The 208,221-nt window shown below is 65.8% G+C and carries 177 protein-coding genes and 1 pseudogene; 76 read left to right on the top strand and 102 right to left on the bottom strand.

What is annotated here, in order from left to right; genetic code table 11:
- Positions 1–304 precede the first annotated feature (304 nt).
- Positions 305–1,522, top strand: coding sequence for a bifunctional alpha/beta hydrolase/OsmC family protein (locus tag QW868_RS20870; protein ID WP_316231372.1), 1,218 nt, complete (start codon positions 305–307; stop codon positions 1,520–1,522).
- Position 1,523: 1 nt separating this feature from the next.
- Here the strand turns inward: QW868_RS20870 and QW868_RS20865 are convergent, their stop codons facing one another.
- On the bottom strand, positions 1,524–2,570 hold the full coding sequence (locus QW868_RS20865; protein WP_316231381.1) for a YeeE/YedE family protein: 1,047 nt from the start codon (positions 2,568–2,570) through the stop codon (positions 1,524–1,526).
- 232 nt (positions 2,571–2,802) lie between these two features.
- Between QW868_RS20865 and paaI the strand changes: the two genes are divergently transcribed.
- Complete coding sequence (gene paaI / locus QW868_RS20860) at positions 2,803–3,252, top strand: hydroxyphenylacetyl-CoA thioesterase PaaI (protein ID WP_316231371.1); 450 nt, start codon at positions 2,803–2,805, stop codon at positions 3,250–3,252.
- 43 nt (positions 3,253–3,295) lie between these two features.
- Positions 3,296–4,624, top strand: a complete 1,329-nt coding sequence (gene paaK, locus QW868_RS20855; protein ID WP_315737213.1) for a phenylacetate--CoA ligase PaaK — start codon at positions 3,296–3,298, stop codon at positions 4,622–4,624.
- A 246-nt stretch (positions 4,625–4,870) separates the two neighbouring features.
- Here the strand turns inward: paaK and paaE are convergent, their stop codons facing one another.
- The 8 genes from paaE to QW868_RS20815 all read right to left on the bottom strand — a co-directional run bounded on the left by paaE (position 4,871) and on the right by QW868_RS20815 (position 11,272).
- Positions 4,871–5,950, bottom strand: coding sequence for a 1,2-phenylacetyl-CoA epoxidase subunit PaaE (gene paaE / locus QW868_RS20850; protein ID WP_315737212.1), 1,080 nt, complete (start codon positions 5,948–5,950; stop codon positions 4,871–4,873).
- Positions 5,951–6,085: 135 nt separating this feature from the next.
- Entirely contained in the window at positions 6,086–6,589 is a 504-nt protein-coding gene (gene paaD / locus QW868_RS20845; RefSeq protein ID WP_316231370.1) for a 1,2-phenylacetyl-CoA epoxidase subunit PaaD, read from the bottom strand.
- Complete coding sequence (paaC, locus tag QW868_RS20840) at positions 6,583–7,359, bottom strand: 1,2-phenylacetyl-CoA epoxidase subunit PaaC (RefSeq protein ID WP_316231369.1); 777 nt, start codon at positions 7,357–7,359, stop codon at positions 6,583–6,585. Before paaC ends, paaD begins: the two co-directional genes overlap by 7 nt.
- A 133-nt stretch (positions 7,360–7,492) precedes the next feature.
- Positions 7,493–7,780, bottom strand: coding sequence for a 1,2-phenylacetyl-CoA epoxidase subunit PaaB (gene paaB, locus QW868_RS20835; protein ID WP_315737209.1), 288 nt, complete (start codon positions 7,778–7,780; stop codon positions 7,493–7,495).
- 13 nt (positions 7,781–7,793) lie between these two features.
- Positions 7,794–8,783, bottom strand: a complete 990-nt coding sequence (gene paaA, locus QW868_RS20830; RefSeq protein ID WP_315737208.1) for a 1,2-phenylacetyl-CoA epoxidase subunit PaaA — start codon at positions 8,781–8,783, stop codon at positions 7,794–7,796.
- 78 nt (positions 8,784–8,861) lie between these two features.
- Positions 8,862–9,743 (bottom strand): phenylacetic acid degradation operon negative regulatory protein PaaX, encoded by an 882-nt coding sequence (paaX, locus tag QW868_RS20825; protein ID WP_315737207.1) that lies wholly within the window; start codon positions 9,741–9,743, stop codon positions 8,862–8,864.
- A 93-nt stretch (positions 9,744–9,836) separates the two neighbouring features.
- On the bottom strand, positions 9,837–10,313 hold the full coding sequence (locus QW868_RS20820) for a phasin (RefSeq protein WP_315715766.1): 477 nt from the start codon (positions 10,311–10,313) through the stop codon (positions 9,837–9,839).
- Between the two features lie 188 nt (positions 10,314–10,501).
- Positions 10,502–11,272 (bottom strand): hypothetical protein, encoded by a 771-nt coding sequence (locus QW868_RS20815; protein ID WP_315776427.1) that lies wholly within the window; start codon positions 11,270–11,272, stop codon positions 10,502–10,504.
- Between the two features lie 146 nt (positions 11,273–11,418).
- Here QW868_RS20815 and QW868_RS20810 point away from each other — a divergent pair, with 146 nt between their 5' ends.
- Positions 11,419–12,339, top strand: coding sequence for an alpha/beta hydrolase (locus tag QW868_RS20810; protein ID WP_316231368.1), 921 nt, complete (start codon positions 11,419–11,421; stop codon positions 12,337–12,339).
- Positions 12,340–12,441: 102 nt separating this feature from the next.
- Here the strand turns inward: QW868_RS20810 and QW868_RS20805 are convergent, their stop codons facing one another.
- The gene (locus tag QW868_RS20805; protein WP_316231367.1) at positions 12,442–13,446 is read right to left on the bottom strand and encodes an alpha/beta hydrolase; all 1,005 of its coding nucleotides are present in this window, start codon (positions 13,444–13,446) and stop codon (positions 12,442–12,444) included.
- Positions 13,447–13,585: 139 nt separating this feature from the next.
- Positions 13,586–13,846: a DUF6489 family protein gene (locus QW868_RS20800; RefSeq protein ID WP_315715763.1), complete on the bottom strand. Its 261-nt coding sequence runs from the start codon at positions 13,844–13,846 to the stop codon at positions 13,586–13,588.
- A gap of 522 nt (positions 13,847–14,368) precedes the next feature.
- Between QW868_RS20800 and QW868_RS20795 the strand changes: the two genes are divergently transcribed.
- The 11 genes from QW868_RS20795 to QW868_RS20745 all read left to right on the top strand — a co-directional run bounded on the left by QW868_RS20795 (position 14,369) and on the right by QW868_RS20745 (position 26,670).
- Entirely contained in the window at positions 14,369–15,964 is a 1,596-nt protein-coding gene (locus tag QW868_RS20795; RefSeq protein WP_315737203.1) for an ABC transporter substrate-binding protein, read from the top strand.
- Positions 15,965–16,072: 108 nt separating this feature from the next.
- Positions 16,073–17,053, top strand: a complete 981-nt coding sequence (locus QW868_RS20790) for an ABC transporter permease (protein WP_315737202.1) — start codon at positions 16,073–16,075, stop codon at positions 17,051–17,053.
- Positions 17,054–17,055: 2 nt separating this feature from the next.
- Entirely contained in the window at positions 17,056–18,021 is a 966-nt protein-coding gene (locus QW868_RS20785; RefSeq protein ID WP_315737201.1) for an ABC transporter permease, read from the top strand.
- Between the two features lie 34 nt (positions 18,022–18,055).
- Positions 18,056–19,039, top strand: coding sequence for an ABC transporter ATP-binding protein (locus QW868_RS20780; protein WP_315776424.1), 984 nt, complete (start codon positions 18,056–18,058; stop codon positions 19,037–19,039).
- Positions 19,036–20,031 carry an oligopeptide/dipeptide ABC transporter ATP-binding protein gene (locus tag QW868_RS20775; RefSeq protein ID WP_315776423.1) on the top strand — a complete coding sequence of 332 codons (996 nt, stop codon included), beginning with the start codon at positions 19,036–19,038 and terminating at the stop codon, positions 20,029–20,031. The genes QW868_RS20780 and QW868_RS20775 overlap by 4 nt, the downstream gene beginning before the upstream one ends.
- A 147-nt stretch (positions 20,032–20,178) precedes the next feature.
- Positions 20,179–21,981, top strand: a complete 1,803-nt coding sequence (locus QW868_RS20770) for a gamma-glutamyltransferase family protein (RefSeq protein WP_316231366.1) — start codon at positions 20,179–20,181, stop codon at positions 21,979–21,981.
- Between the two features lie 15 nt (positions 21,982–21,996).
- On the top strand, positions 21,997–22,707 hold the full coding sequence (locus tag QW868_RS20765; protein WP_316231365.1) for a DUF1028 domain-containing protein: 711 nt from the start codon (positions 21,997–21,999) through the stop codon (positions 22,705–22,707).
- Between the two features lie 84 nt (positions 22,708–22,791).
- Complete coding sequence (locus QW868_RS20760) at positions 22,792–24,303, top strand: ABC transporter substrate-binding protein (RefSeq protein WP_316231364.1); 1,512 nt, start codon at positions 22,792–22,794, stop codon at positions 24,301–24,303.
- Positions 24,304–24,526: 223 nt separating this feature from the next.
- Entirely contained in the window at positions 24,527–25,468 is a 942-nt protein-coding gene (locus QW868_RS20755; protein ID WP_315776419.1) for an ABC transporter permease, read from the top strand.
- A gap of 64 nt (positions 25,469–25,532) precedes the next feature.
- Positions 25,533–26,363 carry an ABC transporter permease gene (locus tag QW868_RS20750; RefSeq protein WP_316231380.1) on the top strand — a complete coding sequence of 277 codons (831 nt, stop codon included), beginning with the start codon at positions 25,533–25,535 and terminating at the stop codon, positions 26,361–26,363.
- Positions 26,364–26,388: 25 nt separating this feature from the next.
- The gene (locus QW868_RS20745) at positions 26,389–26,670 is read left to right on the top strand and encodes a hypothetical protein (protein ID WP_315776418.1); all 282 of its coding nucleotides are present in this window, start codon (positions 26,389–26,391) and stop codon (positions 26,668–26,670) included.
- 107 nt (positions 26,671–26,777) lie between these two features.
- On the opposite strand, the gene QW868_RS20740 is transcribed toward QW868_RS20745, so the two are convergent.
- From QW868_RS20740 to QW868_RS20730, 3 genes are all read right to left on the bottom strand, one after another.
- Complete coding sequence (locus tag QW868_RS20740) at positions 26,778–29,876, bottom strand: MexW/MexI family multidrug efflux RND transporter permease subunit (RefSeq protein WP_315737193.1); 3,099 nt, start codon at positions 29,874–29,876, stop codon at positions 26,778–26,780.
- Between the two features lie 84 nt (positions 29,877–29,960).
- On the bottom strand, positions 29,961–31,151 hold the full coding sequence (locus QW868_RS20735) for an efflux RND transporter periplasmic adaptor subunit (RefSeq protein ID WP_315737192.1): 1,191 nt from the start codon (positions 31,149–31,151) through the stop codon (positions 29,961–29,963).
- A 1-nt stretch (position 31,152) separates the two neighbouring features.
- Positions 31,153–31,839 carry a helix-turn-helix domain-containing protein gene (locus QW868_RS20730; RefSeq protein WP_315737712.1) on the bottom strand — a complete coding sequence of 229 codons (687 nt, stop codon included), beginning with the start codon at positions 31,837–31,839 and terminating at the stop codon, positions 31,153–31,155.
- 279 nt (positions 31,840–32,118) lie between these two features.
- On the opposite strand from QW868_RS20730, the gene QW868_RS20725 reads away from it, so the two are divergent.
- Positions 32,119–33,336 carry a cytochrome P450 gene (locus QW868_RS20725; RefSeq protein WP_316231363.1) on the top strand — a complete coding sequence of 406 codons (1,218 nt, stop codon included), beginning with the start codon at positions 32,119–32,121 and terminating at the stop codon, positions 33,334–33,336.
- A 928-nt stretch (positions 33,337–34,264) separates the two neighbouring features.
- On the opposite strand, the pseudogene QW868_RS20720 reads toward QW868_RS20725, so the two are convergent.
- The 3 genes and pseudogenes from QW868_RS20720 to QW868_RS20710 form a co-directional block, all read right to left on the bottom strand.
- Positions 34,265–34,462, bottom strand: a pseudogene (locus QW868_RS20720) (NAD(P)H-binding protein); the annotation flags it as partial.
- A gap of 13 nt (positions 34,463–34,475) precedes the next feature.
- Positions 34,476–35,324, bottom strand: a complete 849-nt coding sequence (locus QW868_RS20715) for a VOC family protein (RefSeq protein ID WP_316231362.1) — start codon at positions 35,322–35,324, stop codon at positions 34,476–34,478.
- The gene (locus QW868_RS20710; protein ID WP_315737188.1) at positions 35,321–36,580 is read right to left on the bottom strand and encodes a Glu/Leu/Phe/Val dehydrogenase; all 1,260 of its coding nucleotides are present in this window, start codon (positions 36,578–36,580) and stop codon (positions 35,321–35,323) included. The genes QW868_RS20715 and QW868_RS20710 overlap by 4 nt, the downstream gene beginning before the upstream one ends.
- A 205-nt stretch (positions 36,581–36,785) precedes the next feature.
- Here QW868_RS20710 and QW868_RS20705 point away from each other — a divergent pair, with 205 nt between their 5' ends.
- Both QW868_RS20705 and rbsK read left to right on the top strand, forming a co-directional pair.
- Positions 36,786–37,679, top strand: a complete 894-nt coding sequence (locus QW868_RS20705) for a sugar kinase (protein WP_316231379.1) — start codon at positions 36,786–36,788, stop codon at positions 37,677–37,679.
- Positions 37,680–37,699: 20 nt separating this feature from the next.
- Positions 37,700–38,608, top strand: a complete 909-nt coding sequence (rbsK, locus tag QW868_RS20700) for a ribokinase (protein ID WP_316231361.1) — start codon at positions 37,700–37,702, stop codon at positions 38,606–38,608.
- Here rbsK and QW868_RS20695 read toward each other — a convergent pair.
- Positions 38,605–39,840 (bottom strand): NAD(P)/FAD-dependent oxidoreductase, encoded by a 1,236-nt coding sequence (locus QW868_RS20695; protein ID WP_316231360.1) that lies wholly within the window; start codon positions 39,838–39,840, stop codon positions 38,605–38,607. The genes rbsK and QW868_RS20695 overlap by 4 nt on opposite strands.
- 150 nt (positions 39,841–39,990) lie before the next feature.
- Between QW868_RS20695 and QW868_RS20690 the strand changes: the two genes are divergently transcribed.
- Positions 39,991–40,776, top strand: coding sequence for an enoyl-CoA hydratase/isomerase family protein (locus tag QW868_RS20690; RefSeq protein ID WP_316231359.1), 786 nt, complete (start codon positions 39,991–39,993; stop codon positions 40,774–40,776).
- 8 nt (positions 40,777–40,784) lie between these two features.
- Here the strand turns inward: QW868_RS20690 and QW868_RS20685 are convergent, their stop codons facing one another.
- Both QW868_RS20685 and QW868_RS20680 read right to left on the bottom strand, forming a co-directional pair.
- Positions 40,785–42,491 carry an IlvD/Edd family dehydratase gene (locus QW868_RS20685; RefSeq protein WP_316231378.1) on the bottom strand — a complete coding sequence of 569 codons (1,707 nt, stop codon included), beginning with the start codon at positions 42,489–42,491 and terminating at the stop codon, positions 40,785–40,787.
- A 138-nt stretch (positions 42,492–42,629) separates the two neighbouring features.
- Positions 42,630–43,448, bottom strand: a complete 819-nt coding sequence (locus tag QW868_RS20680) for an NAD(P)-dependent oxidoreductase (protein ID WP_316231358.1) — start codon at positions 43,446–43,448, stop codon at positions 42,630–42,632.
- Positions 43,449–43,537: 89 nt separating this feature from the next.
- On the opposite strand from QW868_RS20680, the gene QW868_RS20675 reads away from it, so the two are divergent.
- The gene (locus tag QW868_RS20675; RefSeq protein ID WP_315813017.1) at positions 43,538–44,506 is read left to right on the top strand and encodes an SMP-30/gluconolactonase/LRE family protein; all 969 of its coding nucleotides are present in this window, start codon (positions 43,538–43,540) and stop codon (positions 44,504–44,506) included.
- A gap of 73 nt (positions 44,507–44,579) precedes the next feature.
- Here the strand turns inward: QW868_RS20675 and QW868_RS20670 are convergent, their stop codons facing one another.
- Positions 44,580–46,010, bottom strand: coding sequence for an aldehyde dehydrogenase family protein (locus tag QW868_RS20670; RefSeq protein ID WP_315813016.1), 1,431 nt, complete (start codon positions 46,008–46,010; stop codon positions 44,580–44,582).
- Between the two features lie 485 nt (positions 46,011–46,495).
- A complete protein-coding gene (locus QW868_RS20665) occupies positions 46,496–48,865 on the bottom strand; it encodes a transketolase (RefSeq protein WP_316231357.1) in 2,370 nt (789 codons plus the stop codon).
- 139 nt (positions 48,866–49,004) lie between these two features.
- On the opposite strand from QW868_RS20665, the gene QW868_RS20660 reads away from it, so the two are divergent.
- From QW868_RS20660 to QW868_RS20650, 3 genes are all read left to right on the top strand, one after another.
- Positions 49,005–49,466 carry an Lrp/AsnC family transcriptional regulator gene (locus QW868_RS20660; protein WP_315737180.1) on the top strand — a complete coding sequence of 154 codons (462 nt, stop codon included), beginning with the start codon at positions 49,005–49,007 and terminating at the stop codon, positions 49,464–49,466.
- 1,389 nt (positions 49,467–50,855) lie between these two features.
- The gene (locus tag QW868_RS20655; RefSeq protein ID WP_316162136.1) at positions 50,856–52,037 is read left to right on the top strand and encodes a ferredoxin; all 1,182 of its coding nucleotides are present in this window, start codon (positions 50,856–50,858) and stop codon (positions 52,035–52,037) included.
- Between the two features lie 56 nt (positions 52,038–52,093).
- A complete protein-coding gene (locus QW868_RS20650; protein ID WP_315799040.1) occupies positions 52,094–53,356 on the top strand; it encodes a 2Fe-2S iron-sulfur cluster-binding protein in 1,263 nt (420 codons plus the stop codon).
- Between the two features lie 180 nt (positions 53,357–53,536).
- Here the strand turns inward: QW868_RS20650 and QW868_RS20645 are convergent, their stop codons facing one another.
- From QW868_RS20645 to QW868_RS20600, 10 genes are all read right to left on the bottom strand, one after another.
- Positions 53,537–54,709 carry a fumarylacetoacetate hydrolase family protein gene (locus QW868_RS20645; RefSeq protein ID WP_316231356.1) on the bottom strand — a complete coding sequence of 391 codons (1,173 nt, stop codon included), beginning with the start codon at positions 54,707–54,709 and terminating at the stop codon, positions 53,537–53,539.
- Positions 54,710–54,794: 85 nt separating this feature from the next.
- Complete coding sequence (locus tag QW868_RS20640; protein ID WP_316231355.1) at positions 54,795–57,830, bottom strand: autotransporter domain-containing protein; 3,036 nt, start codon at positions 57,828–57,830, stop codon at positions 54,795–54,797.
- Positions 57,831–58,039: 209 nt separating this feature from the next.
- Positions 58,040–58,993, bottom strand: a complete 954-nt coding sequence (locus tag QW868_RS20635) for a DMT family transporter (RefSeq protein ID WP_316231377.1) — start codon at positions 58,991–58,993, stop codon at positions 58,040–58,042.
- A gap of 196 nt (positions 58,994–59,189) precedes the next feature.
- Entirely contained in the window at positions 59,190–60,029 is an 840-nt protein-coding gene (locus tag QW868_RS20630; RefSeq protein WP_316231354.1) for an aldo/keto reductase, read from the bottom strand.
- 211 nt (positions 60,030–60,240) lie between these two features.
- A complete protein-coding gene (locus QW868_RS20625) occupies positions 60,241–62,931 on the bottom strand; it encodes a molybdopterin-dependent oxidoreductase (protein WP_316231353.1) in 2,691 nt (896 codons plus the stop codon).
- A gap of 19 nt (positions 62,932–62,950) precedes the next feature.
- Complete coding sequence (locus tag QW868_RS20620; RefSeq protein WP_316231352.1) at positions 62,951–64,165, bottom strand: NAD(P)/FAD-dependent oxidoreductase; 1,215 nt, start codon at positions 64,163–64,165, stop codon at positions 62,951–62,953.
- 5 nt (positions 64,166–64,170) lie between these two features.
- Positions 64,171–64,596: a globin family protein gene (locus tag QW868_RS20615; protein ID WP_316231351.1), complete on the bottom strand. Its 426-nt coding sequence runs from the start codon at positions 64,594–64,596 to the stop codon at positions 64,171–64,173.
- A gap of 84 nt (positions 64,597–64,680) precedes the next feature.
- Positions 64,681–65,472, bottom strand: a complete 792-nt coding sequence (locus QW868_RS20610) for an ABC transporter ATP-binding protein (protein WP_315737171.1) — start codon at positions 65,470–65,472, stop codon at positions 64,681–64,683.
- Positions 65,473–65,484: 12 nt separating this feature from the next.
- Complete coding sequence (ntrB, locus tag QW868_RS20605; RefSeq protein ID WP_315737170.1) at positions 65,485–66,393, bottom strand: nitrate ABC transporter permease; 909 nt, start codon at positions 66,391–66,393, stop codon at positions 65,485–65,487.
- Between the two features lie 63 nt (positions 66,394–66,456).
- A complete protein-coding gene (locus QW868_RS20600) occupies positions 66,457–67,773 on the bottom strand; it encodes a CmpA/NrtA family ABC transporter substrate-binding protein (protein ID WP_316231350.1) in 1,317 nt (438 codons plus the stop codon).
- Between the two features lie 146 nt (positions 67,774–67,919).
- Here QW868_RS20600 and QW868_RS20595 point away from each other — a divergent pair, with 146 nt between their 5' ends.
- From QW868_RS20595 to QW868_RS20585, 3 genes are all read left to right on the top strand, one after another.
- On the top strand, positions 67,920–68,237 hold the full coding sequence (locus QW868_RS20595) for a hypothetical protein (RefSeq protein WP_316231349.1): 318 nt from the start codon (positions 67,920–67,922) through the stop codon (positions 68,235–68,237).
- A 209-nt stretch (positions 68,238–68,446) separates the two neighbouring features.
- Entirely contained in the window at positions 68,447–69,280 is an 834-nt protein-coding gene (locus tag QW868_RS20590; protein WP_316231348.1) for a formate/nitrite transporter family protein, read from the top strand.
- 67 nt (positions 69,281–69,347) lie between these two features.
- Positions 69,348–71,078, top strand: coding sequence for a bifunctional protein-serine/threonine kinase/phosphatase (locus QW868_RS20585; RefSeq protein WP_316231347.1), 1,731 nt, complete (start codon positions 69,348–69,350; stop codon positions 71,076–71,078).
- A 23-nt stretch (positions 71,079–71,101) separates the two neighbouring features.
- On the opposite strand, the gene QW868_RS20580 is transcribed toward QW868_RS20585, so the two are convergent.
- A complete protein-coding gene (locus tag QW868_RS20580) occupies positions 71,102–72,016 on the bottom strand; it encodes an intradiol ring-cleavage dioxygenase (RefSeq protein WP_315779524.1) in 915 nt (304 codons plus the stop codon).
- Between the two features lie 149 nt (positions 72,017–72,165).
- On the opposite strand from QW868_RS20580, the gene QW868_RS20575 reads away from it, so the two are divergent.
- A complete protein-coding gene (locus QW868_RS20575) occupies positions 72,166–73,440 on the top strand; it encodes a serine hydrolase domain-containing protein (RefSeq protein ID WP_316231346.1) in 1,275 nt (424 codons plus the stop codon).
- 241 nt (positions 73,441–73,681) lie between these two features.
- Entirely contained in the window at positions 73,682–75,199 is a 1,518-nt protein-coding gene (locus QW868_RS20570; RefSeq protein WP_316231345.1) for an HWE histidine kinase domain-containing protein, read from the top strand.
- Positions 75,200–75,205: 6 nt separating this feature from the next.
- On the opposite strand, the gene QW868_RS20565 is transcribed toward QW868_RS20570, so the two are convergent.
- Together QW868_RS20565 and QW868_RS20560 are read right to left on the bottom strand one after the other, a co-directional pair.
- On the bottom strand, positions 75,206–75,940 hold the full coding sequence (locus QW868_RS20565) for a cytochrome c biogenesis CcdA family protein (protein WP_315758506.1): 735 nt from the start codon (positions 75,938–75,940) through the stop codon (positions 75,206–75,208).
- Positions 75,941–76,244: 304 nt separating this feature from the next.
- The gene (locus tag QW868_RS20560; protein ID WP_315758505.1) at positions 76,245–76,556 is read right to left on the bottom strand and encodes a hypothetical protein; all 312 of its coding nucleotides are present in this window, start codon (positions 76,554–76,556) and stop codon (positions 76,245–76,247) included.
- A gap of 407 nt (positions 76,557–76,963) precedes the next feature.
- On the opposite strand from QW868_RS20560, the gene QW868_RS20555 reads away from it, so the two are divergent.
- The 3 genes from QW868_RS20555 to QW868_RS20545 all read left to right on the top strand — a co-directional run bounded on the left by QW868_RS20555 (position 76,964) and on the right by QW868_RS20545 (position 79,840).
- On the top strand, positions 76,964–78,175 hold the full coding sequence (locus tag QW868_RS20555; RefSeq protein ID WP_316231344.1) for a LysR family transcriptional regulator: 1,212 nt from the start codon (positions 76,964–76,966) through the stop codon (positions 78,173–78,175).
- A 7-nt stretch (positions 78,176–78,182) separates the two neighbouring features.
- Complete coding sequence (locus QW868_RS20550; RefSeq protein ID WP_015668220.1) at positions 78,183–78,578, top strand: helix-turn-helix domain-containing protein; 396 nt, start codon at positions 78,183–78,185, stop codon at positions 78,576–78,578.
- A 440-nt stretch (positions 78,579–79,018) separates the two neighbouring features.
- On the top strand, positions 79,019–79,840 hold the full coding sequence (locus QW868_RS20545) for an enoyl-CoA hydratase (RefSeq protein WP_315737160.1): 822 nt from the start codon (positions 79,019–79,021) through the stop codon (positions 79,838–79,840).
- 103 nt (positions 79,841–79,943) lie between these two features.
- Here QW868_RS20545 and QW868_RS20540 read toward each other — a convergent pair whose 3' ends face one another.
- From QW868_RS20540 to QW868_RS20530, 3 genes are all read right to left on the bottom strand, one after another.
- Positions 79,944–81,023: an isocitrate/isopropylmalate dehydrogenase family protein gene (locus tag QW868_RS20540; RefSeq protein WP_316231343.1), complete on the bottom strand. Its 1,080-nt coding sequence runs from the start codon at positions 81,021–81,023 to the stop codon at positions 79,944–79,946.
- A gap of 126 nt (positions 81,024–81,149) precedes the next feature.
- Positions 81,150–82,217, bottom strand: a complete 1,068-nt coding sequence (locus QW868_RS20535; RefSeq protein WP_315776388.1) for an alcohol dehydrogenase — start codon at positions 82,215–82,217, stop codon at positions 81,150–81,152.
- 229 nt (positions 82,218–82,446) lie between these two features.
- Positions 82,447–83,514: a CaiB/BaiF CoA transferase family protein gene (locus QW868_RS20530; protein ID WP_410051313.1), complete on the bottom strand. Its 1,068-nt coding sequence runs from the start codon at positions 83,512–83,514 to the stop codon at positions 82,447–82,449.
- 340 nt (positions 83,515–83,854) lie between these two features.
- Between QW868_RS20530 and glgA the strand changes: the two genes are divergently transcribed.
- Entirely contained in the window at positions 83,855–85,270 is a 1,416-nt protein-coding gene (gene glgA, locus QW868_RS20525; protein ID WP_316231341.1) for a glycogen synthase GlgA, read from the top strand.
- A gap of 156 nt (positions 85,271–85,426) precedes the next feature.
- Here glgA and QW868_RS20520 read toward each other — a convergent pair whose 3' ends face one another.
- From QW868_RS20520 to QW868_RS20465, 12 genes are all read right to left on the bottom strand, one after another.
- Positions 85,427–87,550 (bottom strand): HAMP domain-containing methyl-accepting chemotaxis protein, encoded by a 2,124-nt coding sequence (locus QW868_RS20520; RefSeq protein ID WP_316231340.1) that lies wholly within the window; start codon positions 87,548–87,550, stop codon positions 85,427–85,429.
- A 240-nt stretch (positions 87,551–87,790) separates the two neighbouring features.
- Entirely contained in the window at positions 87,791–87,919 is a 129-nt protein-coding gene (locus QW868_RS20515) for a hypothetical protein (RefSeq protein ID WP_315737155.1), read from the bottom strand.
- A gap of 220 nt (positions 87,920–88,139) precedes the next feature.
- On the bottom strand, positions 88,140–88,325 hold the full coding sequence (gene ccoS / locus QW868_RS20510; protein ID WP_315737154.1) for a cbb3-type cytochrome oxidase assembly protein CcoS: 186 nt from the start codon (positions 88,323–88,325) through the stop codon (positions 88,140–88,142).
- Positions 88,316–90,517, bottom strand: a complete 2,202-nt coding sequence (locus QW868_RS20505; protein WP_315776385.1) for a cation-translocating P-type ATPase — start codon at positions 90,515–90,517, stop codon at positions 88,316–88,318. Before QW868_RS20505 ends, ccoS begins: the two co-directional genes overlap by 10 nt.
- A gap of 13 nt (positions 90,518–90,530) precedes the next feature.
- On the bottom strand, positions 90,531–91,031 hold the full coding sequence (locus QW868_RS20500; protein ID WP_315737152.1) for a FixH family protein: 501 nt from the start codon (positions 91,029–91,031) through the stop codon (positions 90,531–90,533).
- Between the two features lie 15 nt (positions 91,032–91,046).
- Positions 91,047–92,528, bottom strand: a complete 1,482-nt coding sequence (gene ccoG / locus QW868_RS20495; RefSeq protein ID WP_316231339.1) for a cytochrome c oxidase accessory protein CcoG — start codon at positions 92,526–92,528, stop codon at positions 91,047–91,049.
- Positions 92,529–92,641: 113 nt separating this feature from the next.
- Complete coding sequence (ccoP, locus tag QW868_RS20490; protein ID WP_315737150.1) at positions 92,642–93,514, bottom strand: cytochrome-c oxidase, cbb3-type subunit III; 873 nt, start codon at positions 93,512–93,514, stop codon at positions 92,642–92,644.
- A gap of 6 nt (positions 93,515–93,520) precedes the next feature.
- Positions 93,521–93,685 (bottom strand): cbb3-type cytochrome c oxidase subunit 3, encoded by a 165-nt coding sequence (locus QW868_RS20485; protein ID WP_315715702.1) that lies wholly within the window; start codon positions 93,683–93,685, stop codon positions 93,521–93,523.
- Positions 93,686–93,702: 17 nt separating this feature from the next.
- Positions 93,703–94,437, bottom strand: coding sequence for a cytochrome-c oxidase, cbb3-type subunit II (gene ccoO / locus QW868_RS20480; RefSeq protein ID WP_315737149.1), 735 nt, complete (start codon positions 94,435–94,437; stop codon positions 93,703–93,705).
- A 10-nt stretch (positions 94,438–94,447) separates the two neighbouring features.
- Positions 94,448–96,094, bottom strand: coding sequence for a cytochrome-c oxidase, cbb3-type subunit I (gene ccoN, locus QW868_RS20475; RefSeq protein ID WP_315737148.1), 1,647 nt, complete (start codon positions 96,092–96,094; stop codon positions 94,448–94,450).
- Positions 96,095–96,309: 215 nt separating this feature from the next.
- The gene (locus tag QW868_RS20470) at positions 96,310–96,735 is read right to left on the bottom strand and encodes an HPP family protein (RefSeq protein ID WP_315737147.1); all 426 of its coding nucleotides are present in this window, start codon (positions 96,733–96,735) and stop codon (positions 96,310–96,312) included.
- A gap of 37 nt (positions 96,736–96,772) precedes the next feature.
- Positions 96,773–97,606 (bottom strand): universal stress protein, encoded by an 834-nt coding sequence (locus QW868_RS20465; protein ID WP_316231338.1) that lies wholly within the window; start codon positions 97,604–97,606, stop codon positions 96,773–96,775.
- Positions 97,607–97,877: 271 nt separating this feature from the next.
- Here QW868_RS20465 and fixL point away from each other — a divergent pair, with 271 nt between their 5' ends.
- The 4 genes from fixL to QW868_RS20445 all read left to right on the top strand — a co-directional run bounded on the left by fixL (position 97,878) and on the right by QW868_RS20445 (position 101,286).
- Entirely contained in the window at positions 97,878–99,389 is a 1,512-nt protein-coding gene (gene fixL / locus QW868_RS20460; protein ID WP_409998883.1) for a sensor protein FixL, read from the top strand.
- Positions 99,382–99,999 carry a response regulator FixJ gene (fixJ, locus tag QW868_RS20455; protein ID WP_315772439.1) on the top strand — a complete coding sequence of 206 codons (618 nt, stop codon included), beginning with the start codon at positions 99,382–99,384 and terminating at the stop codon, positions 99,997–99,999. The genes fixL and fixJ overlap by 8 nt, the downstream gene beginning before the upstream one ends.
- A gap of 77 nt (positions 100,000–100,076) precedes the next feature.
- Positions 100,077–100,481, top strand: a complete 405-nt coding sequence (locus QW868_RS20450; protein ID WP_315737144.1) for a response regulator — start codon at positions 100,077–100,079, stop codon at positions 100,479–100,481.
- 112 nt (positions 100,482–100,593) lie between these two features.
- Complete coding sequence (locus QW868_RS20445; RefSeq protein ID WP_315737706.1) at positions 100,594–101,286, top strand: helix-turn-helix domain-containing protein; 693 nt, start codon at positions 100,594–100,596, stop codon at positions 101,284–101,286.
- A 14-nt stretch (positions 101,287–101,300) separates the two neighbouring features.
- Here the strand turns inward: QW868_RS20445 and QW868_RS20440 are convergent, their stop codons facing one another.
- From QW868_RS20440 to QW868_RS20425, 4 genes are all read right to left on the bottom strand, one after another.
- On the bottom strand, positions 101,301–102,623 hold the full coding sequence (locus tag QW868_RS20440) for an MFS transporter (RefSeq protein ID WP_316231337.1): 1,323 nt from the start codon (positions 102,621–102,623) through the stop codon (positions 101,301–101,303).
- A 96-nt stretch (positions 102,624–102,719) separates the two neighbouring features.
- A complete protein-coding gene (locus QW868_RS20435) occupies positions 102,720–103,178 on the bottom strand; it encodes a PRC-barrel domain-containing protein (protein WP_315737142.1) in 459 nt (152 codons plus the stop codon).
- A gap of 47 nt (positions 103,179–103,225) precedes the next feature.
- Positions 103,226–105,427 carry an amylo-alpha-1,6-glucosidase gene (locus tag QW868_RS20430; RefSeq protein WP_315737141.1) on the bottom strand — a complete coding sequence of 734 codons (2,202 nt, stop codon included), beginning with the start codon at positions 105,425–105,427 and terminating at the stop codon, positions 103,226–103,228.
- Positions 105,428–105,499: 72 nt separating this feature from the next.
- The gene (locus QW868_RS20425; protein WP_316231336.1) at positions 105,500–107,263 is read right to left on the bottom strand and encodes an ABC transporter ATP-binding protein; all 1,764 of its coding nucleotides are present in this window, start codon (positions 107,261–107,263) and stop codon (positions 105,500–105,502) included.
- A gap of 292 nt (positions 107,264–107,555) precedes the next feature.
- Here QW868_RS20425 and QW868_RS20420 point away from each other — a divergent pair, with 292 nt between their 5' ends.
- Positions 107,556–108,626 (top strand): glycosyltransferase family 4 protein, encoded by a 1,071-nt coding sequence (locus QW868_RS20420; RefSeq protein ID WP_316231335.1) that lies wholly within the window; start codon positions 107,556–107,558, stop codon positions 108,624–108,626.
- 44 nt (positions 108,627–108,670) lie between these two features.
- Here the strand turns inward: QW868_RS20420 and QW868_RS20415 are convergent, their stop codons facing one another.
- The 5 genes from QW868_RS20415 to bioB all read right to left on the bottom strand — a co-directional run bounded on the left by QW868_RS20415 (position 108,671) and on the right by bioB (position 114,886).
- Positions 108,671–110,614 carry an alkyl/aryl-sulfatase gene (locus tag QW868_RS20415; RefSeq protein ID WP_316231334.1) on the bottom strand — a complete coding sequence of 648 codons (1,944 nt, stop codon included), beginning with the start codon at positions 110,612–110,614 and terminating at the stop codon, positions 108,671–108,673.
- Positions 110,615–110,696: 82 nt separating this feature from the next.
- Positions 110,697–111,962, bottom strand: a complete 1,266-nt coding sequence (locus tag QW868_RS20410; RefSeq protein ID WP_316231333.1) for an adenosylmethionine--8-amino-7-oxononanoate transaminase — start codon at positions 111,960–111,962, stop codon at positions 110,697–110,699.
- Positions 111,959–112,591 (bottom strand): dethiobiotin synthase, encoded by a 633-nt coding sequence (gene bioD, locus QW868_RS20405; protein ID WP_315799020.1) that lies wholly within the window; start codon positions 112,589–112,591, stop codon positions 111,959–111,961. The genes QW868_RS20410 and bioD overlap by 4 nt, the downstream gene beginning before the upstream one ends.
- On the bottom strand, positions 112,588–113,733 hold the full coding sequence (locus QW868_RS20400; RefSeq protein ID WP_316231376.1) for an 8-amino-7-oxononanoate synthase: 1,146 nt from the start codon (positions 113,731–113,733) through the stop codon (positions 112,588–112,590). Before QW868_RS20400 ends, bioD begins: the two co-directional genes overlap by 4 nt.
- 100 nt (positions 113,734–113,833) lie before the next feature.
- On the bottom strand, positions 113,834–114,886 hold the full coding sequence (gene bioB / locus QW868_RS20395) for a biotin synthase BioB (protein WP_410051312.1): 1,053 nt from the start codon (positions 114,884–114,886) through the stop codon (positions 113,834–113,836).
- Between the two features lie 120 nt (positions 114,887–115,006).
- Here bioB and QW868_RS20390 point away from each other — a divergent pair, with 120 nt between their 5' ends.
- From QW868_RS20390 to soxA, 9 genes are all read left to right on the top strand, one after another.
- Positions 115,007–115,639 (top strand): GntR family transcriptional regulator, encoded by a 633-nt coding sequence (locus tag QW868_RS20390; protein WP_315776542.1) that lies wholly within the window; start codon positions 115,007–115,009, stop codon positions 115,637–115,639.
- A gap of 130 nt (positions 115,640–115,769) precedes the next feature.
- Positions 115,770–117,170 (top strand): MFS transporter, encoded by a 1,401-nt coding sequence (locus QW868_RS20385; RefSeq protein WP_316231332.1) that lies wholly within the window; start codon positions 115,770–115,772, stop codon positions 117,168–117,170.
- 137 nt (positions 117,171–117,307) lie between these two features.
- The gene (locus tag QW868_RS20380) at positions 117,308–117,757 is read left to right on the top strand and encodes a (2Fe-2S)-binding protein (protein WP_315812745.1); all 450 of its coding nucleotides are present in this window, start codon (positions 117,308–117,310) and stop codon (positions 117,755–117,757) included.
- Between the two features lie 10 nt (positions 117,758–117,767).
- Complete coding sequence (locus QW868_RS20375) at positions 117,768–119,951, top strand: xanthine dehydrogenase family protein molybdopterin-binding subunit (protein ID WP_316231331.1); 2,184 nt, start codon at positions 117,768–117,770, stop codon at positions 119,949–119,951.
- Between the two features lie 55 nt (positions 119,952–120,006).
- A complete protein-coding gene (locus QW868_RS20370; RefSeq protein ID WP_316231374.1) occupies positions 120,007–121,284 on the top strand; it encodes an NAD(P)/FAD-dependent oxidoreductase in 1,278 nt (425 codons plus the stop codon).
- Complete coding sequence (gene soxX / locus QW868_RS20365) at positions 121,271–121,714, top strand: sulfur oxidation c-type cytochrome SoxX (protein ID WP_409998886.1); 444 nt, start codon at positions 121,271–121,273, stop codon at positions 121,712–121,714. Before QW868_RS20370 ends, soxX begins: the two co-directional genes overlap by 14 nt.
- A 15-nt stretch (positions 121,715–121,729) precedes the next feature.
- Positions 121,730–122,209 (top strand): SoxY-related AACIE arm protein, encoded by a 480-nt coding sequence (locus QW868_RS20360; RefSeq protein WP_409997772.1) that lies wholly within the window; start codon positions 121,730–121,732, stop codon positions 122,207–122,209.
- Entirely contained in the window at positions 122,209–122,529 is a 321-nt protein-coding gene (gene soxZ, locus QW868_RS20355; RefSeq protein ID WP_315779495.1) for a thiosulfate oxidation carrier complex protein SoxZ, read from the top strand. The genes QW868_RS20360 and soxZ overlap by 1 nt, the downstream gene beginning before the upstream one ends.
- The gene (soxA, locus tag QW868_RS20350) at positions 122,529–123,305 is read left to right on the top strand and encodes a sulfur oxidation c-type cytochrome SoxA (RefSeq protein WP_316163538.1); all 777 of its coding nucleotides are present in this window, start codon (positions 122,529–122,531) and stop codon (positions 123,303–123,305) included. The genes soxZ and soxA overlap by 1 nt, the downstream gene beginning before the upstream one ends.
- 318 nt (positions 123,306–123,623) lie before the next feature.
- Here the strand turns inward: soxA and QW868_RS20345 are convergent, their stop codons facing one another.
- The 3 genes from QW868_RS20345 to QW868_RS20335 form a co-directional block, all read right to left on the bottom strand.
- The gene (locus tag QW868_RS20345) at positions 123,624–125,279 is read right to left on the bottom strand and encodes a regulator (RefSeq protein WP_316231330.1); all 1,656 of its coding nucleotides are present in this window, start codon (positions 125,277–125,279) and stop codon (positions 123,624–123,626) included.
- Between the two features lie 75 nt (positions 125,280–125,354).
- Positions 125,355–126,041, bottom strand: coding sequence for an isochorismatase family cysteine hydrolase (locus QW868_RS20340; RefSeq protein WP_315772430.1), 687 nt, complete (start codon positions 126,039–126,041; stop codon positions 125,355–125,357).
- 248 nt (positions 126,042–126,289) lie between these two features.
- Positions 126,290–127,351 carry an MBL fold metallo-hydrolase gene (locus QW868_RS20335; RefSeq protein ID WP_316231329.1) on the bottom strand — a complete coding sequence of 354 codons (1,062 nt, stop codon included), beginning with the start codon at positions 127,349–127,351 and terminating at the stop codon, positions 126,290–126,292.
- Between the two features lie 460 nt (positions 127,352–127,811).
- On the opposite strand from QW868_RS20335, the gene QW868_RS20330 reads away from it, so the two are divergent.
- The 3 genes from QW868_RS20330 to QW868_RS20320 all read left to right on the top strand — a co-directional run bounded on the left by QW868_RS20330 (position 127,812) and on the right by QW868_RS20320 (position 129,772).
- A complete protein-coding gene (locus QW868_RS20330) occupies positions 127,812–127,982 on the top strand; it encodes a hypothetical protein (protein WP_315772427.1) in 171 nt (56 codons plus the stop codon).
- Positions 127,983–128,980: 998 nt separating this feature from the next.
- Entirely contained in the window at positions 128,981–129,286 is a 306-nt protein-coding gene (locus QW868_RS20325) for a hypothetical protein (RefSeq protein WP_315737125.1), read from the top strand.
- 141 nt (positions 129,287–129,427) lie between these two features.
- Complete coding sequence (locus QW868_RS20320) at positions 129,428–129,772, top strand: hypothetical protein (protein ID WP_316231328.1); 345 nt, start codon at positions 129,428–129,430, stop codon at positions 129,770–129,772.
- Positions 129,773–130,599: 827 nt separating this feature from the next.
- Here the strand turns inward: QW868_RS20320 and QW868_RS20315 are convergent.
- Positions 130,600–131,637, bottom strand: a complete 1,038-nt coding sequence (locus QW868_RS20315; protein WP_316231327.1) for a S1C family serine protease — start codon at positions 131,635–131,637, stop codon at positions 130,600–130,602.
- A 156-nt stretch (positions 131,638–131,793) separates the two neighbouring features.
- Between QW868_RS20315 and QW868_RS20310 the strand changes: the two genes are divergently transcribed.
- Positions 131,794–132,561, top strand: a complete 768-nt coding sequence (locus tag QW868_RS20310) for a thermonuclease family protein (RefSeq protein ID WP_316176724.1) — start codon at positions 131,794–131,796, stop codon at positions 132,559–132,561.
- 22 nt (positions 132,562–132,583) lie between these two features.
- Here QW868_RS20310 and QW868_RS20305 read toward each other — a convergent pair whose 3' ends face one another.
- From QW868_RS20305 to QW868_RS20295, 3 genes are all read right to left on the bottom strand, one after another.
- Positions 132,584–133,915 (bottom strand): sorbosone dehydrogenase family protein, encoded by a 1,332-nt coding sequence (locus tag QW868_RS20305; RefSeq protein ID WP_316231325.1) that lies wholly within the window; start codon positions 133,913–133,915, stop codon positions 132,584–132,586.
- Positions 133,916–133,996: 81 nt separating this feature from the next.
- On the bottom strand, positions 133,997–135,784 hold the full coding sequence (locus QW868_RS20300) for a chloride channel protein (protein ID WP_315737118.1): 1,788 nt from the start codon (positions 135,782–135,784) through the stop codon (positions 133,997–133,999).
- A 251-nt stretch (positions 135,785–136,035) separates the two neighbouring features.
- Positions 136,036–137,268, bottom strand: a complete 1,233-nt coding sequence (locus QW868_RS20295; RefSeq protein ID WP_316231324.1) for an acetyl-CoA C-acetyltransferase — start codon at positions 137,266–137,268, stop codon at positions 136,036–136,038.
- Between the two features lie 600 nt (positions 137,269–137,868).
- Between QW868_RS20295 and QW868_RS20290 the strand changes: the two genes are divergently transcribed.
- The 8 genes from QW868_RS20290 (at position 137,869) to QW868_RS20255 (ending at position 149,400) form a co-directional block, all read left to right on the top strand.
- A complete protein-coding gene (locus QW868_RS20290) occupies positions 137,869–138,840 on the top strand; it encodes an amidohydrolase family protein (RefSeq protein ID WP_316231323.1) in 972 nt (323 codons plus the stop codon).
- Between the two features lie 46 nt (positions 138,841–138,886).
- Entirely contained in the window at positions 138,887–140,206 is a 1,320-nt protein-coding gene (gene dctA, locus QW868_RS20285) for a C4-dicarboxylate transporter DctA (RefSeq protein ID WP_315799292.1), read from the top strand.
- 116 nt (positions 140,207–140,322) lie between these two features.
- Positions 140,323–141,036, top strand: a complete 714-nt coding sequence (locus tag QW868_RS20280; protein ID WP_316231322.1) for an ABC transporter substrate-binding protein — start codon at positions 140,323–140,325, stop codon at positions 141,034–141,036.
- A 477-nt stretch (positions 141,037–141,513) separates the two neighbouring features.
- Entirely contained in the window at positions 141,514–142,434 is a 921-nt protein-coding gene (locus QW868_RS20275) for a PepSY-associated TM helix domain-containing protein (RefSeq protein WP_316231321.1), read from the top strand.
- A 402-nt stretch (positions 142,435–142,836) separates the two neighbouring features.
- The gene (locus QW868_RS20270) at positions 142,837–144,357 is read left to right on the top strand and encodes an efflux transporter outer membrane subunit (protein ID WP_316231320.1); all 1,521 of its coding nucleotides are present in this window, start codon (positions 142,837–142,839) and stop codon (positions 144,355–144,357) included.
- Complete coding sequence (locus tag QW868_RS20265; RefSeq protein ID WP_316231319.1) at positions 144,357–145,472, top strand: efflux RND transporter periplasmic adaptor subunit; 1,116 nt, start codon at positions 144,357–144,359, stop codon at positions 145,470–145,472. Before QW868_RS20270 ends, QW868_RS20265 begins: the two co-directional genes overlap by 1 nt.
- 33 nt (positions 145,473–145,505) lie before the next feature.
- Positions 145,506–148,583 carry an efflux RND transporter permease subunit gene (locus QW868_RS20260; protein ID WP_316231318.1) on the top strand — a complete coding sequence of 1,026 codons (3,078 nt, stop codon included), beginning with the start codon at positions 145,506–145,508 and terminating at the stop codon, positions 148,581–148,583.
- 127 nt (positions 148,584–148,710) lie between these two features.
- Complete coding sequence (locus tag QW868_RS20255) at positions 148,711–149,400, top strand: PadR family transcriptional regulator (RefSeq protein ID WP_316231317.1); 690 nt, start codon at positions 148,711–148,713, stop codon at positions 149,398–149,400.
- A 263-nt stretch (positions 149,401–149,663) separates the two neighbouring features.
- Here the strand turns inward: QW868_RS20255 and QW868_RS20250 are convergent, their stop codons facing one another.
- Both QW868_RS20250 and QW868_RS20245 read right to left on the bottom strand, forming a co-directional pair.
- A complete protein-coding gene (locus QW868_RS20250; RefSeq protein WP_316231316.1) occupies positions 149,664–150,500 on the bottom strand; it encodes a class III extradiol dioxygenase family protein in 837 nt (278 codons plus the stop codon).
- A gap of 2 nt (positions 150,501–150,502) precedes the next feature.
- Positions 150,503–150,856 carry a protocatechuate 4,5-dioxygenase subunit alpha gene (locus tag QW868_RS20245; protein WP_315758446.1) on the bottom strand — a complete coding sequence of 118 codons (354 nt, stop codon included), beginning with the start codon at positions 150,854–150,856 and terminating at the stop codon, positions 150,503–150,505.
- 123 nt (positions 150,857–150,979) lie between these two features.
- Here QW868_RS20245 and QW868_RS20240 point away from each other — a divergent pair, with 123 nt between their 5' ends.
- Positions 150,980–151,912 (top strand): LysR family transcriptional regulator, encoded by a 933-nt coding sequence (locus QW868_RS20240; RefSeq protein ID WP_315758444.1) that lies wholly within the window; start codon positions 150,980–150,982, stop codon positions 151,910–151,912.
- A gap of 24 nt (positions 151,913–151,936) precedes the next feature.
- Here QW868_RS20240 and QW868_RS20235 read toward each other — a convergent pair whose 3' ends face one another.
- From QW868_RS20235 to QW868_RS20225, 3 genes are all read right to left on the bottom strand, one after another.
- Positions 151,937–152,323 (bottom strand): VOC family protein, encoded by a 387-nt coding sequence (locus QW868_RS20235; protein WP_315758443.1) that lies wholly within the window; start codon positions 152,321–152,323, stop codon positions 151,937–151,939.
- A gap of 77 nt (positions 152,324–152,400) precedes the next feature.
- Complete coding sequence (locus QW868_RS20230) at positions 152,401–153,678, bottom strand: NAD(P)/FAD-dependent oxidoreductase (RefSeq protein WP_316231315.1); 1,278 nt, start codon at positions 153,676–153,678, stop codon at positions 152,401–152,403.
- Positions 153,671–154,390 (bottom strand): RibD family protein, encoded by a 720-nt coding sequence (locus tag QW868_RS20225; RefSeq protein WP_316231314.1) that lies wholly within the window; start codon positions 154,388–154,390, stop codon positions 153,671–153,673. Before QW868_RS20225 ends, QW868_RS20230 begins: the two co-directional genes overlap by 8 nt.
- A gap of 374 nt (positions 154,391–154,764) precedes the next feature.
- Between QW868_RS20225 and QW868_RS20220 the strand changes: the two genes are divergently transcribed.
- Complete coding sequence (locus QW868_RS20220; RefSeq protein WP_315776350.1) at positions 154,765–154,911, top strand: hypothetical protein; 147 nt, start codon at positions 154,765–154,767, stop codon at positions 154,909–154,911.
- Positions 154,912–155,043: 132 nt separating this feature from the next.
- Positions 155,044–155,397: a DUF2200 domain-containing protein gene (locus QW868_RS20215; RefSeq protein WP_316176735.1), complete on the top strand. Its 354-nt coding sequence runs from the start codon at positions 155,044–155,046 to the stop codon at positions 155,395–155,397.
- Positions 155,398–155,421: 24 nt separating this feature from the next.
- On the opposite strand, the gene QW868_RS20210 is transcribed toward QW868_RS20215, so the two are convergent.
- Positions 155,422–156,339: a PaaI family thioesterase gene (locus QW868_RS20210; RefSeq protein WP_316231313.1), complete on the bottom strand. Its 918-nt coding sequence runs from the start codon at positions 156,337–156,339 to the stop codon at positions 155,422–155,424.
- A gap of 260 nt (positions 156,340–156,599) precedes the next feature.
- Between QW868_RS20210 and QW868_RS20205 the strand changes: the two genes are divergently transcribed.
- Complete coding sequence (locus tag QW868_RS20205) at positions 156,600–157,268, top strand: hypothetical protein (RefSeq protein WP_316231312.1); 669 nt, start codon at positions 156,600–156,602, stop codon at positions 157,266–157,268.
- Between the two features lie 55 nt (positions 157,269–157,323).
- On the opposite strand, the gene QW868_RS20200 is transcribed toward QW868_RS20205, so the two are convergent.
- The 10 genes from QW868_RS20200 to QW868_RS20155 all read right to left on the bottom strand — a co-directional run bounded on the left by QW868_RS20200 (position 157,324) and on the right by QW868_RS20155 (position 170,644).
- Positions 157,324–158,868 (bottom strand): L,D-transpeptidase, encoded by a 1,545-nt coding sequence (locus QW868_RS20200; protein WP_316231311.1) that lies wholly within the window; start codon positions 158,866–158,868, stop codon positions 157,324–157,326.
- Positions 158,869–159,224: 356 nt separating this feature from the next.
- On the bottom strand, positions 159,225–160,097 hold the full coding sequence (locus tag QW868_RS20195; protein ID WP_316231310.1) for a helix-turn-helix domain-containing GNAT family N-acetyltransferase: 873 nt from the start codon (positions 160,095–160,097) through the stop codon (positions 159,225–159,227).
- A 362-nt stretch (positions 160,098–160,459) separates the two neighbouring features.
- Complete coding sequence (locus QW868_RS20190) at positions 160,460–161,395, bottom strand: sugar-binding protein (RefSeq protein WP_315758434.1); 936 nt, start codon at positions 161,393–161,395, stop codon at positions 160,460–160,462.
- Between the two features lie 83 nt (positions 161,396–161,478).
- Positions 161,479–162,576, bottom strand: coding sequence for an ABC transporter permease (locus QW868_RS20185; protein ID WP_315773080.1), 1,098 nt, complete (start codon positions 162,574–162,576; stop codon positions 161,479–161,481).
- Complete coding sequence (locus QW868_RS20180) at positions 162,576–163,343, bottom strand: ATP-binding cassette domain-containing protein (protein ID WP_315779455.1); 768 nt, start codon at positions 163,341–163,343, stop codon at positions 162,576–162,578. The genes QW868_RS20185 and QW868_RS20180 overlap by 1 nt, the downstream gene beginning before the upstream one ends.
- A gap of 46 nt (positions 163,344–163,389) precedes the next feature.
- Positions 163,390–164,712 carry a xylose isomerase gene (xylA, locus tag QW868_RS20175; RefSeq protein ID WP_316231309.1) on the bottom strand — a complete coding sequence of 441 codons (1,323 nt, stop codon included), beginning with the start codon at positions 164,710–164,712 and terminating at the stop codon, positions 163,390–163,392.
- A 6-nt stretch (positions 164,713–164,718) separates the two neighbouring features.
- A complete protein-coding gene (gene xylB / locus QW868_RS20170) occupies positions 164,719–166,167 on the bottom strand; it encodes a xylulokinase (protein WP_316231308.1) in 1,449 nt (482 codons plus the stop codon).
- Between the two features lie 119 nt (positions 166,168–166,286).
- The gene (locus QW868_RS20165; RefSeq protein ID WP_315741203.1) at positions 166,287–167,315 is read right to left on the bottom strand and encodes a LacI family DNA-binding transcriptional regulator; all 1,029 of its coding nucleotides are present in this window, start codon (positions 167,313–167,315) and stop codon (positions 166,287–166,289) included.
- Between the two features lie 1,063 nt (positions 167,316–168,378).
- Entirely contained in the window at positions 168,379–169,551 is a 1,173-nt protein-coding gene (pobA, locus tag QW868_RS20160; protein ID WP_315741202.1) for a 4-hydroxybenzoate 3-monooxygenase, read from the bottom strand.
- Between the two features lie 178 nt (positions 169,552–169,729).
- On the bottom strand, positions 169,730–170,644 hold the full coding sequence (locus QW868_RS20155) for a helix-turn-helix domain-containing protein (RefSeq protein WP_315779450.1): 915 nt from the start codon (positions 170,642–170,644) through the stop codon (positions 169,730–169,732).
- Between the two features lie 133 nt (positions 170,645–170,777).
- Here QW868_RS20155 and QW868_RS20150 point away from each other — a divergent pair, with 133 nt between their 5' ends.
- Positions 170,778–171,941, top strand: a complete 1,164-nt coding sequence (locus QW868_RS20150) for a cytochrome P450 (protein WP_316163504.1) — start codon at positions 170,778–170,780, stop codon at positions 171,939–171,941.
- A gap of 105 nt (positions 171,942–172,046) precedes the next feature.
- Here QW868_RS20150 and QW868_RS20145 read toward each other — a convergent pair whose 3' ends face one another.
- Positions 172,047–173,165, bottom strand: coding sequence for an NADH:flavin oxidoreductase (locus QW868_RS20145; protein ID WP_316231307.1), 1,119 nt, complete (start codon positions 173,163–173,165; stop codon positions 172,047–172,049).
- A gap of 181 nt (positions 173,166–173,346) precedes the next feature.
- On the opposite strand from QW868_RS20145, the gene QW868_RS20140 reads away from it, so the two are divergent.
- Entirely contained in the window at positions 173,347–173,670 is a 324-nt protein-coding gene (locus QW868_RS20140; protein WP_315741221.1) for a helix-turn-helix domain-containing protein, read from the top strand.
- 20 nt (positions 173,671–173,690) lie between these two features.
- Here QW868_RS20140 and QW868_RS20135 read toward each other — a convergent pair whose 3' ends face one another.
- Positions 173,691–175,175, bottom strand: a complete 1,485-nt coding sequence (locus QW868_RS20135; protein WP_316231306.1) for an AMP nucleosidase — start codon at positions 175,173–175,175, stop codon at positions 173,691–173,693.
- Between the two features lie 253 nt (positions 175,176–175,428).
- Here QW868_RS20135 and QW868_RS20130 point away from each other — a divergent pair, with 253 nt between their 5' ends.
- From QW868_RS20130 to QW868_RS20120, 3 genes are read left to right on the top strand one after another with little or no spacing between them, the layout of a single operon-like run.
- Entirely contained in the window at positions 175,429–176,271 is an 843-nt protein-coding gene (locus tag QW868_RS20130) for a shikimate dehydrogenase (RefSeq protein ID WP_316231305.1), read from the top strand.
- A gap of 24 nt (positions 176,272–176,295) precedes the next feature.
- A complete protein-coding gene (locus QW868_RS20125) occupies positions 176,296–177,147 on the top strand; it encodes an amidohydrolase family protein (protein WP_316231304.1) in 852 nt (283 codons plus the stop codon).
- 24 nt (positions 177,148–177,171) lie between these two features.
- The gene (locus QW868_RS20120; protein ID WP_316231303.1) at positions 177,172–178,326 is read left to right on the top strand and encodes an ABC transporter substrate-binding protein; all 1,155 of its coding nucleotides are present in this window, start codon (positions 177,172–177,174) and stop codon (positions 178,324–178,326) included.
- A 63-nt stretch (positions 178,327–178,389) separates the two neighbouring features.
- Here QW868_RS20120 and QW868_RS20115 read toward each other — a convergent pair whose 3' ends face one another.
- The 10 genes from QW868_RS20115 to QW868_RS20070 form a co-directional block, all read right to left on the bottom strand.
- On the bottom strand, positions 178,390–179,361 hold the full coding sequence (locus QW868_RS20115; protein ID WP_316231302.1) for a Gfo/Idh/MocA family oxidoreductase: 972 nt from the start codon (positions 179,359–179,361) through the stop codon (positions 178,390–178,392).
- Between the two features lies 1 nt (position 179,362).
- A complete protein-coding gene (locus QW868_RS20110) occupies positions 179,363–180,226 on the bottom strand; it encodes a class III extradiol dioxygenase subunit beta (protein ID WP_316231301.1) in 864 nt (287 codons plus the stop codon).
- Positions 180,227–180,616 carry a protocatechuate 4,5-dioxygenase subunit alpha gene (gene ligA, locus QW868_RS20105; RefSeq protein WP_315773072.1) on the bottom strand — a complete coding sequence of 130 codons (390 nt, stop codon included), beginning with the start codon at positions 180,614–180,616 and terminating at the stop codon, positions 180,227–180,229.
- Positions 180,617–180,628: 12 nt separating this feature from the next.
- A complete protein-coding gene (locus tag QW868_RS20100) occupies positions 180,629–181,543 on the bottom strand; it encodes an amidohydrolase family protein (RefSeq protein ID WP_316231300.1) in 915 nt (304 codons plus the stop codon).
- A gap of 8 nt (positions 181,544–181,551) precedes the next feature.
- Positions 181,552–182,490 carry an NAD(P)-dependent oxidoreductase gene (locus QW868_RS20095; RefSeq protein ID WP_316231299.1) on the bottom strand — a complete coding sequence of 313 codons (939 nt, stop codon included), beginning with the start codon at positions 182,488–182,490 and terminating at the stop codon, positions 181,552–181,554.
- Between the two features lie 6 nt (positions 182,491–182,496).
- On the bottom strand, positions 182,497–183,192 hold the full coding sequence (ligK, locus tag QW868_RS20090) for a 4-carboxy-4-hydroxy-2-oxoadipate aldolase/oxaloacetate decarboxylase (RefSeq protein WP_315741189.1): 696 nt from the start codon (positions 183,190–183,192) through the stop codon (positions 182,497–182,499).
- A gap of 15 nt (positions 183,193–183,207) precedes the next feature.
- Entirely contained in the window at positions 183,208–184,233 is a 1,026-nt protein-coding gene (locus QW868_RS20085) for an amidohydrolase family protein (protein ID WP_315798912.1), read from the bottom strand.
- A 42-nt stretch (positions 184,234–184,275) separates the two neighbouring features.
- Complete coding sequence (locus tag QW868_RS20080) at positions 184,276–185,652, bottom strand: MFS transporter (protein WP_316231298.1); 1,377 nt, start codon at positions 185,650–185,652, stop codon at positions 184,276–184,278.
- 437 nt (positions 185,653–186,089) lie between these two features.
- Positions 186,090–186,989, bottom strand: a complete 900-nt coding sequence (locus QW868_RS20075) for a LysR substrate-binding domain-containing protein (RefSeq protein ID WP_316231297.1) — start codon at positions 186,987–186,989, stop codon at positions 186,090–186,092.
- A 246-nt stretch (positions 186,990–187,235) separates the two neighbouring features.
- On the bottom strand, positions 187,236–187,649 hold the full coding sequence (locus QW868_RS20070) for a TspO/MBR family protein (RefSeq protein ID WP_316231373.1): 414 nt from the start codon (positions 187,647–187,649) through the stop codon (positions 187,236–187,238).
- Between the two features lie 262 nt (positions 187,650–187,911).
- On the opposite strand from QW868_RS20070, the gene QW868_RS20065 reads away from it, so the two are divergent.
- Both QW868_RS20065 and QW868_RS20060 read left to right on the top strand, forming a co-directional pair.
- Positions 187,912–188,871, top strand: a complete 960-nt coding sequence (locus QW868_RS20065) for a MoxR family ATPase (RefSeq protein WP_315773062.1) — start codon at positions 187,912–187,914, stop codon at positions 188,869–188,871.
- 5 nt (positions 188,872–188,876) lie between these two features.
- Entirely contained in the window at positions 188,877–190,244 is a 1,368-nt protein-coding gene (locus QW868_RS20060; RefSeq protein ID WP_316231296.1) for a vWA domain-containing protein, read from the top strand.
- Positions 190,245–190,668: 424 nt separating this feature from the next.
- Here the strand turns inward: QW868_RS20060 and QW868_RS20055 are convergent, their stop codons facing one another.
- From QW868_RS20055 to QW868_RS20040, 4 genes are all read right to left on the bottom strand, one after another.
- On the bottom strand, positions 190,669–190,941 hold the full coding sequence (locus tag QW868_RS20055) for a hypothetical protein (protein WP_315812711.1): 273 nt from the start codon (positions 190,939–190,941) through the stop codon (positions 190,669–190,671).
- Between the two features lie 808 nt (positions 190,942–191,749).
- Entirely contained in the window at positions 191,750–192,196 is a 447-nt protein-coding gene (locus tag QW868_RS20050) for a RidA family protein (RefSeq protein WP_316231295.1), read from the bottom strand.
- 21 nt (positions 192,197–192,217) lie between these two features.
- Positions 192,218–193,903, bottom strand: coding sequence for a benzoate-CoA ligase family protein (locus QW868_RS20045; RefSeq protein WP_316231294.1), 1,686 nt, complete (start codon positions 193,901–193,903; stop codon positions 192,218–192,220).
- A 165-nt stretch (positions 193,904–194,068) separates the two neighbouring features.
- Positions 194,069–194,563, bottom strand: a complete 495-nt coding sequence (locus QW868_RS20040) for a MarR family transcriptional regulator (RefSeq protein ID WP_315741180.1) — start codon at positions 194,561–194,563, stop codon at positions 194,069–194,071.
- Between the two features lie 305 nt (positions 194,564–194,868).
- Here QW868_RS20040 and QW868_RS20035 point away from each other — a divergent pair, with 305 nt between their 5' ends.
- Positions 194,869–196,053 carry an ABC transporter substrate-binding protein gene (locus tag QW868_RS20035; protein ID WP_315798908.1) on the top strand — a complete coding sequence of 395 codons (1,185 nt, stop codon included), beginning with the start codon at positions 194,869–194,871 and terminating at the stop codon, positions 196,051–196,053.
- Between the two features lie 21 nt (positions 196,054–196,074).
- On the top strand, positions 196,075–196,533 hold the full coding sequence (locus tag QW868_RS20030; protein WP_315741178.1) for a cupin domain-containing protein: 459 nt from the start codon (positions 196,075–196,077) through the stop codon (positions 196,531–196,533).
- A 10-nt stretch (positions 196,534–196,543) separates the two neighbouring features.
- On the opposite strand, the gene QW868_RS20025 is transcribed toward QW868_RS20030, so the two are convergent.
- From QW868_RS20025 to QW868_RS20010, 4 genes are all read right to left on the bottom strand, one after another.
- Positions 196,544–197,791: a flavin-dependent oxidoreductase gene (locus QW868_RS20025; RefSeq protein WP_316231293.1), complete on the bottom strand. Its 1,248-nt coding sequence runs from the start codon at positions 197,789–197,791 to the stop codon at positions 196,544–196,546.
- A 54-nt stretch (positions 197,792–197,845) separates the two neighbouring features.
- Positions 197,846–200,194, bottom strand: coding sequence for a bifunctional salicylyl-CoA 5-hydroxylase/oxidoreductase (locus QW868_RS20020; RefSeq protein WP_316231292.1), 2,349 nt, complete (start codon positions 200,192–200,194; stop codon positions 197,846–197,848).
- Between the two features lie 87 nt (positions 200,195–200,281).
- Positions 200,282–201,118 carry an enoyl-CoA hydratase family protein gene (locus QW868_RS20015; protein ID WP_316231291.1) on the bottom strand — a complete coding sequence of 279 codons (837 nt, stop codon included), beginning with the start codon at positions 201,116–201,118 and terminating at the stop codon, positions 200,282–200,284.
- A gap of 42 nt (positions 201,119–201,160) precedes the next feature.
- Positions 201,161–201,922 carry an SDR family oxidoreductase gene (locus tag QW868_RS20010; RefSeq protein ID WP_316231290.1) on the bottom strand — a complete coding sequence of 254 codons (762 nt, stop codon included), beginning with the start codon at positions 201,920–201,922 and terminating at the stop codon, positions 201,161–201,163.
- 168 nt (positions 201,923–202,090) lie between these two features.
- Between QW868_RS20010 and QW868_RS20005 the strand changes: the two genes are divergently transcribed.
- Genes QW868_RS20005 through QW868_RS19985 form a run of 5 tightly spaced genes read left to right on the top strand, consistent with a single transcriptional unit; the run spans position 202,091 to position 207,818 of the window.
- Positions 202,091–202,918 (top strand): alpha/beta hydrolase, encoded by an 828-nt coding sequence (locus QW868_RS20005; protein WP_315779417.1) that lies wholly within the window; start codon positions 202,091–202,093, stop codon positions 202,916–202,918.
- Entirely contained in the window at positions 202,918–204,204 is a 1,287-nt protein-coding gene (locus tag QW868_RS20000; protein ID WP_315773055.1) for an acyl-CoA dehydrogenase family protein, read from the top strand. The genes QW868_RS20005 and QW868_RS20000 overlap by 1 nt, the downstream gene beginning before the upstream one ends.
- A gap of 2 nt (positions 204,205–204,206) precedes the next feature.
- Positions 204,207–205,721 carry a long-chain fatty acid--CoA ligase gene (locus QW868_RS19995; protein WP_316231289.1) on the top strand — a complete coding sequence of 505 codons (1,515 nt, stop codon included), beginning with the start codon at positions 204,207–204,209 and terminating at the stop codon, positions 205,719–205,721.
- Between the two features lie 19 nt (positions 205,722–205,740).
- Positions 205,741–206,835 carry an NAD/NADP octopine/nopaline dehydrogenase family protein gene (locus QW868_RS19990; protein WP_316231288.1) on the top strand — a complete coding sequence of 365 codons (1,095 nt, stop codon included), beginning with the start codon at positions 205,741–205,743 and terminating at the stop codon, positions 206,833–206,835.
- Positions 206,832–207,818, top strand: coding sequence for a 3-hydroxybutyryl-CoA dehydrogenase (locus QW868_RS19985; RefSeq protein ID WP_316231287.1), 987 nt, complete (start codon positions 206,832–206,834; stop codon positions 207,816–207,818). The genes QW868_RS19990 and QW868_RS19985 overlap by 4 nt, the downstream gene beginning before the upstream one ends.
- Positions 207,819–208,221: the final 403 nt, after the last annotated feature.

The raw sequence follows: 208,221 nt of genomic DNA, 5'->3' as shown, positions 1-208,221 counted from the left end.
CCCGCGTTGACCGTTTCTTTCGAATGCCCATCGCAACCTCCTCATCGAGTGTTGCGACGACCAATTGAATCCACCGGGATGTCCTCAGCCGTACCTGTGGTTCTGCCGCCTGCATTTTTTCCGCAGGCGGGCCATGGGGGCGGCAGGCTCCCGACCTTCCCTGCGCCCTCTCGATTGCAGAGGGGCAAAGATCCGCAAAGCTCGGGCCGTTGCAGGGCCGCGAGAATGCGCCATCATGTCTGCTGGAATGGCCTTATCTGTTGTATGACGATGTGCAGTGAAGACGCAACGAATGGGGCCCAAAATGGCGACCGAACGTTTCCAGTTTGAAGGCGCAAGCGGCGAGCAGCTTGCCGCTGCGCTCGACCTGCCCAACGGTTCGCCGCGCGCTTACGCGCTGTTCGCGCATTGCTTCTCCTGCGGCAAGGACACGCATGCGGCGCGGCGCATCGCCATGGCGCTGACGGCGCATGGCATCGCCGTGCTGCGGTTCGACTTCACCGGCCTCGGCTCCAGCGAAGGCGACTTCGCCAACACGACGTTCTCCTCCAACGTCGCCGATCTCGTCCGCGCCGCCAATCATCTGCGCGAGACCCGACAGGCGCCGGCGATCCTGATCGGCCACAGCCTCGGCGGCGCCGCCGTGCTGGCGGCCGCCGGCGCCATTCCCGATGCGAAAGCCGTCGTGACGATCGCCGCGCCTTCGGATCCGGGCCATGTCACCAACATGTTCAAGGACGGCCTCGAGGCGATCCGCCGCGACGGCTCGGCCGAGGTCTCGCTCGCGGGGCGCCCGTTCCGGATCAGCAGCTCCTTCCTCGACGACATCGCCGAGCAGCGCCTGCTCGACAAGGTCAAGCATCTGCACAAGGCACTGCTGGTGATGCACTCGCCTGTCGACGAGACCGTCGGCATCGACAACGCGACCCACATTTTCGTCGCCGCCAGGCATCCGAAGAGCTTCATCTCGCTCGATCACGCCGATCATCTCATCAGCAGCAAGCTAGATGCCGCCTATATCGCCGAGGTGATCGCGAGCTGGGCCGGCCGCTACGCCGCACCGGCGCCGGTCGAGCTTGCGGCCACCGATGGCCCGCGCGACGTCGTCGTGCGCGAGACGCGGGCGAGCAAGCTGCAGCAGAGCATCGCGCTCGGGCCCCACCATCTCACCGCAGACGAGCCGCTCTCCGTCGGCGGCCAGGACTCCGGTCCGGGCCCCTACGACCTTCTGCTCGCGGCGCTCGGCGCCTGCACCTCGATGACGATGCGGCTCTATGCCGACCGCAAATTGCTGCCGCTCGACCTGATCACCGTGACCCTGCGTCACAACAAGATCCATGCGGAGGACTGCGCGGCGTGCGAGACCAAGGTCGGGCTGATCGATCAGCTCGAGCGCGAGATCCACATGGACGGCGCGCTCGATGAGGAGCAGCGCAGGAAGCTGATGGAGATCGCCGACAAGTGCCCGGTGCACCGGACGCTGACGTCGGAGATCCGCATCGTCACGCGCGCGACGGACTGAGCTAACGCGCCGCTTCCGGCTCCATCTTCAGCGGCCGCACGCGCAAGGCGCCGCGCAGGCCTGCGGCCGTGCCGATGAAAATGCCGGTGATGGCAACGAACGATGGCAGCGCCAAAGTGGAGAGTCCCGTGAGCCCCTGCCCGACCGAGCAGCCCAGCGCCATCACGCCGCCGATGCCCATCAGCGCGGCGCCGCCAACCGAGCGCAGCATGTGATTCGGCGAGTGAAAACCTTCGAGCTTGAAGCGGCGCGTGACCAGCGCCGTCACGAGACTCCCCGCCAGCACGCCGGCGACCGTCGCGATGCCGAAGTTCACCGTCGAGCCGGTCGACAGCATCACATATTGCAGGCCGTCGGCGATCGGCGCGACGAAGGTCAGGGACGCCACCGGCACCGGGTTGAAATCATCGGCGCCGAGATAGCCGGTCGCGAACCAGCCGGCCGCGATCAGCAGGCCGACGACGAGGCCCGCGAGCATCTGCCCCGGTGCGCGCCGGAACGGCGCATGCGCGAAGGCGAACACGATCAACACGCTGCCGAGCGCGAGCGCCGGCAAGAGGCGCGCCGGCGCACCGTGCAGGCCGCCAGTCGACAGCAGCACAGGAAGCGATGCCGCCATGGCCGTGGTCTGCGAGGCCTGCATCAGCGCGATGCGCAGCGGCGCGATCAGGCCCTTCAGGGTCATCTCGGCTGCGATCGCCAGCACCGTCACCACGACGAAGGAGCGCAGATTGCCGCGGCCGAGCAGCACCAGCGCGCGCGAGCCGCAACCGTTGGCGAGCACCATGCCGTAGCCGAACAGGACACCGCCCAAGAGCATCATCGGCACCGAGAAGGTCGGCTGCAGATAGATCGATCTGCCGAGATCGACGACGGCATTGGCGGCGAGCACCTGCGTCGCGACGACCGCGACGCCCATCGCCAGCGCATAGGTCCGCACCAGACGGCCGTCGCCGTCGGCCCACCAGCCGCGCAGGCTGCTCATCATGCAGAAGCCGCTGAGCAGCCCGACCACGCCATAGATCAGGCCGACCATGAGACCGGCCAACACGGCCAGATTGGCGGCTTCGGGCACGTTCAGGAATCCTTCCGGTTGCGGACAACACGCGCGTTGCGCAGGCAGCGCTTTCGCTTGACGCGCGCAGAATATTTGCCACGATGTCGCACCTAACTAGATGAGAATGCTTGTTCCAACAAGCATCGACGGGAGAGAACGCCGTGATTTCAGAAACGCATCCTCAGGGGTGGCCGGCGCATTGCGCATGCATGGAGGCCGCACGGTGAGCGGCGTGGCGACACTTTCCCCCGACGCTCTCGCCCGCGCCTGCGCCGACGCGATGTGGCAGGATGATCGCGCCAGCCAGGGGCTCGGCATGCACATCGTCGAGATCGGCCCCGGACGCGCCACCCTGCAGATGAAAGTGCAGCCTCACATGGTCAACGGCCATGGCATCGCCCATGGCGGCTTCATCTTCACGCTGGCCGATTCCGCCTTCGCATTCGCCTGCAACTCGCGCAACGACCGCACCGTCGCCGCGCAGGGCAGCATCAGCTTCATCCGCCCCGGCAAGCTGGGCGACATCCTGGTGGCACGCGCGCACGAGGTGTCGCGCAGCGGGCGCTCCGGCATCTATGATGTCCGCGTTACGGCAGGCGACACGGTGATCGCCGAATTCCGCGGCCATTCGCGCAGCATCGGCGGCACGCTGGTCCCGGCCGCCGCGAGCTGATCCGCTTCCCTATCGCCCCGCGCCCCTGCCGGAGGACCTGACCATGACATCGACCAAGCTTCAATCGACCGGCAGCTACGTTCCCGAGATGGACGAAACCGAGCGGGCCTCGCGCGACGAGATCATGGCGCTGCAGACCCGCCGGCTCGCCTGGTCGCTCAAGCACGCCTACGACAACGTCGCCCATTACCGCCAGGCTTTCGACAAGGCCGGCGTGCATCCGTCGGATTTCCGCGAGCTTGCCGATCTGGGCAAGTTTCCGTTCACGGTGAAGACCGACCTGCGCGACAATTACCCGTTCAACATGTTCGCCGTGCCGCGCGAGCAACTGGTACGGGTGCACGCCTCCTCGGGCACGACCGGCAAGCCGATCGTGGTCGGCTATACCCGCAACGACATCGCGACCTGGTCGGCCGTGATGGCACGCTCGATCCGCGCCGCCGGCGGCCGCAGCGGCATGATCATCCACAACGCCTATGGCTACGGCCTGTTCACCGGCGGCCTCGGCGTCCACTACGGCGCCGAGCAGCTCGGCTGCACGGTGGTGCCGATCTCCGGCGGCATGACCGAGCGGCAGGTGCAGCTGATCAATGATTTCCGCCCTGACATCATCACCGTGACGCCAAGCTACATGCTGGCAATCCTCGACGAGTTCAAGCGTCAGGGCCTCGATCCGCGGCAGAGTTCGCTCAGGATCGGCATCTTCGGCGCCGAGCCATGGACCAATGCGATGCGCGCCGAGATCGAGGACGCATTTGCGATGGATGCCACCGACATCTACGGCCTGTCCGAGGTGATCGGCCCTGGCGTGGCGCAGGAATGCCTGGAAACCAAGGACGGACTGCACATCTGGGAGGATCACTTCTATCCGGAGATCGTCGATCCCGACACCGGCAAGGTGCTGCCCGACGGCGAGATGGGCGAACTGGTGTTCACCTCGTTGACCAAGGAGGCCTTCCCCGTCATCCGCTATCGCACCCGCGATCTGACCCGGCTGCTGCCGGGCACCGCGCGGCCGGGCATGCGACGGATGGAGAAGGTCACGGGCCGCTCCGATGACATGATCATCCTGCGCGGCGTCAACCTGTTCCCGTCACAGATCGAGGAGATCCTGCTGTCGACCGAATGGTGCGGCGGCCATTTCATGTTGGAGCTGACGCGCGAGGGCCGCATGGACGAGCTGACGATCTACGCGGAGTCGCGACCGGAGCATTGGGACGAGACCGGCCTCGGCGCGCACGCCGAGCGCATCTCCATCCACATCAAGAACACCATCGGCCTCACGGCAAAGGTGAAGGTCGTCCCGCCCGACACGCTGGAGCGCTCGGCCGGCAAGGCGAAAAGGATCAAGGACAAGCGGCCGGTAGGGTAGCCGTTCAGAGATGAAATCGAGATTGAGCGCCGATGACAGTGAGCTCCCTCGCCCCGCTTGCGGGGCGAGGGTTGGGGTGAGGAGGGCTCTCCACGCACCGAACTCGCGGAGAGTCCCCCTCACCCGGATTGCATCTAACGATGCAATCCGACCTCTCCCCGCAAGCGGGGCGAGATGCAGCGAGCGAGCCGAGCGAGCGTGCTCACGTCAGCCTCGATCAGCAGTCGAAATTTCGCGGCCACTACCTCACACATGATCGTAGTCCACCACCACGCGCTCCGTCACCGGCCTGGCCTGACACGTGAGCACAAAGCCAGCCTGCAGCTCCCATGGCTCCAGCGAGTAGTTCAGCTCCATCTCCGCTCTCCCCTCCACCAGCTTGGCGCGGCAGGTCGAGCACATGCCGCCCTTGCAGGCGAAGGGCAAGTCCACACCGGCGCGAAGCGCGGCGTCGAGAATGGCCTCGCCGTCGGCGACCGGGACCTCGCGGCGCTTGCCGTCGATGATCAGCGCGGCGATCGCCTTGGGGGGCGCCGTATCAGGCACGACAGCTTTCGGCCGCGGCTTGCCGCCGGCGCCCGAGACGAAGCGCTCGACATGGACGCGCTCGTCAGCGATGCCGAGCGCGCGGCAGGTGGCCGCGATGTCCTCGCTCATGCCGGTGGGGCCGCAGATGAAGACATGATCGATGCTCTCGGCCGGCACCAGCGAACGCAGCAGCACGCGCACCTTCTCGCCGTCGAGGCGGCCGTGCAGGATCGGCAGGTCCTGCTCCTCGCCGGAGATGACGTGGAACACCGAGAAGCGGTCGAGGAAGCGATCCTTCAGCTCCTCGAGCTGTTCGCGGAACAGCATGCCTGCGGTGGTGCGGTTGCCGTAGAACAGGAAGAAGCGGCTGCGCGGCTCCCGCGCCAGCACGGCTTTCACGATCGAGAGGATCGGCGTGATTCCGGAGCCGGCGGCAAGGCCGACATGAGTACGCGCGGCCTCAGGCTGCAGTGCCACGCCAAAACGGCCGGTCGGCGTCATGACGTCGATCTCGTCGCCGCGCCTCAATTCGTCGGTGACGAAGCTGGAGAATGCGCCGCCATCGACACGCTTCACGGCGATCCGGATCTCGTCGTCATCGGGACCGGAGCAGATCGAATAGGAGCGCCGGACCTCCTCGCCGCCGAGCGTGGTCTTGAGCGTGAGGTATTGCCCTGGCGCGAAGCGATAGTCATCGGCAAGCTCGTTCGGAATCGCAAAGGTCAGCGACACCGCATCGGGCGCCTCCCGGCGCAGGTCACGGACGGCGAGACGATGGAAGCGTGGCGTTGTCGACATCGAACCTATCTCCACGTCATTGCGAGCGCAGCGAAGCAATCCAGAGCTGCGCACTCGACTCTGGATTGCTTCCGCCTACGCCCTTCGAGCTTCGGCGGACAAGTCGCTGCGCTCGCAATGACGGATGTGGCAGCATCAGTGGCACTTGAAATAATCGAACGGCTCGCGGCACGATCTGCAGCGCCACAGCGCCTTGCACGAGGTCGAGCCGAACTCGGCGAGCTGCTCGGTGTTGGCGGATCCGCATTGCGGACACGCGACCTCGGCCAGGCCGAACAGCGCGCGCCGGCCGCTCGACGGCTGCGGCGGCGCGATGCCGTACTCCCGCAGCTTGCGTCGCCCCTCCTCGCTCATCCAGTCCGTGGTCCAGGCCGGCGACAGCACAGTGCGCACGCTGGCCTCGCGGAAGCCGGCGCGCTCCAGCGCCAGCTCGATCTCGAGCGCGATCATGTTCATCGCCGGGCAGCCGGAATAGGTCGGCGTGATCGCGACGTCGACCCGTTCGCCGACCACCTCGACCTCGCGCAGCACGCCGAGATCGTCGATCGTCAGCACCGGGATTTCCGGATCGGCCACCGACGCGGCCGCGTCCCAGGCGCGCTGGCGCAGCTCGGCCGGGCTGGTCTCGGCGACTACCACGACGCACCGGGGAAGCTGCGCTGCATGTATTGCAGCTCGCTCAGGAGATGACCGAGATGCTCGCTGTGACGGCCGTCGCGGCCCCCCTGCTGCATCCAGTCGTTCTCCGGCAGCACCAATGTCGCCTCGCGCGCGACATGCGAGACGATCGACAGCCATTCCGGCAGCAGCATCGTCGGATCGATCGCGATGCCGGCATCGATCAGGCCGCGCTCCGCATCGTCGACACTGAACATCTCTCCCGTATAGGCCCAGAGATCGTCGATCGCAGCCTGCCCGCGGCGGTGGCTTTCGTCGGTGCCGTCACCGAGCCGGATCACCCATTCGCTGGCATGGCGCAGATGATAGGCGCATTCCTTCTCAGACTTGGCCGCGATCGCCGCCAGGGTCGCATCGGTGGAGCCCATCATGCCCCGCCAATAGAGATCGGCGAACGCCGCGTAGAAGAGCTGGCGCACCATCGTATGCGCGAAGTCACCATTCGGGCGTTCGACCAGCAGCAGGTTACGGTACTGTCTGACGTCGCGGAGATAAGCGAGCTTGTCCTCGTCGTTGTCGCGGCCCTCGACCTTGGCGGCGTAGCCATAGAGCTCGCGCGCCTGGCCGATCAGGTCGAGCGCCATGTTGGACAGCGCCATGTCCTCTTCCAGCATCGGCGCATGGCCGCACCATTCGGAGAGGCGATGGCCGAGGATCAGCGCATCGTCGGCGCGGCGCAAGGTGTAGAGCACCAGCGGGGTCTCGGAGACGGTGATCGAGGGTGCGGTCATGGTTGTGATCCGATCAGCCCGCCACGAACTCCGTCATTGCGGACGCGGCGAAGCAATCCAGGGATTCATCCGAGCAGGCAGTCTGGATTGCTTCGCTGCGCTCGCAATGACGACGACTGAGATCCTCAGCCGATCACATATGCCCGACTTCCTCGGGCACCTCGTAGAACGTCGGGTGGCGATAGATCTTCGACTCCGCCGGCTCGAACATCATGCCCTTGTCGGCGGGATCGGACGCGGTGATCGCGCTCGACGGCACCACCCAGATCGACAGACCCTCGCCGCGGCGGGTGTAGATGTCGCGCGCGGCCTGCAGCGCCATGGTCGCATCCGGCGCATGCAGCGAGCCGCAATGCTTGTGCGCGAGCCCGTTGCGGCTGCGGATGAAGACCTCCCACAACGGCGTGTTCGGCGTCGCCATTTCGATCTCCCTGCTATTCGGCCGCTTGCGCCATCTGGCGCCGCGCGCGCTTCTCTGCATAGGCCGCGGCGGCCTCGCGCACCCAGACGCCGTCGGCATGCGCCTTGCGGCGCGCCGCCATCCGGTCGCGGTTGCACGGGCCGTTGCCGGCCAGCACCTGCTTGAACTCGTTCCAGTCGATCGGGCCGTGCCGCCAATGGCCCTGCTCGTCCTGTTTCATCTCGGGATCAGGAATCGTCAGACCGAGATACTGCGCCTGCGGCACGGTGGCATCGATGAACTTCTGGCGCAGTTCGTCATTCGAGAAGCGCTTGATCTTCCACTTCGTCGAGGTGTCGCTGTGCTGGCTGGCCTGGTCGGGCGGGCCGAACATCATCAGCACCGGCCACCACCACCTGTTCAGCGCATCCTGCGCCATCGCCTTCTGCTCGGCGGTGCCGCGGCAGAGCGTCAGCATGATCTCGTAGCCCTGCCGCTGATGGAACGATTCCTCCTTGCAGACGCGGATCATCGCGCGCGCATAGGGACCATAGGAGCAGCGGCACAACGGAATCTGGTTCATGATCGCGGCGCCGTCGACCAGCCAGCCGATCACACCGATATCCGCCCAGGTCAGGGTGGGATAGTTGAAGATCGAGGAGTACTTCGCCTTGCCGGCCAGCATCGCATCGACCAGTTCCTCGCGCGAGGCGCCGAGTGTCTCGGCGGCGGCGTAGAGATACAGCCCATGGCCGCATTCGTCCTGGACCTTGGCGAGCAACGCCGCCTTGCGGCGCAGGCTCGGCGCGCGCGTGATCCAGTTGCCCTCGGGCAGCATGCCGACGATTTCGGAATGGGCGTGTTGGGAGATCTGCCGGATCAGCGTCTTGCGATAGGCCGACGGCATCCAGTCATTGGGCTCGATGCGCTCCTCGGCATCGATGCGGGCCTGAAAGCGCGAGGCGCGTCCAGCGTCCTCGGCGAAGCTGCCCTCCTCGGGCGAATTGAGCGCCTGCGTGTACATGCGGCGGCGTCCTCCCAGGACTTGGTTGCCGCCAATATATAACGATATTTTATCCGTGCAATCGAATTCTGTAATATATCAGGGTGCCTCATGCACGTCGGCGAAACGCCGCTGCAGCGCCGCGCCGGCCTCCGGCAACGGGCCCTGATCGTTGGTCGCATGGGCGTCGAGCCAGCGCTCGGAACCCGGCAGCAGCAACCGATAGATCTCGCCACACAGCGCCCGGGCCTGCCGTCCCGGCCAATTCCCCGGCAGCAACTCAGCCGGCAGCAGCGGATCGCGCAGCACGATGCGCCGGTAGTGGTGGATCAGCAGGATCCGCGCGGTGAAGGCCTGGCCGGCGGAGAGCGCCTCGCCGCGCGCGATGCTGTCCTTGAGCGGCGCAAAGGAGGCGGTGAACTTGCGGTACGCCTCCGCCGTCCGCTCCAGCGCCCAACTCTCGGCCACCAGCCGCCGCGCCATGTCGGAGCCGGCGGAGGCCTGCAGGCGGACAGCCCCCTCCACAGCGTCAGGGACGGCGATGCTCGCGGGGGCCACGAACACGCCGGGCAGCGGGCTGCCGAAACCGGCATCGCGCAGGGCGGCGCGCGCCTGCTCGCGATCATCGGCGCTGCCGATGAGCAGCAATTCGAAGCTGCCGTTCCATTCCGCCGGCGGCGAATCGTAGATGTGGCGGGTGGCACCGGCGAAGGTCTGCTCGCCGCGCCGGGTCAGGCGATAGAAGCTGTTGCGGCCTATTCTGGTGCGCTCGAACCAGCCTTCCGCCGTCAGCCGCGACATCGCCGTGCGCACTACGCTGCCGTCGATGGCCAGCCCTTCGAAGAAGGCGAGCAAGGTGCCGAGCCAAACGCTGCCGCCCCGCGGCACGATGGCGTCGCCGAACACGGTGATGATCAGCGACCCCGTGCGCGACGGCTCGCTCTTGAGCTGATGGACGATCCGGGACAGCGGCTGCGGCATGGCGAAGGCTTTAGCCGGTTTCACCCGATCGCAAAAGAAAAGGCCCGCACGATGCGGGCCTTGCAGGTCGATCGTCTGACGCGCGAGACGCGCTCAGGCGGTCTTGTTGTAGGCCTTGGCCATGTTCTCCTGGGCGAGCTTGGCACCCTCGGTGACGAGCTTGCCGACATACTCGCTGGTCGACTTGGCTCGGGCGACGAGCGCCTCGCCACGGGCACGGGCCAGCTCACCCTGGATCTGGACGGCCTCGCTGATCGACTTGGCGGACGCCAGCCGATCGATGCCGTCGAAGAAGGCCTCGGTGTCCTGATACAGCGCCTGCTGAATGTTGCGGCTGATCTTGCCGGCCTCGGTCACGCCGTCGAACACAGCGGTCTCGATCGCCGACGTCACCTTCTCGGAGCCAGCGAGGGCCTCCGCAGCGCGCTCCTTGGCGGTCGACGCGGTCTTCTTGACGAACTCCCGCGCGGACTCCGGCACTTCCATCGTCTGCAGGTTCTTGAACGCGTCGGTCACCGGTGCAAAGGCATCCTTGACGGTGTCGAACACGGTATTGGTCTCGGTGGTCATGGCTGTCTCCATCCTCAATGGTTCTGAGCTATGGGCTCACTCCGTCCCTTATGAAACCGGAGTGGCTCAGCTATATCATTCCGAATGGTGCGTCGCAACATAAATGTTGCAATGCACCATCTTGGGATAAGAGGTAAGGACTCGCCACCTCAGAGCGCCCCGCGCAAGTCGGGGCGTTCGGGCGACCCTCAGTGCTCGGCAGGGGCGCCGCCGTGCTTCTTGTTGCGGTTCTTCCCCGACCGGGCCGGCTCGGCCGGCTTTGGAGCCGCATCATCAGCCTTGGGCGCGGCGTCGACCGGCTGCGACGGCTTCATCGTGTCGAGCATGGCCCGGATTTCGCGCAGCTCTGCCTCGATCGCGACTGTCGGTGACGGATCGGGTGCTTTGGCAGCGTTCAGCGCCTGGTCGAGCAATGCTTTGATCTCGCTCAACTGAGGCGTGACGTCGACGGCGGGTTTTGCCGCCGGTTGCGGAGCCTTGGTTGCGGCAAGAAGCTCGTTGAGCAAGTCCTTGATCCCCTTCAAGTCCGGCGTGACGTCGCGCGGCGGCGCCACGACTGGCGCGGCCGCCTTGGACGCGGAGAGAAGCGAATCCAGCATGCTCTTGATCTCGTTCAACTGCGGAGCGGGATCGGCGAGCGCCTTCGCAGGCACCTGTGTGGAAGCCAGCAGCTCCTTCAACAGCGCCCGCGTCTCCGCCAGCTCGCCCTCGATGGAGGCGAGCCGCTCATTCAAGGCGGTGAGCTGACCACGGCTCGGCACGTTCATGCCGGCGAAGTAGTTTTCCATCAGATCGACCATGGGCTTCTGTCCGTTTCCTGAACCAGTTGCGGGATCATTGGAGGATGGACGGGGCGTCACGCCCATCGGGCGCAGCCGCGTGAAGGCGCTGAAGCTCCTCTGCATCTCACCGACCATCTGCTGCCAGAATGCGATCGGGTCGCCGGATTTGTTCGCCATCGGCACGCTCCTTCAGACCAACACAAGACTCAAACACAACCTCTCATAGCACGCCTTCGTTGCGGTGCGGGAGAACTTGTAGCTTGCTTCTCTCAAGCAACAGACCCATGCCATAGAGGGTTCCAAGGCTTTGAACGAGGGATCAAGTGACTGCAACTGCTCATCAGCTGCCGCAGACTGTGCGCGCCAACGGTATCGACATCTGCTATGAGATCTTCGGCGACCCGGCTGCCCCTCCCCTCGTGTTGATCATGGGCCTCGGCGGGCAGATGATCATCTGGTATGATGAGTTCTGCGAACAGCTCGCAAGCCGCGGCTTCCGCGTGATCCGCTTCGACAACCGCGACATCGGCCAGTCGAGCAAGCTGCATGGCGGTCGCCGGTTGACGCCGTTCGAGCTGATCAAGCTGCGCTTCTTCAACATTCCCGTCTCCGCACCCTACAAGCTGCTCGACATGGCCAAGGACACGGTCGGCCTGATGGACGCGCTCGACATCAAGTCGGCGCATCTGGTCGGCGCCTCGATGGGCGGCATGATCGCGCAGGAGATCGCGATCTCCTTTCCGCATCGCGTGCGCTCGCTGACGTCGATCATGTCGACGACCGGCAATCCGCGTATCCCGCCGCCGACGCGCGAGGTCGCGATGCTGCTGATGGCGCCGCCGCCGAAGACCAAGGACGAGTACATCAAGCGCTTCCAGAAGACCTGGAAGGCGCTGCGCGTCGGCTCATTTCCCGAGGACGAGGCAAATGACGTGGCGCTCGCCGAACGCTGCTTCGCGCGCGGCATCAATCCCGCCGGCGTCGGACGTCAGTTGCGCGCGATCCTGGCCTCCGGCAGCCGCAAGCCGCGGCTGCATCTGGTGACGGCGCCGACACTCGTGATCCACGGCAAGGTCGACCCGCTGGTTCATCCCACCGCCGGCAAGGACACCGCGGAGTCGATTCCAAATGCCAAGCTCCTGATGATCGACGGCATGGGCCACGCCACTCCGCGGCCGATGTGGCCGCAGATCATCGACGCGATCGCCGAGCACGCGCACGGCGCGAATGCGCAGGCGGCTTAGGAGAGCCGACGCGCTGCGTCGGCAGGCTTGACGACACCTGTTGTTGTTGTTTGGCTCGGCCGCAGCCTCTCACTCGGACGTGCAATCTGCCTCGGCCGTTCTTCAACCGAACCGTCGCCGCCGCCATTCGATCAGCTTGGCGCTGACCTCCGCGGGCTGCTCCTGCTGCGTCCAATGGCCGCTGTCGCGGACGAGATGTTTCTCCAGGTCCGGCACCAGCTTCTCCATGCCGTCAGCGGCCGAGGGCGGCAGCACGGCGTCGTTCTCCGCCATGATCATCAGTGCCGGCACCCGCATCGTATGATCGAGCCCTTCCGAGCGCTGCCAGTTCCGCGTCATGTTGCGATACCAGTTGATGCCGCCGGTGAAGCCGGTGCGTGTGAAGGTGTCGACGAACACCTGCTTCTCCGCCTCCGACAGGATCGGCTGCCGCATGTCCTTGGCGGCGTCATAGGCCGCGATCATCTGTGGGAACGCCAGGTTGAGCGATGGCGAGGCTGCGATCCCGCCGGCCGACGGCTCCGTCGGCGGCGCATCGCTGCGCGGCAGCGGCTTGCGCATGAAGGCATCGAAGGTCTCCGCGACGCGGCTGCCGAAGATGCGATCCGGTTCGCGTGCGGGATCCTGGAACTGCACGATGTACATCATGTCGCCGAACCGCTTACGCATGATGGCAATGGGATCAGCGGGCGCGCGTGGCAGATGCGGCGTGTTGATGCCGACGACGCCGGCGACACGCTGCGGATAGCGCAGCGGCATCTGCCAGACGACGAAGCCGCCCCAGTCGTGACCGACGAAGATCGCCTTGTCGATCTTCAGGTGATCGAGCAGACCGACGAGGTCGGCGGTGAGATGCTCGAGATCATAGGCCTCGACCGGCTCCGGCCGGTCGGTCGCGCCATAGCCGCGCTGATCGGGTGCGATGACGCGGATGCCGGCCTCGGCCAGCGCCTTGATCTGATGCCGCCAGGAAAAGGCCAGTTCCGGCCAGCCGTGACAGAGGATCATCGGCGGCCGGTCGCTGACGGGGCCCGCCTCGTAATAGCCCATGCGAATGCCGTTGGTCGTCGCGAACTGCAGCGCCGGCATCCAAGACGGATCGGTCATGCATCCTCCCCTGAAGCTGTTCAGCCGGCCTTTTTCGACCGGTCTTCGGCGTCGGCGTGGAGCCTGCTCCATGCCGTGACGTCACGCCGCTTCTCTTCGGAGTTCCGCGCAAGCGAAATCCGTGCAGCCGTCGGCCGCGTCAGGCCGACTTCTTGTCGTTCGAGCGGCTGCCGCCGAGGCCCGTCATGGTCAGCATCAGGTCCTGAAACCGTTCGGCCAGGCGGGGATCGAAGGTGAACCAGCTCTGCATGATGGCTTCGGGCGTCAGCTTGTCGATGTTGCTCGTCATCTGGTTCTGCAGCCGGTCCATGACCGCGGCCTGCATCGGACCGACATCGGGAAGTCCGAAAAACTGCCGCGCTTCGAGCGGTGTGCAATCGATCTCGATATTGACTTTCATGTCCGCTCCGCTGTTCGAACCATCCCGACGCCAGCCCGGGCCGGGCTCCCTTCACCAGGAACGCCGATCCCGGACTCGCGGCAGGGGGTGTCCAGTATCACCGCGCCGCCCCCCTTCTAGCAAGCGGCGCCTTGCTGCAGGTGCGCAATTCCCGGGACATGGTCAATCCGGGAGCCTTCCGCCCATCCCGGACGCCGCCCCCCGCGTGCGCCGCACAGCGGCGGCGGGGGATAACCTTATCGTTTAGGCTTAAACAAACTGCACTTGTGTGCCGCCGCTGAACTCTGGCAACATATTCTGATCGATCTGCCGCGGGTCGTACGGCGCACCGCCAGGCCAGAGCCAACGGGATCAGTTCATTCCGGCGCGGCATCAGACTTGCAAGCATATCGCCCGGCGTCTTGTTGCTTCTTGAAGTTCGTGCAAGAGGCGCTGCAGAAATCACGAACTTCGAAGCAAGGCAGGCCGGACACAATCGCGCCTGCCGAGAAAACAAGCGTCAAACGCGGAGAATTTGAACATATGTCGGGACGCAAATCCCTGCTCATCGCGGCAGCGGTCGCATTCGGCCTCGCCGTCATGCCGGCCTCGGCCCAGACCCTGCGCTACGCCAACCAGGGCACCCTGAAGTCGCTCGATCCCTATACCTTCAAGGAATCGACCACGATTGCGCACCATGCCCACGTCTATGAGGGACTGACCGCGCGCGACAAGGACCTGAAGATCGTCCCCGCGCTGGCCGAGAGCTGGGAAACGCCCGAGCCGACCCGCTGGCGCTTCCATCTGCGCAAGGGCGTCAAGTTCCACAATGGCGAACCCTTCACCGCCGACGACGTGATCTTCTCCGCCGATCGCGTCCGCGCCACCGGCTCCAACTTCCTGTCCAACGTTCCGCCGGACGCAAAATTCATCAAGGTCGACGACTACACGGTCGACGTGAAGCTCGATGCCCCCAATCCCATCCTGATCTCGCAATGGGATACGTGGTACATCATGAGCAAGAAGTGGTGCGAGGACAACAACTCGGTCGCGCCGACCCCGGTGTCGGCAACCACGCCGAGCTACGCCGCGCTGCATGAGAACGGCACCGGCCCCTTCATCATCGAGAGCCATCAGCCCGGTGTGAAGACCGTGTTCAAGGTCAATCCGAACTGGTGGGGCAAGCCCGAGCACAATCTGAAGGAGATCGTGTTCACCACCATCGCCTCCGACGCCACGCGCGTCGCCGCGCTGCTGTCCGGCGAGGTCGACATCATCGAGCCGGTCCCGGTGCAGGATATCGGCCGCGTCGATTCCAGCCCGAACGCCCAGGTCCTGAAGGGGCCCGAGCTGCGCACGATCTTCCTTGGCATGGACGAGACCCGTGACGAGCTGCTCTACTCCAACGTCAAGGGCAAGAATCCGTTCAAGGACATTCGTGTCCGCGAAGCGTTCTACAAGGCCATCGACATCGAGCTGATCAAGACCCGCGTCATGCGCGGCCTGTCGACGCCGTCGGCGCTGATGATCGCGCCGCAGCTCTATGCGCTGTCGAAGGAGTTCACGCGGCCGAAATACGATCCCGACGCGGCCAAGAAGCTGCTGACGGAGGCCGGCTATCCCGACGGCTTCGAGGTCGGCATGGACTGCCCCAACGACCGCTACGTCAACGACGCCGCGATCTGCCAGGCCGTCGTCGGCATGCTCGCGCGCATCGGGGTCAAGGTGAACCTGAATGCGCAGCCCAAGGCGCAGTACTTCGCCAAGGTGCTGAAGCCCGGCGGCTACAACACCTCGTTCTTCCTGCTCGGCTGGACGCCGTCGTCGATGGACGCCCACAACGTGATGCACGACATCATGGGCTGCCGTGACGACGCCAAGGACGCCACCCGCGGCGAAGCCAATCTCGGCAATTACTGCAACAAGGAGTTCGACGCCCTGACCGACAAGGTCCTGGTCGAGACCGATACCGCCAAGCGCGATCAGTTGATCAAGCAGGCCTTCGAGATCGGCATCAAGGATTACGGCTACATCCCGCTGCATCAGCAGGCGGTGGCCTGGGGCGTCTCGAAGAAGGTGAAGATCCCGCTGCGCGCCGACAACGCCGTGCTGCTGTTCCTCGCCACCAAGACCGAGTAGTCCACACGCGACGACTAGTCCCGGAAAGCAGAACTGCTTTTCGGGACTTTTCATTTCCTGCGGCAAGTGCTACGCGCCGCCGCATCTCGAAGGATCTGAAAGGATCAGATGCTCGCCTTCGCGCTTCGCCGAGCAATTCAGGCCATCGGCGTCATGATCGCCGTCGGAATCATCGCGTTCGCCATGTTCCGTTTCGCCGGAGATCCGGTGAGCCAGATCGTGCCGATCGACGCGTCGGCCGCGGAACGGGCCAGCATCCGCCAGTCGCTCGGCCTCGACGATCCCTTCATCGTCCAGTTCGGCCGTTATCTGTTCGACGCGGCGCAGTTCAAGTTCGGCGTCTCCTATCAGTTCCGGCAGCCGGTTTCCGATCTGCTCAAGGAGCGCATGCCGGCGACGCTGGAGCTTGCGATCTGCGCGACGATCCTGGCGCTGTTCTTCGGCATCCTGATGGGCGTGTTCTCGGCGCTGCACCGCGACTCGCTGCTCGCCAAGCTGTTCCAGATGGTGTCGCTGATCGGCATCTCCTTGCCGACCTTCCTGATCGGCATCCTCCTGATCTATCTGTTCTCGGTCACGCTGGGCTGGCTGCCGTCGTTCGGCCGCGGCGACACCGTCAGGCTCGGCTGGTGGACATCAGGCCTGTTCACCGTCTCAGGCTGGAAGGCGCTGATCATGCCCTCGATCACGCTCGGCCTGTTCCAGATGACCTTGATCATGCGGCTGGTCCGCGCCGAGATGCTCGAGGTGCTGCGCACCGACTACATCCGCTTCGCCCGCGCCCGCGGGCTGACCACTCGCGCGATTCATTTCGGCCACGCGCTGCGCAACACGCTGGTGCCGGTGATCACCGTGGTCGGCCTGCAGTTCGGCTCGGTGATCGCGTTCTCGATCATCACCGAGCAGGTGTTCCAATGGCCGGGAATGGGCCTGTTGTTCGTGCAGGCGGTGCAGAACGTCGACATCCCGATCATGGCGGCCTACCTGATGATGGTGTCGCTGATCTTCGTCACCATCAATCTCGTGGTTGATATCCTCTACACCGTGGTCGATCCGCGCCTGCGCGCGACCATCAGCCGGCCGGCCTGATCATGAGCGACGCAGCCCTTCCTCATCCCACTCCCGTCGAGACGCCGCGCGCCACCGACGGATGGCTGAAGCGTGCGCTTGCGAGCGACCTGTTCTATTCCTTCCGCCGCTCCAAGCTGACGGTCGCCGCGGCCGTGATCACGCTGTTGTTCTTCCTGCTGGCGATCTTCGCGCCGCTGCTGTCGCCGCAGAACCCGTTCGACCCGGCCCAATTGCAGCTGTTGAACTCGCGGATTTCGCCGCTATGGACCGCCGACGGACAGAGCCCGTTTTTGCTCGGCACCGACGAGCAGGGTCGCGACGTGCTCTCGGCCATCCTCTACGGCCTGCGGATCTCGCTCCTGGTCGGCATTCTCGGCGTCGCCTTTTCCGGCGCGCTTGGCATCGGCCTCGGCCTGATCGCGGGCTATTTCGGCGGCCGGGTCGACACCGTGATCATGCGCATCGCCGACGTCCAGCTCACCTTTCCGCCGATCCTGATCGCTCTGCTGGTCAACGGCATCGCCAAGTCGGTGTCCGGCAACCGGCTGGACTGGCTCAGCATGCTGGTCGTGCTCGTGCTGGCGATCGGCCTCTCCTTCTGGGTGCAATATGCGCGCACGGTGCGGAGCTCAGTGCTGGTCGAGAAGAACAAGGACTACGTCGCCGCAGCTCAGCTGATCGGCCTGCCCGCGCCCGTCATCATGCTGCGCCACGTGCTGCCCAACACCACCGGTCCCGTGCTGGTGATCGCCACCATCAACCTGGCGCTGGCGATCATCACCGAGGCGACCTTGTCGTTCCTCGGCTCGGGCATGCCCGAAACGATGCCCTCGCTCGGGACCCTGATCCGGATCGGCAACAACTATCTGTTCGCTGGCGAATGGTGGATCGTCGCCTTCCCCGGCATCGCTTTGGCCGGACTGATCCTCGCCATCAACCTGCTCGGCGACTGGCTGCGCGACGCCCTCAACCCGAAACTGCGATGACCCGCGCGAATGCGTCCTTCCGAGGCTTGAGCTCATGACCGCCCCCGTTCTGTCCGTGCGCAACCTGCAGGTCGAGTTCGCGACCCGGCGCGGCACCCTGCGCGCGATCGACGGCGTCTCCTACGACATCGCCAAGGGCGAGGTGCTCGGCGTCGTCGGCGAATCCGGTGCCGGCAAATCCGTCACCGGCCTCGCCGTGATCGGCCTGATCGATCCTCCGGGCCGCATCTCCGGCGGCGAGATCCAGCTCTCGGGATTGCGTGTCGACAATCTGCCGCCGGAGGAGATGCGCAAGGTGCGCGGCAAGCGCATCGGCATGATCTTCCAGGATCCGCTGACCTCGCTCAATCCGCTGTATCGCGTCGGCGACCAGATCATCGAGACCATCAGGACCCACACCAACCTCACCGAGCAGCAGGCGCGCAAGCGAGCCATCGACCTGCTCGCCGAGGTCGGCATATCGGCGCCCGAGAAGCGCATCGACGGCTATCCGCACGAATTCTCCGGCGGCATGCGCCAGCGCGTCGTGATCGCGCTGGCGCTGTGCGCCGAGCCGGAGCTGATCATCGCCGACGAGCCGACCACCGCGCTCGACGTTTCCGTGCAGGCGCAGATCATCTCGCTGATCAAGCGGCTCGGCCGCGACCACGGCACCGCCGTGATGCTGGTGACCCACGACATGGGCGTGATCGCCGAGACCTGCGACCGCGTCGCGGTGATGTATGCCGGCCGCGTGGCCGAGATCGGCCCGGTGCAGGAGGTGATCAATAACCCGCTGCACCCCTACGCCAAGGGCCTGATGGGTGCGATCCCGACGCTCGCGGGCGAGGAGAAGCGGCTGGTGCAGATCCCAGGCTCGATGCCGCGGCTGTCCGCGATCCCGCCCGGCTGCTCGTTCAATCCGCGCTGCAGCTTCGCCTTCGATCGCTGCCGCGTCGATCGGCCGGAGCCGCTGCGCCAGGGCACGCAGGCGGTCGCCTGTCATCTGTACGATCGCGCCACGGAGACCGCGGCATGACCGATTTCGTCGAGGTCAAGAACCTGCGCCGGGTCTTCGATGTCTCGAAACCCTGGCTCAACCGCGTGATCGAGCGTCAGCCGCAGGAGTTCCTGAAGGCGGTCGACGGCGTCAGCTTCGGGATCAGGAAGGGCGAGACCTTCGCGCTGGTCGGCGAATCCGGCTCGGGCAAGACCACGGTCGCGCGCATGGTGGTCGGGCTGCTGCCGCCGACGTCGGGCGAGGTGATCATCGACGGCGTGTCGATGAGCGATGCGCGCCAGGCCCAGGTGCGGCGCACGCTGCGCCGCCGCATCCAGATGGTGTTCCAGGATCCTTACGCGAGCCTCAATCCGCGCTTCCGCGTCGATAGCATCATCGCCGAGCCGATCCGCGCCTTTGACATCATCGAGGGTGAGCGCCAGATCAAGGACCGCGTCGGCGAGCTGCTGACCCTGGTCGGCCTGCATCCCGACGACGGCCAGAAGTTTCCGCACGAATTCTCCGGCGGGCAGCGCCAGCGTATCGCCATCGCGCGCGCGCTCGCCTCGGAGGCCGAGTTCATCGTCTGCGACGAGCCGACCTCGGCGCTCGACGTCTCCGTACAGGCGCAGATCCTCAATCTGATGCGCGACCTGCAGGACAAGTTCGGCCTGACCTATCTGTTCATCAGCCACAATCTCGCGGTCGTGCGCCACATGGCGAGCCGCATCGGCGTGATGTATCTCGGCCGCATCGTCGAGATCGCGGACGGCCGCACGCTGTTCAGCGATCCGCGCATGCCCTACACCAAGATGCTGCTCGGCGCGGTGCCGGACCTGTCGATGTCGGGCCGCCAGCGCATTCCGGTCAAGGGCGAGATCCCGAACCCGATCAACCCTCCTCCGGGCTGCACCTTCAACCCACGCTGTCCCCTCGCGTTCGATCTGTGCCGGCAGCAGGCGCCCGAGCTGATCGGCGGCGTTGCCTGCCATGCGGTGAACCAGCCGGCCGCGGCCGCTGTGCCGGCCTGAGTTGTGATGAGCGATGAGGCGAAATTTGAATGGATCGTCATTGCGAGGAGCGAAGCGACGAAGCAATCCAGGGCGTCATCCACGGTCCTGGATTGCTTCGCTTTCGCTCGCAATGACGGCGACTCGATAGGATAGGCAAAGCCGGCCATGAGCTTCATCAACCCCGATCCCTTCACGACCCGCCCCGAGATCGACGGCACCTTCGGCGTCGTCACCTCGACGCACTGGCTGGCCACCGCCGTCGGCATGGCGATGCTGGAGCGCGGCGGCAACGCCTTCGATGCCGGCGTCGCGGCGGCCTTCACCCTGCAGGTGGTGGAGCCGCATCTGAACGGTCCCGGCGGCGACGTGCCGATCATCCTGCACGACGTCACGCGCGGACGCACCGAGGTCATCTGCGGCCAGGGCCCGGCGCCATCAGGCGCCACCATTGCGCACTACAAGCGCGAAGGCCTCGACATGGTGCCCGGCACCGGCCTGCTCGCGGCCTGCGTGCCCGGCACCTTCGAGTCCTGGATGCTGCTGCTGCGCGACTATGGCACGATGCGGCTGCGCGACGTGCTGGAGCCGGCAATTTCGTACGCGCGCGACGGCTATCCGCTGGTCGAGCGCGTCTCCGCGACGATCCAGACCGTCGAGCAACTGTTCAAGACGCATTGGCCGACCTCGGCCGCGCTCTATCTGCCCAATGGCGAGGTGCCGAGGCCGGGCACGCTGTTCACCAATCCACAGCTTGCGGAAACCTACGCGCGCATCCTGAGCGAAGGCGAAAGCGCGGGTGGTGATCGCGACGCGCAGATCGAGCGCGCGCGCAAGGCCTGGTCGCAGGGCTTCGTCGCCGAGGCGATCGACCGCTTCTGCCGGACGCAGGAGGTGATGGACGTCTCGGGTTCGCGTCACAAGGGCGTGCTGACCGCCGACGACATGGCGCGCTGGCAGCCGACCATCGAGGCGCCGCTCACCTACGAGTACGGCCGCTACACCGTGTGCAAGGCCGGCGTCTGGAGCCAGGGCCCGGTGCTGCTGCAGCAGCTCGCACTGCTCAAGGGATTTGCGCTCGACGGCCTCGATCCGACCGGACCCGACTTCATCCATTGGCAGATCGAAGCGGCGAAGCTTGCGTTCGCCGACCGCGAAGCGTTCTACGGCGATCCGAAGTTTGCCGACATCCCGATCGGCATGCTGCTGTCCGATGCCTACAACGACGAGCGGCGCAAGCTGATCACCGACAAGGCCTCGCTCGAGCTGCGTCCCGGCACGCTCGACGGCTACGGCGCCAAGGTGAAGCTGCGCGAGGCCCAAGGCCACCGCGAGGCCGTCGGCGCAATGGGCTCGGGCGAGCCGACCGTCGGCCGCTTCGGCGAGGTGCGCGGCGACACCGTGCATTTCGACATCATCGATTCCCAAGGCAACATGATCTCGGCGACGCCCTCCGGCGGCTGGCTGCAATCATCGCCGGTCATCCCCGAGCTCGGCTTCTGCCTGGGGACGCGCGCGCAGATGTTCTGGCTGGAGGAGGATCATCCGGCCGCGCTGGTGCCGGGCAAGCGTCCGCGCACCACGCTGTCGCCGACCATGGCGCTGCGCGACGGCGAACCCTACGTCGCCTGGGGCTCGCCCGGCGGCGACCAGCAGGACCAGTGGAACACGCAGTTCTTCCTGCGCCACGTCCATGCCGGCATGAACCTGCAAGAGTCGATCGACGCGCCGGCGTGGCACTCCGAGCATTTCCCGATCTCGTTCTGGCCGCGCACCGCGCGCCCCGGCGTGCTCGTGGTCGAGGGCCGCGTGCCCAAGGCGACCGTCGAGGAGCTGCGCCGCCGCGGCCATGTGGTCGAAGTCGGCCCCGACTGGTCGGAGGGCCGCCTCACCGCGGCCTCCCGCGTGGGCCGCCGCCGCCGCGCCGCGGCCAATCCGCGGGGCATGCAGGGTTACGCGGCCGGACGATAAGAGAGCGACGCGACGATGACCTGGTCGATCATTGCCAAGGACGATCTCACCGGCCAGATCGGCATCGCCGTCGCCACCCGCTTCTTCGCCGTCGGCGCGCGCGTGCCCTTCATCGTCGCCGGCCACGGCGGCATCGCCACCCAGGCGCTGGTCAATCCCTATTACGGCATCGACGGCGTCACGCTGCTGCGCGACGGCCGGCATCCGCGCGAGATCGTGCAACTGCTGACATCTGCCGATCCCGGCCGCGAGAGCCGCCAGCTCCACATCCTCGATCGCAACGGCCAGATTGCCGCCCACACCGGCCGCGACTGCATCGATTGGTGCGGCCATCTCGAAGGCCGGGGCTTTTCAATTGCCGGCAACATGCTGGCCGGCCCACAAGTGCTGAACGAGACCGCGAACGCCTTTCTCGCCAACAGCGCTCTGCCCCTCGCCCTGCGCCTGATCGCCGCCATGAAGGCCGGCGAGGCCGCCGGCGGCGACAAGCGCGGCAAACAGTCCGCTGCCCTCCTCGTCCACGGCAAGGAGGAATGGTCCGAGCTCGATCTGCGCGTCGACGATCACCCCGATCCGCTGGCAGAGCTCGAACGACTGGAGACCGTCAGCCGCAAGCATTGGGCCGTATTCCGGCAGTTCATGCCGACGCGCGACAATCCTGCAGGGATCACGGATCGCGCCACGATTGATGCCGGCATCGCCGCCGCGCTCGCGAACCAGACATGACCAAGCCGGAAGCATGGCACGTGATCGGGGTTGGTATTGATAGTGCAACAACGCAGGCTGCATTCGCGTGAGGGACATCGGATGATGAGGAACTGGTGCTTGGCCGCGGTCGCGGCCGTTGTCGTGGCCTCTTGGGGGCCGGTCGCGCAGGCGCAGACCACCTTGCGCATCGGCCTTGCCGAGGACCCCGACGTTCTCGATCCGACCATGGCCCGCACCTATGTCGGCCGCATCGTCTTCGCCGCGACCTGCGACAAGCTGTTCGACATCGACGAGAAGCTGAACATCGTGCCGCAGCTGGCGCTGTCGCAGGAGACCTCGGCCGACGGCAAGGAGGTCATCATCAAGCTGCGGCCCGGCGTGAAATTCCACGACGGCGAGCCGTTCGACGCTGAGGCCGCCAAATTCTCGCTCGACCGCCACCTCACCCTCCCCGGCTCGTTCCGCAAGCCCGAGCTGGCGTCGCTCGATCATATCGACGTCGTCGATCCCTTGACGATCAAGCTCGTCCTGAAGGCGCCATTCTCGCCGCTGATCGCCCAGCTCACCGACCGCGCCGGCATGATGGTGTCGCCGAAGGCGGCCAAGGAGGCCGGCGACAAGTTCGGCCTGCGCCCGGTCTGTGCCGGTCCCTACAAATTCGTCGAACGTGTCCAGCAGGACAAGATCGTATTCGAGAAGTTCGCCGACTACTGGAACAAGGACAACGTCTTCATCGACAGGATCGTCTACCAGCCGATCGTCGACGCCACCGTGCGGCTGGCGAACCTGAAATCCGGCGCGCTCGACCTGATCGAGCGCGTGCTCGCCACCGACATCAAGGACGTGCGCGCCGATTCCAAGCTCGCGCTCTCGACGGCGATCGAGCTCGGCTATCAAGGCATCACGCTCAACATCGGCAAGGACAAGGCCAAGGGTCCGCTCAGCCAGTCCGCCAAGGTGCGGCAGGCGCTCGACCTCGCGATCGATCGCGAGGCGCTCAACCAAGTCGTCTTCAACGGCGAGTTCATGCCGGGTAACCAGTGGGTCAATCCCTCGCATCCCTACTATCAGAAGGCCTTCCCTGTCCGTGCTCGCGATGTCGAGAAGGCAAAGGCGCTGCTGAAGGAGGCCGGCGTCACGCCGCCTGTCGCGGTCGATTTCATGGTGCCGAAGGGCGCCGAGACCGAGGCCGCCGCCCAGGTCGTGCAGTCGATGGCTGCCGAGGCCGGCTTTGACCTGAAGATCCGGGTCACCGAGTTGGCGACCTCGCTGAAGCAGGCCGAGGCCGGCGACTATCAGGCCTTCATGCTGTCATGGAGCGGCCGCATCGATCCCGACGGCAACAGCTACGTGTTCCTGCACCGCAACGCGCCGCAGAACTACAGCGTCTGGGCCAACGCCGAGGCCGACAAGGCGCTCAGCGACGCGCGGCTCGTGACCGACATGGCCCAGCGCAAGGCGCTCTACGAGAAGCTGACGAAGCTCGAGATCGAGGACGAGCCGATCCTCTACCTCTATCACCGCCGTATCCTGATCGCGCACACCAAGAAGCTCGAAGGCTACAAGCAGATGCCGGACGGCCTGGTGCGCGTGGTCGGGCTGAAGCTGAAATGAGCGGTCAGGTGGCCTCTGTTCGCCGGGACGCGCAGCCGACGCGGCGAACTCCCTCTGCTCCCTCCCCCCTTGTGGGGGAGGACTGGGGTGGGGAGTGCCACGCACTCCGATCCCGCTTGGGGCACCCCCCTCCCTGTCCCTCCCCCACAAGGGGGGAGGGAACGCAGGAGGCGCGACCTGCATCCGACGGCCGACATCTTCAGCGCCGCAGGAAGAGCTGATCATGCTGACCTTCCTCGCGCGCCGCCTCGGCCAGATCATCCCGACGCTGATCTTCGTCTCCATCCTCATCTTCTCGCTGCAGCAACTCCTGCCCGGCGATCCCGCCCTGGTGATGGCCGGCGAGGAGCGCGATCCGGCGGTGATCGAGCAGATCCGCAAGCAGTATCGCCTCGACCAGCCGCTGCCCGTTCAGTACGGCTACTGGATCAAGGGCGTGCTCTCGGGCGATTTCGGCGAGTCGCTGCGCATCAAGATGCCGGTGCGCGATCTCATCCTGCAAAAGCTGCCGGTGACCCTGCAGCTCGCGTCGATGGCGATCGTGATCGCGTTCCTGATCGGCATTCCCGCCGGCATCATTTCCGCCGTGAAGCGCGGGACGGCCTGGGACTATGCCGCAAACTTGTTTGCGCTGTGGGGCATCTCGACGCCGAACTTCTGGCTCGGCATCATGCTGATCTTCCTGTTCTCGATCCAGCTCGGCTGGCTCCCCGCCTCCGGTTACGTCTCGCCCGCCGAGGACTGGCGGGCCAGCCTCGCCGCCACCATCATGCCGGCCTTCGTGCTCGGCAATGCCATCGCCGCGATCCTGATGCGCCACACCCGCAGCGCGATGCTGCAGGTTCTGAGCAGCGACTACATCCGCACCGCCCGCGCCAAGGGCATCTCCGAACGCCAAGTCATCCTCGGCCATGCGCTGCGCAACGCCTTGACGCCGGTCATCACGCTGGGCGCGCTCGAGCTCGGCACGCTGTTGTCCGGTGCGGTGCTGACCGAGCAGATCTTCTCGATCCCCGGCTTCGGCAAGCTGATCGTCGATGCCGTGTTCAATCGCGACTACGCGGTGGTGCAGGGTGTCGTGCTGGTGACCGCCACCGTCTACATCATGCTGAACCTGATCGCCGATCTCGCCTATGTCCTCGTCAACCCGCGGCTGAGGAGCTGACATGGTCGAGACGACGCTGTCAGCTCCGCACGGAGCCCGCGCCCTCGCCCCGCTCGAACGGCCGATGCAGCGCACCCTGCGCCGCCTCGTCAAGCGCAAGGGTGCCATGGTCGGGCTCGGCCTGATCGCGGTCTTCATCCTGCTCGCCGTGCTTGCGCCGCTGGTGGCGCCCGCCGATCCCATCAAGACGAGCTGGACTCTCGTCCGCAAGGCGCCGTCGGCGGCACATTGGTTCGGCACCGACGATCTCGGCCGCGACGTGCTGGCCCGCGTCATCTACGGCGCGCGCGCCTCGCTGCTGGCAGGAGCGATCTCCGTCGCCATCGCGCTGGCGATCGGCGTCCCCATTGGCATGCTCGCAGGATACCGCGGCGGCTTCATCGATGCCCTGATCAGCCGCATCACCGACGCGATGCTGGCCTGCCCGTTCCTGATTCTGGCGATCGCGCTGGCGGCGTTCCTGGGGCCGAGCCTCGGCAATGCGATGATCGCGATCGGCGTCTCGGCAACACCGATCTTCGTCCGGCTGACCCGCGGCGAGGTGATGAGCGTCAAGGTCGAGGAATATGTCGAGGCCGCCCGCAGCGTCGGCGACACCGACCTGCAGATCGCGGTCAGGCACATCCTGCCGAACATCATGCCGGCGCTGCTGGTGCAGGCGACCTTATCGGTCGCCGCCGCCATCATCGCCGAGGCCGCGCTCTCGTTCCTGGGGTTGGGCCAGCAGCCGCCGGCGCCGTCCTGGGGCAGCATGCTCAACGCCGCCCAGCGCTTCCTCACCAACGCGCCATGGATGGCGATCTGGCCGGGGCTTGCGATCTTCCTCGTCGTGCTGTCGCTCAACCTCCTCGGCGACGGCCTGCGCGACGCGCTCGATCCGCAGCAGGAGCAGTGAGCGAGGTCTCTCCGTGCTAGCTCGAATGGCTGAGGATCTCCTGCGATTGCTGACGATCGTCGACATGGGGGCTGGCGTCGTAATCTGGGCGCTGGCGTTTCGCGAGCGGGTCTTGATGGCGAGCCATGCACCGGAATGGCGCGGCTGGTTCACGCTCCGCCGTGTGACTGCCGACGAATATTCCCGCGCCTATCGCGCGCACTTCCATCGGTCCTTGCACTACGCCTTCGCGTTTTTCATCATCATCGGCATCGCCGCTCTGCTGATCCTGCTCGACCATCTGTTCTTTAAGAGGCCGCTGTGCTGAGCGCCGCGGCGGGCGCCGCCGGCCGTGACGACAGTAAGGGGAGTAAGAGACGGCCCGACAAAAACGGCGACTGCCAGGAGCAGCCGCCGTTGATCTTCAGCAACTGCTCACGTCGCCTTCAGCGCGTGGTCGGTCTCGGCGTCGAACTGGGCGATCTGCCGCGCGCGCTGCGACTTGGCGGCGGCCTGGTGGTCGGTGGCGATGACGGTGTAGACGGCCGGCAGCACGAACAGCGTGAACAAAGTGCCGATCGACATGCCGGCGACGACGACGAGGCCGATCGAGAAGCGGCTGGCGGCGCCGGCACCGGTCGCGGTCAAGAGCGGGATCAAGCCGGTGACCATCGCCGCCGTCGTCATCAGGATCGGCCGCAAGCGGATGCGTGCGGACGTCTCGATGGCGGTGCGGCGGTCCATCCCCTCGTTGAGCTGCAGCTCGTTGGCGAACTCCACCATCAGGATGCCGTGCTTGGTGATCAGGCCGACCAGCGTCAGCAGGCCGACCTGGGTGTAGATGTTCATGGTCGCGAGGCCAAAGAACAGCGGGATCAAGGCACCGACGATCGCCATGGGCACGCTGATCATGATCACGAACGGATCGCGCAGGCTCTCGAACTGCGCCGCCAGCACCAGGAAGATGATGATCAGCGCGAAGCCGAAGGTGATGGCGAGCTGGTTGCCTTCCTGGACGTATTGACGGGCGTCGGCGAGATAATCGTGGCTGAAGCCGGACGGCAGGTTCTTGGCCTGCTTCTCCAGGAAGTCGACCGCCTGCCCGACCGTGACGCCGGGCATCGGCACGGCGGAGAAGGTCGCCGAGTTGAGCTGGTTGAAATGCGTCAGCGAGTTCGGGTCGGTCGCGGTCTCAATGTTGACCACCGTCGACAGCGGCACCTGCTGGCCGGCGGCGGTCGCGACATAGTAGCCCGACAGCGATTCCGGCGACAGCCGCTTGTCGCGCGGCACCTGCGGGATCACCTGATAGGAGCGGCCTTCGAGGTTGAAGCGGTTGATGTAGTTGCCGCCGAGCAGCACCGCGAGCGTGTTGCCGATCGACTGCATGGTGATGCCGAGATCGCTCGCCTTGCTGCGATTGATCCAGACCTTGACCACCGGCTGGTTGAACTCGAGGTCGCTGTCGGAGACGATGAACATTCCGCTCTTGCGCGCGGCGTCCTTCAGCTTGGCCATCTGCTCATAGACCGCCTGGAAGCCGCTGGTCGAGCTGATCACCATCTGCACCGGCAGACCGCCGGGGCCGCCCGGCAGCGCCGGCAGATTGAAGGCGAAGGCGTTGATGCCCTCGATCTTCGACAGCTCCGCCTGCACCAGCGGCTTCAGCTTGATCGAGGAGCGCGTGCGCTCGTCCCAGGGCTTGAGCAGCATGCCGGCAAAGCCGCCCTGCGGGCCGAGGATGCCGTTCAGAACGAAGCGAAGGTCGGTCTCGGGGAACTTCGCGAACGCCTTGTCGACCTTGTCGGTGTAGAAGTTGATGTAGTCGATGTTGGCGTATTTCGGCGCCTTGGTGATCGAGAACACGATGCCCTGATCCTCCTCCGGAGCCAGCTCCTTCGAGGTGTGCATGTAGAGGAAGCCGACCAGGCCGAGGATCGTCAGCGCGAACAGCGCGGTCACCGGCCGGTAGTCGAGCGAGCGGTCGAGCCGGCGGCCGTACCAGCGCGTCATCGCGCCGAACACCCGGTTGACGAGGCGCGCGAAGCGGCCCTCATCGGCGCTCTTCAGCAGCACCGAGCACATCATCGGCGACAGCGTCAAAGCAATGACTCCCGACACGATGACCGAGCCGGCGAGCGTGAAGGCGAACTCACGGAATAGCGAGCCGGTCAGACCGCCGAGGAAGCCGATCGGCGCATACACCGCCGCCAGCGTGATGGTCATCGAGATGACCGGACCGACGATCTCGCGCGCGCCCTGCAGGGCAGCCTGGACAGGCGCCTTGCCCTCCTCCAGATGGCGGTGGATGTTCTCCACCACGACGATGGCGTCGTCGACGACGAGGCCGATCGCCAGCACCATGGCCAGCAGCGTCAGCAGATTGATGCTGAAGCCGAACGCCAGCATCATCGTGCAGACGCCGATCAGCGACAGCGGGATCGTCACCACCGGAATGATGACCGAGCGCAGCGACGCCAGGAACAGGAAGATCACGACGATGACGATCAGCACCGCTTCGCCGAGCGTATGCTCGACCTCGTCGATCGAGGACTGGATGAATTTGGTGGAATCATAGGCCACCTTCATCTTCATCGATGGCGGCAGGTTGCGCTCGAGGTCGGGGAACAGCGCGCGCACACCCTTGACGATGTTGAGCGGGTTGCCCTGCGGCGTCGCGTCGACGCCGATGAAGATCGCGCGCTCGCCGCTGAAGGCGACGCTGGCATCGGTGCTCTGCGCCGCGAGCTCGACGGTGGCGATGTCCTCCATGCGGACGAAGCCGCCGTCCTTGGCCTTGACGATCATCCGCTTGAACTGGTTGACGTCGGTCAGGCCGGTATTCGTCGTGATGTTGGAAACGATGAAGTAGCCCTTGGCCTGGCCGGCCGCGGACTGGAAGTTGTTGGCCGCGATCGCCGCCGCGACATCCGTCGGCGACACGTTGCGGCCGGCCATCTTCTCGGGGTTCAGCCAGATCCGCATCGCGAAGGTCTGGCCGCCGAGAATGTTGGCCGCAGCGACGCCGTCGACCGTCGACAGCACCGGCTGCACCACGCGCGTCAGATAGTCCGAGATCGCCGATCCCGACAGCTCCTCGCTGGAGAAGCCGAGATACATCACCGACGTCGTCTGCCCCGTGGTCTTGGTCACGATCGGGTCGTTGGATTCCTTCGGGATGAGGTAGCGGACCGAGTTGACCTTGGCGAGCACCTCGGTGAGCGCCTGGTTCGGATCGAAGTTGAGCTTGATGAAGACCTGGATCGTGCTGGTGCCCTGCACCGAGGACGAGGTGATGTAGTCGACGCCCTCGGCGGACGCGACCGCCTGCTCCAGCGGCGTCGTGATGAAGCCCTGGATGAGGTCGGCGGAGGCGCCGGGATAGACGGTCGTGACGTTGACGACCGTGTTGGACAGCTTCGGATATTGCCGGATCGGCAGCTCGAACGCCGCGCGCAGGCCGAGCAGCAGGATGAGCAGGCTGACGACGACCGACAGCACCGGGCGCTTGATGAAGATATCGGTGAAACGCATCGCGGCAATCTCGTCAGCAGGAGGCGGGTGGGGTGCGGGCGGGCCGCCTCATGGAGGCGGCCCGGCATTGGCTCAGAGGCTCGCTCAGTAGCGCGGCGGCTTCGCCGGCACCGGCGGCGGCGGATCGGTCGAGATCGCGACGGCAGCGCCGGACTGGATCTTGAGCTGGCCGACGGCGACGACGCGATCGCCCTCCTTCAGGCCCTTCAGGATCACCGCGCGGCCATTGATGCGATCTCCGGTCTGCACATAGATCCGGTCGGCCGTCAGCGCGGTCTTGCCGTCGTCGGTCTTCTTCTCGTTGATCACGAACACCGAGTCGCCATAGAGCGTGTAGTCGACCGCGGTCTCCGGCACCGTCAGCACCGGCGGCTTCTCCGGCAGCACCACGGTGGCGGTGGCGAACATGCCCGGCTTCAGGATGCGCTCCGGATTGGCGATCGTCGCCTGCACGCGGATGTTGCGGGTGTCGGTCGCGATCTGCGGCTCGATCGTGGTGATCTTGCCTTCGAAGGTCCGGCCCGGATAGGCATCGACGCCGATGCGGACGGTCTGGCCGACCTTGAGCTGGCCGCTGTCCTTCTCCGTCACGGTGAAGTTCACCCACAGCTCCGACAGATCGGTCAGCGACACGATCTGCGTGCCGGCGCTGAGATACTGGCCGACCTCGACCTTGCGGACGCCGAGATCGCCGTCGAACGGCGCGCGCACCAGCTTCTGCGCGATCAGCGCCTCGGTCTTGGCGATGCCGGCCTGCGCCTGGTCGTAGGCGGCCTGGGCCTGGTCGACGGTCGCCTGCGGCCCGAACTGGCGCGATGCCAGCTGCTTGGCGCGATCGAGCGACAATTGCGCCACGGTCACCTGGGCCTTGTAGTTGGCGAGATCGCCCTGATCCGGCGCGTCATAGAGCTGCACCAGCGGCGCGCCCTGCTTCACCGTGGAGCCCGGGGTGAACATGATGTCGGTGATGCGGCCGCTGACGTCCGAGGTCACGTTGACCTGGTGCACGGCGGCGAGATCGCCGACGGCCGTCAGCAGGTTCGGCACGGTCTCCGGGCTCGCGGTCGCGACGGTGACGCTGATCGGCGGCGGCTTCATGTTGGCGAAGAACTGCGCGATCATCTTGTCGCGGAACATGTTGAACCACACGAGGCCGCCGACCAGCGCCGCGAGCAGGCCGCCGATCACGATGAACCACAGCACCGGGCGGGTGCGCTTGCGCGGCTTGTCGTCGACCGGCTTTCCGGAGAGCTTGGGTTCGGTCGCAATGTTCATGTCATGCACTTTCTGCCGTCGCCGGCCGGACCGGAGGTTGCGACAATTCGTGATCGAGGTAGCACGCAATGGCGGCGTCGGTCAGTCCGATGCCGCGCAGGATGAATTCGCTGAGCTGGCGCTCCAGGCTCGCCGCAGTTCCATACGGCACACATGGAACGGATGGAAGCCGCGTCAATGCCGCCATCAACACGGTGTGATGCGCGAACCAGAACAGGTCGCGGGGCGCGGCCACTAAGCGCACGGCGTCACCGGAGGCAACGGCTGTCACCAGCGAGTCAACGAACTTGGCGCCGATGAGATCATCGATCTTCGCATACAGCAGCCTTGCGAATTCGCCATCATCGAGATGGCTCGACGCCATCAGCCGCAGCCGCTGCTCTTCTTCCTCATTGGGGCCGTCGGCAATGCCGAGGAAATGCCGGACCATCCCGGCCATCAGCATGACCAGCGTCGCGGTCGAAGGTTCCTGGCTGAGCAGCACCTCGAAATCCGGGTCGGTCTCGCACTCCTCGGTGAGGATCTCCGCATACAGCGCCGCCTTGGAGGGGAAATGCTTGAACAGCAGCGCTTCCGAGATCGCCGCTGCGGCAGCCACGCTCTTGGTCGTGGTGCCGGCATAGCCATGACGCGCGAAGCAGCGCTTGGCTGCACCGAGGATCAGCTGCCTGCGGAGATCGCTTGTCATGCGCAAAGTGGACATCGGCCGTGAGTAAATACTCACTTGATCTATGTCAAGAAAGATGCCGCGGCGCAGCAGGGTTTGGCGGCCAAGTCCCTGAAATCGCTGGCGGGATTTCACCGTCACCAAAGGCAATTCTATACCTCTGAAAGCGGCGGATCTGCGGCAGGGCGGGCGGTCCGATCCTGCCCTCGGTGCCCGGCGCTGCCGGGTCGCACATTTTCTTCTGCTGCCGACCGTGCGACGGTCGCAGCAACAAACGAGACTCGGACGGGAGGACCATCGATGACCGACGACGCAGCGCTCGCCAGCCAGTTCGATCTCGAGCGCCTGACGCCTGAGTTCTACGCCGATCCCTACCCGACCTACCGCGCGCTGCGCCAGCATGCGCCGGTCAAGCGCCTCCGCAGCGGCTCCTATTTCCTCACCCGCTACGACGATCTCGTCACCGCCTACAAGGCCACGAAGACGTTCTCGTCCGACAAGAAGCGCGAGTTCGCGCCGAAATATGGCGACACGCTGCTCTACGAGCATCACACGACGAGCCTCGTGTTCAACGATCCCCCGGCGCACACGCGGGTGCGCCGCCTGATCATGGGCGCGCTGTCGCCGCGGGCGATCGCCGAGATGGAGCCCGCTCTGATTGCGCTCGTCGATGGGCTCCTGGACCGGATTGCAGCGAAGGACAGATTCGAGCTGATCGAGGATTTCGCCGCGGCGATCCCGATCGAGGTCATCGGCAACCTGCTCGGCGTGCCGCACGAGGAGCGCGGCCCCTTGCGCGACTGGTCGCTTGCCATCCTCGGCGCGCTGGAGCCGGTGCTGACGCGCGAGCAGCTTGCCCGCGGCAACCAGGCGGTCGGCGATTTCCTCGCCTATCTGGAAACGCTGGTCGCACGCCGCCGCGCGGCACCCGGCAATCCGGAGCGCGACGTGCTGACTCGCCTGATCCAGGGCGAGGCCGACGGCGAGCGTCTGAGCGAAAAGGAGCTCCTGCACAATTGCATCTTCCTGCTCAATGCCGGACACGAGACCACCACCAATTTGATCGGCAACGGCCTCGTCCTGCTGTGCCAGCATCCGGCCGAGCGCGAGAGGCTGATCGAGGCCCCCAACCTGATCCGCACCGCCGTCGAGGAGATCCTGCGCTACGAGAGCTCGAACCAGCTCGGCAACCGCATGACCACCGAGCCGGTCACGCTCGGCGACATCACGCTCGAGCCCGGCACCTCCGTTACGCTGTGCATCGGCGCTGCCAACCGCGATCCCGCCCAGTTCGACGATCCCGAACGCTTCGACATCACCCGCCTCGCCAACCGCCACCTCGCCTTCGGCACCGGCGCCCACCAATGCGCAGGGATGGCGCTGGCAAGACTGGAGGGCACGGTGGCGATCGCGCGCTTCGTGAAGAGGTTTCCGAACTACCAGCTGGACGGCGTGCCGGTGCGCGGCGGACGGGTGCGGTTTCGGGGATTCATGAACGTGCCTTGCGTGGTCGGCTGAGGCGAGGATCACGTTGTGCGGAGTGACCGGAGCACCTCAGTCTGTGATTTGTAGGGCGGATGAGCGAAGCGTAATCCGCCGCTGACACGGCCGGATGCTGTCGAAAGACCCGCATTTCATCAGCGATATCTCCTCGCCGGTCACAACCAGCGCTCAAGCGACGCGTTGTGACATGCATGTTCACTGCTGCCGGCGCGGCGGATTACGCTTCGCTCATCCGCCCTACGCGCTGCTGTCGGAAAGTCTGACCGGCTACATAAAGAAGGCGATACTCGCCCGCTCCGGCCAACACCCACTCCTCGAAAACATCTCTTTCTTTTTTTCAGAATTGATGTATACGTTCTCCCGTCCCGCCTCACAAGAGGGGCGCTTCGCGGTCGTCACGAACGTCGAGTGCGGGATGCGGTGGGCGTGTTGGTGCTGCAGCGTGGGTGATCCCTGCGCCGACGAACGGCAGCGATGCGCACGGTCAAGTCGCGTGGTCCTGATACCCCGATGCTGGTATTACGCCTGCGTTGGCGCTCACGCGTCGCGCGGGCAACGGTGGCCAGAAAGCCCGGCGCACCGGGGAGAACGCGAAGCAGCCGTCAAACCATCGCGCGGGGAATGCCGGGTGTACTCGGCTGAACCTGTGGTTCCTGCCGCCTGCATTTTTTTCGCAGGCGGGCCATGGGTGCGGCCAGCGCCCGGCATTCCCCGTGCCCTCTTCCCAAGGAGGGCAGGACGATCAGCAAAGCTCGGACGCGAAAACGCGCCGCGAGATGGGACCTTCATGTCTCACTTCCGTCAGCTTAAGTCTCACCGCCCCGACACAACTCTCACCATCGTCATTGCGAGCGAAGCGAAGCAATCCAGGGCCGCGCACGCGACTCTGGATTGCTTCGTCGCTTCGCTCCTCGCAATGACGGGGAGACAGACGGGACTCAACGGTCGGGCGGACGATCGAGTAGGTCAGCCCCTGCTCCGGCAGATGCGCTTCGAACGCCAGCTTGGCCTTCTGGAACGCCAGCAGCGGCTTCTGCACGCAGATGGCGGACAGCAGGACGAAGTGACTCACACCAGCACTCCGCGCAGCATCCAGCACGTTCACATAGGCTTGATAGTCGATCGCCTGGGCATCCGTCGGCTCGGCTTCGACCTCACTCCGCCGCGCGCGGGGTCTTCTCGAGGATCAGCGTGTGGATGCCGCAGGTGCCGCTGTAGAGGCTCATCACCCGCGTGCCCGGCTTACGGCCGGCGCGCGGCTCGGAGACCTGCAGGCCGGCGGCGAGCAGCCGCGCGCGCGTCGCCTCGATGTCGGCGACACGCCAGCTCAGGCCCCACAGCTTGTCATGGGCCTTGTCGTTGCCGGCGACCGGCCGCTTCACCACCTCGACGATCAGGTCGCCGCAGCGGAAGAACATCAACTGCCCCCATTCCTGATGGCTGCGGTCGAGCGCCATGTCGAGCCCGAGCCGCGCGCCGTAGAGCGCGGCGGCGCGTTCGGGATCCTCGGTCGAGATCACGATATGGTCGAGGCCGAGCATGGCCGTATCGGCGGTCTTGGCGGACGGCGGGCGCGGCTCGGCAAGCTCGAGGAAGAACATGCGCACGCCACGCGTGAGATCGGTCATGGCGCGGGTGCGCTTCCAATGCAGCGTCTGGCCCGAGACGCGATCGGTGTTCTCGACCTCGGTGATCGGGTCCGGCTTCAGCGCCACGCGCTCCAATCTGCGATGCATCTTGGCGATGTCGTTGGTGGCAAAGCAGATGCTGGCGAGCCCCTCGCCCCAGATCTTGATGACGTTGCGGATGCGGTCGGCCGCCACGCTCTGGCCCATCGGGGCCATCAGCTCCAGGCTCATATTGTCGAGCGTGAACAGGACGCGGTCGGCGCCCTCGCCCGAATTCTGCCAGGACGGCTTGCGCGCCAGCAGCGTCTCGAAGGCGGCGCTGCCGGCCTGGACGTCCTGCAGAAGGACGACGACGTGGTCGAGGCCGGTGATCACGGAAACAGCCCTCGCGAGTTCTTGGCGGCACGCACCTTCTCCACGCCGATCGCCATCGCCGCGGTCCGGTGGGAGATGCCGTCGGCCTTGCCGCGCGTCAGCATGCGCTCGAAGGCACGGTCGAGGATCTGGTACTCCCTGCGCATTACCTCCTCTTCCTCCCAGAACAGCTGCTGCAGATCCTGCACCCATTCGAAATAGCTGACGATGACGCCGCCGGAATTGCAGAGAATGTCGGGAATGAGGAAGATCTCGTTGCGGCGCTGGTCGAGCACCAGATCGGCATCCGGCGTGGTCGGGCCATTGGCGGCTTCCGCAATGACGCGGCATTTCAGGTTCGCCGCCACCTTGGCGTCGATCACGCGCTCGACAGCCGCCGGCACGAGGATGTCGCAGGCCAGGGTCAGGATCTCCCGCGGATCGAAGGCGAGCTCGGTGGAGAAGCCGGCAATGCTGCCGTGCCTGGCGGCGTGCGCCATCAAGGCCGGGATGTCGAGACCACGGGGATCATGGAGGGCGCCGGTGTGATCGCTGACCGCAATCACCTTCATGCCCATCTGGTGGAAGCCGAGCGCGGCATAGGAGCCGACATTGCCAAAGCCCTGCACGACCGCGGTGGACTTGGTCGGGTCGATGCCCAGCTCATCCATCACCCGCCTCGACACATGGGCGACGCCGCGGCCGGTCGCCTCGCGGCGACCCAAGGTGCCGCCGGAGAACACCGGCTTGCCGGTCACGATCTCCATCACCGTCTGCCCCTGGTACATGGAATACGTGTCCATGAACCACGCCATCACCTGCTCGTTGGTGCCCATGTCGGGCGCCATCACGTCGGTATGCGGGCCGACGAAGGGGATCATCTCCTGCATGTAGCGGCGGGACAGCGATTCGAGCTCGCGCCGGGACAGCTTGGACAGATCGACGTTGACGCCGCCCTTGGCGCCGCCATAAGGCAACCCGACGAGGGCGCACTTCCAGCTCATCCAGATCGCCAGCGCCGCCACCTCGCCGATGTCGACGGTGGGAGCAAAGCGCGTGCCGCCCTTGGTCGGTCCCATGGTCAGGAGGTGCTGGACCCGGTAGCCTTCATAGACCGCGATCGTGCCGTCATCCTTGTGGATCGGACACGAGACGGTGATCGCCCGCTTCGGCAAGAGAAGCCGGTCCCGCTCGTCGGCTGGGATGCCAAGATGGTCGGCGATCACGTTGAACTGATTGGTGGCCATCTCGAAGACCGGACCCGCATAGACAGTCATATTCCACTCCCGAATCTGCGTTTCTGCAGGCCGGCAACCATAGCGCGACCCGAGCGCCGGCGGCAGGGGGCCACCGGTAGCAGACGGCCGATCTCAACCACCATGGTGACGATTTGACGAAGAATTTCAGCGTTGATCCGCTTTGACCGCTTGCTAATCTGCGGCGCCGGGGCCGCGATCACCCCTTAGTGAGACAGAAATGGCAATGCAGGCCCTCTTCATCGGACAGACCTACATCGACGTGACGTTCATCACCGACCACATGCCGACGGGGGACGAGAAGCACGTGGCCTCCGACTATGCCGTCTCGTTCGGCGGCAATGCGGTGACTGCGGCATTTTGCTGCGCCAAGCTCGGCATCGTGCCCGACCTGATCGCCACCGTCGCGAATGACTGGCTCGGGCGGATGTTCCAGGACATGACCGCGAAATACGGCATCTCCGTCCACCCCCGGAAGGTCAATGCCTCCTCGCTGTCCTTCATCATGCCGAAGGACGGCAAGCGCGCCATCGTGCGTTGCCGCGACGATGCGCATATCCACCCGTTCCCGCTGCTCAATCTCGGCAGTTGCCGGGCGCTGCATGTCGACGGCCACCAGCCCGACGCCGCGTTGCATTATGCCAAGCTGTGCCGCGAGGCCGGCGTCCTGACCTCGCTCGACGGCGGCGGCCTGCGCACCAACACCCATGAGCTCCTGGAATATATCGACGTCGCGATCGTGGCCGAGCGGCTGTGCGAGCAGATGGATCTCACGCCGGAGAAGATGCTCGACTACCTGAAGAGCCGCGGCTGCCGCATTGGCGGCGTCACCCAGGGCGAGAAGGGCCTGCTCTGGTATGACGAGGTCGGCGCCGTGCATACGCTGCCGGCCTATCCGATCCCGCGCGAGCGCGTGATCGACACCAACGGCGCCGGCGACGTCTTCCACGGCGCCTATGTGTATTCGTACCTCGCCAATCCGGCGAAGGGCTGGAAGGAGCATTTCGAGTTCGCGCGCGCGGCCTCGACGTTCAAGATCCAGAAGCTCGGCAACGAGGCCGGCCTGCCGACCCTCGCCGACATCGAGCTGGTCAGGCAGGAATTCGAGGCGCGCGTCTAGCGGTTGTGGGGAGCAAGCGGATGGGGCGGGTCGTCGTCGCCGGCAGCATCAACATGGATGTGGTGGCGACGGCCGAGCGCCATCCGCGCATCGGCGAGACCGTCGCCGGCCGGTCGGTGATGTACTTTCCCGGCGGCAAGGGAGCGAACCAGGCGGTCGCCGCAGCCAAGCTCGGCGCGCCGACGGCGCTGATCGGCCGGCTCGGCCGCGACGCCTTCGGCGAGCAGTTGCGCGCATTTCTCACGGCTCAGGGCATCGATCTCACCGCCGTGAAGGACAGCGCGGGCGCGTCGACCGGAACGGCGATCATCACGCTCGCACAAGCCGACAACACGATCGTGGTGATATCAGGCACCAACGCCGAGGTCAGCGCCGACGATGTGGCGCAGGTGTCTCTTGGCTCGGGAGACGTGGCCGTCAGCCAGTTCGAAATTCCGCAGGCGACGATTATAGCGTTCTTCCAGCGTGCCAAAGCGGCCGGCGCCACCACGATCCTCAACCCCGCCCCGGCGAGCGCCTTCGACAGCACGCTGTTCGCGCTGGTCGATGTGCTCGTGCTGAACGAAACCGAGCTCAGTTTCCTGGCCGGGATCGAACTCGGCAACGCGCCGACGCCGCAGCAGGTGAATGAGGCGGTTCGCGCGCTCAAGCCTCGCGACGACCAGACGGTCTGCGTCACGCTCGGCGCGCGTGGCGCGGTCGCGGTTTCTGGTGCCGAGGCCCGGCTGGTCGAAGGCCGCGCGGTCAAGGCCGTCGACACCACCGGCGCCGGCGACTGCTTCGTCGGCGCGCTGGCCGCGCGGCTGTCGCAGGGCGCGGCGATCGCGGATGCGATCGGCTATGCCAACATCGCCGCATCGATCTCGGTGCAGCGGATGGGTGCCGGCCCTTCGATGCCGACCGCAGAGGAGGTGCGCGCGCTGCTCTAAGCGAGAGCGCTCTTCAGGTCGAAGCTGGGATCAGCGGCTTTGGCTGCATCCAAGGTGCCGCCCGCAGCCAGCAACTTGCGGCCGAACATATGGTCGCCGGCACGGTTGACGGACTCGATGCCGACCAGCCGGCCCTCTTTGTAACAGAATGCGGAGAATGCCTTTTGCGTGGGATCACCGCGCAGCACGACCTGGTCATAGCCGGTGGTGAGCCCCGCGATCTGGAGCTTGTCATTGCCCTGGTCGCTCCAGAACCACGGCTGTCCGTCATAGGGCTTGACGTCGCCCGTCAGCCGCGCCGCGACGCAGCGGGCGTGATCGGTGGCGTTCTGCACCGACTCCAGCCGCAGCGTCCCGCCGAAGCGCTGGCTGACGAACAGGGCGCAGTCGCCGATGGCCGAGATGTGCGGATCGCTGGTGAGCAGATATTCGTCGACGACGATGCCGGAGGCGACCTGCAATCCTGCCTCAGCGGCGAGCTCGACATTCGGCAGCACGCCGACGCCGACCACGACGAGGTCAGCGGGGATGTGCCGACCATCGCTGAGGCTGACGCCGGTGACCTTGTTGCCGTCGGCCTCGATGCTGGTGGCCTGCACGCCGAGATGGATGCGCACGCCGGCTTCCGCATGCTGCCTCTGGAAGTAGTCCGAGATCTCGGCGGTCACGGCCCGCGCCATCACCCGCGCGCCGAGCTCGAGCACGTCGACCTCGAGGCCCTTGATCCGCGCAGTCGCCGCGAATTCGAGACCGATGAAGCCGGCGCCGATCACGACGACCCGCTTGGCATCGCCCAGCAAGGTCCTGAGCGCTTCGCTGTCGTCGAGGATGCGCAAGTAACGGACCGCCGGGAGGCTGGCATTGGGAATGTCGAGCAGGCGGTTGCGCGCACCGGTCGCGAACACGAGGTGCCCGTAGTCCAGGGACTTGCCCGAGGCGAGCAGCACCTTGCGGGCTTCGCGCTGAACCGCGACCACACGGTCGTAGACGAGATCGATGGTCTGGTCGGCGTAGAATTTCTGCGGCCGGAACATCAAGGTCTCCGGGCCGCCCGTTCCCTTGAGATACGCCTTCGACAGCGGCGGGCGCTGATACGGCAGATGCGGCTCGTCGTTGATCAGGTGAATGGGATCGGCAAAGCCTGCCTGACGCAGCGAGGTCGCGAGCTGGAAACCCGCATGCCCCGCACCCACGATCACAACCGGTCCCTTCGTCACTGCGTCCTGCCCCATTCTGTCCATATCCCGTGTTTGCACGCCTTGTCTGCTGCGGGTTTACCTCCCGTCATGCCAGCCGAGCCGGGTTGTCGCAGACTTCCCCGGCATTGTCACCGGCCTGCTGTGCGCTTTAAATGCGGCAACGACCATGCAAGGGAGGATTGAATGTCGGACGCAGCCGCGGACCCCGCTCGCCTGAGCATTGACGGCCCGATCGCGACCATCACGCTGGACCGACCGGCAGCGTTCAACGCCATCAACCTCGCCATCGCGCAGCGCCTGGAACAGCTCGCGGCGCAGGTCGAGGCGGACCCGACCATCCGGGTGCTCGTCCTCAAGGGCGAAGGCCGCGCCTTCTGCGCCGGCGGCGACCTGCAGACGGTCGGCGCTGCCGCCGAGGCCGACACCATCACGCCTGTCGTGAGCGAGCTGCTGCACCACTACCACGCCTTCATCGCGAGCCTGCGGCGCATGCCCAAGATCGTGCTCGCCAGCGTGCACGGCTCCGCCGCCGGTGCAGGAATGTCGCTGGCCTTCGCGGCTGATCTCTGCATTGCGGCCGAGGATGCGCGCTTCACGCCGGCCTATGCCAAGCTCGGCGTCTCGCCCGACGGCGGCGGCACGGTCGGTGTCGTTGCGACCGTCGGTGTGCGGCGCGCGCTGCAGATATTCCTGGCCGAGGACAGCTTCACGGCGGCGCAGGCTTACGAATGGGGACTGGTCGCGAAAATCGTCCCGGCCTCCGAGCTCGTCGCAGCTACCGACGCGCTGGCTGCGCGGCTGGCGCAGAATGTGCCGGCGGGGATCGCGGCGACCAAGGCGCTGATCCACCGCGCGCCGACCAGCTCGGTCGAAGACCAGCTCGCCGCCGAGCGTGACGCAATCATCAACTGCATGCACACGGATGAATTCCGCGCCGCCGTGAAGCGGTTCACCAGCAAAGGAAAGTAGGACTGCGCTCACCCCTTCCCTTTCCGGCGCATGAAGTCGAAATCGCAGCCGTCGTCGGCCTGCAGGATCGTCTCATGAAAGAGGTGCGCATAGCCGCGCTCCGCCCATTCCGGCGTCGGGGCTTGCTTCAGTGCAGCTCGGCGCCGGTCCAGCTCGGCGTCGTCGACCAGCAGGTCAATGCTGCGCTTGGCGACGTCGAGCCGGATCATGTCGCCGGTCCGGACCAGCGCCAGCGGCCCGCCGACGGCGGACTCCGGCGTGATGTGAAGGACGATGGTGCCAAAGGCGGTGCCGCTCATGCGCGCATCGGAGATCCGCACCATGTCCTTGGTGCCGCCGCGCGCGAGCTTCTTCGGGATCGGCAGATAGCCGGCCTCGGGCATGCCCGGGGCGCCTTTGGGCCCGGCGTTGCGCAGCACCAGGACGTCGTCCGCCGAGACGTCGAGAGCGGGATCATCGACTCGCAAGGTCATATCCTCGATCGACTCGAACACGACGGCGCGCCCGGTGTGCTGCAGCAGCTTGGGGCTCGCGGCCGAATGCTTGATGACGGCTCCGCGCGGCGCCAGGTTGCCGCGCAGCACCGCGAGCCCGCCCTCCGGCTTGATCGCGTCGTCGCGCGAGCGGATCACGTCCTGCCCCGGCACGTCCTCGGCGGCAGCCACGATGTCGCGCAGCGGTTGGCCGGTGATCGAGCGGCAATCGAGATCGATGAGATCACCGAGCTGCTTCATCAGCTTCGGCACGCCGCCGGCGTGGTGGAAATGCTCCATGTAGTGATCGCCGGATGGCTTGAGATCGACCAGCACCGGCACCTCGCGGCCGATGCGGTCGAATGCATCGAGATCGATTGTGTGCGGGGTCCGGCCAGCGATCGCGGTGAGATGCACCAGGCCATTGGTCGAGCCGCCGATTGCCTGCAGCACCACCTGCGCATTCTTGAAGGCGGACGGCGTCAGCAGCTCGCTCGGTTTCGGCCCCTTGGCCTTGGCCATCTCGGCCGCGACGCGTCCGCTGGCTTCGGCCGAGCGGAAGCGCTCGGCGTGCGGCGCCGGAATCGTTGCGCTCATCGGCAGCGACAATCCGAGGGCCTCGGTGATGCAGGCCATCGTCGAGGCCGTTCCCATCACCATGCAGGTGCCGACCGAGGGCGCCAGCCGGCCGTTGACTGCCTCGATCTCGCTGTCATCCATCTCGCCGGCGCGATACTTGGCCCACAGGCGACGGCAATCGGTGCAGGCACCGAGCACCTCGCCCTTGTGATGACCGACCACCATCGGACCAACGGGGATGACCACCGTCGGCAGGTCGGCCGACACCGCCGCCATGATCTGCGCCGGCAAGGTCTTGTCGCAGCCGCCGATGACGACAACCGCATCCATCGGCTGGGCACGGATCATCTCCTCGGTTTCCATCGCCATCAGGTTGCGCAGATACATCGAGGTCGGATGCGCGAAGCTCTCGGCGATCGAGATCGTCGGAAACACGAACGGCATCGCGCCGGACAGCATGACCCCGCGCTTCACCGCTTCTAGGATCTGCGGCACGTTGCCATGGCAGGGGTTGTAGTCGCTGTAGGTGTTGGTGATGCCGACGATGGGCCGGTCGAGCGCGTCGTCCGAATAGCCGGCGGCCTTGATGAAGGCCTTGCGCAGGAACAGCGAGAAGCCGGCATCGCCGTAGGCAGTCAGTCCCTTGCGCAGGCCATCGGTCATGGTCTTCTCTTCTTTCATTCTCAACGTCATTCCGGGGCGCGCGAAGCGCGAACCAGGAATCCAGAAGTTGTCTTGCGCTCTCACATCGAGATTCCGGGTTCGCGTCCTGCGGACGCGCCCCGGAATGACGACGCCCAATTACCCCCAGTCGATGATCCGGCTGGTGTCGCCATCGAACTCGGTGGTGCAGAAAGCGCCGCCCTGGAAGTAGTCGCCGATCGGATCGGCGGGCAGCTTGGCTTGCTCCGCAAAAGCATGCTCGCGGAAATCCTCGGCGCGGCCGGTCGGGCGATAGCCGAGATCGTAGGCGCGCTGATTGTCCCACCAGGCGCGCTCGTTCAACGAGGCGCCATAGAGCACATCGAAATGAATGTCCGGATGCTCGAGGCCGATGCGGCAGAGCTGGACCAGATCCTCCGGCTTCAGCCAGATCGACAGCCGGCGCCGGTCGAGCGGCTTGTCGCCGAAATTGCCGATGCGGATGCACGTCACCTTCAGCCCGTGCTTGTCGGCATAGAGCGAGCCGAGCGCTTCGCCGAACACCTTGCTGACGCCGTAGCGGCCGTCGGGACGCGGTTGCACGTCGTTGTCGATCTTGCGATGGCGCGGATAGAAACCAACCGCGTGGTTTGACGACGCGAACACCACGCGCTTGACGCCCTTGCGGCGAGCCGCCTCGAACAGGTTGTAGCTGCCGATGATGTTGGCCTGCAGGATGTCATTCCATGGACCTTCGACCGAATAGCCGCCGAAATGGATGATGCCGTCGATGCCATCGCACAGTGCTTCGACCTGGGAGAGGTCGGCAAGATCGGCCGCCTTGAACGTCTCCTGGCTGGAGAGATCGGCAGGCGGTCGGAGATCGCTGAGCAGAAGGTCCGGATAGATCGGCGGGAGCAGCTTCCGCAAGGAAGTGCCGATTCCACCGCTCGCTCCGGTCATCAAGATACGTGGCATTTCATCCCTCGTGTTCGGCCCGCAGGTTTGCGGTCATTGCTTGCGGATGATAGCAGAGATCGTAACGGTGCAATAACAGGACCGGCCAGATGTCCGACGGAAACGCTCACGCCCAGGGTTTTCGCCCTGCCACCTTCTATCCCGATCCGGCGATCCAGGCGCTCGATCCGCGCTTCGAGAAATACTGGCTCAAATTGTCGGCCGTCGAGCGGCTGGCGACGGGCCTGCGCTGGGCCGAAGGACCGGTGTGGTTCGGCGACGGCCGCTATCTCTTGTGCAGCGACATTCCCAACCAGCGCATCCTCAAATGGGAGGAGGAGACCGGCGCTGTCTCGGTGTTCCGCAAGCCCTCCAACTTCGCCAACGGCAACACCCGCGACCGGCAGGGCCGGCTGGTCACCTGCGAGCATGGCGGCCGCCGCGTCACCCGCACCGAATATGACGGCTCGATCACGGTGCTGATCGACAGCTTCGACGGCAAGCGGTTGAATTCGCCGAACGACGTCGTGGTCAAATCCGACGGCTCGATCTGGTTCACCGATCCGACCTTCGGACTGCTCGGCAATTACGAGGGCTACAAGGCCGAGCCCGAGATCGACGCCAACGTGTACCGGATCGACGGCACCACCGGCCGGGCGACCATCGTCGCCGAGGGCGTGCTGGGGCCGAACGGGCTGTGCTTCTCGCCCGACGAGAGCATCCTCTACGTCGTCGAATCCCGCGGCGCGCCGACCCGCAAGATCCTCGCCTACGACGTCTCCGGCGACGGTACCAACCTTACTAACAAGCGCATCCACATCGATGCCGGCCCGGGCACGCCGGACGGCATGCGCTGCGACATCGACGGCAATCTCTGGTGCGGCTGGGGCATGGGCACGCCCGAGCTCGACGGCGTCATGGTGTTCGCGCCCGACGGCGCGCCGATTGGCCGCATCGCTCTGCCCGAGCGCTGCGCCAATCTCTGCTTCGGCGGGCTGAAGCGCAACCGGCTGTTCATGGCCGCCAGCCAGTCGATCTACGCGCTCTACGTGAATACGCAGGGCGCGCTGGGGGGATGATCCCCACCAGCTCTGTTGTTGGCGTGAATGGTGGGCACGCTGCGCTTTGCCCACCCTACACGTCCTCACGCGATCAAGCCGCGTTGTAGCCCGCGACCGCCTTGACCTCGAGATATTCCTCGAGACCGAAGCGGCCCCATTCGCGGCCGTTGCCGGACTGCTTGTAGCCGCCAAACGGCGCGGTGCGGTCGTTCGGGACACCTTGAAGGTTGACGTTGCCGGCGCGGATCTTGCGGCCGACCTCGCGGGCCTTCTCGATCGTCGGGGCCGTGACGTATCCGGCAAGACCATAGGGCGTGTCGTTGGCGATACGCACCGCCTCGTTCTCGTCCTTGGCCCCGATGATCACCAGCACCGGCCCGAAGATCTCCTCGCGCGAGATCGTCATCTCCGGCTTGACGTCGGCGAAGATCGTCGGCCGCACGTAGAAGCCCTTGTTGACGCCCTCGGGCAGGCCGGGACCGCCGGCGACGAGCGTGGCGCCCTCCTCGATGCCCTTGTTGATCAGGGCCTGGATCTTGTCCCACTGGCCGCGATTGACGACCGGGCCGATCGTGGTGCCTTCGCCACGCGGATCGCCGGCCTTGGTCTTGTCGGCAACGCCCTTCGCGATCGCAGCCACTTCCTTCATCCGTGCGGCCGGCACGATCATGCGCGACGGCGCGTTGCAGGACTGGCCGGAATTGTTGAACATGTGCATGACGCCGCCCGTCACCGCCTTGACCAGATCGGCCCCCTCCAAGATCACGTTCGGCGACTTGCCGCCAAGCTCCTGGCTGACGCGCTTCACGGTCGGCGCGGCGCGCTTGGCGACGTCGATGCCGGCGCGGGTCGAGCCGGTGAACGAGATCATGTCGATGTCCGGATGCTCGCTCATGGCGGCACCGACCTCCGGCCCGAGGCCGTTGATCAGGTTGAACACGCCCTTCGGCACGCCGGCCTCGTGCAGGATCTCGGCGAAGATCAGCGCCGAGGTCGGGGTGAACTCCGACGGCTTCAGGATCATGGTGCAACCCGCGGCCAGCGCCGGGGCGACCTTGCAGGCGATCTGGTTGAGCGGCCAGTTCCAGGGCGTGATCATGCCGACAACGCCGACCGGCTCGCGCACCACCACGGACGCCGGCAGCGTCTCCTCGAACTCATATTTCTTCAGCACATCGAGCGTCGACATCAGATGGCCGAGACCGGCGCCCGCCTGCAGCTTCTCCGCCATCGGCAGCGGCGCGCCCATCTCGTCGGAGATGGCAGCACCGATTTCCTTCATGCGGCCCTTGTAGACGGCGATGATCTTCTCGAACAGCGCGACGCGCTCCTCGCGCGAGGTCTGCGAGAACGTCTCGAAGGCGCGCTTGGCGGCGGCGACCGCCTTGTCGACATCGGCCTTGGAGCCCAGCGCAACCTCGTACATCGCCTCTTCAGTCGCCGGATTCACGACCGGCGTGGACTTCTTGACGACCGGATCGACCCAGGCGCCGTCGATGTAGAATTGCAGGCGATTGACCATCGGAAAACCTCTTCACGTGGAAGCATATGGAGGGGGCGGCAGCACGCGGGCCGGCATCCTGGCACGCGCGATCCGCGGGATGAACCCGCCACATGCGGGGACCGGGGTTGCGTCCCGCGGATATAGGAGCAAGGCCGCGACCGGCGCAAGCCGACGGCCCTGCGTTTCGTCGCCGCTCCATCTTGCATTGCAGCAAATGCGATTGCGGCGATCATTCCGGATGGCAGAATTCCCAGTCCGCAGATTCATTTTCAACATGTGAACTGCTTCACATCGTGGCCCGGTCGTGCCGATTACTCTCTCCTTCATAGACAGCCCAGCATCTCGAAAGGACGCTGGAAAACATTTCACAACGAATGACTTCGCCAGTTTTTATTGCGTAGCTTTTCAGCACCTAGCCCTTTTTGCTCCAAGTTGCGACGCCGTCTCCTTCATCCAGGTGGGGGAGACGGCGCAGCTGTTTTCAGTCCCCTCTTCCCCCGCCCTCACACCGCCATCTTGCGATGCCGCACCGGAGCGCCGGTGAGGCTCTCGGCCGCATCGATGATCGCGTTGGCATCCATGCCGTTGTGGCGATAGAGATCGTCGATCGTGCCGGTCTGGCCGAACTTTTCGACGCCGAGCGCCTCGACACGATGGCCGCGCACCGAGCCGAGCCAGCCGAGCGTCGCCGGATGGCCGTCGATCACGGTGACGATGCCGCAATCGCGCGGCAGCGGCGCCAGCAGCTGATCGACATGACTGAGATGCTGCACGCCGCGGCGATGCCGGCGCAGGCTGCGCGCCGCCGTCCATCCCGCATGCAGCCGGTCTGCCGAGGTGATCGCGAGCAGGCCGACGTCGCGGCGGGACTCGCCGATCAGGCCGGTGGCCTCGATCGCCTCCGGCGCGACCGCGCCGGTATAGGCGACGATCACCTCGGCATTCGGTCCCGGCTTGCGCAGCCAATAGGCGCCGGCGGCGATGTCGGACTCCAGCTCCGGCGTCATGATCCGCTGCGGCTGATCGATGGTGCGCGTCGACAGCCGCAAGTACACCGAGCCGCCCTCGCCGCTCGCGGCTTGCATGTGGGCAAAGCCCCATTTCATGATCGCGGCGAGCTCATCGACGAAGGCCGGCTCGAACGACGACAGCCCGTCCTGCGCCATGCCGATCAACGGTGTCGCAATCGACTGATGCGCGCCGCCTTCCGGTGCCAGCGTCACGCCCGACGGCGTTGCCGCCACCATGAAGCGGGCATCCTGATAGCAGGCGTAGTTCAACGCATCGAGGCCGCGCTCGATGAAGGGATCGTAGAGCGTCACGACCGGCAGCAGCCGGGCGCCATTGATGGCATGCGACAGGCCGAGCGCGGAGGCCATGATGAACAGGTTCATCTCGGCGATGCCGAGCTCGATGTGCTGGCCCTTCGGCGATGCCGCCCAGTTGAAGGTCGACGGGATCTTCTCGCTACGGAATAGGTCGGCCTTCTCGGCGCGCGCGAACAGGCCGCGGCGGTTGACCCAGGCGCCGAGATTGGTCGACACGGTGACGTCGGGCGACGACGTCACGATGCGCGAGGCCATCGCGGTGTCGCTGCGCGCGAGATCGTTGAGAACAAGGCCAAAGCCCTGCTGCGTCGACATCTGCGCCGCGGCCGTGAAGGTCAGCCGCTCCGGCACGTCGAACACGGCATCGTCGAGCCGGCGGCCATCGCGATTGAACGGCACGGCGGCGAGAAACGCCTCCAGCTTGGCCGGGTCCTGCTTCAGCCCTTCGAACTTGTCCCACTCATGGCCGGGGCGGATGTTCTGCTGGGCGCGCCATTTCTCCATCTGCGCCACCGTCATCAGGCCGGCGTGATTGTCCTTGTGGCCCTGGAACGGCAGGCCAACACCCTTGATCGTGTAGGCGATGAAGCAGACCGGGCGGTCGTGATCGATGGACTCGAACGCCTCGAGCATGCTCGCCACGTCGTGGCCGCCGAGATTGGACATCAGCGCCAGCAGCTCGTCGTCGCTGCGCTTGTCGAGCAGCCGCGTGACGTCGCCCTGATCGCCGATGTCGTCCTGGATGTGCTTGCGGAAGGCGGCGCCGCCCTGGAAGCACAGCGCCGCGTAGAGCGCGTTCGGGCAGTTGTCGATCCAGCGCTTCAACGCCTCGCCGCCGGCTTCCGCAAACGCCTCACGCATCAGCCGACCGTATTTCACGATCATCACGTCCCAACCGAAATTGCGGAACATGGTCTCGAACTTCTCCCACAGGCCTTCGCGCACGACTGCGTCCAGGCTCTGGCGGTTGTAGTCCACGATCCACCAGGTGTTGCGCAGGCCGTGCTTCCAGCCCTCCGCCAGCGCCTCGAAGATGTTGCCCTCGTCCATCTCGGCATCGCCGACCAGCGCGATCATGCGGCCTTCGCGGCGGTCCTTCATCCAGCCATGCGCGTGCACGTAGTCCTGCACCAGCGACGAGAACAGCGTCTGAGCGACGCCGAGGCCGACCGAGCCGGTCGAGAAATCGACGTCGTCGATGTCCTTGGTGCGCGAGGGATAGGACTGCGCGCCCTTGAAGCCGCGGAAATTCTCCAGCTTCTCGCGGGTCTGCCGGCCGAACAGATACTGGATGGCGTGAAACACCGGGCTGGCATGCGGCTTCACCGCGACGCGGTCCTCCGGGCGCAGCACCGAGAAGTACAGCGCCGACATGATGGTCGCGAGCGAGGCCGAGGAGGCCTGGTGGCCGCCGACCTTGAGGCCGTCAATGTTCGGCCGGATGTGGTTGGCGTGATGAATGGTCCAGGACGACAGCCACAGCGCCTTGCGGGCCAGCGCGTTCAGCATGTCGAGACGGTCTGACGGTGCGGATGGCGTGGCCATGGCGCGGCTCCCGGGGGATTGTTTGGCTTCTGCAAGCCTAATCCTGTCGACGAGACCATAATTCTCAAATTTTCGCGTATCACAGGCTATTATTGGGATATTTTCCCATCTGATCACCCCTTCTAGGGATACCATCCCAATGCCTGACCTCGACGCCATCGACCGCAAGATCCTCGCCCATCTCCAGGCCGACGGCCGCATCACCATGCAGGAGCTCGCCGACAAGGTCGGGCTGTCGGTGTCGCCCTGTCACCGCCGCGTCAAGCTGCTGGAGGAGCGCGGCGTCATCACCCGCTACATCGCCACCGTCGACCAGAAGGCGCTGGGGCTGCACGTCTCCGTTTTCATCTCCATCAAGCTGGCGCGGCAGAAGGAGGAGGATCTGAAGCGGTTCGAGAAGGCGATCTCGGCCTGGCCCGAGGTGCTGGAGTGCTATCTGATGACGGGGAATCGCGACTACCTGCTGCGCGTGGTCGCGGCTGATCTCTCCTCCTATGAAGCGTTCCTGAAAACCAAGCTGACTCGTCTCGACGGCATCGCCTCGATCGAAAGTAGCTTTGCGCTGAGCCAGGTGAAGTACTCGATCGCGCTGCCCGTGTGAGGCCAGCTGCCTCAGCAATCTCAGCTGTCGTCCCGGCGAACGCCGGGACCCATACTCCGCGGCAGTTATTGTGAAGAATGACTGGGTCGACATCGTGCGCAACAACATCTCCCTGGGGTTATGGGTCCCGGCGTTCGCCGGGACGACACTGGAATCCTGGGCGAGAGCGCTCGTCCCCCCCCCCCAACGCCGGCGATCTATCGCCACATGCGTTCGCAGTCCCGCGGCGGGTTGCGCCCGAGCTATGCTGATCGCTTCACCTTCCTCAGCTTTGCGCTGAGCCAGGTGAAGTAGTCGATCGCGCTGCCGGTGTGAGGCCAGCTGCCTCAGCAATCTCAGCTGTCGTCCCGGCGAACGCCGGGACCCATACTCCGCGGCAGTTATTGTGAAGAATGACTGGGTCGACATCGTGCGCAACAACATCTCCCTGGGGTTATGGGTCCCGGCGTTCGCCGGGACGACACTGGAATCCTGGACGAGAGCGCTCGTCCCCCCCCCAACGCCGGCGACTATCGCCACATGCGTTCGCAGTCCCGCGGCGGGTTGCGCCCGAGCTATGCTGATCGCTTCACCCTCCTCGACAACAGAGGGCGCAGGGAAGGCCGGGCGCTGGCCGCGCCCGTGGCCCGCCTGCGAAAAAAAAATGCAGGCGGCAGGTACCACAGGTCTGGCCGAACACGCCCGGCCCTCCCTGCGCGATGGTTTTGACGGCTGCTTCGCGTTCTCCCCGGTGCGCCGGCTTTTGGCCACCGTGCGCGACGATGCGCTTTGCGCGCTCCGCCGCGGGACACCAGCATCGGGGTGCCAGGACCGCGCGACTTGACCGTGCGTGCATCGCTGTTCGTCCGCGCGAATGATCACGCTGCAACGACACACGCCCATCGCATTCCGCTGCCGACGTCCATGACGACCGCGATACGTCCCCTCCGACGCAACGGAACGGGCGGGACTCTAATGCTGATTTTACGAAATAGACAAGCGATTTATTTTTCCGCACAGGGCTGGACAGGATTTCTCGCGCACGCCCCGATTTGCCCGACGGGCAGCTTTCGCATGCCGCATCCCACGCACACGCGCCTTCATTGCGCCTGCGATCTGTCACGGTGAAGGCCGTCATTGATCCAGATCAAACGCACTCGAAAACAAACCTCGATCCAGATCAAATGCTTGATGCTCCTCGATTTGATCCAGATCAAACGGCCGCAGGCCCACCGCAGCATGGCCCAGACACGTCCATATTGGCCGTCAAAAAGCGCCACATCTCGTCGGCAGATTCCGCGGCACAGCATGCGCTGATGACGCGAACTAACAGGCCTGGCGGACGAGCACGTCTGGCCCGGCCTCGTCACACCAGCGCGCCGTGCCAAGTAACCAGCGTCCTGGAAAGCAATGCGAAACAACAGCGCTCAACGTTCGTCCCAATACGACTACGCTTCGCACCGTCGAGAGGCCCGACCACTCACCCACGTAGCCGTGCAGGTGGCTCCCGCCAGGTATCAGCCGGCCGCGCAGCCCGGCAGCCGCAGCACCGGCCGGGCCGAGCGGCGATTCTGGCTGACCATGCAGACCGTCATGCTGGTCGTTGGCGTGCTGCTGGTGAACCTGCTGCTGTTCTTCCCTGCGCTCGGCATCGCCCTGATGTGGAATCTGCTGATTCCGGTCGCGCCGGCGCTGGTGACGATCTCGCCCGGCCTGTGGCGCAACATCTGTCCGATGGCGACCTTTCATCTCTTGCCGAACAAGATGGGCATCTCGCAGAACATCCGGATGCCGGAATGGGGCGCGGCGACCTTAGCGGTGATCAGCGTAACCTCGCTCTTCATCGTCGTGCCGATGCGGCGCATCGGACTCAATGTTGACGGGCCGTTGACGGCGCTCATGCTGCTGTCGGCTGCGGTCATGGCGTTCGCGATGGGCTCGGTGTTCGAGATGCGCTCGGGCTGGTGCACCTCGCTGTGCCCGATCCACCCCGTCGAGCGTCTGTACGGCACCAACCCCGCTCTCACCTTCAAGAACGCCCGCTGCAATATCTGCGAGGCCTGCAGCAATCCGTGCCCGGACTCGACGCCGGAGCTGACGCCGACCGCGGGCGTGCCGACGAAGGTGCAGCAGTTCCTCGGCAACTTCCTGATCGGCAGCTTTCCCGGCTTCGTCTGGGGCTGGTTCCAGGTGCCGGATTATCCGCCGCAGCAGGTCGGGAGTGCCGAGATCATCACTGCCTATGTCTGGCCGTTCGGCGCGGCCGTCATCAGCTACATCGTGTTCAGGATCGGCGAGCACATGCTGCGCTACAAGCCGGCCACCCGCACCCGGATGCACCGCATCTTCGCCGCGACGGCGGTCAGCACCTACTATTGGTATCGCCTGCCCGGTCCGGCGTCGCTGCTGCCGGACTGGTTTCCGCTGGTCTCGCACCTCGTCACGACGCCGTTCTTCTTCTGGTTCCTGGTGCTGCGCTCGCCGAAGGTGAGCTGGCTGAAGCGGCCGGTGATGGCCTCGAACTACTGGTCGAGCCGGTTCGAGAGCACGGCCAACAAGAACCTCATCCGCGTCTCACCCGACAGGGCGTGATCCCGCGGCGTCCTTCAGCCCACATTGTCACAGCGTATTCGATCGAGGAGTGAACCATGTCGAACTTCAGGACCGTCACCGTCAAGGGCCGCCAGTTCCGCGTCCGCGCGGGTGACGTGCTGCTCGATGGCGCGCTGGCCAACGGCGTCGAGATTCCGTTCGACTGCCGCGCCGGCACCTGCGGCACCTGCATGGTTCATGTCTCCAAGGGGCAGACGGTGTGCGGCGAGACGCATACGCAGGGCATGATCTATGCGTGCCAGGCGCGCGTCGTGTCCGACCTCGACGTCGAGATGGAGGACGTGCCCGAGATCGACACCAGCAAGGCGCGCCTGGTCGGCCTGCGCGAGGTCGCGCCCGACATCATGGAGCTGATGATCGCCCCGGAGAAGAGCATCAGCTATCTGCCGGGGCAGTACTTCAAGTTCACCTTCAACGGCTATCCGGCGCGCGCCTACAGTCCGACGGCGTCGTTCGACGGCCGCATCGGCGGCCGCGTCATCCATCTCAACATCAAGCGCGTGCGTGGCGGCCGCGTCACGACCGCGCTCGGCAGCGGCATCCGTCCCGGCCATCGGCTGCGCATCCAGGGGCCGTATGGGCATGCGTTCCTGCGCCCGGGCGGCACCGGCCGTCTCGTCCTCGCCGGCAGCGGCACCGGCTTCGCGCCGATCTGGGCGATCGCCGCGATGGCGCTGCGCGAGTCCCGCAGCCGGCCGATGGTGATCATCGCCGGCGCCAAGAAGCTGCCGCAGCTCTACATGACGCCGATCCTGGCACAGCTCGCGCGTCTGCCGAACGTCACGATCATCCCGACCGTCGAGGAAGGCCCGATCGATCATCCCTCGATCCGCACCGGACGGATCGAGCCGCACATGCCGACCTTGACCGCCTCCGACGTCGTCTATGCCTGCGGCTCGCCGCGCATGGTCAGCGCGCTCGCCGGCATGGTCGAGAAGGCCGGTGCGACCTTCTATGCCGATCCGTTCGACCCGGCTCCGCCGGAAGCGCCGTCCGGCCTGATCGGACGCATCAAGACGCTGGTGGCGCGGCGGTCGCCGGAGCCCGAGCCGAGCCGCGACAGCGGCAAGGGCCGCGAGGCCTCGCTCGATCCGTTCGAGCGGGCGCTGTCGCTGGTGCCGAAGGATCCGATCGAGGATGATCTCGGCCTGCGCCGCCCCGAGCCGCGCCGCAGCGCGGCGGCCGAGCGCGACCATGCATTGTCGGTGGTGCGAGAGCGTGCCGCGCTGGGCGATCCCACGCAGTTGCAGGAGCGCGCCCGCCGCGCCGCCGGGCAGATGGCGTCGGGGCACGTGTGAGGACTGCGGCCGGGTATCCGCAACAGGGCGACCGCATACGAGGACCAGAGCGCCGTCCTCGTCTATCTCCATGTCGTCATGGCCGGGCTTGTCCCGGCCATCCACGTCATTCGGCATACGTGGGAGGACGTGGATGCCCGGGACAAGCCCGGGCATGACGGAATAACGACTAAGCAAGCCTCAGATCAGCTTGCGCCGCGCCAAACTCCGCATCAAGGCACCGACGCCGAAAGTCCACGGCTCGCATTCGTCGCTGTTGCGCATGCGGTTGACGAGGCGGCCGAGCTGCGGGGCCGAGATGGTAACGATGTCGTCGCGCTTGTGGGTGAAGCCCTGCCCGGGTGCGTCGCGGTCCTTCACCGGGGCGAACATGGTGCCGAGGAACAGCGCGAAGCCGTCGGGATATTGGTGCACCGCGCCGATGGTCTGGGCGACAAGATCGGTCGGATCGCGGCTGATCTTGCTGATGGAGGAATGGCCGTCCAGCACGAAGCCGTCGCTGCCGGTCACGGTCAGCGCGACATCCATTTGCCTGACGTCGTCGAGCGTGAAACTCTTGTCGAACAGCCGCAGCAAGGGACCGATGGCGCAGGAGGCGTTGTTGTCCTTGGCCTTTGACAGCAGCAGCGCCGAGCGGCCCTCGAAGTCGCGCAGGTTGACATCATTGCCGAGCATCGCGCCGACGATTCGGCCGCGGCTCGACACCGCGAGCACCACCTCCGGCTCCGGGTTGTTCCAGGTCGATTTCGGATGCAGCCCGGCATCCATGCCGGTGCCGACAGATGACAAGGTCGGCGCCTTGGTGAAGACCTCGGCATCGGGCCCGATGCCGACCTCGAGATACTGGCTCCAGGCGTTCTGCTCGATCAGCACCTGCTTCAGGTGCATCGCCTGGTCCGAGCCCGGCTTGAGCTTGGAGAAATCGTCGCCGACCAGACGCACCACCTCCTTGCGGATCGCCTCGGCGGAGGCCGGGTTGCCGCGCGCGCGCTCCTCGATGACACGCTCCAGCATCGAGATCGCGAAGGTGACGCCCGCCGCCTTCAGCACCTGCAGATCGACCGGCGCCAGCAGCCAGGGCTTGGCCGGATTGCGGCGATCCGGCGGGGTGTTGGCGAGGATCCCGGCGAGATCGCCGATGCGCTGGCCTTTCATCGCGCGCAGGGCCGCCGCCGGATCGTCGTGCTCGCAGAGGGCGCTGACGGTGGGGAAAGCCGAAGTGACGTCGAACACGCCGTCGTCGCGCACGGCGACCACGGCCGGTCCGTCCACGTCGGGGCGCCAGACCCGGCCAACCAGCGTGCCGCTGGTGCCGTCGTCGGGCAGGACGGTCTCGGGCGTCAGGTTGATCATGGCGTCGTGCTCCCTGTTGTTCTTGTTGCTCAGCGCACCCCTAGCATCGGTGCACGCCGGCTCCAAGCCACACGACGTCGCGCGATCACCAGCTGTAGCGCACCACGCCCTTGCCGGCATAGGAGCGGCTGATGGTCGAGAACTCGCCCTCGAAGGTCGCAGCCGCCGACCAGCCGTTGCGCCAGGCCATTTCGGCCGAGGCCGTGGTCAGCGCAAGGTCGCGCGACTGCGCAGCGCCGTTGATGACGAAACTCGTGCCCGGGAGCAGCTGGAAGCCGGCGGTCATGGTGCGATCCGGGTTGAAATTGTGCGCCCAGGCGGCGCGGCTGCGCAGCGACAGCACGGCGTCGGCGAGCGCAAACGACCGATCGACGCGCGCGCCGAGCTCGGTGCGCGCATCGGTGACAGTCTTGCCGGCATAGGTCAGCGCGAAGGTGCCGGCGCCGGAGAGCACCTGCTCGGCATAGGACGGTAGCACGTAAGCCGTCGCCTGGCCGCCGAGATAGGGCGTGATCCCGCCCCACGGCGTGGCATAGCGGCGGCCGGCCTCGAGGCGGGCCGAATAGGCCGACGCATTGAAGCGGGCGCGGAGCTGGTCGACGCCGGCGACGGTCACGGTGCGGTCGGTGGTCACGTCGTGCCAGCCATAGGCGAGCGCGGCGGAGAGATAGTCCGGACCATGGCGATAGCGGGTGAAGGCGCCGGCCTGGAACAGGTCGGAGCGGCCGCTGCCGCCGCCATTGACGCCGAAGCTGGTGCCGCCGCCCGACAGCGCGAAGCCGGCCAGCCAGCTCGGCGACACGATGTAATCGGCGCCAGCGGCCAAGCCGACCTCGCGGATCGTGACGTTGTTCGAGCCGAGCGCGGCGTTGCCATCGGTGAACGAGCCGCCGCCGAACGACGCGGCCCAGGTGCTCCAGCGCTCATCGAAGCGCTGGGCCGGTGTGGCCTTCACCGGCATGCGCGCGAAGGCATCGCGCGGCGCGGCGCCCCGCCCTGCGTCGGCGAACGCCGCAGCCGGACTAGATGCGCTCGCGCTGCGACCGGCGACGAAAGGATCGGTCATCAGGCCAAGAAAGATCTTCATCGATTCGAACATCGCCTGCTGCGGAGCGGTGGCGATCTCGCCGGAGACCTGCGTCAGGCCGGCCGGGGTCAGCGCGCCGAAGGCGAGCGGAATGCCGCCGGTGCGGTTGAAATAGCCGGTCGTGGTGTCCGTGACGTTCTGCTGGTTGGTGTTGTTGGTGCCGGTCGAGCCAAGCGTCAGGTTCAGATAGACATTGTTGGCGTCGTAGCTCAGACGAGAAGTGAAATTGGCCGGCAGGTTGGTGTTGACCAGCGCATTGAAGGTGCCACTGACGCCGCCGGTCGCATTGACGATCGTGTACTGCTTGTTGACGTAGCTACCGGGCGCGAAACTCGCCTGCACGGTGGCGCCGCCGAGCGTCGCCGTTCCCGTCACGTTGACCCGGTCGGCACTGGCCGGGGATACCTCGACCATGTAGCTCGCAGCCGTCGTGAACACGAGGTTGCCCTGCACGGTGAGCAGCCCGATCGAATTGCCCGGCGCGAGTGCGCCGCCGTTGATGAGCGTGCTGCCGACGATGCCGTTGCCGCCGAGCGCGCCGCCGGAATTCACCACGACATTGCTACCGGCGATCGAGCCGTTCACGGCGAGGATGCCGCCGTCGATCGTGGTCGTGCCGGTGTAGGTATTGACGCCGGACAATGTCAGCTTGCCGCTGCCAACCTTGGTCAGCGAGCCTGGGCCGATGGTGCCGCACCCGCAAGGATCGGTGTCGCCGATCACGCCGGAGACCTCGGTGGAGAGATTGTTGGCGCCGACCACCAGCGTGTTGAAGGCGCCGATGTAGTAGTTGCCGGAGCCCGCCAGCGAGCCGGCGGTGATGCGGCCGTCGCCATTGACACCCGTGCTACCGGAGAAATCGACCACGCCGGTGCCATTGGTGACGAACTGGGCGGTGCCGCCGGTCGTATTGTCGAGGAAGCGGGTGCGGCCGCCATCATTGGTGATGATCGTGGCGGAGCCGGCGCTGGCGTGATCGAAGAACAGCGTCGAGCCGCCGTCATTGGTGGTGACGGTCGCGTTCGCCGCGGTGGAATGGGCGTTGAACTGGACCTGGCCGTTCATGTTGTTGGTGATGGTGGCATTGCCGGCCGACGGGGTGTCGCTGCCGAAGCCGATCCCGAACATCACGTAGGAATTGCCGCCATTGGTGATGACCGCATTGGCGGCCGTGGCGGCATTGACGAACGCCAGCATGCTGAACGTGTCGTTGGTGATCGTCGCGTTGCCGGCGCTGGTATTGGCGTTGAACAGCGTGCGGCCCTGATGGTTGGTGATCACGGCGTTGCCGGCCGTGGCCGTGTCCGTGCCGCCGGCGACACCGAACGCGGTCGTGGCGATCGACTGGTTCACGATCGTCATCGTGCCGGCGGAGCTCGCACCGAGGAAGTTGGTGGTGCCGCCATCATTGGTGAGCGAGACGATGCCGGACGTGTCGGCCCTGACGATGTTGAAGATGCCGAAATTCGACACGTCGCCGACGATCCGGGCGGTGTGGGTGGCATCGCCGAGCTGCAGGGTCGCGACGCTGCCGACGAAGGTGCCGCCGGAGTAGGAATTGGTGCCGAGCAGGATGGTGGTGCTGTTGCCGAGCAGCTCGGCACGGACGCCGGCAACGGTCTCGCCGAGATTGTTGCCGATCGTGATCGTCTGGCCGGAATTGGCGTTGTTGATGAAGCCCCAGCCGGAGCCGGCGACGCCGAAATTCACGTCGGCGCCGCCGATCGAATAGGACTGGGCGTTGCTGAGGAAGATCCAGGAATCCGGATTGATCGGCGCCGTGACCGTGATGGTCGATGCGCCGGTGGCCCCGAACAGCGCCTCCTGGCCGCCCGATGCGGGCGGCGCGCCGGCCGGCGGGGTCTCCCAGTTGGTCGAGAGATTGTAGTCGGAGGTCGTCGTCGTGGCGCCGGGACCGCCCCAGGTGTAGTCGGTTTGCGCCTGCGCGGCCGTCGCCAGCCCGAGCCCGACCACGAGCACCAATCCGCCAACCCGCCAGCGGACAGCCCGGTCAGCCGTGTTGTCGCTCGACATCCCCACTCCGACACTCCCAAGCCCTGCTCTGCACGGTCTCGTGCAGTCCAAGACCTAGCAGCTCAGACTTGGTGGTCGGGGCGGGATGCGAATGCGTTTTTCCAATGATTTCAGATCATTACGCGTTTCGCACCGGTTGTGGCGATCGCGCAACGCATCCGCCCAAAAATTCACACCCCCGTATTCGCCAGGGATGCGCGAGCGAGGGCTCACGGATTCGGCGAGCTCTCGCCGGCGACCTGCAGCAGTTGCGAGCGGCGGACGCGCTCGCGATGGGCGGTGTAGAGGCCGCTGGAGACGATGAAGGCGGCGCCGACGATGGTCCAGACGTCCGGCACCTCGCCGAACACCAGGAAGCCGAGGATGCTGACCCACAAGAGCTGGGTGTAGGAGAACGGCGCCAGCACCGAGGCGTCGGCATAGCGGAACGCCAGCACGACGATCCACTGCCCCATGGTCGAGGCGACGCCGACCAGCACGCCGAAGCCGATGTCCTGCCAGGACGGCGTGGTCCAGACGAACGGCACGATTGCCGTGAGCACGCAGAGGCCGGCGATCGAGGAATAGGTCATGATCGTGATGGCGTGCTCACGCCCGCTCATCATCCGCGTCATGATCAGGGTGCAAGCCCAGGCGAACGCCGAGACGATCGGAAACAGCGCGGCAAGATGGAACGCGCCAGTGCCGGGCCGGAGGATGACGAGGACGCCGCACAGGCCGACGGCGGTTGCGATCCAGCGGCGCAGGCCGACCTTCTCGCTGAGGAACACGATCGACAACGCGGTGACGAACAGCGGCGCGACGAAGCCGGTCGCGGAAGCCTCGGCAATCGGCAGATAGCGTAAACCGGTGATGAACATCAGCGACGAGCCGAGCAGCGCAACGCCGCGCAGCAGCTGGAACTTGAGCCGCTCGGTGCGCATCGCGAACAGCGGCGAGCCCGGGATCATCGCCGGCACCATGATCGCTGCGAATATGACGAAGCGGATCCAGGTGATCTCGATCGAGGGCAGCGTCTTCGAGAGATATTTCGCTGTGACGTCCGAGGTGCCGAGGAACACGGTCGACAGCAGGATCAGCGCGATGCCGCGGAACGGCCGGTCGGCCCGCGCGGGCGCGCGCTTGCGCGTGGCCTGCGGCTTCTCCTGCACGGAGGTCGGCACGTCGTCGAGGCGCGCGGCTGCGGCCGCACTCGGTGGCGGGGTCACGGTCGAACTCGGGAGTTTTGGAACGGGGACGATTCGGTGAGTGGCGACAAAACGCCAATCGCGACGCCGCGACAACCCATCGAAGCGGGCAGCACTTATGCGTTGCCACGCGCCGGAGTAGCAAACATCCGTAATTTTCCGTGATGCTGCATTACAGCATGGGCAGCCCGCGCGGCTTCGGCCCGCGCGGAAAGGCGCGATCGATTGCGGCGATCTCGGCTGCGGTCAGCTCGATGTCGCCGGCCGCGGCATTCTGCTCGGCATGCTCGGGCCGCGACGCCTTGGGGATCGCGAGCAGCGACGACGTCCGCGTCAGGAAGGCGAGCGCGATCTGGCGCGGCGTTGCGCCATGCTGCTCCGCGATGCGCTGCAGCACCTCGCCGCCGGCGCTGCGGCGTTCCGGAAAGTCGTCATGGCCGAACGGCGAGTAGGCGACGACGGCGACGCCATGCTGGCCGCACCACGGGATCACCGCGTGCTCGATGGCGCGCTCCTGCAGATGGTAGAGCACCTGGTTGCAGGCGATTTGGCCTTCGCCGGCGACATCGAGCAACTCGCCGAGATCGTCGACGTCGAAATTGCTGACGCCCCAGGACCCGATCTTGCCGGCGGCCTTGAGCTCCTCGAACGCCGCCACCGTCTCCGCGAGCGGATAGGAGCCCGGCCAGTGCAGGAGATAGCAGTCGAGCCGGTCGGTCTTCAGCCGCTTCAGCGAGCGCTCGCAGGCGGTGATGGTGCCCTTGCGCGAGGCGTTGCTTGGCAGCACCTTCGAGACCAGGAATACGTCGTCACGCCGGCCGGCGATGGCCTCGGCGATGACCAGCTCGGCATCGCCATACATCTCCGCGGTATCGATGTGGCTCATGCCGAGATCCAGGCCGCGCCGCAACGTGGCAATAGCGCGGCTGCGATCGGCGTGGTCGAGATACCAGGTGCCCTGCCCGATGACGGAGACGCTGGCTCCGCCGGTTCCGAATGTCTTGTGCTTCATGCGCGGGAGCATAGTGGATGAGGCGCACGACGTCGATTGGGTGCCTCCCTGCTCAAGGCATCTGACGCGCCTCCACACCCACGTCATTCCGGTTCGACGCGTCAGCGTCGAACCCGGAATCCCGAGCTCGTCTTGCGCTGTTTCATTTCCACCATGTCGAGATTCCGGGTTCGAGGCCGTTGGCCTCGCCCCGGAATGACAGTGTTCTCGGCTAGCTCGCCGCCGCGATGGGCGGGGCGTCCGTGGCCGTCTGCGCGATCAGCCGCTTCATCTCCGGAATGCACGAGCCGCAATTGGTGCCGGCCTTGAGCTGCGCACCGATGGCGGCGGGCGTGCGCGCACCTGCCGTGATCGCATCGCAGATGGTGTCGCGGCCGACGCCGAAGCAGGCGCAGACGATCGGGCCGCCGCCGACGCCGTCGGGCGCGCGGCCGGACAGCAGCACGCGACGCTGGTCGTCGTCGAGGCGATCGGCGGCGAACATCGTCTTCACGACGTTCCAGTCGCCGGCATCATGGCCGGGGCCGACGAAGAGACAGGTTTCGATGCGATCGCCGGCGAACGACGCGGCGCGATAGACGCCGCCGCCGACATCCATGTAGTCCGTGACGTCGTCGGTGGCGCGCGCCTTGAACCAGGCCGGCCAGCGCGACAGATCGCCGTTATCGGCGAACAGATAGCCCAAGCCGCCCTGCACCGTCGCGCGCGCCCACCAGAGGTTGGACGGCAGCGTGAGCTCGTTGCGCGACAGGATGAAGCCGCGGAATACGTACTCATAAGAACTGATCGCAGCCGGGGTCGCCTTGGCCTCGGGCTGGCCGGAGAACGGATCGGTGTGGGAGGCGACCAGCGCGCCGACGCGACCATGCGATGAGTTGGTGGCGTTCCAATGGATCGGCGCGAACAGCATGCCGCGCTGCTGGCGCTCGCTGACCACGACCTTGAGGATGCACTGGCCGTGCTCGGTCGTCACCTTGGCGAAGCCGTCATGCATCAGGCCGCATTTCAGCGCGTCGTCCGGATGCACCTCGACGAACGGCTCCGGCAGATGCGCTGATAGCCGCGGGCTCAAGCCGGTGCGGGTCATCGTGTGCCACTGGTCGCGGATGCGCCCGGTGTTCAGGCGCAGCGGGCGGGCGGCGGTGGTCTCACCGCGCAGCGCCGGCACTTCCGGCGCGACGAAGCGCGCTTTGCTGTCGTTGGTGAAGAAGGCGCCGTCGGCGAAGAAGCGCGGCTCGGGCGGCTTGCCCGCGCGCGCCGGCCATTGTACCGGCGCCATCGTCTCGTATTCGTCGTCAATGAGCGAGGCCAGCGCGCCGATGTCGAAATCGCGCGTGCCGTCGTTCTCGAACGCCGACAATGCCGCATGCTCGCGGAACACGTCGGCCGCAGAGTTGTAGTTGAAGGCGCTGGCGTGGCCGAGCCGTTTGCCGACCTCGCTCAGGATCCACCAGTCCGGCATGGCCTCGCCGGCCGGCGCCAGGAAGGCGCGCTGGCGCGAGATGCGGCGCTCGGAGTTGGTGACCGTGCCCGACTTCTCGCCCCAGGCCTGCGCCGGTAGCAGCACGTGGACGCCGGTATCGACGGTGTCGTTGGAGCGGACGTTCTCGGACACGACGAACAGCTCGAGCTTCTTGAGCGCGGCGCGGACCAGATCGGCGTCCGGCAGCGACACCGCGGGGTTGGTGCCGATCACCCACAACGCCTTGATCTCGCCGCGCGCGATCGCCTCGAACATCTGCACCGCCTTGAGACCCTCATGGGTGGCGATGTCCTTGGCCTTCCAGAAGCGGCGGACGCGGTCGATGTCCGGCGGCGTGAAGCCCATGTGGGCGGCGAGCTGGTTGGCGAGCCCGCCGACCTCGCGGCCGCCCATCGCATTGGGTTGGCCGGTCAGCGAGAACGGCCCCATGCCCGGCTTGCCGATGCGCGCTGTCGCGAGATGGCAGTTGAGGATCGCGTTGACCTTGTCGGTGCCCTGCGCCGACTGGTTGACGCCCTGCGAATAGAGGGTGACGACCTTGGGAGTCTCGCGGAACAGCTTGAAGAAGGCGGCGACGTCGACTTCGGATAGGCCGGTGGCGAGCGCGGTCGCCGCGGCGCTGCCGGCGAGGCTGCGGGCGCGAGCCAGGGTCTCGTCGAAGCCGCTGGTGTGAGCGTTGATGTAGTCGTGATCGAGCGCACCGCTGTCGGCGAGATGCACCAGCAGGCCGGAAAACAGCGCCGCATCAGTGCCAGGCTTCAATCCCAGGAACAGATCGGCGTCGCTCGACGTGTCGGTGCGACGTGGATCGATGACCACGAACCTGGCGCCGCGCGTCTGCTTGTTGGCCAGCATGCGCTGATACAGCACCGGATGGCACCAGGCGGCATTGCTGCCCACGAAGACCAGCAGATCGGCCTGATCGAGATCCTCATAGGTGCCGGGCACGGTGTCGGCGCCGAAGGCGCGGCGGTGGCCGGCGACCGACGAGGCCATGCACAGCCGCGAGTTGGTGTCGACATTGGCCGAGCCGAGAAAGCCCTTCATCAGCTTGTTGGCGACGTAATAGTCCTCGGTCAGCATCTGGCCGGAGAGATAGAACGCCACCGCATCCTCGCCGTCGCGGGCGACGATGTGCTTCAGGCGGGTCGCGACGTGATCGAGCGCATCGCTCCACGCCACCCGCTGCATGCCGCCCTTGCAGCGGATCATCGGGTACAGCAGCCGGCTCTCGAGCCCGAGCGTCTCGCCGAGCGCCGAGCCCTTGGAGCAAAGCCGGCCGAGATTGGCGGGATGCATCGGATCGCCGGAGATGGCAGCGCCGCCGCGGCCGTCGGGCGTGGCGAGCACGCCACAACCGACACCACAGTAAGGACACGCAGTGCGCACCGTCAGCAGCTTCGGATCGACCGTCGTCATCGTCGTGCGTGGCCCCTTCTCACGCTGCCTGCGGCCGCGCGCCCGCGCGGCCGAACATCATCGCCGTCCGGATCGCTGCAACCGGCTCGCGGCTCCGGATCAGCTCGCGATACCACAACGCGTCCTGAGTCTCACCGATCAGCACGGCGCCGGTGAGGCGCCCCTCCGTGATGACGAGCTTCTTGTAGATGCCGCGTTTGGCATCGTTGAGCACGATCGCCTCGCTGCCCTCGGCGCCGATGAAGTCGCCCGCCGAGAACACGGATACGCCGGACACTTTCAAGTTGGTCGACACGACGCTGCCGCCATAGGCCGCCTGGCGGCCGGCCAGATGCCGCGCCAGCACCCGCGCCTGCTCGTAGGCCGGCTCGACCAGCCCATAACAGGTGCCGCGATGCTCGGCGCATTCGCCGAGCGCGAAGATGCCGGGGGCCGAGGTCTGCATGGCGTCATCGACGACGATGCCGCGGTTGACGGCGAGCCCCGCCTCTTTCGCCAGCGCAACGTTCGGCCGGATTCCGGCCGCGAAGATCACGGCGTCGGTGGCGAGGCGCCGTCCATCGGCCAGCTCGACTCCTTCGACCCGCCCGTCCCCATGGATGGCCGCGGTGCTGGCATTGAGCAGAACCTCGATCCCCTTGCGCGCCACCAGCGCCTTCAGCAACGCGGCCGCCGGCGCATCGAGCTGCCGCTCCATCAGCCGGTCCATCAGATGCAACAGCGTCACCCTGGCGCCGGCACGCGCCAGGCCATAGGCCGCTTCCAGCCCGAGCAGGCCGCCGCCGACGACCACCACGCGCCCCTTCTTCGCCGCGAGCGCCAACAGCACGTCGGTATCGCGGCTGTCGCGGAACGTGTGCACGCCCGGCAGATCGGCGCCGGGCACGGGAAGCCGCAGCGGCAGCGAGCCGGTGGCCAGAACCAGGCGCGAGAACGCCACGTTCTCGTCGTTCTCGATCTGCAGCTCGCGGCGGCCGACATCGATGCCGGTCGCGCGCGCGCCGTATTTCAGCGTCACGCCGCGCTCGCGCCACCAGGTGGCTGGCTTGAGCTCGATCTCGTGGGACGCAGCCTCGCCGGCCAGCACCGACGACAGCAGCACGCGGTTGTAGGCCAGACGCGGCTCCTCGCCAATGACGGCGATCGCGTAGCGGCCGAGCGCGGTCTGCGACAGCTCCTCGGCCAGCTTTGCAGCGGCCATGCCATTGCCGACGATGACGAGCGGTTCACTCAACGATGCTACTCCGCAGCCTGCGCCTTGCCGTAGGCTGCCGCGATCATGAAGCCGGACAGCGTGCCATAGGCCGCGGTCCAGGCCTCGGCGACCTCGGGCGTCCAGGCCTCGCCCAGTCCCTTCTCCAGGGTCCACAGCAGCGCAGAGCCGACCACCGGATAGTGCTCGGGCTTGGCACCATAATCGACGTGGCGCTTGGCCAGCGCGCTTGCTGCCGGCAGGATCGCAGGCAAGTTCGCCAATCCATTCACGACGACCGCCAGCGTCGCCATCAGCTTCTTGCGCTGCTCGGTGAGATCGTCTGGAAACATCGGCCGCACCTGCGGCGCGACCTCGAACAAGCGATCGTAGAAGATGCCCGCGGCCTGGTCGGAGATCGGCGCGACCTTGGCAAAGCTATCCTGAACCAATGCGATCTGAGACGGCGTCATGGGAAATCCTTCGATGATGGAGACGAGAACCCGTTAGTCGCCCGAGGCGGAGGGCGGTTCGATCCGTCCTCCGCGTTCGAATCGTCACGCCGCCTCGACGTAGCGATGGCGCTCATAGAGGAATTCCAGCACGCGCTGGCGGCACTTCACGTAGGTCGCGTTGGTCGCGAGCTCGAGCCGCTTGCGCGGACGCGGCAGCGCGACCTCGAGCACCTCGCCGATCCGTGCGCTCGGACCGTTGGTCATCATCACGATACGGTCGGACAGCAACACGGCCTCGTCGACATCGTGCGTGATCATCAGGATGGTGTTGCCGAGCTTCTGATGCAGGGCCATCACGGAATCCTGCAGATGCGCCCGGGTCAGCGCATCGAGCGCGCCGAACGGCTCGTCGAGCAGCAGCACCTTCGGCTCCATGGCGAGCGCACGGGCAATGCCGACGCGCTGCTTCATGCCGCCGGAGATCTCGTTCGGACGCTTGTCCTTGGCATGGGCCATCTGCACGAGGTTCAGATTGTGCATGGTCCAGGCATCGCGCTCGGCCCGGGTCTTGGTCTTGGCGAACACCTTGTCGACGCCGAGCCGCACGTTCTCATAGACCGTGAGCCAGGGCAGCAGGCTGTGGTTCTGGAACACCACCGCGCGGTCAGGTCCCGGCGAATTGACCTCGCGCTCCTCCAGCAGCACGCCGCCGGTCGTGGCCGTGGTGAGCCCCGCCACGATGTTGAGCATCGTCGACTTGCCGCAGCCGGAATGGCCGATGATCGAGACGTACTCGCCCTTCTCGATCGAGAGGTTGATGTCCTTCAGCACTTCGGTGGTAGCGGTGCCGCGGGTGAAGGTCTTGTCGACGTGGTCGAGCTTCAGATAGGCCATGATCTCTACCTCTCAATTCGTCGCAGTGCCGCGGGTGACGATCTTGCCGACCACCGCGATCATGCGGTCGAGCACGAAGCCGATGATGCCGACATAGAACAGCGCGAGAATGATCTCGCTGATATGCGAGGAGTTCCACGCGTCCCAGATGAAGAAGCCGATGCCGACGCCGCCGATCAGCATCTCGGCCGCGACGATCGCGAGCCACGACAGGCCGATGCCGATGCGCAGGCCGGTGAAGATGTAGGGCGCGGCCGCCGGGATCATGATCTTGGCGAAGAACTCCAGCGGATTGAGCTGCACCACCGCGGCGACGTTGCGGTAGTCCTGCGGAATGTTGCGGATGCCGACCGCGGTGTTGATGATGATCGGCCACACCGAAGTGATGAAGATGACGAAGATCGCCGACGGCTGGCCGTCGCGGAAGGCCGCCAGCGACAGCGGCAGCCAGGCGAGCGGCGGGATCGTGCGCAGCACCTGGAAGATCGGATCGAGGCCGCGCATGGCCCACACCGACTGGCCGATCAGCGTGCCGACACCGACGCCGACGACGACGGCAATCGCGTAGCCGAAGGCGACGCGCCGGAGGCTGGCTTCGAGATGCCAGAACAAGCCCTTGTCGATGCCGCCATGATCGAAGAACGGATCGAAGATCAGCTCCCGGGTGTCGCTGAAGACCCGGGAGGGCGGCGGCAGCGCCGAGCCGGCCCGGCGGCAGACCAGCTCCCAAATCAGCAGGAACAGCGCCAGCACGATCAGCGGCGGCACCACGCGCACCGCGGCCTCACGTGCCATCTTTACATAGCGCTCGGCCTTCGGCGGCTGTTTGGGCGTCATCGTTACGATGGACGCCGAGGTGGACGCCGCCGCGGTCGGCACGACCTGGGGAGCACTATCGTTGCTCAACGCTGGCATGGACATCGGAAACCTTTCTCCGTGCAATGAGAGGGGCCGCGCGCTTTCCGCGCGCGGCGAGAGTCCTGATCAGGCGTCGACGCGCTTGATCGACAGCGACTTCAGGTAGGCGGTGGGATCTTCCGGATCGAACACCTTGCCATCGAAGAAGGTCTCCTTGCCGCGCGACTTGGAGGTCGGAATCTCGGCGGCGGCGACGTTCATCTCCTTGGCGGCCTCGCGCCAGATGTCCTCGCGGTTGACCTTGGCGATCAGCGACTTGGCGTCGAAGCCGGCCTCATACTTGCCCCACCGGATGTCCTCGGTGATGAACCAGTGATCGTGGCTCTGGAATGGATAGGATGCGAAGTCGCTCCAGTACTTCATGATGTGCGGCGAGTTCTCGACGACCTTGCCGGTGCCGTAGTCGAACTTGCCGGCCGAGCGCCCGGCGACGTCCTCGACCGGGCAGTTGATCCACTGCCGCTTGGCCATGATGGTCGCGAGCTCCTGCTTGTTCTCCATCTTGTCGGCCCACTGCTGGGCTTCCATCACCGCCATCGTCAACGCCTTCGCGGCCTTCGGATATTTGTCGACAAAGGCGGCGCGCATCGCGAAGGATTTTTCGGGATGCTTGTTCCAGATCTCGCCCGTCGTGACGGCGGTGTAGCCGATGCCCTGGTTGACGAGCTGCGCATTCCACGGCTCGCCGACGCAGAAGCAGTCCATGGTGCCGACCTTCATGTTGGCCACCATCTGCGGCGGCGGCACCACGATGGTCTCGATGTCCTTGTCGGGATCGATGCCGCCGGCGGCGAGCCAATAGCGGATCCAGAGATCGTGGGTGCCGCCCGGGAAGGTCATCGCGGCCTTCACGGACTTGCCGGAGGCCTTCTTCTTCTCCAGCGCGGCCTTGAACGGCGCGGTATCGAGACCGAGCTTCAGGTCGGCGTACTCCTTGCCGACCGAGATGCACTGCGCATCGAGATTGAGGCGCGCCAGGATGTACATCGGCGTCGGCTGGTTGTTCTGCGTCACCTTGCCCGAGGAGATGAGGTAGGGCATCGGAGTCAGGATGTGCGCGCCGTCGATGCCGTTGCCCTCGGAGCCGAGCACGAGATTGTCGCGCGTTGTGCCCCATGAGGCCTGCTTCTGCACATCGACATCAGGCATGCCGTATTTCGCAAAGAGGCCCTTGTCCTTGGCGACGAACAGCGGGCCGGCATCGCTGAGCGCGATGAAGCCGAGCTTGGCACTGGTGACTTCCGGCCCTGCCCCCTGGGCAAAGGCTCCGCCGGGAAAGCCCAGCTTCGCGGCAGCGAGCAGCGCGGCCGTGCCGGCACCGGCCTTGAGAAGCTGACGACGGCTGAGGCCGTTGCGGCGAACAGGATTGGCAGTCTTCGTCATGAGTGCTGTCGTCCTTTGTCTGAAGAGCGCTCGATGGTGAATGGCCGTCCGTTGCGGGTCGCTGCACCACGCACAAAGGCGTGTTCCGAGGAGGCCTCGGAAGGGGCAGCGTCACGATTCGGATGAGGGTTGCGCGGACGGCATCGATGGCGTCGGACACGCTCTTTCAAGCTTCGTGCCAACGTGCCGATTCGGATTTGTCAGGCAAATTCAAGCCTTTAGCGTTGCACAACAATCCATCAGAGGCAGCGGGCCGCATCCAAAATTTGCGATTCGCACACTTTGTGTGCGGCGCACACAAAATAAGCATGGAGAGATTGTTCCGTGAGCATCAGGGCACCAAAAGAGCCCTTTCAGGCAGCTGCAGCAGAGAAACTCCAGCGCAGTCGCTTGAAATCACTGACTTTCTCGGTGGCGTCAAATTTGGCACACGCATTGCTTCTGGTTCTGCAAGTCAACGATGACTGCGGTTCGCCGGACTGTCGACGCCGATGGCGCTGATCTCCGGGACGGATGCGCACACGCGACCGAGGGCTCCTCTGCGCGAATCGTCGTGACGCCCTTCCCGCATTCGACATCCGATCCGCCTGCCCGTGGCGATGTCCCTCGAGAGCCAGAACCTCTCGCAAGGCAGCGCGCAATCGACTCCCGAGAGCAAGCAAAGGACGTTTGAATGTCGTATCTCGCGCCTTCAGAATTCGTGACCAAGATGGTGGACGCAGGCGAGTCCAAGATCTTCATGTCGACCCGCGACACCGTCATCCGCGCCTACATGGCGGGCGCGATCCTGGCGCTCGCGGCCTGGTTTGCCGTCACCATCAACGTGAACACCGGCCAGCCGCTCATCGGCGCCCTGTTGTTTCCGGTCGGCTTCTGCATGCTCTATTTGCTGGGCTTCGATCTGCTGACCGGCGTGTTCGTGCTGTCGCCGCTGGCATTGATCGACAAACGTCCGGGTGTGACGATCGCAGGCGTGCTGCGCAACTGGGGACTTGTCTTCATCGGCAATTTCGCCGGAGCACTGACGGTTGCCTTCATGATGGCATTCGTGACCACGTTCGGCTTCACGCAGGAGCCGGACAAGGTCGGCGCTGTGATCGGCAATATCGGTGAAGGCCGGACGCTCGGCTACGCGGCGCATGGCGCGGCCGGAATGGCGACGCTGTTCATCCGCGGCATGCTGTGCAACTGGATGGTCTCCACCGGCGTGGTCGGTGCGATGATCTCGACGACGGTCCCGGGCAAGGTGCTGGCGATGTGGATGCCGATCCTGGTCTTCTTCTACATGGTGTTCGAGCATTCGGTGGTGAACATGTTCCTGTTCCCGTCGGGGCTGATGCTCCATGCGAAGTTCTCGATCATGGACTACCTGGTCTGGAACGAGATCCCGACCGTGCTCGGCAATCTCGTCGGCGGCCTCTCGTTCACCGGCCTGACGCTCTATGCCACCCACATCAGGACGCAGCCGAAGCGTGATGCCAAGATCGCAGCTCGCGCCGCGGCCTGATTCCGTTTCCCTTGGAGAGCCCGGCCCCGGTAAGGTCGGGCTCCCTTCATTTCGCCCGACAGCCCAAATGCCATTGCGGATCACAATCGGAGCGCATTCCGACAAAGGGCAGAAGCCGGGCAACCAGGACTTCCACGGCGCTCTGATTCCCGATGAGCCGGCGCTCAGCCTGAAGGGCATCGCGATCGCGATCGCGGACGGGATCAGCAGCAGCGAGGTCAGCCACATTGCGAGCGAGTCGGCGGTCAAGAGCTTCCTGACCGACTATTACTGCACGCCGGATGCCTGGTCGGTGAAGACCTCGGCGCGACGCGTGATCGCCGCGGCCAACTCCTGGCTCTACGCCCAGACCAGAGCCAGCCAATACGCCTATGACCGCGACAAAGGTTATGTCTGCACGCTCAGCGCGATCGTGATCAAGGCGGCCACGGCGCATCTCTTCCATATCGGCGATTGTCGCATCTATCGCCCCGCAGGCCATTCGCTCGAGCAGCTCACCGACGATCATCGCGTCATCATCTCGTCGCAGCAGAGCTATCTGGGGCGTGCGCTCGGGGTCAATCCCGAGGTCGAAATCGACTATCAGGCCATTCGGATCGAGCGCGGCGACATCTTCGTGCTCGCGACGGACGGCGTTCACGAGCACGTGGGCAAGCGTTTTGTCGCCAACGTGTTGAAGGAGAATTCCCACGACCTCGATCAGGCGGCCCGCATCATCGTCGCTGAGGCACTGGCGCAGGGCAGTGCGGACAATCTCACGATCCAGATCGTGCGGATCGACGAACTCGGCGCCGGCGATGCCGCCGAGATCCCGGTCCAGGCCGAGCAGCTGCCGCCGGCGCCGCTCCTGGACGCGCGGATGATCTTCGAGGGTTACCGGATCGTGCGCGAGATCCATGCCAGCAGCCGCAGCCACATCTATCTGGCCATCGACGTCGAGACCGAGCTCGCCGTCGCCATCAAGGTGCCGTCGATCGACCTGCGTGGCGATGCCGCCTATCTCAAACGGTTCCTGATGGAAGACTGGATCGCGCGGCGGATCGATAACCCGCATGTGCTGAAGGCCTTCCCATCGACGCGGCGCCGCGATCATCTCTACGTCGTCACCGAATTCGTCGAAGGCCAGACCTTGGCGCAATGGATGATCGACCATCCCAAAGCCGATCTCGATGCCATCAGAGACATCATCGAGCAGATCGCCAAGGGGCTGCAGGCGCTGCATCGAAAGGAAATGCTGCACCAGGATCTGCGGCCGCAGAACATCATGATCGACCGGACCCGAACGGTGAAGATCATCGATTTCGGATCGGTGCGCGTCAGCGGCGTGGTCGAGGCCGACCCGGCTGCCGACCACGACAGCATCCTCGGCACCCAGCAGTATACGGCGCCGGAATATTTTCTCGGCGAGGGCGGCTCCGAATGGTCCGATCAGTTCTCACTCGGAGTCATCGCTTACCAGATGCTGACGGGGCGATTGCCCTACGGCGCGCAGATGGCGCGCGCAAGAACCCGGGCGCAGTTTCGCAAGGTGCGCTATCTGCCGGCCTCCGGCGATGACCAAGCCGTCCCGCTCTGGATCGACGGCGCACTTCGACGCGCCGTCCATCCCATCGCCGCCAAACGTTACGAGAGCCTCTCCGAATTCGTCTTCGACCTTCGGCACCCCAATCCGGCCTATGTCGGCGACAGCCGGACGCCCCTGATCGAGCGCAATCCGCTGCTGTTCTGGAAAGCAACGACTGCGCTGCTCGCGATCGCAGTCGTCATCCTGCTCGCGGCTCGCCACGGCGGCTGGTAGTCGGACCTGCCGGCCGCCACAGCTCAGGCGGGTTCAGGCGCGATCGCGCCGAGCGGTCTCGGCGCCGCGCCCGCTCCCGGCTTCATGCGGAAATCATAGGTCATGAAGTGCCATGGCCCGACGGCCAGCTTACCGTCCGGCATCACCGCGTCGCTGCGCCGCTCCACTTGGGCGACGAGGTCGTTCTTGACGCCAAACACGACATCGCTGTCGAGATATTCGTCACCGCCGACGAAGACGTGGGTGATCAGCGGCTCGTAGCCCTTGGCGTCCACCAGGAAATGCACATGAGCCGGCCGCATCGGATGGCGTTTGGTGCTCAGGATCATCTGTCCCACCGGACCGTCGGTCGGGATCGGATAGCTGCAGGGCAGGATGGTGCGGAAGAAAAAGCGACCGTCCGCGTCGGTGATGAAGCGCGCCCGCGACGACGGACCATCGCTCGCATAGGACGGCCGCTGCGAATCGTAGAAGCCCTCGTCGTCGGCATGCCAGACATCGACCGCGGCGCCTGCCAGCGGGGCACCCGACAGATCGGTGACCCGTCCCTGGACGAACATCTTCTCGCCCTTGAGATCCGCCGAGATGTCGGTGCCGTGGGGCGTCACCTTGTGCTCGCCGACGTAGAACGGGCCGAGCACGGTCGTCTCCGTCGCCCCTGCCCGGTCGCGATGATTGATGGCGTCGACCAGCATCGACACGCCGAGCACGTCGGACAGCAGGATGAACTCCTGCCGGCTCGCGGTGCAGGTCTGTCCGGTGCGGGTGAGAAAGTCGATGGCGGCGGCCCACTCGTCGAAAGTGAGCTCCGTCCGGCGCACATAATCGTGCAGCGATTTCACCAATTCCTGCAGCAGGAATTTCGCGCGCGGATCGGGTGTCCCTTCGAAGCTCGCGACGACGGCCTCCGTGAGCTCGGCCTCGTTGAATTGTGTCATTGCCAATTCCTCCCGGCGCAAAGGGTACACGACGCATCCCTGGCCTGCCATTGGACGCGGCGCGTTTTTCGGCTATCACCCGGAACAAACGGCATGTGCGGCCGATCCTCGCGCAGGCCGCCAGAAACCGATCATAGCGGAGACGCCCGATGCTCGCCCCGACACCCGCCTCGCCCGAAACCGTCGGCATGTCGAAAGCCGCGCTCGATCGCATCGATGTCCATCTGCGGCAGCGCTATATCGAGGCCGGCCGCTTTCCCGGAACGCAGTTGATGGTCTATCGCCGCGGCAAGATCGTGCATGCGAGCTCGCTCGGCTATGCCGACGTCGAGCGCAAGGTCCCGGTCAGGAACGACACGATCTACCGCATCTATTCGATGACCAAGCCGATCACCTCGGTCGCCTTCATGATGCTGGTCGAGGAAGGCAAGGTCGCGCTCGACGAGCCGGTCGCGAAATACATTCCGGAGTGGAAGAATCTGGGCGTGTTCGTCGCCGGCACCGCGCCGGCCTTTGTCAGCCGGCCGCCGGCGCGGCCGATGCTGATCGTCGACCTCTTGCGCCACACCTCCGGCCTCACCTACGGCTTCCAGCAGCGCTCGAACGTCGATGCCGCGTATCGCGACGCGAAGATCGGCGCGGTCGAAAAGGCAGGAACGTTGCAGTCGATGATCGACGACCTGTCGCGCATTCCGCTGGAGTTCTCGCCGGGGGAAGCCTGGAACTACTCGGTCTCCACCGACGTGGTCGGCTATCTCGTCGGCAAGATCGCCGACAAGCCGTTCGAGCAAGTGCTGAAAGAGCGCATCTTCGATCCGCTCGGCATGAACGACACCGACTTCCACGTCCCCGCCGCGAAGGCGCACCGGCTGGCGGCGTGCTACTCGGCCGATGCCGGCGGCGCCTTGTCGTTCCACGCCGCCGATCGCAAGGGCGGCCTGACCTTGCAGGACGATCCCGCCACCAGCTCTTTCTTGAGCCCGCCCGACTTCATCTCAGGCGGCGGCGGTCTGTGCTCGACCACGGCGGACTATCTGACGTTCTGCCGCGCGCTGGTCAATGGCGGCGAGCTCGGCGGGGTCAGGCTGCTCGGCCCGAAGACGCTGAAGCTGATGACCTCGAACCATCTGCCGGGCGGCGTCGACCTGCCGGCGCTGTCGCGCTCGATGTTCGCGGAAGCAGCCTATAACGGCATCGGCTTCGGTCTCGGCTTCTCGGTGACGATGGATCCGGCCAAGACGCTCATTCCAGGCAGCGCCGGAGAATATGCCTGGGGCGGTGCGGCCTCCACCGCGTTCTGGATCGATCCGGCCGAGGAGCTGATCACGATCTTCATGACCCAGGTGCTGCCGTCGAGCGCCTATCCGATCCGCCGCGAACTGCGCACGATGGTGTATGCGGCCATCAGCGAGAGCAACGTCTAGGAGAGGCGCTGTGGCGGTAAAGCCGCTCAGGGAACCGGCGATCGCCGCGCGTTGCGCTTGGCGTGCACGCCGCGCTCTCCTATGCTGACAGTCATGTGAACGGTTGCAACCGCCGAGCCCTTGCGGAGGCAGCCGCTCCAGCCTGAAATGCGCTCGCTGCACAAATTCGCCTCCGCCCGACGCACCTCCGCCTGCGTCAGTCCCAACGGCGATCAGCAGCGCCAGCTCAAACGGGGCATCCGTGCCAAAACTCTCCCTGCCGATCCGGCTTGCTCTTCTGGTCGCAGGGACCACGCTGCCGCTCATCCTGTTCGCAGGCGGAATCGTCTTGCACAACTACATGCAGGACCGCAGCGACGCCCGTCAGCGCGTGCTGGAGACGGTGCGCAGCATCCGGCTGACGCTCGATGCGGAAATGCAGCGCATGACTGGCGGCGTCCAGGTGCTGGCGCTGACCGATGCCCTGACCACCGGCGATTTCGAACGCTTCCGCCCGATCGCGATGGGCTTCCTCGAGCAGTACGGCAAGAACGGCACGATCGTGGTCGCCGACCACAACGGACGCCAGCTGTTCTCGTCGGCGACGACGGATACGGCTCACCTGCCGACGCGCAACAACCGCGAGATCACCCGCCGCGTGTTCGAGACCCGGCAGCCGCAATATTCCGACCTTTTCTACGGCGTCGTGAAGAAGAGCCTGATCGTCACCGTCGAGGTGCCCGTCTTTCGCGACGGCGAAGTCGTCTATGACATCTCGTTCAGCCCGCCGATCGAGATGTTCCAGACCATCCTGGAAAAGCAGCGGCCGAACCCGGACTGGACCTTGTCGCTGCTCGACCGCAAGGCGACCGTATTCGCACGCGTGCCAAATCCGGCGGACACGATAGGCAAGCAGGCCTCGCCATCGGTGTTTGATCGCATGCGCAGCGGGCAGGAGGCGACGCTGTCGAGCGTATCGCTCGAGGGCGTGCCGCTGCTGTCGAGCTTCACCCATTCCACCCTCACCGGATGGACCATCGGCGCCGGTATCGCCGAGGATTCGCTTGTGGCGCCGCTGTGGCGCAACCTCGCCGTCACCAGCCTGCTCGGCGGCATCATGCTGGCGATCGGTCTGGCCTTTGCGGTGCGGATGGCGACGACGATCGCGCGCGCCGAGATGCTGCACGACCTGCTGATCGAGGAGCTCAATCACCGGGTCAAGAACACGCTGGCGATCCTGCAGGCGATCGCGGTGCAGACCTTCCGCAGCGCCAGCCGCCATGAGCGTGAGAAGTTCGAGGGCCGGCTCGGCGCGCTCGCCGAGGCGCATAATCTGCTCAGCAAGGAGAAATGGCAGGGTTCTGAGCTGCAGGACGTGATCGAGCGCGTGCTCAAGCCCTACCGCCTCAACACGCCCGACCGCATCAGGATCTCCGGCCCGAAGGTGGCGCTGTCGCCGCGGCTCGCCGTGGTGCTGTCGATGATCGTGCACGAGATCGCAACCAACGCCGCCAAGTATGGTGCGCTCTCCAACGACACCGGCACGGTCGACCTGTCCTGGGAGCTGGCGAGCGCGGCCGACGCGGCGAAGAAGCTGCCGGCACGGCTGCGGCTGGTGTGGCAGGAAACCGGCGGCCCGGTGGTCTCGGCGCCGATCCAGCGCGGCTTCGGCTCCCGCCTGATCGTGCGCAGCGCGCGCGATCAGCTCGGCGGCGAGGCGACGGTCGACTTCCTGCCACCGGGCGTGGTCTACACCATCACCTGCAAGCTCGACGATTGAGCCGCGTCAGCCGAACCTCTGCAGCGCCGGGAACGTCTCGAGCAGCCAGATGCTGAAGGTCGAGACCGCGCCGGTGAGAAAGCCGATGCCGGTGGCGATCATCAGCACGCCCATCGCGCGCTCGATGTTCACGAGATGGCCACGCATGCGGATGAACAGCGCCGAGAACTGTTCGATCATGAACGCCGCGACCAGGAACGGAATGCCGAGGCCGGCGGAATAGACGGCAAGAAGCCCGGCCCCCTTGGCGACTGTCGTCTCCGCGGCTGCGATCGAGAGGATCGCCGCCAGGATCGGCCCGATGCACGGCGTCCAGCCGAAGGCGAAGGCGAGCCCCATGACGTAGGCGCCCCACAGGCCGACCGGCTTGGGGATCGGCAGCCGACCTTCGCGCATCAGGAACGCGATCCGGGTCAGGCCGAGGAAGTGCAGGCCCATCACGATGATGACGATGCCGGCGAGAATGGACAACTGCTCCGACCAGGCCCGGATAAGGCCGCCGATCAGCGAAGCGCTCGCCCCCAGCATCACGAACACGGTCGAGAAGCCCAGCACGAACAGTGCAGCCGAGATCATCACGGCGCGGCGCGACGCGGCCGGAGGCTCCTCGCTCTCGATGTGCTCGATCGTGGCGCCGGTGAGATAGACCAGATAAGGCGGAACCAGCGGTAGCACGCAGGGCGAAAGAAAACTGACCAGGCCAGCAATGAACGCGGCCGGAATCGATACGTTCTGGATCATGCGAGTCCCGCGATACGCCCCTCCAGGCGCAAGCCGGGGCACGACGCTTCTTGCCGCCGATGCCGGGAATACGCAACAGACGTGCCGAAGTTACGGCGGTCACCGATGATCACCGCCTGCGGGCTTTCGCGAGGACAGAGCCCGACATCCCCGGATCGGGGGCCTCATTGGCGAAGTCCCCCGCCCCGATGGGAGTGTCCGCCTCGTTCCAACCGGCTCGTCTGCGAGCCGGTGCGCGCTCACTGTGGGATCACGACATATCACAAATGCGCTAAATGCACCCTTGTGCACACATCGAACTGTGCTATTTCACCACTCGAAGCAGTGGTGGCCGGCGCTGACCCGGCTGCAGCTTCGCATCGCGCAGCTTGTCGGGATTGTCAGCTTGAACCATCTCATCGCAAAGCGATTTCAGATCGTCTTCGCTCAGACGGTTCAGCTTCATACGCAGGTCGAGGATGGCAACCGAGACCAAATGTGCCGATTCGCGATTGCCCGTTGCCGCGAGCATGGCGCGGCACTGCTCCAGGGATGCAAGCACTGCAAGCATTTGTTCGTCTGAATTGGCCACAGGCGTCGTTTCCGTTCTAGCGTGCGACGAGATCGAGCCGAGCAACTCCCGACTCGCGGATGGCTTCCAAATGCGTCATGTCCTTGCTCCCCTGCGCTTTGCCCATGCGGCTCAGTCCTGGCATGACGCAGGGTGAAGACACGCCACCGCTCCCCGGCATTCGATGAGTCAGCGCCACAATCCGTTCATCAAGATAGCATGACAACGGACCATCTTCGAATACCATTTCATTGCGGTCGAGGCAAAAACCATCGATCTTAGATTCGACTCGCGCTAAGCGTGTCCTTGTCCTACATGATGTGTCAGACCGCGCGTCTGCTGGCGGTAAGACCATGCTGCAGAGAACTGAAGGTAGCAGACTCATCGACCCTCGATCGCTCAACCAAATCATGGCACGAACGTGTCTTGCCCGTAATTTATCGGAATCACTCTAGCAGGCGGAGAGAGCTTGTATGCGCGTTGCGGCGGAACGGGGCGTTCCTCAGAAGGAACGCCAGGACCTAGCCGAGACCCCTGCGACGCTGGCGCCAGGGGAGCACGGCGACTCGTCTGCTGCGGCAGGATCGAGTATCGAACTGAGCCGAGAGAGTAGGGGCGCCGCGGCGAGCAAGCCGGCAAGAACTGTGACGGGCCGGGCCGCCCCGGCCAAGTCAACCGTGAGCAAATCGGCGCTGGCAAGTCTCACCGACTGGGATGCAGCGCGGATCTTCCTCGAGGTTGTCAGGGCCGGCAGCTTTCGCTCCGCGGCTGAGCGGCTGACGCTCTCGATCAATGCCGTACGGCGGCGCATCGATGATTTCGAGCGGCAGATCGGCGCGACGCTGTTCACGCGCGATGTCCACGGCGCTCGGCTGACCGACGAAGGCGCGCTGGTGGTCTCCGCCGTTGAGCACATGGAGGCCGCGTCATTCGAGCTGCTGCGCGCGGGCGATGGTCTCGCCGGCGCCGCGTCGGGCGAGGTCCGGGTCGCGGTGACCGAGGGGCTCGGCACGTTCTGGCTGGCGCCCCGGCTGGTCGAATTTCAGCAGAGCTTCCCCAACGTCATGGTCGACCTCTATTGCGCGATGCGCTCGGCCGACGTGTCGCGTCACGAGGCCGATGTCGCCATCCACCTCACCCGGCCGGCGGCGCTCGACGTCAAGCTGGTCCGGCTCGGCCGCATGCACCTGATGTGCTTTGCGAGCGAGAAATATCTGGAGATATTTGGCATCCCAAAGACGATTGACGATCTCGTCAAACATCGCTTGGTTCTGCAGGTGGCGGACGAAGCCGCCGCCAACGCCGCCTTCGCCACCATCTTTCCCGGTTTTGAGCAGCGGGACCTGATCGCGATGACCACCAATGTCTCGAGCGCCAATTACTGGGCGGTGGCGCACGGCGCCGGTATTGGAGTCTTCCCAACCTACGCGAGTGCCCTGGGCGGGAAGATCATACCGCTTGAGGTTGATCTCAAGTGGTCCTACGACATCTGGCTGTCTTACCATGCCACCACTGGACGCATCCCTAGGGTGCGTCACATGATCGACTGGCTGGTGGAGGCCTTTAACCCTGGCAAATACCCGTGGTTTAAGGACGAATTCATCCATCCACAGCAACTTAAAACAGTATATATGGGTGAACCCCTGACCCATCTTTTCGGGGGCTTTCCGATGGAAGGACGGTAAAATCAGTATGAACAAATCAGCGGCAAAGAAAATGAAGCAGCGCAGTGCGGGCAAGCCCGACATCGAGCTCGGCAAGCGGATTCGCCTGCGGCGTGTAGAGCAGAAGATCTCGCAGGCTGAGCTCGGCGAGAAGCTCGGCGTGAGCTTCCAGCAGGTCCAGAAGTACGAGAAGGGCGTCAACCGGGTCGGCGCTGCGCGTCTGCAGCAGATCGCCACCGCGCTCGACGTGCCCGTGACGTTCTTCTACGACGGCGACAGCAAGGCCCGTGAGGTCGAGAGCCTCCTGTTCCTGGACAGCGCCTTCAGCCTGCGGTTGCTGCGCGCCTACAGCAAGATCAAGGACCAGACGGTACAACGTCAGCTGGTATCCTTGATGGAATCGATCGCAGCGAACGAAGAATAGGCAAGGCTGTCTGATCCGTCAGACACGTCTGCCCGTGATGGATATGGGCCATCTTCGCTCGAGGGCGCAACTTGGGGGCGCCAGGCGATCTGCCAGCTCGGGCGAGTTCACTGCCTCGGCTCAAGGCCGAGCGATCGGCGTGGCCGACACACCGGCCCTTCTCGTCCGCCCAGCGATCGCTGCGCGGTCTGAGGCTTCGTCGCCTTTATATTCTCGTGCTCCCTGCCGTCATAGGAAGTGGCGGCATGCTGGCGTTTCGGTCCCGTCCGGCCGACGCTGATCGTGAAGGGCTCGCGTTCTCTCCTGGACGATCCGTGCACAGGTCGAGAGCATCGGCCCGGACGTCCCTTGCCTGCCCATCATGTCCTGAACCCACATTGACGCCGTCACCGGCGCGGTGAACGATGCCGGCCGCCTGCCCTCCTGCCGACGGACCCTCCATGCCGATCATCTCCGAGCTCCCCACCACCTTCGCCGGGGACAAGATCCTCATGACCAGAGCGGGCGATGGCGTCGGCATCATCACCTTCAACAACCCGGACAAACGCAATGCGATGTCGCTGGAGATGTGGGAGGGGCTCGGCCAGGCGCTGGTGGCGCTGCGCGACGACGAGGCGATCCGGGTCGTGGTGCTGACCGGCGCCGGCGACAAGGCCTTCGTGTCCGGCGCCGATATCAGCCAGTTCGAGCAGAGCCGCCACAATGCCGCAGCCTCCGAGGCCTATGCCGAGCGAAGCGCCGCCCAGCGGGCGCTGCTCGCCGGCTACCCGAAGCCGACGATCGCCTGCATCCGCGGCTTCTGCCTCGGCGGCGGCCTGCAGATCGCGATGCTGACCGACATGCGCTTCGCCGCCGCGGACAGCCAGTTCGGCATCCCCGCCGCCAGGCTCGGCATCGCCTACGGTTACGACGGCCTCCGCAATCTGGTGTCCCTGGTCGGCCCGTCGCAGGCGCGGCTGCTGCTCTATACGGGCCTGCGGATCGATGCCGCGGAGGCGCTGCGGATCGGCCTCGTCGATCGGATGATGAGCATCGACGAGCTGCTGCCGGCCACGCTGGAGATCGCCCGCACCATTGCCGGCAATGCGCCGCTGGCGGTTAAGGCCGCCAAGATCACCATCGCCGAAGTGCTGAAGGACGAAAGCCGCCGCGACACAGCCGCGATCAAGCGGATTGGCGATGCCTGCATGGATTCGGAGGATTTCCGCGAGGGCCGCCGCGCCTTCATGGAGAAGCGCAAGCCGGCCTTCAAGGGACGCTAATTAAATCATGATGCGTTTCCAAGAAAACGCATCATGATCCTATCTCTCATTGTTTGAGCATGATCGTTTCGGAAAACCGGTTCCCACTTTTCCGGATCATGCTCTAAAGCGCCTCCAGCACCGCCTTCGTGACGTCGATCGTGCCGGCATCGCCACCGAATTCGAACGGCTTGAGGCCGGATGCATAGACCTGGTCGACGGCCTGCTCGATCCGCTGGGCCGCCTCGGCTGCGCCCTCGATGCCATGAGTATCCGCCAGCCAGTCCAGCATCATCGCGGCCGACAGGATCATCGCAGTCGGGTTGGCCTTGCCCTGCCCCATGATGTCGGGCGCGGTGCCGTGGCAGGGCTGGAACACCGCATGGCGGTCGCCGATGTCGGCCGAGGGCGCCATGCCCATGCCGCCGACGAGGCCGGCGGCGAGATCGGACAGGATGTCGCCGAACATGTTCTCGGTGACCAGGACGTCGAAATCCCAAGGGCGCTTCACCAGCATCAACGCGCACGCATCGACGTAGAGATGATCTGCCTTCACATCCGGATGAAGCTGAGCGACCTCGTCGAAAATCTTGCGGAAGTAGGCGAAGGCCTTGAAGACGTTGGCCTTGTCGACGCAGGCTAATGTCCCCGAGCGGCCGCGATCCTTGCGGCGGGCGGCGAGCTTGAAGGAGAAGTTGAAGAGCCGCTCGGACGTCCTGCGGGTGATGACGAGCGTCTCGCGCGCCTCCTCATGTGTCACCACACCTTTGCCCATCGAGGCGAACAGGCCCTCGGTCGACTCGCGGATGACGACGAAGTCGATGCCGTGCTCGGCGGCGCCGACGATCGGGCTCGGCACGCCCGGAATCAGCCGCGCCGGCCGCACGCCGGCATAGAGATCGAAATGGAAGCGCAGCTCGATCTGCGGCGCGATCTCGGTGTTGTCGGGATAGCGCACCGACGGCAGGCCGCAGGCGCCGAGCAGGATCGCGTCCGCCTGCTCGCACAGCCGGATCGTGGCGTCGGCGATCGAGACCCCGGTCGCAAGATAGTTGGTGGCGCCGGCCTGGGCCTCGGTGAAACGGAACGACAGGCCGGCCCTCGCCTCGACCTTGCGCAGCACCTCGAGCGCTGGCGCCATGACCTCCGACCCGATGCCGTCGCCGGGAAGGACTGCGATGTGGAGTGCGTTGGTGGAGGGCATGTTTTCTTTACAATTCGAGTGAGTTAGCTCGGTCATTGCGAGCGAAGCGACGCAATCCAGGGCTCAGGTTGAGACTCTGGATTGCTTCGTCGCTTCGCTCCTCGCAATGACGGGAGTGGCTGGGAGTTACGGCGTCAGCACGGCGCGGCCGACGAGTTGGCCCTTCTGCAGCTCGCGCAGGGCATCGTTGGCCTTGGCAAGCGGCATCGGCGTCACCGGGATCGGCGCGATGTTCTTGGCGCGGACCAGGTCGAGCAGCTCCTTCGTCTCGCGGAGATTGCCGACATAGCTGCCCTGGATGGTGACCGCCTTGATCGGAATGAGCGGCAGCGCCCACGGCGCACCGCCGCCGAACAGGCCGACGATGACCAGCTTGCCGCCCTTTGTCAGGCAGTCGAAGCCGAGCTGCGCGGTGGCGGCATTGCCGACCAGGTCGATGACGGCCCGGATCGGCTCGCCTGCCGCCTTGTTCAATTGCTCGAGCGCGTCCGGCGCCTTGCCGTCGACCGCCGCCAGCGCGCCGGCCGCCAACGCGGCCTCGCGCTTGCGCGCGTCGATATCGACCACGATCGCGCCCTTGCCGCCCATGGCCTTCAACAGCGACAGCGCCATCAGCCCGAGCCCGCCGGCGCCGAAGATCACGATCGGCGTGTCGAAATCCTTCTCGACCTTCTTGAGCGCGCTGTAGGTCGTCACGCCCGAGCAGGCGTAGGGCGCGGTCGTCACCGGATCGAGCCCCTTGAGATCGATCAGGTGGCGCGGATGCGGCACGGTCATGTGGTCGGCATAGCCGCCGTCGCAATAGACGCCGAGCGAGGCCGGCTTCAGGCACATGTTCTCGTCGCCGGCAAGGCACGTGGCGCATTTGCCGCAGCCGATCCAGGGATAGACCAGCACGACGTCGCCGACCTTCAGCCCGCCCTTCTCGGCTTCGGTGACCTCGGGCCCGAACGCCACGATCTCACCGGCGCTCTCATGGCCCATGGTCCGCGGCAGCGACACGCCGCGATCCTTGAGGGACAGCGGCTTGCGGCCGTGGCCGAGATCATAGCCGCCTTCCCAGATGTGCAGATCGCTATGGCAGACGCCGGCCGCCTTCACCTTGATCAGCACCTGTTTGCCGAAGGGCTGCGGTGTCGGCTCGTCGACCTCGGTCAGCGGTGCATTGAAATCGGTGACCTTGAAGCTCTTCATGCTTTCACTCCCGTAGTCCGATGCGGGCGGGCCCGGACGGCGCATCGACGGGACGAGCGGCGAGGCTGCGCGCGGCAACGTCGCCTTGGACCTCCTCCCGGCATGAGCGCGTCCGGCTGGTCCGGACTGTTCTTGCGATATCGCGACATTGGCTGGAAACACGTGGAGCGGCAAGGCTGCGCGCAGCATGTGCGGTCATGGCAGCCCTGCAGCGGTTTGGCTCACAAGCTCAAGGTTTTGCAGCGTCGCTTACGCCGGCCCCCCGCAGGATTTCCACGGTGTGCTCTCCGAGGCTTGCAGCCCGCGGGCCCGCCGCAACCTTTGCCTCCGACATCCGGAACGGCAGGTTGACGACCTTGAAGGTCCCGGCGGCATCCTCCACGTCGGCCAGCGCGCCGCGATGCGTGATCTGCGGATCAGCCAGTGCATCGGCCACGCTGCGGTAGGCCGAGCTGGGCACGCCGCCCGCGTTCAATGCCTCCAGGCATTGGGCGACGGTGAGCCGGCGCGACCAGGCCTCGACGCCATCCATCAGCGCGCCCCAGTTTGCCCGCCGGTCGGAATATTTTGCGAATCTGGGATCATCGACCCAGTCCGGATGTCCGATCACCGTCATCAGGTTCTGGAACGTCTTCTCGCTGGCGATGGCGATCATCACGAAGCCGTCGCGACACTCCGCCGGGCCGAAGGTCGGCCGCGACGGCTGCGCAACAGGAAATTGCGACCATTGGATCTCGTTCAAGGTCAGGCTCAGCATCGATTCCAGCATCGAGCAGTCGATGTGCTGGCCGCGGCCGGTGCGCTCGCGCTGATACAGGGCGGAGGCGATGGCGCCGAAGGCATAGGTCCCCGTCACCACGTCGGCGTGATAGATGCCGCAATAGTCAGGCCGGCTGCGCCCGGGCTGGTAGGCGAGATGCGCCATGTCATAGCCCGAGGCCGCGTGGATCACCGGCGCATAGGCCGGGAGCTCCGCCGAGGGGCCGGTCTGGCCGTAGCCGGAGATCGAGCAGTAGATCAGCCGCGGGTTCAATTTGCGCAAGGTCGCATCGTCGAGTCCGAGCCGCTGCATCACGCCGGGGCGGAAATTCTCGACCAGGATGTCGGCACCTGTGACGAGCCGACGCACCGCGTCGCCGCCGTCGCGCGATTTCAAATCGAGCACGACACTCTTCTTGCCGACGTTGAGCTGGCCGAAGGCGGTGGAGCAGCCGCCGCGCATCGGAGGCCGGATGCGCATCGTTTCACCTTCGGCTGACTCGATCTTGATCACCTCCGCACCCATGTCTGCAAGCATGCGTGCACAATGCGGGCCGGCGATCGTGGTCGAAAAATCCAGGACGCGCAGCCCCGCGAAGCATCCTGTCAAACGGCTCTCATCGTTTCCAACTAGACTCACGAGCGCAGCTCCCTGGTGGAGTTCTCTTTTCCGCACGCCGATGCCGGCATGATCCATTTCCTCTTCGCCGATTCACGAAGCGTAAGCCATCGGGCGCGGTGCGCGGGGAGTCTAGTTCGAACCATTCGATGTCGAAAGCGTTTGGCCTTCCGCCACGGTGGGGCGACGCTTTTCTTCACGACTGAATTTGGACCTTTTCTTGCATAGGACGAACATGGGGCTTGATCGAGGACATCTCTTGCGGGTTCTGTTCGTTACGACCGAAATGGACGATTTCGTCCGGGTGGGCGGACTGGCTGCCGTTTCGGCGGCACTTCCCCGGGCACTGCGCTCACACACCGATGTCAGGATCATGCTGCCCGGCTACCGGGACGTGATCGAGCAACTCACTCACATCGAGATCGTCGGCCAATGCGCTCCTCTGGCAGAGATGCCAGGCTGCGCGCTGGGACGGTCTTCGACCCGCGACGGCCTGCCGGTCTACGTCCTGCTCTGCGACGAGCTCTATGATCGTCCGGGCAACCCCTACGGCGACGAGAACGGGCAGGACTGGGCGGACAACGACATCCGCTTTGGCCGTCTCGCCGCCGCCGCCGCCGAGCTGGCGGCGGGCACGCTGGATGAGAACTGGGCAGCCGATCTGGTGCACGCCAACGATTGGCAGGCCGCATTGGTGCCGGCCTATCTGGCATGGCGCGGGGTCGAGGTTCCCTCGATCCTGACCATCCACAACCTCGCCTATCAGGGCCTGTTCCCGCGCGAGTCGCTGCGCCGGATCGGCGCCCCCGAATCCTCGTTCCACATCGACGGTCTGGAGTTCTACGACAAGCTGTCCTTTCTCAAGGGCGGCCTGGTCTATGCGTCGCATCTCACCACGGTCAGCTCGACCTATGCGCAGGAGATCACGACGCCGGAGCTCGGCTGCGGGCTGGAGGGCCTGCTCCGGCAGCGCTCCAACGCCCATGAGCTGACCGGCATTCTCAACGGCATCGACGAGAGCTGGGATCCCCGTTACTGCCAGCAGCTGGCGCAGCCCTTCGCCGCCGGCGACTGGAAGGGCAAGAAGGCCAACGCCGACTACGTCCGCAAGCAGTTCGGCCTCGCCGTGTCGCGCGGTCCGATGTTCGGCATCGTCGCGCGCCTCGTCCATCAGAAGGGCATCGACCTGGTGCTGGAAGCCGCCGACGAGATCGTCGGCGCCGGCGGCCAGATCGTGGTCACCGGCACCGGCGAGCCCGCCATCGAGCGCGCGCTGTTGGAGGCTCACCGCCGCCGGCCGGACGCGATCGGGGTCGCCATTGGCTTCAACGATGCGCAGGCGCGGCGCATCTTCGCCGGCAGCGACTTCACCCTGATGCCGTCGCGCTTCGAGCCCTGCGGCCTGAGCCAGATGTATGCCCAGCGCTTCGGCTCGCTGCCGATCGGCCACCAGACCGGCGGCCTCGCCGAGACCATCACCGATGGCGAGACCGGATTCCTGTTCGAGAAGCCGTCGGCGGAATCCTTCCTCGGCGGGGTGAAGCGCGCGTTTTCGGCGTTCACCAGCACCGAACGGCTGAACGCGATGCGGCTGTCAGCGATGGCACGCTCCTTCAGCTGGAACCTGTCGGCCGCCTGCTACAACGCGCTGTACCGGAAGATGCTGGCGTCGTAGCCGCTCCCGTAGCCCGGATGAGCGAAGCGACATCCGGGTTCATCTCATCCTGTCGAACAGGCCCCGGATATCGCTTCGCTCATCCGGGCTACGGTCAAACAACAAAAGCCCGGACGTCGTCCGGGCTTTTTCTTGTGCGCTTGAAAGGCGGGCTTCTTACGCTGCGCGGACCGCTTCCAGGAAACTGCCGACCTCACGCTTGAGGCGGTTGGAATCTCCGGCGAGCGACTTGGCCGATGACAGCACCTCGGCGGAGGCCGAGCCGGTCTGCGAGGCGCCGCGCTGCACGTCCGTGATGTTGGACGAGACCTGCTGGGTGCCGTGGGCGGCCTGCTGCACGTTGCGGGAGATTTCCTGCGTCGCAGCCCCCTGCTCTTCGACCGCCGCCGCAATGGCCGCGCCGATCTCGGCAAGCCGCTCGATCGTCGAGCTGATCGCCTGGATCGAATTCACCGATTCCTGCGTCGCGGCCTGCACGCCTGAGATCTGCTGCGAGATCTCCTCGGTCGCCTTCGCCGTCTGCTCGGCCAGCGCCTTGACCTCGGTCGCGACCACCGCGAAACCGCGCCCGGCGTCGCCCGCGCGCGCCGCCTCGATGGTGGCGTTGAGTGCGAGGAGATTGGTCTGTCCGGCAATGCTGTTGATGAGCTCGACGACGTCGCCGATGCGGGCTGCGGCCTGCGACAATTCGGCGACGCGCCCATTGGTCTGGCGCACCTGCTGCACGGCGTCGCCGGCCATGCGCGCCGACGCCTGGACCTGACGGCTGATCTCGGTCACCGACGAGGAGAGCTCCTCGGTGGCGGAGGCGACCGACTGAACGTTGGCGGAAGCTTCCTCCGACGCAGCCGCCACCACCGTGCTGAGCTCCTGCGAGCGGCTGGCGGTGTTTGTCAGCATATCCGCCGACGTTTCGAGGCCCGAGGCCGCCGACGACACGGTGTTGACGATGTCGGCGATCGTCGACTCGAAGTTGCGCGTCAGCGCATCCAGCCGCCAGGCCCGATCGATCTGCGCCTGCGCGTCGCGCTGCGCGGCCTCGTCCGAGGCCTTTTTGGCGATCAGCGCGTCCTTGAAGATCTTCAGGGCGCGCGCCATCGCGCCGATCTCGTCCTTGCGGGACTCGTTCGGAATGTCGGCGCTCAGCTCGCCATTGGCGAGCCGCAGGGTCACGCCGGTCAGTCCGACCAGCGGGCCGACGACGCCACGGACGATGCCGATGACCACGGCGACCGACACGATTGCCACCAGCAGCAGAACGCCGAGCGCGATGAACAGCCGCAGCCGCGCCGCGCCAATGGCCTGATCGATGGCCTGATGCGCGGACTTGAGCGCCGCATCGCGCAGCACGATGACGTTGTTCAGCATCGGCGTCGTCCAGCGGCCCCACTCCTCCGCCGTGACCGGCGACGGCTGTCCGTCGCGCCCCGCCGTGACGATCTGACGGTAGCGCTGTTCGCCCGCGCCCATCAGGGTCGTGCGAACGTGCTCGAGCGCTGCGGACACTTCCGGCGTATTGCGAACGCTGCGCGCCGCGAGCTCGATCTGCTGCCACAGCAACGTCACCTGGCCGCTCTGCTCGGTCACCTCGGCAAGACGCGCCGGGGTCCAGCTGGTGTTCTGGATGAAGAAGCGCAACACGGCGGAGCGCGCGCCGTTGATCGTGCGCATCGATTGCGCCAATTGCGCAAGCTGGGCCGACGGCAACAGGTTCTCGATCTCGCCGCCGGCCCGCGACAGCTCGATCGCGGACTCGTCGATGGCGGCATTCAGAGACTCGGCCGCGCGACCGAGGCCATCCGTGGTCGTCGCCTGGATGTTCGCCGGACGCTGCGCGGCCGGAAGCGGTGCCGCGCTGCGCGCCGCGGAACGGACGCCGCGCAATGTCGTCGCTGCGGCATCGAGATTGGTGGTCGGCAGTCCCGCTACTTGCGCGGCGGTCTTGGCCTGGACCAGCGACTCGTCCGTCGTGGCGATGGCCTTGTCGAGCTTGGCGACATCATCCGCCGAGGCGGACCCGGCCGCCGCGAGCAGATTCCACTGGCCGCGCTCGAGCGGGATCTGCGCATTGACCTTCAGTGCCAGCTCGAAGGCGTCCAGAACCCGTGCCGCCTGCTCGCGCTTGCGCAAGTCGCCCCACCCGCTCCATGCGAGCGCAAAGGCGAAGGCCATCGCGAAGAAGCCGGTCAGCAGATTGCCGGCGAGAATTTTCCATTTGAGGCTGACCGCACCGGTCTCCGGCTCAACCGTCTCATTCTGCAGCACCGCGCGTTCGGACATTGGCCAATCCCAATCAAATACCGCTGCCCGGCCGGTCACGCTCGCATCGGCCGATACGCGCTTGCGCAGCGGCCCTCCGGCGACGTCTTCGCACGGTCGGCAAACAAGGATCGCGGCGACGCCGCCGCGCCATAATGATTAAGAACGAATGGCGACTAATCCCTTAAACTGAGTTGATCCGAGCGGTATCGGAATGCCGAGATGCCGCACTAATCGGATCGACTCAGCTCATCGGCCCCTCTACTCCGCAGCCGCTGCGAGCGTCACCGACGAATCGCGTAACACCTCGCCGGAGAGCGGATCGTGCTCGCCCGACCAGGGCCTGCGCTCCAGGATGTTGCACGGGCGCGTCGTGGCTCTCGTCCTCATGAATGCCGTCGCCCGTCATCGGGCGTTCGCATTGCACGCGCGGCCTGCGCTGCTTGAGAAATGCCGTTGTCCAATCGCGATGATAGCGCCTGCCTATCGATAGCGACGCTGATCTTCGTTCAGCAGGGCGAGACCATCGCCAGCAACTGCGCCGAGCAGGCATCGCCGCCGCGCTCGCGGTCGCGGGATGTCTGGCGCGTTGGCTGACGCTGCCGGGCGTTCAGGACCGGCTCGGCGCGGGCTCGGATTGAGCCGGCGGGGCCTGCTCATCGTCGTCGGCGATCGCGCGCCAAGCCGCCCCTTCGAGATCGTCGTACTGGCCGCTCTTCAGCGACCAGAGAAAGCCGACCAGACCGGCAAGGCCGAGCGCCAAAGCGAGCGGAACGAGAATGATCATCACTTCCATGACACGGCCTCCCCAGCCACCTTGCGGGCACGCAGCGCATTCAGCATGACGATGATCGATGAGCCGGACATCGCGGCTGCCGCGATCAGCGGGGTGACGACGCCGCTGATCGCAAGCGGCACCGCCAGGACGTTATAGCCGACCGCGAGCCACAGATTCTGCCGCATCAGATGCAGCGCCTTGCGCGCGTAGTCGATCGCGGCCAGCACCGGCGCCAGGGGACGACCGAGAAAGACGAGATCGGCGGTGGCCTGGCTGAGATGCGCGGCCGAAATCGGCGACATCGAAACGTGCGCGGCGGCGAGCGACGGCGCATCGTTCATGCCGTCGCCGACCATCATGACCTTGACCCCGGCCCGCTTCAGCTCCTCGATGCGCGCGATCTTGTCGGCCGGCGTCACGCCGGCGCGCCACTCGCTGATGCCGAGCGCCATGGCGGCTGCGGCCACCGCCGCCTCGCGATCGCCCGAGAGGATCTCGACCTTGATGCCGCGCCGCTGCAGGCCGGCGACGATCTTGGCAGCGTCAGGGCGCAGGCCCTGGCGCACCGAGAACAGGTACTTGCTATCGCCGCGGCTGAAGGCAACCACCGAAGCCTCGGGATCGACGCTGCTGGTCTGCGCAACCAGCGCCTCTGCGCCGCAGAATGCCGGACGCCCCAGCCTGATTTCGACGCCGTCGACGACGGCGCGGACACCCTGCCCCGGCTCCTCGACCGCGCCCATCAGCGGCGAACGCGCATTGGCAGCCTGGGCCACCGCCGCCGCCACCGGATGATGGCTCGACAGTGCGAGCTGGCCGGCCAGTGCGAACACGTCTGCAGGAATGTCGGCGGCGTTGACGACCTCGAGCTCCGGCAGCGTCAAGGTGCCGGTCTTGTCGAAGATGACGTGATCGGCCTCGGCGAGGCGCTCGATCGCATCGCCCGCATTGAGCAGCACGCCGGACTTGAACATCGCGCCCGACGCCACGGTCTGCACGGTCGGAATCGCGAGCCCAAGGGCGCAGGGACAGGTGATGATCAGCACGGCGATGCCGGTGACGATGGCGTCGTGCCAGCTCGCCCCCATCAGCACCCAGCCGAGCACGGTGAGCGCTGCGGTCGCATGCACCACCGGCGCATACAGCCGCGAGGCGCGGTCGGCCAGCCGCATATAGCGCGAGCGGGCCTGCAGCGCGTTGTCGAGCAGGCGCGTGATCTCGGCGAGCAAGGTGCCCTCGGCGGCGGCCGAGACCCGGACGCGCAGCGTGCCGGAAATGTTGAGCGAACCCGCATAGACCGCGGTGCCCTGCTCGGCCGGCACGTAGAGCGTCTCGCCGGTGATCAGGCTCTGGTCGATCTCGGAGCGGCCCTCGACGACCACGCCGTCGACCGCGCAGCGCTCGCCGGGACGCAGCAGCACCAGATCGCCGGCGCGAACGGCGGCGACCGGCACCTCCGAAATCTCGTCGGGGCCGATGAACTTGGTCGCGGTCTCCGCCTTCAGCGCGGCCAGATTGCCGGCGACGGCGCGGGTCTTCCGCCGCATGTTCTGGTCGAGATAGCGGCCGACCAGCAGGAAGGTCAGCAGCATGATCGCGGCGTCGAAATAGGCGTGCTCGGCGTGATGAAACGTCTCGACGATCGACATGCCCAAGGCCAGGATCACGCCGATGCAGATCGGCACGTCCATGTTGACGTTACCGGTCTTCAAGGCACGCCAGGCGGAGCGGAAGAACGGCTGGCCGGCATAGGCCGCAGCCGGCAGCGCGATCACGGCCGACAACCAGTGGAAGAAGTCGCGCTGCTCGGGCAGCATGTCGCTGACATTGCCGGACCAGACCGGGATCGACAGCATCATCACGTTCATGGTCGCGAACGCCGCGACGCCAAGACAGCGCAGCAGGAAGCGCGACTCCTCGGCCTCGGTGGCTTCCGCACTCGCCTTCTCGAACGGATAGGCCTTATAGCCGAGCTCGGCGAGCCGATCGATGAACTTGGCCGGATCGAGCGTGCCCTGCTTCCATTCCAGCGCGACGCGGCGGTCGGTGAGATTGACGCGCGCCAGCGTCACGTCGGGCAGCGCGGAGAGGCCGCGCTCGATCTTGGCCATGCAGCCGGCGCAGCTGACGCCTTCGACCGCGAGGTCGATATGCTTCAGCCCTGCCCCGAGATCCTTGACGTAGTGAGAGAAGTCACGCGTCGCATGCATGATCGAAATCCCTTCAGTTCAGCAGCACGCGGTTCTTCGACATGAACAGGCGTCGGCCGCTGGAATCGCCTTCGAGCACGAGGTCCCACTGGCCCGGCGCGATCGCCTCCGCCGTGCCGCGATAGATGCCGATGCCGACCTCGGCGAGCGCGACCTCCTGATCCGCGCGCTTGTCGGCGGGACGCTCGAGCCGACCCTGGAAGGTCAGGCCCGAGACGGGATTGCCGCTCGCGTCGCGCGCGTTGACCTGCAGAATGGCGGCGCCTCCGGCGCCACGCTCGATATGCGCCTCGACCTGCCAGCGCCGCGCCTCCTGGGCGCGCGCCGCCGCGATCTCCTTTTCGTAGCCGAGGCTGGCGCTGTAGGCGCTGTCGACCTCGGTGCCCGGCAAGGTCGAGATCGCCATCTTCATCATGTAGACGTTGACGCCGATCACGGTCCCGAAGAAGGCAAGGAGCATCGCGAGCACCATGCCTCCGGTCAGCTGGAAAGAAGGATTGGAACGGCTGGCCATTGACAGGCTCCTTGCTTACGGGCTGACGAAATTGTCGGTGGCGGAGGCGACGACGCCAAGACCGATATCCGTCACGTGGAACTTCACCGGGATGGACTTCGCAGGATTGCTCTCCTCGGGCGCGGTCACCAGGAGGCGCAGCTCCTCGGTCTGGTCGCGGCCGACCACGATCGTCGGTCGATCCGGCGTGACGGAGTCGGCGCCGACGACGTGAACGGTCGAATTGACGGGACCCTCGATGTCGATGGCGATGACGCGATCGAAGCCGTGCTTGTTGAGGACGCGCACCGTATAGGCATTGCGGATCGAGCCGTCGGACAGCTTGATCGCAATCGGATTGCGATCGTGCAGCACGTTGACCTCGAGCAGCGACCGGGTCGCGAGCTTGTAGGCCATGGCGCCGCCGACCGCGGCGATGATCGCGGCATAGACGATGGTCCGCGGGCGCACGAGCTTGTAGATCGGCGGCTTGCCTTCCTGCCGGCGATGGATGTTGATGTCGTTGTCATAGCCGATCAGCCGCGTCGGGCGGCCGATCTTGGTCATGACGGTGTCGCAGGCGTCGATACAGAGGCCGCACTGGATGCAGTCCATCTGGGCGCCGTCGCGGATGTCGATGCCGGTCGGGCACACCGCCACGCATTGCTTGCAATCGATGCAGTCGCCGGCCGGCTGGCCGAGCGCGCGCAATTCGGCGGCCTTCTTGACCGACATGCGACTCTCGCCGCGGTCGTAGCGGTAGGTGACGTTGAGCGCCCATTCATCGGTCAGTGCCGCCTGGATGCGCGGCCACGGGCACATATACACGCAGACCTGCTCGCGCATGAAGCCGGCGAGCGTATAGGTCGTCGCGGTCAGGATCGCGATCCAGACATAGGCGAGCATCGGCCCCTGGAAGGTGATGAGATCCTTCACGAGCGTCGGCGCATCGCTGAAATACAGCACCCAGGCGCCGCCGGTCCACCACGCGATCATCAGCCAGATCGAATGCTTGAGCACGAGCTCCGAGATCCGCTCCAGTTTCATCGGGTCGCTGGAGGCATCCTTCTTCATGCGCTCGCGGCGGTCGCCCTCGATCAGGCGCTCCACCGCGTAGAACAGGTCGGTCCACACTGTCTGTGGGCACAGATAGCCGCACCAGATGCGGCCGCCGATCGCGTTCATCAGGAACAGGCCGATGGCGGCGATGATCAGGAGGCCGGTGAAGTAGTACACCTCCTGCGGCCATAGCTCGATGAAGAAGAAATAGAAGCGGTGGTTCGGGAAGTCGATCAGCACCGCCTGGTCGGGGGCGCCGAAGCCGCGATTCCAGCGCACGAACGGCAGGAAATAATAGACACCGAGACAGAAGCCCATCAGGCCCCATTTGATCCGGCGGAAGGTTCCTGAGACGCTCTGTGGATAGACCTTCTTGTGCGCGGCATAGAGCGGACCGTAATCGTCCACCGGCTGCAGGTCCTGAGGCTTCAGGTCGTCCGGTCTTACCGTCTGGTTCATGGCTGGCGGGTCATGGCTGGGGGATCTTCTCGCAGTTGCGGCCGAAGGTATTCCCACCTCCGGCCGCGCAGTTGATCCAGCTCAATTGAAGGAAAGGTTCCGTTGGATTTCCGTTACTTTCCTCCGCCCAGCGAGTGGACGTAGACGGCCATCGCCTTGATCGTGGTCGGGTCGAGACGGCCCTCCCAGGCCGGCATGACACCGGCGCGACCGTTGGTGATGGTCTCGATTAGGGTCACCTCGTCGGAACCGTAGAGCCAGATCTTGTCGGTCAGGTTCGGCGCCCCGAGGTCCGGATTGCCCTTGGCGTTGTCGCCATGGCAGGCCGCGCAGTTTTCGGCGAAGACCTTGGCGCCGGCCTTGGCGTCATAACCCGGCCGGGTCGGCAGGCCCGCCAGCTCCCGAACGTAGTTGGCGACCGTGACGATCTCCGCCGGCTTCAGGACACCGTCCTTGCCGAAGGCGAGCATCTGGCCCTCACGCGTCTTCGGGTGACCCGAGCGCACGCCGTACAGCAGGGTCTGCTGGATCTGCTCCAGCGAGCCGCCCCACAGCCAGTCGTCGTCGTTCAGGTTCGGGAAGCCCTTGGCGCCGGCCGCGCCGGTCCCGTGGCAGGCGGCGCAGTTGTCGCCGAACACGGTCTTGCCCTTGGCACGCGCCAGGGCCAGCATCGCCGGATCCTTCTCGATGTCGGCGAGCGAGGCGGTCGCGAGCGCCGCCATCTTGGCGCCGCGGATCTTCTCGAGATTGGCAAGCTCGACCGCCACGTCCGCACGGGACGAGTAGCCGAACAGGCCCTGAGTGTTGCTGGAGATGGTCGGCCAGGCCGGATACACGATCCAGTAGCCGATCGCCCAGACGATGGTGATGTAGAAGGTGATCACCCACCACCGCGGCAGCGGGGTGTTGAGCTCCTTGATGCCGTCCCAGGCGTGGCCGGTGGTGGGGGTGCCGGAGACACTGTCGACTTCGGTATGGTCAGCCATGATGAATTAATCCTCCCGCAACGGCATGCTCGCCGCCTCGTCGAAAGCGGCCTTGTTGCGAGGCCAGAGGGCATAGGTCACGATCGCGATGAAGATCGCGACGAAGATCGGGGTCCACAGCGTCGTCACGAGTGACGACGCGATGTTTTCGACTGCAATGATGGGCTTCATGATGTTCGCCTCTGATCTCAGCGCAGATTGGCTTTTTCGTTGTAGATCTTGAAGTCGACCAAGGTGCCGAGCATTTGCAGGTACGCAACCAGCGCATCCATCTCGGTCGGAGCACCCGCCTTGCCGTCGAAGTTGCGCACCACCGCCTTCGGATAGCGTTTGGTGAGCGCCTCGGCACCGGCACCGTCCGGATCGACCTGCGCCTTGAGGTCGGTGGCGGCGTTGGCGATCTGGTCGTCGGTGTAGGGCACACCCACCGCCCGCAGCGTCTTCAGGTGATCGGCGACGTTGTCGGCGTTCAGCTCGGTCTCCTTCAGGAAGGGATAGCCGGGCATGATCGATTGCGGGACGATGGCGCGCGGGTTGGTCAGGTGGGTGACATGCCAGTCGTCGGAGTACTTGTTGCCGACGCGGGCGAGGTCAGGACCCGTACGCTTGGAGCCCCACTGGAACGGATGGTCGTACATGCTCTCCGCGGCGAGCGAGAAGTGGCCGTAGCGTTCCACTTCGTCGCGCAGCGGACGAACCATCTGCGAATGGCAGAGATAGCAGCCCTCGCGGACGTAGATGTTGCGGCCGGCCAGCTCGAGCGGCGTATAGGGACGCACGCCGTCGACCGCCTCGATCGTGCTCTTCAGGTAGAAGAGCGGAGTGATCTCGACGAGGCCGCCGATCGCGATCACCAGCAGGATGCCGATGACCAGGATGATCGAGTTTTTCTCGAAGACTTGGTGTCGTTGCCAGAAAGACATGGTTGATACCTCACTCCGCCGGCTGAAGGGCGACGGGCGACTGAACTTCTTCCTCACCGACACGGACCGTCATCCAGAGATTGTAGGCCATGATGAGTGAGCCGATCAGGAACAGTGCGCCACCAGCGGCACGGATGATGTAGAAGGGGTGCATCGCCTCGACGGTCTCGATGAACGAGTATTCGAGGAAGCCGAGCGCCGTGTAGGACCGCCACATCAGACCCTGCAGGATGCCCGAGACCCACATCGCGGAGATGTAGAGCACGATGCCCAGCGTGGCCGTCCAGAAGTGCCAGTTCACGAGCTTGAGGCTATAGAGACCCTTGCGGTTCCAGATCCACGGCACCAGGCAGTACAGCGCGCCGAAGGAGACGAAGCCGACCCAGCCGAGCGCACCGGAGTGCACGTGACCGATGGTCCAGTCGGTGTAATGGCTGAGCGAGTTGACCACCTTGATCGACATCATCGGACCTTCGAAGGTCGACATGCCGTAGAAGGCGACCGAGACGACCAGCATGCGCAGCACGGGGTCCGTCCGCAGCTTGTCCCACGCTCCCGACAGGGTCATCAGGCCGTTGATCATGCCGCCCCAGGAGGGCATCCACAGCATGATCGAGAAGGTCATGCCCAGGGTCTGCGTCCAGTCCGGCAGCGCCGTATAGTGCAGATGGTGCGGGCCGGCCCAGATGTAGAGGAAGATCAACGCCCAGAAGTGGATGATCGACAGCCGGTAGGAATAGACCGGCCGTTCCGCCCGCTTCGGGATGAAGTAGTACATGATGGCGAGGAAGCCGGCGGTCAGGAAGAAGCCGACCGCGTTGTGGCCATACCACCACTGGAACATCGCATCCTGCACGCCACCCCAGGCGATGTAGGACTTGGAGCCGAACAGCGACACCGGAAGCGCCGGGTTGTTGCCGAGGTGCAGAACCGCGATCGTGACGATGAAGGCAAGATAGAACCAGTTCGCCACGAAGATGTGCGGCTCCTTGCGCTTGATGATCGTCGTCAGGAAGACCAGCAGGTAGACCACCCAGACGATCGTCAGCCAAAGATCCGAGTACCATTCGGGCTCTGCGTACTCCTTGCCCTCGGTGACACCGAGCAGATAGCCCGTGCCCGCGATCAGGATGAAGAAGTTGTAGCCGATCACCACGAACCAGGGCGCGAGATCGCCGGCGAGGCGCACGCGGCAGGTCCGCTGCACGACGTAGAACGACGTCGCCAGCAGCACGTTGCCGCCGAAGGCGAAGATCACCGCCGAGGTATGCAGCGGCCGCAGGCGGCCGAAGCTGGTCCATGGCAGGTCGAAGTTCAGCGCGGGCCAGGCCAGTTGCGAGGCGATGATGAGGCCGACCGTGAAGCCGGCGATGCCCCAGAACATCGACATGAACGAGGCGAACTTGATCGGACCGAGATTGTAGTTCGGCCGACCATTGATCTCCTGCGGAGGCAGCTCGCCGCGCTCGAAGTAGCGGTTGAGGATGAAGAAGACGGACGCCGCGCTGGCGGCAGCCGCGAGCGAGGCGTGGAACGCGAAGGCCGTATCCAGTGCCTTCGCCGCAGCGAAGACGCACAGGAAGGCGGTGACGGCAAAAGTGAGCGACAAGCCACTTTCGCCGATGGTCATGGATTTTGTGGATGAGGACGCGCTCATGCGGAATCTCGCTGAAAGAACACGAGCCCAGCAACCACAATCGTTCACACGTGGAATTGATCGAAATCAACTTTGCGACCGGTTCGCCGGTAAACAGGCGGAGTGTTGCACGACGACGCGGTTTCGGTCGCAGACACGGCGACGGCCGGCATGCAGCAATGCATGCCGGCCGTCATTAGACGTTCGTAGCAGGCTTCGGACTCAGCGCGCCGCGCTCAATCCTTGGCGGCAGCCGCCAGCGCTCGCACGATGTCCTCGCGGGCGACGATCCCGACCACGCGGTTGTCGGCATCGGTCACGGGAAGGCTGCGGATGCGATGCTCGACCATCAGCTGCAGCACGCGCGTCAGCTTCGTATCCGGCCTGACGTAGATGAACTCGGACGTCATCACGTCGGCGACCGTCCGGTTCATCAGGTCGCTGTAGCGCGGCAGCATCTGATTCGGCGTGAAGGCAAAGCACTTCAGCACGTCGAACTTGGTGACGATGCCGATCACCTCGTCGTTCTCGACGACGGGGTAGGTGTTGAAATCGTCGCGGTCGAACATCTCGCCGAGCTCGCGGATCGTCGTCTCCCGGCTCACGGTCGTGACGTTGCGCGTCATGTAGTTGCCGGCGGTTTCCTCGAGAAATCTGTACAAGGCGGCAATCCTGTTCTCGGATGGAGCGGGTCGAATTTCAGTGCGACAGCAGAACGCAACGCTCACTGCGTGTCATCAGATGCTCGGTAACCCCGCCGAGCACGAGTTCGCGGAACCGGGAATGGCCATAGGCGCCGGCCACCACGAGGCCTGCCGAAAGATCGGCAGCGACGGCGTCGAGCGTGGCCACAACGTTCCGTCCCTGCCCCGGCTCCGCGACGCGCGCCGATGCGACGATCTTGTGACGGCCGAGCCATGCGACCACGTCCGCAAGACGCGCTGCGCAGTCGTCATATTCCGAGGCGGTCTCCAGGATCTCGACGACCACGACGCCGCTCGCCTTGGCGAGCAGCGGCAGGGCATCGGTCAGGGCCCGGCGCGCCTCCGATGTCTCCTTCCAGGCCACCAGCACGGTCCCAAGATCGAGCGAACTGGCGTTGTCCGGCACCACGAGCAGCGGGCGCCCGGCCTGCATGACGAGATCCTTGGGATTGGCGACCGCGAACGCATCGGACATCCCGGGCGGCACGCTGCCGGTGACGAGAATGTCGGCGGCACGGGCCTGCGCCAGCACATGCCGCGCGGGAAAATCCACAGCGCCGCGCCAGCTCAACGACACAGCCCGGTCACCAACGGCGGTGCGGAACTGCTGTTCGAGCTCGGCCAGTCGATTCCGCAGCGCGGCCTCGCCCTGCTCGATCAGATCCTGCGCCTGCTCGCCGGTCGTGAAGTAGAGCGGCGGCGCGAATTCCGCAGCCGCCACGCCGATGACGCCCGCGTCAAAGCGCGCCGCAAGGTCGGCCGCGACCTGAAGGCGGGCCTCATTCGGCTGACTGAGCGCAAGGCTCACCATCACAGTCGCGAACGTCATCCCGTCTCTCCAAACATTGCTTCCATGCAGCTCTTAGAGGTGAAATCACCTGCCGTGATGAGATAGATCAAGGTGCGGCGGTAAAGCACGGGCGGCAGGACACCGTTGGAACCCGGCCCACGATCGGAGAAAGCCTTGAATTGTCGAACCAAAGTTTAAGTCGGGCCGGGTTGCGGGGGCGCAATCTGGTATAGGATACCGCGGTGGTCGGCCTCCCGGCTGCGGCGATAACGGCGAATCGAACAACGGCGAATCGATCAAAGGCTTCGAATTGCGCGGCTTCACCCAACCCTTCCCGGATGCATCCGCCAGACCCGACGACGCTCGGACGCTGGGCTTCGGCGCGTGGGATCTCGATCTGGCGTCGGGCGAGTTCTACTGGTCGGTGACGACGCGGAAGCTGTTCGGCGTGGCGGCCGACGAGCCGGTGACCTACGGCTCCTTCCTGGCGCTGCTGGCGCCCGAGGATCGCGCGCCGGTTGAGGCGGCGATCGAGGATTCGCGCCGTCAGAGCACCGGGTTCGACATGTCGTTCAAGATGTCCGGCAGCGGCCACTGGATTCGCGTGCTTGCCGGCGTGGTCCCCGACGAGGCCGGCACACCGCACCGTCTGCGCGGCATCGCCCTCGACATCGACCAGGAGAAGCGGCTGGAGGAGACGCTGCGGCTGCGCGAGCAGCATTTCCGCTCGATCCTGGACACCGTGCCGGACGCGATGATCGTGATCGACGGCAGCGGTACGATCCAGTTCTTCAGCTCCGCGGCGGAGCGCATGTTCGGCCTCACCGAGGCGGAGGCGGTCGGCCTCGACGTCAGTGAATTGATGCCCGAGCCGGACCGCTCCCGCCATGCCGGCTACCTCACCCGCTACCACGCCAGCCGCGAGCGCCGTATCATCGGCATCGGCCGTATCGTGACCGGCCGCCGCCGCGACGGCACGACATTCCCGATGCATCTGTCGATCGGCGAGATGCAGTCCGGCGGCAAGCCCTATTTCACCGGCTTCGCCCATGATCTCACTGAGCATCAGCAGACCCAGGCGCGGCTGCGCGAACTGCAGTCGGAGCTGGTCCACGTGTCGCGCCTCAGCGCCATGGGCGAGATGGCCTCGGCGCTGGCGCATGAGCTGAACCAGCCGCTCGCCGCGATCAGCAATTACATGAAAGGCTCGCGCCGGCTGCTGGCTGGCAGCGGCGATCCGAACACGCCCAAGATCGAGAGCGCGATGGACCGCGCCGCCGAGCAGGCGATTCGCGCCGGCCAGATCATCCGCCGTCTGCGCGACTTCGTCTCGCGCGGCGAATCGGAGAAGCGGGTCGAGAGCCTGTCGAAGCTGATCGAGGAAGCCGGCGCGCTCGGCCTTTCCGGCGCCCGCGAGCAGAACGTCCAGTTGCGCTTCCAGCTCAATCCGGAGGCCGACCTCGTGCTGGCCGACCGGGTCCAGATCCAGCAGGTCCTGGTCAATCTGTTCCGCAATGCGCTCGAGGCGATGTCTCATTCCGCCCGCCGCGAGCTCAGTGCGACAAATCGCAGACTCGGCGACGACTTGATCGAGGTCTCGGTCTCCGATACCGGAACGGGATTCCACGACGACGTCATGCCCAACCTCTTCAAGACCTTCTTCACCACCAAGGACACTGGAATGGGAGTCGGCCTCTCGATCAGCCGGTCCATCATCGAGGCCCACGGGGGGCGCATGTGGGCCGAGAACAACGAGGCGGGCGGAGCGACGTTCCGCTTCACCCTGCCGGCGGCCTCGACCAGGGTTGAGCACGATGGCTGAACGGGCCAAGGTCTATGTGATCGACGACGACGAGGCGATGCGGGATTCGCTCAACTTCCTGCTCGATTCATCAGGCTTCGACGTCACGCTGTTCGAGAACGCGGAGGTCTTCCTCGGCCGACTGCCGACGCTCCCTTTCGGCTGCGTCGTCTCGGACGTGCGGATGCCCGGCATCGACGGCATCGAGCTGCTCAAGCGCATGAAGGCCGCCGGCAGCAGCTTCCCGATCCTGGTGATGACCGGCCATGGCGACGTGCCGCTCGCGGTCGAGGCGATGAAGCTCGGCGCGGTCGATTTTCTGGAGAAGCCGTTCGAGGACGAGCGATTGGTTGCCATGATCGAAACGGCGATCCAGCAGGCAGAGCCGGCCGCGAAGAACGAATCGGTCACGCAGGATGTCCTGGCACGCGTCGCCAGCCTGAGCCCCCGGGAGCGGCAGGTGATGGACGGACTGATGGCCGGGCTCTCCAACAAGCTGATCGCGCGCGAATACGACATCAGTCCGCGCACCATCGAGGTCTACAGGGCCAACGTGATGACCAAGATGGGAGCGAACAGCCTCTCCGAGCTGGTGCGCCTGGCGATGCGCGCAGGCGCGCTGAAGGATTGAGCTAGATCAAGATACCTTGACAGAATCGAGTGTTATGTTGTGCCTCGGTTCAACATCACATTCTCGCGGCACGTGCGATGTCGGCTCACACAAAACTTACGGTCTACGTAGCCGACGACGATGCTGACGTCCTCGGCTCGCTGCGCTTCCTGCTGGAGGCTGACGGCTTCGACGTGCGCACGTTTCGCAGCGGCACCGCGCTGCTCAAGGCCTCCGACCACGCGCCCGTCGACTGCTTCGTGGTCGACTACAAGATGCCGGAGATCAACGGGGTCGAGCTCGCTGAACGGTTGCGTAAGCAGGGCGCCACCGCTCCGGTGGTGCTGATCACCGGCCATTACGATGACAGGCTTGCGGCGCGCGCGGCGGCCGTCGGGATCCAGGATTTCCTGCTCAAGCCGCTGCTCGACGACAATCTGGTGAAGCGGATCCGCAAAGCGATCGCCAACGACCATTCGGGTACCGCACAGCGCGTCTCCTGACCCGGCCGGCCTACGTATATCTACGTAAGGGGCCCCCCTTAAGATATCGCGCGAAATGTCCTTAACGGGAGCCGCCGTGTACCACATCGCCATCCGCCGCAAGGAGATGGTCATGCTCAATCAGTCGATTATCAATTCGGTCGTCAGCACCAACGTTCCCCACACCGTCCCCTCTCCTGCGGCCAATCCCTTTGCCGAGATCACCGGCCACACCGGGCTGATCGCCAGCGAGTTCTCGTACAAGAAGGACGAGGAGATCTATGGCGAGGATGAGCCGGCCGAGTACGTCTACCAGGTGATCTCCGGCGCGGTTCGCAGCTACAAGCTGCTCTCCGACGGCCGCCGCCAGATCGGCGCCTTCCATCTTCCAGGGGACGTTTTCGGCCTCGAATTCGGCTCCATGCACCGTCTCGCCGCCGAAGCCATCATCGACACCACCGTGCGCCTGGTGAAACGCCGCAGCCTCGAACAGGCCGCAGGCGTCGACGTCACGGTCGCCCGCAAGCTCTGGACCATGACGGCCGGCGATCTTCGCCATGCCGAGGACCACATGCTGCTGCTGGGCCGCAAGACCGCGATGGAGCGCGTCGCCACCTTCCTGCTCGAGATGGACCGCCGCCTCGCCGTCGCCGGCATGATGGCGCTGCCGATGTGCCGCCGCGATATCGGCGACTATCTCGGCCTGACCCTGGAGACCGTGTCGCGCGCGCTGTCGCAGTTGCACAGCCAGGGCGTTCTCGGCTTCTCCGGTGCCCGCCAGATCGTGCTGCGCAACCGCCAGCGCCTGCGCAGCATGGACGCCTGAGGCGCCCTGCCCGTTCACGCCCTGCGCCGGCGGTGCCCAGTCTCGGGCATCAGCAGCGCGATCAGAAGAAGACCTGTCAGTGCCACGCCCGACAGACCCATGAAGGCGGTGGCGCTGCCGTAGCGGTCGCTGGCGAAGCCGGCGACGACGGTGGACAGCGATCCGCCGATCCCGGACGCCGTCCCGACAATTCCCTGCGCCAAATTGAAGTGCCCGCTGCCGAAGGCGACGTCGGCTACCGTGAGTGGAATCATCACGGCGAAGACGGCCGCGGTGACGCCGTCGAAGATCTGCACCGCCACCAGCACGTAGGGATCGTGCACGACCGCGAACAGCGCGCCGCGCATCGCGAGCGCGGCAAACCCCAGCATCAGCAGCGGCCTGCGGCCCCATTGCTGCGCCACCGCGCCGACCGAGGGCGAGGTCAGCGCCACGATCGCCTGCGGCACCACGATGCAGAACGCGATCAGCATCGGCGCCCATTCGCTCGATTTCGTCGTCACCACGCCGGCCATCAGCGGCAGCATCGCCGCATTGGCGAGTTGCAGCAGGAACACGCCGAGCGCGAAGACGAGCAGCGCGCGCTGACGCAGCAGGCCGAGCAGATTCGACAACCGCGCGACCTCCTTGTCCTCGTGATCGGCCCGGCCGTGCGCCCGCGCGACGTCGATCTCGCGCTCGCGGACTCGCGACAACGCGATCAGCGTCGGAAAGGCGAGAATGAAGGTGACCAGGAACACGGCGCGGCTGGACAGCAGATAGCCGCAGGTGCCCATCACGGCCGCGGCCACGCCATTGCCGAGCGACGCGAACCGCGCATTGCGGCCGAGCCGCTCCGCCATGCCGCGCGGCCCGACCAGGCCGAGGCTGATCGCCGCGATCGCGGGTCCCAGCACGCAACTCGCCGCCGCATGCAACGTTGCGGCAGCCGCGACCACGGGAAAGATCGGCCAAGCCGCATAGGCCAGCGCGCAGCCGCCGATGGCCGCGATGGCAAGGCCGGCGACGCGGCGCTCGGATCTGGCCGCATCGATGATCGCGCCGCCCGGCATCTGCCCGATCAGCCCGACGATGCCGCCGATCGACAGCACCAGGCCGATCTGCGCCTGCGTCCATTTCTGCGTCGTCAGATAGACCGCGATGAAGGGACCGAAGCCGGTCTGCACGTCGGCCAGGAAGAAGATGAACCAATCCAGCCCGCGCAGGCTCTGCCGCGACGGCGCTGGTCTTGAAGTCTGGCCATGATCCTCCCCGGCATCCGGACGCGCGCCCGCCTCTGCCGCGCCGCCAGGCTCGGGCTCCCGGTCAGGTGATCTGGACGGCCGTGCAATCGGCATGGCTCTCACATCTCAACTCATGAGGCTGACGGGACAGAACATCCCCACCGCGTTCCGCTGCACGCGCAGGCCGGACTGGCAATCTCACGCATCAACTCAATGATCGAAATCCCAGGGTGACAGCTTGCCGGACGCGCCGAGCACGACGACGGGCTTGTCCTCCTTGTATTCGGGCGCGGCCTTCACCTGCTCCTTGGTGAGGTCGAGCGTGACCTGGTCGCTCTTCTCGGCGATGTGCTTGAAATCGAGCGCGGTCCAGTCGACCACGATCTTGCGGCTGCCGACGCCGAGGAAGCCGCCGAAATCGATCACCGCGGCGCGCACCGTGCCGGTGAGATCGACGATGACGTCGACGATGTGGCCCATGTCCTCGCCGGTCGAGCTGCGCACGTCGCGACCGAGCACGCCATGCGCATCGCGCGCGCCGAGGATCGTGACCGAAGGGGGTGGTGCCGGCTCTTTCGCGGGCGCCGCCGCATCCTTGGCAGGCGGTGTCGGCGACGGCTGCTGCGCATGCCCATGAGTCGCATGCAGACCGATCAGCAGCGGCAGCATGAGGAGGCAGCTGCGAGCAGCTCGGCGGAGGGCGCGTTTCAGCGTCATCATTGCGCCAGCACCAGCGAGACCTGGATCTGACCGCGCCGCCGCAGCACCTCCATGGAGATGTCCTCGCCATGACGGCGAATCCGCAGGTCGATCGTCGAGTTGCCGAGCCTGAGATCGCGCAGCACCACCCAGTCCAGGAACGCCGGCAGCCGCGGATTGCGCAGGCGGATCTCGCCGCGCGCGGCGTCGAACTCGAGCCCGAGCGCCGCCTCGAGCAAGGTGAACGGGGTCGCACTCGCCCAGGCCTGCGGCGCGCAGGCCACCGGATAGAGCGTCGGGCCCCGATGCTTCTCGCGCCGGAAGCCGCAGAACAGCTCCGGCAGCCGGCGCAGATCCATGTAGGACGCTGCTTCGAACAGGCCGCCGAACACCTGCTCGACCGCATGCTTCAGGCCATAGCGCGACAGGCCGAGCGCGATCAGCGCATTGTCGTGCGGCCAGATCGATCCGTCGTGATAGGACATCGGATTGTAGCGCGGCTCGCCGCAGGCGACGGTGCGGATGCCCCAACCCGAGAAGAAATGCGGCCGCAGCAGTTCGGCGGCAAGCTTGCGGGCGCGATCCTCGCGCACCATGCCGCTGAACAGCAGCTGCCCGGCGTTCGACGTCCGGACGCGGCAGGGCTGCTTGTGGCCGTCGAGCGCGAGCGCATAGGTGTTCAGATCCTCGCACCAGAAGGCGTCCTCGAACCGTTCCGCGAGATCCGCGGCCTCGGCTTGGAGCCGGTCCGCCATCTCGGCCTTGCCGAGCCGACGGGCGCAACGCGCCGCCAGCTGCTTGCCGGCAAAGACATAGCCCTGCACCTCCGCAAGCGCGATGTAACCTTCCGCGAGACGTCCATCGGCATGGAACACCGCGTCGTAGGAGTCCTTCCAGCCCTGGTTGGCGAGACCCTGCTCGGAGGCGCGTTGATATTCCACGAAGCCATCGCGATCGGGATCGCCGGGGCCGTCGATCCAGCGCAACGCCAGCTCGATCGCCGGCCATAGCTCCCTCAGGGTGTCGATGTCACCGGTGCGCTCGATGTAGAGCCCGGCGAGCAGCACGAACAGCGGCGTGGAATCGACGCTGCCATAATAGCAGCCGAACGGCACCTCACGCAGCGCCGCCATCTCGCCGCCCCGCATCTCGTGCAGGATCTTGCCGGGCTCGGCATCGGACAGCGGATCGGTCGTGCGCGCCTGATGCACGGCGAGCCGGCGCAGGACGCCGCGGGCAATGCGCGGATCGACCCACAGCATCTGCAGCGCGGTGATCAGCCCGTCGCGACCGAATGTCGTCGAATACCAGGGAATGCCGGCATAGGGATAACGCCCCTCCGGCGTATCCGTCATCAGGATGTTCAGATCGGCCGCTGCCTGGCACAGCACCTCGTTGAGGATGTCGTTGGAGGTCTCGATGCTGGCGGCGCCAACGGTGCATCGGCGCATCTCGCGGCGATGGGCGAGCAGGCTGCGGAAGAAGCGCCGGGGCCGCTCGCCGGCCTTGGCGTTGCACATCACGGCCACGAACAGCGAGGCGGATTCCTGCGGGGCAAGATCGAAATGATAGGTTGCGGCATTGACGGTGAGATGCGTCGGACGCGGATCGAAGCTCACGTCGGTGGTGCGCAGGACGTTGTCCAGGCCGCGATAGCGCAGGACGACCTCGGACGGGTCCACCAGCCGGCTCGCGCTGATGCCGCGCCGCGGCCGCACGGTGCCTCGCACCTCGAAAAGGTCGGCAAAATCATTGTCGAATGTCAGCTTGAGATCGAAGCTGGCCTGGCGATCGCCATGGTTCTGCAGCCCGATGCGCTGATAGGCCGTGCCATGCCACAGAAAGATCGTGCGCACGATGTGCAGCATATCCTTCGGCAGCACCAGGCGGCCCTGGCTGTAGATGTCGGGATTGGTGAGATCGACGGTCAGCGCGGAGTTGTCGTCGCGCAGGCTCGAGCCGAGCAGCAGGGGCTGAACGTCGTCCAACGTCAATTCGAGCCGCGCGAGATAGCGCGTATCAGCGTTGAAGAGACCGTCCGGTCCGCCGGCCGAGGCGCCGATGTCGCCGTGGCCGTCGAGGACGATGAACGTATCGTCGTGCTTGAGCGAGCGCCGCGGCCGGGACGCCGGCCCCGTCATGGGAATATAGAACGGCTGCTCCGCGGGCTCGTCCGTCTGGGTGATCGACGACAGTGTGCTTGCGACTTCGGCGGACATGTTGGCCTCATGCGATGTTGAAGTGCCCAGACAACCGAGAGTGCACGTTCTCGACGCGACCCGACGCTACGATCAGGCGGCGAACTTGGCGAGCCGGTTCATCTCCTGGGTCACGAGATCCCGATACGGGCCCTCGTCCTGCATCAGCCGGTCGGGTGCGCCGTCCTCGATGATCCTGCCCGATTTCAGCACCACCACGCGGTCAAAATTCCGCAGGGTCGCGAGCCGATGCGCGATCGCGATGACGGTGCGGCCGCGCATCAGCCGACTCAACGCCTCGCGGATGGCCTCCTCGGACTCGCTGTCGAGCGCAGCCGTGGCTTCGTCGAGCAGCAGGATCGGCGCGTCCTTGAGGAACGCCCGCGCGATCGCGATGCGCTGGCGCTGCCCGCCCGACAGCTTGACGCCGCGATCCCCGACCATCGTCTGCAGTCCTTCCGGCAGTGTCTCGACGAAGTCGCAGCGCGCCGCGATCGCCGCCCGCAACACCTCGTCGTCGGTCGCACTCGGACGTCCGTAGCGAATGTTCTCCAGAATGGAGCGATGGAACAGCGAGATGTCCTGCGGAACCACCGAGATCGCCTCACGCAGGCTCTGCTGGGTGACCTTGGCGATGTCCTGACCATCGATCCTGATGTGCCCGGCTTGCGGATCATAGAACCGTTGCAGCAGCGTGAACAGGCTCGATTTGCCGCCGCCGGACTGTCCGACCAGGCCCACGCGCTGGCCCGGCTGCAGACGCAGCGTGAAATTGTCGAACAGCTTGTCGCCGCCTGGATAGTGGAAGGTGATGTTGTCGAAGGCGATGGCCGCACCGCTCTTGACCAGCGGCTCGGCCTCGGGGTGATCGCGCAGCTCGTGCGGCTGCAGCAGGGTCGCGATCGCCTCGCTCATGCGCGCGACGTGCTGGGTGACGTCGACCAGCGCCACCGCCAGATCGCGCGTCGCGTTGAGAATGCAGAGGCCGAGCGTGCAAACCAGCACGACGTCGCCCGTCGTCGCCCCGCCCCGCTGCCACAGCGAGATCGCCCACGCCATCAGCGCGACCGTCAGCACGATCGTGACCGTCGCATGCAGAATGCGCAGCTTCTCGAGGTAGCGAAGACTGCGCCCGCGCGCCTCGAGCTCCCGGTCGACGGTCGCATCGAATCGGTCGTGCTCGTGGCGCAGGCCGCAGAACGCGCGCACCAGCGGCATGTTCGAGATCACGTCGACCATCTCGCCGTCGACCATGGCCGCCTTGTCGGCGAAATCGTCATGCAGCGGCTTGCCGGCGGCCGCCAGACGGAACATCGCCGCCACCATCATCGCCGCGATCAGCAGCAGGCCGATGGCCATCGGGCCGCTCACGGTTCCGATCAGACAGATCGCCGCGACGGTGGCGAGGCATGGCGGCAAGACGTTCCAGACGAACATGTTCTCGACGGTGAACACGGCGTTCGACGTCGCTGTGATGCGGCTCGACAACATGCCGGGCAAACGGTCGCCGAAATAGCTCGGCGAATGCCCGGTGAGATGACGGAAGATGTCGCGCCGGAGATCTCCGGTGACACGGACGAAGGTGAAGCACGCGATCCAGCTGGCGACGCGCCACAGAATGTTGTCGGTCGCGATCAGCGCCATCAGCAGCACGAACGCGGCCCAGACGTTGCCGCCCCCCGCAGGCCCGGCGGAGAGGCTGTCGACGAGGGATTTCACGCCATATTGCGTGCCTACCGAACAGGCAACCGCACCGATGACGGCCATCAGAATCACGAGATGGGCGGTGGGACGCTTGCGCAGATAGCGCATCACGAAGGGAAAGGGTCGGTGCGCATAGCCTGAAAGCTGATCCATGGTCTTCCCCTTGATGAGCGAGGTCGTGGCGACACCTGATGGGGCCAGATGAACGATGAACCATTTCTCCGGTTCCGTGCGCCTTCGCAGCGCAACCCTGCCCTCCGGTGATGCCGCGTCGGGCAGCGTTGGAGAGCGGGGATGGCATCAATGAGACGGCGCGGAACACGTTGTGTCGAAGAAAGAGTGATCGCGTGAATGGAACTTCGCACATGCGACAACGTTCCCGCTGTGGCAGTGCCGGCGCCATTGGGGATTCATCCATGATCGGTCACGAACAGGAGACGACGAGATGCGCATTGCGCAAATAGCTCCATTGACGGAGGCCGTGCCTCCGAAGCTCTACGGCGGCACTGAGCGGGTCGTTCATTGGTTGACCGAAGAGCTCGTTGCCCTCGGACACGACGTCACCCTATTCGCCAGCGGCGATTCTCAGACCTCGGCGAAGCTCTCTCCGACATGGCCGAAAGCTCTGCGCCTCGACGGATCGGTGAGGGATCCGAACGCGCTGCACATGGTGATGCTCGAAAACGTCCGGCAGCAATGCGACGACGAACAGTTCGACATTCTGCACTTCCACCTCGACTACTACCCGTTCTCCCTGTTCCACCGGCAACCCACACCGTTCCTGACCACCTTGCACGGCAGGCTCGATCTTCCGGAGCACCAGCCGGTGTTCTCGGTCTTCAAGGATGTTCCCGTCGTCTCGATCTCGGACTCACAGCGCCGGCCAGTGCCGAATGCGAACTGGGTGCGCACCGTGCTGCATGGACTGCCCGCAACGCTCCTGATGCCCAAGCCGGTGACGCCGAGCTATCTCGCCGTGCTCGGACGCATCGCCCCGGAAAAGGGTGTCGACCGTGCCATCAAGATCGCCATGCGCTGCGGGATTCCGCTGAAGATCGCGGCCAAGGTCGATCGCGCTGACCAAGACTATTACGAGCAGACGATCCGTCCCTTGATCCACGACAATCCGCTCGTCGAGTTCATTGGCGAGATCGGCGATCGTGAGAAGCCGGAGTTCCTGTCTGGCGCGCTCGGACTGCTGTTGCCGATCGATTGGCCGGAGCCGTTCGGCCTCGTGATGATCGAAGCGATGGCCTGCGGCACGCCCGTGATCGCCTACAACCGCGGCTCGGTTCCAGAAGTGATCGACGACGGCGTGACCGGCTTCATCGTCGAGGACGAGCTCAGCGCGGTCGCGGCCGTCAATCGCCTGCCCGACCTGAGCCGCGCCCGCGTGCGCGAGCAGTTCGAGCGCCGCTTCACCGCGCGCCGCATGGCGCTCGATTATCTCGCCGCGTATCGCAGCCTGATCGACATCGCGAAGCCGCGCATCCGGCTGGTCAGCAGCGCCGAATAGCACGAGGAGGCCGGGCAAGTCGGCAGCCCGGCCTCCGCCTCAACTCAGGTCACGGCGCCTCGCTTCGGCTCGACGATCTCGAACATGCGCGGGAACTCATCCATCAGCGACATCAGCTCGGCCAGCCGCATCGGATTGCCCGCGAAGCTGATCTTTCCGGCGGCGACCGCTTCCGGAAAGCTCGTGGCCTTGGCAATGACCGCATCAAGCGTCGAACGCGCCAGCGTGAACCCCGCATCGGCGGTCGACGCCTGCACGCCGACCGCATAGGTCAGCGCACAATTCTGCAAGGTGAGCACGAAGCGCTCGCCGGTGTCGTTGAACGTCCAGTTCAGCACGATGTGCTTGCCCTCCGCCTTGGGCCCGTTCAGCCTGACCCCGAGCACGTCCCATAGCTGCTCGGTGCGCAGCGCCGCCAGCGTCTCGCGCGGCAGGCCGGGCCGGGCCGGAACCTCCGGCATACCCTGGCGCAGCTCCTGCGCGCCGAACAGATAGGCATTGCGCCAGGTCGCACTCTCGGCGGCATAGCCGAGCTGCTCCAGCGTGTCGGCCAGCAGCGCGCGCGCCTCGGCATTGTCCGGCTCGGCGAAGACGAGATGACCCACGGCCTGCGCGACGAAGCGGAATTCGCCGTTGGCAAAGTCCGCGCTCGCCCGCGCCAGCAGCGCCTCGGCCCCGCCCATATAGGAGACGTATTTCCGGCCGGCCTCGACCGGCGGCAGCGGATCGAGATTGACCGGATTGGCATCATACCAGCCGAGATATTTCTGGTAGATCGCCTTCACGTTGTGGCGGATGTGGCCGTAATAGCCGCGCGCATGCCATGCCCCTTCGAGGCTCCGGGGCAGCCTGATCTGCTCGGCGATCTCGCTTGCGGTCAGGCCATGATTCATCAGCCGCACCGTCTGGTCGTGGGCAAACTTGTAGAGGTCGCGCTGCTCGCGGATCATGCCGTCGACACGGCTCGCGCCCCATATCGGCCAATGATGCTGACCGCACATCACCTCCGCCTTGCCGCCCCACAGTTGCAGCGCCTCGCCGAGATATTTCGACCACGCCAGCGCGTCGCGCACGTCGGCGCCGCGAAACGGCAGCAGGTTGTGGAAGTTGTGCGTGCAGTTCTCCGCGAGGTTCAGGAGCCCGTAGCGCGGCACGAAGAAATGCATCTCCGCCGGCGCCTCGCTGTTCGGCGCCATCTGGAATTCGAAGGTGAGACCGTCGATGGTCCTGGTGTCACCGGTCGCCATGATCAGGTCGGTCGGCCGCAGCAGCGCAACGGCTCCCGCCGCCATGGTCTTGCCGAGCCCACAATCGACATGGCCCTTCGGACCCTTCGCGAGCAGCGGCCCGAACTGATATTGCGCCCGCCGCAGCATCGCGGGGCCGGCGATGATGTTCTCGGAGACCGCATGCTCGATGAACAGGTTCGGCGCGATCAGCGGCACGCGGCCGCTGGCCAGGGCATCATCGTCGACCACGCCGCGCGCGCCGCCCCAATGATCGGTGTGGGTATGCGTGAACATCACCGCCGTGACCGGCCTGACGCCGCGGTGCTGGTAGTACAGCTCCAATGCAGCCTGTGCGCCCTCGATCGAGGTCAGCGTGTCGACCACGATCACGCCGGTGTCCCCCTCGATCAGCGTCATGTTGGCGATGTCGAGCCCACGCACCTGGTACACGCCGGGCACGACCTCGAACAGGCCGTGATGCATGTTGAGCTTCGCTTGCCGCCACAGACTGGGATTGACGGTCGGCGGCGCCTGCTCCGCGTCGAGGAAGCCGTAAGGCGCGAGGCTCCAGACGGTGCGCCCCTGCGCCGTCGCCACCTTGGCCTGATCGATCGTGCCGAGAAAGCCGCGGGCGGCATCATCGAAATCGGCGGTGTCGCCGAACGGCAGCGCCTCCAGCAAAGCCTGCTGCGCTGCGCTCACGGCTGCGCTGGCCTCCTTGCACTCCTTGGTGCCATCTCCGCTGACCGGCGCGTTCATGACCGCTTCCTCCGCAACGACGTTGGCACGATGCTAGTGCGCGGGATCGCGGAGCGCAAATCGCGGTCCGCAGAACAGCCCCTCAGAGCACGTGATCGACGGCCTCGTCGATGGCGGCATAGACCGTCTCGACGTCCCCGGCGGTGACGCAGTAAGGCGGCATGACGTAGATCGTGTGGCCAAGCGGACGCAGCAGGACGTCGCGGTCGCGAAAGAAGGCTTGCAGCTTGGGGCCGACCTCGGCGAGGTAGCCGGGCTCGTCGGCGTGGAGATCGAGCGCGGTGATGGTGCCGCAGCGTCGCAGGTCGGCAAATCGCTCGTCGTAACGCAAGCGGTCGAGGCAGCGCTCCTGCGCGGCCGCGACGGCGGCGATCCGGGCGCGCGTCTGCGGCTGCCGCAACAGCTCGAGATTGGCGCTCGCCGCCGCGCAGGCGATCGGATTGGCGGTGTAGGAGCTGGAGTGAAAGAACGTGCAGGCGCGGTCGGTCGAATAGTGCGCCTCGAAGATGGCGGGACTGCACAGCGTAACCGCAAGCGGCATCGCGCCTCCAGTCAGTCCTTTAGCGTAGCAGGCGATATCGGGGGCGATGTCCGCCTGCTCGCAGGCGAACAACGTGCCGGTGCGGCCCCAGCCGGTCATCACCTCGTCGGCGATGAACAGCACGCCAAACGCCTTGCAGATCCGGTGCATCTCGCGCAGCACCGCGGCCGGATACATCAGCATGCCGCCGGCGCCGAGCACCAAGGGCTCGACGATGAAGGCGGCCGGCCGGTCCTTCTCGCAAAATGTAGCGAGCGCATCCAGAGTCGCCTGTTCCCTGCCTTGCGCTGGAAACGGGACGACGGCGACATCGAACAGCAGCGGCTCATAGGCCGCATTGAACACGCCGCGCGCGCCGACCGACATCGCGCCGATGGTGTCGCCGTGATAGGAATGCTGCATTACCACGATGCGCGTGCGCGACTCGCCGATGTTCCTGAAATAGCCGAGCGCCATCTTCAGCGCGACCTCGACGCTGGTGGCGCCGCTGTCGGAGAAGAACACGTGCGTGAGGCTCGGCGGCACCAGCGCGAGCAGCCCGGCGGCAACCTGCTCGGCCGGCTCATGGGTATGACCGGCGAAGATGACCTGATCCAGCCGCTCGGCCTGATCCTGGATCGCGCGCACGATATGCGGATGGCAATGGCCGTGCGTGACCACCCACCACGACGCGATCGCATCGATGATCCGCCTGCCGTCGGCGGTGAAGAGATAGGCGCCCTCGCCGCGCACGACCGGTGTCATCTCGGGCTGGAGCGCATGCTGCGTGAAGGGATGCCAGATCGGCGAGGCTGCGTTGCGCGTCATCCTTCGAAATCCGTGCGCTGGAATTGAGTACCGAACACGTGCTGCAGCGATCGCGCCGTCAGCGGCGTGACCCAGGGCAACCGGCCGAGGCGCCTCACCTCGCCGAACCGGCAGATCGTATCTTCGTTGTCGTCGTGGCCGTCGCCGATGAAGGCGATGCCGAGCACGTCGATGCCGCGACTGCGCAGCGCCGCCAGCGACAGCAGCGAGTGATTGATCGTGCCGAGACTGGTGCGCGCGCAGAGCACGACCGGGAGCTGCCATTGCGCGAAGACATCGAGATAGAGCGTTCCGGAATCGAGCGGCACCATGACGCCGCCGGCTCCCTCGATCACGACAGGCCGGCCGGCGGCCCGCGGAGGACGGAGGCGGAGCGGATCGATGCTGATGCCCGCGAGGCGCGCCGCGCGATGCGGCGAGGCCGGCTCGGCCAGCCGATAGGCTTCGGGCAGCACGCGGTCGTCGCCGAGCTCGGCGAGCCGCTGGACGCAGCGGGCATCCGTCTCCTCGGCAAGGCCGGCCTGGACCGGCTTCCAATAGCAGGCACCGAGCAGCGCCGTGAGGCCGGCGGCGAACACCGTCTTGCCGATCCCGGTGTCGGTCCCGGTGACCACGATGCGCAGCGTCATGGCCGCAGCCCTCCGATCTCGTCGGCGAGCGCATCGAGCAGCGCCGCGATGGCCGCCTCGTCGATATTCAAGGTCAGCGACAGCCTGAGCCGCGCCGTGCCCGGCGGCACCGTCGGCGGGCGGATGCCGCGGACGTCGAAGCCCCGCGCCTGCAGCGCGGCAGCCAGGTTCATCGCGCGCGCATTGTCGCCGACGACGCAGGGAATGATCTGCGACGGCGACCAGCTTTCACCGAAGCGCGCGGCGATCGCGCCATGGGCGAAGGCAACGAGCTGCGCCAGCCTCCGCTGCCGCTCCGGCTCTTCCCGCAGGATCGCAAGCGCCTCCATCACGGCCACCGCCATCAGCGGCGACGGCGCCGTGCTGAAGACGAAGGGACGGCAGCGATTGATCAGCGTGTCGCACAGCACGCGGCTTGCGGTGACCAGCGCGCCGGCGGCGCCCAACGACTTGCCGCAGGTGTGAACGGTCACGATGCTCTCGTGTCCCTCGTAGGCCGCGGCAAGACCGCGGCCCTGCGCGCCGTGGACCCCGGTCGCATGGGCCTCGTCGATCAGCAGAAAGGCATCGTGGCGCCCGGCGATCGCGATCAAATCCGCCAGCGGCGCGAGATCGCCGTCCATGCTGTAGAGGCTTTCGACGACGATCCAGGGCCGGCCCACCCCGCCGCCCCTGCGCCAGATCAGGATCGCGTCCTCGGCCGACTGGGCGTTGTTGTGGATGAACTGGCACGTCTCGGCACGGCCGGCGCGCGCGCCTTCATGGGTGCTGGCATGAACCAGCGCATCGAGCACCAGCAGGTCGTCGCGCTGCGGCAGCGTGGTGAGCACGGCGAAGTTCGCCATGTAGCCGGAGCCGAAGAACAGCGCACTCTCGGCACCGAAGAAGCGCGCCGCTTCCGCCTCGAGCCATTCGTGCTCCTCGCAATTGCCTCGCAGCAGGCGCGAGCCGCCGGCACCGACCGGCGTGCCGGCCTCCATGGCCGCGGCGACCGCGCGCTTCATCCGCGGAGCCTGTGCGAGACCGAGATAGTCGTTGGAGGAGAAATCGAGACCGGCCCGTGGACTGAGGCGCCGCAACCGGTCATCGGCCGCGAGTCTCTGCAGACCGTCGGAATAGATCGCCAATCTGTCGGACGGCATAGACATGGCTCCGCTCTGTTTCGGTCAGCCGCAGGCGTGGACCGGCACGACAAGGCAGTTCCGTGGGCGCGGTCGCCCCGAGATCGCGATCAGGCTCGAATCAGGCCGGGGACGGCGCGTCCGCGCTCTCTCTGGCGGCGGCCGGCACGGCCGGGCGCGCCGACAGCGACGAGGTCATGCCGAGACGCGCGAGCAGATCGGCGTCGCGCTGGGCTTGCGGATTGGCCGTGGTCAGCAGCACGTCGCCGATGAAGATGGAATTGGCGCCGGCGAGCAGGCACAGGCTCTGCAGCTCGTCGCTCATATATTGGCGGCCCGCGGACAGCCGCACCACGCTGGCCGGCATCAGTATCCGCGCGACCGCGATCAATCGCACGAGCGCAATCGGATCGGGGCGCGCGGCCGTATCGTTGACCGGCACGCCCTTCACCTCGTTCCATAGGTTGATCGGCACGCTGTCGGGATGCTCAGCGAGATTGGCCAGCAGCACCAGCATGCCGACCCGGTCATCGACCTCCTCGCCCATGCCGATGATGCCGCCGCAGCACACCTTGATGCCGGCTTGGCGCACATGCGCGAGCGTGTCGATGCGGTCCTGCAGCGTGCGCGTGGTGATGATGCGGTCGTAGAACTCGGGCGAGGTGTCGACATTGTGATTGTAGAAGTCGAGCCCGGCCGCTTTGAGCCGCTCCGCCTGCGGCGGGGTCAGCATGCCCAGCGTGACGCAGGTCTCCATGCCGAGACCCTTCACTGCGCTGACCATGTCGCAGACCTGATCGAGGTCACGATCCTTCGGACTGCGCCAGGCCGCGGCCATGCAGAAGCGCTCGGCTCCCGCTGCCTTGGCACGCCGCGCGGTGGCGACCACCTCGTCGCGATCCAGCAGCTTCGTCGCCTTGAGCCCGGTGTCGTAGTGCGCGCTCTGCGAGCAGTAGCCGCAATCCTCCGGACAACCGCCGGTCTTGATGCTGAGCAGGCTCGCTGTCTCGACGCGGGTGGGATCGAACTGCCGGCGATGCGCCGACTGCGCCAGGAACATCAGGTCCGGAAATGGCAGGCGGTAGAGCGCCTCGGCCTCGTCTCTGGTCCAGTCATGACGGATGGCATTGCCAACCGCCATTCGATCAGGGCCCGCACCGCTTCGATCCACCATGCTCGCTCCACGCCAATTTATAGATTATCATAGATATTATCTATGATTTCTCTGTATTTGAGCACCGTATCGGACGAGAGCTTCCGCTGCATTGGTTTTTTCGATAGATAATCTATGATTATGCCCGACGAGAATCTCACCACCGCTCAGCGGATCGCCGAAGCCATCACCGATCGCATCGTCAGCGGTGCGCTGCCGCCCGACGCGCCGTTGCGGCAGGACCACGTCGCGCGCGAGTTCAACTCCAGCCACGTGCCGGTGCGCGAGGCATTCCGGCAGCTCGAGGCGCTCTATCTGGTGGTCGCCGCCCCGCGACGCGGCGTGCGGGTGGCGCCGCTGGATGCGAAGTCGACCAGGGAGATCGTCGAGATGCGCGTCGCGCTCGAGGTGATCGCGCTGCGCAATGCCGCGCCGCGCTATACGCCGACGCATCTCGCCGCGATCGAGCTCGCGCTGATCGAGGCCGACAATGCCGAGACCATCCAGGAGTTCGAGACCGCGAACCGCGCCTTCCACCGCGCGCTGGTCGCGCCCTGCGCGATGCCGCGGCTGCTGGCGAGCCTCGACGGACTCCGCCTCGCGAATTCGCGGCTGGTGCTGGCGATGGCGCGCAATGCCGGCTGGCGTCCGCGCACCAACCAGGATCACCGCCTGATTCTGCAGGCCCTGCGCGCCCGCCAGATCGGCCACGCCTGCGAGCTGTTGACGCGGCACAACCAGACGATCGAGCGGTTGGCGCGGCCAGGCGTGTAGCCGGCTTCAACCCGTTCCTTGCGACCGGGCGCATACCGCCATGCGCCCGCGACGGCTGGGGCGTTCGCCTGTTCGAGTGTACATGCTGATCCGGACGCGCCCCGCGAGCCGAAGGTCCCCAAAGGTCTCCATGTCCAACCGCCACCACGCTTCGAGGCTCGCCGGCGACGGCACCGCCGACGGCCTGCCGCCTGGCCAGCGGCCCTGGGCGATCGCCGCGATCTTCACGGCGCTGTCGATGGCCTCGCTCGACGTCGCCATCGCCAACATCGCGCTGCCGTCGATCTCCGCCGATCTCCACGTCTCGCCGGCGGAGGTGGTCTGGGTCGTCAACATCTATCAGATCGCGCTGGTGGCGACGCTATTGCCGCTTGGCGCGCTCGGCGAGATCGTCGGCCATCAGCGCATCTATCTCGGCGGCCTCCTGCTGTTCACGCTCGCCTCGGTCGGCTGCGCGCTGGCGTGGTCGCTGCCGACGCTGGTGGTTGCCCGCGCGCTGCAGGGCCTTGGCGCCAGCGGCATCATGAGCGTCAACACCGCGCTGGTGCGCTACGTCTATCCCGGCAAGATGCTCGGCCGCGGTCTCGGCCACAACGCGCTCGTCGTCGGCATCTCCTTCACCTTCGGACCGACCATCGCCTCCGCCATTCTCTCGCTCGGCTCGTGGCCCTGGCTGTTCGCGATCAACCTGCCGTTCGGCCTGATTGCGATCGCGATCGGCATGAAGATGCTGCCGCGCACGCCGCGCGCTGACCACGGCTTCGATTTTCTCGGCGCGGCGCTGGCTGCGCTCTGCCTCGGCCTGTTCATCACCGGCATCGGCAGCGCCGCGCATGGCGCGACGCCGGCCATGGTGGTGGCCGAGCTGGTCGCAGCGCTCGTGCTCGGCGTCATCCTGGCCCGCCGCCAGGCCGATCATCCCGCGCCGATGCTGCCGATCGACCTGTTCCGCCGCGGCGTGTTCGCGCTCTCGGCGGCGACCGCCGTATGCTCCTTCTCGGTCCAGGGCCTCGGCTTCGTGTCGCTGCCGTTCTACTTCGAGGACATTCTCCAACGCTCGCAGGTCGAGACCGGGTTCTTCATGACGCCCTGGCCGCTCGCCGTGACGATCATGGCGCCGATCGCCGGCCGGCTGTCGGACCGTTTTCCCGCCGGCCTGCTTGGCGGCATCGGCCTGGTGATGCTCGGATCCGGCATGGCGCTGCTGGCCATGCTGCCGGAGAACCCGAGCATCGCGAACATCGTCTGGCGTATGCTGATCTGCGGCATCGGGTTCGGCTTCTTCCAGGCGCCGAACATGAAGGCCATCATGTCGAGCGCCCCGCCCCATCGCAGCGGCGGCGCCAGCGGCATCGTCGCCACGGCCCGGTTGACCGGCCAGACCACCGGCGCGGCGCTGGCCGCCCTGTGCTTCAGCCTTGCGGGGCGCGAAGGTGCCACCCTTGCCTTGGCCCTCGGCGCAGGTTTCGCCGCGCTGGGTAGCGTGATGAGCTTCCTGCGGCTTGCCGTAGCTCCGCCGCGCGGCCCATGAGCCGAAGCAACTACAACCCCGGCTCATCACAAATCTTCCCGCGCGGCAAACGCACATTCTTGATTTGAAGGATGCAAACGTTCGCGCCACATTGCCGCCCTCTGTTCAACTGGCGAGTTGAACGAAAGGGATCTGCGATGGCAAACCTCACGATCAACGGACAATCCTATGCTCTGGACGTCGAGCCCGACACGCCGCTGCTGTGGGCGATCCGCGAGAACGCCGGACTGACCGGCACCAAATATGGCTGCGGCATCGCACAATGCGGCGCCTGCACCGTGCATCTCGACGGCACCGCCGTGCGTTCCTGCGGCGTCACCGTCTCCGAGGCCCAGGGCAAGCAGATCACGACCATCGAGGGGCTCGCCAGCGACGGCGGCCTGCACAAGGTGCAACAGGCGTGGCTGGAGAACGACGTTCCCCAATGCGGCTACTGCCAGAGTGGCATGATCATGGCGGTCGCCGCGCTGTTGAAGGACAATCCGAAGCCGAGCGACCAGGACATCAACGACGCCATCACCAACATCTGCCGCTGTGGAACCTTCGCGCAGGTGCGCGAGGCGATCCACGCCGCTGCCAACGCCTGAGGAGGACGGCATGAACCAGCATGTGACGCCGCGCCTCAGCCGCCGGTCCTTCGTCATCGGCACCGCCGCGCTCGGCGGCGGCCTCGCGCTCGGCCTCGACATCCCGTTCGGCGGGCCGCAAATCGTGCGCGCCGCGGATGGCTCGCCCGAGGTCAATGCCTGGGTCGTGATCCGGCCCGACGACACCGTGGTGATCCGCATCGCCCGCTCGGAGATGGGCCAGGGCTCGCTCACTGGTCTCGCCCAGCTCGTCGCGGAAGAACTTGCCTGCGACTGGAGCAAGGTGACGACCGAATATCCGACGCCCGGCCAGAACGTCGCCCGCAAGCGCGTGTGGGGCGATTTCTCCACCGGCGGCAGCCGCGGCATCCGCTCTTCGCAGGACTACGTCCGCAAGGGCGGCGCCGCCGCGCGCATGATGCTGATCCAGGCGGCCGCCGACGAATGGAAGGTTCCGGTGGCCGAATGCACCGCCGCCAACAGCGTCATCACCCACAAGGCCTCGGGCCGCACGACGACCTACGGCAAGGTGGCGGAAGCCGCCGCGAAGCTGACGCCGCCTGCCGACGTCAAGCTGAAGGATCCGAAGGACTGGACCCTGATCGGCAAGGGCGTGAGACGGCTCGACACCGCCGACAAGGTCACCGGCGCGATGATCTACGGCGCCGATATGAAGCTGCCGAACATGCTCAACGCCGCGATCAAGGACTGTCCGGTCACCGGCGGCAAGCTGAAGAGCTATGACGAGGCCAAGATCGCCGGCATGAAGGGCGTCAAGAAGGTGGTGGCGATCGACGGCACCGCCGTGGCCGTGGTCGCCGACACCTGGTGGCACGCGAAGACGGCGCTCGATGCGCTGCCGATCGTGTGGGAGGAAGGAGAGAACACCAAGGTCTCCTCGGCGTCGATCGCCAAATGGCTCGCGGAAGGATTGGACTCCGGGCCGGCCTTCGTCGGCAACGAGAACGGCGATGCCAAGGCCGCGCTGGCGAACGCGGTGAAGAAGGTCGAGGCGGTCTACGACTATCCCTACCAGAACCACGCCACGATGGAGCCGATGAACGCGACCGCGCTCTACACGGCGGATCGCTGCGAGGTGTGGTGCGGCACGCAGAACGGCGAGGCGGCGTTCGCCGCGGTGCTGGAAGCCTCAGGGCTTCCGGCGGACAAGTGCGAGGTGCACAAGTTGATTCTCGGCGGCGGCTTCGGCCGGCGCGGCCAGACCGACTATGTCCGCCAGGCGGTGAAGATCGCCAAGGAGATGCCGGGCACGCCGGTCAAGCTGCTGTGGTCGCGCGAGGAGGACATGACGCATGGCCGCTATCACCCGATCACGCAGTGCAAGCTGACCGGCGGCTTCGACGCCGACAACAATCTGACCGCGCTGCACATGCGCATCTCCGGCCAGTCGATCCTGTTCAGCCTGCGGCCCGACGCGCTGGTCAACGGCAAGGACCCCGCGACCTTCCAGGGGCTCGCGCCATCGGGCGAAGCCACGATCGGCTACTCCGTGCCGAATTTGCTGATCGAACACGCGATGCGCAACCCGCACATCAATCCGGGCTTCTGGCGCGGCGTCAACGTGAACCAGAACGCGATCTATCTCGAATGCTTCATGGACGAGCTCGCCAATGCGGCCGGCCAGGATCCGCTGGAATTCCGCCGCAAACTGATGGCCGATCATCCCAAGCATCTGGCGGTGCTGAACGCCGTGGCCGAGAAGATCGGCTGGGACACGCCGGCGCCGGACGGCGTTCATCGCGGGCTGGCGCAGCTCCATGGCTATGGCAGCTATGTCGCGGGCGCCGCCGAGATCTCCGTGATCGACGGCACCAAGATCAAGATCCACCGCATCGTCGCCTCGACCGATCCCGGCTACGTGGTCAATCCGGCGCAGGTGGAGCGGCAGATCGCGGGCTCGTTCGTCTACGGCCTGTCGGCGCTGTTCTACGGCGGCTGCACGGTCAAGGACGGCCGCATCGAGCAGACCAACTTCGACAGCTACAACTCGATGCGGATCAGCGAGATGCCGAAGGTGGAAGCGATCATGATCCCGAGCGGCGGCTTCTGGGGCGGCGTCGGCGAGCCGACCATCGGCGTCGCCGCGCCCGCCGTGCTGAACGCGTATTTCGCTGCCACCGGCAAGCGCATCCGCTCGGTGCCGCTGCGCGCCCAGAACATCACCTTCGCATGACCCACGTGGCGGCAGCCGTTGGGAACAATGGCCGCCGCCGTGCTATTGCAAGATGATGACGATGTCCCGGCAGCGCACGCGCAGAGAGGTCGGCGGCCTGATCGCGGCAAGCGTTGCCATGATCGCCGCCCCTGCCGTGCTGCGCGCACAAGCGATGGCGCGCGTGGTCGTGATCGGCGGCGGCTTCGGCGGCGCCAGTTGCGCCCGCGCGCTGCGCCAGGCGGATGCGAAGCTCGACGTCACCCTGGTCGAGGCCAACAAGACCTTCACGGCGTGTCCGCTCAGCAACGAGGTCATCGCCGGCCTGCGCGATATCAGTGCCCAGCAGTTCGGCTATGACAAGATCGCAGCCGAAGGCGTGAGCGTCGTGCTGCAGACGGCCACGGCGATCGATGCGCCGGCCCACAAGGTCACGTTCGCCGACGGCACCACGTTGGCCTATGACCGCCTCGTCCTGGCGCCCGGCATCGATCTCGATTTCGCGGCCCTGCAAGGCTACGATGAGGCCGCCTCCGCCGTAATGCCGCACGCCTACAAGGCCGGCGAGCAGACGCTGCTGCTGCGGAAGCAGATCGAGGCGATGCCGGATGGCGGCACCGTCGCCATCGCGGTGCCGGCCAATCCGTCGCGCTGCCCGCCCGCGCCTTACGAGCGCGCCAGCCTGATCGCGCATTATCTCAAGGCGCACAAGCCGAAGTCGAAGGTGCTGATCCTCGATGCCAAGGACAGCTTCTCGCAGCAGAAGCTGTTCGAGCAGGCGTGGCAGCAGCTCTATGCCGGAATGATCGAGCGTATCCCGCTGTCGCAGGGCGGCCGCGTCACCGGCGTCGACGTTGCCACGCGCACCGTCGTCACCGAGTTCGGCAACTACAATCCCGATGTGACCAACATCATCCCGCCGCAGAAGGCCGGCCGCATTGCCTCGCTCGCCGGCGCGGCCGACCGCACCGGCTGGTGTCCGATCGATGCCGCGACCTTCGCCTCGAAGCTCGTCCCGGATGTCCACGTCATCGGCGACGCGTGTCTCGGCGGCGGCATCCCGAAATCGGCCGGCGCCGCGCAGGCGCAGGGCAAGGCGTGTGCGGCCGTGATCGTGCGCGATCTGACGGGACGGCCGTCGGAGCCGCCGCCGCTGACCGGCATCTGTTACAGCATCGTCGCGCCGGACTACGCGTTCTCGCTCGCAGGCGTCTACCAACCCAAGGGAGACATCTTCGCCGAGGTCGAGGGCGGGCGGACTAGCCCGGTCGACGCCCCGCGCGAGACGCGCGCGCGTGAGGCCGACGCGGCGACGGCCTGGTTCAAGGTGCTGACCCATGATGCCTTCGGCTAGCGTTCTGATCGCCGCGATCGTCGCCGCCCTGCCCGCCGCTATCACGGCGCAGGCACTCGCGCCCACTACGATCACCGGCGACGGCATCGCCTCCTCCCTCACCGGCCAGTCCGGCAACGCCGAGCGCGGCCGCGCGCTCGTCCTCGCACGCAGTTCGACCTGCATCCTCTGTCACTCCGGCCCGTTTGCGGAGGTGCGCTTCCAGGGCGATCTCGCGCCCAGCCTTGCCGGGGCCGGCAGCCGTTCGACGGTCCCGCAGCTCCGCCTGCGGCTGGTCGATGCCTCCAGGCTCAATCCGGAAACGATCATGCCGTCCTACTACCGCGTGGATGGGCTGACGCGCGTCGGTTCCGCCTGGCGCGACAAGCCGATCCTGTCGGCGGAGCAGATCGAAGACATCGTCGCCTATCTCGCGACATTGCGCGAGTGAGCCCATATGATTGGCATGTTCGAATCGTCCCACATCTCGCGCCGCCACCTGCTGCAACTGGCGGGAACGCTGACCGCCGCCGGCGCGCTGCCGCTGATCACGGTCCGGCCTGCGCAGGCGACGCCGGCGATGCTCGCGTCGGCGATCCGCAATCTCGTCGGCGAGGCCAATGTGACGGTCGGCAAGGTCCGGCTCGACATCCCGCCGCTGGTCGAGAACGGCAACACCGTGCCGATGACCGTCAGCGTCGATCATCCGATGACGCCTAACAGCTACGTCAAGAGCATCCACGTCTTCAACGAGAAGAATCCGCAGCCCAACGTCGCCAACTTTCACCTGACAGCGAGCGCCGGCCGCGCCCAGGTGACGACCCGCATCCGGCTCGCCGACACGCAGAAGGTCGTGGCGATCGCAAGACTGTCCGACGGCTCGTTCTGGTCGGCGAGCGTCGACGTCATCGTGACCTTGGCCGCCTGCACCGAGGAGATGCCGTGATGCCTGCCGCCCTCGTCAACGTTCCCGCCAAGGCCAAGCGCGGCGCCGTCATCGAGATCAAGACGCTGATGAGCCACGTCATGGAGCCGGGCTATCGCCATACGGCCGCAGGCGAAGCCATCCCGCGCGACATCATCACCAGCTTCACCTGCCGCTTCAACGGCACCGAGATCTTTCGGGCCGATCTGTTTCCCGCCATCGCCGCCAATCCGTTCCTGTCGTTCTTCACCACCGCGCGCGAGAGCGGCCGCTTCGAGTTCGAATGGATCGGCGACAACGGCTTCGTTTCCAGCGCCTCGGCGACGATCACGGTCGAATGATGCGGAGCGCGCTTCTCGCGGTCACAGCTTTGCTGGGCGCAGCGTTGCCTGTCGTCGCGGGTGAGATTGCGGAATCCGCGCGCCGCTCCGGCTATGACTTCATGTCGTCCGACACCAGGGCGATGCAGGACGACGACACCGCCAATCCCGCGATGCTGTCGGTGCTCGATGGTGAGACGCTGTGGACGACGAAAGCGGGCACGGCGAACAAATCCTGCAACGATTGCCATGGCGAGGTCGACGTCAGCATGAAGGGCGTCGCCGCGCGCTATCCGGCCTTCAATGCCGCCAGCGCCGCTCCGGTCGATCTCGGCCAGCGCGTCAATCTCTGCCGCAGGCAGCATCAGGAAGCTGAGCCGTTCGCCCCTGAGAGCCGGGAGTTGCTCGCACTGACGGCGCTGATCGCGCGGCAATCGCGCGGCATGCCGATCACGGCCGGCGACGATCCGCGGCTGGAGTCGTCAGTTGCGCGCGGGCGCGAGCTGTTCATGCAGCGGCAGGGTCAGCTCAACCTCGCCTGCTCCAATTGTCACGATGACAATTGGAGTAAGCATCTTGCCGGCTCCGCGATCACGCAGGGACAGCCGACGGGCTATCCGATCTACCGGCTGGAATGGCAAGGCATGGGCTCGCTGCAGCGCCGCCTCCGCGGCTGCATGACCGGCATCCGCGCGCAAGCCTTCGACTTCGACGCGCCCGACATGATCGCGCTCGAGCTCTACCTGATGTCGCGCGCGCGTGGCATGCCGATGGACGCGCCGGCGGTGCGGCCATGAGCGCGTCGAACCAAACCACGACGCGACCAACCAAGATCGGATTGATGAGGCAACGGAGCAGCGATGCCCCGCCTTTCCTTTACCGATCCGCATGCGCAGGGACGCATCGGACCGATCCGGATGCGTCGGTGTTCGCCCTGCCGGCGTTCCGCCGTCATTCCGGGGCGATCGGCAACGCGAAGGCGCAAAGCGGCTGCGCGTTGACGATCGATCCCGGAATCCCGAGCTTGTGAGAAATGGACGCAAGACAACGTCGAGATTCCGGGATCAAGGCCTGCGGCCTTGCCCCGGAATAACGGTGCTCGTGACGTCATCGGACTACTCCGCGGGCGCCGCCTGCATCTCCGCATGCGGAACGTAGCTCTCGGACATGCCGAGCCGGCCCAGCGCGAACAATCCGCCGGCGACCACGACATAGGCCAGCGCCACCGCGGGCGTCACGCCGAGGCCGCCGCCGATGCCGACCGCTTCACCGTGCATGAAGCCGAAATAGGTCATGACGGCACCGGCGAGCGCGAACGCCGCCGCCTTTGTGAAGTCGCGCTCGATCACGAACACGCCGATCGCGCCGAGCACGAGCCCGGCGAGAATCGAGCCGCCGCCCATCACCTCCAGCCCATGATACAGCACGCCCTGCTGCGGCAGCGCGGCGATCGCAGCGGTCTTGACCGCATCGACCTTGTCGGCGGCGAGGCCGCCCACGGTCTGCGCCGCCGTCACCGTCGAGGCCAGCATGGTGTCGATCTGCAGCTTGGCCCAGGCGGCGAGATGCGGCGTGAAGGCGAGCACGATCGCGGGCGCATGCTTGACCGGCGTGGTCTGGAACGCCTGCGCACCGATCAGCATGCCGATGTAGAGCAGGATCGGCGAAATCGCGACCACCGGCACGAGTGCGAGCAGCACCGAGATGATGCCGAGCCAGGACAGCACGATCACCATCAGCCCGGTCGCCGCGGAGTAGCCGATGCGGCCGCCCATCGCCTTCCAGCCGGGATGGCCGATATAGACCGCGTTGATGAAAGGATTGCCCATCATGCAGCCGATCAGGCTGACGATGCCGTCGGCGGTCAGCACCCGCGTGGTCGGATATTCGTCGCCCGCGGCTTCCGCGCTCTCGACGTTGTCCATGGCCTCGACGAGGTCGTAGATGCCGAACGGGATCGCGGTCACCAGGATGATGCCGAGATATTCGAAGCCGGAGAACACCGTGCCGAACGCCGGCAGCGGCACCGAGAAGCCGAAGCTCGCAAAGGCATCGCCGACGCCCTTGACGCTGAGGCCGCCGAGACCGAGGCCGAACAGGTTCGAGCCCCAGGCGATGACCATGCCGACCGCGATGGCGACGAGCCCGGCCGGCAGCCCCTTGGGATATTTCACGCCGCCGAACCAGCTCACCAGAATGATCGCGAAGCACACCAGGCCGATCTGCGGCGTCATGTACATCTCGAGCGCCGGGCGCATCGAGATGAAGGTGACGGAGACGCCGGCGAGCGTGCCGAGCAGCGCGGCGCGCGGCGTGATCTTGCGGATATACGGCGCGATGAAGCCGCCGATCATCAGGATGAAGCTCTGGAAGAACACCCAGACGAGGCCGGCCGACCAGCCCTTCAGCGGATCACCGGTCTTCAAGGTGATCGGCAGCATGATCACGAAGGTGACGATGAACATGTGCGGCACGCTGACCCCCGAGGGTAGCGCACAGACGTCGCTGCGTCCGGTCCTCTGCGCGAGGCGGTAGGCGAGGAACGCGTAGTAGAACGTCGACAGGCACATCATCAGGCCGAGCGCCGGCAGGATGCGACCGAACACCAGGCTGTCCGGCATCTTCAGCACGAAGCGCAAGAGCCCGGTGAGCACGAGCATGTTGACGAGGATGTTGGTGCCGAAACCGAAGAATGCGTTCCAATCGCCGGGTGTCCACAGCACCGGCTTGAAATCCGCCTTGACCGCGCTTGCCGTCCCGCTTCCGCTCATCGCCTTGCTCCCCTGTTGCTGTCAGCGCCTACATCGTCGAACTCATCCGTCTCAACTCGTCTCTCGGCTCATCTCTCAGTTCATCGCCTTCAGAACCGCGGCGGAGTCAGCGACCCAGCCGAAGATGCCGCCCTGGGCCTTGATCATCCTCAGGCCCATCTCGTGGAATTCAGGAAAGTAGGACGCACAGCCGTCGGAGACGACGACGCAGCGATAGCCGCGGTCATTGGCCTCGCGCACGGTGGTGTTGACGCAGACCTCGGTGGTGACGCCGCACACCAGCAGGTTTTCGATGCCGTGATGCTTCAGCACCTCACCGAGTTCGGTGGCGTAGAATGCGCCCTTGCCCGGCTTGTCGATCACGACCTCGCCGTCGACGGGATAGAGCGCGGGAATGATGTCGTGCCCGGCCTCGCCGCGAATGAGGATGCGCCCCATCGGGCCGGGATCACCGATGCGAAGGGATGGCGCGCCGCGCTCGACCTTGGCCGGCGGCGCATCGGACAGATCCGGCTTGTGGCCCTCGCGGGTGTGAATGACGAGCATGCCCATCTTGCGCGCCGCCGCCAGGACGTTCGCGATCGGCGTCACGGCGCGCGCGAGCTGCGAGACGTCGTTGCCCAGCGTCTCGCCAAAACCGCCCGGCTCCATGAAGTCGCGCTGCATGTCGATGATGAGCAGCGCCGTCTCGTCCCAGTCGAGCGCGATCGGCTCGGGCTCGGCGGCGATGCTCACTCCACCCGATGCAATTGAGTCCGCCATGGCGACCATTGCCTCCCCGCGAGAATGGCTCGCAAGTAACGAAGCAAGCGCTGTGCCATTGTGTACAATCGGCTCGCGCTTGCCGCGGATTTGGAGGAGACAACCGTTTCAATGACTTGAGAAAAGGACCTGAATCTGCTCGATTGCCGGGCAGCCGCCCTCGCCGACGCCTCAGCTTATTTCTTGGGCGGCCGCTGCACGCGGCGCATGGTCCCGATGGTCAGCCCGTCGCGAAGGTGGGCAACCACCTAGGTCGTAAACGTATAGAGCGTTCCGACGTTCGACTGGAACACTTTCCCCGGCATTTCGCGCCGGACCATGTCGTAGAACGGCTCGCCCGTACAATGGGCCGGCATGAGGTAATCAGGGTTGATGTCCTTCAACTCCGCGATGACCTGCTTGAAGTAGGCATCGTCGAGCGGCGGCACGAGGTGGAAGCCACCAATCACCGCGTGAACCTTGTCAACTCCCGATGCGCGCTGGGCCTGCCTGATGGTGTTGATGACGCCACGATGGCTGCACGAGGTCAGAATCACCAGACCTTTTCCCTTCAGCAGGAAATTGGTCCCGATCTCGTGCTCGAAGTCGTCCACGACGAACTCGCCGGCGTTTTTCGCCGGCGAGACCTTGTCCGGGAAGCAGCCGAATCCATTGGCGATGCCGACCTTCTCGCGACTGGGACTGAGCGGCTTTTCAAAGCTGCTTTGCGCGATCTTGCCCGTCGTGAACGCATGATCGGCAACGACGGCCGGCCCGTCCGCCATCATCAGGATGAGGTTCGACTCCTTGATGGCCTGGCGATCGAGCGCCCCGAACTGACCACCATTCCCGACGGTCCGCGTGCAGAAACAGTCCTCACCGCCGACAAAGAAGGGCAGATCCTTCTTGAGCTTGCCCTTTGTCGCGGAGAGAAACCCCACCATGCCGCCGAAGTGATCGTAATGGCCATGGCTGAGGACGAGCGCGTCGAACTCCTCGGGCTGGATCTTCAGGATCTCCATGTTGGTCAGCAGCGTGACCGGATTGTATCCGAAATCGACGAGGATATTGCGGACCTCATTGTCACGCTGGGATTCAGCGTGCATCGAGAGGCCCCATTCCCCGACCAGGGTGGCGCGGGGCGGCGCATCCGGTGTTTCATTGCCCTGCATGCGCGCGATCGAGAGGTCACCGAGCTTTTGCGAGATCCCGAAGCGACGGACAATGATGTCGCTGACCATGCGAACCTTCAAGCGATCGACCTGCGGCACGGCTCCGCCGAGTGCCTGAGCCCTTGCGCTCCGCCCGCTCCCGACCAGCGTGCCCACCATCGCGGACACAAAGCCCGCGCCGCCGGCGCAAAGCAGGTGGCGTCTCGACAACGACGGCGATCGAGTCATCAACCACACGGACCAAACAACATGGCGGCCTCCTCTCGGCACGACTTTCGGGTCGGGAGCTTAATCCTCTGGTCCCGGCAGCATTGACATCGGACAATGCGAGGGGCCCTGGAGGGCGATGGAGCAGCGCTTGTCGGGTTCCGTCTGGCCCAAGGCGCCGCCCGGCCCCGAACGCGATGTCCGTTCTTCAGGCCAGAGCCGATCTACCGCAGTCCAACGCCAAGCAGCGGCTTGCGCCCCAATGCGGACTACCGAGATTGAGCACGCCAAGGGCGGTTGGGGACGCCCCCCGGCGCGCATTGAGCAATGTCTGCAGGATTTGGGCACTGAAAATGGTTCTGCCTCGCGCACCGCATACCTTATAAATGATGCGTGGGAAGGCGAGGCTCGAATGACTGACTTGGAAAGCTTCATCGTCAACCAGAACCTGGTTCACTACAAAGCGCTCCTGCGAGAGGAGACGGATCCGCATAAGAGCCGCATATTGCTCCGGCTGATCGAGAATGAAATGGGGAAACTACCCGCCTCCGCGAAGCGCATCGAGATACCTAAGTCGAGATAGCCAAGATGTCCGGCTTTCAATGACCTAATTATACTTTCGTCTCCTCGGTGTGACCGCCCCTGGATCGTTCACCAGTGACACCGAACGAATTGGGCCGTCGAATGTCACATTCGACGGCCCAATTTTCGAGCGCGAGGCGCCGAGCAAAGCTCAACAGCCGATTTTCGTTTGTAAGTAGTGTGAGTTGTCTGTCTGTGGGGGAACTGATGGCGCTGACGCAGAGCGAGTGGTCGCAAACGTATCCTCGCGCCGCATTGCGGGTGTTCTGGCGGACGCTGCAAGAACGATACCCGAAGCAAAGCGGACACCTTCCTTGATGGCATGCCTCGCCGAGAAGATCTTGGCCTCGGCGGCTGACGGCCAAGAGAAGCCGGTCGATCTATGTCGCCGCGCCATCGAGAAGGTGCAGGAATCTTGTCCTGACTGCCGCGCATGCCATGGCTTGCAAGCAGCCCACAACAGCGGTCGCTCGCACGAAAAACTGTAGATTTCCGGTCGCAGCCTGTTACGTGGAGTGACAGACATATGGGCGCATCCGAGCCACCTTGGCTTAACTGCTTCAGGCATTCATCTAAATCCCCCGCAGAGAATTGGTGCGCCTTTGAGTCGCCGGTGTGTGTCGGGTGTACGAATGCCGTGTCGTCTCACCCTTCAGTGGGCGCTCACAAAGATCCTATGAAGTCCGAGGAGATCGAAGGCTGGTTTCGCGGTCTCAAGTCGTGCAAGGTTTCTGATGGCATGAGAGATTAAGGTCACCCCGCCGATGTCGGCACGTGCCCTTTCCCGACTTGTCGACCGAGGTCCAAATGCGTCTGCTTGCCTGACCTGACCGGGCCTCATTGTTGATGGATTGACCCGGGCGGCGCGGTCCGGGGGCGGCCCATCGCCTTCCAGCTTAGAGAGTGCGCATCCGACGCACCTGATTGCCCTGTTGATCTCGGTCAATGGGCGGGCTCGTATTGAGATCAAGGTCGCGCAACTTCGCAGTAGGACACTCCATGATCAAGCGATTAGTTACAATGGTGACGTGTTCTGTGCTCAGTTTGATCGGAGATGGTCCAACTGGAAAGCTGGTCCTCGTCGGCGGCGTCCACAGGACGCCCGGGGGTCTCGCCCTAACCCAAATGCAGGAAGGAACCGCAACGATCGAGATGAAGGACGGAAGGGCAGTTGGCTTAGCCGGGTCCGGCAAGGCCCTCATCAAGTTCACGTCGGGCGCGTTGGCAGGCCTGTCCGGCAAGACCCCCAAGTTCGTAACGAAGTCAATTGGCTTCAACCGCTTCGACATCCTGTGGTCGGAGTAGCTCCGCCTATCGGTCGCTTGCGCCCCCCGGGTCGGGGAGAGTTGCCGCCCTTGTTCCAGCGCAGGCCATGATCCGGTCCATGCAACCCAAGCTCTAGGTCTTCGGTTGCTCGTTCCTTCGAACGACGAAATGGAGAAAGGCATGAACAGCCAGCCAGCGTTCAATCGCGGATCGTCCACCGAAATCGCCGGGCAGATCGACGCCGTTGCCTGGGCCGTGTTCTTCATCTGGGTCGGCATCGCCATGCTGGTGCCGGTGCCCTGGGAATGGTTTCTCATGGGTGTTGGCATCCTCATCCTCGCGGCGGAGTATGCCCGCTGGCAGATGGACATCAGGATCGAAGGCTTCTGGGTCGCTTGCGGGGTCGTGTGCTTCGCAGGGGGGCTTTGGGCGCTTCTCAACTTGCCTTGGCCACTGGCTCCGATCCTGATCATTGGTCTCGGAGTGTGGTTGCTTGCTAAGATCATCGTGGATGCTAGCCGTTGACCAGCCGCCCTCTGGCCATCCTGTGTAGCAAGCCCTCTTGGGCCCAGCGGTGCATCGGTCCGGAATTTGGGCTCCAGCCGACGTTCCGGACAGCGTCCCGCAAGGTCCATGGCCACCTTGAACTTCGGGTAGAAACATGCTGCGTATTTCCAGAAATCGCGGTTGTCTGCGCGCATCCCGCCTCACTGCGGAGGAGCGTTGCGCGCGATCGTCACGACACGCGAGGCGGGGAGCGATGGCCGCGAGAGATCGCAGTGTGTCTTCGGATGCGCGGACGAACGATCGCTTGCGGACGTGAAGTCGCAGCGTCCTGACACCCCGATGCTGGTGTCCCGCGCAATGCGCAAGCGTTGTCGCGAATGGTGGCCAACAAGCCCGGCGCACCAGGGAGACTGCGTATAAGCGTGAAGACCATCGCGCAGGGAATGCCGGCTACGGCAGCACCTGTGGTACCTGCCGCCTGCATTTTTTCAGCAGGCGGGCCATGGGTGAGGCCTTCACCCGGCATTCCCTGCGCCCTCTGCACTATCAGGAGGGACCGAACTGATCGCAGAACTCGGGCGCAACGCGCCGCGGGAACGAGACCTTATACCAATCGCTGTTTGAAGCGTATATCCGACCCACCCACCGCTGTCGTCCCGGGCAAGCCGTGACGCGCGACAGCGCGGCGCGGCGCCGACCCGGGACCCATACGCCGCGGCGGACGTGTGGCGCGAGGTGCTCACGACGCACCTGCCTCAAACTGCTCCCTGGGGTTATGGGTCCCGGCGTTCGCCGGGACGACAGCTGTGGTCGTGGCTGCAGCTCAGCATCTCACGAATGCAATGCTAAGACGCCTGCCTTGCCACCGGCTTGCGCTCCACCGGATCGATGTCGATGCCGCGCAACCTGCCGAGCCGCAGCACGTCCATCGCGATGGTACGGCCGATGCGGTCGCGGTCGAGCACGCGGATCAGGTCGTCGACGCCGTTGATCTCGACCCCGTCGAGCCTGATCACGACGTCGCCAGGCAGCAGGCCGGCGCGGGCCGCGGGCCCGTCCGGCTCGATCTGCATCAACAGCGCGCCCATCTTGTTCTCGACACCGGCGAGCAACGCATGTCGCCGCGGCACCGGCGCGGTCTGCCCGGACACGCCGATATAGGCGCGGCGGACATAGCCGTGGCGGATGATCTCCGACAGCACGAACTGCGCGGTGTTGCTCGCGACCGCAAAGCAGATGCCCTGCGCACCCTGGATGATGGCGGTGTTGATGCCGATCACCTCGGCGGCCGACGACACCAGTGCGCCGCCGGAATTGCCGGGGTTGAGCGCCGCATCGGTCTGGATGACATCCTCGATCATGCGGCCCGACACCGAGCGGATCGAGCGCCCTAGCGCCGAGACGACGCCGGCGGTGACCGTCGATTCGAACCCGAGCGGGTTGCCGATCGCGACCACGAGCTGGCCGCGGCGCAGGCTCTTGGAATTGCCGAGCGCGGCGTAGCGCAGGTCGCGCGCGTGATTGGCGCGCAGCAGCGCCAGATCGGTGTCGGGATCGACGCCGAGCACCTGCGCATCGGTGACGATGCCCTCGACGTCGCGCAGCCGGATGCTCTTGGAGGAGCCGACCACATGGCTATTGGTCAGCACGAGGCCGTCGGGCGAGATCACGATGCCCGAGCCGAGCCCGCCGCGGGAGCCGGCGGTCGCCCCAGCCTTGGGTCCGGTTTCGACACGCACGACCGCAGGACCGACGCGCTCGGTGACATCGATGACGGCATTGGAATAGGCGTCGAGCAGCGCGCGGTCGTCGGCCGGCGCAGCAGCAGACGCGCGCGACGGCGACAGCGCATCGCCGGCGAGATCGGAGGTAAAGTCCAACATGGCAAGATTTCCTTCGCCCGGTCAGATGGGTAGCAGCTGCCCCCCGCGCAAGGTGGCGGTCCGGCGGTGCCGGACCGCGCCGCCCTTGGCGAGACTCACGCGCGCTGTGATAGGACTTCGGCCGGGTATTTGATGAATGTGATTGCGGGAGGAAACATGCGGCTGCGAGACCGGCTGTTGTCGTTGTGTGGGGCCATGGTGCTGGGAGCCGGCATGACCGGCGCGTCGCTGGCCGCAAGCGCCACGGTGCGCAGCGGCGACACGATCCAGCTCGGCGACACGGTGTTCCGGCTCGACGGCATCGATGCGCCGGAGGTCGACCAGCTCTGCATCGACGATCACGCCGATTCCTGGAGCTGTGGCGTCGAGGCGCGCGAGCAGCTCGGCAAGCTGATCGGCGGCCGCGCGGTGCGCTGCGACGATCTCGGTCCGGACAAGCCGCTCAAGACCCGCAGGATCGGCCTTTGCACCGTCGACGGCGACAAGGTCAGCCTCAACCAGCAAATGGCGCGCGCAGGTTTCGCCGTCGGCGCCGACCCGGCCGCGAAGGCGCGGGTCAAGGACGATGTCGCCGCGGCCAAGGAGGCGCTGCGCGGACTCTGGAAGGGCTGCTTCGTCGCGCCGGCCGAGTTCCGCACCGACAAGAAGGACGGCGCCCTGCTCGGCGCCGCCTGCCGCACCGACCGTGACCGCGAGATCCGTGCCGTGCTGTTCCCGGACGCGCCGAGCGCGCCGCCGGGCTGCAGCATCAAGGGCAAGTTCGCGGTGCGCGCCCGCGTCACCGGCAACATCGGCATCTATCACCTGCAGGGCTGCCCGAGCTATCCGGCGACCACTGAGCCCGATCGCTGGTTCTGCTCCGAGGACGACGCCCGCGCCGCCGGCTTCCGCCGCGCCTTCAACTGCCGCGCGCCGAAGAAGTGAGTCACAGGTGGTGGTGCGGCGCTCAGCGGCTCACGCGCCAGATCGTGCCATTGCCGTCCTCGGAAATGAGAAGGCTGCCGTCGCGCGCCACGGTGACGCCGACCGGCCGGCCCCAGACCTCGCGGTCATTGAGGACGAAGCCGGTGACGAAATCCTCGTATTCGCCGGTGGGCACGCCGTCCTTGAGCCTGACCCGGATCACCTTGTAGCCGGTGCGCTTGGACCGGTTCCACGAGCCGTGCTCGGCCGCGAAGGCGTCGCCGCGATACTCCGGCGGGAACAGATTTCCGTCGTAGAACGTCAGACCGAGCGAGGCCGAATGCGGCTGCAGCAGCACGTCGGGCATGGTGATCTTGCCCTTGAGGTCCGGGCGCTCGCCGGCATGGCGCGGGTCAGGGTTGTCGCCGATGTAGTACCAGGGCCAGCCATAGAAGCCGCCCTCCTTCACCCGCGTGACGTAGTCCGGCACCAGATCGTCGCCGAGCCCGTCGCGTTCGTTGGTCGAGCACCACGGCGTTCCGGTCGTGGGCTGGATGGCGAGGCCGACGCAGTTGCGGATGCCGGTGGCGAACAGGCTGCGGTTGTTGCCGTCGGGATCGAACGCCAGCACGCCGGCACGGTCGGCCTCCCCGCCCCAGGCCGCGCCGAGCGGATGCGCCTTGATCCAGGCACTGATTCCGCCGGCAGGCTCTCCCAGCGCTTCGCCGACATTGCCGACGGAGCCGACCGACACCAGCATGCGCTTGTCGTCCCTGGTGAAGACAACATCGCGGGTCGAATGGCCGTAGCCGGCCGGCAGATCGGGCACGACGACCTGCAGCGGCCCATGCGCCTTCATGTCGCCGGCACGATAGGGAAAGCGCATGACGCGCTCGGTGCTCGCGACATAGACCCATTGCGGATCGGCACTCGGATAGAACGCAATGCCGAAGGGATGGCCGAGCCGGCCGGCGAAGATCTCGCTCGACGCGACCTTGCTGCCGTCCTCGCTCGGGCGCAGCACGCGGACGCGTCCTGCCCGGGTCTCGGCGACGAGGATGTCACCATTCGGCGCGGTGCGAATGATGCGCGGCCCGCTCAGCCCCTCGGCGAACAGCGCGATCTTGAAACCGTCGATGACCTTCGGCACGGCGGAGGCCGGTCGCTGCACCACGCGGGAGACGTTGGCTGCGGACGCCGTCGCACCCGGTTTGGGCAGGTCTTCGGGACGGATCAGCCTGATCGTGCCCGGTGCATCGCCCTGCCAGCTGCCGAACGCGTCCTTGCCTTTGAGCACCGCGGGCTGTGCTGTCGCCGCAGCCGTCACCAGCGCGCTCAAGGCGGCCACGATAGCCGTGCTCATCCGTCTCGTCATGCAGTCCTCACGCGTCTCGATCGGCCGTCAGCCTGCCCTGGTGCCGGCCCAGGGATCACGCGTCGCGGCGATGGGACGCGTTCACGACAGCGCCCCGAGCACGCCGCGCGTCGCCTGGTCGATCTCCTCGACATAGCGGCGGCGCGCGAAGGACTCGGTCAGGAAGCCGATCACCTTGCGGCTGTTCTCCGACTCCAGCACGGCCAGCACCTCGGCGCCGGAATCGTCGAAGATCTTCATCGCCGTCTTGACGTTCATTTCGGGCAACAGCGCGACATCGAAATATTTCGCGAGCTCGACCACCTGGATCTCGTCGGCAATGGAATCCAATTCGCCCGAGAACAAATCGGGCAAGGAGACCAGCCCGCAATAATCGTCGCTGTTGTTCACCACCACCACGGCCTGGCGCGTGCCCAGCGCGAACTCGCGCCGGCAGGCCGCGATGCTCGTCGTGGTCGGCACCTTCCCGACGTCGGAGCGCATCAGCCGCTCGACCGTGAGGTTGCGCAGCCAGCCGACATCGTTGGCGCTGCGGATGGTCTCGCCGCGCAGATGCAGGCGCCAGGTCGAGAACGAGTGCCCGAACAGGACGCGGACGCATACCGAGGTCACGATGCAGGCGGCCAGCACGACGGCGGTGACGTCGACGCTGCGGGTCATTTCCAGCACCAGGAACGACATCGTCAGCGGCCCGCCGACGATGGCGACACCGAGCGTCGCCATGCCGGTGAGCATCGCCACCAGCGGGTCGATCGCGAGCCCGAGGCCGGCCAGCGCGAGCAGGCCCGCAAACAGCTTGCCGAGCAGGCTGCCGACGAACAGCGAGGCGAAGAACAGACCGCCGCGGAAGCCCGAGGCCAGCGAGATCAGGCAGGCGGCGAGCTTGAGCACGATGATGGTGGCGATCATGCCGACCGCCATCTCGCGATGCAGGTCGAGCAGCATTGCGCCGTGGCCTGCCGCCAGCACCTGCGGCGTCACGATCGCCATGGCGCCGACACAGACCCCGCCGATCACCGGGCGCAGCCACACCGGAATGCGGACAAACAGCCGCTCGACCGTCGGCGAGGCACGCATCACCACGATGCCGATGCCGGCGACGAGCAGCGCCAGCACGAACAGCGCGATGTATTGCTCGAAGCCGACCGCGCCGACCTTGGCGACCTCCAGCGAATACGGCGCGCCGGCGAGATATTGCGAGGTCAGCGCACCCGCCAGCGAGGCCGCCAGGATCGGCGCCGCGCTGCCGACGGAGTAGACGCCGACGATCAGCTCACAGGCATAGAACGCCCCCGTGATCGGCGCGCCGAAGGCGGCCGCAATGGCGGCGGCCGCACCGCAGCCGAGAATGAGGCGCATATCGTTGCGGCGGAGCGTGAGATACTGCCCGAGCAGCGAGGCGACGCCGGCCCCGATCTGGGTGTAGCCGGCCTCGAGCCCGACCGATGCGCCGGAGCCGTTGGAGACCAGGGTCTGGCCGCTCACCACGATGCTGTCACGCATCGACAGCCGTCCGCCGCGCAGCGCATTGGCCTCGACGGGGTCGACCGCGGCCGCGATCTTCCAGCGCCGCCGCAGCCATTCCATGATGCCAAGCGCAAGGCCGCCGCAGGCGGGTGCGATCAGGGCGACCACCGGGTTGACCCAGGTATGAGCGCTGAGCCGGACGTCGATCGGGATGCCGTAAATGACCACATGCGCGACTTGCGCGATCAGGCTCATCACCGTCACGATCGCCCCCGTCGCAACGCCGATCACCAGGGCCAACGGTATCAGGTAGAACTCATTGCTGCGCAGCAGTGCCCGCAGCCGCGTGACCACCCGGTTCGAAGCCTTGCGATCGATGATATGCGACAGCGTCGACAGCACGGAGAGCCATTTCTTCTAAGATGAGGCCTCGCCGTGGCAATAACCCGTCGCAACTAGCGGAACAAGCGCGAATTCCTTTCCGGTCGAAACGTGGTTGACTGGTCCGGAAAGTGGAACCGCCGCGGCTCGCGGATCCTGCTCCTCAACGCGCCACCGCCGAGGTCACAAGCGGCCCAGGTGCAAAACGACGGCGCCCGCCACGGGAGACTCCGCAACGGGCGCGCGCAACTCAAATCGAGGAGATGTACCGTTCAGACCCGCTCGATGATGATCGCGGGTGCCATGCCGCCGGCCGCGCACATCGTGACCAGGCCGCGCTTGAGATCGCGCCGCTCGAGCTCGTCGAGCAGCGTCCCGATCAGGATGGAACCGGTGGCGCCGATCGGATGTCCCAGCGCGATCGAGCCGCCGTTCACATTGACCTTGGCGCGGTCGAGCTCGAGGTCGCGGATGTACTTCTCGGCGACGACGGCGAACGCCTCGTTGATCTCGAACAGGTCGATGTCATCAAGCTTGAGCCCGGCCTTGGCCAGCACCTTGCGCGTCGCCGGCACCGGGGCGTTCAGCATCAGGGTCGGGTCATCGCCCATATTGGCCATCGCCACGACGCGTGCCCGCGGCTTCAGGCCATGGGCCTGGGCATAGGACGGCGACGCCAGCAGGATCGCCGCCGCACCGTCGACGACGCCGGAGGAATTGCCGGCGTGATGCATGAAGTCGATCTCGAGGCCGGGATAGCGCTGCAGGATCAGGTTGCGATAGGTCGTGCCCTTCTCGTCCAGCGCGTAGTCGGCGATCGCCGGAAACGCCGGCTTCAGCCCTGCCAGCGCCTCGGCGGTGGTCTGCGGCCGCGGATATTCCTCGTGGTCGAGCGCGAGGCTGCCGTCCTCGCGATGCACCGGCACGAGGCTCTTCCTGAAATGTCCGGCCGCGATCGCAGCCGCCGCGCGCTTCTGGCTTTCCAGCCCGAGCGCGTCGACATCGGCCCGGGTGATGCCTTCCATGGTGGCGATCGCATCGGCACAGACACCCTGGTGCGACTGCGGATGCAGCGCGCGCAGATGCAGATTGCCGGCATCCATCATCAGCGGCCCCTCGCCGCGCCGGCCGTCCATCGACATCATCTCGCAGCCGCCGGCGACGACGAGGTCCTCCTGCCCGGCCATGATCGAGCTTGCTGCGATGTTGACGCTGGTGATGCCGGAGCCGCAGAAGCGATCGAGCGTGACGCCCGAGGCGCGGATGTCGTAGCCGGCATCGAGCGCCGACATGCGGCCGAGATCACCGCTCTGCGGACCGCGCTGCGACGAGCAGCCCCAGATGACGTCCTCGACATCGCCAGTGTTGATGCCGGTGCGATCGGCCAGCGCACGCAGCACGGTGGCGCCGAGATGCTGCGGGTGCAGCCCGGCGAGCGCGCCCTTTCCGGCCTTGCCAATACCGCGCGGCGTTCTGCAGGCATCGATGATGAGCGCGTCGACCATGGTGTTTCCTCTGCCCGATATTGTTGTGAGCTGATAGCCGCGCAGCGTCTCGGCGCCCGCACGCCTCTCTTTGCTGTCGCATAGCATTGCGCATGCGGTCTTCACAACGGCGCTTGAAGCTGCCGGCGCATGACCAAAACGCACGCCACGGCGTTGACGCAACTCACCTTTCCGTCGCACGAACAATTCCGCAGATCGGCGCGCTCGGGCTGCCTTCTCGCAGACTGGTTGAAGAGCAGCCCATCTCGCCCAGTCGCGCTGCAACGCAGCTCGAACGGAGGGTCTCAGCAACATTGGCAGTTGGACTGCAGAGCATTGTCCAAACAAGCGAACTGACCGTTCACCCAATGCTTCTTGTCATGCTCCAGAGGCTGCAACATCCTCGAACCCAGGAACTGACTGGGATCACGGCGGTCGGCTGCCCCGCTGCAATGCGGACGCCACACGGCTCCGGATCGGGAGCACGCCATGATCACGACGCCACGTTGTGAGGTCGCCTGATCTCTACGTTGTGGCGTGACGATAGCAAACACGAACGATGCCGGAGCCTGGCAGGCGCCGCCTGCCTGTGACCGCGGCCATTCCGAGGAGGACGCTCTGATGTTGAGACGAGATCTGCTGGCCACCATGGCCGGACTGGGAGCGGCGAGCGTGCTCGGCGCTGTCCCTGCGCAACTCTCCGCCGAAGAGGTCAAGATCCCCAGCATCGCCGGCCCGGATCCGGCGACGAAGACCCCGAGCTTCCGGCCGCCGCTCGGCAGCGTCGATACCCACACGCACATCTTCGGGCCGGCCTCGACCTATCCGTTCTCGCCCACCCGCCCCTACACGCCGCCCGATGCGTCACTGGAGATGTTCCGGGCGCTGCACGCCAAAATCGGTGTCGAACGCGCCGTCATCGTCAACGCCACCGTCCATGGCACGGACAATCGCGTCGTCACGGACGCCATCGCGCAGAGCAACGGCAACTACAAAGGCGTCGCCAACATCAACGCGGCGATGTCCGACGCCGACCTCACGGCGCTCGGCAAGGCCGGCATCTGCGCCTGCCGGTTCGCCTTCCTCCGCCGCCTCGGCGGCGTCGGCGACATGAACGTCTTCCGCACCCTGGTGGACCGCGTCGCGGCGATCGGCTGGCACGTCGACATTTATCTCGAGGCCGGGACAATCCAGGAATTCGTGCCGATCCTGAAGGCGCTGCCGGTCACCTATGTGATCGACCACATGGGCACGATCAGCGCCGCCAAGGGCATCGACGATGCGGAGTTCAAGGTGCTGCTCGACCTGCAGGCCAGCGACGGCAAGTGCTGGATCAAGATCACCGGTCCCGAGCGCGCCTCGGCCTCCGGACCACCGTTCCACGACGCCGTGCCGTACGCCCGGAAACTGATCGAGAATGCGCCCGATCGCGTCATCTGGGGCACGGACTGGCCGCATCCGAACGTCAAGATCATGCCCAATGATGGTGATCTGGTCGATCTGATCCCGCTCTACGCCCCGGATCCGGCCATGCAGCGAAAGCTGCTTGTCAGCAATCCCGAACGGCTGTTCAAGTTCGAGCCCAAGAGCTGAGTCACCGCCAGCTGCAACTTCGAGCCCTTCAGCGACAGGACCGATCATGACTGCCACGACCCTCACCGCCGACAGCAAGGCAGGCGCCCGCCGCGGCTGGTGGAAGGAGCTTTGGGTCCAGGTCATGATCGCGATGGCAGCGGGCATCCTGCTCGGTGCCGTCAAGCCGGATCTCGGCGCCCAGATGCAGCCGCTCGGCGACGCCTTCATCAAGGCGATCCGGATGCTGATCGCGCCGATCATCTTCTGCACGGTGGTCAACGGCATCGCCCACATGGCCGACATGGCCAAGGTCGGCCGCGTCGCGATCAAGGCGCTGATCTATTTCGAGGCGATCACGACGCTGGCGCTGATCATCGGCTTGACCGCGGTGAACCTGTTTCAGCCCGGCGTAGGCATGAACATCGACCCGGCGACCATCAACTCCGCGACCATCGAGCCCTATGTCAAGCAGACCGCTGCGGTCGGCTTCGTGCCGTTCCTGCTCAACATCATCCCGCAGACCTTCGTCGGCGCGTTTGCGGAAGGCAACATCCTGCAGGTGCTGTTCATCTCGGTGATGTGCGGGTTCTCGCTGATCTGGCTCGGCGACCGCGCCAAGGCGGTGACGGATGTGATCGATGTCGGCGGCAAGATGATCTTCGGCATCGTCAAAATCGTGATGTGGGCGGCCCCGCTCGGCGCCTTCGGCGCCATCGCCTTCACCGTCGGCAAGTTCGGCTTGGGCTCGCTGTCCAAGCTCGGTCTCCTCCTCGGCAGCTTCTATCTTACCTGCGTCATCTTCATCGCGGTGGTGCTCGGGCCCATCGCCGCCTTCACGGGCTTCAGCCTGTGGAAGCTGATCCGCTACATCCGCGATGAGGTCCTGGTCTGCATCGCGACCACGTCGTCGGAGACCGTGCTGCCGCGCATGCTGGTGAAGCTCGAAGCGGCCGGTTGCGAGCGCAGCATCGTCGGCCTCGTCATCCCCACCGGCTATTCGTTCAATCTCGACGGCACCTGCCTCTATCTTGCGACCGCAGCGGTGTTCCTGGCGCAGGCGACCAACACTCATCTCGACATCAGCCACCAGATCGGGCTGCTGCTGATTTTGCTGGTGACATCGAAGGGCGCAGCCGGTATCGCCGGCGCCGCCTTCGTCGTGCTGGCCGCAACGCTCGCCGCAACTGGGACGATTCCGGTCGCCAGTGTCGCGCTCGTGCTCGGCGTTCATCGCTTGATGTCGCAGGGGCTGACGCCGACGAATTTGATCGGCAACGCCGTGGCCACCATCGTCATTGCCCGCTGGGAAAATGCGCTCGACAAGACGCGTCTCCAGCAGGTGCTCGATGGCGAAGCCGGCAGCGAACTGACCGAATCAGTCTGATATCAGCGAGGCGACCGATGGACTGCGCAGCTACCATCCTGAGGCAGGCCGTCATTGTCGCTTTCGTCGCGTGCGCGACGCTCGCTCCGGTTCGAAGCTATTCCGCTGATGTCGACGTGGCACGCACTCTCGCGCCGACCGGACATCTGCGCGCGGGACTCTATCCGGGCACGCCGACATCGATCCTGCCCGACGGGACCGAGAATCCCCGCGGCGTCGGCTACACCATCGGCAAGGAAATGGCGCGCCAGCTCCATGTCGACTACGAGCCGGTCGTGTTCGCCAAGAACGCCGAGGTGCTCGAGGCCGTCAAGACCGGCGCGGTCGACGTCGCCTTCACCAATGCTTCGCCGGCGCGCGCAAAGGAGATGGATTTCGGTCCTGTCTATCTCGAGATCGAGCTTGGGTATCTCGTGCCCGACGGCTCCCCGCTTTCCGACGCCGGCGATGTCGACGCGAGCGGCCGCAAGATCGGCGTCACGACCGGCAGCACGTCGGATGCGACGCTCGGGCGCGAGCTGAAGAACGCGACGCTGGTCCGGGCGCCGACCTTGAAGGATGCGGTCGCCATGCTGACGAGCCGCCAGATCGATGCCTTCGCCACCAACAAGGCGACGCTGTTCGAGATCGCCGAGCAGGTGCCAGGATCGCGCGTGCTCGACGGGCGCTGGGGCGAGGAGCGCCACGCCATCGCGATCCCCAGGGGCCGCGACGCCGGGCTCGGCTTCCTGCGCAGCTTCACGGCCGAGATCCAGTCGTCTGGCCTCGTCAGCGCCGCTGCTGAGCGCGCCGGACTGAAGGGCATTGTGTCGCCAGGGAAATCGCCCTGACGCGTCGGCGCGCAGTGCCGCCGGGGATCGCGGTGTTCTCCGCATCGGACAGCGACAGACTGCGGATCAGTGCGACACCGACGTGAGAAGCGAAGCGCATCGCCAAGGGCCTCTCACAATGACGCGCTGAAGTCCGAGATGAGCGCGTCATCCTGAGATACCGCCGCTATCTCGTTTCAGCCGGTCACCGAGAAACGTCAGTCGTGAATTGACATCATTTACATAGACACCGATTTGCTTTCGCCGCATTGACGCCGATCAAACGGCGCATGACCTAAAATTAATAGTTATCTCCTTTCGTATGAGTGGTGCGCTCGGCTAATGAAAGCGCAACGGCGGCGGACTGATCTCGCAGCGTCGTCCAGCAAGAAACGATCTGAAACTACGGAGTGAGCGCCTGCGGACAACAGTCACGCCGCGTCGTTCGTGTGTGTGACGATCACTCGACGATCACTTGGCGAATACTTGGAGACGATCATGAACAAGCAGCTTCTGCTCAAACTTCACCGCTGGATCAGCCTCGTCTTCGCGCTGCCGCTGCTTGTCATCATCGTGACCGGACTGATCCTCTCCTTCGAGCCGATGGCGCAGGTCGCTGCCGTCAAGCCGCAGTGCGTCGATCCGGCGCGCGTGATCGCGCTGATCAAGCAGCATGATCCCGACGGCAAGGCACGCGGCCTGTCGATCGATGCGTCCACACAGCACCTCACCTTGCAGGGTACGCCGGGCGCCGAGGTCGACATCACGACCGGCGCCGCGGTCGAGAAGCCCGCGATGGCGAGCGTCTTCCTGTGGGCGCGCAGGACCCACGAGCATCTGATCGGAATCCCCGGCCTCACCCTGATCTCGACCATCGCAATGGTCAGCATCATGATCATCGGCATCCTGATGGGACTGCCGCGGCTGCGCAACACGCTGTCCGGCTGGCACAAGGGCACGGCCTGGTTCACGCTGCCGCTGATTCTGCTCAGCCCGCTCACTGGACTCTGCCTCGAGCTCGGCCTGACCTTCGCAGGCAGCGCTCCGCCCACCGCAGCCAAGCGCATCTCGCTGCCTGACGCCGTCAGCATCGTCTCCAGGGACCACGACCTTTCGGCGGTCAACTCGATCGGCAATCGCGGCGGGCGGATGATGGCGAGGATCATCGAGGACGATGAGCTCAGGGCCTATGCTGTGACGTCCGACGGGCTCTCCGCGTTGCCGCGCAACTGGCCGCGCCTGCTGCACGAAGGCAACTGGTCGCTGATCGGCAGCGCGGCCAACGTGCTGATCTCGATCGCGCTGTTCGCACTGCTGATCACAGGCGTGCTGATCTGGGCGCAGCGCCGGCTGCGGCGCCCGAATCGCGCGCGCACCGTGCCGGCAAAGCCGGTGGTCGCATCCTCGATGCCGTCCTGACGAGCGGCGACCGTCCCACGGAGCCGGCTCGACGCTGCGAGCCGGCCTCCAACTCCGTCTCGCGCGCTGCTTCGCCAAAGGCCGGCCCGCGCCGCGCGAGCTCGGCGGCAGACCTTTTTCGATCATTGTGACAAGAACGACGTCGCTGCCCGACCGCTGCGGAAATGGAAGCGGCGCGTTGTCTAGTCTCACCTCAAAAATTTGATGCGCCCGTCCGGTGCAAGCGAGCACCGGCGCCGCGCAGGACGAAGCTGTGCGCATCACCGCCCTGTCATCAACGTGACTTGACTACGTCTGTGCTGCCCCGCATGGTCCGGATAGAAAACGAAACGGTTTAGTTTTATGTCCGATCATGTCCGAATGTTTCCCGCGCGTTTGAGGGTGGTCCCGACAGGCCGCGCGATGTCCGTCCCGCTCGGCCTTTTTGGCTGCAGCGTGCTGCTCGCATCCTGCGCCGTCGGCCCGGACTTCATGTCCCCCGAGGCGCCGGCCGCGACCGGTTACGTCGCCGAGCGACGCCTCGCCGCGACCGCCAGCGCCTCGACGCCGGGGGGCAATGTGCAGAGCTTCGCACCCGGAGGCGATCTGCCCGGCACCTGGTGGGCGCTGTTTCATTCCCGGCAGATCAACGCCTTCGTCGAGGAAGCGATTCGCAACCACCCGGACATCGAAGCCGCGCAATTGGCGCTGCGTGCTGCGCGCGAAAACGCGCTGTCGCAACAAGGCGCGCTGTTTCCGCAGCTGAGCGCGAGCGGATCCGCCGAACGCACCCAGGCCTCCACCACACAGAGCGGGCAATGGCCCGGCCAGACCTCGCTCTACACGCTCTATGGCACGTCGGTAAGCGTCAGCTACGCGCTCGATCTGTGGGGCGGCACGCGACGCCAGGTCGAGGCGCTGCAGGCGCAGGCCGACTACCAGGCGTTCAAGCTGGAGGCGACGCATCTCGCGCTGACCGCCAATGTCGTAACCGCCGCGATCAGCGACGCCTCACTGCGCGATCAGATCGCAGCGACCGAGGAGATCATCAAGGCCGAGACCGACCAGCTTGGCCGGATCCAACACCAGTTTGATGTCGGCGCCATCTCCAAATCCGACGTGCTGGCGCAGGAGGCGACGCTGGCGCAGGCCAAGGCGACCTTGGCGCCGCTGCAGAAGCAACTCGCGCAGCAACGCAATCAACTGATGGCCTATCTCGGCCGGCTGCCGAGCCAGGACCGCGGCGAGCATGTGACCCTCGCGGAGCTGCGGCTGCCGCGCAAGCTGCCGGTGTCACTGCCCTCCTCGCTCGTCCGGCAGCGTCCGGACATCCGGCAGGCCGAGGCTACGTTGCACCAGGCCACAGCGACGGTCGGCGTCGGCGTCGCCAATCTGCTGCCGCAGGTGACGTTGTCGGGCAGCTACGGCGCAAGCGGACCGGGCCGGCTGTTCTCGCCGACGACCATCGTGTGGGATGCGGCCTCGAGCGTCAGCCAGAAGCTGATCGACGGCGGCACGCTGTATCACACCAAGGAGGCTGACGTCGCCACCTTCGAGCAGGACTTGTCGCTCTACAAGAGCACGGTCATCACCGCGTTCCAGAACGTTGCGGATTCGCTGCGCGCCATCCAGTACGACGCCGAGGCGCTGAAGGCCCAGGCCGCCGCCGAGAAAGCCACCGCCGACAGTCTCGCCATGGCGGTCGAGCAATTCAAGAGCGGCGCGGTGCCCTACGCCAACGTCATCAACGCGCAGCAATCCTATTTGAACGCCCGCGTCTCCCGCATCAAGTCGCAGGCCACGCGCTTCACCGACACCGCGGCGCTGTTCCAGGCGCTCGGCGGCGGCTGGTGGAATCGCCAGGACGAGACCCCGGCGGCGCTGCCCCGCGCCAATCCCGGCTACTTCGCCGGTCCCAATCGTACGACCCAGGAAGCAATGTAATGAAGAAACGCATGACGATCATGCTGGCCGCCATGGCGGTGCTGTTCGGCGGCCTCTACGGCTTTCAGACATTCAAGGGCATCATGATCGCCAAGGCGATCGGCGCCATGGCCAACCCGCCGCAGACGATCTCGACGGTCGTTGCGGCGACCGCTCCATGGCGCTCCAACCTCACCGCGGTCGGCTCGCTGCGCGCCGTCAACGGCGCCGATCTGGCGCTGCAGGCCGCAGGCATCGTGCAGGGCATCCAGTTCAATTCGGGCGACACCGTCGAAGCCGGCCAGCAATTGCTGCAGCTCGTGGCGACCGACGACGTCGCCAAGCTGCAATCGCTGCAGGCCACCGCCGAGAACTACGCCATCGTCGTCAAACGCGACGAGGAGCAGATCAAGTTCAACGCCGTCAGCCAGGCCACGCTCGACAGCGACCGCGCCAATCTGAAGAACGCGCAGGCGCTCGTGACGCAGCAGAAGGCGATCGTCGAGCAGAAGACCCTGAAGGCGCCCTTCGCCGGCCGGCTCGGCATCCGCGCCGTCGATCTCGGGCAGTATCTCGGCGCCGGCACCACCATTGTCACCCTGCAGAGCCTCGATCCCATCTTCGTCGACTTCTATCTGCCGCAGCAGTCGCTCGCCGACATTCGGATCGGCCAGGACGTCGCCATCACGGTGGATGCCTTCCCATCCGAGCGCTTCACCGGCCAGATCTCGGCGATCAACGCCAAGGTCGATTCCACCAGCCGCAACGTCCAGGTCCGCGCCACCCTGCACAACGAGGCCGCCCGGCTGTTGCCGGGCATGTTCGCCAAGGTCGAGATCGCGACCGGCAGCCCGGAGCAGCTCGTCACGCTGCCGCTGACGGCAATCGTCAGCAACCCCTACGGCGATCTCGTCTACGTCGTCGACGATCTCAAGGACGGCCAGGGCAAGGCGCGGCAGATGTTCGTCAAGAGCAAGCCGGCCAAGGGCGACCGGATCGCGATCACCGACGGCGTCAAGCCGGGCGAGGCGGTCGTGATCGCGGGACAGATCAAGCTGCGCAACGGCAGCCCGGTGAGAATCGACAATTCGCACGTGCCGGTCGCGGAAGCCGCGCCGGATGTCGTCGACCAATAATCCGGCCAGCCCGCGCCCATCAGAGTCATCACCATGCGTTTCACAGACATCTTCATCCGCCGGCCGGTGCTGGCGCTCGTGGTCAGCGCCCTCATTCTCGTGCTCGGCCTGCGCTCGATGACGACGCTTGCCATCCTGCAATATCCGCGCACGCAGAACGCCATCGTCACGGTGAGCACGGCCTATGCCGGCGCCGATAGCGACATCATCGCCGGCTTCATCACCACGCCGCTGGAGAACGCGATCGCCCAGGCTAACGGCATCGACTACATGACGTCGACCAGCGTCACCGGCAGCAGCACCATCACCGTGAACCTGCGGCTCAACTACGATTCCGGCAAGGCGATGACCGAGATCAACGCCAAGGTGAACTCGGTGCTCAACCAGCTACCGACCGGCACGCAGCAGCCGACCCTGACCTTGAAGGTCGGCCAGACCATCGATTCGATGTATATCGGCTTCGCCAGCGACGTGCTGGCGCCGAACCAGATCACCGACTACCTCACCCGCGTGGTGCAGCCGAAGCTGCAGGCGGTCTCCGGCGTGCAGACCGCCGAATTGCTCGGCGCCAAGAAATTCGCCCTGCGCGCCTGGCTCGACCCCGACAAGCTCGCGGCCTATGGCCTGACCGCGACCGACGTGTCGACGGCACTGTCGGGCAACGACTACATCTCCGGGCTCGGCACCACCAAGGGCCGCCTCGTGCAGGTCGACCTCGCCGCCGCGACAAATCTGCATTCGCTGGAGCAATACCGCAATCTCGTCGTCAAGCAGGTCAATGGCGCCATCATCCGCCTGCGCGATGTCGCCAATGTCACGCTCGGCAATGACGACTACGACAGCGCGACGCGCTTCAACGGCAAGACCGCGGTCTACATCGGCATCCAGGTGGCGCCAACGGCGAACCTGCTCGACGTCATCAACGGCGTGAAGGCCGTTTATCCGGAGCTGCAGCGACAGCTGCCGAACGGCATCACCAGCGAGATCCTGTACGACTCCACCGATTTCGTGAACTCGTCCATCGACGAGGTGATCCATACGCTGGTGGAGGCGATCGGGATCGTGATTGTCGTCGTCTTCATGTTCCTGGGATCGTGGCGCTCGGTGCTGATCCCGGTGATCGCCATCCCGCTGTCGCTGATCGGCACCTTCGGCCTGATGCTGCTGATGGGCTTCTCCATCAACCTGCTGACCTTGCTGGCCCTGGTGCTGGCGATCGGCCTCGTCGTCGACGACGCCATCATCGTGGTGGAGAGCGTGCACCGCCTGATCGACGAGGGCGTACCGCCGGTCGAAGCCGCGATCCAGTCGGCGCGGGCGCTGGCGAGCCCGATCATCGCGATGACCGTGGTCCTGATCGCGGTCTACGTGCCCGTCGGCTTCCAGGGCGGCCTGACCGGGGCCCTGTTCACAGAGTTCGCCTTCACGCTCGCCGGCGCCGTCACCGTCTCGGCGGTGATCGCGCTGACGCTGTCGCCGATGAACTGCGCCTGGCTGCTGCGCCGGACCGAGCGCGACGCCACCACGTTCGAGGCGCGTTTGGTGAGGACGATCGACCATGTGCTCGAACGGCTCGCCCACTTCTATCGCCGCTGGCTCGAAAGCGTGTTCGCGACCAAGCCGGTGGTGGTGGTGTTCGCGCTGCTGCTGCTCGCGATGATTCCCTGGCTCTATGTCAGTTCCACCAGCGAGCTTGCGCCGGACGAGGACCAGGGCATCGTGCTGTCGCTGACGAATTCGGCGCCCTCGGCCACGCTCGAGCAGCGCCAGTTTTACGGCCAGCAGCTGTATGGCTTGATCGCCCAGCGCCCGGAGACGCGTACCGTGTTCCAGATCGATACCTCGACACAGGTGATCGGCGGCTGGGTTCTCAAGCCCTGGGATCAGCGCAAGGCGACGACCAAGACCCTGCAGCCGGAATTCCAGCAGCTCCTGAACGGCATCGCCGGCGCCCGCTCGGTGGCGTTCCAGCCCTCGCCGCTGCCGGGCAGCAACGGCCTGCCGGTCCAGTTCGTGATCGGCACCACCGGCGCGTTCGGCGAGCTCAACGACGTGTCGCGCGATTTCATGGCCAAGGCGCTGGCGAGCGGCCGATTCATCTTCCTCGACAGCGATCTGAAGATCGACAAGCCGCAGACCACCGTGGTGTTCGATCGCGACAAGGCCGCCGATCTCGGCCTCAAGATGAGCGATCTCGGCGGCGCGCTCGCGACCATGCTGGGTGGCAATTATCTCGACTATTTCAGCCTGGAGGGCCGCTCCTACAAGGTGATCCCCCAGGTCCGGCAGAACGACCGCCTCACCGACAGTCAGTTGCTCGACTATTCGATCCGCACCAGCGGCAATGCCATGGTGCCGCTGTCGACCGTGGCCCGGCTCGAGCGCAAGACGATCCCTGAGTCGCTCAATCACTTCCAGCAGATCAATGCGGCAACCATCTCCGGCGTGGCGATGCCGGGTATCGCGATGGGCGACGCGCTCGCCACCTTGAAGGAGATCGCGAAGTCGCTGCCATCGGGTTACTCGATCGACTATGGCGGCGCGTCGCGACAGCTCGAGCAGGAATCCGGCGGCTTCGTCACCACCTTCGTGTTCGCGCTGATCATCATCTTCCTGGCGCTCGCCGCCTTGTTCAACAGCTTCGTCGATCCGATCATCATCCTGGTGTCGGTGCCGATGTCGCTGGCGGGCGCGCTGATCTTCATCAGCCTCGGCATCGGCGGCGCCAGCATCAACATCTACACCCAGGTCGGCTTAGTCACCCTGATGGGCCTCGTCAGCAAGCACGGCATCCTGATGGTGGAGGTCGCGAACGAGCTGCGCGAACAAGGTAAGGATCGCACCGAGGCGATCATCGCGGCGGCCACCGTCCGCCTGCGTCCGATCCTGATGACCACGGCGGCGATGGTGCTCGGCGTGATCCCGCTGATCACCGCGAGCGGCGCCGGCGCGGTGTCGCGCTTCAACATGGGGCTGGTGATCGCCACCGGGCTCGCGATCGGCACCCTGTTCACGCTGTTCGTGGTCCCCGTCGCCTATGCGCTGATCGCTCATCGCGGCACGGCGACCGAACCGGCGGCAACGGCTCACACGGCGGAAGCGATAACGTAAGACGTGCGGTAAAAATACTTTTTAACTCATACACTTAAACCAAAGGCCGAGCCGACCGAAGCGATCGATGTTGACAAACATAATACGATAACGATATATCGTTTGTACGAAACGGAGATCATATCGTATGAGACATCATCATTGGAAATTCGGGCGTCGTGGCTGGGACGATGATCGCGAGGAGCGCGGCTGGGGCCATCGCGGCGGGCATGGCTTCGGCGAGGCCTGCGAGGACGTCCGCCTCGGCGGCCGCGGTCCCGGATTCGGCCGCCCTCGCGGTCCCGGCCTGTTCGAACGGGACGGCCGCCGTGGCGGGCGCGAGGAGTTCGGGCGTGGCGGCGGCGGTCGCTTCTTCGGCCCCGGCGACCTGCGCAGCCTGCTGCTGTGGCTGATCGGCGAGAAGCCGCGCCATGGCTACGAGCTGATCAAGGCGGTCGAGCAGCTGGTCGGCGGCTCCTACTCGCCGAGCCCCGGCTCGGTCTATCCGATCCTCAATCTGCTTGAGGACATGGGCCAGATCGAAGCGGCATCGGCTGAGGGCGGCAAGAAGCTGTTCGCGATCACCGACGCCGGCCGCCAGGCGCTGAAGGACGACGAGGCGGCGATCGAAGGCCTGCTGAGCCGGCTGCGCATCATGGCCCGCACCATGGGCGGCATGCGCCCGCCGGAGCAGGTGCTGCAGACGGTGCAGACGCTGAAGATGGCGCTGAAGATGCATCGACAAGGCTGGAGCGACGAGGAGGCCAAGCGCGTCAGCGGCATCCTGACCCGCGCCATCGCCGAGATCCAGGGCGACGACGACAACGCGGCGAGCTGACATCAACATCCGCCACGGGCGGAGGCGTAGCGGCCGGCATTGAGACCGTGCTCGCCACCGCACAGAAGCTGACAGTCACGTTCCTCGATAGCATCCGCGGTATGGGTCCCGGCGTTCGCCGGGACGACACCGGTGATGTGGCGCGGTCGTGCCAAACACACTGCTGTCGTCCCGGCCTTGAGCCGGAACCCATACCGCGTGATGGTCGTTGGCGGAATAGCTCTCGGTCATCACCTTCCGCACCAAAAATCCCGCTGGAGCCGCTACACCGGCTCCAGCACCATCAATCCCGTCGCCGTGTTCGAGATCGGGATGTGATAGTTGGAATGCTCCTTGCGGACCTTCTCCGGCAGGGTGCCGCGCGCGACCATCCAGTTCAGCAATTCGACACCCTGGGTGCCCGACAGCTCGACCAGCTCGGTGGTCGAATACTTCGTCGCCCAGGCGGGATCGTCGACCATGCTGGCCATGAACTTCTCGTCGAAATCCTTGTTGATGAAGCCGGCGCGCTCGCCGTCGAGCTGATGCGACAGGCCGCCGGTGCCCATGACGACGACGCGTTCGTCCTTCGGCCAGGATTCGATGGCCCGCGCCAGCGCCTGGCCGAGCCTGTAGCAGCGCGCGGCCGACGGCAGCGGCGCCTGCACCGTGTTGACGACCACGGGTACCACCCGCACCGGCCATTTCTGATCGGGCCAGCACAGCGCCATCGGCAGCGTGAAGGCGTGATCGACCACCATCTCCTGGCAGGTGGTGAGGTCGAAATCCTCCTTCACCAGATGCTCGATCAAATGCCAGGACAATTCGCTGTCACCCTTGAACGGCGCGGTCTGCGGAATGCCCCAGCCTTCGTCGGCATTGCTATAGCTGTCGGCCGCGCCGACGGCGAAGGTCGGCATCTTGTCGAGGAAGAAGTTGAGGCCGTGGTCGTTATAGACGAGCACGACCACATCGGGTTTGGCCTTGGCGAGCCATTCGCGCACATGCGGGAAACCGTCGAAGAATGGCTTCCAATACGGGTCCTGCTGCAACCCCTTGGCAATCGCGCCGCCGATGGCCGGAACGTGGGACGTGGTGATGCAACCTACGATCTTCGCCATGATCAACCCCTTGCCGCCAGAAGCTTGGCCTTGAACTGCTCTTTCGTCAGCCCGGTCTGCTGCGCGCCGATGTCCTGCATGTCGAGCCCGAAGATGCCGGCGAACTTGGCGAGGTAATAGGCGTTGCCGCCGGCTTCGATCAGCTCGAGCACATTGCGATTCTTGATCGCCGCGCGCTGCTGCGCGTTGAGGCCATATTTGGCACAATAGCCGTCCTCGTCGGCAACGAACGCCTTGCGGTTGGCGGCATCGTTGAACGAGTAGCACATCTTGTTGAGCGCGTAGCCTTTGCGGGCCTGCTCGCCGTCGAAGATGGTGGTGCCGGGCACGGGCTGCCGGGCTGACGTGGTGGACATCTGAGCCTCCCCTGGTCGTGTTTCGGACGGCCGCGCTTGATCTGGATCAAACGCGGCGCCGTTCGTGCCCGCCAGTATCACTGGCAGACACCGTCAATAAAGGCCGCGCGACCGATCCGATCCATGAGCCAATTCGATCATTTGGACCTCGACGGCCACCTGCTGCAGCTCTTGCTCGCCGTCATCGAGGAAGGCTCGGTCACCCGCGCTGCGCAGCGGCTCGGCGTCACGCAGTCGGCCGTCAGCCATCTGCTCGACAAGCTGCGCGCGATCACCGGCGATCCGCTGTTCGTGAAGTCTGGCCGCGGCATCGTGCCGACCGCGCATGCGCAGCTCTTGGCGCTGCGCGCCCGCGCTCTGCTCGACGACCTCCGGAGCTTCTCGCACACCGCTGCATTCGAGCCGGCGAAAATCTCCGCGCAAGTGACGATCGCGGCCAATGATCTGCAGCGCGACCTGCTGCTGCCGTCCCTGCTCCGCTACGCCCGCGCGCAGGCGCCGGGCCTCAGCCTGCGCGTCATCCCCTCCGGCGCACCGACGCCGGAGATGCTACGGGAAGAGCACTGTCAGCTCATCATCACGCCGCGCCCGCCCGAGGGCAGCGACATCCTGCAGAAGCGGCTGTTCGAGGACAGCTATCGCGTGTTCTACGATGCGAGCCAGCGCGAGCCGCCGCAGAGCCTCGAGGACTATCTCGCCAGCGACCACGTCACGGTGCTGTACGAGCCGCGGCGCCGGCTCGACATCGACGAGGTCATGGCCGAGCGCGGCATCGTCAGGCGGTTCGCGGCGCAGGTGCCGGGCTTCGGCGGCATCGGCCCGTTCCTGCGCGGCAGCCGCATGATCGCGACGCTGCCGAGCCTGCTGCGCGCCTACATGCTGCGCGGCCTGGCGGTGGCGCCGGTGCCGGTCCCCTGCCCGGCGATGCCGATGTACATGGTCTGGCACCTGCGCCACCACGACGACCCGCTGCACCGCTGGCTGCGCCAGCAGCTCGAGATCGTGGTCGCGCCGAGCTTGGCCGCGGCCGCCGAGCACATGCCGGTGATGGCATGACTCATCCCGAAGGGTGAGCGGCCCTCACGCCGGCGCGTGGCACACCGCCTCGATGTTGTTGCCGTCGGCGTCGCGCACGAACGCGCCGTAATAGTTCTCGTGATAATGCGGCCGCAGTCCAGGCGCGCCGTTGTCCCGTCCGCCTGCGGCGATCGCCGCCTGATAGAACGCATCGACCGTGGCGCGATCCTTGGCGTGGAATGCGACATGCGTCGAGGTCGCGGCCGTCCCGCCGGTGCCAATCCAGAAATCCGGACGACCGTCGCCGAAGCCGGCGTGATCACCGTGGCCGCCAGTCTGCTCGTTGGTGATCTCCATCATCAGGACGTAACCCAACGGCGCCAGGGCCGCCGCATAGAAAGCCCTGGCGCGGACAAAGTCGGAGACAGGGAAGCCGACGTGATCGAGCATGACGATCCTTTCCATGGTGATCGGCGAATGCTAGCGCCGTGGGCCTACGGGCGCAACATCATGCACGCGGCGCGCGATCACATCGCGAGGATGCGCCGCGCCGTCTGTTGCCCGCTGGCCAGCGCCGCCTCGACCGTTCCCATGTCGCGTCCGCGATACAGCGCTTCGCCGGAGATCAGGACACGACCGCCATCCCAGCGCGAAAGCGTATCCTGCGCCTCGCGGGATCCTAGCGTCGCATAGGAATAGGCCCCGCGCGCGAACGGATCCTTCGCCCAATCCGTGACATGCGACGCGACGAGCTGCTGCCTCAGCGAGTCCACCGGCTGCGAGAAAATACTCGCAAGCGCCGAGAGACCCAACTCAATCAAGGCGACATCGTCGAGCGCGACGAAAGCGCCGGCCGGCGGCCCGGCGAGCCAGCCGGTCAGCACCGCATCATCGTTCGGATGCTGCGTCCACCACACCGGCATGTCGGCATCGGACAGCACGAACAGCATGTCGGAAAGATTCTCGGTCCGAGCCTCTCGCCACCACCGGCGCTCGAAGCGCAGCAGCAGCTTGATGACGTTGCCGAAGCCGATGGCTTCGGCAACGGCCAGTTGCGAGCGCATCGCCGGCGGCAGCGCGATGGTCCGCAGCAGCGGCAGCGGCACGGTCAGGAGGACGATATCGCCGCGCTGCGCGCGGCCGTCGGCGCAGCGCACGACGACGCCATCATCGGAGCTCTCCACCGCGCGGACCACCGCCTCGAGCTGCATCGCCACGCCATGCGCCCGGCACTCCGCCAAGAGATGATCGAGCAGCGCCGCGTAGCCGCCGACGATGCGTGCCTGAGCACCGCGGTCGCCGCCCATCCACTCGTCGCGCAGCGCGAACACGCTGGCACGACCAGGATCGGCGGCATCATAACCCTGCACCATCCCGAGCACCGACTTGCGCAGGGCGGCAAACTCCGCGCCGGCGAAATGACGCTCGAGCAGCGCCGTGACGGTCATATCCTGATCGAGCTGCCGCGCCACGCGGTGCAGTTGGCGCATCTGCCGATCGGCAGGATCCTCGCGCGAGAACGCGCCGTCCGTCACGTACCAGCGCGCGCCATCGACCGGCGTCGAGGTGAGCCCCGCCTCGGCCATCAGCGCGTGGGTGACCGGCGCCTCGCCATGGATGAATTCCGCGCCGGCATCCGCGCGATATCCAAACCTGCTCGCGGGCAGCGGATGGATGCGCCCCCCGCAGCGGTCGCGCGCTTCCAGCAGCGTCACTTGCCTGCCGGCGCGGGCCAGCTCACGCGCCGCCATCAGGCCCGCGGCACCGCCCCCGACGACGATGACGTGCATTCGCCGCTCAGCCATGACTTGCCTGGGCCGGCAAGAGCGAGCCGTTGGTGATCTTGTAGCGCAGCCACAGCGCGCCGCCCTCCAGCGCCGTGCTGCTTTCGAGCGTCATCGCCGTGATCGGCGCGCGCTCGCCGGACTCGGCTTCGGTCGAATCGAACACGCTGGGTGCCCCCTTGGCGCCGTCCACGGCCGGACACAGAACGAGGTTGAACTCGTCGACCAGACCCGCGCGCAGAAACGCGCCGTTGGCGCCGCCGCCGCCCTCGAGCAGCAGGCGCTTCACGCCGAGCTCCTGCGCGACGATCTCCAGCACGCGTGAGAGATCGAGCTTCGACTGGCCGGCGAAGACGTAGGAGACACCCTCGCCGCGCAGGCCCGCGAGATGTGCATCCGACACGGCCTCGGTCAGCACGACGACGATCGGATCGCCGCCGATGTCGGCGCGGCCCCAGCAGATCTTGCCATGGGGATCGAGCACGATGCCGTAGGCCTTGGCGCCGCGTCGCGCGATCCAATGGGTGCGCGGGATTCGCTCGGTGGTCTCGGCCGGATAGGCCGAGCCCTTGGCGAACTCTTGGCCGGTGACGCGGCCGATCAGCCAGGCATCGCCCCCGAGTTGGTCATGCACCTGCTCGAACAGATCGCCCGATCCCTTCGGACGCCAGCGGCTCGGCAATGTCCGGCCGTCGACGCTCGACGCCATCAGGCAGATGACTTCCGGTTTCATGCATCCTCCTTGTCGCCGCTGAACGGGGTCACCGAATATCGCCTCGGCGGCGTTGTCAACGAAACGGCGTGCGTTTCGTTCGATCGCGGCCGCAACGCTCGCCTACGCCGTCGCTGTAACCGCACGAGTTCCTGCGCCAGTTTTGGGATTGAAACGGAGCCGATCATGGACGCTGCGCCGCGCAGACGAGACGCCATCGGTTTGCGCAGGGCACGGCGCGGTGCCCTGCAGGCTGGCCGACAGCATCGCCAACCAGGGCGGCCACGCCGCGCCGTGGCGCACCGTGTGGATTCGCGCCGCCTTCCTGGCCTCGCTGGGCGGGGCAGTCGCGCTCGACCTCAAGCGGCTGTTCTTCCTGCTCATCATCATCCCCCGTGATCGTGCTGTTCCTCATCGTGTTCGGCGTGATCGGCGGCTGTGTCGTTCGCAGGACGTGCTCGCCGCTGGCCGAAGGCTTGGGTCTCGGCCTGATCCTGGCGTGGTCGCTCGGGGTGTCGTTTCCGATGTTCCCGCCGGGCTAGCGCGCGTTTCCGACGTGTGCGAACGAACGTGCTGTACTACGATCATGAACGCGGACATGAAGCACGCGCTTCGGGCGCGCCGTCACCCCTCTCCGACCCGACATGCGTCGCCTACGATCCGATGGAGCCAGCATGGCAAAACACCGTATCTACACGACGAGCTTCGCGAGCGTGTACCGATTGTACGTCGCGAAGGCCGAGAAGAAGGGACGCACCAAGGCAGAGGTAGATCAGGTGATCTGCTGGCTGACGGGCTATGGCCAAAACGAGCTTGAGTCCCGGTTGGAACGTCAGACGGACTTCGAGACCTTCTTCGCGCAGGCGCCTGCGATGAATCCCGCGCGGACCTTGATCAAGGGCGTGATCTGCGGCGTCCGCGTGGAGGATGTCGAGGAACCGACGATGCGGGAGATCCGCTACCTGGACAAGCTGGTCGATGAGCTGGCGCGGGGAAAGGCAATGGACAAGATCCTGCGCAAGGCATGATCGCGACCCGCGACGCGATCTTCCTCAGTCCTGCTCCTGCCCCGGCGCCGGTCGTAGCATGAAATGGCCGAAGGCGGTAGCGATCGGCTTCGTCGCATCGTCCTGCCAGGCGCGGGCCTCGAAGGCGACGACGCGGCGGCCCTGCTTGACGATCGACGCTGATGCGATGGTGTCGAGCGCACGGCCCGACCTCAGATAGTTGATGGTGAGGCCGACCGGCTTCGGCGGCGCCGTGGCGCCGAGCTCGCGCATCACGGTGACGATCGCCGCGGTTTCGAGAAACGCACCGGTCATGCCGCCATGGATCGCAGGCAGCACGGGATTGCCGATGATCCGGTGCGAGAACGGCATCACCAGCGTGTCGTTCTCGGCGAAGTGGATGCCGAGGCAGCGCGCGAACGGACTGGTGGGAAACGGCCCCGCCGGATCGTCCGGGGCGTCGAGCGGCGGTGGCGCGCCGTCGAAGGCCGCCCGGTCGGTCAGCATGTTGGTGCGGTTGGCGCCAATCATGAAGCAGGCGGTCGCGGTGGCGACCGGTGCGGTCTCCTCCTCCTGATAGGCGGTGGCGCGCACGAACGCGATCGAGCGGGTGACGCGGAAGCATACCGCATGGGCCTTGATGTCGAGACCGGGGGTTGCCGGCTTCTGATAGTCGATGCGCAGATCGAGCGTGGCGATCGCCCGGCTGCCGTCGAGCGCGAGTTGCACCGCCATGCCACAGCTCTCGTCGAGCATCGCGGTGACGACGCCGCCATGGATGACGCCGGTCTCGCTGTCGCCGACGAACACCGGACGATAGGGCAAGGTCGACCAGGCCTCGCCGGGCGCGAACCGGTCCATCCTGAGCCCGCTGATATGGCCATAGACCGAGCGGCGCTGCCTGATGGCCTCGGCGAGCTCGTCGAATGCCGGCGGTGTGGCGATGGGCGGAATGTTGGACATGCGCGATTTAGATCACGATCCCGAGGACGCACGAAGCCTTTTCCGACGGATCCGAATTGTGTGCCGGCGATCCAGGCCGGATCATCGCCGTCCTGCATCCGCACGATTGAGCGCCGCCGATCGTGCTCACGACTCAAGGCTGCGAGCCTGCATTCCCGCAAAACTACGTGGATGAAATGTTCCGCGGGCGCGGCGCGCTTAGAACATTGGCAACCTTAATATGATCATAATTGTCTCCATCAAATCCCGGAGACCTGTCGATGCGCAGACCCACCAAGACGCCGGACGCCCCGCCGAGCAGCGGCACGGCCTCTCTACGAATTGTCCTGAGCCTGGCGCTCGCAGCCAGCGCCGGTGCGATGTGGTGGAGCAGCGGCGGCGCCAACAGCTTCTCCTTCGGGACCGGAGCGCCTTCGCTCGAGACCCGCGTCGCCGCCCTGACATCGGAGCTGACGCAGCTCAAGGCCGAGACCGCCCAGCTGCGCGACCGCCAGAGCGACACCTCCGGCGAGCTTCTGCAATTGCGCGCCAGCCTCACCACGGCCGAAACGGGCCTGGCCGCCTTGCGCACCACCGCCGACGAGAACGAGGCGCGCCGCCGCGATACGGCCGACAAGATCGAGTCCGATCTCGCGCTGCTGAAGCGCCAGACGGTCCGCCTCCGCGGCGCCCAGGAAGATGCGGCGACCGAGCTGAGCGGGCTGCGCACCGCGGCCGCGAACAGCGACGTCACCATCGAGCAGCTCCGGACCTCCACCGGCGAGATGCGTCAGCAGTTGGCACGCATCGAGACCGCCCGCGAGGCGACCAGCTCGATCTCCCGCAGGCCTCACCGTGTCAGGCGCGTGGCGCGCGCGACCGAAGCGCAACATGAGCCGCAGCCTTTCCTGATGCAGTGGCCCGGCGTCATCCCCGCGGGTCGCAACTGATTTGAAGTGCCATCCGGCCTGACCCGCGAACCCAGTCAGGCATCAGGCCGGCTGGTCACCACCAGCCCGGCTGCACCGGCCGGTAGTAGGTCGGAGGCGGACCGCGACGGCGCGGCGCCGCGACGGGCTGGCCATCCCAGCTGCGCTGGAAGAAGCTGCCGAAGCCATCGTCATATTCGTCACCGCTGGCAACGTCGACATTGGTCGTCGGCCGGCGCGTGATGAAGCCGCCCTGCGGCTGGTTGCTCAGCACTGCGACGAACTCGGTCCGATAATTGGTCTCGCTCGACAGCGGCTCGTCCGAGACGATGATTGAGGAGCGCGGCACGGCCGTCGGCGCGATCCGGGCGAGCACGTCCTTCGGGATGGTGATGCGGTCGAGCGCGTCCTTGGCGGTGTCGCCGTCGTCGATGGTCACCGCCGTCCAGCGCAGCCCCGCGCCGTTCTGCGCCACCGCCGTGAACACATGCGTTCCGATCGGCCGGTCGGGATCGCGGATGGTCACCGGCACCTCGATCGAGGTGTCGAACACCTCGCCGCCGCCATCGGGGGCCGGCTTGTGCGTGTTGCGCCTGACATAGAGCATCTGCGTGGAACGGCTGATATAGACCGAGACCGGCTCGGTCGCGAGCCTGGCGTCCGTCGCAGCCTTGCTCGTATCGGCCTTCCTGGCCGCAGCCGCCTTGGCGGCATCCTTGGTCGAGGTCGCCGCAGCGAGCTTCGCGGTCGCGTCCGACTTGGCGGCCTCGAGCTGCGCCGCCGCGTCGGTCGCCTTGGCGGCGGCCTTCTGATTCGCATCCTCGGCCAGCGTCCTCGCCTGATCGGTCTTGGCGGCGGCCAGCTTCCTGCCGGCGAATTTGAGCTCGGCCTCGGCGCGCGCCTTGGCCTGCTCCAGCTTGCGCAAGGACGCCTTCAGAGCCTTGGCCTCGCGCTCGGCCGCGACAGCCGCCGCCTTGGCCTCGTCGGCGAGCCTGGCGGCGTCCTCGGCTTCGCGGCCGAGCGTCGCGGCGCGCGAGGGCACCGCGGCGAGCGCCTCTGCGGTCGGCACGAACAAGGCGGGATGGGAGAACTCGACCGGCGCCGGGTCACCGGGCGCGATGATCACCCGCATGCCGATCCAGGTCCGGTCGAACAGCTTCTCGGCAAAGCCATAGGGCATGCGGACGCAGCCATGCGAGGCGGCATAGCCGGGCAGCGGCCCGCCATGCAGCGCCACCCCGTTCCAGGTGATGCGCTGCATGTTCGGCATCCAGGCGTCGTCATAGAGCGTCGAGCGGTGGTCCTTGTCCTTTTCCAGCACGGCGAACACGCCGGCCGGCGTCTCGCGGCCGGAGACGCCGGTCGACACTGGCGCCCGCCAGATCCAGCCGTCGGCGTCGTAGAACGTCACCTTCTGGGCCTTGATCGATACGATCGCCATGATCGGATCGCCATGCGCGCGCGGCGCCGTCGCTTCGGTCGCCGGCGCGGGGCGCGCCTGCCGCGCGTTGGCCGCGGAGCTGGGCATCGCCAGTGCCGCCAAGGCCGCAAGGGTCATCAAGACCGGTCCGCGACGCCGCATCGCTGCAAGGTTCTGAGCCGCCGTGGATCGTGTCACCATGCCTTGTCCCGATTCGTCATTGCTGTTCCGCCCGCGCCGGCGCGATCGGCGCAGGACGATCTATACGCTCGATCAAGTCTTGGGGTGAAGTGAGGCGAAGAAGCGTCCCCGAGTCACGAGGCCCTCGCCGCAATTGCGTCAGGCTCAGGCAACAAATTAGACTCAAAGCACGCCCGCCTGCCTCTCATCGCTGGAACCCAACGCCCCTCATCCAATCACCCGCCGGTTGCCCATCGCTTAACGCCGAGCAGGCCGACGGGGTCCGTCGCAGAGGTCCCCTAGCAATTCGCCGACCACAAGGCGCTCGCGTTCCTGAAGCCCGATGCACGAGCGCCGAGCGTCACGGGAGATCGACCTCAAACCTGCTTCTCGAAGAACAGATCCGGATACGGATCGTCGTTGAAGCGGTCGATCTCGGTCCAGCCGGTGCGGCGATAGAGCTGGACGGCCTCGGTCAGCGCGCTGTTGCTGTCGAGGCGGAGCGTCGTGATCGACAGCTTTCGCGCGGCGTCCTCGGCCGCATCCATCAGGCGGCGGCCGAGGCCAAGCCCGCGCGCCGCGGGCGCGACCCACAGCCGCTTGATCTCGGCGACGATACCGCCAGTCCCTTTCAGCCCGACACAGCCGAGCGGCAGTCCGTCGGACAGCGCGACGAAGAAGGCGCCGCGCGGGGGCGTCATGTCGGCGGCGTCGGGATCGCGCGACAGCGAAACGTCGAAGCCGCGTTCGAAACGGCGTGACAGCTCGGCGTAGTACTCGCCGAGGCAATAGCGCGATTGCTCGCTCCTGGGATCGGTCTCCTCGATGGCGATGCGGCTGCGTCCCAGCGCGGCCGCAACCAGGTCCATCGCCGCCAAAAGCGCCTCGGGCTGGGCGTGACGCGCCAGCATCGATTCGGCCTGGGCGTTGGAGAGCGTCTCATAGGCCTCGAATTCGCGCCGGCCGGCGGCCGTGAGCCTGGCGATGCGGCGGCGTGCGTCGTCGGGATGCGGCCTGGTCGTCACCAGCCCCTCCTCCTCCAGGCTGCGCAGCAGCCGGCTCATCAGCCCGGAATCGAGCGCGAGATAGTCGCGCAGATCGGCGACGTCGCTGCGGCCATGGCCGATCGCATTGAGCACGCGGGCCGCCCCGAGCGGCCGCCGGCGCCCGAGAAACGAGGTGTCGAGCGCGCCAACCTCCGAGGTGACGGCGCGGTTGAAGCGGCGGACGCGAGAGATGGGGTCGAGCATGATGTCTGACTTTAGTCAGATATATCCCCCTGTCAATCGTCCGGGCCCGTGTTGCCCGCACTGTCATCATCCGCCACCGGGTCTCGCCTTCGGCGAGCCCAATGACAGGCTCCGGCGGATGATCCAGCACGCAGCGGCGTCTCGATTGCCCACGACCGTCTCTGGAATACTGGATCGTCCGCCGTCGCGGACGATGACAGTGTTGTGGAGACGATCAGCAGCGTCTTCGTGGAGCGAGACAACGCAAACGCAGGCCGTCTTTGGTGCCCGCTCCACACGACAAAAGCATCCCAAACAAAAAGGGCGGCCCAGCCGCCGGCCGAAGCCGGTTGCCGGACCGCCAGGTTTTCCCCGGGAGGAACTCAGTTCAGAAGCTTGGCGACGTTGTCCTTGGTGACGAGGTCGAGGCCGGTGTAGATCACGTCCGGCACCTTCTCGCCCTTCTTGATCGCGAGCAGCGTGTCCATCGCCTTCTCGCCCATCTCGAACGGACGCTGGCCGGTCAGCGCGTTGGAATAGCCGTCACGCAACAGTTCGAGCTGCATCTTGAGCGTGTCGGCGACGACCAGCGTCAGCTTGCCGGCGTCGATGTCCTTGCGGTTCTTGTTGACGAAGGCCTTGTAGCCCTCGGGCGCGAACATCGGCCAGCCGCCGATCGGCACGATGGCGCCGAGATCCGGCGTCGCGGTGCGCAGATCGGCCATCTGCTGGACGGCGAGCGCGGGATCATCGTTGCAGAAGGTCGGCGAGCCCGCCACCTCCGTCCACTTCGAGCCCTTCAGCGCCTCACGCACGCCATCGACGCGCTCGGCGAGGTTCTTGGCGCCGGGGCCGCCGGAGACGACGGCATATTTGCCGCCGTCGGGTCGGAGCTGCAGCAGCTGCTTGCCGAGCGCCAGCCCGAAATCCTTGTTGTTGGTGCCGATATAAGCGATGCGCTTGGAGCCCGGCGCATCGGCATCGAAGGTGATCACCGGAATGCCGGCTGCGGTCGCCGCCTCGATCGACTTCGTCATCGCGGCGACGTCGGCCACCGAGATCGCCAGGCCGTCGACCTTCTGCGTGACGAAGTCCTGGATGATCTGCGCCTGCGTGGCCGGCTCGTGCTCGACCGGCCCCTTGTAGATGCACTCGACATTGCCGAGCTCCTTGGCGCGCTTCAGGCAGCCGTCGCGCGCGACGTCGAAGAACGGATTGTTCATCGCCTTCGGCACGATGGCGAAGCGGTATTTGGTCTCGGCCTGCGCCGGGGCCAGCATGATCGCGAGCGATGCGACCGCATAGAGCAGCTTCTTCATGGGTTTCCCTCCTCCATGTCTATCCCTGATGATTGTCTGTTCCGGGTGAGGATAGACGCGCTTGTCATCCCGGCCAGTATTCGTCACAGCAGGCGTGCGCGGATGCGGTCCACCAGCACGGCGGCGATGATGATCACGCCGACCAGAGTCTGCTGCCAGTAGGAGTTGACCTGCGCCAGCACCAGCCCGTTCCTGATCACCTCGAGCAGCACGCAGCCGACGATGGCACCGAGCGGGCCGCCGAGACCGCCGGCGAGGTTGGCGCCGCCGATCACGGCCGCCGCGATCACGTTGAGCTCGTAGGACGTCGCCATGTTGGCGGGCGCGGAGCCGAGCCAGCCGGAGATGATGATGCCCTGCAGGCCGGCGGCGAGCGCGCCGATCACATAGACCTCGATTTTCACGCGGGGCACCGAGACGCCGGTCAGCTCCGCCGCCTTCTCGTTGCCACCGATCGCGAACACGTGGCGGCCGAACGCGGTGTGGTGCAGCACCAGCGCCATCACCAGCGCCAACGCAATCAGATAGATGAAGGGCGCCGGCACGCCGTAGACATCGCCCTGCGTCAACGCATAGAAATAATCGGCGTCGGGGCCGCCGGGGAAGCTGCCCTTGCCGTTCGAGATCACATAGCTGAGACCGCGCACGATCGACAGCATGCCGAGCGTGGTCACGAACGGCGACAGCCCGAGCAAGGCGATGCAGACGCCGTTGATCAGGCCGACGACGAGCGAGACCGCAAGGCCTGCCAGCACCGAGACGATCAGGATCAGGCCGGGCACGTTGGCGACCACGGTCTTGCCGTCCGCGGCGAGATGCACGAACAGCGATGACAGCGGCATCCCCGGTGTCGACAGCGTCGTCATCACCATCGAGGTGATCATCGCCGCGAAGCACATCATCGAGCCGACCGACAGGTCGATGCCGCCAGTGATGATGACGAAGGTGATGCCGAGCGTCGCAATGGCGATGAAGGAGAAGTTCTTGGCGACGTTCTGCAGATTGCCCTCGGTCAGGAAATAGGGACTGGCGAAGCTCATCACGATGATGAGGGCGATGAGCGCCAGCGTGACATAAGCGGTCTGCGAGGCGAACACGCCGCGGTGCCACCATCTGATGGCGCCGACATTGGTGAAGGTGACTTCGGTGCCGGCGGAGCGGGTCTCGGATGGAACGGACATCACGCCGCCTCCTTGGCGCCGGTGATCAGCGCAGTCACTTCCTCGGGGCTGGTCTCGCCGACCGGCTTGTCGGCCTTCTTCTCGCCACGACGCATCACCACGACGCGATCGCACACCGCGAAGATGTCGGGCATGCGGTGCGAGATCAGGATGACGGCGATGCCCTGCTCCTTCAGCCGATGGATCAGGCTCAGAACCTGCTCGACCTGGCGCACCGAGATCGCCGCGGTCGGCTCGTCCATCATCACGAGCTTGGCATTGGACAGCCGCGTGCGCGCGATCGCCACCGCCTGGCGCTGGCCGCCCGACATGTCCTTGACCAGATCATGCGGGCGTGTCTCCGAGCGCAGCTCGCGGAACAGCTCGAGCGCGCGCGCCTCCATGCCCTTGTGGTCGAGCAGCACCAGCGGGCCGAAATTGCGCTTCAGCTCGCGACCGAGAAACACGTTGGCGGCGGCGGTGAGATTGTTGGCGAGCGCCAGGTCCTGGTAGACGACCTCGATGCCGACGCTGCGCGAATCCATCGGACGATGGAAATGCACCTCGCGGCCGCCGAAACGGATGGTGCCCTGGCTCGGCGGAAAATTGCCGGCGATGATGCGCACCAGGGTGGACTTGCCGGCGCCGTTGTCGCCCATCAGGCCGACGACCTCGCCGGCGTCGATCGAAAGATCGACGCCGTGCAGCGCGCGGATCGCGCCGAACTGCTTGCCGAGGCCCTTGAGCTCCAAGACTGGCTCCAAGACTGGCTGCGCGGCGGTGCTCATCATGGCTCGCTCAGCCTCATTCGTCATCGTGCGCAGGCTGCTGTCATCAGACATAGCGATTCACCACGCTTTCGAGATATTCCTGCCGGCCGGAGCGCGGCTGCGGATCGAGGCCGGTGTTGACGGCGCGGTCGGCGAGCTCGGCGAGCGAGCGGCGGCCGGCGAGGATCGCCTGCCCCTCCTCGCCGTCCCAGCCGGCGTAGCGCTGCGCGAGCGGCGCCGTCAGGGCACCGTCCTCGAGCATCTGATCGGCGGCGATCAGCGCACGCGCGCAAGCGTCCATCGAGCCGACATGGGCGTGCAGCAGATCATCCGGATCGATCGACTGCCGGCGGATCTTGGCATCGAAGTTCAGCCCGCCCGTGGTGAAGCCGCCGCCCTTGAGCATGTCGTGGAACACCAGCGCCAGCTCCGGCACGTTCATCGCGAACTGGTCGGTGTCCCAGCCCAGCAGATCGTCGCCGCGGTTGATGTCAAGCGAGCCGAACACGCCGAGCGCCTGCGCCAGCGCGATCTCGTGCTGGAACGAGTGGCCGGCGAGGATGGCGTGGTTCTGCTCGATGTTGAGCTTGACGTCGTCGAGCAGATCGTAGCGCCGCAGGAAGCCGTAGCAGGTGGCGACGTCGAAATCGTACTGATGCTTGGTCGGCTCCTTCGGCTTCGGCTCGATCAGCAGCGGCCCCTTGAAGCCGATCTTGTGCTTGTGCTCGACGACCAGCGAGACGAACCGGCCGAGTTGGTCGAGCTCGCGCTTCATGTCGGTGTTGAGCAGCGTCTCGTAGCCCTCGCGGCCGCCCCACAGCACGTAGTTGGCGCCGCCGAGACGATGCGTCACCTCGAGTGCGGCACGCACCTGTCCCGCCGCGTAGGTGAACACGTCCGGGTCCGGATTGGTCGCGGCGCCCGCCATGTAGCGGCGATGCGAGAACAGGTTGGCGGTGCCCCATAGCAGCCGCACCTTCGCAGAGGCCATCTTCTGCTCGAACAGGTCGGCGATGACGTTGAGATTGGCGACCGACTCCTTCAGCGTCGCGCCTTCCGGCGCGGCGTCGACGTCGTGGAAGGTGAAGAACGGCACGTCGAGCAGCCGGAACAATTCGAACGCGACGTCGGCCTTGGCGCGCGCCATTGCCAGCGCATCATCGCCGTGCTGCCAAGGCCGCAGGAAGGTCTCGCCGCCGAACGGATCGCTGCCCGGCCAGCAGAACGAATGCCAGTAGCAGACCGCGAAGCGCAGATGATCCTCCATCCGCTTGCCCCGGATGACGCGATCCTTGTCGTACCAGCGGAACGACAGCGGGCTGCGCGACTCGGGCCCGCCATAGGTGACGGTTGCGCCGGTCTGGAAGAAGGGAGCCTGGACGTTCACGAGGGTTTACTCCTTGAGAGCGGGATAGAGCTTGCGCCATTGCGCGTAGGCGGCGTCGTATGCCGCGCGCTGCGTGGCGCGGGGTTCGAAACTCTGCAGCCGCTGCGGCTTGCGGCAGACATCGGCCGGTGCTGCGCCGGTCGCGGCGAGACGGCCGAGCCGCGCGGCGCCGATGGCGGCGCCGACCTCGCCCTCCTCGACCCGGTGCGCGGTGACGCCGAGCACGTCGGCCATGATCTGTGCCCACAACAAGGAGCGCGAGCCGCCGCCGACCAGATCGAGCTCTTTGATCGGCTGCGCGCTACGCGCGAGCGCGGCGAACATGTCGCGTGAGGCAAACGCCACGCCCTCAAGCACCGCCTGCACGAGATCACCGCGGCCGGCGGCGCTGCGCAGGCCGACGAAGGCGCCGGCGGCATGGGCATCGTTGTGCGGGGTGCGCTCGCCGTCGAGGTAAGGCAGGAACTGCACCGGGCTCGGACGTTCGACGCGCGTGCCGAGCGGCGCCAGCAGCGCGGCTTCCGGCGTCTCGAGAATGCGCGCCAGCCACGCCAGCGAGGCCGCGGCCGACAGCATCACGCCCATCTGATGCCACAGCCCGCCGAGCGCGTGGCAGAACGCATGCACGGCCGCTTCCGGCGCCGGCGCGAAGCGGTCGGTTACCCGGAACAGCACGCCTGATGTGCCGAGCGACAGGAAGGCATCGCCAGGCCGGATGGCGCCGAGTCCGATAGCGCTCGCCGCGTTGTCGCCGGCGCCCCCTGCGATCACGACATCGGCGCCCATGCCCCAGCGCCGCGCCAGCTCGGGCGACAACACGGCACTGCGCTCATTGCCCTCGACCAGGCGCGGCATGTGATCGAGACTGAGCCCGGTCGCCGCCAGCAGTTTCTCCGACCAGCGCCGCGCTCCGACGTCGAGCCACAGGGTGCCGGCCGCATCCGACATGTCCTCGACCATCTCGCCGGACAGCCGATAGCGCACATAGGCCTTCGGCAGCAGCACCGTCGCGACCTCTGCAAAGATCTTCGGCTCGTGCTTCGCCACCCAGACGAGCTTCGGCGCGGTGAAGCCGGGCATCGCGAGATTGCCGGCGATCGTGTGCAATTCGGGGCAGCGGCGTTCGAGCTCGGCGCATTCGGCTTGCGAGCGGCCGTCATTCCACAGGATCGCGGGACGCAGCGGCCGGCCGTCGCGACCAAGCAAGGTCGCGCCGTGCATCTGGCCGGACAAGCCGATGCCGCGCACCGCTGACGTCTCACGCGGACGCTCACGCGCGAGATCATCCACCGCGCCGATGACGGCCTCGACCCAGTGATCCGGATTCTGCTCGGACCACAGCGGCTGCGGATGCGACAGCGACAGCGGACGCGAGGCGTTCGCGATCAGCGCGCCCGTCTCGTCCTCCAGCACGGCCTTCACGCCGGATGTGCCGACATCCAGTCCGAGAAACACGACTCCACTCCTCCCACACGGACCGCCAGGCGCCTCGGCGATCTGCGTCGCCTCGAAACCAGCGCCTCGGTCGTTTCTCGTTCCGTGTTCGGGCCGACCGCGTCACCGCGGCCACCCGCTCACGGCAGATTGTCCCGCATCACGATGTCGATGCGGATCGTCTCCTGTTCGCTCAAGATCGGCTCGCCGCGCGCCAGCGCCAGGAGCACGCGCACCGCGGAGCGCGCCTCGTGTCCCGGGTTCTGCGAAATCGCCGCATCCATCACGCCGTTCAACAGCAGCTTGCGCGTCAGCGCCGTCACGTCATGGCCGACGAACACGATGTCATCGGCCCGCCCCGACTCGGTCAGCGCCTTGGCGACGCCGGCCGTGCCAGCGCCGACATTGTAGAGCCCGACGATGTCGCGATACTCGGTCAGCAGCTCGCGCATGAGGTGCTCTGAGCGATCGTCCACATCATGCCCCTCAGCAACCGGCAAAACCTCAAGTTGCCGAAACTCCGCCGCCAGAACCTGGCCGAAGCCGAAGATGCGCTCGGCATGATCGCGCAGGCCTTGCGAGCCGGCCATGATCGCGACCCGCCCCGCCCTGCCGCCGGCGAAGCGTCCGACCAGCGCACCCGCGGTGCGGCCAGCGGCGATGTTGTCGATGCCGACATAATGATGCCGCCGCGACGACGGCACGTCGGAGACCAGAGTCACGACCTTGGCGCCGGACTCGACGAGATCATTGATCGCGGCTCGCACGCTCGGATGGTCGAGCGCCACCACCGCCGCACCGTCTACGCGACCGACCAGATCTTCGAGCTTGCCGGCCAGCACAGCCGGATCGAACACGTCCGTCGTGACGACATCGACCGAGAGACGGCGCGCGGCCATCCAGCTCGCCAACTCGCCGAGATGCGCCTGAATCTGCTGCATGAAGGGATTGGCACCGGACGGCATCACGAAGGCAAAGCGCCGCGAGCGGGCACGGGCGAGTTCGGAGGCCGCCGCATGCGGCTGGAACGCGCTGCGCGCCATCGCATCCTTGACGCGCCGCACCGTGTCCGGGCGCACGCCCGGCCGGTTGTGCAGCACGCGGTCGACGGTGGCGAGGCTCACGCCCGCCTGCCGCGCAATATCCCGCAATGTCAGCGGCGCGTTCATGATCCTCCCCTTTGGGTTGAGGACCATAGCGCGGTTTTTGAGGTGCGCAACTCATTTTTCAGGGCGCGCGGGGAGGCCGACAGACTTTAGCAGTTGGCGCTAATCCAACAGCGCGCCCTGATCATCTGTCCCCCGATCTCGAGCTGAGCGAAGTTGCACCAGCGAAACACGGCGTCATCCTCCAAGCGGCCGCGGAGCGGTGACGGGGCTGACGGTCGCGTGTTCGATCAACATGCTGCATCCTGCTCATGGGGCTCGCGGGCAGCCGACGTTCCTGCGCGGCATTGAACGCGATCTGCCCGGCCCCCTTCGAAAATTTTCCGCTTTTCAGAAAATATCTCTTTCGTCTTATCGGAAGATGTGCTTATCTCCGGCCATCCCGCCTCAACGAGAGGGGCGTTGCGCGCGATCGTCACGACACGCGAGGCGGGGATGCGGTGGCCGCGAGAGTTCGAGAGCAGGCTCGCGAGAGCATGCGGACGAGCGATCTCTTGCGGACGTGAAGTCGCAGCGTCCTGACACCCCGATGCTGGTGTCACGTTCGCGACGGCGCTCGAGGCGCCGCGCGGATCATGGTGGCCAGAAAGCCCGGCGCACCAGGGAGACTGCGTATAAGCGTGAGACTGCCGCGCAGGGAATGCCGGAGTGTTCGGCTGCACCTGTGGTACCTGCCGCCTGCATTTTCTTACGCAGGCGGGCCATGGGTGAGGCCTTCACCCGGCATTCCCTGCGCCCTCTCGATTATGGGAGGGGCGAGTTGATCGCAGACCTCGGGCATCATGTGCCGCGAGACCGCGTTGCCACGTCCTGCCTGCGCTGTTTGAGACGTGAATCCGATCTATCCCAACCGTCGTCCCGGGCAAGCCGTGAGGCGCGAAGCGCGTCACGGCGCCGACCCGGGACCCATACTCCGCGGCAGTCATGATGGGCACAAAGCCAATCGCCAGCCTGCCTCAAACCGCTCCCTGGGGGTATGGGTCCCGGCGTTCGCCGGGACGACAGCGAGGCGACTGATGCGTGGTGCCATCAAGCAGCGCAGGCGAAACGCGTCGCGTTGACCTCGCTAGAAAGGCAGTCCGACATAGTTCTCCGCCAGCGACCGCTGCGCGGCCTCCGACGAGAACAGATAAGCGAGCTCGGTGTCCTGCAGTCTGTCGTCGTAGGACAGCCGGTCGGGGAAGCGATGCAAGAGCGTCGTCATCCACCAGGAGAAGCGCTGCGCCTTCCAGATCCGCGCCAGCGCCCGTTGCGAATAGCCGTCGATGCCGCGGTCGTCGCCCTTTTTGTAGTGATCGAGCAGCGCATGATAGAGATAGTAGATGTCGGACGCAGCCGAGTTCAGCCCGCGCGCGCCGGTCGGCGGCACGATGTGCGCGGCGTCGCCGGCGAGGAACAGCCGGCCGTAGCGCATCGGCTCGGCGACGAAGCTGCGCAGCGGCGCGATGCTCTTCTCGATCGACGGTCCGGTGATCAGCTTGGCCGCGATCTCGGCCGGCAGCCGGCGCTTCAGCTCCTCCCAGAACGCATCGTCGCTCCAGTCCTCGACCTTGTCGGTCAGCGGCACCTGGACATAGTAGCGGCTCAGCACCTGCGAGCGCAGCGAGCACAGCGCAAAGCCCCGCTCGTGCTTGGCATAGATCAATTCCGGCGACACAGGCTTGGTGCGCGACAGCACGCCGAGCCAGCCGAACGGATACACCCGCTCGTATTCCGTCAGCTTGTCGTGCGGGATCGATTTGCGGCTGACGCCGTGGAAGCCGTCGGCGCCGATGATGTAGTCGCAGTCGATGCGGACGACCTCCTCGTCCTGACGGTAGGTGACGTAAGGCTTGTCGGAGGCGATGTCGTGCGGCGTCACGTCGGTCGCGTTGTGCACGACCTTGCCGCCGAGCTTGTCGCGGGCCTCGTAGAGATCGCGCGTCAGCTCGGTCTGGCCGTAGACCATCACCGAGTTGCCGCCGGAATATTTGTGCAGGTCGACGCGGTCGAGCTTGCCGTCATGGGCGATGTAGAAGCCGTGATGAATCTCGCCCTCGCGGTCCATGCGCTCGCCGCACTGCGCCTCGCGCATCAGCTCGGCAAAGCCGTGCTCGAGCACGCCAGCGCGGATGCGCGACAGCACGTAGTCGCGGCTGGATTTCTCCAGGATGATCGTATCGATGCCCTGCAGGTGCAGGAGCTGCGACAGCATCAGGCCCGACGGGCCTCCGCCGATGATGCAGACTTGGACTTTCATGGGCGTGTTCTCCCGGATTCGCAGACGCAGGCTTGTTGGGTATGCTTTTCAATCGCTGATTTTAGCAAGGAATGTGCTGGGATCACTTGGATGGACGCGGCATTCTCTTGCACTTTTCCGACACCATGCCGCGATGCAAAACGAATGCGAAGGTGGTATCGGGCGGCGCCGATCACCCTTACGGCGGCGCCGCGCCGTCCCCCACCCCCATCGCACGGCGATAGTCGCGCGGGCTCGTCCCGGTGTGCCGCTTGAAGAAGCGGCAGAAATAGGCCGGGTCCTTGAAACCGAGCTCGAACGCCAGCTTCGACACCGGCGCTGCAATATAGGTGAGCCGCCGGCACGCCTCGCGCGCCAGCCGCGCATGCACGATGTCGAGCGCGGACTGGCCGGTCTCAGCCCGCGTCAACCGATTGAGCCGCTCCGGCGTCATGCCGAGCTCGTCGGCGTAGCGCGCCACCGACCAGTGATCGCGGTGATGCGCCTCGACCAGCACGATGAAGCGGGTGAACAGCGCCGCATGCCCGCTGCCGCGCCGCGCGCCTTGCGACTGCCGCGCGCTCTGCTGCGCCAGCCGCCACACGATCGAGCGACCGAGCCAATGCGGCACCGGTGAGGCCGCGGAATCGGCCGCGGCGAACTCGTCGGCGAGGTCGACGAACAGCGCGGCGATGCGCCGCGTCGCGACCGCCTGCGCATCGAGATGCAGGATCTGCGCGGTTGCGAACAGGTCGCGCAGCGCCTCGCCGGTCGCCGGCACATCGCCCTCCACCACCGCCCGCGGATTGAACGTCAGCACATAGCCGTCGGTGTCGCGCGAGAAGCGGAAGGCATGGACCACGCCGGGCGGAATGATCACGGCGACCGGGCCGGTACAGCGCTCGCGGCTTTCGTCCAAGGCGATCTCGGCTGGACCGGCAGCGACCCAGAGGATCTGGTGCAGGCCCTGGTGCGTATGCGCCTCGATCTCCCAGCGATAGAGCTTGCTGCGCACCTGGATCGGCTCGACATGCAGCATGTCCGGCTGCGCGGCCGACGCTTCGCCGTACAGCGCGAACGCGGGGATCGACGGCTTGGTGCGAAAGCGGGGCATGAGCGAGAGCTAACCCTGAATGTCGGAAAAGTACAAGTCTTGGCCGGCTTTCGTGTCTCACGCCGCGGCCACGGCTCGGCTAGATCAGTGAAAAGAACAACAACGACCACACTCAATGGAGAGGAGGCCCAACATGTTCGCGTTCGACCCGTATTCGCCTGCGGTCGATGCCGACCCGTTCCCATTCTACAAGACGCTGCGCGACGAGCACCCATGCTTCTGGAGCCCGCAGGCCCAGGTGTGGATTCTGTCGCGCTATGCCGATGTGGCGGCGGCCGGAACGAACTGGCAGACCTATTCGTCGGCCAAGGGCAACCTGATGACCGAGCTGCCGAACCGTGCCGGCGCGACGCTCGGCACCACCGACCCGCCGCGCCACGACCGGCTGCGCGGCCTCGTCCAGCATGCCTTCATGAAGCGCAATCTGGAAAGCCTGTCAGGCCCGATCCGCGACATCGCGCGCGACTGCGCCGAGGCGCTGCGCGGCCAGGACCGGTTCGACTTCATCGAGGCGTTCTCCTCGAAATTCACTGTGCGCGTGCTGTTCGCCGCGCTCGGCCTGCCGCTCGGCGACGAGCAGACTGTGCGCGACAAGGCGGTGCTGATGGTGCAGAGCGATCCGGTGAGCCGCGCCAAGGGACCGCAGCACCTCGCAGCCTACAACTGGATGCAGGACTATGCAGCCGGCATCATCGCAGAGCGCCGCGCTCGGCCGCAGAACGACCTGATCTCGCATTTCAGCATGGCCGAGATCGACGGCGACAAGCTCGACGAGCGCGAGGTGCTGCTGACGACGACAACGCTGATCATGGCCGGCATCGAGTCGCTCGGCGGTTTCATGACGATGCTGGCTTACAATCTCGCCGATCACGCCGAGGCGCGCCGGGCCGTCGTCGCCAATCCCGACCTGATGGCGGACGCCGTGGAAGAGTCGCTGCGCTTCAACACCTCGGCGCAGCGCTTCCGCCGCTGCCTGCAGAAGGACGTCACCTTGCACGGCCAGACCATGCGCGAGGGCGATTTCGTCTGCCTCGCCTACGGCTCCGCCAACCGCGACGAGCGGCAGTTTCCCAATCCGGATGTCTACGACATCGCGCGGAAACCGCGCGGCCATCTCGGTTTCGGCGGCGGCGTGCACGCCTGTCTGGGATCGGCGATCGCGCGCATGGCGATCAGGATCGCGTTCGACGAGCTGCACAAGGTCGTGCCGGACTATCGCCGCACCCAGGAGCAATTGCCCTGGATGCCGTCCTCGACCTTCCGCAGCCCGATGTATCTCGAGCTGACGGTGCATTAGTCCGTCGCAAGGACGGGATGGCAGGCTCGAGCTCGCGCCTCGCTGACGGTACGCCCCCTCGCCCCGCTTGCGCCGGGCGAGGGGCACCAACGGGTCGACAAGAGCTTACACCAGCGCGCCGAGATCCGCCGCGCTGAAGCCCTTCAGGCCCGCCTTGTCGCCGGACTTGATCTTCGCGACCCATTCGGCATCGCTGATCAGCGCGCGGCCGACCGCAATGAGGTCGAACTCCTCCTTGGCCATGCGCTCCAGCAGCGCGTCGAGATCGGCCGTCGTCGACGGCTTGCCGGCAAACGCCGAGAAGAATTCATCGGACAGGCCGACCGAGCCGACGCTGATGGTCGCAGCCCCCGTGATCTTCTTGGCCCAGCCGGCAAAGTTCAGGCCCTTCTCGCCGTCCACGTCCGGGAATTCCGGCTCCCAGAAACGGCGCTGCGAGCAGTGCAGGATGTCGACGCCGGCCGCGACCAGCGGCTGCAGCCAGTCGGCCATCAGCGCCGGCGTCTCTGCGAGGCGCGCCGCATAGTCCTGCTGCTTCCACTGGCTGACGCGCAGGATGATCGGGAAATCGGGACCCACCGCCTTGCGGATCGCGGCGACGACCTCGCCAGCGAAGCGCGAGCGCTCCTTGATGGTGGCGCCACCATAGCGGTCCTCGCGCTTGTTGGTGCCGGACCAGAAGAACTCATCGATCAGATAGCCGTGCGCACCGTGGATCTCGACGGTGTCGAAGCCGACCCGCTTGGCATCGGCCGCGGCTTGCGCGAAGGCGGCAACGGTGTCGGCAATGTCGTTCTCGCTCATCGCGTTGCCGCGCGGCTTGCCCGGCGCAACCAGCCCGGACGGGCTCTCGACCGGCGCATCGGGCTCCCAGCGGCTCATGCCCTTGGTCGAGCCTGTGTGCCAGATCTGTGGCGCGATGCGGCCGCCGGCGGCGTGCACGGCCGTGGCGACGCTCTGCCAGCCGGCCAGCGCGGCATCGCCGTGGAAGAAGGGAATATTGGGCTCGTTGCGCGAGGCCGGGCGGTTGACGACCGTGCCCTCGGTGAGGATCAGCCCCACGCCACCTTCGGCGCGGCGGCGGTAATAAGCGGCGTTGGCCTCGCCGGGAATGCCGTTCGGCGCCGCATTGCGGGTCATCGGCGCCATGACGATGCGGTTCTTCAGCTCCAGCGTCTTCAGGCGGAAGGGACGAAACAGCACGCTGGTATCGAGATCGGACATTCAGAGGGCTCCATTGCGTTCGGAACCGTTCCAGTATACTTCGTAAACCTGAAGTCAATCAGGCACCCAAAGTCGCTCAGGTATATCCGAGGAAACCGCTGTCGTGACCGCCACGTCGACATCAGAGACCGCCCCGCTCCGCTGCAAGCCGCAGCACTTCTCGTCGGAATGCCCGAGCCGGGTGCTGATCGACCAGATCGCCGACAAATGGTCGATGATGGTGTTGGCGGTGCTCGACTCCGGCCCACTGCGCTTCAACGCGATCAAGAAGCAGCTCGAGGGCGTCACCCAGAAGGCGCTGACGCAGTGCCTGCGCCGGCTGGAGCGCAACGGCCTCGTCGCCCGCGAGGTGATCGCGGACTCGCCGGTCGCGGTCCAATACGAGATCACGCCGCTCGGCCGTACCCTGCAGCCACCGTTCCGCGCGCTCTACGCCTGGACCATCGCCAAGATGCCGGAGGTCGAGCAGGCGCGTCAGGCGTTCGACGGGCGCCGGGGCCGCTGATCCCAGGCGGCCACGGGCCGCTATTGAAATGCGACTTCGGCGAAGCTGCGCAGCTTGCGCGAATGCAGCCGCTCCGACTCCTGGTGTTTCAGGAGCTCCAGCGCCTTCAGCCCGATCTGGAGATGCTGGCCGACGCGCTGCCGATAGAAGTCGCCCGCCATGCCGGCGAGCTTGATCTCGCCATGCAGCGGCTTGTCGGACACGCAGAGCAACGTGCCGTAAGGCACGCGGAAGCGATAGCCATTGGCCGCGATCGTTGCCGACTCCATGTCGAGCGCGATGGCGCGCGATTGCGACAGCCGCCGGATCACCGCCGGACCGCTGATCTCCCAGTTGCGATTGTCGACGCTGGCGACGGTGCCGGTGCGCATCAGCCGCTTCAGCTCGAAACCGGAAAAGCCGGTGACCGCCTCGACGGCCTCTTCCAGTGCGACCTGCACCTCCGCAAGCGCCGGGATCGGCACCCAGGGTGGCAGCTCCTGGTCCAGCACATGATCCTCTCGGACATAGCCGTGCGCCAGCACATAGTCGCCGAGCCGCTGCGTGTTGCGAAGACCCGCACAATGGCCGACCATCAGCCACGCATGCGGCCGCAGCACCGCGATGTGGTCGGTGACGTTGCGTGCGTTCGAGGGCCCGGTGCCGATGTTGATCAGGGTAATGCCCTGGTGCCCGGGCTCGACCAGGTGAAAGGCCGGCATCTGCGGCGTGCGCGCCGGCACCGCGCCCGTGGTGCCGCCGCCAAGCCGCGCATTGCGCGTCATGACATTGCCCGGCTCGACGAACGTCTCGGCGGCGCCCTGCCCCGCCGCGAGCTGCTGACGGCCCCAATCCGCGAAGGCATCGACGTAGAACTGGTAGTTCGTGAAGATCACGAAGTTCTGGAAGTGGTCGGGATCGGTCCCGGTGTAGTGATAGAGACGGCGCAGCGAGTAGTCGACGCGCGCGGCGCGAAACAGCGACAGCGGCTCCGGCATGCCTGGCGTCAGCTCGAGCGTGCCGTCGGCGATCGCATCGTCCATGGTCGACAGATCCGGCACGTCGAACACGTCGCGCAAGGAGCGCGTCACCAGCGGGCTCTCGTGATGCGGCAGCGCCGTCTCGATGTTGATGTCGCGCCGATAGGCGAAATGGACCGGGATCGGCTCAGCCGACTCGCCGATCTCGACCGGTACGCCGTGGTTTTCGATCAGCAGGCGGATCTGCTGGGTCAGGTACGATCGGAACAGGTCCGGCCGCGTGACGCTGGTCTCGTGCACGCCAGGACCCGCAACGAAGCCGTAGGCGAGACGCGAGTCGAGCCGGGCGTGACTTGCGGTGGTCAGCCGCACGAAGGGATAGGTGGCGCGGATCCGTGTCGCCGGCACGACGCCGTTGGCATAGGCCTCGAAATGGCCGCGCAGGAAAGCGGTATTGCGCTCGTAGATCTCCTCGAGCCGGGCCACCGCGGCGGCCGCGTCGGTGAAGGTTTCTGTTGCCACGGGTGGCGGAGATCGGACAGTCAATGGCGATCCTTTGGGTCCGGCGGACGGTCGTCGAGGCAGACTTGCGCAATCATAGAAATCACCCCTGGCTTTGCCCAGGGGGCGGGTCACGCGATGACGCCCATGAACTGGACATTGAGCCATGATGCGCTGCATTGCGACAAGGATTTGTGGCCGAATGTTTCAATTGCCTGTGCGCGTCATTGCTCATAAGACGGTTTCACATTGGCCGGGACAGGCCGAGGTCTGAAGGGTGGGAGATCATAGCGCAACCATGTTGCACGCGAACGGATTCGGATTGGCCGGCGTCATCGGCATGCCCGTTGCTCACTCCCGCTCCCCCACGATCCACAATTTCTGGCTCAACGCGCACGGCCTGCGCGGCGCCTATGTGCCGCTCGCGGTTCAGCCGGAGCGGCTGAAGGATGCGCTCGCAGGACTGGTGGCACTCGGCTTTCGCGGCTGCAACGTCACCATGCCGCACAAGCAGACGGCGATGCCGCTGCTCGATCGGGTGAACGAAACCGCACGCCGCATCGGCGCCGTCAACACCATTGTCGTCGAATCCGACGGCACGCTGAGCGGCTTCAACAATGACGGCAACGGCTTTGTCCAGAGTCTGCGCGACGCCAGGCCGGACTGGCGCGCCAACGAAGGTCCTATTCTCTTGCTCGGCGCCGGCGGCGCTGCGCGCGCGGTGGTGGTGGCGCTGCTGGAGAACGGCGCCCGCGACATCCGCATCAGCAACCGCACCGCCGAGAAGGCACAGGCCATTGCGGCCGAGTTCGGGTCGGCGATCAGCACGGTGGCGTGGAAGGACCGCTCGGCGGCGGTGGCCGACGTCGCGCTGCTGATCAACAGCACCGATCGCGGCATGATCGGTAAGCCGGCGCTGGAGATCGATCTGGGGCGGCTCTCAGCCAAGACGCTCGTGGCAGACCTGATCTACACGCCGCTGGAGACGCCCTTCCTCGCGGACGCGCGCGGGCGCGGCTGCACGACGGTGAACGGGCTCGGCCTGCTGCTCAACCAGGCCCGCCTCGCCTTCCAGGCCTGGTTCGGGGTGCTGCCCGACGTCACGCCCGAACTGATCAAGGCAATTCAGGCGACGTTCTGAACGTCGGTCAGAGAGGGCTCGACCATGGCACTTCCGGCAGGCCCCAGGATCGATTGCCACATCCACGCCATCGACCCCGCGCGCTTTCCTTACGCGCCGGACACGCCTTACCGTCCAACCGGTCAGGAGATCGCTACTGCTGCGCATCTGATCCGCGTACTCGATGTCTTCGACGTGCGCCATGCGCTGATCGTCGCGACGAATTCGGGTTATGGCTCGGACAGCCGCATCCTGCTCGATACGCTCGGACTCGGAAACGGGCGGTTCAAGGGCGTCGCTGTCGTCGAGAAGGACGTCGAGATCAAGGAGCTGCAGCGGCTCAAGGCCGCCGGCGTCATCGGCGTCGCCTTCAACGTGCCGTTTCATGGCACCGCCTATTACCGCGATGCCGCAGCGCTGCTGGAGAAGCTGGCCGACCTCGACCTGTTCCTGCAGGTCCAGGTCGAGCAGGATCAACTGCTCGACTTGCTGCCGCTCATTGAAAGGTCAAAAGTCCGTCTCGTGTTCGATCACTGCGGCCGGCCTGCCGTCGAACACGGGCTGAAGCGCGCCGCCTTCCAGGCGCTGCTCGCACTCGGCCGCGAGCGTGATGCCTATGTGAAGCTATCCGGCTACTACAAGTTCGCGCGGCAGCCCTATCCCTACGCCGATACGTGGCCGTTCATCGCCGCGCTCGTCGATGCCTTCACGCTCGATCGTTGCGTCTGGGGCTCGGACTGGCCTTTCTTGCGTGCGCCCGAACGGCTCGACTACGGGCCGCTGCTGGCCGGCATCACCGAGATCTTTCCAGATCCCAACGACCAGCATCGGCTGCTATGGCGAACGCCATCGCGGCTGCTGGGCTTTGCAGAGATACCGATGAGTTCGTCACCATAAGCAAAAAACAAGGGGGAGGATATCGTGAGACATCTGGGACGACTGAGCGGCGTTGCGCTGGCCGCTTCGCTGTGGGGCTTTCATGCGCATGCCGAGAACACTGTCTACATTCCGGACGTCGTCGAGCTGTCGGGCCCAGGCGCGGTGTCGGGGACGAACTGGCGCGACGGCGTCGCGCTTGCCGTCGACGAGATTAACAGTGCGGGGGGTATCCTGGGCCGCAAGATCACGACCGAGCATCTCGACACCCAGAGCAATCCCGGCGTCTCCCGCGCCCAGGTCCAGAAGGTGCTCGACCGCGAGCCTTACGTCGTACTCGGTCCGATCTACTCCGGCTCGGTCAAGGTCAACATGGCGCTGACCCAGCAGGCGGAGGTGCCGCAGATCGTCGGCGCCGAGGCCGCCGATATCACCACGCAAGGCAATCCCTGGATCTTCCGTACCGCCTTTGGCCAGCAGTTCAGCATGCCGAAGATCGCCAATTATCTGCACGACCAGCTGAAGGTGAAATCGGTCGCCGTGGTCTGGGTGAATAACGATTTCGGCAAAGGCGGCCGCGACAGCTTCGTCAAGGAGATGAAGGCCCGCAGCATCGAGGTGGTGTCGGACATCTCGACCGAACAGGGCCAGGTCGATTTCGGCTCGGACGTGATCAAGCTGAAGAACGTCAAGGCCGACGCGATCTTCGTCTACACCAACGAGGAAGAAAGCGCGCGTTTCCTGATCGAGGCCAAACGTCAGGGATTGTCGGTGCCGCTGTTCGGAGAGACGACGCTGCTCAGTCAGAAGGTCGTGGAGCTCGCAGGCCCCGCCGCCAACGGCGTGCGCGGCCATGTCGGCCTGAGCGCGGATGCGCCGGTCCCAGCCATCCAGGCCTTTGCGAAGAAGTTCAACGAGCGCTACCGCTACTGGCCCGACCATAACGGCATCAAGGGCTATACCGCGGTCTATCTCGTCAAATACGTCACCGAGATGATCGGCAAGTTCGACGGCCACGCCTTCGGCGCCACCATGAAAGGGCTGACGCTGACGCCGGACAAGGCACCTGGCATGCTGATGGAGGCAAGCTGGGACCAGAACGGCGACATCGACCGGGAGAGCTTCCTGGCCGAGATCGTCGACGGCAAGCAGAAGATCGTGGCGACGCTGCCGAAGTTGAAGCCGTCCAAGGCGCCATAAGCGGCCACGGGGCCGCGCCTGGGAAGTCCCCTCCCCGCGCCTACCACGCGAGGAGGGATAGTGTCAGCCCTTGGCGAGCTGCTCGTCGAGATCGTGCAGCACCTGGTAGCAGGGCAGCACCTGGGCCACGGAGGCGTTGGGCTCGCGGCCCTCGCGAATGGCGGCGAAGAACTCGCGGTCCTGCAGCTCGATGCCATTCATGGAGACGTCGACCTTGGAGACGTCGATCTTCTCTTCCTTGCCGTTCACCAGATCGTCGTAGCGGGCGATATAGGTGCCGGTGTTGCCGATGTAGCGAAAGAAAGTTCCGAGCGGGCCGTCATTATTGAACGACAGCGACAAGGTGCAGATCGCGCCATTGGCGGCCTTGAGCTGGATCGACATGTCCATGGCAATGCCGAGGTTGGGATGAATCGGTCCCTGCACAGCATTGGCCTTCACGATCGGCGAGCCCGCCTGATAGGCGAACAGGTCGACCGTGTGCGCGGCGTGGTGCCACAAGAGGTGATCGGTCCAGCTGCGCGGCTGGCCGAGCGCGTTCATGTTGGTGCGGCGGAAGAAGTAGGTCTGCACATCCATCTGCTGGATGTGGAATTCGCCGGCCTTGATCTTCTTGTGCACGAACTGGTGGCTGGGATTGAAGCGGCGGGTGTGGCCGCACATCGCGACCAGCCCAGTCTCCTTCTGCAGCTCGACGACCTGCTGCGCATCCTTGAGCGAGTCGGCGAGCGGGATCTCGACCTGAACATGCTTGCCGGCCTTGAGGCAGTCGATCGCCTGCGCCGCATGCATCTGGGTCGGCGTGCAGAGAATGACGGCGTCAACCTCCGGCAGCTTCAGGCTGTCGGCGAGTTCGGTCGAGACGTGCTTGATGCCGTATTTTTCGGCGACTTCCTTGGTCTGGTCGAAGCGGCGCCCGACCAGCGACACCACCTCGACACCGTCGATGTTCTTGATGCCGTCGAGATGCTTGATGCCGAAGGCGCCGGCGCCGGCGAGCGCGACCTTGATGGTCTTAGAACCGTCTTTGGCCATATCAGTTGTTCTCCAGGATCAGATGGCCGACGGCGGTGTTGCTGGCCGGCACATGGTAGAAGCGGTGACGCACGGTCGGCGCGTTGCCCTTCTTGGCTTCGTTGACGTCGCTCATGGCGCCGCGCGCGATCAGCCACATCACGAGCTCGATGCCCTCGCTGCCGGCCTCGCGCACGTAGTCGATATGCGGCACCTTCGACAGCCCTTCCGGATCGTTGATCAGTCGGTCCAGAAAGGCGTTGTCCCACTCGCGGTTGATCAAGCCGGCGCGCGGCCCTTGCAACTGGTGGCTCATGCCGCCGGTGCCCCAGATCTGCACGTTGAGCGGCTCGTCATAGCTCTCGATCGCCTTGCGGATCGCCTTGCCCAGCATGAAGCAGCGGCGGCCCGACGGCACCGGATATTGCACGACGTTGACCGCGAACGGGATCACCGGGCACGGCCAGGCATCCACCTGGCCGAAGATCAGGCTCAGCGGCACGGTGAGGCCGTGGTCGACGTCCATCTTGTTGACGATCGTGAGGTCGAAATCGTCCTGGATCACCGACTGCGCGATGTGCGCAGCGAGCCGGGGATGGCCGATCACCTTCGGCACGGGACGCGGACCCCAGCCCTCGTCGGCCGGCTGATATTCGGCCGCAGTGCCGATCGCGAAGGTCGGGATCATCTCCAGGCTGAAGGCGGTGGCGTGGTCGTTGAAGACCAGGAACACGACGTCGGGCTTCTGCTCCTTCTCCCACTGCTTGGCGAAGTCGTAGCCGGCGAACACCGGCTTCCAATAGTCCTCGCCGGTCTTGCCAAGGTCGAGCGCGGCGCCGATTGCCGGCACGTGCGAGGTGAAGACGCTTGCGGAGATATGGGCCATTTACTTCTTCTCCCCGGTGTAGCGGTTGCCCTCGACCGAGCGGCCGCCCTTGATCATCATGTCGCGATATTGATCTTCGGTCATGCCGGTCATGCTGCCGGCCATCTGCTGAAAGCTCTTGCCGTCGGTCGCGCCGATCTTGGCGAGGAAGTAGATGTTGCCGCCGAGCGAAATGCAGCGGTTGAGGTCGCGGTCGAGCACGGCCTGCTTCTGCTCCTCGGTCATCGGCCATTCGTCGAGATAGGCACGCTCGTTGGCCTTGAAGCGGGCGCGGTTCTCCGCCTTCATCAGCGACATGCAGAACTGGTTGAGGTGATAACCCATCCGCGACATGTCCGCGTCGAAGATGGTCGTGCCGGGAACGTCGGTATAGGGTTTATCGAGCGACATCGCTTCTCTCCTTCAGGATTCGTCCGGCCAGTACAGCCGCATCGGATTGTCGACCAGGAGCTTGTGCTGCAGCTCCGCGGTGACGGCGATATGCGGAATGAAATCGACCAGGAGGCCGTCGTCGGGCATATGGTCCTTCAAATTCGGATGCGGCCAGTCGGTGCCCCACAGCACGCGGTCCGGGAAGCTCTCGACGATGCGCCTGGCGAACGGCACCACGTCGCGATAAGCGTTCTGCTCGCCGTTCAGCGCCGGCGGTCCCTTGACCGAGAGACGCTCCGGGCAGCTCACCTTGGACCAGACGTTGCCGTGCTCGCGCATGAACTTCACGAACAGCTCGAACTCGGGACCATCGACCGGCTTGGTCACATCGGGACGACCCATGTGGTCGACGACGACGGTGGTCGGCAGCGAGGTGAAGAAGTCCCACAGCTCCGGCAGGTCGACGGCTTCGAAGTAGATCACGACGTGCCAGCCGAGCTTGTTGATGCGGTTGGCGATCTCGATGAGCTCATCCTTGGGCGTGAAGTCGACCAGGCGCTTGACGAAGTTGAAGCGGACGCCGCGCACGCCGGCGTCGTGCATCGCCTGCAGCTCCGCGTCGCTGACGCTCCGCTTCACGGTGGCGACGCCGCGGGCCTTGCCGTTGGAATGCACGAGCGCATCGACCATCGCGCGGTTGTCGGCGCCGTGGCAGGTCGCCTGCACCACGACGTTGCGGGCGAAGCCGAGATGGTCGCGCAGCGCATAGAGCTGCTGCTTGGAGGCGTCGCAGGGGGTGTATTTGCGCTCGGGCGCATAGGGGAATTCGGCGCCAGGGCCGAACACGTGGCAATGCGCATCGACGCTGCCGGCCGGCACCTTGAAGCGCGGCTTCGACGGGCCGTCGTACCAGTCGAGCCATCCCGGGGTCTTCTGGAACTCCATGAGGTTCCCTACTCCTTGGACTTGATCTTGTTGAGAATGCGATCGGCCTCGGTGCGCCAGTCCGGGCTGCGCGCGAACTCCTTGGCTCCGCGGGTGCCGAACAGGCCGTCATCGGCGAGATCGGCGACCCAGGCCTGGCGCTCGGCCGTGCCTTCCGCCGACCACGGCGTCAGGCCGATGTCGCGCACGGTCTCGGCGACCTCCCTTACCTCCTCGGCGCGGCGGCGGCCATGCTCGATCACGCGCTGAAAGAAATAGGCGCCCTGCTTCTCCCAGTCGATGCCGGGAAACGTCTCCTTCAACGAGGCCAGCACCGCATCCTCGACGCCATAGGCGCGCGCGGTGGTGAAGCTCTCGATCACCATCGCCTCGAGGCCCTTGATCATGATGCTGCGGCACATCTTGGTGGCCGAGGCGACGCCGAGTTTGTCGCTGGCGAACTTCGCGGCAAAGCCGAGGTCGTTGAGCAGCGGCGCCAGCTCGCGCGCGCCGGCGCCGCCGAGCAGCAGCGGCACCTTGATGCGATAGGGCGGCACCGACGTCATGACGGCGCCTTCGACATAGCGTCCACCGGCGCCGTCGATCAGCGCGGCGGCGCGCTGCTTGGCGCCGGGCGAGGCTGAATTGAAGTCGAGGAACCAGGCGCCCGGCTTGATGGTCGCAGCACAGGCATCCGCCACCGCCACGTCTTGGCTCGCGGTGACCGCGGAGACGATGAAGTCGGCCTGCGCTGCCAATTCGGCATGCGAGGCTGCGAGCGTCACGCCGATTTCAGCGGCGTGGCTGCGCATCGCGTCGCCCATAGCGTCAGCCAACTTCACGTCGTAGGCGCAGACGCGCACGCCGTCCTTGCGCAGATCCTCGGCGAGGATCTTGCCGACCTCGCCGTAGCCGATCAGCCCGACATGCCATCGGTTAGAAGGACTTGGGTTGGACGCCACGGTCATTGCTGCTCAATCGATATATTTGAGCCCGGCCTTCGCCAGCGGCTCGCGCATCTTGTACATGTCGAGTCCGAGCACGCCGGACGCCAGCTTCTCGCGCTTGTCGGCCTCGTTGGCCTCGCGCGCGGCGGCGGCGTCCGCGGCCTGATGCGCGACTGCGGCCGGCACGACGACGATGCCGTCGACGTCGGCGACGATCACGTCGCCCGGATTGACCGCCGCACCGGCGCAGACGATCGGGATGTTCACCGAGCCGAGCGTAGCCTTGACCGTTCCCCGTGCGGAAATCGCGCGCGAGAACACCGGAAACTGCATCTCGGTGAGATCAGCGACGTCGCGGACGCCGCCGTCGATCACGAGGCCCTGGGCGCCGCGGGCGCGAAAACTGGTGGCCAGGAGATCGCCGAAGAAGCCGTCGGTGTTCTCGACCGTGCAGGCGGCGACGACAACGTCGCCGGGCTGGATTTGCTCGGCGGCGACATGCAGCATCCAGTTGTCGCCGGGCTGCAGCAGCACGGTCACGGCCGTGCCGCACATCTTCGCGGTCGGATAGATCGGACGCATATAGCACTGCATCAGGCCGACCCGGCCCATCGCCTCGTGGATGGTGGCGACGCCGAATTTCGACAGCTTCTCCACCGCGGCCTTGTCGGCGCGGGTGATGCTCTTCTTGACGATGCCGAGATTGTTCATGGGGGTGCTCATCTCGCTGGTCCTAAATCACTTGCCTTGGGCCTTCAACGCGGCGTCGAGCCGCGGGAACACGCGCCGGGCGTTGCCTTCGTAGATCTGGTGGCGCTGCTCGGGCGTCAGCTTGGCGGCCTCGATGTAGCGCTTGGTGTCGTCGTAATAGAAGCCGGTCTCCGGATCGATGCCGCGGACGGCGCCGATCATCTCCGACGCGAACAGGATGTTGTCGATCGGAATCACGCCGGTCAGCAGGTCGATGCCCGGCTGATGATAGACGCAGGTGTCGAAGAAGATGTTGTTGAGGAGATGATCCTTCAACAGCGGCTTCTTCAGCTCCTGGGCGAGGCCGCGGAACCGGCCCCAGTGATACGGCACCGCGCCGCCGCCATGCGGGATCAGGAACTTCAAGGTCGGGAAATCCTTGAACAGGTCAGACGTGAGACACTGCATGAACGCCGTGGTGTCGGCGTTGAGGTAGTGCGCGCCCGTGGTGTGGAAGCAGGCGTTGCAGCTGGTCGAGACGTGGATCATCGCGGGGATGTCGAGCTCGACCATCTTCTCGTAGATCGGATACCAGTGCCGATCCGACAGCGGCGGCGAGGTCCAGTGGCCCCCGGACGGGTCCGGGTTCAAATTGATGCCGACGAAGCCGTACTCCTTGATGCATTTCTCGAGCTCGGGAATGCAGGTCTTCGGATCGACGCCCGGCGACTGCGGCAGCATGGCGACGCCGATGAAATGGTCCGGGAACAGCTTGCTGACGCGATAGCACAGCTCGTTGCAGATCGCGGCCCAGGTCGAGGACACCTGGAAGTCGCCGATGTGGTGGGCCATGAAGCTCGCGCGCGGCGAGAACACGGTGAGGTCGCTGCCGCGCTCCTTCATCTTCTTGAGCTGGTTGCTCTCGATGCTCTCGCGCAGCTCGTCATCGCTGATCGAAAGCTCGGAGGCCTTCGGCATCACCGAGGGATCCTTGATGCCCGCGATTTGCCGGTTGCGCCACTCTTCGAGCGCCTTCGGGGCCGTCGTGTAATGGCCGTGCACGTCGATGATCACGTCAGTCTCTCCCTCAAGCTTCTCTGTCTTCCGGGGCGCCGCTCAATGCGCAATCACAGGGCTGCCGACACCCTTGCCGCTGGCGCGGCCGCCGGGTCCCACGGCCTGCTTTACCACAAGGGCGAGCGCCGCGATCAAGCCGGGAACTGCGATCACGGTGAAAATCTCGCTGAAGGTCAGGTGGCGCGCGGTCAGCTCGGCGACCAGGAAGGAGCCGGCAATACCGCCGAAGCGGCCGATGCCCATCATCCAGGCCACGCCGGTGGCCCGGCCCTGGGTCGGATAGAAGGAGGCGGCCAGCGCCGGCAGCGACGACTGCGCCGTGTTCATGACGACGCCGGCGACGAACACGATCACCACCAGCAAGCCCAAATTGCCGACCGCCTGGCCGATCAGGAAGATCGTGACCGCGGTCAGGGCATAGCCGACGGCGACGATGCGGTTGGCGTTGAAGCGGTCCATCAGCACGCCGAAGAACACCGCGCCGACGCCGCCGAGCGGGAACAGCGCCGAGATCAGGGTCGCGGTCTGCGGGTTGAGCCCGACATCCTTGAACAGGACCGGCATCCAGTTGATCAGCGAGTAGAAGATCACGAGCCCCATGAAATAGGTGACCCACAGCATCACCGAGCCGACGCGCAGCACCGGCGACAGCACCATGCCGATGCCGGTCGCGTTGACGCGGCGGGTGGTCTCCGCATGTTCCGGCTCCAGCATCACGAACTGCCCGACATCGGAAGCCGCGGCCGAGATCCTGCGCATCACCTTGCGCACGCGCTCGACGCTCGCGCCGCGCGACAGCAGGTAGTGCACGGACTCCGGCAGGATCACGATCAGCAGCACGGTCAGCACCAGCGGCGTCACGCCGCCGAGCACCAGCACGCTGCGCCAGCCCCATTGCGGGATCATCCAGGCGGCCAGGAAGCCGCCGCAGGCCGCGCCCAGCGGGAAGCCGCAGAACATCAAATTGGTCATGGTGGCGCGCAGCCGGCCCGGGCAATACTCGCTGAGCAGGGTCACGGCGTTCGGCATGGCGGCGCCGAGGCCGATGCCGGTGATGCAGCGGAGCACGGTGAGCTCGGTCAGGTTGGTCGCGAAGGCCGAGGCGAGACAGGCAACGCCGAAGATCAGCACCGAGCCGACCAGCACCAGCTTGCGGCCGAGACGGTCAGCCACGGGACCGGCGAACAGCGCGCCGGCGGCAAGCCCGAACAGCGCCGCGCTCAGCACCGGGCCGAGCGCCGATTTTTCGATGCCCCATTCCTTCAAGAGCGACGGCGCGATGAACCCGATCGCAGCGGTGTCGAAGCCGTCGAGCAGCACGATGACGAAGCCGAGCGCGAAGATCAGCCATTGGAAGGCGGAGAACTTGTGATCGTCGAGAAAGGCCTGGACGTCGACGCGGCCGGTCGTTTGCATCGTTTCTGCTTTCCTTGGGGCTGTTCTTGCTCGTTCACCGAGGTCCGCAAGGAGCGCGCGTCCGTGCGCGATTAGCCCTGCGCCTGCGGCGACTTGACGGGATATGTGACCGGGCGCGACAGGGCGCGCCAGCGCCGGGCTGCGTCTATCAGCTATTCCAAAACGGCATAAGATATCAGGTGAGCCATGCTGATTTTAGAACGGGTCTCAACGGGTCTGGGCTGCGGATTGCGCATCACGTAGACGCCCCGGGCTCCACCCTCCCCTGGGAGGGTCGGCTCACTTGAGCGCAGCGCAAGTGAGCCGGGGTGGAGTGATCTCTCCAGATGCACCGGCGCCCGTGGCTTCACCCCACCCCGCTCGCCCGCTTCGCAGGCGACCGACCCTCCCCCTCCACGGGAGGGTGGCACCCGCCGAGCCGAAACGGATTGCTGCAGTCAGCGCGGCAGTTTCCTGATCAGGGCCGTCGCCAGCTTCATCGTGTGCTGGGCCAGCGGGGTCGGCCGCTTGTGCGCTGATGTCACCAGGCACAGCACGCTGGTCGGCGCCGGCTCGGTCAGCGGACGGATCGCGAGCTCGCTCGCGCGCCCGGACGCGGCGACGCCGCTCGGGGTCAGCACGGCGTGGCCGTAGCCGGCGCAGACGAGGTCGATGATCGAGGGCACGCTCGACACTTCCCAGGCGATGTCGAGCTTGATGCCGGCGAGCGCGGCTTGCGTCTCCAGCAGACGCCGCATCGCATGCACCCGCTCCGGCATGATCAGCTTGTAGCGCGACAGCTCGGCCATCGGCAGCGGCGCGGTGACGCGGCGCTTGCCCTTCGGCGCGTGGCTCACCAGCGCCAAGGGCTCCTGCAGCACCGGCGTAATTTCGATGCCGGCCTGGGCTTCGGGATTGTAGACCATGCCGACATCGATACGCCCCGTGGTCACCCACTCCACCACATGCGTCGACAGGCCTTCGACCACGGCGAGCCGCGCCGCCGGAAACTCCTTGCGGAAGCGGTCGATCAGCGGCAGCGTCAATTGCCGCGCGATGCTCGGCGGCAGGCCGATGGTGACGCGGCCGACCGGCGCGTCGCGGCTGGCGCCGAGATCCTCGCGCGCATGCGCCACCAATTGCAGCACGCCGACGCTATGGTCGAGCAGCCGCTTGCCGGCCTCGGTTAGCGCCACCCCACGGCCGTTGCGCGCGAACAGCTGCTGCTTCAGCTCGGATTCCAGCGCCCGCACCTGCCGCGACAGCGCCGGCTGCGCCACGTCGAGCACGCTTGCCGCCTTGCTGAACGAGCCGAGCTCGGCGACCTGCACGAAATATTCGAGCTGCTTGAGGTTCATGGCTGGAGGCCTCGAACATCATGCCTCAGTATGCCCAGCCGGCTGCCCCACCCTCCGCTGTCGTCCCGGCGAAAGCAGGGACCCATAACCACCGGCCCTCGTTGTCGACAAAGGAGGATGATGCAGAGTCTTTTCCAACAACCGGCCGTCCGCGGTATGGGTCCCGGCGTTCGCCGGGACGACAGCGGAATTCGAGGCTGCGCCGCGGACAAAAAGTTACAGCTTCGCCCCATCAGCAGCCCCATCTCAGTTCAGCACATTCACCGCGAAATTCAGCGCGGACGCAAACGCGACCCAGCAGGCATAGGGCACGAACAGCAGCGCCGCGATGCGGTCGTCGCGCCATTGCATGACGATGAAGGTCACGATCAAGACGAACATGCTGACGATGATCGCGAACGCCACCCACATCAGATGCACGGTGAAGAACACCGGCGACCAGGCGAAGTTCAGGACCAATTGGCCCCACCACACCTGCATCACCGCACCGCTGCCGACGCGCTCATACGTCCGCCAGCCGGCGATCGCGATCATGATGTAGAGCACGGTCCAGGCGATCGGAAACAGCCAGCCCGGCGGGGTGAACCAGGGCTTGTTGAGCGAGCCGTACCAGGCGCCGGGCAAGTTCGAGGCGCCGATGATCCAGCCGCCTCCGACCACGAGAACCAAGAGGACGAGGAGATGCAGGATGGATCGGTTCATATTCCGCTCGGCGTGATTTTCGGGGTCCGTCGATCCGGGACAGGCAGCCATGCTGCCCTGCCGACGCGCCCGCACTGGACAAGGATGGGCCGGGCGCGTAGCCAGGACATAACACAAAGCCAGCAAATGTCAGGGGTTTCGCCTGACGGGCATCGCAGGGACCGGACCGCCGATCACGTCAGCTCCAGGTCCGACTGCCCAAGGAAACGGAGTTCGATCAGTGGCTGATTCCCCGGCCCCCTCTTCAGCCATCGCCTCGATCGCGGCCGTCGAAGCCGGCCTCGCCGCCCAGGGCTATATCGCCAGCCGCCAGATCGCCACCGCCGTCTACCTGTCGCAGGCGATCGACAAGCCGATCCTGGTCGAGGGCCCGGCCGGCGTCGGCAAGACCGAGCTCGCCAAGGCCATCGCCGCCTGGCGCGGCCTCAAGATGATCCGGCTGCAATGCTACGAGGGGCTCGACGAGGCCAAGGCGCTGTATGAGTGGAAATACGCCAAGCAGCTGCTCTACACCCAGATCCTGAAGGACAAGCTCGGCGAGGTGCTCGGCGGCGCGCAGACGCTGCACGCGGCGCTCGCCCAGCTGCATGATTTCGGCGACGTGTTCTTCTCCAAGGAATTCGTCGAACCCCGGCCGCTGTTGCAGGCCCTGCTCGAGCCTGATGGCTGCGTGCTCCTGATCGACGAGATCGACAAGTCCGACGCCGAGTTCGAGTCGCTGCTGCTGGAGATCCTGTCGGACTTCCAGGTCACGATCCCCGAGCTCGGCAGCATCGCCGCCGCCAAGCCGCCGACCGTGATCCTGACCTCCAACTCCGAGCGCAATCTCGGCGACGCCCTGAAGCGGCGCTGCCTGCATCTGCACATCGGCTTCCCGGAGCAGAAGCTGGAGGAGCGCATCGTCGAGAGCCGCATCCCCGGCATCTCGCAAACCCTGCGGCGGCAGCTCGTGGCTTTCATCCATGACATCCGCACGCTCGACCTGAAGAAGCAGCCGTCGGTCAGCGAGACCATCGACTGGGCCCGCGTGCTGGTGCTGCTGCAGGCCGCCGAGCTCGGCCATGAGGTGGTCAAGGACACGCTCAACGTGCTCTTGAAATACGAGTCCGACATCGAGGTGGCGCTGCCGCAGGTGACGACCTTCGTCGCCAAGGCGCAGCGCCAGAACATCTTCGGATAGGGCCCATGCAGGAGAACCTGCATCGCTTCTTTCGCGCCGCTCGCGGCGCCGGCGTGCATGTCTCGCCGGCCGAGAGCATCGACGCGATGCGGGCAGTGGCGCGCGTGGGCCTGTCCGATCGCACCGTGCTGCGCGACAGCCTGCTGCTGACCTTGGCCAAGAGCGAGGACGAGAAGAAGGCGCTCGGCGCCTGCTTCGACCTGTTCTTCGCCCATGTCGATCCGGCACAGGCAGAGACGAACGAGGGATCAGAGGAGGCGGCGCAGACCGAAGCCCAGCCAGCGCCGACGTTGGGGCAGCAGACCGGCAAAGCGAATACCGAGCTCGGCCCCCTTGCCCAGATGCTGCTCGCGCAGAGCACGGCCGAGATCTCGGCTGCGATCGCCAACGCCTCCAGCGCCGTCGGCCTTTCCGAGATCCGCTACTTCACCCAGCGCGGCCTGTTCTCCAGCCACATGCTGGAGACGATGGGCATCCAGCGACTGCGCGACGATCTGGACGCACTGACCGAAAGCAATCCCGCGCTGGCCGAACGGCTGCAGGCCGGGCTCGATGGCCTGCGCGACACCGTGCGTGATGCCGTTGCGCAGGCGCTCGCACTGTACGGCCGCGAGGAAACCGAGAATTTGCGCCACGAGATCCTGCGCAACGCGCAGCTATCGCGCATTGAGCCGCGCCAGGTCGCGGCGATGCGGGCGCTGATCCGGCAGATCGCCCGCCGCCTGCGCGAGCGCTACAGCAAGCCGCGCAAGCGCCAGCGCCGCGGCCATCTCGACGTCCGCCGCACCCTCCGGCGTAACGCCGCCTGGGGCAGTGTGCCCTTCCTCACCGCGTGGAAGCGGCGGCATCGCGACCGCCCGAAGATCGTGGCGCTGTGCGACGTCTCCGGCTCGGTCGCGCGCGTCTCCGACTTCTTCCTGCTGCTGATCCACAGCCTGCATGACGTCGTCAGCGACGTCCGCTCGTTCGCGTTCTCCGGCCACCTGATCGAGGTCAGTGGCATCCTCGAGCAGAAATCCGCCGAGGAGGCGATGGCCGAGATCATGGACAAGGTCGGCTTCGGCTCGTCGGACTACGGCAGCTCGCTGGTCGATTTCGAGAAGCAGTTCATGGCCTCGGTCACGCCGCAGACCACCGTGATCGTGCTCGGCGACGCCCGCAGCAACAAGCTCGACCCACGCGCCGACATCCTGAAAGCCATCTCGGAGCGCGCCAAGCGCGTGGTCTGGCTCAACCCCGAAGGGCGCGTGACCTGGGGCTGGGGCGATTCCGAGATGCCGCGCTACCAGACCTTCTGCAACGTGGTCCGCCCCTGCGCGACCGCGCAGCAGCTGGAGCGCGCCGTCAGCGATATCGTGTCGGCGTATCAGTAGCCCCCGCTCTCACCCCCTCATTGCGAGCGCAGCGAAGCTGCGCGCCTCCCAATGACAACATGATGGAGCAGCGCGTCGGGGCCTTGGATATCTCTCCCATTCGGGCCCAAGGACAATCCCGCGGTATGGGTCCCGGCGTTCGCCGGGACGACAGCGGTGGTTGTCGCTCGACTGGGGCAGTCCTACACAGCTGTGCGCTCCACTCACAACTGTCGTCCCGGCGAACGCCGGGACCCATAACCACCGGCCGGAACGTGAGGCACAACTGGTTCTGACACCTGATGACACCGGTCCCGAGTCCACGGGGCGCGCCGACTAAAATCTATCAGCACAAGATGGTCAGCACGGCTGCTATCACACAGCATCGACAAACAGGCAATCGCGCAGGCACGCCTTTGCCCACGCTATTCAGCCGATCGCTGATCTACCGTCCCCCGGCCGCCCGCTTCAGCAACGCCGCGCGCTGCTGATCCGTAAAACTCACACCCGACTTCTTCTCCACCACTTTCACCGCCCATGATCGCATCGGATCATCATCCACCCGCGCCGGCTCGCGCAGGATAGCGACGCCGATCTCCAGCATCTTGGCGTCGGCCTGATGTTCTATGCCGCCGCCGCTACTGGCCAGGGCCAATGCTCCGGCCGCAGCGCCGACGGCGGCCGCCAGCGCTGTCGTTACGAAGAGTTTCCAGTCCAAATTCGCCCCCTGCTCTCACCCGCCACTGCGCCGCCACGCTCGAACAGGTTTTTGTCTACGCCAAGGCGATGTCTGGCCCTTCGTTCGGCAGCAAGCTCATCAAGCGACCATATTTGTTCGGTCCGTGACGACGCACGGCGCGACAACTGTGATCCCGTGTGTGACTGCCCGTCGCGTTACCATGTCGCAGCGCTCAGGCCTTGTGCCGTCGGGCAAATCAGACCGATGGTTGCGGCCATCCTGCTTCGTGAAGAGGGGCGTACGCGTCGTCACGATACGTGAGGCAGGCTGCGATGGACGCGGCTCGCATCATGCGCATCTCGCGCGGACGAGTGATGTGGCGGCGTACGGTGAAGTCGTGATGTCCTGATACCCCGATGCTGGTATCACGTGCGTGACAATGCCCAGCGCATTGCGCGCGCCATGGTGGCCAACAAGCCCGGTGCACCAGGGAGACCACGTATAAGCCGTCAGACCATCGCGCAGGGAAGGCCGGAATGTTCGGCCCACCTGTGGTTCCTGCCCCGTGCACTTTTTTCGCACGGGGGCCGCGGGTGTGGTGGACACCCGGCCTTCCCTGCGCCCTCGATTTCAGGAGGGCGAACGAGACCAGCACAGCTCGGACGCATCTGCGCCGCGAGAGGGCAATGTCGCACGCCGAGGTGTGGTCGAAACCGCGTCGCGGATTTTGCTTCAATTATCCCCGAGCCGAGACCGGTGGGAGGAACGCATGCGCACGGCGGAGCCCGGCTTCACAGCATTTTACGGAGATCTCCATGGTCTCGCGCCTCCCGCTCGAACGTCGCCCTCAGCGCGGCACCACCGCGGTCGCCTCGATCTCGACGCGCGCGGCCTTCTCGACCAACCGCACCACCTGCACCAGCGCCATCGCCGGATAGTGGCTGCCGAAGATCTCGCGATAGATCCTGCCGAGATCCTTCAGGTTGGCGAGATACTCGTCCATGTCGACGACGTACCAGGTCAGCCGCACCAGATGCTCCGGCCCGGCGTTGCCCTCGGCCAGGATGGCGGCGATGTTCTGCAGCGCCTGCCGGACCTGCGCCACGAAGCCCTCGGCCAGCGTCTCGTTCGCGTCCCAGCCGATGACGCCGCCGGTCACGACGATCCGTCCGTCCGCGCTGATGCCGTTGGCGTAGCCCTTCGGCATCGGCCAGCCGCTCGGCTGCAGGACGCGCAGGCCTACGCCCTCCTCCTGCTTCACCACGGCGAGCGTGGGCGCTTTGGTCGTGCTCACGAACGTCTCTCCCTGTCTCTGCTACGCGCCCGTGCCCGACGATGGCGCAGCGGCGGCCTGTGCGATCGCGCGCAGGGCGAACCGCTTCAGCTTGCCGGTCTCGGTCTTGGGCAGCTGCGTCACGAACTCGATCGCGCGCGGATATTTGTACGGCGCGATCTCGCGTTTGACATGCTCCTGCAGCTCGGCCACCAGCGCCGGGGTGCCTTCCGCACCCGGCGCCAGCAAGACATAGGCCTTCACGACCATGCCGCGGGCCTCGTCGGGCGCACCGACCACGCCGCATTCGGCGACCGCGGGATGCGTCAGCAGCGCGGCCTCGACGTCGGTGCCGGCGATGTTGTAGCCGGACGACACGATCATATCGTCCGACCGCGACTGGTACCAGAAGTAGCCGTCCTCATCCATGACATAGGTGTCGCCGGTGACGTTCCAGCCGTTCTGGACGTATTTGCGCTGACGCTCGTCGGCGAGATAGCGGCAGCCGGTGGGACCGCGCACCGCGAGCCGCCCCATGGTCCCCGGCGGCACGTCGCGGCCTTCATCGTCGATGATCTTGGCCTCGTAGCCCGGCACCGGTTTGCCGGTGGCACCCGGACGGATCTCGTCCTCGACGGCGCTGATGAAGATGTGCAGCATCTCGGTCGAGCCGATGCCATCCATCAACTTCAGCCCGGTCGCCTTGAGCCAGGCATCGAAGGTCGGCTTCGGCAGCGTCTCGCCGGCGGAGACGCATTTGCGCAGCGAGGAGATGCCGCGCCCCTCCAGCTTGCTCAGCATGGCGCGATAGGCGGTCGGCGCCGTGAAGCAGACGGTCGCCTTGTAGCGCTCGATCGCACCGAGCAGATCGTCTGGCGTCGTCTTCTCCAGCACGACATAGGACGCGCCGATATGCATCGGGAACAGCACACCGCCGAAGCCGAAGGTGAAGGCGAGCGGGGCAGTGCCGATGAAGCGATCGCTCTGGCTGGCGCGCAGCACGTTACGGGCATAGCCGTCGCAGACCGCGAGCATGTCGCGGTGGAAATGCATCGTGCCTTTCGGATCGCCGGTCGTGCCCGAGGTGAAGGCGATCAGGCAGAGATCGTCGGAGGCCGTATCGACCGCGGTGAAGTCCGGGCTGGCATCAGCGATCAGCGCTTCCAGCGCGTCGGGCCGGCCGTTGCCCCAGTACAGGACCTGCTTCAGCGCCGGCGCGACCGCGCGCGTCTTTTCCATCTCGTCGGCGAGCTTGCCGTCGCACAGCGCCAGCGCGATCTGCGCTTTTTGGATCGGATAGGACAGCTCCTTTGCGCGCAACAGCGGCATGGTGGCGACGACGATGCCGCCGGCCTTGATGACGGCGAGATAGGTCGCGACCATCATGGGGTTGTTGGCGGAGCGCAAGAGCACGCGGCCGCCGGGCACCAGGCCGAGCTTGCTGACGAGCACGTTGGCGATCTTGTTCACCAGGGCCTGCAGCTCGGAATAGGTGTAGCTGACCTCGGTGCTGATGATGCAGGGCGCATCGCCCCGCCCTTCCTCGACCCAGCGGTCGACGAAATGCGTCACACAGTTCAGCCGTGGCGGATAGTGGAATTCGGGCCGGCTGAACACGAAGTCGGGCCACAGCTCGCGCGGCGGCAGATTGTCCTGAGCGAAGGTGTCGACATGGGCGCTATGCGCCTTTGCGCTGTCCGGAAGTTGAGCTTTGGCGGCGGTGGCCATCACAGGCTCCTGTCTGAAAGGAAAGACGCCCGGCACGTTTCAGTCCTAAACATTTTAGACTTAAAACATCTGGACGCAAGAGCCGAAGATTGTGCACTGCCAGCAAATTGTTTGAGCGTTTGCCGCGCGCGGCAGCGCCGCCTGCGACGTCCTGTCAGGCTCGCGTCAATCCTGCCGGCGCTGCACGGCTTTCTGCGCCGATCCCTTGGTCTTGGCGAGCAGCCGCATCAGCTCACGCACGTCCTTCTCCGTGAGATCGCCGAAGATGTCCGCGATCCAGGTCTCGTGCTCGGCCGCCATCTTGCGGAATTCGGCGCGGCCGAGCTTGGTCAGGCGGATCACCTGAACCCGACGATCGGTCTCCGAAGTGCGGCGATCGAGATGGCCGGATTCGACCAGGCGCTCGACCAGCCCGGTCACGTTTCCATTCGAAACCATCATGCGCTTGGAGACATCGGACAAGGTCATGCCATCAGGCGCCTTGTCGAGCTGCGCCATCAGGTCGAAACGCGGCAGGGTCACGTCGAAGCGCTCGCGCAGCCGGCTGCGGATCTCGCCCTCGATCAGGGTCGTGCAGGTGAGCAGGCGCAGCCACAGCCGCAGCTCCTCGGCATGGTCCTCGGGCAGCTCGACGGCCTTGGTCTCGGAATCAAGCGTCATGACGGAATCACTTGGGCACGTTCAGCCTCGTCCAGCGAGGCTCGCGAGTTTGACCTTCAGGACCTTCCGGGAGCAAGGAAAAACGTACCGTCCCTTGTAGCGGAGGATGAAAAACGGCAATTCCTTTAACCTTCAAGCAATTGGCGTGCTGCTTGCATGCACGCCGAAACCGCCCTTTCCGCCAGCAGCTCGCTTGCGGGTAAGGGCGTCATCGGACTAGGCTTGAGACCAAGCTGCGGTCTGACGCATCATCTGGTCAGGTGCAAAAAACATAAACCTGAATTTCCGCATCCGGGGGAGTTGTCATGAAAGTGAGTTCGAAGCTGGTCGGTCTCGGCGCTGGACTTGGCGTCGTCGCGTGCCTGCTGGCGCAGCCGGCGCTGGCCGCCGACAAGATCAAGATCGGCGTCATCGTCACCCTCTCGGGGCCGGCCGCCGCGCTCGGCGGGCAGGTCCGCGACGGCTTCAACCTCGCGATCAAGGACCTCGGCGGCAAGATGGGCGGCAAGGAGGTCGAGGTGATCGTCGCCGACGACGAGCTGAAGCCGGACGCCGCGATCACCAAGGCCAAGGGCCTGCTCGAGCGCGACAAGGTCGACTTCGTCGTCGGCCCGATCTTCTCCAACATGCTGCAGGCGATCCACCGCCCGATCACGGAGAACAAGACCTTCCTGATCAGCCCGAATGCCGGTCCGTCGAGCTACGCTGGCAAGGAGTGCAGCCCGTATTTCTATGTGACGTCGTACCAGAACGACCAGGTGCACGCGGTTCTCGGCAAGGTCGCACAGGACCGCGGCTACAAGAAGATGTATCTGCTGGTGCCGAACTATCAGGCCGGGCGCGATAGCGTCGCCGGCTTCAAGCTCGACTACAAGGGCGAGATCGTCGAAGAGTCCTACGTTCCGCTCAACACGCTCGACTTCCAGCCCGAGCTGTCCAAGATCTCCTCGCAAAAGCCGGACGCCGTGTTCACCTTCATGCCGGGCGGCATGGGCGTGAACCTCGTCAAGCAATTCAAGCAGGCGGGCCTTGCCGACAGCGTCCCGGTGCTCTCCGCCTTCACCGTCGACGAGTCCACGCTCCCTGCGCAGCAGGATGCCGCGGTCGGAATGTTCGGCGGCGCGAACTGGGCACCGAATTTCGACAATCCGCAGAGCAAGAAGTTCGTCGCCGGTTACGAGGCCGCCTACAACAGCGTGCCCGGCACCTACGCCATGCAGGCCTATGACGCCGCGCTGCTGATCGACAGCGCCGTAAAGGCGGTCGGCGGCGACCTCAGTAACAAGGACGCCGTGGCCGCGGCGCTGAAGAAGGCCGATTTCGCCTCGCTGCGCGGCAACTTCAAGTTCAACACCAACGGCTACCCGATCCAGGACTTCTATCTGACCAAGGTCGCCAAGCGCCCGGACGGCAAGTTCCAGACAGAGATCGTGCAGAAGGTGTTCGAGAACTACGCCGACCGCTACGCCAAGGACTGCGTGGCCAAGTAAGAACAGGGAGCGAAAACCAACATGAGCCATCCGGAAATCGCCGGCATCACCCGGGCCAATGAGGGCATCCAGGGCATCTCCTGGAACATCCTCGGCCAGATCTATGTGCCGAAGAACCGCACCGAGCACAGCTTCTCCTGGCATGCGACGTTCCCGGTCGGCACCTTCGTGCCGCCGCACATCCATCCCGACCAGGACGAATATCTCTACATCCTCGAAGGCCGGCTCGACTTCTTCCTCGACGGCGCCGAGGAATACGCCACCGCCGGCGACACGGTGCGGCTGCCGATGGGCAAGCCGCACGGCATCTTCAACAAGTCGCAGCAGACCGCGAAGACGCTGTTCTGGGTGTCACCGACGCGCCGGCTCTATGACCTGTTCTGGGCGATCCACAACATGCGCGAGCAGAATCCGGACGACGTGGTGAAGCTCGCCGCCGAGCACAACATCCACTTCCTGCCGCCGCCTCCGGGGGCGTGAGGATCTGATGCTACGAGGCTTGCCGCGTCACCATCCGCGCGGCAAAGCCGGCCCGGCTGGCATAGCCGCGCACGATGCCCTCGCGGGCCTCGTAGTTCAGGATGGTGTTGATGTCCGTAAACCCCTGCGGCGCAAGCTGCTCGACGGCATCGATGACGCCCTCGGGGCCGCCGCGGCGGTTCGAGGCGACGATCTCGGCGGTCATCGGCAGCCGCTTCTGCTCATAGGCCATCAGCGCCTGGCGCGGATGCTCCGAGCGGGCCAAGGCGTCGGCGAGCGCGCGGGCATCGAGAATGGCCTGCGAGGCGCCGTTGGAGCCGACCGGGTACATCGGATGCGCGGCATCGCCCAACAAGGTGACGCGGCCGCTCGACCAGTACGGCAGCGGATCGCGGTCGCAGCAGGGATATTCCCAGAACTCCGGCGTCGCCCGCACCATGGCGGCGAAGTCGACCTGGGGAATGGAGAAGCCGTTGACATGCGGCATCAGCTCGTCGGCCTTGCCGAGCCGCGACCAGTCCTCACGCCGCGGCGGCGCGGTGTTGGCATCGCCGATGCGCACCAGCACGGCCCAGTTGGTGAGGCGGGTCGCGGGGCTCGAGCCCTCGGCGATCGGATAGATCACCGCCTTGGCGTTGAGGCCGCCGGCGATGATCATCGACCGCCCGGTCAAAAACACCGGCCAGTCGGTGGCGCCGCGCCACAGCATCAGGCCGTTCCAGCACGGCGCGCCCTCGTTGGGGAACAGCGTCTGCCGGACCTTGGAATGGATGCCGTCGGCGCCGATCAGCACGTCGCCACGGGCGGTGTGAACATGAGACCCGGTGCGGTCGAAGAAATAGGCGGTGACCCCGCCCTCGTCCTGGGTGAAGGCGCCGAGCCGGCAGCCGGTGTGGACCTTCTCCGGCCCGAGCCGCTCCACCACGGCCTGGTGGATCACGCTCTGCAGCCGGCCGCGGTGGATCGAGAATTGCGGCACGTCATGGCCGGCGTCGAGCCCGCGGGTCTCGTGCCAGACCTCCTGGCCGCGCCGAGTCAAGTAGAACAGCTCATAGGTCCGGATGGCGACTTCGTCGAGCCGGTCCAGCAGCCCGAGCTGGGCGAGCTCGCGGATCGCATGCGGCAGGGTGTTGATGCCGACGCCGAGCTCGCGGATCGCATCCGCCTGCTCGAACAGCTCGCAATCGATGCCGCGCGCCCGCAGCATCAGCGCCGTGGTCAATCCACCGATACCGCCACCAACGATGATCGCCTTCATCGCGCCCTACTCCACTCGCACCAGACGTATCGAGCCCCAGCGTGGCATGGAGGCTCACTCCGCCGCAAGCGGCTTCGACGCCTCGGCCTTCAGCTCCGCCCGCGTTTTCGGCTTAGCCTTAATCTTCAGCTCCTCGAAATCCTGCCGATCCCGCACGCTGTTGCGGAAGATCTGCTCTTTGCCCGGCAGATATTGCGGCGGACAGAACATGTCGGCGCCATACCAGGCCGCGGCCTTCATGGTGAAGGCGGGGTCGACCAGATGCGGGCGGCCGAGCGCGACGAGATCGGCGCGGCCGGCGGCCAGGATGGTGTTGACCTGATCGGCCGAGGTGATGTTGCCGACGCACATGGTGGCGACATGGGCCTCGTTACGGACCTGGTCCGAAAATGGCGTCTGGAACATGCGGCCGTAGATCGGCTTGGCCTCGCGCACCGTCTGGCCGGTCGAGACGTCGACGAGATCGACACCGGCCTCGCCGAAGGCGCGGGCGATCAGCACCGCGTCGTCACCAGTGACGCCGCCGTCGGCCCAGTCGGTGGCGGAGATGCGCACCGACATCGGCTTGTGCGCCGGCCACGCCGCGCGCATCGCCGCGAACACTTCCAGCGGGAAGCGCAGCCGGTTCTCCAGCGTGCCGCCATAGTCGTCGGTGCGCTTGTTGGTCAGCGGCGAGATGAAGCTCGCGAGCAAATAGCCGTGGGCGCAGTGCAGTTCGAGCATGTCGAATCCGCAGCGGTTGCCACGCTCGGCCGCAGCGACGAAGTCGGCCTTGATCGCATCCATCGCCGCGCGGTCGAGCTCGCGTGGCACCTGGCTGTCAGGGAAGTACGGCAGCGGCGACGCCGACACGATGTCCCAGCCGCCCTGCTCCAATGGCCGGTCCATGCCGTCCCACATCAGCTTGGTCGCGCCCTTGCGTCCGGCATGGCCAAGTTGCAGCGCGAACTTCGCTTGCGAGTTGGCGTGAACGAAATCGACGATGCGCTTCCAAGCGGCCTCCTGCGCGTCGTTCCACAGACCGGTGCAGCCGGGCGTGATGCGGGCCTCGCGGCTGACGCAGGTCATCTCGGTAAACAACAGACCGGCACCGCCGATCGCGCGCGAACCATAATGCACGAGGTGGAAATCGCTGGGCACGCCTTCATCTGCCGAGTACATGCACATCGGCGACAGCACCGCGCGATTTGCGATCGTCATCTCGCGCAGCTTGAGCGGCTGGAACATCGGCGCGACCGGCTTCTCGACGTCGACGTCGAAGCCCTTGGCGCGAACCTGCCGCGCGAACGCCTTGTCAACCTCGGCCACGAAGTCCGGCGCGCGCAGAGTGAGATTGGCGTAGGTGATCGCTTTCGAGCGCGTCATCACGCCGAACGCGAACTGCACCGGATCGAAATCCCAGAAGCGGTCGACGTGCTCGAACCAAACCAGCGACACGTCGGCGGCATGCTGCGTCTTCTCGACCTCCTCGCGGCGGCCGTGCTCATAGAGATCCAGTGCGGCCGGAATGCTGGGCGCGCGCTGCATGGCATCAGCGAGCGCGATCGCGTCCTCCATCGCAAGCTTGGTGCCCGAGCCGATCGAGAAATGCGCAGTCGACTTGGCGTCACCGAGCAGCACCATGTTGTCCTTGACCCAGCGCTTGTTGCGGATCATCGGGAAATTGCGCCACATCGAGCGGTTGATCAGCAGCGGATGGTCGCCGAGGAACCAGCCGAAGATCTCCTTCATGCGGTCGGCGGACTGCCGCTCGTCGAGCCCGGTCAGGCCGGCCCGCTCGAAGGTCTCTGGATCGGTCTCGAAGATCCAGGTCGAATGGCCCGTCTCGTACTGATAGGCGTGCGCGATGAACGGGCCCCACTCCGTCTCCTGGAAGATGAAGGTGAAGGCGTCGAGCGGCTTGGTCGATCCCATCCATGCGAACTTGTTGGCGCGCAGATCGACCTCGGGCTGGAAGTGATCGACGTATTTCTGGCGGAAGCGGCTGTTGATGCCGTCCGACAGAATGAGAAGATCGGCATCCGCGAACTGCGACTCATCCTCGAGGTCGACCTCGAACTGCAGGCTGACGCCGAGTTCGCGGGCTCGCTCCTGCAGAATTCTCAGCAGCGTACGGCGCGAGCAGCCGCAAAAGCCGTTGCCGCCGACGCGGTGCACCGTGCCGCGGAAGTGTACGGCGATGTCGTCCCAGTAGGCGAACTCCTGGGTGATCCGCTGGTAGCTCGGCAAGTCGTGCTTCTCGAAATTGTCGAGCGTAGCATCGGAGAACACCACGCCGAAACCGAACGTGTCGTCGGCGCGGTTGCGTTCGTAGACCGTGATGTCGGCGCCGGGCCGCTGCTTCTTGAGCAGTATCGCCGCATAGAGACCGGCGGGTCCGCCGCCGATGATCGCGATCTTCATGAGCGCCTCCGCTGGAGTGCCGAGCCAACCGAAATTATTTTAACCCTAAAATATTTCCTGGCAAGCCCCTTCGGTTCCCTCCGCTTGTCAATTGCCCTGGAAGACCGGCTTCGACTTGGCCGCGAAGGCCTCGAAGGCGCGGTTGAAATCCTCCGTCGTCATGCACAAGGCCTGGGCAACTGCCTCGGCTTCGATCGCCTCCTCGACCGACATCGCCCATTCCATCGCCAGCATGCGCTTGGTCATCGTGTTGGCGAAAGTCGGGCCGTTCGCGATCTCGGTTGCCAACACCACGGCCTGCGCCAGCACGTCGGCGGGGGCGACGATGCGGCTGAAGAAGCCCCAGCGCTCGCCCTCCTCCGCGCTCATGAACCGGCCGGTGTAGAGCAGTTCGGACGCGCGGGACTGACCGATGATGCGCGGCAGGATCGCGCAGGCCCCCATGTCGCAACCGGCAAGGCCGACCTTGTTGAACAGGAACGCGACCTTGGCACCGGCTGCAGCCAGCCTGATATCGGAGGCCATCGCAACGATCGCGCCAGCGCCTGCACAGATTCCTTCGACCGCCGCGACGATCGGCTGCGGACAGGCCCGCATCGCCTTGACGAGATCGCCGGTCATCCGGGTGAAGGCGGTCAGACCCTTGGTGTCCATCTTCACCAGCGGACCGATGATCTCGAACACGTCGCCGCCGGACGAGAAATTGCCGCCTGCACCGGCCACGATGATCGCCTTGACGTCATCGTCGAACGCGCAGGCCCGGAAGAAGTCGGTCAGTTCGCGATAACTCTCGAAGGTCAGCGGGTTCTTGCGCTCGGGCCGGTTCAACGTCACGGTCGCGACGCGATCCTTGACCGCGAGCAGGAAATGGCTGGGCTTGTAGTCCGCCAACGGCACGGTGACGGGATTGGCGTGTCTCGACATGTCAGCTTCCTTCCTTCAAATCTTATCGTTGGGCGTTACGGTCTACACCTCGCCGCCGGCCACAGCGATCGCCTGTCCCGTGATCGCACCGGCACCGCTGCCGCACAGCCACAGCACGGTATCAGCAACTTCCTGCGGCATGATGAGCCGCCCCTGCGGATTATGCTTGGCAAGCTCGGCGATCGTTTGCTCCCGGCTGCGGCCGGTCTTCTTCATGATGTTGTCCACGCTGTCGGCGACGAGATCCGTATCGGTGAAGCCTGGGCAGACTGCGTTGACTGTCACGCGCGTCGCAGCCAGCTCCAGCGCGAGCGAGCGCGTCAGGCCGACGACAGCATGCTTCGCTGCGGTGTAGGCGCTGACGTAAGGATAGCCCTTGAGCCCTGCCGTGGACGCGACCGCAACGACGCGGCCATAGGACTTTGCCCTCATCGCCGGCAGCACTGCCTGCACGGCATGCACGACACCCATGAAATTGATGTCGATCATGCGACGGAACAGCGCGGCATCCGATTTCAGGAACGGGGCGGACTCGGCACTTCCGGCATTGGCAATCAGGATGTCGATCGGCTGGCGCGCAACAGCGGCGGCAACGGCCGCGTTCAGCGCGGCCTGATCGGCAACATCGGCAATGGCGGCGTAATCGGCGCAGCCGGCTGCGATCGCCTCATCGAGCGTTGCGCCGTTGCGCCCGACGATCGTCACGGTTGCGCCGGCAAGCTTCAGGGCTTGCGCGATCTCGCGGCCGATGCCGCGTCCGCCGCCCGTCACCATCGCATGCGCAGCTGCAGGCAATCCCGACACGCGCGCCTCCTCATCTCTTGCAATACGATCGCGGCCTCGAAGTTATTTTAAACTTCAAATTTTTGCAACAACACGCCCGAAGCGCCTTGACACCCCGGTTGCCGCGACTAGCGTTCAAGGGCCTGGAGCGAGCAGCGTAGCGGTATCAGGCATATCTTGGAGGTCTGCGTGCCTGCGTCGCAAATCACCACCACGAAGGACGGCCGCTTCGGCTACGAGGCGTCGGGGGCGCCCGAGCGGCAGACCGTGGTGTTCCTGCACGGCATCGGCGGCGCGGCACGCGCCTGGCGCGGTCAGCTCGACTATTTCGGCGAGCGCCGCCATGCGGTGGCCTGGGACATGCCAGGCTATGGCCAATCCGCCCGGCTCGAGACGGCCAGCATCACCACGCTCGCCGCTGCGCTTCAAGATTTCCTGAGCCAGATCGGCGCCAAGCAGCCGATCCTCGTTGGTCATTCCATCGGCGGGATGATCGTACAGGAATGGTTGACGACGCATCCGCAGGCCGCGTCGGCCGTGGTGTTGGCTCAGACCAGCCCGGCCTTCGGCAAGGCCGACGGCGACTGGCAGAAGTCGTTCATCGAGGCGCGTCTCGGACCGCTCGATCGGGGCGCGACGATGGCGTCGCTGGCGCCGGACCTGGTCAAGGAGTTGGTCGGCGACGATCCCGATCCGCGCGGCCTTGAAATTGCAACCTCCTGCATGGCCGGTGTACCCGAGGCAAGCTATCGCGCCAGCATGCTGGCCCTGCTCGGTTTCGACCGGCGACAAGCCTTGAAGGACATCAAGGTGCCGACGCTGGTGCTCTCGGGCTCGAAGGATCGCAACGCGCCGGCGCCGATGATGGAGAAGATGGCGAGCTTCATTCCCTCGTCGGACTACGTCGAACTTCAGGGCGCCGGCCATCTCGTCAATCTCGAACGGCCCGGCGAGTTCAACGCCGCACTCGATACGTTCCTGACGACACATGCAACACCAGCGACAGCGGAGAGATGATGACGATCCCGGTCCAGAAGACGGCGATGGCCTCCGGCGAAGCCCTCGATGCGCCGATGTTCGATCCGGCCCCATATCGGCTCACGGCCGAGCAGGCCGACATCATCACACGGGCCCGGGAACTCGGACAAAGCGTGCTGGCGGGCCGCGCCGCGACCTGGGATCGCGAGGCGAGCTTTCCGACTGAGAACTACAAGGACCTGCATCGCGCGGGCCTGCTCGGCATCTCCGTTCCCAAGGCTCTCGGCGGCCTCGGCGCGGGCTACCAGACCTATGCACTCACCGCCGCCGAGATCGGCCGCTATTGCGGCGCCACCGCGCTGACCTGGAACATGCACGTTTGCTCGACCTTATGGTCCGGACCGCTCGCCGACGATCTCGACATGGACGAGGACGTCCGCGCCGAGCACGAGCGGCGGCGCGCGATCCACTACAAGCGCATCGTCGACGACGGCGCGATCTATTCGCAGCCCTTCTCGGAGGGTGGCGCGGCGGCAGCGGGCGGCGTCGCGTTCGGTACTGAGGCCAAGCCGGTCAAGGGCGGCTGGCTGGTCAGCGGCAAGAAGATCTTCGCCTCGCTCGCCGGACACGCGGACTATTATGGTGTGCTATGCACCGAGGTCAGCGAGGGCGAGAAGGCATCCCGCCGCAACACGCTCTATCTCGCGGTGCCGGCGAAAACGGAGGGCGTCTCAGTCGTCGGCGACTGGGATCCGCTGGGCATGCGCGGCACGGTGTCACGCACGCTGCTTTTCAAGGATGTCTTCGTCGAGGAGGACGCCGCCTTGATGCCGCGCGGCGTCTATTTCCAGGCGGCGATGCGCTGGCCGCACATGTTCATGACGTTGTCGCCGACCTATATGGGGTTGGCGCAGGCTGCGTATGACTTCACCGTCAGATATCTGCGCGGCGAGGTGCCGGGCATGCCGCCGGTCAAGCGGCGGATGTACCCGACCAAGCAGATCGCGGTCGCGCAGATGCAGATCAAGCTGGAGCAGATCAAGGGAATCTGGTTCCAGGCCGTCACCGAGGCGCGAGCCAATCCGAGCAAGGAGCAGGTGCTGCGCGCCTATGCGGCGCAGTACTCGGTGATGGAGGGGGCCAATGATCTGGCGGCGCTCGCCATCCGCACCTGCGGCGGACAATCGATGCTGAAGACGCTGCCGCTGGAGCGCATCTATCGCGACAGCCGTTGCGGCTCCCTGATGCTGCCCTGGACCGCCGAATTGTGCCTCGACCGCATCGGCCGCGAGGCACTGTACGAGCCCGGCGAGACGGACGACTGAGCGTGGACCTCTGCAGCCTGATCGAGCGCAACGCGGCGTTCACGCCGGACAAGCCGGCGATCCACTTCGAAGGCAGGACGCTGAGCTATGCCGATTTCAGCGAGCGCATAGCGCGGACAGCGCGGGCGCTGAAATCCGAGTTCAGCGTCGGACGCGGCGACCGCGTCGCGATTTTGAGCCTCAACCGGCCGGACTATCTGGTCTTGCTCTATGCCTGTGCGCGACTCGGCGCGATCCTGGTGCCGCTGAACTGGCGGCTGGCGGTGGCCGAGCAGGTCTTCATTCTCTCGGATGCTGCCGCCAAGGTGCTGGTGCTGGAGCAGGCGTTCGCGCCGGTGCTGCCGGCGCTCGCCGAGAGCCATCCGGAGACCGTGCCGGTCGGCATCGACTTTGCGCCGTCGAGCGGATTGCAGATCGACGATCTGCTGGGCCGCGGTCACGGCGATGATCGCAACCCGCACATCGACCTCTCCTGCCCGCTGCTGATCGTCTACACCTCGGGCACCACGGGCCGGCCGAAGGGCGCGGTGCTGCGCCAGGAGGCGTTGCTGTGGAACGGGGTGATGAGCCAGCACATGCATGGCCTCACCTCCGACGATCACGTGCTGACGGTGCTGCCGCTGTTCCATGTCGGCGGCCTCAACATCCAGACCACGCCGGCGCTGCATCACGGCGCCACCGTTACGCTGCACGCCCGCTTCACGCCGGATTCGACACTGGCGGCGATCGTCAACGAACGGCCGACGTTGACCGTGCTGGTGCCGGCAACCATTCAGGCCGTCACCGAGCATCCCGATTGGAACGCGACGGACCTGTCCTCGCTGAGAGCTGTTGCGACCGGATCGAGCATCGTGCCGCCGGCGCTGATCGAACGCATCACCGCACGCGGCGTGCCGGTGCTGCAGGTCTACGGCTCGACCGAGACCTGTCCGATCGCGGTCTATACGCGGCTCGGCGGCGACCTCTCGCGCGCAGGCTCCACCGGCCTGCCCGGGCTGTGCTGCGAAGCCAAGATCATCGACAAGGACGGCGACGAGCTTCCGGCAGGCAAGGCGGGCGAGATCGCCGTGCGCGGGCCCAATCTGTTCTTCGAATATTGGGGCAACGCCAAAGCCACGCAGCAGGCGATCCATGACGGCTGGTACCGCACCGGCGACATCGCCCAGCGCGATGCGGAGGGGAACTTCTTCGTGCTCGAGCGCAAGAACAACATGATCATCTCCGGCGGCGAAAACGTCTATCCGGCCGAGATCGAGCGCGTGCTCGGCGAGCATCCCGACGTCGTCGAATGCGGCGTGATCGGCCGGCCCGATCCGCGCTGGGACGAGGTGCCGGTAGCGTTCGTCGTCAAGCGCCAGGGCTGCGCGCTCGATGCGGACACCTTGCGCGCGCATCTGCAGGCGCAGCTCGCGCGCTTCAAGGTGCCGCGCGACATCGTGTTCGTCGACGACCTGCCGCGCACTGCGCTCGGCAAGGTGCAGCACCATCTGCTGCGCCAGATCGATGGCCCCAAATGATCGGCATGGAGACGCGCTCTTGAAAATTGCAGTGCTCGGCGGCGGCAACGGCTCCTTTGCAGCGGCAGGCGATTTCGCGCTCGGAGGTCACGAGGTCCGGCTGTGGCGCCGCGATGTGGACGCTGTCGCGCAGCATCGCGCGGCGGGCTCGACGATCATCGTCAAGGACGTCAATGGCCGTCATGAGGCCAGGCTGGCGCTGGTCACGACGGATATCGGCGAGGCCGTCTATGGCGCCGAGCTGATCCTCTGCCCGGCACCGGCCTTCGCGCAGGCAGCCATCGCGCACCAACTTGCGCCGCATCTCGTCGACGGTCAGGTCGTGTTCCTGCCGCCGGCGACCTTCGGCACCATGATCTTCGCGGCGGCCGCGCGTGATGCAGGCAATGAAGCCAACGTCAGCTACGCCGAGACCGGCACGCTGCCCTGGCTGACGCGCAAGCACGGCCCGTTCGAGGTCGCGATCACCATCCGGGCCAAGCGGCTGCCGGTCGGCGTGTTTCCGCTGAACACGGCCGCACATGCGCTCGATGTCATCGGCCGCGCCTTCCCCGGCGTGATCGAGCCCTGTGGCGACGCGCTGTCGGGCGCGCTGATGAATGCCGGCTGCATCATCCATCCGCCGCTGATCGTGATGAATGCAGGTCCGATCGAGCATTTCGAGCGCTGGGACATCCACAAGGAGGGCACGCAACCTTCGATCCGCCGCGTCACCGATGCGCTCGATGCGGAGCGGATTGCGGTGCGCGAAGCGCTCGGCTACGGCGCGCCGCATTTTCCGCTGGCGCATCACTACGCCAAGGAGGGCGAGATCTGGATGTACGGCCGCGGCTCGCACGACCGGCTCACCGATTCCGGCGATTGGCGCGAGCAGCTCGTGCTGACGCAGCACCGCTACATGCGCGAGGATCTCAGGCTCGGCCTGTCGTTCCTGATCTCGGCCGCCGAGCTGAGCGGCACGCCGACGCCGCTCGCCCGCGCCTTCCTGGCCATCGGCGCTGCGATCTGCGGCGAGGATTTCATGGCAACGGGACGCACGCTCGCCCGCCTCGGCCTTGGTGGTCTCGACCGGACCGCGCTGCAGGCGCTGCTGCGTGATGGATTTGCTCAATGAGCGCGCGCGGTCATATCGCCTGCCTCGGCGCCGGCCGCATGGGCCGCGGCATCGCCGTGGCCTTCGCCTATGCCGGTCATCCCGTGACGATGATCGACATCAAGTCGCGCACGCCGGAGGAGTTCGCCGGGCTCGAGCGCGACGCGCTCGGCGAGGTCGGCGCGACGTTCGCGACCTTGGCGCGGCTCGGGATGCTGCAAGCCGCCGATGCCGAAAAGCTGATGGGCAAAATCACCGTCGCGCCGGCCAGCGCGAGCGGCGATGTGCTGGCGCAGACGACCCTGGTGTTCGAGGGCGTGCCGGAGATCGTGGACCTCAAGCGCGAGGTGCTCGGGGCAGCGTCGCGCGCGGTCGCGCCCGACGTGATCATCGCCTCGACGACCTCGACGATCCTGGTCGATGATCTCTCCGGTGCGGTGGAGCGGCCTGAGCGCTTCCTGAATGCGCACTGGCTCAACCCGGCCTATCTGATCCCGCTGGTCGAGATCTCGCCGGGCCAGGCGACGGATCCCGATGTCACGGCGCGGCTGAAGGCGCTGCTCGAAGGCATCGGCAAGGTGCCGGTGGTCTGCGCGGCCACGCCGGGCTTCATCGTGCCGCGCATCCAGGCGCTCGCCATGAATGAGGCGGCGCGCATGGTCGGCGAAGGGGTCGCCAGCGCCGAGGAGATCGACAAGGCGATCCGCTACGGCTTCGGCTTCCGCTACGCCGTGCTCGGCCTGCTCGAATTCATCGACTGGGGCGGCGGCGACATCCTCTACTACGCCAGCCGCTACCTCGAAGGCGCGCTCCACAGCGACCGCTATCGCGCGCCCGAGGTGATCGAGCGCAACATGGCGGAGGGCCGCATCGGCCTGCGCACCGGCGCCGGATTCCTCGATTATTCCGGTATGGATGTCGCAGCCTATCGCGAGCAGCGGCTCGGCGCGCTGGTCGACATGCTGCGTCACTTCAAGCTCGCCCGGCCGCCGGTTGTGGATTGAGCACGCAGCGAGGCTGATCGTCGCGTGGCGCATAGTCTTCCTTCTCGACTGCATCAACATCACCGCTATCGTCCCGGCCTCGCGACCGTAGGGTGGGCAAAGGCGCGCAGGCAGCACTGCGCACCGCATGCTGCGCTCCATCGCGCGCCGTGCCCACCATTTCGCTCCGCATGCACGGATGGACGGTGGGCACGCAACCGCCCTGCGGGCGGTTGCTTTGCCCACCCTACGGCGGCGCGGCTGTAGGTTTCTCGCGGATATAACTCATCATCGTAGCGAAGATGGATGATAAGCGGAGTGCCCGTGAATGCGCCCTCTCCCCTTGTGGGCTACGGGATTCCCGGTTTTATGCTTTGGGTTGCAAGTAGATAGCCTTCAAGCATTGCAGCGAGACGATCCCAGC

It is taken from the genome of Bradyrhizobium sp. SZCCHNR1051, assembly GCF_032489615.1.
Lineage (GTDB): Bacteria > Pseudomonadota > Alphaproteobacteria > Rhizobiales > Xanthobacteraceae > Bradyrhizobium.
Note: the sequence above shows the minus strand (reverse complement) of the source record. Positions and strands in the feature narration are given on the sequence as shown.

Excerpts from the sequence above, each read along its gene's own strand:
- QW868_RS20870 (WP_316231372.1), top strand. The coding sequence starts at position 305 with ATGGCGACCGAACGTTTCCAGTTTGAAGGCGCAAGCGGCGAGCAGCTT.
- paaK (WP_315737213.1), top strand. The coding sequence starts at position 3,296 with ATGACATCGACCAAGCTTCAATCGACCGGCAGCTACGTTCCCGAGATG.
- paaE (WP_315737212.1), bottom strand. The coding sequence starts at position 5,950 with ATGTCGACAACGCCACGCTTCCATCGTCTCGCCGTCCGTGACCTGCGC.
- paaC (WP_316231369.1), bottom strand. The coding sequence starts at position 7,359 with ATGACCGCACCCTCGATCACCGTCTCCGAGACCCCGCTGGTGCTCTAC.
- paaB (WP_315737209.1), bottom strand. The coding sequence starts at position 7,780 with ATGGCGACGCCGAACACGCCGTTGTGGGAGGTCTTCATCCGCAGCCGC.
- paaA (WP_315737208.1), bottom strand. The coding sequence starts at position 8,783 with ATGTACACGCAGGCGCTCAATTCGCCCGAGGAGGGCAGCTTCGCCGAG.
- paaX (WP_315737207.1), bottom strand. The coding sequence starts at position 9,743 with ATGCCGCAGCCGCTGTCCCGGATCGTCCATCAGCTCAAGAGCGAGCCG.
- QW868_RS20820 (WP_315715766.1), bottom strand. The coding sequence starts at position 10,313 with ATGACCACCGAGACCAATACCGTGTTCGACACCGTCAAGGATGCCTTT.
- QW868_RS20815 (WP_315776427.1), bottom strand. The coding sequence starts at position 11,272 with ATGGCGAACAAATCCGGCGACCCGATCGCATTCTGGCAGCAGATGGTC.
- QW868_RS20805 (WP_316231367.1), bottom strand. The coding sequence starts at position 13,446 with ATGACCGATCCGTCTTGGATGCCGGCGCTGCAGTTCGCGACGACCAAC.
- QW868_RS20800 (WP_315715763.1), bottom strand. The coding sequence starts at position 13,846 with ATGAAAGTCAATATCGAGATCGATTGCACACCGCTCGAAGCGCGGCAG.
- QW868_RS20795 (WP_315737203.1), top strand. The coding sequence starts at position 14,369 with ATGTCGGGACGCAAATCCCTGCTCATCGCGGCAGCGGTCGCATTCGGC.
- QW868_RS20790 (WP_315737202.1), top strand. The coding sequence starts at position 16,073 with ATGCTCGCCTTCGCGCTTCGCCGAGCAATTCAGGCCATCGGCGTCATG.
- QW868_RS20785 (WP_315737201.1), top strand. The coding sequence starts at position 17,056 with ATGAGCGACGCAGCCCTTCCTCATCCCACTCCCGTCGAGACGCCGCGC.
- QW868_RS20780 (WP_315776424.1), top strand. The coding sequence starts at position 18,056 with ATGACCGCCCCCGTTCTGTCCGTGCGCAACCTGCAGGTCGAGTTCGCG.
- QW868_RS20775 (WP_315776423.1), top strand. The coding sequence starts at position 19,036 with ATGACCGATTTCGTCGAGGTCAAGAACCTGCGCCGGGTCTTCGATGTC.
- QW868_RS20770 (WP_316231366.1), top strand. The coding sequence starts at position 20,179 with ATGAGCTTCATCAACCCCGATCCCTTCACGACCCGCCCCGAGATCGAC.
- QW868_RS20765 (WP_316231365.1), top strand. The coding sequence starts at position 21,997 with ATGACCTGGTCGATCATTGCCAAGGACGATCTCACCGGCCAGATCGGC.
- QW868_RS20760 (WP_316231364.1), top strand. The coding sequence starts at position 22,792 with ATGAGGAACTGGTGCTTGGCCGCGGTCGCGGCCGTTGTCGTGGCCTCT.
- QW868_RS20755 (WP_315776419.1), top strand. The coding sequence starts at position 24,527 with ATGCTGACCTTCCTCGCGCGCCGCCTCGGCCAGATCATCCCGACGCTG.
- QW868_RS20750 (WP_316231380.1), top strand. The coding sequence starts at position 25,533 with ATGCAGCGCACCCTGCGCCGCCTCGTCAAGCGCAAGGGTGCCATGGTC.
- QW868_RS20745 (WP_315776418.1), top strand. The coding sequence starts at position 26,389 with ATGGCTGAGGATCTCCTGCGATTGCTGACGATCGTCGACATGGGGGCT.
- QW868_RS20740 (WP_315737193.1), bottom strand. The coding sequence starts at position 29,876 with ATGCGTTTCACCGATATCTTCATCAAGCGCCCGGTGCTGTCGGTCGTC.
- QW868_RS20735 (WP_315737192.1), bottom strand. The coding sequence starts at position 31,151 with ATGAACATTGCGACCGAACCCAAGCTCTCCGGAAAGCCGGTCGACGAC.
- QW868_RS20730 (WP_315737712.1), bottom strand. The coding sequence starts at position 31,839 with ATGACAAGCGATCTCCGCAGGCAGCTGATCCTCGGTGCAGCCAAGCGC.
- QW868_RS20725 (WP_316231363.1), top strand. The coding sequence starts at position 32,119 with ATGACCGACGACGCAGCGCTCGCCAGCCAGTTCGATCTCGAGCGCCTG.
- QW868_RS20710 (WP_315737188.1), bottom strand. The coding sequence starts at position 36,580 with ATGACTGTCTATGCGGGTCCGGTCTTCGAGATGGCCACCAATCAGTTC.
- QW868_RS20705 (WP_316231379.1), top strand. The coding sequence starts at position 36,786 with ATGCAGGCCCTCTTCATCGGACAGACCTACATCGACGTGACGTTCATC.
- rbsK (WP_316231361.1), top strand. The coding sequence starts at position 37,700 with ATGGGGCGGGTCGTCGTCGCCGGCAGCATCAACATGGATGTGGTGGCG.
- QW868_RS20695 (WP_316231360.1), bottom strand. The coding sequence starts at position 39,840 with ATGGGGCAGGACGCAGTGACGAAGGGACCGGTTGTGATCGTGGGTGCG.
- QW868_RS20690 (WP_316231359.1), top strand. The coding sequence starts at position 39,991 with ATGTCGGACGCAGCCGCGGACCCCGCTCGCCTGAGCATTGACGGCCCG.
- QW868_RS20685 (WP_316231378.1), bottom strand. The coding sequence starts at position 42,491 with ATGACCGATGGCCTGCGCAAGGGACTGACTGCCTACGGCGATGCCGGC.
- QW868_RS20680 (WP_316231358.1), bottom strand. The coding sequence starts at position 43,448 with ATGCCACGTATCTTGATGACCGGAGCGAGCGGTGGAATCGGCACTTCC.
- QW868_RS20675 (WP_315813017.1), top strand. The coding sequence starts at position 43,538 with ATGTCCGACGGAAACGCTCACGCCCAGGGTTTTCGCCCTGCCACCTTC.
- QW868_RS20670 (WP_315813016.1), bottom strand. The coding sequence starts at position 46,010 with ATGGTCAATCGCCTGCAATTCTACATCGACGGCGCCTGGGTCGATCCG.
- QW868_RS20665 (WP_316231357.1), bottom strand. The coding sequence starts at position 48,865 with ATGGCCACGCCATCCGCACCGTCAGACCGTCTCGACATGCTGAACGCG.
- QW868_RS20660 (WP_315737180.1), top strand. The coding sequence starts at position 49,005 with ATGCCTGACCTCGACGCCATCGACCGCAAGATCCTCGCCCATCTCCAG.
- QW868_RS20655 (WP_316162136.1), top strand. The coding sequence starts at position 50,856 with ATGCGAAACAACAGCGCTCAACGTTCGTCCCAATACGACTACGCTTCG.
- QW868_RS20650 (WP_315799040.1), top strand. The coding sequence starts at position 52,094 with ATGTCGAACTTCAGGACCGTCACCGTCAAGGGCCGCCAGTTCCGCGTC.
- QW868_RS20645 (WP_316231356.1), bottom strand. The coding sequence starts at position 54,709 with ATGATCAACCTGACGCCCGAGACCGTCCTGCCCGACGACGGCACCAGC.
- QW868_RS20640 (WP_316231355.1), bottom strand. The coding sequence starts at position 57,830 with ATGTCGAGCGACAACACGGCTGACCGGGCTGTCCGCTGGCGGGTTGGC.
- QW868_RS20630 (WP_316231354.1), bottom strand. The coding sequence starts at position 60,029 with ATGAAGCACAAGACATTCGGAACCGGCGGAGCCAGCGTCTCCGTCATC.
- QW868_RS20625 (WP_316231353.1), bottom strand. The coding sequence starts at position 62,931 with ATGACGACGGTCGATCCGAAGCTGCTGACGGTGCGCACTGCGTGTCCT.
- QW868_RS20615 (WP_316231351.1), bottom strand. The coding sequence starts at position 64,596 with ATGACGCCGTCTCAGATCGCATTGGTTCAGGATAGCTTTGCCAAGGTC.
- QW868_RS20610 (WP_315737171.1), bottom strand. The coding sequence starts at position 65,472 with ATGGCCTATCTGAAGCTCGACCACGTCGACAAGACCTTCACCCGCGGC.
- ntrB (WP_315737170.1), bottom strand. The coding sequence starts at position 66,393 with ATGTCCATGCCAGCGTTGAGCAACGATAGTGCTCCCCAGGTCGTGCCG.
- QW868_RS20600 (WP_316231350.1), bottom strand. The coding sequence starts at position 67,773 with ATGACGAAGACTGCCAATCCTGTTCGCCGCAACGGCCTCAGCCGTCGT.
- QW868_RS20595 (WP_316231349.1), top strand. The coding sequence starts at position 67,920 with ATGGCGTCGGACACGCTCTTTCAAGCTTCGTGCCAACGTGCCGATTCG.
- QW868_RS20590 (WP_316231348.1), top strand. The coding sequence starts at position 68,447 with ATGTCGTATCTCGCGCCTTCAGAATTCGTGACCAAGATGGTGGACGCA.
- QW868_RS20585 (WP_316231347.1), top strand. The coding sequence starts at position 69,348 with ATGCCATTGCGGATCACAATCGGAGCGCATTCCGACAAAGGGCAGAAG.
- QW868_RS20580 (WP_315779524.1), bottom strand. The coding sequence starts at position 72,016 with ATGACACAATTCAACGAGGCCGAGCTCACGGAGGCCGTCGTCGCGAGC.
- QW868_RS20575 (WP_316231346.1), top strand. The coding sequence starts at position 72,166 with ATGCTCGCCCCGACACCCGCCTCGCCCGAAACCGTCGGCATGTCGAAA.
- QW868_RS20565 (WP_315758506.1), bottom strand. The coding sequence starts at position 75,940 with ATGATCCAGAACGTATCGATTCCGGCCGCGTTCATTGCTGGCCTGGTC.
- QW868_RS20555 (WP_316231344.1), top strand. The coding sequence starts at position 76,964 with ATGCGCGTTGCGGCGGAACGGGGCGTTCCTCAGAAGGAACGCCAGGAC.
- QW868_RS20550 (WP_015668220.1), top strand. The coding sequence starts at position 78,183 with ATGAACAAATCAGCGGCAAAGAAAATGAAGCAGCGCAGTGCGGGCAAG.
- QW868_RS20545 (WP_315737160.1), top strand. The coding sequence starts at position 79,019 with ATGCCGATCATCTCCGAGCTCCCCACCACCTTCGCCGGGGACAAGATC.
- QW868_RS20540 (WP_316231343.1), bottom strand. The coding sequence starts at position 81,023 with ATGCCCTCCACCAACGCACTCCACATCGCAGTCCTTCCCGGCGACGGC.
- QW868_RS20535 (WP_315776388.1), bottom strand. The coding sequence starts at position 82,217 with ATGAAGAGCTTCAAGGTCACCGATTTCAATGCACCGCTGACCGAGGTC.
- QW868_RS20530 (WP_410051313.1), bottom strand. The coding sequence starts at position 83,514 with ATGCTTGCAGACATGGGTGCGGAGGTGATCAAGATCGAGTCAGCCGAA.
- QW868_RS20520 (WP_316231340.1), bottom strand. The coding sequence starts at position 87,550 with ATGTCCGAACGCGCGGTGCTGCAGAATGAGACGGTTGAGCCGGAGACC.
- QW868_RS20515 (WP_315737155.1), bottom strand. The coding sequence starts at position 87,919 with ATGAGGACGAGAGCCACGACGCGCCCGTGCAACATCCTGGAGCGCAGG.
- ccoS (WP_315737154.1), bottom strand. The coding sequence starts at position 88,325 with ATGGAAGTGATGATCATTCTCGTTCCGCTCGCTTTGGCGCTCGGCCTT.
- QW868_RS20505 (WP_315776385.1), bottom strand. The coding sequence starts at position 90,517 with ATGCATGCGACGCGTGACTTCTCTCACTACGTCAAGGATCTCGGGGCA.
- QW868_RS20500 (WP_315737152.1), bottom strand. The coding sequence starts at position 91,031 with ATGGCCAGCCGTTCCAATCCTTCTTTCCAGCTGACCGGAGGCATGGTG.
- ccoG (WP_316231339.1), bottom strand. The coding sequence starts at position 92,528 with ATGAACCAGACGGTAAGACCGGACGACCTGAAGCCTCAGGACCTGCAG.
- ccoP (WP_315737150.1), bottom strand. The coding sequence starts at position 93,514 with ATGGCTGACCATACCGAAGTCGACAGTGTCTCCGGCACCCCCACCACC.
- QW868_RS20485 (WP_315715702.1), bottom strand. The coding sequence starts at position 93,685 with ATGAAGCCCATCATTGCAGTCGAAAACATCGCGTCGTCACTCGTGACG.
- ccoO (WP_315737149.1), bottom strand. The coding sequence starts at position 94,437 with ATGTCTTTCTGGCAACGACACCAAGTCTTCGAGAAAAACTCGATCATC.
- ccoN (WP_315737148.1), bottom strand. The coding sequence starts at position 96,094 with ATGAGCGCGTCCTCATCCACAAAATCCATGACCATCGGCGAAAGTGGC.
- QW868_RS20465 (WP_316231338.1), bottom strand. The coding sequence starts at position 97,606 with ATGACGTTCGCGACTGTGATGGTGAGCCTTGCGCTCAGTCAGCCGAAT.
- fixJ (WP_315772439.1), top strand. The coding sequence starts at position 99,382 with ATGGCTGAACGGGCCAAGGTCTATGTGATCGACGACGACGAGGCGATG.
- QW868_RS20450 (WP_315737144.1), top strand. The coding sequence starts at position 100,077 with ATGTCGGCTCACACAAAACTTACGGTCTACGTAGCCGACGACGATGCT.
- QW868_RS20445 (WP_315737706.1), top strand. The coding sequence starts at position 100,594 with ATGCTCAATCAGTCGATTATCAATTCGGTCGTCAGCACCAACGTTCCC.
- QW868_RS20440 (WP_316231337.1), bottom strand. The coding sequence starts at position 102,623 with ATGCCGATTGCACGGCCGTCCAGATCACCTGACCGGGAGCCCGAGCCT.
- QW868_RS20435 (WP_315737142.1), bottom strand. The coding sequence starts at position 103,178 with ATGCTGCCGCTGCTGATCGGTCTGCATGCGACTCATGGGCATGCGCAG.
- QW868_RS20430 (WP_315737141.1), bottom strand. The coding sequence starts at position 105,427 with ATGTCCGCCGAAGTCGCAAGCACACTGTCGTCGATCACCCAGACGGAC.
- QW868_RS20425 (WP_316231336.1), bottom strand. The coding sequence starts at position 107,263 with ATGGATCAGCTTTCAGGCTATGCGCACCGACCCTTTCCCTTCGTGATG.
- QW868_RS20420 (WP_316231335.1), top strand. The coding sequence starts at position 107,556 with ATGCGCATTGCGCAAATAGCTCCATTGACGGAGGCCGTGCCTCCGAAG.
- QW868_RS20415 (WP_316231334.1), bottom strand. The coding sequence starts at position 110,614 with ATGAACGCGCCGGTCAGCGGAGATGGCACCAAGGAGTGCAAGGAGGCC.
- QW868_RS20410 (WP_316231333.1), bottom strand. The coding sequence starts at position 111,962 with ATGACGCGCAACGCAGCCTCGCCGATCTGGCATCCCTTCACGCAGCAT.
- bioD (WP_315799020.1), bottom strand. The coding sequence starts at position 112,591 with ATGACGCTGCGCATCGTGGTCACCGGGACCGACACCGGGATCGGCAAG.
- QW868_RS20400 (WP_316231376.1), bottom strand. The coding sequence starts at position 113,733 with ATGCCGTCCGACAGATTGGCGATCTATTCCGACGGTCTGCAGAGACTC.
- bioB (WP_410051312.1), bottom strand. The coding sequence starts at position 114,886 with ATGGTGGATCGAAGCGGTGCGGGCCCTGATCGAATGGCGGTTGGCAAT.
- QW868_RS20390 (WP_315776542.1), top strand. The coding sequence starts at position 115,007 with ATGCCCGACGAGAATCTCACCACCGCTCAGCGGATCGCCGAAGCCATC.
- QW868_RS20385 (WP_316231332.1), top strand. The coding sequence starts at position 115,770 with ATGTCCAACCGCCACCACGCTTCGAGGCTCGCCGGCGACGGCACCGCC.
- QW868_RS20380 (WP_315812745.1), top strand. The coding sequence starts at position 117,308 with ATGGCAAACCTCACGATCAACGGACAATCCTATGCTCTGGACGTCGAG.
- QW868_RS20375 (WP_316231331.1), top strand. The coding sequence starts at position 117,768 with ATGAACCAGCATGTGACGCCGCGCCTCAGCCGCCGGTCCTTCGTCATC.
- QW868_RS20370 (WP_316231374.1), top strand. The coding sequence starts at position 120,007 with ATGACGATGTCCCGGCAGCGCACGCGCAGAGAGGTCGGCGGCCTGATC.
- soxX (WP_409998886.1), top strand. The coding sequence starts at position 121,271 with ATGCCTTCGGCTAGCGTTCTGATCGCCGCGATCGTCGCCGCCCTGCCC.
- QW868_RS20360 (WP_409997772.1), top strand. The coding sequence starts at position 121,730 with ATGTTCGAATCGTCCCACATCTCGCGCCGCCACCTGCTGCAACTGGCG.
- soxZ (WP_315779495.1), top strand. The coding sequence starts at position 122,209 with ATGCCTGCCGCCCTCGTCAACGTTCCCGCCAAGGCCAAGCGCGGCGCC.
- soxA (WP_316163538.1), top strand. The coding sequence starts at position 122,529 with ATGCGGAGCGCGCTTCTCGCGGTCACAGCTTTGCTGGGCGCAGCGTTG.
- QW868_RS20345 (WP_316231330.1), bottom strand. The coding sequence starts at position 125,279 with ATGAGCGGAAGCGGGACGGCAAGCGCGGTCAAGGCGGATTTCAAGCCG.
- QW868_RS20340 (WP_315772430.1), bottom strand. The coding sequence starts at position 126,041 with ATGGCGGACTCAATTGCATCGGGTGGAGTGAGCATCGCCGCCGAGCCC.
- QW868_RS20335 (WP_316231329.1), bottom strand. The coding sequence starts at position 127,351 with ATGGTGGGCACGCTGGTCGGGAGCGGGCGGAGCGCAAGGGCTCAGGCA.
- QW868_RS20330 (WP_315772427.1), top strand. The coding sequence starts at position 127,812 with ATGACTGACTTGGAAAGCTTCATCGTCAACCAGAACCTGGTTCACTAC.
- QW868_RS20325 (WP_315737125.1), top strand. The coding sequence starts at position 128,981 with ATGATCAAGCGATTAGTTACAATGGTGACGTGTTCTGTGCTCAGTTTG.
- QW868_RS20320 (WP_316231328.1), top strand. The coding sequence starts at position 129,428 with ATGAACAGCCAGCCAGCGTTCAATCGCGGATCGTCCACCGAAATCGCC.
- QW868_RS20315 (WP_316231327.1), bottom strand. The coding sequence starts at position 131,637 with ATGTTGGACTTTACCTCCGATCTCGCCGGCGATGCGCTGTCGCCGTCG.
- QW868_RS20310 (WP_316176724.1), top strand. The coding sequence starts at position 131,794 with ATGCGGCTGCGAGACCGGCTGTTGTCGTTGTGTGGGGCCATGGTGCTG.
- QW868_RS20305 (WP_316231325.1), bottom strand. The coding sequence starts at position 133,915 with ATGACGAGACGGATGAGCACGGCTATCGTGGCCGCCTTGAGCGCGCTG.
- QW868_RS20295 (WP_316231324.1), bottom strand. The coding sequence starts at position 137,268 with ATGGTCGACGCGCTCATCATCGATGCCTGCAGAACGCCGCGCGGTATT.
- QW868_RS20290 (WP_316231323.1), top strand. The coding sequence starts at position 137,869 with ATGTTGAGACGAGATCTGCTGGCCACCATGGCCGGACTGGGAGCGGCG.
- dctA (WP_315799292.1), top strand. The coding sequence starts at position 138,887 with ATGACTGCCACGACCCTCACCGCCGACAGCAAGGCAGGCGCCCGCCGC.
- QW868_RS20275 (WP_316231321.1), top strand. The coding sequence starts at position 141,514 with ATGAACAAGCAGCTTCTGCTCAAACTTCACCGCTGGATCAGCCTCGTC.
- QW868_RS20270 (WP_316231320.1), top strand. The coding sequence starts at position 142,837 with ATGTCCGTCCCGCTCGGCCTTTTTGGCTGCAGCGTGCTGCTCGCATCC.
- QW868_RS20265 (WP_316231319.1), top strand. The coding sequence starts at position 144,357 with ATGAAGAAACGCATGACGATCATGCTGGCCGCCATGGCGGTGCTGTTC.
- QW868_RS20260 (WP_316231318.1), top strand. The coding sequence starts at position 145,506 with ATGCGTTTCACAGACATCTTCATCCGCCGGCCGGTGCTGGCGCTCGTG.
- QW868_RS20255 (WP_316231317.1), top strand. The coding sequence starts at position 148,711 with ATGAGACATCATCATTGGAAATTCGGGCGTCGTGGCTGGGACGATGAT.
- QW868_RS20250 (WP_316231316.1), bottom strand. The coding sequence starts at position 150,500 with ATGGCGAAGATCGTAGGTTGCATCACCACGTCCCACGTTCCGGCCATC.
- QW868_RS20245 (WP_315758446.1), bottom strand. The coding sequence starts at position 150,856 with ATGTCCACCACGTCAGCCCGGCAGCCCGTGCCCGGCACCACCATCTTC.
- QW868_RS20240 (WP_315758444.1), top strand. The coding sequence starts at position 150,980 with ATGAGCCAATTCGATCATTTGGACCTCGACGGCCACCTGCTGCAGCTC.
- QW868_RS20235 (WP_315758443.1), bottom strand. The coding sequence starts at position 152,323 with ATGCTCGATCACGTCGGCTTCCCTGTCTCCGACTTTGTCCGCGCCAGG.
- QW868_RS20230 (WP_316231315.1), bottom strand. The coding sequence starts at position 153,678 with ATGGCTGAGCGGCGAATGCACGTCATCGTCGTCGGGGGCGGTGCCGCG.
- QW868_RS20225 (WP_316231314.1), bottom strand. The coding sequence starts at position 154,390 with ATGAAACCGGAAGTCATCTGCCTGATGGCGTCGAGCGTCGACGGCCGG.
- QW868_RS20215 (WP_316176735.1), top strand. The coding sequence starts at position 155,044 with ATGGCAAAACACCGTATCTACACGACGAGCTTCGCGAGCGTGTACCGA.
- QW868_RS20210 (WP_316231313.1), bottom strand. The coding sequence starts at position 156,339 with ATGTCCAACATTCCGCCCATCGCCACACCGCCGGCATTCGACGAGCTC.
- QW868_RS20205 (WP_316231312.1), top strand. The coding sequence starts at position 156,600 with ATGCGCAGACCCACCAAGACGCCGGACGCCCCGCCGAGCAGCGGCACG.
- QW868_RS20200 (WP_316231311.1), bottom strand. The coding sequence starts at position 158,868 with ATGGTGACACGATCCACGGCGGCTCAGAACCTTGCAGCGATGCGGCGT.
- QW868_RS20195 (WP_316231310.1), bottom strand. The coding sequence starts at position 160,097 with ATGCTCGACCCCATCTCTCGCGTCCGCCGCTTCAACCGCGCCGTCACC.
- QW868_RS20190 (WP_315758434.1), bottom strand. The coding sequence starts at position 161,395 with ATGAAGAAGCTGCTCTATGCGGTCGCATCGCTCGCGATCATGCTGGCC.
- QW868_RS20185 (WP_315773080.1), bottom strand. The coding sequence starts at position 162,576 with ATGTCCGTTCCATCCGAGACCCGCTCCGCCGGCACCGAAGTCACCTTC.
- QW868_RS20180 (WP_315779455.1), bottom strand. The coding sequence starts at position 163,343 with ATGAGCACCGCCGCGCAGCCAGTCTTGGAGCCAGTCTTGGAGCTCAAG.
- QW868_RS20165 (WP_315741203.1), bottom strand. The coding sequence starts at position 167,315 with ATGAACGCGCCGCTGACATTGCGGGATATTGCGCGGCAGGCGGGCGTG.
- pobA (WP_315741202.1), bottom strand. The coding sequence starts at position 169,551 with ATGAAAGTCCAAGTCTGCATCATCGGCGGAGGCCCGTCGGGCCTGATG.
- QW868_RS20155 (WP_315779450.1), bottom strand. The coding sequence starts at position 170,644 with ATGCCCCGCTTTCGCACCAAGCCGTCGATCCCCGCGTTCGCGCTGTAC.
- QW868_RS20150 (WP_316163504.1), top strand. The coding sequence starts at position 170,778 with ATGTTCGCGTTCGACCCGTATTCGCCTGCGGTCGATGCCGACCCGTTC.
- QW868_RS20145 (WP_316231307.1), bottom strand. The coding sequence starts at position 173,165 with ATGTCCGATCTCGATACCAGCGTGCTGTTTCGTCCCTTCCGCCTGAAG.
- QW868_RS20130 (WP_316231305.1), top strand. The coding sequence starts at position 175,429 with ATGTTGCACGCGAACGGATTCGGATTGGCCGGCGTCATCGGCATGCCC.
- QW868_RS20125 (WP_316231304.1), top strand. The coding sequence starts at position 176,296 with ATGGCACTTCCGGCAGGCCCCAGGATCGATTGCCACATCCACGCCATC.
- QW868_RS20115 (WP_316231302.1), bottom strand. The coding sequence starts at position 179,361 with ATGGCCAAAGACGGTTCTAAGACCATCAAGGTCGCGCTCGCCGGCGCC.
- QW868_RS20110 (WP_316231301.1), bottom strand. The coding sequence starts at position 180,226 with ATGGCCCATATCTCCGCAAGCGTCTTCACCTCGCACGTGCCGGCAATC.
- ligA (WP_315773072.1), bottom strand. The coding sequence starts at position 180,616 with ATGTCGCTCGATAAACCCTATACCGACGTTCCCGGCACGACCATCTTC.
- QW868_RS20100 (WP_316231300.1), bottom strand. The coding sequence starts at position 181,543 with ATGGAGTTCCAGAAGACCCCGGGATGGCTCGACTGGTACGACGGCCCG.
- QW868_RS20095 (WP_316231299.1), bottom strand. The coding sequence starts at position 182,490 with ATGACCGTGGCGTCCAACCCAAGTCCTTCTAACCGATGGCATGTCGGG.
- ligK (WP_315741189.1), bottom strand. The coding sequence starts at position 183,192 with ATGAGCACCCCCATGAACAATCTCGGCATCGTCAAGAAGAGCATCACC.
- QW868_RS20080 (WP_316231298.1), bottom strand. The coding sequence starts at position 185,652 with ATGCAAACGACCGGCCGCGTCGACGTCCAGGCCTTTCTCGACGATCAC.
- QW868_RS20075 (WP_316231297.1), bottom strand. The coding sequence starts at position 186,989 with ATGAACCTCAAGCAGCTCGAATATTTCGTGCAGGTCGCCGAGCTCGGC.
- QW868_RS20060 (WP_316231296.1), top strand. The coding sequence starts at position 188,877 with ATGCAGGAGAACCTGCATCGCTTCTTTCGCGCCGCTCGCGGCGCCGGC.
- QW868_RS20045 (WP_316231294.1), bottom strand. The coding sequence starts at position 193,903 with ATGGCCACCGCCGCCAAAGCTCAACTTCCGGACAGCGCAAAGGCGCAT.
- QW868_RS20040 (WP_315741180.1), bottom strand. The coding sequence starts at position 194,563 with ATGACGCTTGATTCCGAGACCAAGGCCGTCGAGCTGCCCGAGGACCAT.
- QW868_RS20035 (WP_315798908.1), top strand. The coding sequence starts at position 194,869 with ATGAAAGTGAGTTCGAAGCTGGTCGGTCTCGGCGCTGGACTTGGCGTC.
- QW868_RS20030 (WP_315741178.1), top strand. The coding sequence starts at position 196,075 with ATGAGCCATCCGGAAATCGCCGGCATCACCCGGGCCAATGAGGGCATC.
- QW868_RS20025 (WP_316231293.1), bottom strand. The coding sequence starts at position 197,791 with ATGAAGGCGATCATCGTTGGTGGCGGTATCGGTGGATTGACCACGGCG.
- QW868_RS20020 (WP_316231292.1), bottom strand. The coding sequence starts at position 200,194 with ATGAAGATCGCGATCATCGGCGGCGGACCCGCCGGTCTCTATGCGGCG.
- QW868_RS20015 (WP_316231291.1), bottom strand. The coding sequence starts at position 201,118 with ATGTCGAGACACGCCAATCCCGTCACCGTGCCGTTGGCGGACTACAAG.
- QW868_RS20000 (WP_315773055.1), top strand. The coding sequence starts at position 202,918 with ATGACGATCCCGGTCCAGAAGACGGCGATGGCCTCCGGCGAAGCCCTC.
- QW868_RS19985 (WP_316231287.1), top strand. The coding sequence starts at position 206,832 with ATGAGCGCGCGCGGTCATATCGCCTGCCTCGGCGCCGGCCGCATGGGC.